Here is a 224896-nt window from a genome sequence, read left to right as displayed (position 1 = left end):
GCAGCATTAGAAGTCAGTGTTGCATTCCAAAGCAACAGCGGCGTGGTAAATAAAAAGTACATCGTCTTTGACAATGGCCTACAAGCTGCAATTACAGACAGAACCAATAACCAGCAGGTCGCATTTGATCAGTATTATTATAAAGGGAGTATCAGTAAACAGCAGCCTGGCTACTTCCCTTACAGTGTCGAATTATCCAAGAAAGATGCCGAAGCCATTAAATCAGGGCAATTCAGTAATACCGTGAATGTTTTATTTAGCTATCGTTAGTAAGTTTCAGGTTTGTATTAAGTCAATATCACTTCTATGCGGTGGTATTGGCTTAGCCTAAAATGGCGGAGAGATAATGAGGTTTTTCTGGTTTAAAATTACACAGGCATTTTGTGTTGTTTTTGATGGAATTATTTAATTTAGGGTAGTATTCAATAATTCCCTAATGACTATTTAGGGTCAGCAGTTTGAGATACTAAAGGCGTCTTTTTTTATGTTTTAAATCAAAATGTTATAAGAAATTTTCTACTTTTCCGTTAATACATTTCAATCCAACTCATCCTACATCAAGTATCTATTATTGGTATCTCTTGATTCAATTAAAGCCGTAGAGAATCTGTACCCTTTTATGTTGTGGCTCGCTTACAACAACGTGTGATCGTTATTATACGCTATGTGCTACAGAGACGGTGTTCTTAGATAGAGTGGCTTTTATGTATCCAGGGTCACATTTTGTACATTTACTTGGTGAACTCTTGAAAATATCGCCAATAACGTGTGATTACTTGGTCATAATTTCAAGGCGATTTTGGATGAGATCAATAGAATAGGGATATAAGGGTATTTACGATAATCCCACGAACGATAAATAAACCATGGTCAGTTTTACGGGCGAGAAGTGTTTATTAGGAGATCTTTCATGAAATTATATAGCGAAGATTTTTTTATCACACCGCAGCAGCACATTACAGTTGAGCCAAGGGTACCTCAGCCTATTTTTCCTGAACATACACATGATTTTAGTGAGATCTTTTTGGTAACTCAGGGTATTGGCCTACATGTACTTAATGGGAGGCCTTATACATTATGTCCTGGGATGGTGTGCTATATAAAATCCTGTGATTATCACTTATTTGATAATGTTTCCAACCTCAATTTAACCAATGTACTTTATCGCTCAGACTCCAGTTTTACCTATTTAAATAATATCAGTCATTTTTTTCCGACAGATGCTGAAAAAAACATTTCACATTGGCTCTTAAATAAAGAGCATTACAATAAAGCACAACAAATTATTGATAAACTCAACGAAAGCGATGGCTCTGATCTTGCTTATACTGAAAGCCTTTTTTTGCAGTTAATTGTTAATTTACAAGATGGCCGTTATAACCATATTGGTGAAGGGAATAATGAACAACGTATTATCCAGATGTTACGCTGGCTAAATATGAATTTTACCGAAGATGTCGATTGGGGGCATTTAACCACTCAATTTTCAGTGTCATTACGGACCTTTCATCGTTATATGAAAAATAATTTAGGCATATCACCACAAAATTACTTAATAAAGTTGAGGCTATCAGAAGCTTATTACCAAATTCGTTTTTCAGATAAAACCATTACGGATATTGCATTGGAAAGTGGCTTTAATGATAGTGCATATTTTTCGACGTGTTTTAAAAGTGAGTATAATTTCACACCCCGTGACCTGCGTCATTGCAGTAATTAAAAAAGATCGTAATGATCATCCCTACACTTTTTTGAGGTGATCATGATACAAAGCATTCTTTCGATCAACAGCAGTGATTATTTTATTAGGCCTGAAAATACCGTGACGATAGAAATGCGGGATTCTCAGGAAGATTTTATTGTTCATAGCCATAATTTTAATGAGTTTGTGATTGTTTTTTCAGGAAATGGTTTACACCATTGGAATGGTATTGATTATCCAATTACTTGTGGAGATCTGTTTTATATTAATGCGGAAGATTGTCATGGCTATCACTCAGTAAATAACTTAAAACTGGTTAATGTATTATATAAACCTAATGAGTTTCTCATTAAAAAATCTATTGAAAAGTATGTTCCATTAAGTTATCAGCCGATAACATCTAGGCACTGGAAATTGCCGCCTTCCAGCTTATCAACGTTGACGCCCATTATTGAGAAAATGGCATTAGAATGCCAAAAACCGGATATTCCATCTATTCATCTTTGCGAAGGCCTATTTTTACAGTTAGCTATTTATATTTATCGTTTACGTTATCAGCCAGATCAAGCTCCAATAAGTTTATTACACCAAATGGATCAGCTAATAAACTGTTTAAATTTAAGTATCAATACGTCATTTTCATTAGAAAAATTTGCTCAGGAGCATCAGATGTCTGCGCGTTCATTGCAGCGTTTATTTAAGTCGAAAACAGGAATGACGGTAATGGAATATCTGCAACAATTACGTTTGTGCCAAGCGGCGTTATTATTGCGTAGTACCTCGTTGTCGATTAGTGAAGTCGCTGGGCAATGTGGTTATGAAGACAGTAATTATTTTTCGAGTGTCTTCCATAAAAAAATGAAAATGACAGCAAGTGCATATCGCCGTTGTTTTTTACAAAAAGATAAATTGAGGTAAGTGCTAGCCAATAGACTAGCACTGCCTAGGGGGAGATTAGTCTAAATAAAATACCGACCTTAACTCATCACTGATTGGGCTATTGTCAGGGTTTGATGGCATAATATCCGACATATATTTCCACCATTTTTGGCACACTTCCGTTTGTGCAACGCTATCCCAGCGTTCCTGTGATTCAATTTCCACGTAGCCGAATAATAAATTTCGTTTGTTATCTAAGAAAATAGAATAGTGATGTGCGCCATGTTCTTTGAGTGTCAGCACTAATTCAGGCCAAATTTCATCATGTCGGCGCTGATATTCTTGGTGGGCGTCAGGAGCAATTTGCATCACAAATGCTTTTTTTATCATGGTATCACTCTCTAATAAATCGCTTGATATAATTCAGTGATGTCTTCTAATGTGGCGTCACGTGGATTACCTCCAGTACACACATCATCAAAGGCGGCTTGAGCAAGGGATGGAATATCTTCCAGTTTCATGCCGATCTCACGCAGTTTTTCAGGAATACCAACGTCCTTGTTTAGCGCAAAAACAGCAGCAATGGCGGTATTTCTGGCTTCTTGAAGTGAAAAGGCATCGATATTTTTTACACCCATAGCACGAGCGATATCTCGATATTTTTCCCCAGTATAATCAGCGTTATACGACATAACATGAGGTAATAAAATAGCGTTAGCGACACCGTGTGGAGTATTGTAAAACGCTCCAAGGGGATGAGCCATACCATGAACTAACCCCAAGCCAACGTTAGAAAAGCCCATTCCTGCCATGTATTGTGCTAGTGCCATCGTTTCAACACCTTGCGGGTCGCCCTTAACGGATTGCCGTAACGAATTGCTGATCAACTCAATGGATTTAAGGTGTAGAGCATCGGTAAGTGCCCAAGCCCCTTTCGTGATATAGCCTTCAATAGCATGGGTGAGAGCATCAACGCCAGTTGCAGCCTTTAAGCTTGCAGGCATGGATGCCATCATTGATGGATCAATAATGGCAACAATCGGAATACTATGGGGGTCAACGCACACAAATTTACGGCACAGCTTGTTATCTGTGATGACATAGTTAATCGTGACTTCAGCTGCAGTTCCTGCGGTAGTTGGGATTGCGATAATAGGAACTGCTGGGTTTTGGGTTGGAGCGACACCTTCTAAGCTCACCACATTTTCGTATTGTGGGTTATTGATAATAATCCCAATCGCTTTAGCGGTGTCTTGTGGAGAACCTCCTCCGATAGCGATAAGACAATCTGCATTAGATTGTTTGAAGTGTTTTAGCCCTTGTTGGACGGTATCAATGGTTGGGTTAGGAATAACACCATCATAAATGGCGTAGTCCAACTTAGCGTCATCTAATAATTGGGTGACTTTACTGACTACATTATATTTAACCAGATCCGCATCCGTGACAATCAGTGCTTTGTTAAATTGGCGTTTTTGAATTTCCTCGACAAGGTGGTTAATTGCCCCTTCGCCAAAGTATGAGGTTTCATTAAGTATCATTCTATGGGTCATCGCTGACCTCCCAATCAATTAAAATAAAAAACTGTTACACTAGGCGGCCATTCCCAAGCCAACAATATTTGCCGCTAAGATAATCACTAAACAGCCTAAACATAAAATTCGAACGGGTTTTCTGCCGGTGCCTTTCCATTCTTTTAGCGCTAACCCCACGATACCGCCACACAGAACATAGAAACTCATATGTAGCATCCAGCTCATAAAGCCGTATTGTGATGGGATATTTGCATGTCCCCATGCGTAGAAGAAAAATTGGAAGTACCACATAGCGCCACCCAAAATGGCAAATAAAATATTGCTGACCAGTAGGGCTTTGGGGACAGAGATATCTGATTTGAAAGAGATATCTTTACGATAAATAAGTCTAATAAAACAATAGCCTAAATTGATTAATGCACCGCCACCCATGATGATGACGTAACTTGGTAATGCCACATAAAGAGAAGAAACGCCAAGGGCAGCGGACGCCTCGTGCATAGGGACGGCTGCACTCATTGCGAATGACATACCGGCTGAGAAAATGCCGCACATGACTGCCAGTAATAAGCCTTTTTTCAGGTTGAACTCTTCGGCTTGCACTCCGGTCGCTTTTTCTTTCAGTAACCCGGCATAGGAAACGATGGCAACCCCAAGAACAGCCACAAGGACGCCAAGAATTGTTAATTTTCCACCCGTAGAGGCAATCAATTCGCCAAATGTGCCTTGAATAATTGGGGTCATTAATGTACCAACAATGAGCGTAATACCAATGGCAATTCCGATGCCCATTGACATACCTAAATAGCGCATAGTCAGACCATAGCCAATATTACCCACCCCCCACATAGCACCAAATAAAAAAACGGGGATCAGAATATTTGCACTAAAAGAGCTGTAGTAGGCCCAAAAGTCAGGAAGTAAAATATAACTGATGGTCCAAGGTAAAATAATCCAAGAAAAAATCCCGGCAATGGACCACATAGTTTCCCATGACCAGTTTTTAACTTTTTTTAATGGTGCGTAGAAGCAAGCCGCCGAAGCTGCGCCGACAAAATGCCAAAAAATACCGAGTAAAATTCCACTGCCCATGAACTATTCCTCACTGTTTATTATCGTTTTAATTTCTCTGTGGAAGGGAAGGCCTATCCACAGAGAAACAGGCTTTATTTCAATGCATCAGACATTGGTGTGACATTGAATCGCTTGGCAAGCGCAATCAGATTCTCTGTTGAAATAGTTTGTTTTTTACCGCCCATCGAGAGAACTTTGACAAGTATCTCAGCGGATTTTTCTGCGGTATCAATTAAACCAAAAGCGTCATCTAAGGTTGGGCCGGAACCAAAAATTCCATGGAATGGCCAAAGTACTAAGCCATGTTGTTTCATTTGTTCCGCTGTTTCTAAGCCGATGCCATCTGTGCCAGGCACCATCCATGGCAGCACACCGATACCATCAGGGAAAACAACCAAACATTCGGTACTCATTTCCCATAAATGACGCGTGATGGATGCACTATCGAGCGGTAAAACATAGCTTAGCGCAATGATATTGGTTGCATGGCAGTGCATGATGACGCGGTTAGCGCCATTAGTGGCTTGCATACGTGTGATATGTGATTGAAAGTGAGCAGCAAATTCCGAGGTTGGTATTGCACCATTCACAAAGCCCCAAACAATATGGTAACCCTGACCTTCATTATCGATACGAACTAGACCCAAGTTATCTGCAGGGTCTAAGGCAACATTACGGAAAAATTTACCAGAACCTGTGACAATAAAATATTGGTTTGCTAGCTCTTTAACCGGTTCAGTTGTTTCGATATAACGCGGGTCAGCGTGAAAAGTGTGTTTAAATGGAGCAACATCGTCTTCAGTTAGTCGTAAGCTCACATTACCGCCATTACGTTCATCCCAGCCTTTGAGCCACATATCGCTGGTGGCTTTTATCATCCCTTGGACAAACCAAGATGTCAGAATATCTTGCATACAATTTACCTTAACGTGTTAATAATGTTGATTTTTCGTATTGTTTAACTTCATCTAACCATTTTTCGCCTACAGGAACATTGTTGCGTTCGCAGTATTCATCCCAAACAGCTTGCCATGGCAGGCATTTTTGTTCTTCCAATAGCGCGAGGCGAGCTGTGAAGTCCCCTTCTGCTTCGAGTTGACGCAGTCTTGCGGTTGGTTCAAGTAAGGCGCGTAGTAACGCTTTTTTCATATTGCGAGTCCCAATGACCCACGCAGCAATGCGGTTAATCGATGCGTCAAAGAAATCGAGACCAATGTGCACACGGTTTTTTAAGTTATGGCGAATGATTTCATTGGCAATCGCTTGAGTTTCATCATCAAGTAAAATGACGTGGTCACTGTCCCAACGCACAGGACGGCTGACGTGCAATAATAGGCGTTCAACATAAGGAATGACGGCTGAAATTTTGTCTGAAATAACCTCGGTTGGATGGAAGTGGCCGGCATCTAAACATAATGCGGTTTTACGTGTGATGGCATAGCCCAAATAAAACTCACTGGAGCCTGCGGTGTAAGATTCGGCACCAATACCGAATAACTTACTTTCGACGGCATCGATATGATATTTAATATCAATTTTTTCACTGATAATTTCATCCAATGACTCGACTAACCGTTGGCGTGGCGCATAGCGGTCGACGGGGAGATCTTTCATGCCGTCAGGGATCCAAATATTCATTACGGAAGCACTATTTAATGACTCGCCAAAATACGCAGAAATACGGCGACAAGCTTGTCCATGGCCAATCCAATAGTCTCTAATTTCCTTATTACTGTGAGTTAGCGTCGCTTCGCTACTGAGTGGATGGGAAAAATAAGAAGGGTTAAAATCGAGCGCGATATGGTTTTTTTTCGCCCAATCAACCCAATTGGCAAAATGGCGAGGTTCAATTTCATTACGTTCGACGGCGGTATCAGCTTCGAGATAAAGAGCGTGCAGGTTAACGCGTTTAGGGCCAGGAATTAAGCTCATTGCTTTATCCATGTCTGCGCGTAATTCAATCGCATTGGTCGCTTTGCCGGGGTAATTACCTGTAGCTTGAATACCACCGCTTAAAGCGGTTGCAGATTTTTCAAAGCCAGCTACGTCATCTCCCTGCCAGCAATGCATCGATACAGGCAAGTCAGCCATGGCTTGCATCGCCAGTTCAGTATCGATACCAAGGTCAGCAAAACGTTGTTTGGCAATAAGATAACTTTCTTTGTAATTAGACATGAAATTTTCCTTATAACTTATCGATATACGGTTAATAACCTGAGTTAGGCCGTAATGGTTTTAAATTGTTTCCAAGGTTCATCCAGCGCGATGCTTTGAGGTTGAAACCAACAAAGCTCGATATTTTCTGCAATAATGGTGCGCAGGGTTGGTACATCTGGAATGGTGTTTAGGGCAATCAACTGATACCCAATGTTTCCTAAGGTGGACGCTTCAATCGGGCCTGTGCTCACAGGGACTCCGCAAGTGTTGGCGCAGAGTTGGTTAAGTAGGGCATTTTGGCTACCACCACCGACGATATGCAGCTGTTGTAATGGGGCATGGTTTATTTGCTGTAATTCAAGAAACACTTGACGATAAAGCAGTGCTAAGCTGTCGAAAACACAGCGAGCTAGCTCAGCGATAGTATTTGGGACGGGTTGTTGGTTTTCCTGACAAGCCTCTTTAATGGCCTGGCTCATCGACTCAGGGTTTAAGAAGCGGTTATCATTGGGGTTAATAAGATAAGTGAAGGCAGGGATAGCTTCTGCTGACTCAATTAGGCTGCAAATATCTTGCACGTCATGTTCAAGACAAATGCGTTGGAATAACCATAACCCCATAATATTCTTTAGGACACGGTAGTGGCCATTTACTCCACCTTCATTGGTAATATTGGCAGCAAATGCGTATTCACAAGTACAAGGAGTAGTACGTTCGAGGCCCATTAATGACCAAGTTCCTGAGCTTAAATAGGCACTATGGCTATCGGTTATCGGCGCCGCAATAACAGCGCTAGCCGTATCATGGCTTGCTACGGCAATCACCGGAATTTTTTTACCTTTGGGCGTTTGCCAGTGGCCAATGATATTACCTGGTTGCTTGATTTCACCTAATAAACGGCGTGGTATTTGTAGATACTCGACTAACTCATCATCCCAATCACTTGTTTCCAGGTTAACCATTTGGCTGGTGGAAATATTGGTATATTCATGGTTGATTTGCCCAGTCAAACGGTATGCGAAATAATCAGGGATCAATAATAAATGGTGTGCTTGTTCCAGCCATTGAGGGTGTGATTGTTGCAAGGACTTCAATTGATATAAGGTATTGAAAGGGAGAAATTGGATCCCTGTTTTTTGGTAGATATTTTGAACACCAAGGTCGGTTTGGACTTGCTCCATGACACCTTGGGTGCGGTTATCACGGTAAGAGAAATTGCGACCGACGGTGGCACCATCACGGTCAAGTAGAACATAATCAACGCCCCAAGTGTCGATGCCAATGCTGTCAATATGGATGCCAGATTGCTCTATATGGTGTAAGCCAATCCGTATTTGAGCCTCAAGATCATCCAGATCCCAATAACAATGATCACCTTCAGTGATCAAATGGTTTGTAAAACGATGAATTTCATCTAATGATAATTTTTTATTATGCACATCATAGCAAGCCAACATGACACGACCGCTAGATGCGCCTAAATCAATAGCAACAACATGGCGAATATTCATGACTTTTTAATCTCTATTACTTAACTTATAGTCATATACTAGAGATAGTGAATAGTGAGCGCGTTTAATAGAGCGTCACTAAAAAGGAAAAATGGCAATATATTTAAAGTCGTAGTGATCTTATTCACAGACTTGAAATCTCTCAGTGTTTTTACCAGAACCATTTAATCAGGAGCGAATAATGAAAGACCCTCACCATATAGCCGAATGGGCTAAAGTTAGAGAAACCTCAATTGAAATTGCTCAAGCTATTTTTGAATTAGCGAATAATGATGAAGTATTAGCGGAACAAATTTGGGAAGAAGGTTCTGATGAAGTTTTACCTCTGGCCTTCTCGAAGACCACCGCGGATAGGCTATATTGGGGGGAAGAAACCATCGAAAGGAAAAATGTATAATTCGTTTTGTGTTCTTCTGAAGAGATAAAAACCTCGCGTTGGCGAGGTTTTTATTGGCGATCATAAGGTGTTAATTTATCTTACTTGCCATTAAAAGATGAGATATTTTGAGAAGGGCGTAAAAACAAAAGTAAGATAGCCATCACAAAATGACCATTCGCTTTGTGACTATTTGTATAGCAGTAACAGTTGGTTGGATTATTAGTAATAAGTACGATAAGTCAAGCACTGAGAGAAATATTAGTGCCTAGATATGAAGGTCAGCTGGAAATATCGTATTTTTTTAATCGGCGATACAGTGTCGCAATACTTAAACCTAATATTTGTGCCGCTTCTTTCTTTCCTCCCATGGAGTAACCCGTTTTTTCAAGTACGTGTTGTATGGTTTCTTTCTCATAATGGTGTACAGGCAGCGCAGCGGTTTTTGTAATGGAATGTATTGATTCTGTTGATGAATTTGTTTCTGTAATATACTCAGGTAAATGGCTATGGTTCATTTCAGGCAGATCGCCTTGCATTACATAAATATACTCGATGACATTACGCATTTCACGTATGTTACCCGGCCAATGATAGCCATATAAATAATTCATTACTGTATCAGGGATCTTTTGCTTTTCTCTATCATATTGCATTGAAAATTGGTCAGAAAAATATTTCGCTAAATCAGCAATATCCTCACGATGCTCCCGTAATGCAGGAACAGGGATCGGCACAACATTTAATCGGTAATATAGGTCTTCTCGAAACGTTTTGTGTTCGACCATCTCTAATAAATTTTTGTTTGTGGCTGCAATAATGCGGACATCGGTAGGTATTTGGTTATTTGAACCAACTCGGGTGATGGTTTTATCTTGTAAAACACGCAGTAGCTTAGCCTGTAATAACAAAGGCATATCACCAATTTCATCGAGAAATAGGCTACCTCCATGGGCTAATTCAAACTTACCTATACGCCCTTTAGGATCTGCTCCGGTGAATGCGCCTCTGATATAGCCAAAGAGCTCGCTTTCAAGGAGTTGCTCTGGTATTGCCGCACAGTTTATGGTGACAAAGGGCTGAGCATGTCGAGCACTTTGTGTATGTAGAGCATAAGCGACGACCTCTTTTCCTGAGCCACTTTCCCCCGTGATCAGTACATTTGCATGACTGACAGCGACCTTCTTGATGGTTTGTTTGAGGTTCATCATAGTCAATGAATTACCGATTAACTGTGAAGGGGCTTCGCTGATTTCAACGGATGATTGATTGACATGAGTAATATAATCACGGGCGTCCTGAAAAATGATCATGGTTAACGTATCATTTTCCAGTGAAGTAAAAGTAACATTACGGCAGAGTACATGATAGCGTTGGCCTTCTAATTCTAACCATGCTTCTTCATCGCCATATAAAATATCCCCTGTAAGTTCAAAGGACAGTGATAGGCCTATAATATCTTTATTAAAAAAGCGGGATGCAGAGCGGTTGGTATGCCAAATTTTTTGTTGGCTATCGATGGCTATTACGCCTCTATCCATAGCATCAATTAATCGCCGAAATGCATGTAAAGATTCTTGGGCTCTCAAGCGTTCAAGACACTCAAATACCTTACTCGATATCATTTCGGCTATTTGTTCGATGAATGTGATGAATTTATTGAGTTGCTGAAGTAATACGGCTCGCTGTTGTTTGGTCGAGCAAATAATGCCAATGACACCAATGACTTTACCATTTAAAAAAATCGGTGCGTTAAGGTCTAATTCTTCCGTACAGGTTTCTCTATTTTCACATAGATGGCAGAGGTTATTTTCCCCAGGATCTTTAATTAATACGGTTTCTTGTACTCGTAAAACATGACGATAAATATAGCCGTTACGTGAAACGTTTTGATTAAGCATGTGTTTGTAATAACCCGTTCCTGCAATACGGATCAGATATTCATCAATAATTTCGACATCTGTTCCGGTCACGCCAGAAATAGCTTCTGCGTAATGGCAAATTTCATTTTGGATAGTACTCAGAATGGATGTCATTTTTTCCCTTGTTATCAAAATTGATAAATATTAATAAATTTAATTGAGGTGATAATTATAATTTTATTTTTAAATCAATATATTAAATTATTTATATATCGCCATCACACTATTTATCATATTTGATAATTTATCAATGAGGTAAATCAATGATATCGAATTTAGTAAAAGCAATTCTATATGGTTTATTTTAAATTTTGTTTTATATCAACTGGCTACATTATTTTCTCATTATAATTATACGTAAATGCCGATCTTGGCATGTGTATTGCTACCTAAGCTGTAAACCTATTTTTTATTAAGACTTAATTGTCTTGTTTATTAATAATAAGTTCATGAGGTTTTCCATGCAGGAGCAATTAAAGTACTACATTAATCACAGCCGTTTTAAGCAGAAACCTACGGCGAACCTTGCCTCTTTTTCGCAAGCTGAATTACATAAAGCGTGGCAATTTCACCGCTCAATTCCTGAGTATGCACCAACACCGCTCTATCATTTACCTGCACTCGCCAAGTCATTAAATGTCGGACAGATTTACTTAAAAGATGAGTCTCAACGCTTTGGCCTCAAGGCATTTAAGGCATTAGGTGGCGCCTATGCAATGGCCTGCCATATCGCCGAAGAGTTGGGGAGAGATATCTCTGAGCTTCCTTATAACGTTATGGTCAGCAATGAGGTTAGAGAACAATTAAATGGCATTACTTTTGCCACCACGACGGATGGTAATCATGGGCGAGGCGTGGCGTGGATGGCACGTCAACTTAAACAAAAATCAGTAGTTTATATGCCTAAAGGTTCTTCCCATGAACGCTTAGATGCCATCTTGAATGAAGGTGCGACCGCAGAAATTGTAGATATGAATTATGACGATGCGGTACGTATGACAGCCGAAATGGCAAGAAAATATGGCTGGGTGGTGGTGCAAGATACCGCTTGGGCTGGCTATGAAAAGATCCCGCAGTGGATTATGCAAGGTTACAGCACGTTAATGTTTGAAGCTTTGTCACAGTTACATGAAGTGAAACCGACACACGTTTTTGTTCAAGCTGGTGTTGGCTCATTTGCTGGCATGGTGCAGGGGATGTTAACGGCACTTTATGGAGAGGATAGACCGAAAGTGATTATTGCTGAAGCTCAAATTGCGGATTGCCTTTACCGTTCAGCGGTTGCTGAAAATGAGGAAGCGATCTCTGTTGGAGGCGATCTACAAACAGTTATGGCTGGGCTGGCATGTGGTGAAGCCAATATTGCAGGTTGGCAATTATTACGAGACTACGCCGATGCTTTCTTTTCTTGCCCTGACTTTGTCGCAACGCGAGGGATGCGGATATTAGGTAACCCATTACCGACTGACCCTCCGATTGTTTCGGGTGAATCTGGTGCTGTCACTACAGGGTTACTTTCTATTTTAATGCAGTCCCAAAATTATGCTGATGTGCGCAACAGGCTGGAACTGAATGAAAATTCACGCATTTTGCTTATCAGTACTGAGGGCGACACGGATATTCAACGTTATCGGGATATTGTTTGGGATGGTGAGTTCCCAAGCTTTGGCCAATTTTAATCGGGGTGAAAAATATGTTTTCAGAAAATCGTCTTAACGAAGTCATCAAGAATTGTCAGGCTTTAGTTCGTGAAAAAAGTTACTCCGGTGAAGAGGGCAATGTTGTCCGTGTTATTAAATCCATGATGGAAGATTATGAATTTGATGATATTCATGTTGATAGATACGGCAATATCATTGGTGGAATTGTAGGGAAATACCCTGGAAAAACGCTGGTTTTTGATGGACACATCGATACGGTTCCAGTCGATGAAAGCCAATGGACGCAAGACCCATTTGGCGGAGAAATTAATGACGGCAAAATTTATGGCCGTGGTACGACCGATATGAAAGGTGCAGTTGCTGCCATGATTTCAGCCATTGGTTTTTTTGGTCAAGACAATCTGCGTGAGTTTGCTGGGAGAGTTTATGTTTCCTGCATCGTACATGAGGAATGTTTTGAAGGTGTAGCGGCACGCCTAGTCACTGAAAAGTATCATCCTGATTATGTGGTTATCGGCGAGGCTTCTGAGCTTAACCTGAAAATTGGCCAACGTGGTCGCGCAGAGGTGGTGGTAGAAACATTTGGTAAGCCAGCCCACTCCGCAAACCCGCAAGCGGGTATTAACGCGGTTTATAAAATGGCGGCATTGGTTGAAAAAATTAGAACATTAACTCCGCCTGTTCACCCCGTTCTTGGTTTAGGGATCCTTGAATTAACGGATATTAAATCTTCACCATATCCCGGCGCATCGGTTGTCCCTGAATATTGCCGCGCGACTTATGACCGTAGGTTATTGGTTGGTGAAAGCAAAGATAGCGTAATTGAACCTATCCAAAAAGTGTTGGAAGAAATGATTCAGTTGGACCCCGAATTTAAAGCGCGGGTGTCTTATGCCTATGGTACGGAATCTTGCTATACCGGTAGTACCATTGAAGGAGAGCGTTTCTTTCCCGGTTGGGTGTTAGATGAATCGGATGAATTTGTGCAGTGTGTTTTATCGGGACTTAAAAAAGTCGGTATTAACCCAACCATTACCCAATATTCATTTTGTACCAACGGTAGCCACTATGCGGGGGAAGCCAATATTCCTACGATTGGCTTTGGGCCTTCCAGAGAAAATCTGGCTCACACCATTGATGAATATATCGAAATTGGACAATTAACAGGCTCAGTCAAAGGCTACTACAGCATAATTTCTAGTATTTACAATAATAACAAATAGTTATCTTTTGATGCCTTAGTGACTACTAAGGCATTGATAAAGGAAGAGAACAATGAAAACACTATTTAAAAATGCCACCATCATTGACGGTACAGGAGAAAGTCAGTATCACAGCGACTTACTTGTTAATGAAGGTAAAATTATTCAAATCGGCGATATTAGCGCCAACACTCAGGACCAGGTTATTGATGCAACCGGTAAAATCATTTGTCCCGGTTTTATTGATACGCACACTCACTCTGATTTATCGGTGTTATTAAACCCCGCAGTTTCCGCAAAAATTCGCCAAGGGATCACGACTGAGTTGTTGGGGCAAGACGGCGTTGCATTGGCACCTTTGCCTGAACAATATATTTTCGCGTGGCGTAAAAATATTGCTGGCCTCGATGGTGACTCTGATGAGATTGACTGGCACTTCAAAAATACAGCGGGATATCTCAACATGTTAGAGGCGCGAGGAAGCGCTACGAACCTCGCTTATCTTGTTCCCCACGGTAATATCCGTATGGAAGCCATGGGATTAGATGGTAAGGCATCGACGCAGGAAGATGTCGCCAAAATGTGCCAGATTCTTGAGCGAGAGTTACAAGCAGGGGCCTATGGGCTATCTACAGGCCTTATCTATATGCCTTGTGCTTTTGGCGATACCGCTGAGATCACCGAACTTTGCAAAGTGACAGCCAAATATAATGGGATTTTTGTGGTTCATCAGCGCAGTGAAGCGGATGACATCATTCAGTCGACTCAAGAACTTATTGATATTGCTCATGCATCCGGAGTTTGGCTACATATTTCTCATATGAAGGTCTGTGGTAAGAAAAACTGGTCACTGATCGATGAAATGCTATCGATGCTTGAACAAGCACAGCAAGAAGGAATACGCATCTCTTTCGACCAATATCCTTATGTTGCTGGTAGCACCATGTTAGGGGTGATTTTACCGCCGTGGGTGCATGCAGGTGGTACGGAAAAGCTACTCGAACGCCTGAAATCTTCTGAATTACGCCAACGTATGATTGACGATATCGAAAAAGGGATCCCTGGGTGGGATAACTTCATTGATTTCGCTGGGTTAGATCAAATCTTCATTACCAGTGTGAAGCAACAGAAAAACCAAGATGCAGTAGGTTTAAACTTAGTTCAACTTGGAGAGTTACGTGGTAAAGACCCTTATAACGCCACTTTTGACCTGTTATATGAGGAAGATAATGCCGTTGGAATGGTGGATTTTTATGGGACAGAAGAGCACGTGATTAAATTTTTGTGCCGCCCAGAGCAGAATGTTTGTACGGATGGCTTAATGGGGGCAGGTAAGCCTCATCCCCGTGTTTTTGGAGCATTTCCTCGAGTACTTGGGAAGTATGTACGCGAAGAAGCTTGTTTAACTTGGGAAGCAGCGATTCGCAAAATGACCGGCAAACCAGCAGAGGTTTTGGGATTAACCAATAGGGGATTACTTAAAGAGGGTTACCAAGCCGATATCGTAATGTTAGACCCACATACCATTATAGACAAAGGTACTTTTGTTGAACCAAATCAATACCCTGAAGGTATCGAGCTTGTGATGGTTAATGGTCGAATTGCGCTGTTTAATCACATTGAAAGTTATGCCTGCAGTGGACAAGTTTTACGGAAAGGAACGCTGAGTTGATCAATCAATAATAGCTGCAACACAGTCTCTTTTTCGCTGTGTTGTGACATAAAAATCGTTGGAGATAGTTATGTTTGACACAATTATTAGAAATGGGCATTTAGTTCTTGAAGAGGGTACGGTTCGCGCCGATTTGGCAATTAAAAAAGGCAAAATTGCTGCTTTACTTGGCCCTGATGAGCCCGCTGAATGCCAAAAAGAAATTGATGCGCAAGGCCGATTAGTTCTACCCGGTTTAATTGATGCGCATATGCACACACAGGCTCCATTTCAAGGGATTTCCCCGCAACTTACCTTTTATCAGCAAAGTATTTGCGCCGCATTTGCGGGTGTCACAACCTATATGGATTTTACCAATACTTGGAAAGGCTCAAGTGTTCTTCAGGCGCTAGATGACCGTATTGAGGAAATGACTGAGTCTGCGATTGATTTTAGTGTACATGGCAAATTTGTTGAAGCTAACGAGCAGCTATTAGATGAAATTCCACTTCTTGCGGCAAAAGGGTGCCCAACATTTAAATTATTTATGACTTACCGTAAAGAAGGTGTGATGGCAGATGATATGACTCTGATGCAGGTCTTTAAACGTGCAAAAGAAAATAACTGTATGCCATTGATCCATGCGGAAAGTAATGCGATAGCAGAAACCGCGGTGGATGAGTGCATCAAAAATAACACCCTAACTTGGCGTGACTTTGCCAATAGTAAGCCCGTTATTTGTGAAACAGAAGCCTTTGGCCGCGTGGCTAAACTCGCTGAATCAGTTGGTGTTCCTCTTCTGATTGTTCATACCACAAATGGTCCTTGTCTAAACATTGCACAACAAGCACAAGAGCGAGGCCAAAAACTGTATATCGAAACGGGCCCTCACTATTTAACGCTGTTCGATGAACTCTATGATGATATTGAAAATGGGCATCTGGCCATTTGTTCGCCTCCACTGCGCACTCGTAAAGAGCGGGATGAACTTTGGGATGGCATTAAGAACGGTACGATCACCTTGATTGGTTCCGATGATTGCACTTTCACTCGTGAGGAAAAGGAAAAGGCTTTACAGCGCGATGCCAATGGCAAAATTATCCCCGATTTTACTAAGGTAGTGAATGGGTTATCTGGCCTCGAAATCCGTTTTAATTTGATGGTAACCGAAGGTGTAGAGAGCGGAAAAATCACTATGAACCAAGCGGTTGCACTATGTAGCACTAACATTGCGAAAACCATGGGATGTTATCCACAAAAAGGGACGCTATTACCTGGAGCTGATGCTGACATTGTCATTTTTGATCCGAATGAGGAATGGGTTATTTCAGCCAATAACTTACACAGTGGTGCTGGCTATAGCCTACATGAAGGATATAAAGCGAAAGGAAAAGTTAAAACAACCCTTTTACGTGGCGAAATCATTATGGATAACAACACCTTTATGGGAAGTAAAGGCCAAGGGAAATTTATTAAACGTACTTTGAAATTAAACTAAAACGACAATAAATATGAGGCTAGACTCATGAATAATGGACAAAATATTTCACAGGAATTGCTTGCTAAAGCCAATCAGGAATTGTTACCTACACAGGAAAAAGACAGAACGTTAAAGACGCGCGACTTGCTGGTGCTTTGTTCATCGATGGTGATCAACGTTGTGGGGTTGGTGATCCCCGCTCAAGTACTTTTAAGAGGAGGATATTCCCCTATTGAAGTGTTAATTGCTTGTTTTTTCGGTTTTTTATTAGTCACCGTGTTAATTACGTTAACTGGTGATATCGGTACACGTTACGGTGTTCCTTTCACCATTTTTATTCGCGACTGCTTAGGAAAACAAGGGGCGAAAATTGGTGCGATATGTCGAGCCATCGTCTGTTTAACATGGTGCGGTGTGATTTTATTTTTAGGGACACAGGCGATTAATGCGATTATCGAAATTGTCACTGGGGTTTCCATGTTTTGGGTGATATTCATCACTTATGCATCCTTACAGCTATTCAATGCAAGCCGTAACGTAGACAGTATGAGTAAGTTTGGCACATTGGCAGTCCCCATTTTGGCATGCGGATTGGTGTCATTGGTTGCTTGGTTATTACAAGAACACCAAATTTCTTTACCCGATATTGTGACGGCTTCTCCATTAGAAGGAACCGGGTTCAGCTTTATTACTGTTATTGCTATCTTTAGTGGAGGATGGTTATCTGAAGCTCTAAATGGCAGTGACTTAACCAGAAAGCTAAAATTACCTGAAAACAGTGCATCAAGTAGCTTCTTTGCTCGTAATAAACGCACTATCTTTTGTTTTGGGCTTGGGTTTGTTGGTACAGGCTTATTGCTCACTCTTGCAGGGTTGATTAGTGCTTATCTGACGAAAAGCGATAACCCTATTGGGATGCTACAAATTGCTTTTGCTGATAACGCAACCATATTAATTATTAGCTGTATTATCATTGTATTTGCACAATGGACCGTCAATACCTGTGCGAATATTTTTCCCGCAACATTAATTATGCTTAATTTCTTCCCTAAATTAACTTTCGCAAAAGCGACATGGCTAGTTGGGTTGATTAGTATTTTAATGATGCCATGGTTATTATTAAGCTACCTTGATTATGTGCAAATGATTTTCTCTGCAATACTCGCTCCCATATTGGCGATTATGCTAGTACATTATTACCTTATTCGTAAATGTCATCTTAATTTAGAAAACCTGTACAGCGATGATATTCCTAACTGGAGAAAACCGGGTATTACTGCGCTAGTGATTGGGTTGGTATCAGGTATGATAGGTTATAATTTTGCATTCTTTATTGCATTTCCGATTACAGCAATTATTTATTATCTACTAGCAAAGAAAGCCAATATTTAAAAATAGTAATAAAATAAAGCCAAATTTTAATTATTCAAATATTAGCCATTTAACTAAGTGGGGCACTAACGCTATTTGAATATTGATTATCTATATAATAAATTTAAACTTGTTTTTATAATTTATTTATTATCCTAGAAATAAGTATGATGAATGCTAAAAAGGCGTCTATATTTTAGACGCCTTTAACAATGAAGATATTTAATTAACGTTGGCTATCAAAGTAATTCGATATTTGTTTAAGATTGGCACCAGTTGCAAGGGCGAGTTGTAAGAGAATGCGAGACTTTTGTGGGTTTAAAAAGCCAGACCCGATAGCAAATGATTTACTACTCACATAGCCAGAGCCTGTTCGGGTTGCCATCACAACAGGAATACCTTTGTCACTGAGCTGCTTAATTGCCTCCTCCATGTTACTTGAGACATTTCCATTACCACTGCCCGCAACAATAATCCCTTTGGCTCCGCTATTGATAGCGGCATGAAGCATAGCTGGGGTCTGGTCTTGGTAGGCATAAATAATTTCAACATTAGGGAGTTTATCTACCTTACTAACATCGAAAAAAGTACGGTCAACAGGCTGTGCAGGGGTATAGTAGAATTTGGGTTTTCCACTGACAAAGACTCCAAGATAGCCAGGTTCATAAGATTTAAATGCATCAGGAGTGGTTGAGTTTGCTTTGGTGGTATAAAAAGCAGAACCAATGCGGTCGTTTAAAACTACCATGACTCCGCGATTTTCAGCTTTCTTATCCGCAGCAAGTACGACGCTTTCAAGCAGATTCATTGGGCCATCTGCACTGATAGCGGTTGCTGGTCTCATGGCTCCGACAATAACGATAGGCTGTTTATTTTGGGTGGTTAACTCTAAGAAGAACGCTGTTTCTTCAATTGTATCCGTCCCATGGGTGATAACGACGCCTTGTTGTTTTCCTTCATTCAGTAAATGATTAACACGTTTACTGAGATTTAATAGGATCTCGCTGCTAATATTGCCGCTGATGGTGTTAGAAATCTGTTCTCCTTTGACGATAGCAACATCGTTGATTTCTGGCACGGCATTGATTAACACATTAATACCCAGTGAGCCCGCTTTATAGTCGGTGGTATCAAGGTTGGATTTGGAGCTTCCTGCGATGGTCCCCCCAGTGGCTAAAATAGTTACGTTGGGTTTAATGGCATCAGCTGCGAGTGAAACAGAGGTATATAAGATCAGGCTAGAAAGTAGTGTATTTAATAATGTCTTTTTCATCATATTTCCTTAAAAAAACCTTATAACATCATCCGCTATAAGGTTTCATAATTGGCTTATATTGATTTGCTGTTTTTATACGGATAAACGTTGTAGTAACCCTGTAAAGATTGAAAAACCAGTGAATAGCTGTTCTTCATCGATATCAAATTTGGCTTGATGGTGGCCAGCTTTGATATCAGATCCAATCACAAAATAAGCGGCCTTTCCGCCATGAGCTTGTACGCGTTTAATCAACAGTGTGGCATCATCACTGCCATTAAAATTCATGGTGCGCTGTACTTTTTTTACGGCTGGAATAGTTTGGGCTACTTCGGTGATATAGTCAGTCATTTCATCGTCAGGAATGAAATCAACGGCTTCCCCCATGACCTCAGTTTCGAGTTCAACATCAAAGCTGAGTGCTACACCACGTGCACGCCTTAAGGCTTCTTCGGTCATGTAATTGTTAATTTTTTCATTTTCGCCACGTACTTCAATTTGCATTTGTGCGTATGAAGGGATCACATTACGGCCTTCTCCTGCGTTTAATACCCCGACATTAGCGCGGGTCATTCCTTCACCGTGGGTAGGTAGGCTTAAAATCTGGATAGTCGCGTTACAAGCGGCGAGTAATGCATTTTTTCCGGCATGTGGCTCCATACCTGCGTGTGCGGCTTTACCTTTAAAACGTAGATCCATTTTTAATGTCGAAAGGTAACGTTCCGGTGCGGCTACAATCACTCCACTTGGGATATCACAGCCAAGATGCCCGCAAGCAAAGTAATCAACATCATCTAGAATGCCACTTTCGGCGATAGGTTTTGCTCCGCGTACACCTTCTTCAGCTGGCTGGAAAATGAGTTTAATAACACCTTTTAGTGAACTATTTTTATTTTCCATCAACCATTTTGCGACACCGAGGCCGATAGCCATGTGCCCATCATGGCCACAAGCATGCATATAGCCTTGATTAGTAGAGTTAAATCCTTCTTGATTTGGAATGTGCTCTGCCGTATCGGTTTCTTGTACATTGACACAATCAATATCAAAACGAAATGCGATAGTGGGCCCCGGTCGTCCGGTATCAAAGATTGCTGCACATCCTGTGTAGTCGCCGATCCTTTCGAGTAGCGCATCATCGACTCCACGTTCTTTGGCTGCGTGCTTGGCTTTTTCAACAATGGATGGATTGCGCCCACGAATAAAATCAGGGTTGATGATCTGCTCCCCTGTTAATACGTGGTGCCCCATTTCTTCAAGTATTTTAATTAAGGTCGCCGTGGTATAAAACTCTCCCCAACCCGTTTCTGGGTAACGGTGGAATTGACGTCGCCACGTAACTAATGAGGCATTATCTATTGTAGTCATTTTTATTTTCCTTTTAATAACCCATTCTACGCATACAGAAAATATGCATAAATTAACGTTGCTATCGTGCCTACCGCTAAAGGTACAGAGGTTCTTTTCACTACTTCAACAGGACTCACTTTGATAACCGATGCGACAATAATGACGACAGCTGAGACTGGAGAGATTGCTCGAACTAAGTTAGACGTAAATTGCATTGGAAGAGCAACCATAATTGGATCAACATGGGCTTGATTAGCTATAGATGGAATTAATTCAATGAAAGAATAAAATACCGCATTACCACTACCGCTAATAAAGGTGATTAATGCTGTTAAGCCGGAGAAAATAAACATTAATCCAACGCCTGCATTATTCACGTTTTTGACCACGCCCGAAATCATATCGATGATGCCAATAGCATTAAGGCCAGCAACAAGCGTACCTGCGGCAACAATCAGAACAACAACTTGAGAAAAGCCTTCACCCATGCCTTTAAAAAAGAGCCCAGCTTGAACCATTTGTTCTTTTGGATTGCCTTTACGGATAAGTTCAGTGGCAAATGCAAGAATAAAAGAGAAGAGTGTGATTTCAACAAGCCCCACTTTGATTTCTCGAAAACAGAGTCCTAAAACGATAATTAGAATAAGTGGAACGAGCGGAAATAAGGCGTAGTAGGCAGGGGGGAGTTCTTTATTACCTTCGAGTTTACTTTCATCAACTTCAGTAAATGCGGATGCACCTTGGCGCTTATCCATATACTTTTGCCAAAAATAGTGTGCAAATCCCATTAATAATAAAACAGGAAGTGAGACAACAGCATGGTGTAACGTGACGTAGTCGACAACATGTTCAAAACCCAGTAATCGAGCCGCAACAACATTATCACCCCCTAGTGGTGTTGGCATAATTGTCGCCGTAGTTGCAATAATACCTGCCGCTGTCATTGATGACATTTTGGCAGCTCTTAATATTGGATATAAGGTCGCCATTAAAATAACGGCTAATGAAGCTGCGCTGGGGATCACTAATGATAGTAAGTTTCCTAACCAAAAAACGATTGGGACTAGGATATAAGGAGAACGAATTTTTGAAATAGGTTTTGCGACTAAATGAACGGCTGCATCGTTTGCACCAATGCGTGACATATAAGAAGAAAAACCAAATAGGACCATGATTATGATCCCTGCGCCACCAAACTGTTTTATAAACCCTAGCTGTATTTGTTTTAGTGGATCAAGCCAAATATTCCCTGTACTTTGTTTTATATCTAAAATGGGCATCCCTAACATTGCTGCGCTGAGCATCAGCGCAATACCAGCAGTGAACAATACAATCTTTGCTTCGTAGTTCTTCGCAATTGCATAACCCGCCAGTATCAACACTATTACACTGATAAATATAACAGTCATAGCTGCCTCTCATTATTATTTCTTTATTGGAAGTATCTTCACAGGAAGATATATCAATATTAGTAATTCGCTTTTTAATATCAATCAAAAAACGTACTATAATTGATTTTTATCATGAACAATTACTTTTCTTTCACCTTGAATCTAATCCAACTTGTATCTTCTTATAGAGTATCTTAATGTGAAGATATATTTTTATTGAAATTGTGGTAAAAGTTCAATGACGATGAGAAAAGTATCTTTAGTGGGTATCACACTAGCGCTAAGTGCCGCTTTTTTATGGGGTACTGCGGGGACGGCTCAAAGCTTTGTACAGGGTGCAACAGCACCTTACTGGATTGGTGCATTTAGATTACTTGTTGCGTGTTTATTCTTCCATTTGTTGTTTTTTTATCGTGGTGCAAGCCGCCAATCACTAAAAATAAATGAGCGACAGCAAAGCGAAAATTCTTCGAATAGGTCAAGGAGATATTGGCGATATATTACTATCGCAGGTATTTGTATGGGATTATATAACTTAACGTTTTTTGCAGGTATAAAGGCGACAGGGATTGCCATTGGTACAGCAACAACTATTGGTAGCGCACCTATTTGGGCTGGCTTAATGCAGGCGATTCTTCTCAAGAAATCCCCATCTTTACTTTGGTGGCTTGGAACTTTTTGTGCGACGGCTGGAGGGACATGGATGGTTCTTTCTCAAAGTAGCAGTTGGCAAATCAATACGGGGGGCTTACTTATTTGTTTAAGTGCTGGCTTTTGCTATGCACTTTATACGTTGATGAGTAAGAAATTGGTTAGCATTGATTCTCCATTAACCATTACTAAGCATACATTCAGTATTGCTATATTTATCGCGGTTCCAATTGCTTGGATACTAGCGGGAACGCCAACTGTCAGTTGGGTGAGCATTGCAGTCATATTTTATCTTGGATTATTAACAACTGGAGTGGCTTATCTTTTATATACTCAAGCTTTGAAACATATTAGTGCTCCAACAGGAGTGGCATTGGGTTTAATTGAACCAATTGTGGCATTTTTCCTGGCGATCGTTGTTGCCCATGAAAATGTTAATATGTTTGCTATAGTAGGGCTATGTTTGATTTTGGCTGGGTTATGGTTAGTTTTAAAGTCTGAGGGACGGGTCAGTAAAAAACCTAACTAAAGTGATTAAGGCAAAATGAAGACAGCTCAATGTGAGCTGCACCCTGAGGTTTATTCCAACTTTGGGGTTTTTTATTAAGCCCCATTTTTTTCGTTGAGCTCAGATTTTTGTGATTGAATAAGTTTTTTCAGTAGCATTGCGAGTTGATCTTTATTTTCGTCATCTAATCCTTGAACTAATGATTTTTCAATCGCGACGTGAGTTTCCACAGCTTCAAGGGTTAGCTTTCGTCCCTCTGGTGTTATTTTTACAATCACACCACGTCTATCCGCAGGATCTGGAATTCTAACAATAAATTTCTTTTCTTCTAATCGATTAATTCGGTTAGATAACCCACCGGAGGAAATAAGGATTTTTTTTTGAAGTTCTTTTGGTGAAAGCTGACGATCAGGATTCCTAGCAAGTGCTGCTAGTACCTCAAACTCACCCACATTTAGATTATAACGAGCGAGATTGGCATCAATAAATTGAGAAATATAATGGCTCATGCGTACTATGCGGGCGATAATAGGCAAACCACTCAAGTCTAATGTAGGGACGGTTTCCAGCCACTCTTGTATTAGTGTATCAACAAAGTCTTTATCTGACATTTTTTTGATTTCTTTCATGACTAAAATCCAGTATTGAGCTTATTTGTATACTAAGTCTGAATCAACCTAACTCTTTATATTTTCAATATAAGTTTATCATGAAAAAGGAGCTTTTCACATACTTACCCCTATTCAGAGTATTGAACTAATCGGAGTGTCAGTAGAAACTCAATTTTTACATTTGACTTAATATAAGATTTTTCGATTGCATGTTCTTTTTATAATTTAGCATTGGTAGCTATGTATTGTCACATTTGAATCGGTAATACATACCTATGATTGGCTTTTTATTACATTAGTGGGTACCGTCCGGTTCAGGCGAGTTTATATCGTTAGGACTTTTAATTCTAAACTCAAATTATATCATGTGGTTGCTGGTTTTTTCGCTAAATTTGCCAAATGGTTTAGCTTGCAGATATACCTTTGGTGAAGTGAGAGTGCCACATCGAGTACCAGCAATGCACTGGTTATTCACTTTGCGGTGCTAGTGGATTTCAAGTTTTCTATCGGGTTAGAAATATTATTGAAATGAAAAGGTTACAGCTTATTAATATTCATAAAAGCAGCGTATTCTATTTAAAAATACGCTGCTAAACTACCAAGTTAGTGAATTGGGTTCGAAGGCTTTGATTAACTAATTAAATGCAATAATGACGACTGCATTTCCTGTGTAATATCCAGGCGTTACCGTTCCTGATGCATGCAATTCAGAAGTGAATGTAAATGAATTCGCCGCATTGTTTCCAGAAATATTCATGTTCGCGCCATTCCAGCCATTTTGATTATTAATTAATGGATTTGAATAAAAGTTAGAAGTCGAATTTAAATATACATAACGCTCACCCGTGGTTGAACGAGCAAATAAATTGATATTTGTCGCCTGTGTACAAGTGATATTGCCAGAAACTGAGTTTGTTTTACCATTTAAACTCGTGTTACTGAGCGCCCCGTGATTAACAAAAGAAGGCAAAGAAATACTACATGTTTGATTTGTAGGTGGAATTTTACCACAAACGCTACCTGGCCATTGGATTGCATTCCTAACTCCCGGGGTTGGTTTATGGTTGACATAAAATAACCCAATACAAGTTGCATTTGGGCTATCAATGACAAACGATGCACGATAAGGAATTCCTTTTGCACTACGAAAAGCCGCTGCGACTTCTTCCGCTGTTCGATACTGGTTAATTCGAATGCAGTTACCATAATCTAAGCAAGAGCCACTCAACGACGGCGCACCAGATGCATACAGAACATCAGGGCCTACCCAGCATTCTGTTGACCCATAACAAGGGTTAGTGACACCACTTGCTTCACTCCAAGAAAGAATGTCCATCTCAACACGAGGCCAGGCTCCAGAGGTCATACTCACAGGCATTACATACGCAATCGCATTGGCTGGGCGAGAAGGAAATAGAGACGCTAATGCGATGATTAATAATAAAATACTCAAACGGCTTGTATTTAACATTCCGTATATTTTTGCTTTTTTCGCATACATAATGATTTACTCATAATCTAATTTGAACGTGGCACTCGCAGCCCATGAACCGAGTACAATTGATTTATTTTGCAATGCAACTGGCTCAGCTCTCACATACGCTTGAAATCTTAGGTCATTATTATTTCCGGTATATAACCCTTGGGTATAACTGCCACTATTAATTTTGATTGCCGCACCGGAAATACTTTCAATACCAACAGCCACGCCAGTTGCTTGGCTTCCTGCATCTAATGCCAATAAACCAGGTAAAGCTGAATTTTCTGCGCCAATAAATGTGACTTTCACTTCATGGCCTAATGCTAAATCGCAATTGATTAAGCGAATGGTAAAAGGTTGGCTATTTGTTTGAGTATTTAGATACAGGTATTTATCCACTATCGTACCGAAATCTAATTCAATCGATTCGTCGCCTGGATAAACGTCACAAGCATCTTCAATTAGCGTGCCATCAAACTCCACATTTGCAGAAAAAGCCGCAGTGGCACCCAAAAACCATAAGCTAAAGGCAAAGCTCATATTACGTTTAATATTCATAGTTATGACTGCCGCCTCCTATTCAAAAATAATGGTTAACGTGCCTGATGCAGTAAAATTATCCCCTACAAGTTCGCTTCCTGAACGCATGACAGGAACGGCTGAAAGGGATGGTAATGAAGCCGCATTAATCAAAAAGGCTTCATTCAATGGTTGAGGTTGGCCATTTTTTTGAATTTGAATTCCTAATTTGCCATTATTCAACGGTGTCACTGTTCTTAATGTCGCATTATCAAATCCACTTCCTGCAGGTGTTCCTCCGAATATCAAGCTGATATCCCACGGTTGTGTCATATCGCCAACACAATTTAATTGAAAAGGAATAGATTGCTTGAAGGCGGTACCGTTGATTTTTCGTACACCCACTTTACCGAATGAAACTTTTATTGGGTCGTCATGGCTTAATTGGCAAACAGGAGGAATAATTAGCGTGCCATCAAATGCCCAATTTGCTTGCGCTGAAGATATGGACATCACCATTATAAATCCTGCCATCCAATGCTTAATTTGATTGTTATTCCACATAATCATTCTCACTGATACTCAATTTTCAGTGTTGCCAGTGCTGTAAAAAATCCGCCATCGGTATTTGTAAAATTGGCATTATTGTTTTTTACTGGGGCAACCTCTAAGGTTGGCAGCGCTGTATATAACACATTGAAAGGCTGGTTAATAACTTGCTTAGCATTGTTCACATAAAAGGAAAGACCGAGTTTTGGGTTACTCGTTTTCAATGCACCATTGCTATTAAATGATGTTCCATCGCCGACAAGCGTGAGCTTTATGGCGTTTTTCGCTAGATTTGTGCAGCTGAGTCTCATCGGTACAGTACGCTTGTATTGAACTCCATCAATACGTGGAAGCAATATATCGCCAAAATGTATAGTTTCTTGTTGGTTGTTATTCAAAATACACTCGGGCGGTGTCACCAATAATCGACCTTTTAGCTGGATACCAAGTGTTGATGCTTGGCTTTGGCTAAACAGGCTAAGCATCATGCAGACCGAGAGAAGATAACGGAATAATTTCATTGATATCATCCTATTGGTAATCCAATACCATCGTGAGATTGCCCGTAAAATCCCCACCTGATGTTAAGTTTACCCCTGTAGGTTTAACGGGGACGGCATACAAAGCAGGCGAATTCCCATAATTAAAATTGAGTGTTGCGCCATTGCTGAGTCGGGTTCCATCACGGTAAATGGCAATACCTAAATTCGGGAGATTGGTCGTCACGGATGACTCACCATTAATTTGCCTATCAGTCCATCTCAGCGTCATCTTTAATGTATTCTTATATAAGCCATTACATATCAAGTTGTAATTGATAGGTGAGCGCCCATAAGCACCGTCAATCTTTGCCTGATGTATATCGCCAAAATCTACAGAAGTCGTTGTTGCACCGCCAAGGGTACATTCCGGCTCACCGTATACCGTCACACGAATTTGGATATTAGTGCTGAGATTTGCAGCGATAGCTTTGTAAGAAAAGCTGAGTGAAATCAGAGCACCAAAGAGAATTACCCCAACTAGGACAAGTGCTTTAAAGCATATCGTAAGAAAATAAGCTCCTCTCATCTCCATGCCCCTATTCATAACTTACCTGGAATCTAATTAACGCCTGATAAGCTCCAGCATTTAGTTGAGCAGAGGTACGTACTGGCGTTACATAGTAAGTTAATTGGTTTTGCCCAGGTGAAACCAATTGTGGTGTACTGTACTCACCTAAGTTAATTGGTGAACGCGCTGCATTACTTAATTGCAGGCCAATCCCCTGAACACCGATAACAGCTGCCAAGCGCGGGTCTTGGGTATCTATAGGAGCCAAAAAGCGGATCTTCATTGACGGCATTTGTTGGCTCCACAAAAGATTCCCCTGTGCAGTGCGGCTGCGACTTTCACCACTTAGACAATCTTCTAAACGCAGTTCAATCGCAACAGGGTTACCAGTTTGCCCAACATGCTGAAGCTGTCCTGTACCCACAGTACCTAAATTAATAGTTTGATATGCTGATGACATTGCTAAACGACAAGCACTTTCCGTCAAAGCTCCATGGACATATAGCGTGCCATGTGAACCATCTACATCCCAGCTATCAACTTTATTTAGGGCTGTTCCCATCGCCATGCTACTGAATAAATTCAGTGCTAAACTTCCTAAGCCCACATAACGGAGCATCCTGCTTGTGTTTGCCATGATATTCTCCTGCTATCTCATCGCGCATTTCAGATCAGTCTATTTTTTTTCAGGTACCACATGGCAGCTATTTCCCTGACATGTAAACGACAGTGTTGGACGACCACCGTAATCATTGATATAGGTCAGCACAGGTTTATTGCCTAATGCGTCTGCACTGACGTTCAGTGCTTTGCTGCTTTTTGGTGCCACCATCACTGGCTCAAACCCTGCGACTGTCTGTCCATTTTTGTTGGGGACTGCATCGACAAAAGAAACGTAATAGGCAGTTGGGTTATTAATCGTATACTGGTTACCCTGACGCGTAAGAGTCACTTTTTCCTGCCATGGGTTATCCATTTGTTCACGTGTTGGAATGATTGATTTTGGTCGATAAAACAATTTAATACGTGTCTGTAATGCCAGTTGCAGCGTATTGGGTTTATCACTTTTCGGTGGAATCTCACGCAAATTAAAGTAATACACGGATTCTCTGTCTTGCGGCAGAGAAGCGGCACTTGGCAGAGCTTGGATTTTGATTTGGCTTTTTGCCCCCGGCTCAACACGCTGTACCGGTGGCAATACCGTAAATGGGTCGCTTATTTTTTCACCTTTCTCATTTTCCACCCAACCTTGAGCGAGATAAGGTAATTGTTTGTTTTCGTTGCTGATGTTTAAACTGATCGATTTTTCGTCTCCCGTAATAATCGCTCGAGTTCTGTCTAAGGCAACTGCCGCTTGAGCAGAAGATAGCGTTGTTGAAATCAACACAACACCAGCCAATGCGAATACTGCTTTATGGGCGTTTTTTTTGTTCATCAATTTGTTTTTCATCATGTTATTCATCATATTGTTATCTTCTATGGTTAAGGAGCACTCATCGCTCTTTGCGTACCACTCATTTTTATTATTTTTGTAACCAGCGGCTTGACTCCTTTGGCGCTGTTCTTTCAACAACAGGCACAACGAGTTCTGATGCTCTCGGCATTGCTTCTAATGCACGACTCGCTGATTGTGTTTTTATGGTCGCTGGCGATGTGGCTTTTGCTCCCGGTTTGTGGCACGGTAATAACCAGCTTGCCTGTAAATATTCATCTTCTGGCAAGGTATCAGGGAGTGTGATTTCACACTGCACTTGGTCATCCCAACGAACTTGCAAGGTATCTTTTGCGTTTAAACCAGTGAGATAGGTATTTCCATCATCACCCACCATACCGACTTGCTGACCACGACCGTTTAAGACAATTGCCCCGAAAGGTGGTGTGCTATTGTCCGACAGCCTTAACAACGCCATCGCACTGTTTCCTGCGACAACATCAAATTGACGGTAGCCAATTGCCCCTTCCGTTAAAGTGCCTTGCTTTATAGATTGAGACACTTGCGCTTCATCTGGTAATGCATTCAAATCAACGCTAATTTGGTTACGGTAATAGCTATTCACGTCACTAATAACGGCTTGTCCAAAGCGGTTAGTGCGCACAATCGAGCCGTAACCACGTAATGGGATATTAGGTACTCCATCGGTATCAACAAATATGCGAGTACCACCAATTTGGCTACCACGATGCAGTACGGCACCTTTCTCCGTTGCGGTGAAACCACCTTGTAAAGAGAACCCCGCAGATCGATAACGGTCTTGTTGGTATGTTGCGTTCGCGTTGAGCTGTGCTAAGTCTCCCTGATGAGTGTAATAGCCGCTCACAAGTGCACCTGAACGTGCCCATCCGGTACTTAACTGATAGTTATTTCTTTCATCGATGGTGCTGTAGTAACTCACGCGCTGTGAGTTATCATTTTTATCCCAGCTACTGTTATAACTAATGGAACTTTTTTCACCCCAAGGCACTGTGAGTGATGCGTATACGCCATCATCATTGTTTTCACGATAACGATTTCGATATGCCGTCAAGTTGAGGCTAAGATTCTTCCATTTACCAATATCAAAATAGCGAGCTAACGAAATACTATAGCGGTCGTTATCCGGTTGATCCCAATAGGTTTGATGGTAATAATTGATGAATGCACTTAGCCCTAACTCTGAAAATTGTTGGTTATAAGAGATGGTATACATTTCTTTGCTGTTGTATTGGCGTGCACCCGTTTCCTGCGCATCCAAATACTCAGACATACTCATAAAACCTTGCTCAGAGAATCGATATCCTGCAAATGTCACTTGGCTGTTATAAGTATCAAAACGTTTAGAGTAACTTAAACGATACGAGCTCCCGCGATACGTTTTATTGCCAATATCACCTAAGTTGGTTAAATGCGCCCGAGCATGAGTAATATCGAATGACAATGCGCCGAATACCATTAAGTCACGACCAATCCCTATAGCCGCGGATGCATAGTTTTCTGCACCAATTCCACCACCATACAGTGACCAGCCGTTGTTAACCCCCCAAGAGAATTCGCCACTTGCAAAGGTATCGCCACTAACATGATGGCGCCAATTTGTTGGGCGCCCTGCGGCTAATTTGTAACGCAGTTGCCCCGGGCGTGTTAAATATGGAACACTTGCAGTATTTACAGTGAAAGTCTGTGTTGAGCCGTCTTGTTCTTTAACTTCAACATCGATTTGCCCAGCTAATGCATCATTTAGGTCTTGGATACGGAATGGGCCCGCAGCGACTTGAGTTTGATAGATAATGCGTCCTTGTTGGCTAACGATGACGGTTGCATTACTTTTTGCTACCCCAGTAATTTCTGGTGCGTATCCACGTAGATTAGGTGGTAGCATATTGGTATCGGTAATCAGGCTAAGCCCTGTAAATCTGAAACTATCAAAAATATCAGAGGTTAAATAATCTTCACCTAAGGTGAGTTTTGCGCCTAAGGATTTGATTGCTCGGTAGACATAATAACGAGTCCAATCTAGTGATGTGGTCGTGCTTTGCCCTTGCTGCTTATCAATACGCATTTGCCAGTCAGCACGAACACGCCAAGCACCCAAGTTAACGCCAGCAACCCCATTACCGCTGGTACTGTAGTTGGTTTGTTGTCCTGAGCGGGTTTGTTGGCCCACTTGTGCATTTAAGTTGTAATCAAACAATGCGCCGGGTAATCCTTCTTCCCAGCGTGCAGGAGGATCCCAATTCTCAGCTGTATATTCGAGGTAGGCTTGCGGCAAACTAATATACATAGCCGAAGTTGCAAGGTCGGCTTTAACTTCAGTTCCGGGTAAACTTTCAAGCGATAAACATTGTCCTTCGTGCCACCACTTTAACGTCGACATCAATTCAGGTTTGATACCGAATTTTTCAACTAAAGCAGGGCTCAGGCAAGGGAGGCTTTCATTCGACTCACCTTCAGGTGCATAGTAAAAGACAGTTTCTTCCGGCATGCTTTGCTTGTTTAAGAAAACCGTAAAACTGTATTCACCAGGCATGAGATAGCCTGGACGCGCAAATTGGCTTAGATCAATGTTGTTACGATCATTGACGTCTAGCATATCCATATTAAATTTAATATCGGATGCGTGACCACCAAAGCTAATAGCCAACGCGACTAAAAGCCCTAATCTGCAAGGCCGAGTTATCTGTAACACAGGCGTGTGAATGAAATTCAGGGTCATCATCTCGACCTTCTTTTGCGTTCTTTTATCCGTAATGTCATTTCGCTCACGAAGCTCATCCTACAAAGGGGAGTTTCATTTATAAGAGGAACCGACTATTCATAATCCAGTTTGAAACGTAATTGACTGTAGTATTGGCCTGATGCCAATGGGCGGTTATTCGCCACCAACCGTAGCCGATAGGTGAGATCTTTTGTTCCAGCTGTTAGGGAGCTCACTGACATTCCTTGGCCAGGTATGGCAATTTCACCATCTCCCTCACGTTGAATTTGTAATCCAACACCTTGAGCTTGTCCGTTCACACCAAATAACCCCCTGTCATGGGAGCCATCGAATGTTACGCGAAAGTATTGCCAATTCGGTTTGTCAGGATTTTGGCGTTCAAGAACACAATTCACTAATCGGATAACAAAAGGGCGAGCAGGTCCTTGCCCATCACGGCGAATTTGAGTCAGCGCAATACTTCCCATATCAATAGTTTGATCACGGCTGCCGACATCAATTGCACATGCTGTTTCAATAATGCTTCCATTCATACTCACTGAGCCTTGAGCATATGCAGTTGATACCGCAGTCAACGTGCCTATACTTAAGATCAATGAAAACACTCCACTGGTTATCGAATTATTCATTGCTCCCTCTCTTACACCCAATTCAGTCGGAATGAGCCAACAAATTAATTTGTTGGCTCAAGATGAATTACTCGTAAGACAGAGTGAAATCCGCTACTGAGCTAAAGTCACCGGCAGTGATAGTGTCGATATCGCCACCATTACCTTTTAAGTAAGCAGCGAAATTCAGTGTGTTGTTACCATTTTGAATTTGTTGGAATGGTGCTGCTGTTCCTAAAGTCACCACATTGCCGCTACCATTAGTGATCTGAACACCAGCGCCTGCGCCAGTACCAACAATACCCAGTGTTTTATTGGTATTGTCGAAAGATGCAGCAGCACCACTAAAGGTTAATTGAACACCTTTAGTCAGTTTAGTGATATCACAGTTCTCTAAAGTGATTTCGAATGGACGTGGAGTTGATTTACCGCCATCAACTAATGCCATGTTAGAAATTTGACCTAATTCAACTGTTTGGTCGATTGAGCTAGGAGAGATTGAGCATGGAGCATCGATAATAGCGCCTTTGAACGTTACTTTACCGTGGCCTTGATCTGCTGCGTTTGCTGCAGAAGCTAATCCCAGAGCCATAAAAGTTGCCATTGCAATAGATTTCATTTTCATGAATATAAAGTCCTATGTTTATTGTTAAGTAAAGAATGAGTGTCAGTTTTCATTGCTCATTGCAGACACTCTATTTGCAATGAACTGGAAAAAAGCAAAGCACCAGTATTTGATTTAAAAAATCAAATACTAAAAATGAAATTGAATTTTTAATAATTAAAAAATATATTTAGTCTTCTATTAAAAAAACTTGAATTGGTACTTTAAATAACTCAGATAATTGAGATAAAAAATCAATGTTAATATGGTTAACTCCTGATTCATAACGGGAAATTTGCTGTTGGCTTACGCCAATATATCTCCCTAGTTCCTCAGCAGTTAATTTCATTTCTTTTCTGTGTTTTTTTATTTTTTTTCCTACAATAATATTAAATGTTGGTTTTATTATATTTTCTGACATAAGGTTAAACCTATTTCATAAATTGACTAGATCCAGAAAACCATCCTTCAGCTTTAAAATAACATTCCATATTATGGATATAATTTACTGAGTTATTTTGAAATCCAACACCATCTAATAAACAATTAATATCAATATCAAGCGAGTTCGCAATTTGCTTAATCTGCTCTAGGTGTAGTCGAATAACTCCGCGCTCAATACGTGAAACATGTTGCTGAGAGCATAAAAGTAAATCAGCTAACTCAGAGCCACTTAATCCTTTTGCTCGGCGGGCTTTATATATATTACCCCCGACAATTTCTTTAGGAGATAAGTTAGATTGCATAAAATCTTCCTCACGAAACTGAATGATTTACTAATTTAACTGTTGTCAAAATGCACCAAATTGACAATAGTTGTATATTGTTAGTTAAATATTTCATTAATGAATGAATAATTTTAATTTTGTATTTTATTTTTAAAATTATTAGTTAATTATTCCAAATAAAGCATTTCAGAATATTACAATGTGTAAGTTTGAAGTGGCATGGAGAGTTTGAATGTGTGAAAAAATTAATAAATTCAATGATCTTTTAATAATGGAATGTACTTATTTTTAGTAATGTATACATAGCGTTATTTACACGCTACGTATTTGACGTGTATTTTCATTTAACTTAAGATGCACCTAATTCATTACGTTTGTCAATTTGGTGCATTTTGACAACTCTTTTAGCGCCTTTATCCCACCATATAGCACCTTTCTTACCACACTCCCCGAAATCTTGCAGGGTTACTTGCTGTGTATCGTACGGTATGTTGTATATTCGTATGCCCCAAATAATCCTGAATTAAACGCGTATCGGCACCTCTATCCGCTAATGCATAACCACATGCATGTCGTAACATGTGGGGATGAATACCTAGGGTCAGCTCAGCTAGCTCGCCAAGTCGTGAAAAAAGTTGATAAAAGCGCTGGCGAGTCATGGCAGTCCCTCTTTCAGATAAGAATAACCACTGGCTTTCTTTCCCTTTCCATGTATTTCTAATTTTTAGCCAAGCTTTAATGAGTGGGATCTCTTCATCAATCAGTGGGTGATTAACTGAAAAACCATTCTTTAAACGGTGTACATAAAGTTCATTACTTTCTAAGTTAAGATCAGATAATTTTAGCGATAGGGCTTCGCTTGCCCTTAGACCATGTATAAAGCACATATAAATTAAGCAAGAATTACGTTCGGGATGTCGCGACAAATGACAAGCAGCTAAAAGTCGAGATATTTCCTGTTGAGTTAAATACTTACGAGTGGACATGAACGTTTCCCTATTTAGTCAAAAAAGGTCAATCATATCTAAATTAATCGACCTAACACATTAATTTTTTTAGATAAATATAATGCCTTTATTCTATGAGTGAAATAAAAAATTATTTATTATCCGCCAAGTCGGTAATTGAAGACTAATTAACTAAAGTTTTATATTTGGTTAATCAATTTTTATTCTGTGTTATAAATGCGAGGGAAAAGGGATTATTTGCCTACGAAACAATACTTACTCGTCGATGAAAGCAGCTAATTTCCATTTTTCGTGCCGGCCCACTCACCATTCTACGAGTTGCTTTTAATGGCCCCATGTTGTTTTTTCCCGCTGTCTTTCTCCGAGTATTTTATGGTTAAATTCCTACCCGTTTCTTTAAAGGGAAAATTTCTTTAAGATGAAATGGAGTTAAGTCAAATAAAGTCACTATTAGGTTCCCATGAGAATACTATTAATTGAAGATCACCTAAAAACCCAAGTGTGGGTCAAAAATGGGTTAGAAGAAGCGGGTTTTCTCGTTGATGTGACTAATGATGGTCGCGATGGTCTCTATTTTGCCTTAGAAAACAGTTATCAATTGGTGATCCTCGATATCATGCTGCCTGGTATGAATGGCTGGGAAATTTTAAAAATCTTACGCACAGCTAAAAACATACCGGTGATTTGCCTCACTGCGCGGGATGCCGTTGATGACAGAATTAAAGGTTTAGAGCTTGGTGCCAATGACTATCTCGTGAAGCCGTTTTCGTTTTCTGAATTATTAGCTAGGGTTAAAAACCAATTAAAAATTAACCAGCCAGCCTCAACCACCATAACTATTGCGGATTTAAAAATCGACTTAACTCGCCACGATGTTGAGCGGGCTGGAAAGAAAATCACCTTAACTCGGCAAGAGTTTTCCTTATTGCTGTTCTTCGTTCTACATTGCGATGAAATTTTACCTAGAACCTTAATTGCTAGCGAAGTTTGGGGCATCGATTTTGAAAGTGACACGAATATTATTGATGTGGCTATCCGTCGATTGAGAAAAAAAATCGATGATGAATTTGACGTTAAACTCATCGAAACCATTCGAGGGATGGGATACCGTTTAAATAGGCCAATAGAATGAAAAAGAAATCACTTCGATTCAAACTTATTTCTCTGTTTATCATTCTTATGGTTACTAATGCTGGAGTGGTGACATGGATTTTGTATCATTCACTCAAAAATGAACTATCTCAACAAGATAATAATTTACTGGTTAACCGTGCGGAGCAGCTTGCCAAACTCATCGCTGGTGGCATTGATATCAAAACACTTCCCATGTATTTCCAAAGCATGATGGATATGCGCCAAGACTTGATCCAAATCTCTGATGCAGCAGGGCAAATATTGGTCACAACCAATCGCGAGTTATTGGGCTCCCAACCTCTTCAGTTAGTCAATCTTGAGCAGCTAAACATCAATGCCATTAACCATTGGCAAACTGCTCAAGGCATCCCTATTTCTGCGGTCTATTTTTCGATGAATTCTCCAATAGGGCCGCTCCATGTGGTGCTTGGTAAAGTTTCTGTCGACCGTAGTGGCGTGTTGGCTCAATATCTTACCCAAAGCGTGGTGATTTCTGTCCTCTCAATTTTGCTGATGGGGCTACTTAGCTTATGGCTGTTGAAAAAAGGGTTATCCGACATTCAAGCATTGAGCCAGATAACGGTCAAAACAGACGTTCATGCATTAAATGATCCAATCGATATTGATCAGCTACCACAAGAGCTAAAAGAGCTGGGCGAATCAATGAATACGATGCGCCAGCGGTTAAAGCATGATTTTGTCAAACTTACTCAATTTGCTGATGACTTGGCGCATGAGTTGAGAACCCCAATTAATGCGATTCGGGTACAAAATGAAATTACACTTCAGCGCTCGCGCAGTGTTAGCGAATATGAAGGGATGATAGTCAGTAATATTGAAGAGCTCGATAAACTGTCACAAATGATCCAAAGTACTTTGTTTATTGCCCGTGCGGAAAATAAAAATATTACCTTAAATCGAGAAAAACTTTCCTTATATACGTTAGTTAACGATGTTTACGAACTCTTTTCTGCCTATGCAGAAGAAAAACAGATTGAGCTGTATTGTGAGCCCTCATCCCTGACTCTGGATGCTGACCCAGTATTACTCAGCCGAGTTTTAGTGAATATTGTCTCCAACGCGATTAAATATTCTCACCCAGGCACTTGCGTCGTTACCCAAATTATTGCGCTGCCGCAACAGCGAGAAATTAAAATTACTAACCAAGGTGAACCTCTACAAAATAGTGATGAAATTTTCACCCGTTTTTGGCGCGGGGATAATGCTCGAACGACAGAGGGAACAGGACTCGGGTTAGCGATTGTGAAAGCGATAGTCGAATTACATGGCGGATCAGCGAGTTTTGAACACCATGCAGGAACCAGTACCATTACCCTGAAATTTCCTACAATTAAGTAAGATGACAAATTTGTCATCTTACTGTCAGCCACTTTTGTCGTACTTTCGGTATAACTAATTTCATATCCTTTTTGCTATGGAGCGCATGATGAAAAAGTTACCTAAAATTCCCGCATCTCAAATCACGGATGAAACCCTCTTTTTTATGAAACGCCGTCAGCTACTTAAGGCTTTAGGCATTGGAGCTGCAGGTTTAACCGTTGCGACGACGGCTAATGCAGGGCTGTTTTCTTGGTTCGATGACGATACGCCAACACCTCCGATGACGCCAAGAAAACCTCTGACATTTATTCAACCTGAAGAGTTTCAGCCATCTTTAACCCTCACCCCTGAAGATAAAGTGATTGGTTATAATAATTTTTATGAATTTGGGCTCGGTAAATCCGATCCTGCCGAGAATGCCCATACTTTAGTCACGGATGAGTGGACGGTGACAATAGATGGCGAAGTGAATCGTCCCCTGACGCTTAATTTAGATGACATAAACACTAAGTTTCCCTTAGAGGAGCGCATCTATCGCATGCGCTGTGTTGAGGCTTGGTCGATGGTCATTCCATGGGTTGGCTTTCCTTTAGCGAAATTATTGGCTTTAGTCGAACCCACTAGCAAAGCTAAATATGTGGCTTTTGAAACACGCTACGCACCAGAACAAATGCCAGGACAAAAAAGTCGTTATATTGGTGGTGGTTTATCGTACCCCTATGTTGAAGGGCTACGCTTAGACGAAGCTATGAATCCACTGACTTTGCTGGCGACCGGCGTTTATGGAAAAACATTACCCAACCAAAACGGAGCACCGATCCGGTTGGTCGTACCATGGAAATATGGCTTTAAAGGGATTAAATCTATCGTCAAAATTCGCCTTACTGAGCAAATGCCTGACACGACATGGAACTTATCAGCGCCGAGCGAATATGGCTTTTTTGCCAATGTGAATCCAGATGTAAGCCATCCTCGTTGGTCACAAGCCACCGAACGTTTTATTGGTGCTGGGGGCTTAGGCCAAGTGACCCGCCAGCCAACATTGTTGTTTAATGGATATGGCGAACAAGTGGCAAGTTTGTATCAAGGAATGGATTTGCGGAGATATTATTGATGCCCCAAGACAATAAGTTCATTGTTGGATTAACCAAAGGGAGCTTTCATCTTATTGCTTTGCTCCCTTTGGTATGGCTGATTTTTTTAGTCGATACCCAACGGCTTGGAGCCGACCCTGCCAAAGATATCCAACATTTTACAGGAATAGCGGCTTTACGTTTGCTCGTTATTATTGTACTGATCCCACTGGTTGCGAAATTATTGCGATTTACTGCCTTGTTTCAGACGCGAAAATTACTGGGGTTATGGTGTTTTTTCTGGGCTGTGCTGCATTTAAGTAGCTATCTATTACTGGAAATTGGCGTAAATAATTTGGCGCTATTTTTCGAAGAGATTTTTTCGCGGCTCTATTTAGTGATTGGCGCGATAGCTTGGTTGTGTTTATTGTTGATGGCAGTCAGTTCATTCAACCGTATACGCCTTTATTTGGGCGTATGGTGGAAAAGAATTCATATGCTGCTTTACCCTACGCTCATATTGGCGCTTTGCCACTATACTTTGTCATTAAAAACCTTAACACCTGAACCATTTATCTATTTAGCCATCGTGGGAAGTGCGTTTGCTTATCGCATGCGGAGCCAGCAAACACAACGAATAAAATCTTAATAAAGGTTGACGTGCTTTAATTGTATTCCTACCTGATATTATCAAATGCCGGTACTGAAGTTTCTCAGTATTAGGCATTCACTTTATCAAAGCACAAAATTACATGTGTGAAATATAATCTCTTAATACTCATTATTAGTGTAATAAATCCCCTGATTTTTAGACTTTGTTGGAATTTATTGGGTGCTAGTGATGATTTCTGTGGTATATAATTTCGATTATAAATTTTACGGTAATTTATAATTAATTTGTTGGTGTTTGTAAATAACAAGGTTAAGATAAATCTTAAAAAAATCTCATATAATTTACAAACACAAAATCTGAGTAAATCTACTTTTTTAAGTTGTATTTCGTGGTTGAAATTTAACCATAAAATACATCTCATTAGTAAAAAATATGTTTTAATATTTTTAAGTGTATCAAAATGTAATTTTTTGGGTGGTAAGCTTTGGTTTTTAATCTATAACATACTGTTATTTATATTATTAATTTAAGTGTGATTTTTTTTTGTTACATTTCTCCTATATTAATAGAGCGATAAATGTTTTTAATAGTAATCAATTTGCTCTATCGATTATACAAAATAAATAATCAGACATATAATAATCAAAAATTTTAGGACGGTATCTATGGTTCAGATTGGTGCCTATAATTAATTTTTAATATAAAGGTTAAATTAAATGACTTATTTTTCTAATGAGATAAATAAAGAAATAGGGCAGTATCTGAGAGGAATTAGAAAAGAGCGAAACTTAACAGGGGAAGAGTTGGCAAAAAGATTGAATATTAGTCAACAGCAGATATCTCGATATGAAACGGGAAAAACAAAACTGACATTTGAAATGATGGACACAATCCTTTTGATATTCAATAAGTCATGGAGAGACCTTTTTAATCATGTAATAGATAGATATGATAATGAAAGATTACAATGTATTATAAAAAATGAAAATAATTATTTTGCTATCTTAGATAAAGACACTAAAAAAATGTGGCGTTAATTCAGTCAATAAAAATCTAACCTATTTTACAAAGTGTAATCATTAAATATAACTTGTATATATGATAACTTTATTAAAAATAATCATTAATTTAATTAAAAATAATGATTATTTTTATCTAAAGTTGTTATTAACAACTATTTGGCGAAACATACATTATACGAGTATTATACAGGATTAAATAATCATGAAATTGAATAAATTTGTAATGGGTGCTGTATTTGCATCAGGCTTTGCTTCGTTCGCAGCAATGGCTGCTTATACTGGTACACCTACTAACGGTACTATCGAATTTTCAGGTGAATTAGTGAATTCTGCTTGTGGTTTAAGTGAAGAATCAAGTCCTGTAAAAGTAAACTTTTATCAGATCCCTGTTTCTAATTTAAAAAATGGTGAGCGTGCAGGTAATATCAAGAAAGATATCGTTCTGCAAGGGTGTGATACTACCGTTGCACAAACTGCAACTGTAACTTATACACCATCAACTATTAACCCTAATGATAATACATTAGCGGCGTTCACTTCAGGTACTGCAAGTGGTGCTGGTATCGGTTTAAGAGACAATGGAAATAAAGATGTTGTTTGGGGACAAGCTTCTACAGCAGTTAATTTAACTGATGGTAAAACTGCAATTCCATTCGTTGCTTATTTAAAATCTGATAATGCATCTAATGCAGTAACTCCAGGTAGCTTTGATTCAACCATCAATTTTAAAATTGATTACCAATAATTTGTAATTGATTTTATACCAAGATGCGGAGTGTTAAATACTCCGCATTAATAAAATCTACCAATAACTAAATGGTATTATCCATGACTATTCGGGTTGCAAAAATAGCACTAGGCTCTAGTTTGCTATGGCCTCTATTAAGTTGGGGAATGATCGCCAATAACACCCCTGGTGATATTGTAATGCAAGGTGAATTAATAGAAGCCTCATGTACGATTGATCCTGAAAGCCGAGAACTTTGGGTTAATTTTGGTGAAATCAGTGCCCGAGAGATCACTCCTGAAGTCAATATGCTGGTGAGTAAGAATTTTGCTATAAAGCTCGTTGGATGTACGTTGCCTTCTAATGATAAAGGTAGTGCATCACGCGCGCAAATAACCATGATGGGAACATCTGTTAATGATGATCAACTTTTACAAGTAAGCGGCGATTCAGAGGGGTTTGGAATTCAGTTTAGAGACTCTCACGGCGAAATACTTAAACTTAATAGAAAAATGCCGGATTACACATTATTAGAAGGGCGCAATAGATTAGATTTTACTGCAATTTTAGTTGCTTATCAAAAGCATATTAAGGCAGGTGATTTCGCTGGAGTTCTAAGGTTTAGAATGGATTATTTCTAAAGCTAATAATAATTACATATAAAAGAGAATTGAGCTAAATCTCTAGCCTAATGAGTGAATACTGAGTAACTAAAATGATTATTTTAAATGGAAATATAAATAATATAAAAAAACTATTTGCAATATATATTGCAGTACTTTGCTATTCACCAAATATGTCTGCAAATGATCTTGTTGAGTTTAATGTTGACGTATTAGATGTTGGTGACCGTAACAATATTGATTTAACTCGATTCTCTAAAGATAATTTCGTATTTCCTGGGACATATTTATTAGATCTCTATATTAATGGACAATCATTGTCTCAGCAGAAAGTCACTTATATTACCGATCCTCACGATAGTGAAAAATCATTAGTTTGTTTTACCCCTAAGCAAATTGAAATGTTAGCGCTCAAAGAAGATGCGTTAAAAAAAATCCAAGCCATATCCCCTGAATGTTCAAATATTTTACCTATTTCAGGCGTTAAAATTAATAATCATGAAGGCAAACTGGATATCACTATTCCACAGGCATGGATGAAATATTCCGATCCTAGTTGGGTGCCGCCTGAGCGTTGGGATTCTGGGGTTTCAGGCCTTATATTTGATTATAACCTGACCGGGTCAGTTTCTCGTTCTTTGACGACACATACAAATAAACACTCATTATCAGCATATGGCCAAACGGGATTTAACTTGGGGGCATGGCGTTTTAGAGCTGATTATCAAGCTAATTATAACGAGCGTGGCGATAGAAAATTCGATTGGAACCAGTTTTATGCATATCGTCCTCTGATCCACATGGCGGCTAAGCTGACACTGGGTGAAATTTATCTAAGTTCTCAGGTTTTTGACACGATTCGCTTCACTGGTTTTAACCTTGCCAGTGATGAACGTATGTTACCGCCGAATCTACGAGGATATGCACCACAGATTAATGGTATCGCGAAAAGCAATTCAAAAATTGTTGTGACTCAAGCTGGGCGTGTCGTTTATGAAACGACGGTACCTGCGGGGCCATTCAGTATTCAAGATTTGCAAAGCTCAATCCGTGGAACCTTGGATGTCAAAGTTGAAGGTGATGACGGCGAGGTATCGACTTTTCAAGTTGATACGGCAAATATCCCTTATTTAACTCGCCCGGGTTATGTGCGTTACAACGCTTCGGTCGGTAAGCCATCTCGATTTAATCACAAGCCTGAGGGGCCAATGTTTGCCACGGGAGATTTCTCTTGGGGGCTGAGCAATAACTGGTCACTCATTGGAGGCCTACTTTTTGCGGGTAGGGATTACACCGCAATATCTGCTGGGTTAGGGCGCGATTTATCTATATTTGGTGCACTTTCTGCAGATATCACACAATCCATTAGCCGAATGCCGGGTGATAATACACAAACGGGTTCTTCTTATCGTCTGAGTTATTCAAAGTCATTTGATGAACTTAACAGTACGATTACTTTTGCGGGTTACCGCTTCTCGCAGGATAAGTTTAGAACGCTGTCGCAATATTTAGATGAGCGTGAAAACAAATATCTGGGTATTGGCCGTCAAAAAGAGATGTATACCGTTACAGGGAATAAAACTTTTTGGGCGGATGATCCTGATTGGAGAACGACAGTATTCTTAACTTATACCCATCAGACCTTTTGGGACCAAACATCTCAAGATAGATATGGCTTATCCGTGGGGCGAACATTTCGTCTAATGGGCATCAATGGTGTCTCAACCAATATTGCGGCTTACCGTTCTGACTATCGAGGTCGACGTGACGATAGCATTTCACTTTCGGTTTCAGTGCCTGTTGGTGATAGCCGTTGGGCTGGATACGACTTGCAAAATAGTGGTAGTAAGACCAGCCATATGCTGTCTTACAGTGATAACAGGGATACGAATAATTTATGGCGAGTTAGAGCTGGCCGAAGCAGCGATGATCGCGTCCGGTTTGATGGATATTATCAAAAACGGACGCAACTTGCTGAAGTTAATACCAATGTGAGCTATCAAGAAAGACAAACGGCATCGATCAACGGGACATTGCGCGGTGGCTTCACTGCTACTAAGCATGGTGCTGCATTGCATAACAGCACCGGTACAACGGATACAGCAAGAATTATGGTCGATACCAACGGTGTTGGTGGCGTGCCGTTTAACCATGAAAAAACGCGAACTAACTGGGCTGGTATTTCTGTTGTGCCTGATATTGTCAGCTATTACAGCTTCGACACACGTATTGATGTCGATAAGTTAAAAAATAACGTTGATACCAATAAGGCGATCGCAACCTCGACATTAACAGAAGGGGCAATCGGTTATCAGCGATTTGATGTTGCACAAGGTGAAAAGCTCATTGCCACCATTCGTTATAACGATACGGTACCTCCGTTTGGTGCTGATGTGACAAACGCGGATGGAATTAACATTGCCATGTTAATGGAAAATGGGTTGGCGTACTTGATGGCAGTAAATCCTAAAGAAACGTTAACAGTATCTTGGGGTGGAAAAGCGCAATGTAAAATTCAACTGCCTGAAAAAATAAATTCGGGCATGTCAGTTTTGCTGCCTTGCCAATAATGTAATGACAGTTTGAAAAAGTATTCTATAAGGTAGAGAAAATGGCGATTCGTATAAATAAATGGGTAGGTGGTTTGCTAGTTATGATGGTTGGCGTAGGGCAATCATATGCAGGTATTTCACTGGATAGAACGCGACTGATTATTACAGGCGATGAAAATTCTGCGAGTGCTAATTTATCAAACACCAGCTCAAGTATTCCTTTTCTTGCTCAGTCATGGGTTGAAGATGCCAATGGGAAAAAAATTACATCGCCATTAGTTGTATTGCCACCATTACAGCGCATTAATGGGGGGCAAAAAGGGGTTGCTCGTGTTTCAAAAACAGCCGAGATAGATAAGTTACCTCAAGATCGTGAAAGTCTATTTTATTTAAATGTGCGCGAAGTTCCGCCAAAACCCGATAAACCGAATGTTTTACAGTTAGCGATGCAATCGCGTATTAAATTATTTTATCGGCCGACAGCCATTATTCCTAAATCTAGAAGTGCGGTTTGGCAAGACCAAGTCATATTTTATAAACAGGGAAATAACTGGCGTGCTGAAAACCCAACACCTTATTTTGTAACCATTATTAGCCTTAATAATAAACCAGTGGCAGAAGGTGGAAAAAAACTAACCGATTTTCCAGGAGTGATGATTGCCCCTAAATCGCATCTCGATATTAAGGTCAATAGTTCAGGCGAGAGTTTCACCATGATGTATGTGAATGATTATGGTGGTCATCCAGAACTTAAATACAGTTGTAGCGGAAATACGTGTAAAGCGTTACCACCAGAGCAACAGATTCGCTAGGAGTATTGATATGAACATTAGGTGCTTAGGGATCGTGTTATTGGGATTAGGAAGTTTCTCCGCAGTTGCAGAAATTGCGGATGAAAAGCTGTCTCGCCAAACATTGCTAGACGTACATAGTACTGTGCATTTGACAGGAAGCGTTTATGCATCACCTTGTGTTCTTGAATTAGAAACACAAGAGCAGTATGTCGATTTAGGTGACATCAATGCCAGAGAATTTCACCGCATTGGCGATAGAAGTACTCCTGTTGCATTTAATATTCGGCTCAAAGATTGCCAACGCGGGGCATCCAAGTCATTTGTGAATGCTGCTGGAGAGGCAACTCAAAATGCTCAGCGTTATTACTTGACGGGAGAAAGCGCAGTTTCATTGAGTATTGCGGGAGATACGGATTTTTTTAACCCTGATCTTGTGCGAGTTACAGGCGATGTTCGAGGCGCAGGATTACGTATTTCCAGTAAAGATCATCAAAACTTAATGGTCAATCAGCCAACAAGTTCATGGGTGATCAAACCTGGTGATAACAACATTACACTTAATGCCTCATTGGAATCTACAGCACAGTCTGTTTCAGCGGGAACTTTTAGCGGATTAGTTAGGCTAAAACTGGAGTATTTATAACCATGTTTGTATCCAACAACAAAAAACTAAAAGATATGACTATTGTGGCCGGTCTACTCACAATAGGGTTAATGCCGTTATCTGCTTTAGGCTTTCCTCACGGCTCCGCTATACCTGATGGGGGGACTTACACATTCGAAGCGACAATGAATAATCAGCTACTGGTCAATGAGAAAGATGCTGAAACAGTATTCAATTTTGATGTGGGTAACTGGCCTTTTTTCGATATTTACTGCCAAAGTTATATGAAGCCAGGAGGTCCTGGAAATTCAGATCCTGATTCAGGAATGACATTTGATTTAATGTCAACCATTCCTACATCAATGCAAAACCCAGGGTACTTGAACCTTAATGAATATTTTGATGTAAAAGTTGAAATTCAAATAGGGGGAAGGGTTGGTCAGAAAGTTACTGTCCCAGTGAAGGATATGTGGAATGGGGGATCGGACCCAATAGAGTGTACACCACCGAGTGTTAATAGCCGTGACTATGGCGTCGAGCTACGGACAGGGTCGAGTGGGACAATCACGTTTAGGCTGAAAAAACCGATTATTAATGGCATTACCATCAACCAAGCTGAGCTGGTACAGGTTTTTGCCAAAAAAGGCAGCCCAGCGAATGGCAGTACAGCTTATGCGCCAATCCCTTCAACTCGGGTTGTTTTAGGAGCAGGGATTATCACAGTTGCTGATGAGTGTACGATTAATGAAGGTAACCCAATTAATATTGATTTTCTTGATGTAGCAAATACGAGTGAACAGTTAAATGGAATTAATTATGCTCAGCCCTTTAAGATCCCAGTTAAATGTACCGGTGGAAGTTTTACGACAGGTGATTTAAATATCAAGCTGTCACTCTTACCGGGGGCGTCAGGCAGTGCGGATTTTAACCCTGATTATTTCGGTACGTTAAAAAACGGCGTGAAACGCACAAATCTTGGCATTGTGGTGACTGATAATGTGGCGGGTACATTGGTAAAACCGAATCAAGCATACCAAGTGCCTGACTTTATTAATAACCAAGGTACCTGGAACTTAACGGCTGCGCCAATAGCTGCGCCTGGTAGTAGTGTGGAAGAAGGTGAATTTACAAGTACCGGGACAATCCTTGCTGAATTCCAATGAGGCCGATCATGCGAAATAATAATCAGATAAAGCGTACAAAATATTTATTGTCGATTGGCTTATATTTATTAGTCTCGGGGCCGATGAGTGCGAGTGTGATCCCAACTAATATGGGAAGCTATTCATTCAGAGGCATGGTTATTGCTACGCCATGTCAGATAGCGCCTGGAAGTGAGAAGGTCCCTGTTGATTTTCAACAAATCTCGGTCAAAGATCTTTATAAAGAAGGCAAATCGAAACCTTTAAATTTCTCAATTCATTTAACGAATTGTAATACGACTATATTTAAATCGGTGACAGTGACTTTTAATGGAATTGAAAATAAGAATCTTCCTGACCATCTTGCGATTAGTGACCAAAGTGAAGCTAGCGGAATCGGTATTGGGTTATTAAACTTAAATGAAACACCCATAGAATTGAATACGCCATCATTAGCACAAAATCTGGCAACAAATAATACGGAAATTCAATTTAAGGCTTATGTCGAGGCTGAGCCTGAAGCGAGAATTAACCAAACGATTACCTATGGGAATTTTTATAGTACTGCGTACTATACATTAAATTATCAATAACGAATGAAAACATGATGTTTGCAATCAAAATTAAAGGTAATAAAAAAGAACGTTATCCATGGGTTCTTTTAAGTTTTGTCGTTATATTTTTTGGCATTATATTGCATATTTATCTGCCGAATATGGGCGGAACAGGTTTGTCATTACCATTCAATATAATTAGTAGTTTTTTTATTGCTTTTTTTATTGTAGTGGTTAGTTTTACACAAATTAAAAATTCAAGCTTATATTACTCTAAGTCGAGTAATTATATTACGATTGGATTGGTCTTATTATTAGGCTTGTGTTTTTTTGCGCCTAAAGATTACCAGTTTAATGCATACTTGACAGCATATTGGTTATTGGGCGCGTTATTTTTTTATCAAGCTTTACTGCAAATAAATATTTCAGAAACTGTATTGAAAATAATTGTTTGCAGTATATTATTTTCTGCTATTGTTGAGAGCCTATTTTCAATAGCACAAATTTTTAATTTTTTTCCGATATCAGGGGATAGGCCATATGGCGTATTCCAACAAGTTAATGTTCTCTCTAGTTTTATTTGTGTTGGCATTGCCAGTGCAATAGGTATGTTTATTTTAATGAGAACTGTCACATGGTATGCGTCAGCCATTATCATTGTGAGTCTCGTTTTAATGAGTGTGGTATTGCCATTGTCTCAATCATTAACTGGATATTTAAATTTATTATTAATTGTTATTGTTTTTTATTTTTTTGCAAAGTATCATCGTAAATATATTTTTTATTCTTTAATGTCGATTGTTATCGGTCTTATTATTGGCTATGGAATAAAAATTGGTTTTAATATTTCTGACTTTTCTGAAAGTAAATTACAGACATCGTACATTAGATGGGTGTTATGGCAGCATAGTTTATATTTATTTAGTGAAAATATTTTATTTGGTACGGGTGTTGGTAGTTTTGAATCTGTATTTTTAGAGCGCTTTGGTGGTGGGTTACTTGGAACCAGTGAAAGGGTCATATCACATCCACATAATGAGATATTACGTTGGATGGTTGAAGGTGGGGTAGTTGGCATTGCTGCGATATTGTTAGTTATTATTGGTAGTGGGTATCTACTTTATTCTTCATTAAAAAATAAAAATAATAATTATGTTTTTTTAGTTATTGCGTTACCAATTGTTTTTCATATGATGACAGAGTTTCCATTGTGGCTATCAATACCTCATGGGGTGGTATTGATACTACTAATACGTTGTGCCGATATTCCAACTAAAAAGTATCATTTAAATAAAATTGCAGGGTATTATTCGAAAACAATTATTGCGTTAGGTGGTTTGTTATCCATGGGGTTGCTGTATTTTACTTTGCAAACGCAGCAATATTTAACGTATATCGAAAAAACAGGGCAACAGTTTCTTCTTTCTATGAATGAGCCCGATTATAGCGAGTGGAAATATTACTTAATCAATGATCGTTATAAATTGGATCTCAATATGGGGTATTTGTTACGCTATAACGAGACACAGAACCCCTATTACTTGAATTTATTTTCGTCTTGGGCAGAAAGCTATTCTCGTTCTTGCCCAGATATTAATGTTTATTTTTCTTGGATCCTTGTTTTAAATGAATTAGGTGAGAAAGAGAAAGCAAAAATCGTCAAAGGAAAAGCGATTTTTTTATTTGATAATAATGAGAAATTAGAAGGATTGAATTTTTAATTATTCACGTGGTAATTCGTGTGTTAATTAAAAATCTAAAGGATTTATTGGTGTTAATTATCAATAAATAGGGCGTTTTATTAATTAAAATCTATATTAAAGGAAATAACATGAAAAAGTTAAATGCTATCGAAGCTGCTGCTGTAGTTGGTGGAACAAAACAAGTTTGTACTGATTCTTACGAGAGCATCACTGTTGGTGGTGTTAAATCTTGCCAATTAGTAACGACTTGTACTGATAAGCACGGTAACAAAACATACAAAGCGAAAGCTGTTGGTGCATCAAACTGTGATGTAACAGCTCCATAGTATTAAATTTAATTTTTATTAATTGATACATGGGGAGTTATCCCCATGTATTTTTCGTACCTGAATGGAATTAACTGTTATGAATACTCGTTTTAAACCAATAACTATCACACTTTATACTCTATTTGTTATTATTGCTTCTTCACTCATGACGGTTTTGTTCTATCATATTTTTGTTTTTAATACTTTCTCAAATGATGATGCACAAGGCTCTTCTTTTATTGAATTTAATAGTGAACAAGTTCTGTTGAGTCCAATAAAAGAAAATAATAGCATCATAGAAGTCCTTTCTTATGGTTGCCATTATTGTGCAGTAAATCATGACAATGTCAGCCAATTCGAAAAAACACTCCCTGAGAATGTCAACTTTAAAGTCGTTCATTTAGCCATGGATAATAATATGGGGCTGGCTGCCTATGCGCCTATTTTTGCGACATTGGAAGAGATGGGGGTGGAATCTCAATTACGTCAGGATCTTTATACTGCCGTTATCAACGATAAGCTTGATTTAGCTAATAAAGATGTCTTAAACCAATGGTTAAAACGGCACAATATTGATTCAACCCAATACCTAAAAACCAGTGAAAGCCAAGCCGTTCAAGAACGTCTAAAAAATATGCTTGAAATTAGCAAATTTTATCAAATTACTGGAACACCTGCCTTTATTATCAATAAACGCTATGTTGTTTACCAAGACCGTGATTTTGCAGACTTTACTGCCTATATGCTTGAGTTATTAGATAAAAGTAATAAGGAGTTACGGTGATCCGGTTTTTCATTGTCTGGACGGTATTTACAGCGAAAAACTGTTTGATGCCGTTTAAAAAAGGATATCAAAAACTCAATCATAGTGGACTTGCCTTTTTACGGTTGTTATTGCGCCGAGGCTATATCACATCGGTATTATTTGTTTCTAATTTATTATGTCGTGTAGGTTTATTAGGTCGTCAATATCGTAATCGGAATAAAGTCGCCACGGAAAACTTTCGTAGTTTAATGGAAACGAAAGGGCATATTAATATGGGCTGGATAGCCGTTCGACGCTTCATTTTGGAAGAGGCAGCCACATGGGGACAAAACCAAAAAATCATGGCGCAAGTTCGAGTTTGTACACTTGAACTTGATAGCGTCGTTGCGCCCTTACACCAACAAAATAAACCCGTTGTACTTGCTCCGTTGCATATGGTTTCTGATGTTTTAGCCACCATGGTTGGGGCGGGGGTGACTCCTGGGAATGCGACGGTGGTGGTTTCGTCGAGCGCAGAGCAGCAAAAGTATAACGCTTCGGCACGTGAGTTAGGCCAGGTGAATTTATCTTATTGTTCTATTCATCAGGGAAATAAAGTATTAGCTAGCCAATTAATGACTGCGATGACAGAAACGGCGGCAGGGCAAAAAAATATGATTGTTTTCCCTGATATTACCCCTGATTACACGGTTCAAACAGAGGAAGGGGCGTCGAGCAAATTATCGTGCCATTTATTTAACCGTGCAGCAAAGCTACACAATGGTGTCGTGCGTTTGTCCAGTGCGATTTCGGCACAGGTAGTTTTTTATCATCTGTACTACCAAAATGGTTTACAAATCAAGGTTTATCCGCCTGTTGCAGCAAAAGATGTTGCAACTCAAATGCCAGCCATCATTGAAAATGCGGTTCGTCATTATCCCAATGATTGGCTTTTATGGCATAGCCATTCACTTTATTTTATTAGCCATTAAATAATAATGAAAAATATTATTCCAAATTTTGTTTCTCAAGAAGAAACCAATGAATGTGGCTTAGCATGTATTGCGATGTTAGCACAAACCCAAGGTCTCAACGTTTCTCTTGAAACTCTGCGAGAGGTCTATCCAGCATCGGATCATGGAACTTCTTTGATTGACCTTTCGTCCATTTTAGCCAATTACGGTATTGCGACGACACCGGTGTTATTTGAGCACCAAGAGCTCAATAGTTTACCACTTCCCGCTATTTTACATTACGGAGCAAGCCATTTTGTGCTGCTTGCTTATCGCAAGGGAAATAACGTGTGTGTGATGAACCCTGCAATTGGGCAGCAGTGGCTACCTTTCTCTGCATTAAAAGCGGAAATCAGCGGTTATGCATTAATTTTAGAACCGGATACCGCGCTGGAAAAAATTGAATCATTAGCACCAGAAGACAAAAATGATGGGGCTGGGAAAAAAGCCCCTCATGCAATGAGCCTGAAAGAAACCTCAGAGATTCGCGGTGTTTATTGGTTGATGATATTCGCTTTTTTGGTTTCTTTAACGCTATTTTTAATGCCAGCCATGGTGAGCAATGCAATTAACCAAGCCTTTTCCGACGCCAAAAATGCCATTTTCCCTTATGGATGGTTTATTGTAGCCTTTGTGGTTGCAACACTATTAGCCCTTGGTGTGAGAATGCTGAGTGAGAGATTCGTAAAACACTTTGTGTTGATTAAAAGTGGGGTTGGTTTCTCTCGTTTATTGAGTAATCCATTGCGCTTTTTTGAGAAACGCGCACCCGGGGATGTTTTTAGCCGTTTTGTCGCTTGGCAGGGGGCATTAACCGAAAAAATTGAGCTGGATAACGGGCTACGAACGGATTGGGTTATTTGTGCGATAGCATTAGGTACCATGTTTTGGATTGCACCCGTATTAGCGGCTATTTCAGCTGCGGGTGTTACCGTGATGGGCTTAATTAGCGTATGGGCGATTATTCGTGATCGGTGGTATACCCAGCAGTTACAGCTAAAATCGGCAGAATTAAATGACTTTTTTATGGAGACGCTGCAAGGCATTCTGACCATAAAAACAGCAGGGATAGAAAATCAGCGTAAGGCGCAATTTGCATGGCTAAGCCGTGAATTGTTTACCTGTATACAACGCAGAAATGTGTATCAACAAATTAAAGATGGCATCTATCAATTAACTGGTAGTTTGGAGATGGTCATTTTTATGTTGGTGGTTTTACCCATGGTGGCCAATGAGTTAATTTCGTTGGGGGATTTCTTTGCTTATAGTTTCTTGCGTCAAATTTTTACCAATTATGTGACGCGTATTTTTTATGCGATTATACATAAGTCGCAACTGCATATTATTGATACACGCGCCCATTCTTTATTCCCTAAGAAAAGCGAGCAGGACACCGCACCATTCCACGAAAAACAAACCTCAGTACAAGGAAAAGCACCACACTTATCTTTCAAGGGGATCCATTTCAGTTATGACCCTGCAAAACCGATTTTAAATAATGTGTCATTAGACTTACCTTCAGGCACGCAGGTTGCCATTGTTGGGGAGTCAGGGGCAGGAAAAAGCACATTATTACGGACAATCGCGGGTTTATTCAGCCCACAGCAAGGAGTATGCGAGTCCAACGGTGAGGTTGTCAGTGTGCAGCAGCTTACGCAATTGGTTTGCTTGCAAAGCCAAGAAGATATTTTATTTAATGCGACCGTCTTAGATAACATCACGCTATTTGACCCTAACTTCCGCGAAAAAGATAAAAAAAGAGTCGAAGTGCTGCTTGATAAATTGGCACTCGGCGCAGTGATTACTCAATTACCTGGTGGGGTTAATGCGTTAATAAGAGAAAGCCATGCGGCGCTGTCACTTGGGCAACGTCAACGTTTGTTATTGGCTCGTTCGTTGTACAGTGCCCGCCCTATTTTGTTATTGGATGAGCCCACCGCCAATTTGGATGAAGAAACGGCGAAAATAGTCATGGCAACCATTCAGTCACATTGCCAGAAAACAGGTAAAACATTGATTGTTGTCACTCATAGTGAAGAGTTAGCGGCTAATTTCGATGCACTTTACCGAATCGTGGATGGGGAATTAAGTCTTGAGAACAGCACCAATAAAGCCCCTTGTGTCACAGCAGGCACGCCTCAATCTGAACCTTCTTTGTTAGCGGCAATGGAAGGAACTTCCTTATGACCTCCCGCCATGTAGCACCAAAATTGGGTTTAACGACCCAACGATTACGCACTTTAGGTGGGTTAGTGGCATTGCTTGTGCTGGTCGTGGTGATCGGCCGTTTTGTGTGGCAATCACCCGCCCCAGCATTGCATGAAAACGTAATTTTATCGGTGGAACGTGGCGATATTGAAAAAGTCGTCATGGTAACGGGGACATTAAAGCCCTCAATGCAAGTTAATGTAGGTGCTCAGGTTAACGGGCAAATCAGAAAATTATATGTAAAACAAGGCGACAAAGTGGTTAAAGGGGAGTTATTAGCAGAAATCGACCCAACTATCCAGCAGTCTGAGCTCAAAAATGCAACCGCCCGGTTATCCAGTGCTCAGGCGCAAAAACGGGCTGCGGAAGCAACTTTAATACAGTACATCAAAGCCTATCGGCGTCAGGTAGTGATGCAGCGAGATGGTTCTGGTATTCGCAGTGAATATGAACAAGCGCAAGCACAATATGAGGCGCAATTACAGCAGGTTAATGTCAATGAGGCGTTAATCACACAATCAGAAATGGATGTACAAACTGCACAAGCTAACCTCAATTTTACACGAATCATCGCGCCGATTAGTGGCGAAGTACTGGGTATTGTGGCGAACGAAGGGCAAACCATCGTTTCTTCACAGACGGCACCGACTATTTTAGTGTTGGCGAACCTAGATAAAATGCAGGTTCAGACACGAATTTCGGAAGCAGATATTCAAAAAATCCACCCAGGCCAACCCCTCACATTCTATGTGATTGCGGACCCTGAAACGCACTACGAAAGTACGATGGGATATGTTCAACCCATTCCCCCCGAAGCACTTGATGAAAGTAATAATAATTCTGGGGGGCAACAGAACAGTGCAATTTATTACAACGGAACGTTCGAGGTTGATAACGCCGATCGTGCATTAAAGACATCAATGACAGCGCAAGTATTTATTCGTGTTGCACAAGCGAAAGATGCTTTACGACTCCCCGTTAGTGCTCTGGGGCGAGCTGTAGGTGCAAACCAATATGAAGTGACCGTGATCAACAATGAAAAACCGGAAACTCGCACCATCAAAGTGGGGATTAATGATCGCCATTTCGTCGAAGTACTTGAGGGCATTAGCGAGGGCGAACAAGTTGTTATTCAATCAGATAATGTGGCGAGTTAATGATGGCGACGACACGAAATGTATCTTTTACCCGTCCTCTGATTGAACTTCATCATGTTTACCGTGAGTTTTCAGCCGGTACGCAAACTATTCCTGTTTTGAATGATATTTCGCTATCAATTAACCAAGGGGAAATGGTCGCTATCATTGGCGCATCAGGTTCAGGTAAATCGACTCTGATGAACATCATTGGTTGTTTAGATAAGCCTTCTCAAGGAGAAGTGTTGATCAATGGGATTGCGGTTCATGAGGTGAATAGCGATCAGTTGGCAGAATTACGTAGCCAATATCTTGGGTTTATTTTTCAGCGTTATCACCTAATGCCTTACCTGACTGCAGAAGAAAATATTGCGATCCCAGCTTTATATACGGCGATGCCAGAAGATGAGCGGAGCGCTCGAGTTGCTTTATTAGCAGAAAAGTTAGGGTTACAAACGCGCTTGGATCACAAACCTTATCAATTATCTGGTGGGCAACAGCAGCGTGTCAGTGTCTGCCGCGCCTTGGTTAATGGTGCGCAAATCATTCTTGCGGATGAACCTACAGGGGCATTAGATAGCGCTAGTGGCCACGCATTGATGGATATTTTACATCAACTTCATCTCGATGGTCACACTGTTGTGATTGTGACCCACGATAAAAATATCGCTCAGCAAACTCAGCGAATTATTGAAATTAGTGATGGAAAAATTGTTTCTGATAAGCAGAACCAAGCTCAGACAGACACAAAACAACGGAACCAGCTTCCTTCTGTTGAAGATAATGGCCGTGCATCGGTGTGGCGCAATATTATTGAGTCTATTCGTATGGCATGGCGGGCCTTACTCGGTCATCGCATGCGTGCATTTTTGTCGATGTTGGGAATTATCATCGGTATTTCTTCTGTGGTGTCATCAATGGCCGTGGGGGAAGGGGCAAGACGCTCCATCATGGATGAAATTGGGAAGCTTGGCAGCACGACTCTGGAAATTCGCCCCGGTACTGGGTGGGGGGCTAAGCGGCCTGATATGGAGCGTGCGTTATCGTTAAATGATGTTAAAAGTCTAAAGCAGTTGCCATGGATTGAGTCTGTTTCCCCCGTCGCGAGCAGCATGACGATGGTCGTTAATAAAGGCTTGGATAACTCCATCATGCTTAATGGCGTTTCAGAAGAGTATTTTGCGGCACAAGGGTTTCAGCTTTTACATGGCAGTTTCTTCAGTACGCTCGATATGGCAGACAGCGAGCCCGTTATTGTGTTGGATGAAGGAAGTCGAGAGGTACTTTTTCAGCCAGAAGAAGAGCCGTTAGGGCAAATTGTGCAGATTGGTCATTCACCATGGCGAATTATTGGTATTGCCCGTAAACCGGGGCCCAAAATGTCGAGTGGCTTTGTTATGGGGTGGGTGCCTTACTCATCGTTACAGCAACGTGTGGTCGGGGACAAACCCATTGAATTTATTTCGTTGCGCTTCCCTGAAAACTTAACTTCTCAACAAGCTGAATTACAGGTTGAGCGTTTGTTATTACGCGAACATGGTAAAAAGGACTTTTTTATTCAGTCGGATGACCAGCTCGCAAATGCATTACAAAAAACATCCGACTCAATGTCATTACTGATCACTTCGATTGCCGCTATTTCCTTATTGGTTGGGGGCGTTGGGGTGATGAATATCATGTTGGTTTCTGTGACGGAACGAACTCATGAAATCGGGATCCGCCTTTCCGTCGGAGCGCGTCCTCAAGATATTATGAACCAATTTTTGATAGAAGCCGTGATGATTTGTTCGCTTGGCGGGTTAATTGGTATTGTCGGTGCATGGTTAGCGGGGTGGCTTTTCTCTTATTTCACCACTGAATTTACGATGGTATTTACCCTGTTCCCCGTTTTATTAGCGTGCGGTTTCTCCGCTCTAATTGGTTTGGTTTTTGGTTATTTTCCTGCTCGTCGGGCTGCCAAACTCAACCCAACGGAGGCATTGGCACGCGAATGAATATCAAATCACTTTATATTATTTCTGCTTTATTTTTGCTAAATGGTTGCGGCAGTTTTACGCGTACGGAATACCAACGCCCTGAGCTCACTTTGCCACAGCAGTGGGATGATAAAATACGCCAATCCGGTGCAAATGACGTGATGACATCAGTTCAGGCATTGAACCTAACTGAAAATTGGTGGGATAGCTTTAAAGATCCTCAGCTATCCCAACTGATCAATCAGGTATTAGAAAATAATAATGATTTAGCCACAGCGGCAATTAAATTAAAGCTGGCGCGAAGTACGGCTGGGCTAGCAAATACCAATATAACCCCAGATTTCTCCCTTGGGGGCTCAGCAAGTAATACAAAATCTATACGTCATGGAACCTCCCCCCAAGAGAGTTATAGCTCAAATCTAACTTTAAATTATGAAATCGATTTATGGGGAAAACTGGCACGTATTCGTGAAAAGAATGAGTGGGAAGCAATAGCAACCGAACAGGATTACCATGCAACAGCATTAGTGGTTATTAATACGACTGCACAATTATATTGGAATATTGCACTGTTAAATCAACAGATTGATAACCTGATTGCGAGCCAAAAGATTGCAGAAAAAAGCCAGCAGCAAATTAAGTCATGGTATTTAGCAGGAAAAGTTAGCCAGCTGGATTTCTTACAATCACAGCAAACTGTGATTAGTCGAAAAAATGAATTACGACGGCTCATTAAAGAACGTGACAGCTCCCGTAATGCATTAGCGCTATTGTTAAACCGCCCTGCAGAGCAACATGTGCGTGAGCTCACCGCACTTAATCGAAATCAACGGATTGAAATTCTTAACGCGACACCGTTGGCCGTATTAGCACAGCGGCCGGATATTCAAGCTGCCGAGTCACGTTTACGTTCCGCGCTTGCTGATTCTGACGCTGCTAAATTGAGCTTCTACCCGACACTGTCTTTGCAAGGTGCGCTTAATGCGGGTAGCCAGCTGTTTTCTCAATGGTTTAGTGACCCGACACGTGTTGTTGGGGGTTCGATTTCTTTGCCATTTATTCAGTGGAATACGGTGAAATTGACCATTGAACAATCCGACTTACAAGTGCAACAAGCGGCGGTGGCATTTCGTAGTGCGGCTTATACCGCCTTGTCAGAAGTCGATAATGCGATGGAAGCCCGTTTTGCTGCGGATGAAATTCGTCAGCAATTACAACAGTCATTATCACTTAGCCAGCAGCGGCTAAAGCTAACCAGCAGCCGTTACCGAGCAGGTGCCGTGGATTATCAAACACTGCTTAATGCGCAAGATGACCTTTTAACTATTGAAAATTCATTAGCTCAAAATCAATACGATTATCTTTATGCAACGCTACAGCTTTGGTTAGCACAAGGTGGCGGTAGCGCCCAACAGGAGGACAACCCATTATGAACCAAAAATCTCACTTTAAGCGCGTTGTTGTCACAGGTTATGGGGCTGTCACTCCTTTGGGGGATACGGCTTCAGCATGTTGGCAAGCGATTATGGATAAAAAGCTCGGTTATCGTTACGTTGATAAAACTGCACAAAATATCCACAGCCATTTTTTAGGGCTTATTGATAATGAACCCAGCTTAAAAGGGGTTCCTGCGGCTATTCGTCGTCGTTTACCACGCCATACGCGTTTAGCCTTGGGGGCCGCGCGAGAAGCCATGGATATGGCCTTCGCAGGCACGCCATTAACTGATTTTTATGACCCACTGATGTGCGGTGTCATTATGGGAACAGGATGGGCAGGGCTTGATGAAAGTTATATGTCAGTCAGTGAATTCGAAGCGACAGGGATGACCTCGCCTTTCAACTGTTTTTATGCAATGCCAAATGTGACAACGGCGGCTTGCAGCCAGTTTTGGAACCTGCGTGGATATCAAAACACGACCATCGCGGCTTGTGCGACAGGCACTATTGCGATTGGTGATGCTTTTGAAACGATTCGTCATGGACGAGCCGATATGATGCTCGCTGGTGCAGGAGAGTCCTTGCGGACAGATTGTGCTGTATGGAATATCGATATTCTTGGAGCTTTAACACGTGAAGCGGAAGACTCGACTCGTGCCAGTTGCCCATTTAGTGCAGATCGTAGTGGTTTTGTCCTTTCTGAAGGTGCGGCCGTGTTGTGTTTAGAAGAGCGTGAGAGCGCTATTTCTCGTGGGGCCACCATTTTGGGCGAGATTACGGGGTATGCAAATTTTTCTGATGCCTTTGATTTTACATCACCAGCAGAAGATTGTGTTGCTCGGGTGAAAACTATTGAAATGGCTTTACAACAAGCGGGAGCCGCTCCTGAATCTCTCGATTATATCAATGCCCATGGGACCTCAACAGCTCTTAATGACTTAAATGAAACAGAATCATTGAAAAAGGCATTAGGTGTGGCAGCTTACCAAGTCCCAATATCCAGTACGAAATCCTATACCGGACATTTAATCGCCGCTGCTGGTAGCTTTGAAACCATTATTTGCTTGCAAGCGATGGCGCATGGTGTGATGCCCGCAACCGCTAACTTACATCACCCGGACCCGCAATGTGACCTCGATTATATTCCTAACGAACACCGTATTGGTGAAGTTAAGCGTGCACTAAACCTGAGTTTTGGCTTCGGTGGGGCAAACGCGGCGCTGATTTTAGAGAAAGCGTTATGAGAACGTTACGTTATACCCTTGAGGATGCAAAACAGTGGGCATCATTTTCTGGTGATGATAACCCGATTCATTTCGACCTTGAATGGGTCAAAGCGAAGGGCGGAGATCAACTGAGTGTGCATGGCATGCGTGCACTACTCGATGTGAAACAATTCGCGAGTGAGTCATTAAATCACCCATTATTGGCTTCACAAGAGGTTACCGCCCCTGAGTTTATCAAATGTGTTGTACGGTTACGCAATCCGCTATGGAACGATAAAGATTATCAATTAGTTGCACGAAATAAAGCGGGATCGGTGGCTTTACTCTCTTCTGATGAGCAACAAAACTGCTTAACTTGCCAATTGTCGCTCACCCCTCCACCGGTATTACATGAAATCGCGAATGAAATAATGATTTCGACCGCAGAGATGGTGAAATTGCAGTCAATATTTTCTCAGTTTTCCAACGAAATGTATGAATGGCAGTTTATTGACGCAGTTTTGTTCTGGTACTTAATTCATGATAGCTCGTTATTTGAACAACAAGAGATCGCACAATGGCTGCCGGTCGGCTCAACATTGAAAGATATTTTTTGCCGTTATCCTATCGTACAAACCCACCAAGAGGTGGTGTTTGACCGTGAACTTCTAACGAAATGGGCTCCTATCACCTCTCCTGAGCCTATTTACCTACGTATTTTGCCGGCCTTAGTGATCGCGGATAGTGAGAGTGGTCGATTAGTGAGTATTAGTATCGCTGCCCGCTACAGAGAAAAAATAATAAATAATTCAATAACATTGAAAGTTAATTCAATAACTCAATAAGAATGCAAGGATAAAACAAATGAGCCAATATCAAGAAATTTATATCAAAATTAGTGACATGATCTGTGATGCAAAAGATTTAGAAGCAGAAGAGTTGAATGCGGAGATGACTTTAGTCCAGTTAGAGTTCGATAGCTTAGATTATGTTGAACTTATGGTGCTTGTTAAACGTGACTTTAATGTTGCTTTAGATGCGGAATTTTTCCTAGAACATCCAGAAATTTCGGTGAAAGCGCTGTGTGAACATATTGATAAGGAGTCGAAATCTTAAAATGGCAAATAATCAATGGATACTCGTGACGGGAGGAAGCCGGGGAATTGGGCTCGCACTAGTTAGTGAATTGCGACGCCACTGGAATGTGGTTTTTACTGGGCGTAGCGTTGATGGCGTTAATGAAACACAAGCGAATCTTGAAAACCCCAATTTAGATACATGGGTGAAAGGATCCCCGTGTGATGGTAAGAATGAAGCACAAGTTGACGCGCTTTCTAGCTCGTTATTGGAACAATTTGGGGCTCCTACGGCTATTATTCATAATGCGGGTATCACTAGGGATGCCTTACATATTCATCAAGATGCTGAAATCTGGCGAGATGTGCTAGAGAATAACGTCATTTCCGTGATGAATTGGCACCGTAAATTATTACCTGCAATGTTGATGGCGGGGAGCGGCTCAATCGTATTGATGTCATCAATTACTGGGTTAAAAGGCAATATTGGCCAAACAGCTTATGCGGCGAGTAAATCAGCGATGATGGGGTTGACGCGTTCATTGGCTCATGAAGTCGGGCGTTTTGGGTTACGTGTGAATTGTATTGCTCCGGGGCTTATTGATAGTGATATGACCCGTGCAATGCCTGAAGCTAAATTAAAAGCTATGTGCCAAAACATCCCGTTACGCCGCTTAGGGCAACCCCAAGAAGTGGCAGAGCTAGTTGAATTTTTGATTGGCAATAGCAGCCAGTACCTAACAGGTCAAACATTGGTCTTAGATGGTGGATTAACGGCGTAATTGCCCGTTTTAAGTGCTGTTAGCAGAACAAATATTCACTCGATAATTCATATTTTATATTTCCCCTTAAACGTTTTAGTCGATTTTCGTTTAAGGGTTTTTTTATGAATTGAGACTCGGAAATAAATGAAAAACAGTAAACTCAAGTTAAAGAAGAATGAAATTATATTTATTTCAATTTAATTCATTATTAAACATTAAAAATAATTATATTAATTTTAATTTGGCTTGAATGACTCGATATAACGCATTAAAACCACACAATTTGTATTGGATTATTGATCGTGCACAATACCTCACGGTGCCTCGGTTATAGAATGGTAATTGGAAGTCGATAAATAAATTAAAGATAAAAATAAATTTCAAAAAAGCCATTTTAAAACTTTGAAGCAATGTTAAGTGAGGCAGATATGAGTAAAGCATTATCTGAGGGAGTACTCCAATCGGAGATCAGCCGCAGGAAGCTAATGCAAACCAGTACCGTCGGGGGACTCGCACTTGCAAGTGGAGCGCTAAGTTTACCTTTTAATAGTGTTGCTGATACCAGTGAAATCACACCCAAAACAGCCATACCTGAAGAAAAAATAGTTTGGAGCGCATGTACCGTTAACTGTGGGAGTCGCTGCCCACTGCGTATGCATATTGTTGATGGTGAAATAAAATATGTCGAAACCGACAACACCGGCGATGATGTTTACGGAAATAAGCATCAAGTTAAGGCCTGTCTACGTGGGCGCTCAATGCGCCGTCGTGTCTATAACCCTGACCGCTTGAAATACCCGATGTTGCGCGTTGGGGCACGTGGTGAAGGTAAATTCAAACAAATTAGTTGGGATGAAGCCTACGATTTAATCAGCGATAATCTAAAACGGATTATTGCCGATTATGGCAATGAAGCGGTGTATTTGAACTATGGAACTGGCACATTAGGTGGCACAGTCGCACGTTCATGGCCGCCAGCGAATTCACCTATCGCCCGTTTGATGAACTGCATGGGCGGCTATTTAAACCATTACGGTACCTATAGTACAGCACAAATCAGCTGTGCGATGCCTTATACCTATGGTAGTGGGGCAGGTAATAGCGTTTCCGATATCGAAAACTCCAAGTTGGTGGTTCTGTTCGGAAACAACCCTGCCGAAACCCGTATGAGCGGTGGTGGGATCACTTATCAATTAGAGCAAGCGCGTGAGCGTTCTAATGCAAGAATGATAGTGATCGACCCGCGTTATACCGATACTGCTGCTGGACGAGAAGATGAGTGGATCCCGATCCGCCCCGGAACAGATGCTGCATTAGTGGCAGGAATCGCCCATGTATTGATCACTGAAGATATGGTTGATCAACCCTTCTTAGACCAATATTGCGTGGGTTATGATGAGAAAACGCTACCCGCAGATGCTCCGAAAAATAGCCACTACAAGGCATATATTTTAGGGCAAGGGGATGACGGTGTAGAAAAAACACCACAATGGGCTGCGCAAATCACCGGTATTCCTGCTGATAAAATCATCAAATTAGCACGTGAAATCGGTTCCGCAAAACCTGCTTATATTAGCCAAGGTTGGGGGCCACAACGCCATTCGAACGGCGAGCAAACCGCACGTGCGATTGCGATGTTACCGATTTTAACCGGTAATGTTGGTATAAATGGGGGAAATACGGGGGCTCGTGAAGGGAACTATGATATTCCATTTGAGCGGATGCCAACGTTAGAAAACCCAGTCAAAGCAAGTATTTCCGTATTTTTATGGACTGATGCGATAGAGCGCGGCCCTGAAATGACTGCAACTCATGATGGGGTAAGAGGTAAAGATAAACTGGATGTTCCGATTAAGTTTATTTGGAACTACGCCAGCAACAGTTTAATCAATCAACACTCTGATATTAATAAAACGCATGACATTCTTCAGGATGATAAAAAATGCGAAATGATAGTAGTGATTGATAACCATATGACGGCTTCAGCGAAATATGCGGATTTAGTCCTGCCAGATTGTACCGCGTCTGAACAGATGGATTTTTGCTTGGATGGTGCCGCTAGTAATATGGGCTATGTGATTTTCGCTAGCCAAGCCATTGAACCACGTTTTGAGAGCAAAACGGTGTATGAAATGTGTACACAAATCGCACGCCGTATGGGGGTTGAAGAGAAATTTACCGAAGGGCGAACCCAAGAAGAGTGGCTACGCCATTTGTATGAAATTTCACGACAGAAGTTACCTGAGCTACCTGATTTTGAGACATTCCAGCAGCAAGGGATTTACAAAAAAATGAACCCACAAGGGCATGTCGTGGCACACAAAGCTTTCCGCGAAGACCCAATTGCGAACCCATTAAATACCCCGTCAGGAAAGATTGAGATCTATTCATCACAATTAGCGGATATCGCGAAAACATGGACGCTAGCGGAAGGTGATTTGATATCAGCACTCCCAATGTATTCCCCAGGCTTTGAAAGCCATGATGATAAGCTCACCGAAAAATATCCACTGCAATTGAGTGGCTTCCACTATAAATCGCGCGTTCACTCCACTTACGGCAACATTGATGTGCTTAAGGCTGCTTGTTTACAAGAGATGTGGATCAACCCTATTGATGCAAAACGTCGCAATATTAAAGATGGTGACATAGTGCGTATTTACAACGATAGAGGGGAAGTGCAGATCGCTGCCAAAGTGACTCCACGCATTATCCCAGGGGTTGTTGCAATGGGGGAAGGGGCTTGGTACGCACCTGATGAAAACAAGGTGGACCATGGTGGTAGCCTAAACGTCCTGACGACTCAACGCCCGTCACCGTTAGCGAAAGGTAATCCGCAACACAGTAATTTGGTTGAAGTGGTAAGGGTATAGGGAGATAAATCATGACAACACAATATGGTTTTTATATTGATTCTGCACGGTGCACGGGATGTAAAACTTGTGAATTAGCGTGTAAGGACTACAAAAATTTATCTCCTGCGGTGAATTTTAGGCGCATTTATGAATATGCGGGGGGAGATTGGCAAGAAGATAACGGTGTGTGGCATCAAAACGTATTTAGTTATTATTTGTCGATTTCATGTAACCACTGTGAAGACCCTGCTTGTGTGAAAGTGTGCCCAAGTGGCGCGATGCACAAACGTGAAGATGGCTTTGTCGTTGTGGATGAAAGTGTGTGTATTGGTTGCCGCTATTGCCATATGGCCTGCCCATACGGTGCGCCGCAATTTGATAGCGAAAAAGGGCATATGACCAAGTGCGATGGTTGTTATGAACGTGTTGCCGTCGGTAAAAAACCGATTTGTGCCGAGTCTTGTCCACTGCGTGCATTAGACTTTGGTCCTATTGATGAGTTACGTGAGAAACATGGCAATTTGGCAGAGATTGCGCCACTACCAGAAGCGCACTATACCAAGCCCAATATTGTCATTAAACCCAATGCCAATAGTCGCCCTGTCAATGATACGACAGGCCATTTAGCCAATCCTCGGGAGGTATAACATGGGCAATGGATTACACGAATGGCCGCTGATTTTATTTACGGTATTAGGCCAAAGTATTGCAGGTGGCGTGATTGTGACAGGGCTTGCTTGGTTATCGACAGATGATAAGCCACAAAAACAGCGCATTGTGAACGCAATGTTCGCGTTATGGGTATTGATGGGCTTAGGATTTTTGGCATCGATGATGCATATGGGCTCACCGATGCGTGCATTTAACTCGATGAACCGTGTGTTTGCGTCATCATTAAGTAACGAAGTGTTGTTTGGCTCCATTTTCTTTGCTTTGGGCGGCTTATGGTGGCTGTTATCTGCAATGAAAAAGATGCCAACAGGGTTAGATAAAGTGTGGTTAATCATCACCATGTTGATGGGGCTGTTATTTGTTTGGGCAATGACACGAGTTTATATGATAAGCACGGTGCCAACATGGAACACACCACATACCACTATCGGCTTCTTTATGACCCTGTTTGTTGTCGGACCAATCTTAGGCACTTTGCTATTACGAGTAGCTAAATTTCCGTTTAATAGTGGTAAATTAGCGGCGATTAGTATCGTGGCTTATATTGTGACTATCGCGTCGGTACTACTGCAAAGCGGAGAAATTGCGCTAATTGCCACTTCTGTACAAAAAGCAGTGGATTTAGTCCCTGATTTTGGTGTTTTACAAGTGATACGTTTAGTGGTGACCAGTCTCGGGTTGCTGCTATGGATTTTGCCTGTTGTGCGACAAAATCAGCCTTCGGTATTGAGTTTACTTCTTGGTACCGTGCTGGTACTGATTGGTGAATTTATCGGTCGTGGGCTATTCTATGGTTTACACATGACAGTCGGCATGGCTGTGGCTTAATTGGTAAACCTTTCAGCGCAGGAGATGGTTTCCCTGCGCTGATAACTTCAGAGACAATCAAATATGCAAGAAGCACGCTTTCTTGAACACGTCGCAGTGACAGGGCGAGTTCTGGGGTCCTTATTTTATTTCTCACCAGAAAATGAAAATAACGCAGAGATTATCACGATTCTTCAGGAGCCGACTTGGCATGAAGAATGGCCATTTGCCTTACCTTCTTTAGCGAAAATTAGCCAGCTTTTGCAATCCAGTGCTCAGGAGAATGAACCACTGAGTGAAGCATGGCAGCGCTTGTTTATCGGGCCTTATGCTTTACCCGCGCCTCCTTGGGGCTCAGTCTGGCTAGACAAAGAAAGAATTGTTTTTGGTGATTCAACCGTTGAGCTGCGCCAATGGATGCGAGCCAAAGGTGTTGAACCCGTAACGACACAAAAAGAGCCAGAAGACCACTTTGGGCTGATCTTGATGTTAGCGGCTTGGCTCGCTGAGCAAAATCGTAGAGCTGATTTAGAAGAGTTACTCGCTTGGCATCTATTACCTTGGTCGGCACATTTTCTCGAAGTATTGATAGATTCGGCTAACAGCGATTTTTACCGCGCATTGGCGATATTAGCGAAAGAAACATTGGATGGATATCAACAACAGTTAACTTTACCTATATTAGAGAAAAGCGTGTACCTCAGTGGAAATGGTACCCTGTAGCATTTTGTTTTTCATTGGCAATAAATTTATCTAATTCAATTGCCTGCAATTAATCTATGGATAGTGGTACTATGGATTATTGCTGCGATTTTTAGGTGACTAACTCAATATGAATGATGCGCATTTATCTTTGATCCAACAACTTTGTACCCGTCTTGCTGAAATAGACAATACACCTTTATATGTAAAATTTGCTGAAACGGTGAAATTTGCCGTGCGAACAGGGGTTTTACATCAAGGTGATATGCTGCCCAGTGAAAGGGAGTTAGGTCAACAAACAGGCGTGTCGCGTATTACCGTTCGAAAAGCGTTAGAGTTACTTGAGCAAGAAGGCGTTATCATTCGGTCACAAGGCTACGGTACCCAAATTAGTGATAAGTTTGAGTATTCGCTCAAAGAAGCTAAGGGTTTTTCACAACAAGTTGTTTTACTTGGAAAAAAACCAAACACACTTTGGGTCAATAAAAGTATCGTGCCTTGTTCACAGGAAGTCGCAGAGTCGCTAGCGCTCCCCATCAATAGTGATGTATTTATGTTAAAACGCATTCGTTACGTGGATGAGCAGCCTGTCTCTATTGAGGAATCATATGTTCCTATTGGGCTGATTGGTGACGTAGACGATATTGGTTTATCTTTGTACGATTATTTCCGCAGCCAAAATATTTATCCTACGCGAACAAAGAGCAAGGTAAGTGCTCGAATGCCAGATGAAGACTTTCAAACGCACATTAAATTAGAAAAGACCGTGCCTGTTTTAGTGATTAAGCAGGTGGCTTTCGACCATAAAAATGTCCCTATTGAATACAGTTTCAATCAATGTCGTAGTGATATGTATGTATTTGTATCTGAAGAATAAAAAGAGGGATGACCTCTTTTTATTCTAATGATTAATATTGCTGTAAATACGCGGCGAGTTGCTCAGACGAAGGCGCACAATCACCTCCTCGATGGCTAACAACATAGGATGCGACAGCATTTCCAAGTAATACGGCATCTTGTAGTGCCCAGCCGGACGCCAATGCAGCAATCACGCCTCCTGCATGGCTATCCCCTGCACCAATGGTATCGACAACGGTAGTTTTAAATGGTGCCACCCAGCCTGATGAACGACAACTTTCTTGAAAGAACGCGCCTTCTTTGTCGACTCTAACAATCACGGAAACTGAAAATTGAGAATGCCAAATATTGGCTAATGCTTCTGTATCCATTCCTTGGTGTGCGATATCAGGGAACAGCGTGACGATATGTTCGACTTCTTGACGGTTCAATGAAATGATAGGTTTTAAAGCCATCAATCGTAATAATTGTGTTTTCGAAAGGTCGGCGATCCGAGGGCCAAAATCAATAAATAAAGTGACGTTATCGGAGAGTGATTCCAGCCATGAAAGCAGAGTTTCGCCACATTTTGCTGCTAATTGGTAACCAGAAAGATAGATAATGATGTTAGATGTAATTGGTAAATCATCTAATGTATGGCGTTCCCACTGGTTTTCCACACCGCTAATTGAAAGAAATGTCCTTTCTCCATCGGGTTCAACCAAGGCTAAACACCAGCCATTATCACCTTTATTCGTTTCTATAACTGAACTCACACCTTTTTTATTGAGTTGGTTGCGGATGATATCTGCCCATACACCTTGCCCAATAGGTAATGCATTGAGTGATTGGATACCAAGGCGTTGCAAGGCCACAGCAATATTCAGAGCACATCCACCGATATTGACACTTTGTTGGTGCAATTCGATGTCACTTCCGCGATAAGGCAGTGAATACGCATCTGCAATCACATCAATAACGGCTGCGCCAATCAGGCAGACAGGACGATGCTCTGCTTGCAATGGAAGATGGGCAATAAGTTCAGCGGTTTTCATAAGCTTTTTCTCTTGCAGTTCTCAATGCCATAAAGGCTTTGCTATACTGTGTAAAATCAAGTTGATTCACATCATCTAATTGTTTTTTAAGTTGTTTGTCGATGGCATCAATGCCATGCAGTGCGCCACAAATGGCGGTGGCCATTGCCCCTATAGTATCGGTATCTCCCCCTAAATTAGCACACAGAATGGCACAGCGGTTGGGATCGGTTTCCGCTAATTCAACCATAGCAATGGCGGCAGGAACTGACTCAATGGTGCTAGTACCAGCGCCAACGAGTTGATAAAGCTGTTCCATTGCTTGCTCGGTGCCAATTGTGTTTTTCACCGTGTGTAAAGCAAGTTCAATACGTGCAGCTATTGATGGGCTAAAGGTTGTGACGTGTTTTTCTTGTGCTAATTTCGCAATAGCGGGTAATTGGTCGCGAATTTGCGACCAATTTTCGCCATCTATCGCTTTAGATATTGCCCAAGCGATAGCGACCGCACCTGCAATTGCTACATCCGATTTATGAGTTGGCGATGAGGCGAGTGTAATTTCATCAATAAATTCATTAATAGAATGAGTTGGCAGTAAACAACCGAGTGGGGAAACTCGCATTGCGGCACCATTTGTCATGCCGTTGTTTTCTAACTGAGAAATTGGAGTCCCTTGTTTTATTGCATTTAATGCAATTTTAGAGGTTGGCCCTAGGACATTTTTGTTAAAGGCATCAAATTGCTCTGCCCATTTTAGAATATTACGTCCAATAAATTCAGGGTTTACTTTGCCACCACATTCTATAATCGCGTCCGCAAGTGCGAGGGCCATTGAGGTATCATCTGTAAATTCTGCCGTATTGAAGTAGCAAGCTGCATTATTTTCTTTTGGCCCAGGTAAGAAGCGGTCTATCCAACCAAAATGTGCTTTAACACGAGAACGAGGCCATAATTCAGAAGGCATTCCCATTGCATCACCTAAGGCTTGGCCATAAAACGTGCCTAAAATACGGTTCTCTTTGTTCATTATAATTCCTTCAATTTTGGCTAAAAATAGCGCCTTCATGTGTTGGTTGTTGGTTAATAAAGGCATTTAATTAATGATTGCTTGACTAATTGGATGTGGGTTTTACGCCACTTTTATTAATATCAATTTCTTGAATATCACGACTCGACTCTTTAAACATCAACATGAAGACAATCGTGATTACGACGATCATGGCAGCGCCGAAGCCCCACATACCGGCCCAGTTAAAGGTCTGGCCGTTGACAGGTTCACCGTAAGAAAAAAGTTTTTCCATCATTTGGCCACCTAGGCTATAACCCAGTAAGCTACCAAAGCCTTGGCAACAGAGCGTAATTAAGCCTTGAGCCGCTGTTCGCATATGCACAGGGGTCTTTTTGTCGACATAAATATATGCAGTGACATAGTAAAAATCGTAGCTAACTCCATGTAATAAAATACCGAGGAAGAGTAATCCATAGGTAAATAAGTGGTCTGCATCACCATAGATAAAGAAAGCATAACGGATAGCCGCAGTGATTAAACCAAGAAGTAATACCTTTTTGATACCAAAACGTTTGGTAAAGAAGGGCAAAGCAAGCATAAAAAAGATTTCGGAGAATTGCCCTAAGGTCATCCACCCCGTGGCATTTTTCATCCCAACTTCAGTAAGGTAGCCGTTAGCAAAAATATAGTAAAAGGCTAAAGGCATGGCGAAGAGGAATGAGCACACGAAAAATACTAAGAAATTACGGTCTCTTAATAGTACAATGGCATCCAATCCAAGCATGACTTTAATACTCATTTTGCCTGTTCCTTTTGGTGGGGTGTCTGGCAAGAAATAGGTAAAAAAGCCCAGTAAAGCCGAGCTAGCGGCTGTCACTAAGAGTGGAATATTGGTCGCAGAAATATCACCAAAGCCCATCATGGAAGGTAAAAAACCACATGCAATACCCGATGCAATCCAGCCGATAGTCCCCATTACACGAATACGAGGGTAATCACGTTCCACATCTTCCACATTGGAAAAAGCAATACTATTGGTGAGCGCAATGGTTGGCATGTAAGTCAGTGCATACGCTAATAGTAGAGGGAAAAAGCTAGAAAATTCAGTTTGCTGAGCTGCGAAAAACATAAAAACTGCCCCTGCAAACATCAGTACCGCCAGGACTTTTTGTGCAGCAAAAAATCGGTCAGTAATTGATCCTACAAGGATGGGAGAGATAATTGCAGCAATGGCTGTACAGGCGTAAGACCATGCTATTTGAGAAGGGGTAAAGCCACTTTTATTCAAAAATAGCCATAAGGGAACAAACCAAGCTCCCCATATAAACCATTCAATGAACATCATGAATGAGAGTTTTGCTGTCGTTTTTTTCATCTTTCATTCCTTTATACGGCTAATTATAGGTATTGTAGGGTACGCAAATAACAATACCATTTAATAATACCTTTTAAATACCATTTGATGAAAACTTTGAGCTAGATAACATTGTTTCGTATAAATAGGAAACAGAAACTTTTTAAGTAATAACACAGTGAGGAAGAGGTGTTCGATAATGTGAATTGCTGTGAATACAGGTCAAGTCAGGGTTGTAGGTAGCTTATACGGCAGTGTTATATAAAAAATAGCACCGTTATTATTTGAACGGTGCTATTAGTTTTTTATATCAATCAGCTATTGATATTTACTGTTGTGACTCACTTTGTTGCACATAGGGTGTATATACCCCTGTTAAACTCTTAAGGAAGGCAACAATATCATCGACATCTTTTTGTGGCAGCTCTTTACCCACTTGATAACGCAGCATCAGTTTCACTGCTTCATCTAAGGTTGCTACATCGCCGCGGTGGAAATACGGTGCGGTTAGCTCGACATTACGTAGTGTTGGGACTTTTTGGCGTAACTTATCGCGCTCATCAGAGGTGACATTCATACGACCAATATCTTGAGCAGTGATTTCACCGAACTCATAGTCTTTTTTCAGACCCAGAGGTTCGAAGGAACGACCACCTAAGATCACGCCACCATGGCAGGTTGCACATTTGTTCTCTTTAAATAACTGGTAACCATGGAGTTGCTGTGCGGTTAATGCAGTTTTGTCACCTCTTAACCAATTATCAAACGGAGAGTCTGGAGTGATTAAGGTTTTTTCGAACTCTGCAATCGCATCGGTGATGGTGTCACCCGTGAAACCTTCTGGGTAAACCGCATTAAAATCTTGTTTTAAGACAGGGTCTTTATCCAATTTTTCAATGATTTCATCCCATGACTTTGATGCCATTTCGATAGGATTTAATGGTGGGCCACCGGCTTGGGCTTGTAAATCAGGTGCTCTACCATCCCAAAATTGCTCGACATTAAATACAGAGTTAAACACCGTTGGCGCATTGATTGGGCCTACTGCGCCACCAACACCAATTGATGTTTTACGGCCATCAACACCACCTGCATTGAGTGCGTGGCAGTGTGCACAAGAAATTGTGCTATCCCCTGACAGGCGTGCATCATGATACAAGCGGAAACCTAATGCGACTTTTGCATCATCAACATCCAGTGATTTTGGAATTGGTTGAATTGGTTCGTTGCGATGTTCAGCAGCGGTATCTTGGCTGGCATAGTGCTCTTCCCGCTGTTTAGCTATCCAATTCAATAGGTTATTACGTTCTTCATCACTGACACTGCTGGCCCAATGAAGTGCAACATAACGTGTTGGAGGCATGGTGTGGTTCTGCATAACCCACTCAATTTTATTTAATTCACTTTGTGGTACAGGTTCTCCTGCGATGAGTGCAGCGCGAGCAGCCTCAAGGTTGAATGACTTATAACCTAGCTGAATATCGTATTCCATCAGTTGCTTAGCAATGGGGAATGATGCGTAGGCAGGTAAATCAGTTGACGGTGTGTGACAGTAATCGCATCCCTTTTCGGCAAAGAATTGGAGGACTTGATTATTTTCTGCAATTTTAGATGTCTGAATGTCATTATTTTCTCTTCGTTGATTATCGTGATACCACACATATCCAGATAATCCAAAATAACCGAGTAAAAGCAAAAATATGACAGCGACCGTAATGCGAGTAAGTTTTTTCATTACACTATCCTTGAAAGATTGCGGTCAAATATATTTAAATATTTTTTAATTAATATAATTCTACAGCCGGACTATGATGGATAAATAAGTCCGAGAGGTTCTTGATTTTTATCAATGATGGCCATCGGTTTAAGCGATTGTTTAAATAAGATTTACCTATCAATGAAATGATAGTTAAAAAAATAAGCTGATGATTAAATTTTATTATATTGAATTTAAAGGATATTGTTTCAAATTAATCTTGCTGCAATAGGTTTTTAGTTCAATTTAATAGGTGGGTATTTATAAATGAATAATTCTTAATTATTAAAATAAATTAAGTAAAACTAATCGAAAAGTTTAGTTTTTACCTTTTTAATTGTTGTGGACTAAATGCATATTACAAAATAAGTAAAATATAAATTATTTAAGAAAACAATATTCCTGGAAATTATTGATTTTAGATAACCATAATATTGGCAAATCAAAAGTAATGATCTACATCATCATTTTTGTACTTTCACCATTTTGTCATAAAATAAACATATTGTTGTTATGAATCTGACTTAAGTTCGTCGTAACTCAGTTAGGAGATAGCATTATGTTTAGTGTCGATACCCTGCTGCACGATATTTTTCCTCATCAAACACCAGGCAAATGGAAACGTCGCTTATTAAAAAAGCTTTTGTTTGAACAGGAATTTCACCAATTTGCTCAAGATTATCCGCACTTAAAGGGCTTGGATCTTATTGAACAAATCATGGAGTTCTTTGATATTTCTAGTGAAATGGTTGAGGGTGACTTAGAAAATATTCCGACTCAAGGACCTGTTGTCTTAGTTGCTAACCATCCGATAGGTTCACTCGATGGCCTTGCATTATTACGTGTGGTTGCTGCCGTTCGTCCTGATGTAAAAATAGTGGCAAATCAGTTTCTCAATTATATAGAACCACTAAAAAGCTTATTTATTTCAGTGGATAATATGAATAACCGAACCAGTCGACAACAAGTTGAAGCCATGCAACAGCATTTGGATAAACAAGGGGCATTAATTGTGTTTCCTGCGGGGGAAGTTTCTCGATTTGGTCGCAAAGGGGTTCGTGATGGCCACTGGCGTACAGGTTTTTTGCGTTTAGCCGCAAAGGCTAGAGCCTCTATCGTTCCCATCCATATTCAAGGGCGTAATAGCCATTTATTTTACTTAACTTCGCTGGTTTACAAGCCATTATCTACTTTAATGTTAGTCAGGGAAATGTTTAAGCAGCGAGGAAAAAGATTAAAAATTCGTATTGGTGGCAGTATCCCATTTATTCATTGGCATGATGGTCATACGGCGGCTCATGAGTTAGCAGGGCGCTTTCGCCGCCATGTCTATTTGCTGGGAAAAGGTAAGGAAGGGCTATTTACCAGTGAATCGCCAATTGCTTTACCAGAAGATAGAATTGAATTAAAAAAGGCCTTAGTGGCCTGTGAGCGGCTAGGAACTTCTCCTGATGGGAAAGCGATTTACCTTTATCACCGAAACCAAGAGGTAAGGTCACCGATCTTACGAGAAATTGGTCGATTACGCGAAATTGCATTTCGTGCGGTAGGGGAAGGTTCAGGTAAGCGCCGTGATTTAGACAGCTATGATGACGATTATTATCATCTGGTTTTATGGGATGAAAGCGAACTTGATATTGTTGGCGCTTATCGGTTTATACCGACTAAAAAGCAAATTGAGACCAAAGGCCTTGAGGGTATTTATAGCTCTAGCTTATTTCACTATGACCAAGCCATGATGCCAATATTAGCGCAAGGTATTGAGCTTGGTCGGAGTTTTATTCAGCCCAAATATTGGGGAAAACGGGGTTTAGATTACTTATGGTTAGGTATTGGCGCGTATTTGGCAAAATATCCACACTATCGTTATCTTTTTGGTCCTGTATCTATTTCGGGCTCAATGCCGATTGCGGCGCGTGACTTACTGATTACTTTTTATCGGCTCTATTTTTCAGCGCCACACAGCATTGCACAGTCACATCAGCCGTACCCGGCTTCTTTGCCACAGGTATTAGCCCAATTTTCAGGGGGCAATTACCATGAAGATTTGGTTAAATTGAAAAGCTTACTCAATAACATTGGCTGCTCGATCCCAACGCTTTATAAGCAATATACCGAATTATGCGAACCTGGCGGCGTACAGTTTATGGATTTCGGTACAGACCCCGCGTTTAACGATTGCATCGACGGGTTGGTGCTGGTGGATTTAACCAAATTAAAGCCAGCACGTTATCAAAGATATATAGGGGGACATTTGGTTTCACAAGAAGAGTATAAAGGGCAAGTGTAAGAGGGGGACTAGCCCTCTTACACTATTGGGGCATTACGGTATAGGAACTGCTCCGTTTTTATAGGTAACTATCAGTTAATAAAGTTATTATTAGCAATTCTTGCTGTACTTTATTTATTTAACATTCATATTAGTAATGTGTTTGCTAATTGAAAGAAAACAAAATAACTGCATTAGCCTTAAACTTGCCTGCTGATGTGAACTTACCTGTTGTAGTTGCCTTAAAATTAAGTGGCGCCATTTTCCCTCGAGCAACGCTCTTATTATTGATATCCAGTGAAACTTGATTGACTGAAATATCAACCGGAAGATTACTTAAATAGGGAGTGGCTAATAAGCTTGCCCTTATATCAACAATATTGGTGCAGCTAAAAGTGCCTCTAGCTTCTCCAGACCAAGAGCCATTTTGGCCACTAACTGCGGAACCCAGATCAATACTTGTAGGAAAGCTAAAATTACAAGAAGTGTTTGATGGCGGTACTACCCCACAGCCAGCATTAGGTAATAAAGTGCCATAAGATTTCCCCCAAGTTGATATTTGAAAAACTTGGAATCCATAACAAACTGATGCAAAATCTGTATTTGGATAACTTCCCCAAAAACTAATAAGCGTTTGGGTATTGGAGGTACCATAATTTAGTTTCCAAGCATTAAAAGCATCCACTGCTGTTCCATTATTGCGGATTATGACTTTTTGTTGCATGCCATAGGGTAAATTTATACCTCCAAATGTTTTGGGGTCTGCGCTAGATCCCCGGTAATCATATGGGCCGACGGTTACAATACAACCGGATGGATTAAAGCAAATTACACTATTGCTATCTTCATTTTGCCATCCCCACTGAATAGTGACATCATTACCATTTCTTTGAGTAAATGCGCCCCAACTTATAGAATAAGCATTTATATTATAAATAAATATTAATACAGTAATAAAAATTACTTTTATTACTGTGGCTTTATAATCGCGAATTATTGCTGAGATTTTCATTTTTGAATACCTATAATTTAGATGTAGCTTTTATATTTTTTAGTTGTATTCTAGAAAGAATGTTAACGTTGATATAAATGTTCCATATGAAATTGTTTTATTTGTCAATGCAGAAGGCTCTCCTTGAATAAAGGCTTTAAGTCTTATTTCGTTATTACCAGCTGACAATTTCTGTGTGTGATTTTTTGTGTTTATATCGATTTTTTCTCCGGTATCTGTTTCTAAACCAATTGCAATACCATTAGCTTGGCTTACTGGGTCTAATGCAAGATAACCAGATAAAAACGAGTTTTCATTTCCATTAAATGAAGCATTAATTTCACGACCTAAAGATAAATCGCAATTAATTAATCGAATACTAAATGATTCACTTAAAGTACGGCTATTCAAATAAAGATATTTATCTGCAATTGTCCCAAAGTCTAATGTAATTAGTTCATCTCCGGGGTATAAATCACAAGCATCTTCGACAAATATACCATCAAAATTAATTGTCTCGGCTATCGATGGTAACGAATGACATATAAGCACGGTTAAAAATAACAAGATATAAAATTTTATTATCGAGAACATTATGATTCCTATTGAAATGAAACGGTTAATGTCGCAATAGCATTGAATGTATCTCCAACCAGTTTAGTTCCTGCTTTTTTGACAATAACAGCGGATAAAGTGGGTAATGTCTCTTGGTCAATCACAAATGCTTTATTTAAAGCGATAGGTTGCCCATCTTTTTGAATCTGGATGCCTACATTATTTCCATTTTGGTCAGACTTTACTTGTAGTGTTGCATCATCAAAGCCTGTCCCTGCGGTTGCGCCAGATAATGTTAATGATATATTCCAAGGTTGCGTTAGGTCACCATCACAAATAAGTTCATAGGGGATTTCTTTTTTATATTGTATTCCATCAACCTTATTAACACCGACTTTACCAAATGAAACTTTGATAGGATCGCTGTGACTTAATCGGCATTTTGGCGGTATAATTAACGAACCATCAAATCCCCAATTAGCATAAGCCATATTTGCTAAGAATATCAAAAGAAAACAACATATCTGATACTGAATTTTATTATTGGTTGAGTTTTTTTTCATTATTGATAATCCACATTAAGTGTTGCAAGTGCAGTGAAATCTCCACCATCAGTATCATCAAAACTTGAGTTTGTATTTTTTACTGGAGAAACTTCTAATGATGGTAATTCTAAATAGTTAAAATTTATTTTTTTATTAATATCTTGTTTTATGCCATTAATATAGAAGCTTAATCCTAGCTTTGGGTTACTGGTCTTAAGAATGCCATTATTAAAGTTACTAGGGTCACCTTGAATACTTAACGCTAGGTTATTCATGGCTAAATTAGTACAAGTTAATTCAAAAGGTAATGTATGCTTATAATTTACTCCATCAATCCTGCTTAATAAAATATCGCCAAAATGAACCATTGACTTTTGACTGTTATTTAAAATACACTCAGGAGGCGTGGAAATTAGATTCCCATTAAACCCTACAGTCAGTGAAACGGAATAAGAAAAAGTACTAAAAACTAGTAATGTATATAAAAATTTAATTTTCATATTGGCTCTTAATTTATTGATATTCAATCGTCATAATCATTTCTGCATTAAAATCCCCAGCGTCACTTAGCATTGAACCACTTGGTTTTATGGGAACGGCATAAATAGATGGCATAGCACCATAAATAAAATGAATGTTTGAATTGTTGGATACTATATTATTATCTTGATAAATGGCGATACCAAGGTTATCTCTATTCGTTTTTATTGCATCAACACCATTAACTCTAAAGTTAGTCCAACTCAATTTCATTTTTAATAAATTAGTAGATAAATTTGTGCATTGTAAATTGTAGTTAATATTCGTTTTTTTATATGATGACCCATCGATTAAATCTTGCTGGACATCAGCAAAATCAATATTTAATGCACTCCCTTCTACAAAACTACAGTTAGGGGGTTCTATGACCGTAATCGTTAGACCAATAGAAGCCATTGAAGCGCTGGCTGTATTAAAACATATTAATATGAAAATAATGCTAATAAAAACCTGCGATTTAAATAATAGGTATTGATATGATGGTTTCATATTTTAATCCTAGTCATAGACTAATTGGAATCTTATATTTGCTTGATAGCTACCAGCATTAAAATGACTATTAATTCTCACTGGAGTAATGTAATAGGTTAATTTATTACTGCCCATTGATAATAGTTTTGGCCTCGTAAAAACACCTGGTTTAATTGTTTTAAAATTTTCATCATTTAACTCAAGAGCGATGCCTTCAGCACCATTTACTTTTATTAATTTGCTATCCGTATTATCTGATACAGCAAGAAAACGAATTCTTACGGCAGGCATGTCAGAGCTCCAAGTTATGTTACCTTGTTGATCGTGATTGCGGCTTTCACTCCTTAAACAATCTTCTAATTGAATATTGAAAGGAATAGGAGTGCCTTTATGCCCTAGAAATTTAAATGCTGAAGAACTATTTGTGCCCAAATCTACTGTTTGGAATGCAGATTGCATGGCTAACCTACATGCACTTTCGGTAAGCATCCCCTTAACCTGTAAAACACCATTGGCACCATCAACATCCCAATTATCAACTTTGCCAATATCAGTAGCTAATGTCTGAAAGGCAAGTGTACTGAAAATAATCCCTATTAAAGGAGCTCTATAACTCACTTTTTTACTCATACCTTCCTCTATTACTATTTAATAAATAGATTATTTATTACTTGGAGATACCTTGCATTCATTTGCTTGGCAGTTAAAACTAAGATTAGGGCGGCCACCATAGTCATTGATATATGTTAGTACTGGGGTATTGCCTAATGTAGCAACATCGACACCTAATGGCTGGCTATTTTTAGGAGCGATCATAATCGGCTCGAAGCCTTTTACCGTATCCCCTTTAATTTTTGTTGCCGCATCAATAATGGTTATATAATAAGGCGTTGGATTAAATGCAATATATTTACCCCCTTGCTGTTTTAAAACTAATTTTTCTTGCCATGGATTATCGATATCATTCTTAGTTGGAATGATAGATGTTGGTCTATAAAAAAGCTTTATTCGCGTTTGTAATGCAAGTTGTAAAGTATTTGCTTTATCACTTCTCGGTGGAATCTCACGTAAATTAAAATAATATACTGATTCAATATCTTGTGGTAATTTTGCTACGTTAGCTAATGGTTGAATTCTTATTTGGCTTTTATCACCAGGTTCAACACGTTGAACCGGAGGTAATACGGTGAATGGCTCATTAATTTTTTCACCCTGTACATTTTCAATCCAGCCTTGAGCAAGATAAGGTAATGTTTTATTTTCATTACTAATATTTAAGCTAATAGATTTATCATTGCCATTAATGATTGCTCGAGTACGATCTAATGAAATAGCTGCATTTGCTGTTGACATATTCATTAAAAAAACTGTTGCTAATATAATTTTAGAACTATTAACCAATTTTGGGGTAGGATAGGTATCCTTTTTACTTACATTTAACTTATTCATAAACGATATAATCTCTTTAAGTTTAACTTGATGATGTTCATCATTTTTTTTGATTTAAATAATTAATATTAATAATTTTCTAAAAATATTAGTAAAGTGTTATTTCACACATGGTAGCAGTAATGTGTTTGCTAGATTTATTTCTGATGAAACGCTATCTGGCAATGTTATATTGCACTGTATTTCATCATCCCAAAAAACACTCAATTTTTCTTTAGGATTTAAGCCTGACAAATAAACACTGCCTTCATCACTAATTATTCCAACTTGCTGTTTACGTGTATTTAATACAATGGCACCAAATGGAGGTGCATTATTATCCGATAAGCGGATATTTGCCATTGCACTACTACCCGCTATAACATCAAATTGGCGATAACCAATAGCACCCTCTGTTAATGTTCCTTGCTTTACAGAATGGGTAACCTCTGCGTTACTAGGCAAAAGATTCAAATCCACATTGATATTACTACGGTAATAACTATTAACATCAGCAACAACAGCCTTACCAAAATAATTTGACCGTGTCACAATTCCATTACCACGCAAAGGAATATTCGCTACACCATTGGTATCAACAAAAACGCGCGAAGCGCCGAGTTGGTTACTTCTATGGAGTACAACCCCATGTTGCGTTGCCGTCAATCCACCTTGCAATGATAGTCCGGCAGAACGGTAACGATTCTGTTGGTATGTTGCATTTGCATTAAACTGAGCCATATCGCCTTGATGTGTATAGTACCCACCAAGAATTGCTCCCGACTGTGTGATCCCAGTATTAATTTGGTAATTGCTACGCTCATTAATACGGTCATAATAATTTACATTCTGTGTTGTATTACTTTTATCCCAGTTACTGTTAAAGCTCACTGTAGAGGTTTCACCCCAAGGCATAGATAACGCAATATAAACCCCATCATCATTTATATTTCGATAGTTATTACGGAATGCGGTTAAGTTAACACTTAAGTTTTTAAATTTTCCGAGATCTAAATACTTTGCTAATGATAAACTATAGCGATTATTGTCAGGTTGATTCCAATATGTCTGATGGTAAAAATTTAAATATGTGCTTAGTCCACTGCCGCTAAACTGCTGGTTATAAGAAATGGTATACATTTCTTTGCTATTATATTGTCGAACGCCACTTATTTTGGCATCGAGATATTCAGACATACTCATAAAATCTTTTTCTGAAAAACGATAGCCAGCAAAGGTAATTTGGCTATTATAATCTTCAAAACGTTTTGAATAGCTCAATCTATAAGAATTACCTTTATAATTAGTTTCATTATTTGAAGTGATTTCTTTAATTTTTGCATGTGTTCTTGTCACATCAAATGAAAGAGCCCCAAACCGCATTAGATCGCGACCAATTCCCAAAGTCGTTGAGAGATATTTTTGTGAAGCAATCATACCGCTATATAGGGACCAACCATTATTAATCCCCCATGAATACTCACCACTAGCGAAACTATCACCATTAACACGATGATTGGAATCACTAGGCCGTCCTGCTGCAAATTTATAACGAACTTGCCCTGGGCGAGTAAGATAGGGAATACTTGAGGTGTTCACTGTAAAAGTTTGCGTTTTACCATTTTGTTCCTCTACCCTTACATCTAATTCACCCGATAAAGCATCATTAAGGTCTTGAATGCGAAAAGGGCCAGCAGCGACTTGAGTTTGGTAAATAGTACGACCTTGCTGACTAATAATGACGGTTGCATTACTATTTGCCACCCCAGTAACTTCAGGTGCATATCCCCTCAAATTGGGTGGTAACATATTAATATCAGTAATTAAACTGAGTCCTGTGAATCTAAAGCTATCGAAAATATCGGAGGCTAAGTAAGATTCACCGAATGTTAGTTTGGCACCTAATGATTTAATATCTCGAAAAATGTAAAAACGATTCCAATCAAAAGAATGGGTTGACTCAGAAGATGGGTGCTTCTCAAATCGTGATTGCCAATCAGCTCTGAATCTCCATGCACCTAAATTCATTCCTACCACACCGTTACCATTGGTGGTATAGCTCGTACTTTGGTGACTACGTATTTGTTGATTTACTTGCGCGTTCAGATTGTAGTCAAATAAAGCACCCGATATACCATCTTCCCAACGAGTGGGTGGATCCCAATTATCTGCCGTATATTCTAAATAGGCTTGAGGAATATTAATATAGAGTGTTGATGTCGATAAATCGGCTTTTGTAGTTGCTCCAGATAAGCTGTTTAAATCTAAACAGGAGTCATTATGCCACCAGACCAGCGATGATATTATTTTGGGCTTTAGTCCAAATTTCTCAACTAAGCTTGGATCTAAACATACTTTACTGTCATCAATATCTTCATCTGAGTTATAATAAAAAACACTTTGTTCAGATAATATATTTTTGTTTACATGAATGCTAAAAGTGTATTCCCCTGGCATGAAATAACCAGTTTTAGAGAAACGGCTTAGAACAATATTAGCGCGATCATTTATATCTAAAATATCCGTATTAAATTCTATGTTAGCAGCGGCAAATCCGGTATTACAGATAATAGTTATCATGCTAGCTAATATATATAATCGACTAACTGATGATAATTTAATATGGATTTTATGATGCGCCATAATACTTGACCTTATTCAAACTCATTTATAATAAGAGAAAGTATCTCCTATTTAGAAAAATGTTCATGTGGATAGAGTTGTTTTTTATATCACTCATAATCTAATTTGTATTTTATTAGACCAAAATAATTGCCTGATTTTAAAGATTTATTATTTCTTTTTATTCGTAGTTTGTAATTTAAATTACGAGTGCCATCAGTTAATTCTTGTGATGACATTGCCTTTCCTGGATATACTACTTCACCACTAGTACTGCTAATTTCAATACCAATCCCTTCAGCTTGCCCATTGGTAGTAAACAAACTACCATTATGAACTCCATCAAATGTTATTGTAAAATATTGCCAGTTTGGTTTTTTTGATTCAGGTCTCTCAAGTACGCAGTTAATTAATTTAATTGAAAAAGTTCTTGCATTGCTTTGACCATCTCGAGTAATTTGAGATATAGATAAGCTTCCCATTTCAATGGTTTGATCTTTGCTGTTTATATCAATAGAACAGGCAGTTTCAATAATACTTCCATTCATTGTGATTAATGATTCAGCCGAACAATATGATGACAAACTAGTTTCTAATAATAGAATGAATGTCAACCATGAAAATTTATATAGCATATATTCGCTCTATTATTATATTTAATGAACCTAAAAACCTATCCGTGTGTTTTTAGGTTGAAATTAGAAGGTTGCTAATTTTACTCGTATGATAAAGTGAAATCTGCTACAGAACTGAATTCACCCGCAGTGATAGTTGAAACATCACCACCATTACCTTTTAAATATGCAGAGAATTGTAATGTATTGCTACCATCTTGAATTTGTTGGAATGGTGTAGCTGTGTTAATAGTAACAATTTCGCCATTACCACTAGTAATTTGAACTCCAGCACCACTACCTGTACCAACGATACCTAAGGTTTTACTATCTTCATCAAATGATGCGGATGCACCAGTAAAGGTTAATTGAACACCTTTAGTTAAGCTGCTAACGTTACAGTTTTGCAGTGCGATATCAAATGTTTTAGGTGATGATTTTCCGCCATCGGCTAAAGCCATATTAGAGATTTGGCCTAATTCAATCGTTTGGTCAATACTTTCTGGTGCAATTGAACATGGTGCTTCAATAATAGCACCTTTAAACGTGACTTTACCGTGGCCTTGGTCAGCGGCATTCGCAGCAGAAGCACCACCTAAAACTAATAAAGTTGCCATTGCAATACTTTTAATTTTCATCAATCTTTTCCTTTACGGTTAAATATATAAATATGATTATTGTTAATCTCATTATGTTAATTTCATAGTGAGATTAATTAATAACAATCAGAGTTAATTGTTATTAATTAATAACAGTGTTATCTGCCATTAAAGATTAAAATAATTCTCTTGAGTCATTGATATATAAACTTCTTTTTTTTCAATTTCTGATTTTAATTTAGATAAATCCAGATCAAGATAAATTGTTAATTCGATTAATTTTTCAAAACTTAGTTTTGTTGCTCCTCGTTCATATCTTGATACTTGTTGTTGACTTACATTTAGTTTTTTTGCTAATTCAGCTCCACTAATTCCTTTTTTCTTTCTTAATTTTTTTATTAAATAGCCTAATTTTATATTTACATTTTCTTCATCATTCATTCGCACTACCTTAATATGAGAGATAAAAATATAATGAGTTAATCTTTTTTAAAGAAATAACAAACATCTACTTTAAAATATACGGATATCAACATGATTTTAGATGTTGATATGTCACTAAGACCATTTTCGTAACGTGATAATTGTTGTTGAGATATACCTATAATTCTGGCTAAATCAGACCCACTTAAGCGATATTCTGATCTTAGCAGTTTAATTTTTTTACCAATGTTCTTGGCAACTATGTTTGTAATGTTTTTTTTGTTTTCTAAAACAGTTAAGCAAGTAAAAATAGAGTCCTTCATTTATTAGGATACCGATTTAAGTTTCAATTTTTGGATAGCTGTTTAATTTGTGAGTATAGGCTACACTTGATAGGGGTATTTTCTAAATATAAATAATCAGTATGTTAAATCGATAAAATCGATTAATTACAATATATGTATCTAATTACAAGCTAAATAAGTAGTACTCTAATAATGACTTGTTTAATGGCTTGAATCTTAAATAAAAATAAGAAACATTATTAATTGAATGGTTATTTTTATAACATATTGTTAATATAATTTTATTTGAAATAAAATATCAATATAAGATTATTCTCACTAAAGTAGTCGCGAAATTTGTATTTATTAAGATATTTTTGTCCATTTTGGAATGTTTATTTTGGTGGTGTACTAATAGAATTAGTGCTAATTGTATAAATAAGACGGTCTAAATATGATTTTTTACTTTTGTATTTAGATATTTTAATTTTAATGGGGATATTTTATTTAAGCAGTTGTGACCTTAACCAAGGATGTTTGATTTTAGGGGAATACTGAGACTTAAAACCGATCAATCTCAGTATTAATAAAGGTAATAAACTTATGACTTAACTTATATCACTCGCATCGTGGCGTTCGCGTACTTGCTGTGCGGGGTCACCTTGTAGGCGATTAACACGGCGGCCGCGCTGTACCGCTGGGCGTGCATAGATTTCATCAGCCCAACGAATAACATTTTTATATTCATGGACAGATAAAAATTCTGCAGCATCATAAAGCCAACCTTTCACTAAAGCGCCATACCATGGCCAGATAGCGATATCTGCAATACTATAGTTCTCGCCTGCGACATATTTGTGTTCTGCTAAACGCTTGTCTAATACATCTAATTGACGTTTAGTTTCCATCGCAAAGCGGTTAATAGGGTATTCAAATTTTTCAGGGGCGTAGGCATAAAAATGCCCAAAACCGCCACCTGCAAAAGGTGCTGAACCCATTTGCCAGAATAGCCATGATAAGGTTTCAGCACGTTCTGGTTGAGTTGTGGGTAAAAAAGCAGAAAATTTTTCAGCTAAATAGGTCAGAATGGAACCCGATTCAAATACTCGGATAGGCTCTTTACCGCTTCTGTCGACTAACGCCGGGATTTTTGAGTTAGGGTTAATTTCAACAAAACCCGAACTAAATTGGTCGCCTTCACCAATATTAATTAACCAAGCGTCGTATTCAGCCTCTTTAATGCCAAGGGCTAATAGCTCCTCTAACATGATAGTGACTTTTTGTCCGTTGGGAGTTCCTAATGAATATAGCTGTAGTGGGTGCTTACCTATAGGTAAAGATTTTTCGTGAGTTGCACCAGAAATTGGGCGATTAATATTGGCGAACTTTCCGCCATTACCTTGCTCCCATTGCCAGACTCTCGGGGGAATATAGGGGGTGTTTGCCATGAGTTATCTCCTTAACCATTTTCAAAGGTGGCGATTATTTTCTCATCAATTCTTTAATTATAAAGGCCCCCCACTGTAGCAATCTGTCGTGAATTCTCCACTGTTTTTATCATATTTGCTTTGGTGGGTAGGATAAATAGCACAGAGTGCAAGAACACATAGGGGATAAACGAAAGAGTTAATTATTAGTTCTAAACTATTTTTGGGTTTATGAGTAATTGTATATACGCACAATGATGACCGAGCTATTCATAGGAATTTATATGTTTTTTGGGATGGCTTGATAATAACAAAAGGTAAATATGTTCATTTGCAATAAAAACCAGAGCTTAAAATGAGACTTAAGTTAAAAATTTGTTAACAAGCGAATTGTGCAGATCACTAATTCAAATAAAAAAAGGGTGTGAATAATTTGTGAAGATTGGCACTAATTTATCGGAGTGTATTTTATATATTGATAGCATATCAGTCATATTCAGGTGTATCGGAGTGTGTCCATGCTTGCGCCAAATTCAAACATCTACCAAAGCTTATTACAGAGAGCAAAAGTGCAGCCAGACGCTGTTGCGATTGTATTTGAAGAGCAAAGTTGGAGTTATCACCAATTACTTGAAAAAGTAAATAAAACAATGTATTGGTTAACTACTGCAGTGCAGTTGAAAAAAGGCGATCGAATTGTACTTGGCTGGGGAAATACGATTGAGTTTTGCCAATTATTTTATGCCGCGGTAGGTCTGGGTATTCAGGTAATTCCTTTGAGTACCAAAATGAAAGAGTTTGAAGGTAAAGAGCATTTGTCTTGTATTAATGCAGATGCTGTTTTTTGGGATGATACATATCAACCATGGTTAGCACAGCTCAGTGCAAAAGGGATGAGTCTTTCTCAGTGGCGTAATGTAATATTCACTGATGAAATTAATTTTATTAACCAAGTTAATGAAGAAGACCCTGCTGTTATAATATTTACCTCGGGTACAACAGGGGCGCCAAAAGGTGCGGTGATCACGCATAAAAATATATTGTCTGCAGTATATGCCTATCAGGAAACATTAAAGTTATCTGAACACGATAAAACAATTTTAGCAGTGCCGATTTATCATATTACTGGCCTCTCTGCTATTTTGGCGTTATTTATCCATATTGGTGGGACGATTTATCTTCATAAAAAATTCAATGCAAAAGATATTATTTCAACAATTGCAAAAGAAAAAATAACATTTTTACATGGTTCTCCAACAGTATTTATATTGTTAATTCAGAAAATAAAAGAAAATAAAAGCATTAACCTAGAAAGATTTAATTCATTAAAAATGATTGCTTGTGGTGCAGGGCATTTAAATGAAGGTACGATTAAAGAGCTTTCTTATATATTTGCTAAAACATCCATTCATTCTATTTATGGTTTGACTGAAACCTCTTCACCAGCAACTGTATTTCGTGAAGATATTCGTTATAGCGATAAGAAGTCTAGCTCTGGTACACCAGTCCCTGGGTTACAGGTGACCATACGTAATGATAAAGGTGAAAATCTTCCCGCGAACTGCACAGGTAATATTTGGGTTAAGGGGGATGTTGTTATCCAACGTTATTGGCCGGATAGTCCTGCGAATACCACATCATTTAATGATGGTTGGTTTTTCACAGGGGATATTGGCTATATGGATAATGATGGTTTTCTTTATATTCAAGATAGAATTAAAGATATGATTAACCGTGGTGGTGAAAAAATATATTCTATTGAAGTCGAGGATTTAATTTCTAATTATCCAGGAGTTAATGAGGTCGCTGTTATTCCAATTGAAAGCACAATTTATGGTGAAGAACCCATTGCATTTATTATTCCTGAGAATCAAGTGTGTTTAACCAGTAAAGAAATTATTGAGTGGTTAAAAGATAGGGTGCCAACGTATAAAGTTCCAGTAAGAATTATGTTTACGCGTAATTTCCCTAGAACTTGGAATGGGAAAATAAGCAAGAAAGATTTGAAATTACGATATTACTCTTTAAATAACTAAAATATAAATTAGTTTTTAATTAATCAAAAAGGGGCTATGAAATATTAGCCTTCAGGTAGGTTTTATCATGAATAATAAATTTATTTCTAAACAAGATGCCGCTAAATTAATTAATAATGGCGATACAATTTGTACTGTGGGAATGACATTAACCAGTGCTGCTGAATCTATTTTATCAGCAATTGAGCAACGCTTTTTATCCGAGGGTACACCAAATCAATTAACACTGGTTCACGCAGCTGGGCAATGTAACCGTATTCGAGGGAATCAACACTTTGCCCATGAAGGGATGGTGAAACGGATTATTGGTTCCCATTGGGGGCTAGCACCTCGATGGATGCAAATGATTAATGACAACCAAGTTGAAGCATATTGCCTCCCTCAAGGGCAAATGGTGCATTTATATGGTGCAATGGCCGCGGGCTTACCGGGGCGCTTATCCAAAGTAGGGTTAGGAACATTTATCGACCCTGACCTTGAAGGCGGTAGGATGAACGCTAAAACGTTGGTACTTTCCCCTTTGGTTGAAAAAGTGAATTTCAAAGGGGAAGAATGGTTATGGTATCCAGAAATTCCCTTAGATGTGGTGGTGATCAGAGGAACTCACGCTGATAGTAAAGGCAACCTCACCACCGATGAAGAGGCCATGGCCCTAGAGGTCTTGCATGCGGTACTGGCGGCTAAACGCTTTGGTGCCAAAGTGATTGCACAAGTGAAATATTGCGTTGAAGAAGGGACTTTACATCCCAAGCGTGTCACTGTTCCCGCGAGCTTTATTGACCACATTGTCGTGTGTGATAACCCTGAAGAAGACCATCGCCAGTCTTCGAGCTGGTTTTTTGACCCAACGCTATGCGGTGATATTCGCACGCCTATCCAACAAACTACGCCATTACCTTTAGACATTCGCAAATTGATTGGGCGAATTGCATGTCGTTATCTATACGAAAACTGCGTGATTAACTTAGGAACGGGTATTCCAAACGATGTTATTGGCTCAATTATTCAGGAAGAAAATGCAACCAAGCGCGTCGATATCACCGTGGAGTCAGGGATTTGGGGGGGCGTCCAAGCAGGCGGTATTGATTTTGGTATAGGTCGTAACTTGTCAGCGATGATTAGTCACCAAGACCAAATGTTGTACTACAACGGTGCAGGCGTTGATATCACTTATATGGGCGCAGGGGAAATGGATGCCAGTGGCCATGTCAATGCGACGTTGTTAGGCAATATTTGCCCTGGTGCAGGTGGGTTTATTGATATTACCCAAAATGCTCGACACGTAGTGTTTTGCTCAACGTTCACAGCAAAAGGGTTAGATATTCGTTGTGAAAATGGGCAATTAAATATTGTGCGGGAAGGGGATATTAGAAAGTTAGTTAACCAAGTACGGCAAATTTCATGGAATGCGGATGTCGCGCGAAATATTAACCAAACCATGCATTTTGTCACGGAACGTGCGGTGTTCACTTTAGGGGGAAAAACCCCGGTACTGGTTGAAATTGCCCCCGGTATTGACCTAGAGCGTGACATTCTTGCCCATATGGACTTCGTACCTGAAATTTCTCCTGATTTGAAAGTGATGTCTTCTTCATTATTTGAAGAAGCGCCTTTTGGACTGGTTTCGTATTTATAGTTTCAATATTAAAGAGGAATTTATCCATGTTAGTAAAAGATAAAGTCGCTATTGTGACGGGTTCTGCAAGAGGTATTGGTTTTGCGATTGCTCAGGTACTTGCGGAAGAAGGGGCAAAAGTCGTTATTTCTGATTTAGCCATGTCATCAGGTGAAGAAAGTGCAAAACAGCTACAAGAGCAAGGTCATCAAGCCATTTTTATTCCTTGCGATATAGCTAAACGTGAAGAGGTGAATGCCTTATTTTCTAAAGCGTTATCACATTTTGGGGCGATTGATGTACTGGTGAATAATGCGGGGATCAACCGAGATGGCATGCTGCATAAGTTAACGGAAGATGATTGGGACAAAGTGATTGATATCAATCTGAAAGGGACATTTAACTGCATGCAAGAGGCGGCAAAGTTAATGCGTGAGCAAGAAAGCGGCCGAATTGTCAATATTTCATCGGCGAGTTGGCTTGGGAATGTTGGGCAAGCCAACTATGCTGCATCCAAAGCCGGGGTTATTGGCCTGACTAAAACGGCTTGCCGTGAACTAGCCCGTAAAGGGGTCACAGTCAATGCGATTTGCCCAGGGTTTATTGATACGGATATGACCCGTGGTGTGCCTGAAAAAGTGTGGGACATCATGATCAGCAAGATACCTGCGGGTTTTGCAGGAGATCCGCGCGATGTTGGCCAATGTGTTGCATTTTTAGCCTCTGATAAAGCGCGTTATATCAATGGCGAAGTAATCAATGTTGGCGGCGGAATGGTGTTATAGGGGGAAATAATGAAACAAGCGAATGATATTGTCATTGTGAGTGGTGTGAGAACGGCAATTGGCACGATGGGGGGAAGTTTTGCAAATACGCATCAACATGACCTCGGGGCGGTGGTTATCCGTGAAGCCGTGAAAAGAGCTGGAATTGCTCCCGAAGATGTTGATGAAGTCATTGTGGGTAATGTTGGGCAAATCGCAGAAAGTGGTTTTATCGCTCGTATTTGCCAACTGCGAGCAGGGTTACCAAAAGAAACCACCGCTTATTCTGTTAACCGCCAATGTGGTTCAGGGCTACAAGCGTTAGCCGATGGCATGATGTTGTTGCAGACCGGCCAATCAGATGTTGTGGTGGCGTGTGGTACTGAAAATATGACAATGCTGCCGTACTACTTACGCAAAGCGCGCTATGGCTATCGCATGGGAAATGATGTACTGGAAGATGGGTTAACGTCCATCCTAACTTGGCCAGAAGGCCCTTATCACAACGGAATGACGGCAGAAAATGTTGCAGAGCAGTTCAATATTACCCGTGAAGAAATGGATGATTTTGCATGGGATAGCCAGCAAAAAGCGTTAAAAGCGATTCAAGCCGGTTATTTTTCTGACCAAATATTACCAGTAGAAATACCCGAAGGCCGTAAAGGTACACGTATTTTTGATACCGATGAACATCCGCGTGATACACCACGTGAAAAATTAGCAAAATTGCGCCCTGCATTTAAAGCTGATGGCGTGATTACGGCAGCAAACTCTTCAGGTATCAATGATGGTGCTGCGGCATTAGTGATGATGCGTCGTGAAGAAGCGGAAAAACGTGGTCTGAAGCCAAGAATGAAAGTGGTTGATTGGGCTGTAGCAGGTTGTGAAGCGGCCATTATGGGCTTTGGACCCGCGCCAGCAACCCGTCGATTAATGGAAAAGCTCAAAATGGATGTAAAAGACATTGATTTAATTGAGCTAAATGAAGCATTTGCTGCACAAGCCATTGCAGTTATGAATGATTTGTCTCTTGATAGCACTAAAGTGAATGTGAATGGTGGGGCAATTGCTCTGGGTCATCCAGTGGGTGCCAGTGGGGCTATTTTACCTGTGAAGTTAATGTATGAAATGGAACGCCGTCAGGTTACTACCGGGTTAGTGACTATGTGTATCGGTGGTGGTCAAGGGATATCAATGTTGTTCGAAAGAGAATAAGAAAAGCTGCAAGCAGAAAGCCCGACGTGGGGCGTCGGGCTGTTGCTGAAGTAAAACAACAGGTATGTCACTTATTGCCAAGAGCCGTACCTGTTTCACTACAACATGAGGATCTTATCTATGTTTTCTACAAATGCAAAGTTAGATTATGTGGCTCAGGGGAAAAAAACCAACGCAAAGATATACCGTAACCTGATGCCGTTGTTGATTTTAGCGTACATTATTAGCTTTATTGACCGAACAAATATTGGCATGGCAAAAAATGCGATGTCGATTGATTTAGGATTATCTGCAACCGCGTTTGGTATTGGTGCGGGGCTTTTTTTCTTAACCTACTCGATTCTTGAGATCCCAAGTAATTTGATAATGGAGAAAGTAGGCGCGCGTTTTTGGATCACGCGGATCATGATCACTTGGGGGTTATTATCTGCGGCGATGGCGTTTGTGACGGGGCCGACTTCTTTTTATATCTTGCGGTTATTACTGGGAGCGGCTGAAGCGGGCTTATATCCTGGGGTTATTCTATATATGACATATTGGTTTAGCCAAGAAGAACGGGCTAAAGCAACAGGGTTATTTTTACTTGGGGTTTGTCTTGCAAATATTATTGGGGCGCCGCTGAGTGGTTTATTGCTGAGTATGGATGGCTTATTAGGCTTCCATGGTTGGCAATGGATGTTTGTTATTGAAGGCTTGCCAGCAGTTATCCTAGCATTTGTTGTGTGGTTCGTGTTGCCGAATAAACCAGAAGATGCAAAATGGTTAGATGAAGATGATCGGAATTATATTAAATATAAACATGATCAAGACAAAAACAGTATTAGTGTGAATAACAGTAAATTCTCACTCAAGGCGGCATTTAAGAATAAAGCCTTTATGATGATTGTTGCTATCTATTTTACTCACCAGTTCTCGGTCTATGGTTTAAGTTATTTTTTACCGACTATTATCGGTGAATATGGCAAATTAACACCTATTCAAATTGGCTTATTAACAGCGATTCCATGGATTTCAGCCGCAATTGGTGGCATTTTTGTCGCGAGAAAAGCCAATACACCGCGTCGTTCATCACGTATTTTAATTTCAGGTTATGCAGTAATGGCCGTAGGGTTAGTGATTGGTGCACTGGGTGGCCCAGTTGTCGGTTTAATTGGCTTTTGCTTAACGGCATTTATGTTTTTTGTGGTTCAATCGATTATTTTCTCGCTTCCTCCGACTTATATGAGTGGCAGCATGTTAGCGGGAAGTTTGGCACTATTGAACTGCTTAGGGCTGTTTGGCGGCTTCCTTGGCCCGTTCATTCTTGGCTTTTTTGAAGATTATACAGGAACAGCCACTTCTGGATTATGGTTTGGTGTCGGTTTGCTAGTTATCGGAACTATTATTGCGTCACGAGTGAATACTAACGGTATGAGCGAAGCTGAGCCATTACAAGTATCGACTTCAGTGGAAAGCAAATAATTCAACATCGCCATTTACAATAGGAAAGTCTGCATGAAAATTGTTATCGCACTTGATTCCTTTAAAGGAAGTTGTTCTGCAAGGTTAGCATGCCAAGCCGTTGCTGAGGGTTTCAAGCGTGTATCCTCTGAGTTAGATATGACGTTATTACCCATATCTGATGGCGGAGAAGGTTTGTTGGAGTCACTGGAGAATAGCCCCGCGCTTTCTGGTGTAACACCTTACATTTTTAGCTGTACTGGGCCTTATGGTAGTAAGGTTGATGCAGGGTTATTAGTATTGGAGGGAAAAACCGCTTTTATCGAAATGGCGCAATGTTGTGGGCTGGAACTCGTTCAACGTGAGCATCGTCGAGTTGAAAATGCCTCAACTTATGGCTTGGGTGAAATGGTCAAGCATGCACTCGATATGGGTTGTTCTCGTATTGTTATCGGGATAGGAGGAAGTGCAACTAATGATGGTGGTGCAGGGTTTGCTCAAGCATTGGGTGCTCAGTTTTACGATAAAAATTCTCAGCTTATTGAGACGCCAATTTGCGGAAAAGACCTCATTAATATTGCAAAGATTGATTTTGATAAATTTGACTCGCGAGCCGCTAAGGTTGAATTTAATGTCTCTTGCGATGTTGAAAACCCTTTATTAGGCAAAAATGGTGCGACTTATGTTTATGGTCCCCAAAAGGGGGCCGACCAAGCCACACTTGACCAGCTTGAAATTGGGATGGCTCACTATGTGAAATTAATGTCAGCAATAACGGGAAAAGATGTTTCACTGGAGGCTGGCAGTGGTGCAGCGGGTGGATTAGGTGCGGGGCTTCGTTGGTTTGTTTCGGCAAAGCTCGAAAAAGGAATCGATCTCGTTTTGGGACTCCTTGGCGCAAAATCTTATATTCAACAAGCGGATTTAGTCATTGTAGGAGAGGGGCGGCTTGACAGTCAAAGTGCGAATGGTAAGGCTCCTGTGGGAGTGGCTCGTATGGCCAGTCATTATGGTGTGCCTGTCATTGCGCTTTGTGGGGGGTATAGTGAAGATAGCCGTATCTTATTCCAACATGGCATTACCGCAATGTGGTCGCTTTGTCCGGGGCCAGTTTCCCTTGAGCAAGCCATGACAAATGGTGAACGTTATTTGGCAGATACAGCAGAAAATTTGCTGCGTACCGTACTCGCAAATCCGAATACGCAAATAAAACCCTAAAGTGAGGCGGTAATATGCTACTGACTGAAAAACTAGCCAATGATATTGTCACGCGTGCAATGGGAATTATCCATCACAACGTCAATGTGATTAATAGTCAGGGCGTGATTATCGCTTCAGGTGAAAAAAAGCGTATTGGTGAAACCCATGAAGCCGCAGTGGAAGTGATCCGCTGCGGCAAACGGATCACCATCTATAATGAAAATGAAGCACGAGCTTATTCGAATGTGGCGCCGGGGATAAACCATCCGATTGTTGTGGCTGATAAAGTGGAATTAGTGATTGGCGTGAGTGGTGACCCTGTTGTGATCCAGCGTTATGCCGAGCTCGCTATACTGACGGCTGAGCTGCTAATTCAACAAGAAATTGAGCGGCGTAGTATTAACTGGCAGCATCGTTTGCGTGACATGCTATTTGTCCAGTTTATAGAAAGCACAACGCCAGCACAGGGGCGCAGTGCATTACTAAAATTGCATAATTCCGGTTTTGCGTTCACTTTACCGACTATTCCTGTGATTATTAATATTGAAGCTATTCAGTACCGCCCTGAAATACTCGATACAATCATTACTGAATTATCAGCTATGGAAAAAAGTAATGTGTTATTACTCAATAGCCGCGAAATTTTGATGCTATTCCCATCAACGCATTATCAAAATGAATCGTTTATTTCTAATCTTCATTTCATTCTAGATAGCCAGCTTAGCCAATATTATATTGGTGTTGGTGTTCAGGCAGATACGCAAGAACATGTGAGGGATGCAGTACATTTTGCACGTTCAGTTATTGAAGTTGGACGGCTAACGGTTCCCGATAAACAAGTCTTTTTATTTAAAGAAATGGCATCTTTATGCCTCTTTAATGAATTGGAAAATAGCTATCTATTTAATTTCTTTTTAGATATTTGCCATAAAATATTGTTGCATGATTCGGGCGATATTTTGCTTGAAACCCTTGAGCTGTTTTTATCGCAAAATGGTGAAATAGGTAGCACCGCGCAGCAATTAGGCATTCACAGAAATACATTAAGTTATCGGTTACAACAAATTAAAAAGCAAACCAGTTTGGACCCGACAAGGTTTACGGATCTCATTCAGTTATCTGTTGCGATGCATGGCTACCGTCGACGTTACCCAAAACAACAGCCATGGCTCGATGCATTAAGTTAAGGAGCCGTATCATTACTTTTGTTGTAAAACCCAAATAGCGGCTTCAACGCGCGATTTTAAATTAAGTTTCTTTAGTAAGTGTTTGACATGGACTTTGACGGTGCTCTCTGTGATTTGTAATTTATTCGCAATCATCTTATTTGATAGCCCCTGTGAGATTAAATCTAAGATATGGGTTTCTCTTGGGGTTAGTGCTGATAGATTATGCTCTGTAGGGGCTCGGTTATCTCTTAAAGATTCAGCTAAAATGGAAGCGAGCGTTGGGCTAACGACCATTTTACCACTTGCGGCTTCTTTTAATGCAATAATTAATTTTTCAGGCTCCATGTCTTTGAGTAAATAGCCATCAGCACCTCGTTTTAACGCATTAATTAAGTCTTCGCCATAATTGGACACCGTAAATAAGATAATACGGCCCGAAAGTTCGCGGTTACGTAAATTATCGAGTACTTCAAAGCCATTCATACTAGGCATATTGAGATCTAATAGGATTAAATCTGGGTCTTGTTCTTCCGCAATTTTAATACCCGTTATTCCATCGTCTGCTTCACCAATTACCTTTAATGTGGGTTCTAAACTAATTAATTGTTTAACACCATTACGTAGCATCGGGTGGTCATCAATCAGTAAAATGGTAGATTGCCCAGTCAGTTTATTTTCATTTTTCATTAGTGAGTTACTCCAATTTAATTAAGCCACAGTCAGTGGAAATACGACATTAACAATAGTGCCACCCTGAACTCTTGGGGAAATTTGATATTTCCCATTTAGGCTTAGCGCTCTTTCTCTCATAATAATCAATCCATAATGGTTATTTTTTGTTGGCTGAGGCTGAATACCTTCCCCATTATCTTCTATTGTCATGGTGATTAATCCGTTATTTTCGATTAATGAGACTTGTGACCAGTTCGCATTAGCATGTTTGAGAATATTGCTTAAAGCTTCTCGGATTATCTGGATAATATGAATAGATTGATGTGGAGAGAGGCTTTTGGCTGGAATTTGGTAATTTAATCCAATTTGAAAACCAAGGCGCTGACTGAATTCTTGGATTGTGCTTTCTAAGGCAGGGAATAGGCCTGGTTCAGTTAATTTTAGTCTGAAGGTTGTTAAAAGCTCACGTAATTGACTATAAGCGGAATTTATTTCATTGCGCATTTCGTTTAATAGTTCTTGGTGCTTAGTTGGCAATGTTTTAGGTTGCATTTGCAGATAACTAATTTGCATTTTGAGGCAAGATAATGATTGTGCGATGGAATCATGCAATTCTCTCGCAATCGCCGATCGTTCATCCATAATCAGTAACTGCTGTTGTTGCTCTAATTGGTGCTCCATCGCTAGCATTCCAGCGATTTGTTTAACTAGCATCAGCACTAAATTATTTTGTTCTTCAGATAATGGCTGATTTATATCCATTTCAGCTAAAATCATGCCATAACGCTGTAAATTATCAGAAATCTCCCATGATATTACTTTAAGGTGTTCAGCCATCTTGGGTGACTTGAGAGAGTGCTCCTCGTTTTCTGGACAATGAATTTCATGAAAGCAGGCATCATTGTTTTCTTCGTATAGCCTCAATCTAATATTTTGCAGTGGGATTAAGCTTTTAAGCTCAAATAACACTTTTTCTAACCTTATTGATAGTGGCCCAATGGCATGTAGGGTTCGATTAGATTGGTATAAATAGAGTAATACTTTATTTTTCTTTTGCAGATCGGCGGTTTTTTCGATAACTCGAGATTCTAATTGATGGTAACTCTGTGCGAGCTCATCCGACATTTGATTTAACGTATGGCCCAGTGAATTTAGCTCATCTTGTTTTTTGCCTACAGGAAAGCGCTGACTAAAGTCTTGGTGACTAATCGCGTTCACCATATGAAGTAACTTAAGCCAAGGTGTATAAATTTTCTTTCTAAAATGGCAGATAGCAAAAATAAGTAGCAATGAAACGAGGCCAATAAATACCATTTGAGTGATTGCTACATAGGTTATTTTTCGTTCTGTTTTTTCATCAATATTACGAACTAATGCATCGAGTTTATTAACAAAGGTAACGACCGCGAGACGTGCATCATTAGGAGAAACTGCATGGTTAAGAGCAGGTTTTAATTCTGTAACCCAATATTGATAAAGCTCAGCAAATTGCGGATTTAAATCTTCTATATCGACAACTTGTGTTAGTTCATTGCTTAATAAATTTTTTTCAAGCTCACTAACATATACGTCAGAATATTGGTTGAGTGGTACTAATGAAAGTAAATGATAACTTTGCATCCGCAATGAGCCTGATTTATTTATTGCATGTGCATTTCCTTGCACACTAATAATCATACTATTTGAAATTGTCATGCCAATAATACCGAGTACGGCAATCAATAGCATTAAACCAATAACTTGGTTAATGATTGAAAATCGGTGATAAGCAATAGACATAAATGATCCTTTCTACTCTATACGTTTATTTATTATTTTTGATAACGTAGATATTGTTTCTCTATTATATAAAATTGAATATGCCACTTCGGTATTACTCCTTAATATCCCATTGAATTATTCGCTTTAAATTTCAACAAATAAAATTACCTGGCAATGAGTTTTTTTGTTTTAATTCAATCAATTATTGTTTTGTACTCCTAATACTCCTCTGGTGGTTAACGAGAAAAATCACGCATATTTCATTTAAATCTCTCTTGATTTAGATCAGCTTCACGGTGGTCTATTCGCCACACACTGCGAGCAGAAATTGTATTTATCGGGGTGATTTATGTCTCAACGAGATAATGTTAATAGTGTAGCTGCACAGTCAAATAATGGTGTTATACAGGATTGGCGTCCTGAAGATACTCGGTTTTGGCAGCAAACAGGGCAGCGTATTGCCAATCGTAATTTATGGATTTCTATTCCATGTTTATTGCTCGCATTTTGCGTATGGATGTTATTTAGTGCAGTTGCGGTTAATTTAAATAAAGTGGGTTTTAATTTTACGACAGACCAATTATTTTTATTAACCGCATTACCTTCCGTTTCAGGTGCTTTATTAAGAGTCCCTTATTCATTCGTTATTCCTATTTTTGGTGGGCGCCGTTGGACTGCTATTAGTACGCTGTTTTTAGTGATCCCATGTATTTGGCTAGGTTATGCGATTCAAAACCCTGCCACGCCTTATCAAGTCTTTGTCATTATTTCCCTACTTTGTGGTTTTGCCGGCGCTAACTTTGCATCCAGCATGGCCAATATCAGCTTCTTTTTCCCTAAAGCTCGCCAAGGCGGTGCACTTGGCCTGAATGGTGGGCTAGGAAATTTAGGGGTCAGTGTCATGCAATTAGTGGCGCCTTTTATCGTTGGTGTTGGTGTATTTACTTTCGTTGGTGGGACTGGAGCGGCTCAGCCTGATGGCTCAACGTTGTGGTTAGAAAATGCTGCTTGGATTTGGGTGCCATTTCTACTGCTTTTTACGGTAATGGCTTGGTTTGGCATGAATGACTTAGCGGCTAATAAGGCATCTCTTAAAGCACAATTACCTGTTTTGAAACGTGGCCATCTATGGGTATTAAGCCTGTTATATCTGGCGACATTCGGCTCGTTTATCGGTTTTTCTGCTGGTTTCGCGATGTTATCGAAAACCCAGTTTCCAGACGTCATTATCTTGAAGTTTGCCTTTTTTGGCCCTTTCCTCGGTGCGTTAGCTCGCCCAGTCGGTGGCATGTTATCTGACCGTTTTGGTGGTGTGAAAGTCACATTACTGAACTTTGTGGTCATGGCTGTTTTCTCCGGCTTGCTGTTTTTTACGTTACCAGAAAACGGTCAAGGAGGCTCTTTCGGGGCGTTTTATGGCGTATTTATGGTGCTGTTTTTAACGGCAGGGCTAGGCAGTGGCTCAACCTTCCAAATGATTGCTGTTGTTTTTCGTAAATTAACCATGGACAAAGCCATCTTAAGAGGAGCTTCAGAGCAAGAAGCCCAAAAAGAGGCGGTAACAGAAAGTGCTGCAGCTTTAGGGTTTATCTCTGCTATTGGTGCAATAGGTGGCTTCTTTATTCCAAAAGCGTTCGGTACATCATTAACACTGACGGGTTCACCGGCAGATGCAATGAAAGTATTTTTTATATTTTATCTTTCCTGTGTGTTTATCACATGGCTGGTATACGGCCGTAAACACAAATAATAACAAGTCATAAAAATCAATTTTAGCAATGTACGGCGCCGGTCGCCGTCTCTTTGGAGGCAATCCGATGAGCAAGTTTTTAGATAGATTTCGGTATTTTAAGCAGTTGGGCGAAACCTTTTCAGGTGATCACGGGCAAGAGTTAAATGTAAACCGTGATTGGGAAGATGGTTATCGTAGCCGCTGGCAGCATGACAAAGTCGTGCGTTCCACCCATGGTGTCAATTGTACGGGCTCTTGTAGCTGGAAGATTTATGTCAAAAATGGGTTAGTGACTTGGGAAACTCAACAGACGGATTACCCACGAACTCGCCCAGATTTACCTGATCATGAGCCGAGAGGATGCCCTCGTGGTGCGAGTTACTCTTGGTATTTATATAGCGCAAACCGTGTTAAATACCCAATGATGCGTAAGCGCTTACTTAAACTATGGCGTGAAGCAAAAGCGGAGCAGCAAGACCCTGTTGCAGCGTGGCTATCTATTATCAATGACCCACAGAAGGCACAAAGCTATAAACAAGCTCGTGGTCGTGGTGGTTTTGTTCGCTCAAGCTGGCAGGAGGTGAATGAACTGATTGCGGCAGCGAACGTCGCGACGATTAAAGAATTTGGTCCTGACCGCATTGTTGGCTTTTCACCAATTCCCGCGATGTCGATGGTTTCCTACGCCTCGGGTGCTCGCTATTTATCGTTAATTGGTGGCTCATGCTTAAGTTTTTATGACTGGTATTGTGACTTGCCACCTGCGTCACCCATGACGTGGGGCGAACAAACTGACGTACCTGAATCAGCGGATTGGTACAACTCGTCTTATATTATTGCTTGGGGTTCTAACGTACCGCAAACGCGTACGCCAGACGCACACTTTTTTGCAGAAGTGCGTTATAAAGGGACGAAAACGGTCGCGGTGACGCCAGACTACGCGGAAATTGCCAAATTATGTGACCATTGGTTGAACCCGAAACAAGGAACGGATAGCGCCATGGCAATGGCGATGGGGCATGTGATCCTCAATGAATTCCATGTAAAACGTGAAGCGGAATACTTCCGTGAATATGTGCGCACTTATACCGATATGCCGATGCTTGTCATGCTAGATAAGCGTGAAGATGGTTCTTATGCCGCAGGCCGCATGCTACGGGCATCTGATTTACATAATTCATTAGGCGAAGAAAAAAATGCCGAATGGAAAACTATTGCGATTGATGAAGAGACAGGTGAATTATGTGCTCCACAAGGTTCAATGGGATTCCGTTGGGATGGTGGCCAAAAATGGAATTTAGAACCGCGTGCTGGACAAGATGCACATAACATTAAAATGAAACTCAGCTTGGCAGATAGCCATGATGAATTTGTCGATGTTGGTTTTCCTTACTTTGGTGGATTAGAAAGTGAGCACTTCCAGCATGTTGAACTTAAAGATGTTTTATTACATAAACTGCCCACTAAACGTATTCAGTTAGCTGATGGTAGCGAATCATTGGTTACTAGTGTTTATGATTTAATGCTAGCGAACTACGGTATTGACCGTGGTTTTGGTGATGAAAACTGTGCGGTTGATTACGATGATATGAAAGCGTATTCACCTGCGTGGGCGGAAAAAGTCACTGGGGTTAGCCGCCAAAATATTATTCGCATAGCGCGTGAGTTTGCCGATACCGCAGAGAAAACCCATGGCCGTTCTATGGTGATTGTTGGCGCAGGGATTAACCACTGGTATCACATGGATATGACCTATCGTGCGATTATCAATATGTTGATTTTCTGTGGTTGCGTTGGGCAAAGCGGCGGCGGCTGGTCTCATTATGTTGGGCAAGAGAAATTACGGCCACAAACGGGTTGGTTACCTTTAGCCTTTGGTTTGGACTGGCAGCGCCCACCTCGCCATATGAATAGCACATCTTTCTTTTATAACCATTCAAGCCAATGGCGTTATGAAACAGTCGCAACAGAAGAGTTGTTATCGCCTCTAGCCGATAAGCAAGCCTTTAGCGGCAGTTTGGTTGATATGAATGTACGTGCAGAACGCATGGGGTGGCTGCCGTCAGCACCACAATTAAATGTCAACCCATTAAATATTGCGAAGAATGCTCAAAGTGAAGGGATGTCACCCACTGACTATACTGTTAAGCAGTTGAAAGAAGGGAATATTCGCTTTGCTTCAGAGCAACCTGATGACCCTCAAAATTTCCCACGAAATCTGTTTATTTGGCGTTCAAATTTATTGGGTTCCGCAGGGAAAGGCCATGAATACTTACTGAAATACTTATTAGGAACTGAAAATGGTATTCAAGGCAAAGACTTAGGTCAACAAGGCGGCGTCAAACCAGAAGAAGTGGAATGGCAAGATAAAGCGGCAGAAGGGAAAGTTGACTTAGTGGTGACTCTCGACTTCAGAATGTCGAGCACCTGCCTGTTCTCGGACGTTATTTTACCGACTGCTACTTGGTATGAAAAAGACGATATGAATACCTCGGATATGCATCCATTTATTCACCCATTATCAGCTGCAGTCGACCCAGCTTGGGAATCCAAAAGCGATTGGGAAATTTATAAGGGGATTGCCAAAGCATTTTCTGAGGTCAGCGTTGGGCACTTAGGCAAAGAAACGGATGTGGTGACGCTGCCGATTCAACATGATAGTGCAGCCGAGATGGCACAGCCTTTTGATGTTAGAGATTGGAAAAAAGGGCAATGCGAGCTTATTCCAGGGAAAACAGCGCCGCATATTATCTGTGTTGAGCGTGACTACCCAAATACTTATGCACGTTTTACCTCTCTTGGCCCATTGATGGATAAATTGGGTAATGGTGGTAAAGGGATCAATTGGAATACACAAGATGAAATTGATTTCTTGAAAAAACTCAATAAAACCCAGCCTGATGGTACCAATGCTGGGCGGCCAAAAATTGAAACGGCAATTGATGCCGCGGAAGTCATTTTAACACTTGCACCTGAAACCAATGGGCAAGTGGCAGTAAAAGCATGGGATGCGTTAAGCAAAGTAACGGGCCGCGACCATACTCATCTTGCTCGTTATAAAGAAGACGAAAAAATCCGTTTTCGCGATATTGTTGCGCAGCCGCGTAAAATTATCTCAAGCCCTACATGGTCAGGGCTGGAAGATGAACATGTTTCTTACAATGCCTGTTACACCAACGTGCATGAAATGATCCCATGGCGGACGCTCAGTGGTCGTCAGCAATTGTATCAAGATCACGAATGGATGCGCGCCTTTGGGGAAAGCCTTGTGGTGTATCGCCCACCAATTGACACTCGAGCGGCTCAGCCACTTATGGGGAAAAAATCCAATGGGTTCCCAGAAAAAGCACTGAACTTTTTAACACCGCACCAAAAATGGGGGATCCACTCTACTTACAGTGACAACTTATTAATGTTGACGTTAGGTCGCGGTGGTCCAGTTGTTTGGCTGAGCGAAGAAGATGCCCGCGAACTGGGTGTTGAAGATAACGATTGGGTTGAAGCTTTTAACAGTAATGGTGCATTAACCGCTAAAGCGATCGTTAGCCAACGTATTCCTGATGGCATGATCATGATGTATCACGCCCAAGAACGGCTGATCAACTTACCAGGCTCTGAAATTACGGCTCAACGTGGCGGAATTCATAATTCGGTCACGCGTGTTTGCCCGAAACCTACGCATATGATCGGTGGCTATGCGCACCTTGCCTATAGCTTCAATTATTACGGAACCGTAGGTTCTAATCGTGATGAATTTGTGGTTGTTCGCAAAATGAAACAGGTTGACTGGCTGGATGGTGAAGGTGATGCCTACCAGCAGACCTTGAGCGGAAAGGAGAAAGCATAATGAAAATTCGTTCTCAAGTCGGCATGGTGCTAAACCTTGATAAATGTATTGGTTGTCACACTTGCTCAGTGACCTGTAAAAACGTGTGGACTAGCCGCGAAGGGGTAGAATACGCATGGTTTAATAACGTCGAAACCAAACCAGGTATTGGTTACCCCCATAATTGGGAAGACCAAGAAAAATGGAAAGGAGGCTGGATCCGCACCATTAAGGGTAAATTGGTTCCACGTATGGGGAACAAAGTTGGCGTTTTATCAAAAATCTTCGCTAACCCAGATGTACCTGCTTTGGATGATTATTATGAGCCGTTTAATTATGACTACGGCCATTTAAAAAATGCTAAAGAAGATAAGCACGTACCGACAGCACGCCCTCGTTCATTAATTACTGGTGAGCGAATGAGTAACGTGAAAATGGGACCAAACTGGGAAGATGATTTAGGCGGTGAATTCGCCAAACGAGCCCAAGATAAAAACTTTGAACATATTCAAAAAGAGATGTATGGGCAGTTTGAAAATACGTTCATGATGTATTTGCCACGCCTGTGTGAACATTGTTTAAACCCAGCTTGCGTCGCGACCTGCCCAAGTGGTGCAATTTATAAGCGCTCAGAAGACGGTATTGTTTTGATTGACCAAGACAAATGCCGTGGCTGGCGTATGTGCTTAACTGGTTGCCCGTATAAAAAAATCTATTTCAATTGGAAAAGCGGTAAATCAGAAAAATGTATTTTCTGTTACCCACGTATTGAGTCAGGTATGCCAACGGTTTGCTCTGAAACCTGTGTTGGTCGTATCCGCTATTTAGGGGTATTGCTGTATGACGCCGATAAAATTGAGTCGGCTGCCAGTGTCGAAAAGGAAACCGACCTTTACCAGAGCCAACTTGATGTTTTCCTTGATCCCCATGATCCAAAAGTGATTGAAGAAGCGCAAAAACAAGGGATCCCATTAAGTGTGATCGATGCGGCACAGAAATCTCCAGTGTACAAAATGGCGATGGAATGGCGCTTAGCTCTGCCATTACACCCTGAATACCGCACGTTACCAATGGTGTGGTATGTACCACCTTTGTCACCGATCCAGTCAGTGGCGGATTCAGGGCTATTAGCTAATAAAGGTGTATTGCCGGATGTCGAAAGTTTACGCATTCCAGTGCAATACCTTGCGAATTTGTTAACCGCAGGGGATACCGAACCGGTGTTATTGGCGTTAAAACGTATGTTAGCGATGCGCCATTTCAAACGGGCAGAAACCGTGGAAAACCAATGTGATACCAGTGCATTAGAGCAAGTCGGCTTAACACAAGCTCAGGCACAAGAAATGTACCGCTATTTAGCCATTGCTAACTATGAAGACCGTTTTGTCATTCCATCCAGTCATCGAGAATTGGCGCGTGAAGCATTCCCTGAAGCGAAAGCTTGTGGCTTTAGTTTTGGTGATGGTTGCCACGGCAGCGATAGCAAAGCGAATTTATTTAATAGCAGGCGCATTGACGCCATTGATATCACACCAAAAAATAATCAGGAGAAAGCACTATGATGACACTAAAAGTGATTTCTCGGTTATTGGAATACCCTTCGGAAGCGCTTTGGTTACATCGTGATGAGCTCATTGAAGCGCTAGAACAGGCTGATGAGCTGCCTGTCACACGGGCTGTTCAACTGATGGTGTTTGTGCGTGAGTATCTCAACGAAGACTTACTTGATATGCAGGCGCAATATTGTGAACTGTTTGATAGAGGGCGCGCGACATCATTATTGCTATTTGAGCATGTACATGGCGAATCCCGAGACCGAGGGCAAGCGATGGTTGATTTAATGGCTCAATATCAGCAACAGGGTTTGCAAATTGATTGCCGTGAATTACCCGATCATTTGCCCATTTATTTGGAATACCTCACGGCATTACCGACCGATGAAACTATCGAGGGGCTACAGGATATTGCGCCAATTTTAGCGCTGTTAGGGGAAAGGTTGAAACAGCGAGAAAGCCGTTTCTCTGTTTTATTTGATTTTTTACTTGAGCTTTCCCATAGCGACATTGCTGCGGAGCAATTAAGCAAACAAGTCGCAACCGAAGTACGGGATGATACCCCAGAGGCGCTAGATGCAGTTTGGGAAGAGGAGCAAGTGAAATTTTTTGCCGATGAAAAAACATGTGGTAGCGAAGTTGCAGCGCATCAACATCGCTTCGCCAATGCGGTGGTACCACAGTATTTGGATCTCAGTGTGGGCTGCCATGTAGGAGTTCAAAAATGAATTTTATCAATCAATTTTTCTTCGATATTTACCCCTATATCGCTGGGACGGTATTTATTGTCGGTAGTTGGTTACGTTACGATTACGGGCAATACACGTGGCGAGCGGGTTCCAGCCAAATGTTGGATAAAAAGAACATGCGTTTGGCATCAAACTTATTCCATTTGGGGATTATTGGGATTTTTGTCGGGCACTTTTTAGGTATGTTAACGCCTCATTGGATGTATGAATCTTTTCTGCCAATGCACATTAAGCAGTTAATGGCGATGATAGGTGGGGGATCAGCAGGTGTGATGATGTTAATTGGTGGCGCGATGCTATTGAAGCGCCGCCTGACAAACCCACGAGTGAGAGCAACTTCATCCTTTGGTGACATCATGATCTTAACCTTGCTGGTGGTGCAAGTTTGCTTAGGGTTACTTACCATTCCATTCTCAGCACAACATATGGATGGTAGCGAAATGTTGAAATTAGTGGGATGGGCACAGTCTATTGTGACATTCCATTGGGGGGCATCCAATTACCTTGAAGGGGTTGGCATTGTTTTTAAACTGCATATTGTGTTGGGGATGACGATATTTTTACTCTTCCCATTCTGCCGTTTAGTGCACATTTGGAGTGCACCTATCGAATACCTGACTCGTCGGTATCAATTGGTGAGAAATCGCCATTAGGTTTGGGTTCCACAAGGAGGTGGGCCAGTACATTGCTTTTGCACAACTTGTTCTTGTGTAAACAACAAATATTGCTATTTTGGCGCCCCATCTCATAGGAGATGGGGTTTTTTGTTTTATTTAGTGTTGGTTGGCTCAATATAGCCAAGGCGGCGGGAAATCAGTAAGCAAACGTGGGCAAGTTCTTCATTAACACGGTCTATTTTGGAAACCATTCTGTGAGTCGGCCCAGCGACACTAATCGCGCCGATAATATTACCGGTATAATTAAATATCGGCCTTGCCACACAGGTGAGCCCTTCTTCATTTTCTTCATCATCTAAAGAAAAGCCTTTTAAACGAATATCAGCCAAAACTTCATACAGTTTCATGCGATCGATAACTGTTTTTTCAGTGTATTTGGTTAATGGTTTATCTAGTACAGCATCAATTTCTTCTAACGGCTGGAAGGCTAATAAAGCTTTCCCTATACCAGTACAATAAGCGGGTAGTCGAGCACCCAGTTTTGCGGAGGTTTGAATGGATAGCGTTCCTTCACTTTTATAGAGGTAGACCACATGGCCACTGTTATAAACTCCTAAAAAGCAAGTTTCAAACGTTGAACTCGACAACGTTTTTAAATAAGGGATTGAAACTTCAACTAAATTAACATTCATTAAGCCTTTAATGCCTAATTCGAGGCTTTTTAAGTCAAGGTTATAGCGTTCTGTAAGATGGTCTAAGCTGACATATTGACGCTCTTTTAGTGTTTCTAATACGCGAAAAGCCGTGGTTTTTGGAATCTCCGTATTTTTGACCAATTCGGCCAAAGAAATTCCGTCAGAATGGTTACTAATCTCTTCAAGTATGGTCAGTACTCTGTCGATACTCGACGAGTTTGCTTGACTTTCTTTCGTCATCGTAGGTTCCTCACTCACGCTAAGCCCTCTCATTGTACTCATTTTTTAAACGCCGTTCCATTTTTACCTCGATGTTACCTTTTTCTCTGAAAAAACATGCAGTACGTAATGTATTGATCTTCATTGAGTTTGACTTTTTGATTGTGATCGCTGTCGTTATTCTTACAAAATCGGAACGACATTCCTAATTTTTAATGTATGTTATTAAAAAAAGGAACGATGTTCCGTTATTTTAAAGGGATAAACATGTTGATAGTGACCATTGATACAGGGACAACGAATACCCGAGTTAGAGCATGGAAAAATAACGCGGTTGTTCGTGAACAAAGTGTTGAAGTTGGTATTAGGGATTGTGCAAAAAATGGCGATAAAACGCTGTTAATTCAATCGATAAAAACAGTACTAGATAAGCTGTTGTCAGGGGTGAGTGCCGAAGAAAGAGAAAATTATCAGCTCGTTGCATCAGGTATGATTACATCCGAAATTGGGCTGTGTCACTTACCTCACCAAGTGACCCCCGTTTCAATGCAGCAACTTGCTAAAGCCACAATGCCTTGTGTTATCAAAGAGATCAGTGAAAAACCGATTATTTTTATACCAGGCGTTAAAAATAACGTGGCAAATATGACGTTTGATTCAATTGAAAGTATAGATGTAATGCGTGGTGAAGAAGTTGAAGTTTTTGGCATTCTAACACAGCAACCGGATCTTGGCCCTGCCTTAGTCATTTTACCTGGGTCACATTCTAAGTTTGTACGTCTTGATGAAAAAAATAATGTGGTTGCATTGGCAACAACGATGGCTGGGGAAATTTTCGATACATTAACGCACCAGACTATCTTAGCCAGTTCTTTAGAACACCAGTTTGTTCAATATTTAGATAAAGAATATTTACGCAGAGGTGCTGAACTTAGTCTGCAAGTAGGGATTGCGAGAAGTTGTTTTTCGGTGAGGCTACTAGACCTTTTCACGGAAGCGACACTTGACCAACGCTCAAGTTTTTTATTGGGAGCTATTTTGGCGTCAGATTTACTCGCAATAAAACATAGCCAAGCTCTTAATATTACTAGCGATATAAAAATTGTTATTAGTGGAAAACCTATTTTAGCGGATGCACTTAAAGAGTTAATTAAAAATGATAGTTACTTCACTGGGGAAATACACCTATTAGACGATAAAAAGGAACAGCCTTTTTCTGGATTGGGTGCAATTTCAATATTAAAAGAAACGCAATGCAAATAAATACTATTAATGGTTTTTTATTAGGTGATTGTTATGAATTCTAAAAATGAAATACCGCTTATTGCAATATTACGGGGAATAAAACCTGACGAAGTTTTAGAACATATCGCTATCCTTGCAGATGAAGGTTTTAATTATATAGAAATTCCTCTTAACTCTCCCGAGTGGGAAAAAAGTATTCCATTAGCGATTGAAAACTATGGAGATAAATTGAAAATTGGTGCCGGTACTGTGCTCAATAAAAGCAATGTTGAAAAGTTGGCAATAATGAACGCTAAAATTATTGTCACTCCCAATATTAACGTTTCTGTGATCACTACTGCTCTTGAAAATAAGATGGAAATATTTCCAGGTTGTGCAACAGCAACAGAAGCTTTTACCGCGATTGACGCCGGTGCTGTTAATTTAAAAATTTTCCCTACAGCGCCTTTTGGGGTTAATTATGTGAAATCGCTGATGTCAGTGCTCCCAAAAAATATTGCTATTTATGCGGTAGGAGGCATCACTCCGAATAATCTGCATGAATACCTAGGTATTGGCTGCCATGGTGCAGGACTGGGAAATGATCTTTACCAAATAGGCCAAACACCAGAGAAAACCAGAGAAAAAGCGAAAGCATTTATATCTGCATATATCGCATTTAAAAATCAAACTAATTAATCCTAAAGAGATATTAAAATGAAATACGATTATGTTTTTAAAAATGCCACTGTAATAGATGGTAGTGGTAAAAGCGAGTTTGTCAGTGATATTGCAGTTAAAGATGAACGGATTATTAAAATATCAAAAAATATAAGTGAAGATACTGAAAAAATAATTGACTGCTCAGGCTTGATTTTATCACCTGGATTTATTGATGTGCATACTCATGACGATTTAATTGTGATTGATAAGCCTGAATATATTGAAAAAACATCACAAGGTGTAACGACAATTATTGTTGGTAATTGTGGTATCAGTGCAGCGTGTGCAACATTAAAGGATGAAGTTCCTGACCCAATTAATTTATTAGGTGAGTTAAACGAATTTCAATTTTCTGATTTAGCCAGTTATAAACAAAAAATTAATAATGTGATGCCAACCGTTAATGTTGCGACGTTAATAGGGCATACAACCTTAAGAAATAATTGTGTGACAGACTTATTAAAACCAGCGACACAAGACAATATCGCTCATATGAAGCAAGTATTGGCCTGTGCGTTAGATGAAGGGGCTTTAGGATTAAGCACTGGTTTATCTTACGGTAACGCAATTAATTCTTCGACTGAAGAAATTTGTGAGTTGGCTGAATTATTAGCAGAGCATCAGGGAATTTATACCACTCATATGCGAACTGAATATGACGGTATCATTGATGCGATGCATGAAGCCTTCCATATCGGCCGTCATGCAAAAGTTCCTGTGCAAATTTCCCACCATAAGTGCGCTGGTGCAAAAAACTGGGGACGTACAAAAGAAACGCTTGCCCTCATTGAAAAATACCAAGCCATGCAGGATATCAATTGTGATTGTTACCCATATCGTGCGGGTTCATCAAACTTAGATATCACACAAGTTACTGAAGACTATGACATCCTAATAACTTGGTCGACACCATTCCCTGACGTTGCGGGTAAGACATTAAAAGAAATAGCCGCTATGTGGAGTAGCGATGTTTTCCAAGTTGCTGAAAAAATTGTTCCTGCGGGAGCGATTTATTTCCAAATGCACGAAGATGATGTTCGTCGTGTGTTACAGCATCCAAGCAGTATGGTGGGTTCTGATGGCTTACCACGTGACCCTAATCCACATCCACGCCTTTGGGGAACTTTCCCACGAGTTATTAGCCACTATAGCCGTGATGAGCAGCTTTTCCCAATGACCACCGCGATTTACAAAATGACAGGCATGTCAGCACAACGTTTTTCTTTAAAGGATAGAGGCCTTATCCAAGAAAATTATTTTGCAGATATCGTTGTATTTGACCCTAAAAAAATTAATGAAACAGCCACGTTCCAAGACCCAAAACAAAAAGCGGATGGTATTGAATATGTGTTTGTTAATGGTGTTCTGACCTATACCAAAAAAGAAATGACAGGGAATAGAGCAGGTAAATTCTTAGAAAGAAATAAATAAAAGAGAGATAAAAATGATTAAAAGATTCGGAATTGAAGGCTCAAAAGGTACTGGCGGGCAATCTTTGCCTTTTGCTAAGGCCGTGTTAGCTGACGGATGGCTGTATGTTTCAGGGCAAACACCCATGATTGACGGGGAAGTGATTGATGGCGGAATTATCGCTCAATCTAAATTGGCTATCGAGAATTGTTTAAACATTATGAAAGATGCGGGATTTGCGACGCAAGATATTGTGCATATGAAAGTGGTATTAAGTGATGCGCGCTATTTCCAATCTTTTAATAAAGTATTTCAGCAATTCTTTGCAGATAATCCACCTGCACGGGTGTGCTTTGTCGCTGACCTTGTCGTCGATTGTATGGTTGAAGTGGATATTACCTGCTTCAACAGCAAATTCAAATCTTAATTGCTAAGGCGATGAGAGGCTACTATGGAACATAATAATTTCTTAATGTGGTTTTTGTTATATGCATTTGTGATGATGTTTGTGGGTTGGTATGTCACAAGGCATCAAAAAACGGGTGAAGATTTCATTCTTGGTGGAAGAAAGCTCCCGATGCTACTCACTCTCGGTTCAACCGTCGGGACGATGGTGGGAACGGGCTCGAGTATCGGTGCAGTCAGTTTTGGCTATTCCAATGGCTGGGCGGGAATGTTGTATGGGATTGGTGGAGCGACGGGGATCTTACTAACGGCTTGGCTATTTGCACCAGTAAGAAATTATCGCTTTATGACCATGAGTGAAGAGATCTGCTATTACACAGGCGGCAGCCGTTTAGTGAAAAACTTGGTTGCGCTATTAATATTCTTGGCATCGATAGGCTGGCTCGGCGCTCATATTCTTGGAGGCGGCTTATATCTAGCATGGGCGGCAGATATTGATATTACTGTTGCGAAGATCATTATCGCGGTTGGCTTTGTTTTTTACGTGGGGATTGGTGGCTATAAAGCGGTTTCATGGATTGATACACTGCAATCAATTGTTTTATTCCTCGGATTTATCATTCTAGCGGTTGCTTCGGTAAGTTATGTCGGTGGTTGGGATGTTGTTGTTAAGAGCACAGACCCTGACGCCTTTACTTTATTTGGTATTGGTAAATTAGGCATTTTACCTGCGATATCATTGGCTGTGGTCATTGGTATTGGTGTGTTAGCGACACCGTCATATCGCCAACGTATTTATTCAGCGGCATCCACTAAAGCTATCCGTCAGTCCTTTATTATTACAGGTTTACTGTATATGGGCTTTTCGTTCCTACCAGCGATTATCGGCATGGCAACTCATGTGATGGAACCGAATTTAGAAAACAGCAGCTTTGCTTTCTTATATGCAACTAACGCTTTACCGCACGTATTAGCAATGGTGGTATTGATTGCAGGTATGTCTGCCAATATGTCATCAGGTAGCTCAGATGCTATCGCGGGTGTTTCTATTATCCTACGTGATATCTATACGATGGTAACTGGTAAGATGCCACCACCTGAGAAAGCGATCAATTTATCCCGTATCTTCTTACTTGGCGTCATCTTGTTAGCACTTGTCTTTGCATTAACTTCAAATGACATTATCGGCTACATTACAAAAATGATTTCAATGATTATGTCAGGCCTGTGTGTGACCGTGTTATTGGGTAAATTTTGGCATCGTTTTAACTGGCAAGGTTGTATTGCTGCATTGGTTGCGGGGAGTTCAACATCATTAGCGATCATTTTGACGCCAGAATGGTCTGCAAAATTAGGCAACCCAGTAATCCCTGCATTAGTCATCAGTTTGGTCTGTGCGGTTGTTGTGACATTGATAACACCAAAGAATAAACTCAGTCGTGAAGAAGTACTAGAAAACATTACTCACGAAAGAGAAAACACAGCCAAAAGTCAGCAACCAGCAAGTTGAGGGAAGAGAATGACGAAACTGAATGCATTGGCGGGCGTAGTTCATAAGTCAGCCATATTAAATCAGGATGGTATTTCGGTGAATGTCCTACATGAGGATGTGTGTTTACCAGCGGTGGTAGTAAAGCGTAATGAATTGGAGAATAACATTGCATGGATGCAGCATTATTCGAATGTGGCGAATGTTTCGTTGTCTCCACACGGTAAGACCACCATGACGCCTGCCATTTTTAAACGACAAATTGCTCAAGGTGCATGGGGGCTAAGTGTAGGAACAGCTTATCAAGCCAAGGTGGCAGTGGAGTCAGGTGTTAAGAATATCATTATTGCTAATCAAGTCGTGGGTAAAACCAATATTCGATTACTTGCGGAACTAGTGCAATTAAATCAAGCCAATATTTATTGTTGTGTTGATAATGTGATTCATGCAAAACAGCTGGCTGCCATTTTTTCATCATTAGATTTAACCATAAATGTTCTGATTGAGTTAGGGGTTAATGGTGGACGCTGTGGATGTCGAAGTGAAGAAGAAGCCATCACATTGGCAAATGAGTTAACCAAACTTCCTTCTTTAATGATTGCTGGCATTGAATTCTACGAAGGCGTTATTCATAGCGATGATGCCCAAAAGGATATTGAAGAGATACAGCAATTTTTACAGCGAGTGTTAACCACCAGTCAAAAACTGGATAACTTAGGTGTATTTGCACGCTATTCAGGGGAGTTATTAATAACTGGGGCAGGTTCAGTTTGGTATGATCTTGTCAGTAAAAAGATGGCAGAGTTTCATCTTTCTAAACCTATTCGGTTTGTGATCCGCCCTGGATGCTATATTACACATGACCACGGTATTTATGATGAAGCCCAGAACGCATTGAAAATGCGGGACAGTGTGGCCTGCCAGTTAGATGGCGATTTAATGCCAGCGATGGAAATCGTGGCATTAATTCAGTCTGTGCCTGAGAAAGGACGAGCGATTGTTAATTTTGGTAAAAGGGATGTCGCCTTTGATGCAGGTTTGCCTCAGCCTCTAATGCAATATCGAGAGGGTAAGCCAGTCTGTTTTCAAACTAATAGTGCAAAAACAGTCGGTTTAATGGACCAACATGCCATTTTATCTTTTGATGAAAATTGTGATTTCCAAGTTGGCGATATACTAATATTTGGGACATCTCACCCCTGTATTACATTTGATAAATGGAAAGTGATTTATCTTGTTGATGATAAATATGATGTTATAGAGGAAATGCCGACCTTTTTCTAATGTTGTATTATTAACTCACTTTATTTTATATCGGTCACTTGTTTTAAGTGGCCGATTTTTTTATTCATCACATTCTTGTGATCGAATTCATAACAAATTGTGCATTTGCACAATTATATTCAATTTTTCACGTTAAAAACTAGTCATTCTTACAATGCCTTCCTGATAAGCGAATTATATAATTTTATTAAATCAAAAAGTCTAATTGACATTCATTTTGTTGATTAATTGGGTGGTAATAAAAATGACAGTTAAAATCGTGTTTCTCGATCATGACACTTTCCCTGAAGGAATAAATATTAAGAAAATAAATAAAGAATATAGTTTAGAACTATATGGGAAAACATCGGAAGATGAAATTATTGAACGAGTGAAAAATGCAAACATTATTATTACCAATAAAGTAAAAATCACTAAAAAAATTATTGAATCTGCAAAGCAACTCAAATTCATTTCTGTCGCTGCAACAGGAACGGATGTGATTGATATTGGTGCTTGTAATGAGCGTAATATATTAGTTTCTAACATCAGAAATTATGCAATAAATACAGTGCCTGAGCATACGTTTACCTTGATTTTAGCCTTACGTCGTAGCTTATTAGCCTATGCACAATCAGTACGAAATGGTCGTTGGCAAGAATCAGGCCAGTTTTGTTATTTTGATTATAAAATTAATAATTTAGCTGGGTCGACGCTTGGTATTATTGGTGATGGTGTCTTAGGTAAGGCAGTTGCTGATATCGCAAAAGCTTTTGGTATGAAGGTGTTATTTTCCACATACAAAGGCACGAATAATATGGGCCCACTATATACACCATTTGAGGATGTTATTGCGAAAAGTGATATTATTTCTATTCATTGTCCATTACTCAAATCCACCAAGGATTTAATTAGCTTTTCAGAATTCGAACAGATGAAACCGTCTTGTATTTTAATTAATACAGCACGAGGTGGGATCGTTAATGAAGAAGCATTATATGGCGCTCTAATAAATAATAAAATATTAGGTGCAGGGTTTGATGTTTGCATTTCAGAACCACCCGAAAAAGAAAGCTATATGATGAAATTAACTCAGTTATCAAATTTTATTCTTACCCCTCATATTTCATGGGCTAGTTTTGAAGCCATACAAACCTTATCAGACATGATGATGGACAATATCGAAGCCTTTTTATCTGGCCATCCTCAAAATTTAGTTAATTAATTCACTCATTGATTTAAAGAGGTCATTAATATGTTTTTAGGAAAAGAAATTCGTTTAAAAAGATTATTAAATAAAAAATCTGGCCGCCTTCTTGCGATTACTATGGATCATCCGATTACACGTGGTGTATTACCGGGAATTGGTGATATTAAATCTGTCATGAAACAGGTTGTTGCGGGTGCACCTGATGCCATTACGATGCATAAAGGTATTATTGAAAAGGTTTATCCTCCGTATGTTGCTTCCGATGTTTCTATCATCATGAAAGCGACAAGTTATTCCATACCTTACCATGAAGCTTATGACACACCCGTTGCTGACGTTGAAGAAGCGATTCGTTTAGGAGCAGATGCAATTTCAGTTGGTTGTATTATGGGAGGACCTGAACAAGCACAGCAATTGACATTTTTAGGTCAAGTATCAAAAGCCGCTGCTTCCGCGGGACTGCCTTTAGTCGCGCATATTTATCCAAAAGGTCCAATGATTGAAGATAGTTTTGATGCGAAAAATCTCGCTTACTGTGTTCGCGCAGGCGCTGAGCTAGGTGTCGATATCATCAAAACACTTTGGTCAGGTTCCCCTGAGACATTTAAATCAGTCGTTGATAGCTGCCCAGCAATGGTTGCTTTAGCTGGCGGTGATATGGGGAGTGATCTTGTTAGCTTCCTAACAAATACACGTAAAGCATTAGATATTGGTGTTGGTGGTGTGACATACGGGCGCTTCGTATGGCAGCACGAAAACCCAACAGCAGTCATTAAGGCTCTGAATGCATTAATTAATGATGATTGTTCGGTTGACCAAGCTATCGCGGAATATAAGCAAGCTGGTGGCAAATAACTAACGTTCATAGCTGTTATGCATGGGGGAGGAAAAAATGAAAGCAGCGGTATTGTATGCGCCTAATGAACTTAGAGTGGCAGACGTTAAATATCCACAAGTTGGTAAAGGCGATGTGGTTATTAAAGTCAAAGCAGCCGCGATTTGTGGAACTGACGGACGGATTATTTCCGGTAAAAAAACTAAAGGTGTGCGTTACCCTTCTGTAATAGGACATGAATTTTCAGGGGAAATTGTCGAAGTCGGTGAAAATGTGACTGACCTAAAAGTCGGTGACGCAATCGCTGTTGATCCTGTAGTACCATGCCGTTCTTGCGTTTATTGCCGAATTGGTAAAGAAAATGTCTGTTTAAATCGCCAAGCTATCGGATATGAGTTTGACGGTGCTTTTGCGGAATATGTTCGAATACCAGAGGTTGCTTTGTCATCGGGTAACGTCTTTAAGATACCGCAAGGGATGTCTTTTGAAGCCGCAGCATTAGCTGAGCCGTTAGCTTGCTGTATCAATGGACAAAAAAATGTGGGTATTGAGCTTGGTGATACGGTGGTCATTATTGGTGCGGGGCCTATCGGGTTAATGCACGTGCAACTTGCGCGTTTCTCAGGTGCGACAAATATTATTGTGAGTGAACTCAATGAACAGCGCCAACAGGCTGCGTTAAATTGCGGTGCAACACGCGTCGTTAATAGCCAGCAAGAAAACTTACTGGATGTCGTAAAAGGCTTGACGGAAGGTGTGGGGGCAGATGTTGTGATTATTGCCATTGGCATCCCTGGATTAGTTAATCCTGCGTTGGAACTCGCTAGAAAAGGCGGGCGTGTTAACTTGTTCGCTGGTTTTTCAAAAGATGATATGGCGCAAATTGATGTCAATATTATTCACTACAACGAGCTTATTCTTACGGGAGCCAGTGCGTTAAGCCGGGAAGGATACCAACAAGCTTTGACACTGATTTCTTCTGGCTTAATTGATATTGAGAAATTAGTGACTCACCGATTTGTTTTAGATGAGATCAACGAGGCCATGGCAACCGCTCAAAAAGGTGACGCGATTAAAATTATTATACATAACAATTAAAAGCAGGCGTTGGAGGCAGCATGATGGACAGTGTCTATTTGGGAATTGATGCAGGTAGCAGTAGTGTGAAAGTTTGTGCGTTTAATTTCCATGGAGAATTATTGGCAAAGGCTTCACGTGATACCAATATTATTTCCAAATCTCCCAAAAATCATGAAATTGACTTAAATGATTTTTGGAGAAAGACCGCAGATGCAGTTAAAGAAGTGACTTCTCAAGTAAAGAATATCGTATCTGTGAGTTTCTCTGTTGCTTGCCCAACGCTGGTTTTATTGGATAAACATAATAAACCTGTCGCAAATGGGATTACTTACCTCGATGGGCGTTCCGAAGGCTTCATACAGCAAACACTCGGGGAAAATATAACGCATGTTCGGGCGCTTTCTTGTAATAGCCCAAGTCCGTCTGCATGTTGGGTAGGAACGTTAGGATGGCTACAAGAACAACAGCCGGAATTAATGCAAAAAGTTCATAAAGTCGTGCTACTTAATAGTTTTTTATCTTTAAAGTTAGGGAGCCAAAAAGCCGCTATTGACCCGACCCAAGCTGCGTATTCTGGCGCAGTGGTTTTGGCGAAAGCTCCTAAGTGGTCAAAAGAATTATTAAGGTATTGGAAGTTTAATCACGATATTTTGCCGCCGATTTACCAATGCACCTCTGTGGTTGGTAAAGTGAGTAAAGAAGCCGCTCAAGAAACGGGATTAAAAGAAAATACGCCAATTATTTTAGGGTCGGCAGATACCGCCGCTGCAGCATTCGCGGTTGGGTTACTTGACCCTGAAACGGCTTTTGAATCAACAGGAACATCGGGAGTCATTACGTTTTGCTTAGAAGAGCCAAATTTTGATCCTCGTTTTATGAACCGGTACCACATCGTCCCCAATCAATGGTTGGCCCATGGTGCGATGTCGACAACAGGGGGAACATTCAGTTGGTTAAATCAGGCTATTTGGCCGGAAGTTAATGACCATGAACAGTTGGAAATATTTTCAAAATCATCAGTACCTGGTGCCAATGGCTTAATTTATCTGCCTTATTTAGCTGGAGAACGTAGCCCTATTTGGGATGTTAATGCATCGGGAGCATGGATAGGCTTACGTCTAAATCATACTCGCGATGATATGGTCAGGGCGGCATTTGAAGGTACAGCATATGGTCTAAAACAGATCTTGAATATTGCTAATGAAAAATGGGGAGTGATATTAGATGAATTACTCAGCGTAGGAGGTGGATCACGTAATACATTATGGACTCAAATTAAAGCGGATATTCTTCAGGTTGAATATAATATTGCCCAAACAGCAGACGCAGCGGCTTTTGGCGCCGCAATGGTTGGTGCGACAGGAGCTGGTTTTTTCTGTGGCATTAATGACCCTGATTTACCGATTATAAAAACAGAAGATATCACATTCACACCAAATCAAGATAAAAAAACACAAGATACTTATGACAAGCAGTTTAATATTTACAATGGGCTGTATCCTTTATTAAAAGAAACAATGCATAGCTTGTCGAGTAAATAAAATTATTTGAAGTAAGTTTAAATTAAATAACGTTCCTAAATGTTAATTTTAATGAATTAGCAGGGATCGTTTCATTCTTAAAAAAGCAGGTAATAAAACGTGTATTAAATAATAAACTGCTCTGGAGCGAAAATAATGATAAATTCAAATCCGATTAAGCCAAAGACGAATTATCGTTGGGTGGTATTAGCCCTGATTTTTATCGTCTATGCTGTAAATTATGCAGACAGAAGTAATATTGGTGCGGTTCTACCTTTTATTACTGATGAGTTTAAATTAACTAATTTAGAAGCGGGATCTCTCGCGAGTATGTTTTTCCTCGGTTATGCTTTATGCCAAATACCCGCGGGCTTTTGGATGGCAAAACGTGGGATCAGAGGAATGGTGTCATTATCCATTCTCGGTTTCTCCGCCATGACTTGGTTTATTGGCTTAGCCCAATCTGCCTTTGCAATTAAGTGGTTGCGTCTCGGCCTAGGTATGGCAGAAGCGCCAACTCCTGTCGGGTTAACGTCGACAATTAATAACTGGTTTCCAGCAAAAGAAAAAGCAACTGCCACTGGGGTTTATATTGCTTCAACGATGTTTGCTCCGATTATTGTTCCACCATTAGTCGTTTGGATTGCATTAACTTATGGATGGCGCTGGGTCTTTATTCTGTTTGCTATTCCCGGTATTTTTCTCGCTATTATTTGGTATTTATTTGTTAGAACAAAACCAGAGGAAAGTCGCTTTGTTTCACAAAGTGAATTAGATTATATTCGTGCCGATAATTCAGAAATTGCAGAAAAGAAAATAGAAGGCAATATTGTTCTGAGTCCTAAATTTAATACGCTAGATAAATTTATTCGTGTTAAATCAGTCACGCCATTAAGTTCAGCTTCCCAAATATTTAAATCTAAAAATATTTGGTGTAATACCATTTCTTATTTCATGATGGTCAGTATTTTATATGGAATATTAACCTGGATACCTTCTTATCTGGTGAATGAAAAAGGCTTTTCATTTATGAAGATGGGCTTTGTTGCATCAATGCCATTTGTTGGTGGGTTTATCGGTTCGATTTTTGGTGGCTGGATTTCTGATAAAGTTTTTGGTCGTCGTCGTAAACCTACGATGCTATTTACCGCGGTAGCGACGATTGCCATGATGTTAGTGATGTTGAATGTTCCTGAAAGTACGACTGCAGTTGCGCTTGCCCTTTTCTCGGTTGGTTTATTCTTGAATATTGGCTGGCCTGCATTTACTGCTTATCCAATGGGAGTTGCTGATAATAATAACTACCCAATTGCGATATCTGTTGTGAATAGTGGAGGAAACTTAGGTGGCTTCGTTTCACCTATGATGGCAGGGCTATTGTTAGATATGACTGGTAAGTTTGATGCTGTTTTCTCTTACTTTGGTATCTGTGCGGTGATTGGCTTAATTATGATCCTGTTACTTGATGAACCGAAATAATAAAAAGTCGTATCAGGTGGGGCAATACCCACCTGAATTTTTAACTTATTGATAATAAAAATTTCTAAAGGATTATTTTTATGAAAATAGTCATTGCACCTGACTCATTTAAAGAGAGTTTATCTGCATTGAAAGTCGCAACGGTTATTGAGAACGGGTTCAAAGAGGTATTTCCACATGCAACTTATGTAAAGTGTCCTATTGCGGATGGAGGTGAAGGCACTGTTGTGACGATGGTTGAGGCTACCCATGGCGAAATCTATCACCTTGATGTTATTGGTCCTTTAGGCACGAGTGTTCAAGCATTCTATGGTTTATCTCAAAATAAGCAGCAAGCATTTATAGAAATGGCTGCGGCAAGTGGGCTAGAGCTAGTCCCTGTTGAATTAAGAAACCCGTTACTTACGACATCATATGGAACAGGAGAATTGATAAAAGCCTGCCTAGATACTGGGGTAAAGCAGATTATTATTGGTATAGGCGGGAGTGCAACTAATGATGGCGGAGCAGGAATGTTGCAAGCACTTGGGGCCAAATTATTAGATTCACATGGGCAACAAATTAAATTAGGAGGACAAGCACTTGCCGACTTAGCGTGTATTGATGTCAGTACAATAGACCCTAGGATAAAAGCTTGTCAATTTAGTATTGCTTGCGATGTTTCGAACCCATTGATTGGTAAAAATGGTGCATCTGTAATATTTGGCCCCCAAAAGGGTGCGACAAATGAACATATTGAAATGTTAGACAAAAATTTAGAACATTTCGCAGATATCATTAAGCGAGATTTGCATGTTGAGGTTCATTATATTGCAGGAGCCGGTGCAGCAGGAGGGATGGGAGCAGCTTTACTTGCTTTCCTAAAAGCGGAACTTAAGCCTGGCTTTGATATTATTGCACAAACCTTGAACCTTGAATCACATATGGTAGGGGCGAGTTTAGTCATTACAGGGGAAGGGCGATTAGATAGCCAAAGTTTGAATGGCAAAGTGCCTTTCGGCGTCGCTCAGTTAGCTAGAAAACATAAAATACCCGTTATTGCCATTGTTGGAAGCCTTGGTGATGACCTCAGTCATTTACAACAATATGGTATTGATTCAGCGTTTAGTATTTTGCATAAAATCAGTTCACTAAAAGAAGCACTGAATAACGCTGAAAGTAATTTATTTAATTGTACTAAAAATATAGCGAATACGTTGAATATTAAAATTGACAACAAGAATTGAAGTAATAATTTGAAAATTTAGCTTTGTTTGCTTTATTTTGAATTGAATTTATTTTTCTTGATTTTTTCAATGAATATTGAATACTGGAACCAATTAAATTAATAATAAACATTATTAAAACTTATAGTTTAAAATCTTGTTTCTATTTTACAGCACCAGTAAAAGAGGTTGAAATATGTATGATTATTGTCTTACCTCCAAATTAGCGCAAGAAATCGTTGATAGAACCATGAAGATTATTGATTGCAATATTAATGTTATGGATGAAACTGGATGTATTATAGGAAGTGGAGATAGTAATAGATTAGGAGAATTTCATGAAGGCGCTTTGCTTGCAATAAAGCAAAAGCGAACGGTTGTTATTGATGACGCCACTGCAAATCATTTACATGGGGTTAAACCAGGTGTTAATTTACCTCTTTATTTGAATAGTAAAATTATAGGTGTAATAGGATTAACAGGAGAACCAACCCAAATTAAACAATTTGGGGAGTTGGTTTCAATGACAGCCGTAATGATGCTAGAGCAGGCAGAGATTTATAACCATTTGAATTTAAACGATCGTTTTAAAGAAGAAATTATTCTAACTTATATCGAAAATGGAACAATTCCCGATAATATAACTGAATGGTCTAAAAAGCTTAATATTAATTTTTCTATTCCACGAGTTGCTATAATTATTGAATTAGATAGTGGCCAATTAGGTGTGAATAGTGCATTTAGTGAATTGCAAGAAATTAAAAAGCTAATTGAATATAAGAATCCTGATAACTTAGTCGCTATTCAATCTTTGACGGAAATTGTTTGTTTAACTCCTGCGCTAAATAAGTTCAATCGATGGGATATTGATAATGCAAAAAAGAAAATTATAAAATTAGAATCAGACATTCAGAAGTTATTTAAATTACAAGTGAAAATATCATTAGGTAATTTTTTTTTAGAGCCCGCAGAGGAATCGATTAAAAAATCATATGAGACGGCTAAAATTACCATGCAAGTAGGGAAAGCTAAGAAACCTCAGTTAAAAATTTACTGTTACCAAGATATTATGCTACCGGTTTTATTATACGGTTTAAATTTTAAATGGTCTTCAGAAGAACTATTAAAACCATTGAATACATTATTACATGAAGATTCTAATGGTGTGCTAATTAAAACATTAACAGTCTGGTTTAAAAATAATTTATTATCTCGTGAAACAGCTAACGAGTTGTTTATTCATAGAAATACATTAGATTATCGTTTAAAAAGGATATCTGAGATAACAAAATTAGATCTATTAACGATTGAAAGTAAGGTATTGTTGTATGTTGCTTTACAGCTGAAAAACTAATCCAATAACACTATTGAGGAGCAGTTCTCATAGCGTAATCGAAGAAATGTCATCCTTGTTGGGAATCGCCTCAAACTCTGATGCGACGAAATGGCAGTAAATTTTTAACTTCTTATCTCACATCCTGATTAGTTAGCGGTTATTTGCCGATTCGCAAGTGCTTCGAGCATGATAAGGCTTTTTACCTACATCACATGACCACCCAATGAGTAGCCTATCAGGAAAACAAAAACGTATTAACATCAAACTAAGCTAGCACAGATTGTTTTTAATCTGCTAGAGATCAATCTATCTTCTATTTTGCTCAATAACGTCTAATTTAATCATATTTTAATTCCAATATTTTTTATTGGTATTTTTACTTAAATGTATAGCCTCTATATTTTAACTATCACCATTAGGTCAGTGATGTAATTATCGAGAATAACTTAAGGTGTTCTGTTTATTCATGGTGGGTTTTCTAGAAACTGACTTTATCCAACGTATATTAATTTAGTTAGTTAATCTTAAAAAATAACCTGATTGTGATTATAGAAGCTAATTTTTTGGTTTTTTGAGGCTTAAAGATAAGATTTATATAATTATAGATTTATTGAAAATTACTTTTTATTACCATTTGAAATATTTTGCAATGAAATTTTTTTCTAGTAGATACTTATTTAATTCGTTTGTTCTTAATTGTTTCTATTTTCATTTCAATTTAAAAAAATGTTTTATTATATTATTGTTTTCTAGGTGTCATTCATATAAAAAACACAAAAATTTAATGTATCTATATGATATTTATTGTTTTATTTTTATTTTTCTTTTTGGCTTAAATGTAACAATCAGTGAATTGAGAAACATTATGAAAATATTTAATTGTTTTTTTTGAGATGTTTCTGATTAATTATTTTTCAGTAAACTTTTCGTTTTAATGATTTTATCTAATTCTAGTTTTATTATTATCTTCCACCTCATTTTTTTTCACTAATAAGAACCCGTTTTATGAGTATAAAAAACTTTATTAGTAATGATTGGGTTTATTTTGTGGTTTTTTATTAAAAAAAGGTCGATTTAATTAGATGTACATCACTCGTTTATCCAGTAATGGAGTATTTAAAATAGAGTATTCTCTGGATTATATATATATATCACTAACTTACAATGTGAGTAGTTAATTAATCTTCAGATTTGACATAACTAGAATGAGATATAATAATGGCACCGCATTGATGCATTGTTTAATTATTTTATTTATTAATGGAGTTTGATAAATAGGAATAGTTATTAGTGTCAATCCTTAATATTTACTAATCGAATATATTTTAAGAAAAAATTAAAATAATCAGATTGATAATAACTCATTATTTTAATTTGTGTCGTCTTTTTTATCTAATGGAAATGTATAAAATGAAATTAAATAAACTTGCTTTAGTATTAGGTTTAGGTCTGGCAGTAGTTGCTGGTTCTGCTTCTGCAAACCAAGGTGGCGGTCAAGTCACTTTCAAAGGTTCAATTATTGATGCTCCTTGCTCAATTCCACCAGGTTCTCAAGCATTTGAAGTACAAATGGGTGCTATCGCGACGTCTGCATTAAACGGTGGCGGTAAAAGTATTGCTCGTGACTTCAATATCCAATTAGAGCAGTGTGACATCACAACTCTGAAAACTGTTCAAACTACATTTACTGGTATTCCAAGTACTTCGGTAACTGATGGTTTAGCTATTGCTGGTACTGCGAAAAACGCGGGTATCGTGATCACTGATTACAACGGAACTAAAATTGCTTTAGGTGCTAAATCACCATCTCAAACTTTATTAACTGGTGCGAACACATTGCGTTTCCAAGCTTATTTGCAAGGCGATGATGATGCAGCAAACAAACCAGCTGTACCAGGTGAATTTGATGCAATTGCAACATTTGCTCTGAGCTACCAGTAATTGGTATAGCCCGTACAAGGATGTATGGGCACTAATTTTAATGCATTGAAATTGGTTATTAAGTTGAAATGGAGTCGCTATGAATCACTTTGGCATCATTGTCATGGTGCTTTCAGGAATGATATTTGCCCCGATAGTTAGTGCGCAAAATCAAAATTCTCGGGCACAAAGTCAGTTCAAAGGAACTGTTACCATGGGCGGTTCAATCATTGAGAGCCCTTGTGCAATAGATGCAGATAGCCGAGATCAATCAGTTAACATAACGACTGTACCGGTTAGCCAGATAATTCACGACAGAGAAAGTCCTACAAGTGATTTCTCTATACGCCTTATCAATTGTGTTTTAACACCGGTAACTCCTGGAACTCCTAATTGGCAAACTTTCAATATTACATTCGATGGTCCAACAGATGGCCGTAACTTCGATGTTTTTGGGCATGCAAATGGATTGTCAGTAAAAATTTCTGATACAGCTGGAAATGTAGCTATACCTGGTAGAGCAATGCCTGATTTACCCATTAGCGCAGGCAATACAACTCTGCATTATAAGGTGCGGGTAGTATCTAATAATAAACGTTTAAAACCAGGGAATTATCAGACAACTATCCGTTTTAAAATGGATTATTACTGAGTTATTACTAAGGGACTATTATGGCTCTGCAATTAAAAAGTAAAAATAAAGTATTTAATAACTCAGTAAGTTATTTTTTAACGCCTGTTGCTACCATGGTGTTTCTTGCTATTGCTCATATAAATTTAGCTAATGCAAATAATGATAGTATTGAGTTTAATACAGATGTTTTAGATCTTCAGGATAAAAAAAATATTTCCTTAAACGAGTTCTCTCGTGCGGGCTATGTTATGCCAGGGAAATATCCATTTAAAATTAATTTAAATAATCGCGACTTAGCTGACATTTTTGATATTGAATATATCGAGGATCCTAATGATCCAAGTATGACGGAGCCTTGTTTAACGCCAGATGTTGTTGAACATATTGCTTTGCGCGATGAATGGAAGAAAAAGGTTGAGTTTGCTAAAAACGGCCAATGTTTAATTCCAGAAACGATCCCTGGAATGACAGTAAGCGGTTCTTTAGCCAAAGAAACAGTCACAATTACTGTACCTCAGGCTTATATCGAATTTACTTCTGATAACTGGGATCCGCCATCTCGTTGGGATGAAGGTGTACCCGCCCTAATTTTTGACTATAACTTGAATGCTAACTTAACAAGGCCTGCGGATTCAGCCAATACCCAGTCAGTTACTGGTAACGGTACAACTGGCTTTAACCTTGGTGCGTGGCGTTTTAGGGCAGATTGGCAAGCAAGTTATAATCGCACTAATGGGCAATCGACCGACCGTAAATGGGATTGGAGCCAATATTATGCCTATAGAGCAGTAAAAGAGCTAAATGCAAAGCTCACGATGGGTGAGCAATTTTTACGTTCAGGACTATTTGACTCATTCCGTTATATGGGGGCCAGCCTGATCTCTGACGAAAGAATGCTACCACCAAACCTACGTGGCTATGCACCGGAGGTGACTGGCGTTGCAAGAACCAATGCAAAAGTGATCGTGACTCAGCAAGGACGTGTTATTTATGAAACACAAGTTGCTCCGGGGCCTTTTCGTATTCAAGATTTAAGTGATGCGGTTAGCGGTAAATTAGATGTACGCGTCGAAGAGCAGGATGGCTCGGTACAAGAATTCCAAATGAATACCGCCTCCATTCCTTATTTAACTCGTCCAGGCTCAGTTCTGTTTAAGATTGCAGGTGGCCGACCGAATAATATGGAACATGAAACAGAAGGGCAAGGGTTTGTTACGGGGGAATTTAGCTGGGGGGTCTCCAACGGTTGGTCATTATTCGGCGGTGCAATAGCAGCAGGTGACTATAACGCGTTATCACTCGGTGTTGGTCGAGATTTACTCGCCTTTGGTGCAATTTCATTCGATGTCACCGAGTCACGCGCGAAACTGAAAACAGATAACAAAATCTATACAGGGGCATCGTATCGCTTAAGTTATTCAAAACGTTTTGAAGACTATGATAGCCAAGTCACTTTCGCAGGATACCGATTCTCTGAACGTGACTTTATGAGTATGAACCAGTACCTCGATCGTCGTTATAGAGGTGTGGAATTCGATAATAGTAAAGAGCTGTATACGATTACATTTAATAAGTATTTCACCAGTGCAGATCTGACAGCGTATCTGAACTATAACCACGAAACCTATTGGAATAAACCAGCGGCAAAACGTTATAACCTTTCTATTGCGAAATATTTTGATATTGGCCGTTTTAAAAATATCAACTTAAGTTTAACGGCATTCCGTAACAAATTTGATAATAGAAATAATGACGACGGGCTATATATGAATCTTTCTTTGCCTTGGGCAGATAGAGCGTCAATTAGCTACAACAATATGGTGACAAGAGATGGTAACTCACACACCGTCAGTTATTTTGATTCCATTGATGATAAGACGAACTATCGTGTGGGTACTGGGGTGAGTAACCGAGGCCGTGGAACTATTGATGGTTTCTATACACGTTACGCTGATTTAGCAACACTTACTGCAAGTACCAGCTATATCAATGGCGATACTACCTCAGCTGCATTTTCTTTACAAGGTGGTGCTACAGTCACAGGGCATGGTGCTGCATTGCACCGCATTAATACCCCAGGTGGAAGCCGTGTGATGGTGGGAACTGAGGGGGTGAAAAATGTGCCTATTCAAGGTTTTGGGCCGACCACTGAAACCAATATTTTTGGTAAAGCGGTAGTTGCTGATATCAGTGATTACTATCGTACCAGTACATCCATTGATGTGACTCAATTGCCTGACAACGTAGAAGCCATCCGGACATCTCAGCCAATTACGCTGACTGAAGGGGCTGTAGGTTACCGCGAGTTTGAAGTGTTATCGGGTATTAAAACCATGGTGAGATTGGCATTGGCAGATGGAAGTTATCCGCCATTCGGTGCCACCGTGAGAAATGAGAAGAATAGAGAGCTCGGTATCGTAACTGATAATGGGTCTGTGTATATCTCAGGTATCAACCCAAATGAAGTTTTAGATGTGTATTGGGATGGAAGTGTGCAATGCAAAATTCAGGTTCCAGAAAATATTACCACGGCTGAATTTAACTCACTGTTATTACCGTGTACAAACAGCCCAAGTGTTGAACCTGGGTATATGCCAGCAAAAGCCGTTCCTGTTGGGCAGTCAGCTCCAGTTTACAAGCCTGCGCCGATTAAACAGGGCGTAGCGCCGAGTCAGCGTTGGTTATTAAAACCACCGGATATTGCTTACAGCACAGATTATACAGAGTAACCCAAGTTGCTTGATTTTATAAATAGTTGGTACTTATGAATATTAAAAAAATTGCATTTTTTACTACAACAATCACGTTATCTGCGGTGCTATGCGGGCAGGCTCTGGCTGCTATTGCACTTGATAGAACACGCGTTATTTATAATGGGACTGAAAAAACCATTAGCTTGAATATTAAGAATGAAAACACAGAATTACCTTATCTTGCGCAGGGTTGGATTGAAGACGCTAATGGTAACAAAATTGAAAGCCCACTCACGGTTTTACCACCAGTTCAACGTGTAGAACCAGGTGAAGGTAGCCAGGTTAAAATTCAATCTCTTCCTGATATCGCTACATTACCTCAGGACAGAGAAAGTGTTTATTACTTTAACTTACGAGAGATTCCACCACGTAGTAAAGAAGCTAACGTTTTACAGATTGCATTACAGACGCGTATTAAATTGTTTTATAGACCAAAAGCGTTATACGCCACTCGTACGGATTTAGAAAATCCATGGCAGGAAAAAATTACGTTAACGCGTAAAGGAGATGCCTACGAAATCACAAATCCAACTGCTTACTTTGTCACGATTGTGGATGCAAGTTCAAGAGTGGGAGGAGATACGGTGAAGCAATTTGAGCCTGTGATGATCTCACCAAAAAGTAACGGAATGCTTAAGGGTAGCGCAAGTGCCATGGGGGCAAAACCAGTTCTAACTTATATCAATGATTATGGTGGAAGGCCTAAATTGACGTTTGGTTGCGCCGGTACAACTTGCAAAGTTGAATCTTCGACGGACAGATAACGGAGAATAATGTATGAAAAGGACTCTCCAGTTCAGCACTATCTTATTTGGCTTAGTTCCAGTATTTACCTTTGGAATAAGTAGCTGGGATATTGATGGATTACACGGAACATTGACAGTAAATGGCATGATGACCGAGGCACCTTGTACGATGGATGTGACCAATTCAAAGCGCCAAGAAGTGTCTCTAGGGGAGATCCCTTCTTATTCACTCCGTAAACCTGGTGATAGAGCTGAGCCAGTGTCATTCGAATTAGAATTTAGGCACTGCATTCGTACGGAAAGTCGAATGAAAGACACTCGAACGGGTCGTGCACTTTGGGATGCAATGCAACCGGTGATAACGGTTTCTTTTGTTGCCGTATCGGATAAGCATTTTCCAGAAATGTTAAGTGTAAAAGGTGTCTCTGGCGTGGCGTTAGAAGTGACGGATGCACAACGAGAAGATATCAGGCTAGGAAGTCGTGGTCGTCCACAATTTCTCGATGCACCGCAAGGCACACTTCAATATTTTGTAACGCCAGTGAGAACTCCCGAAAAACTGACGGAAGGAAGTTTCAGCGCCGTAATGGACTTTAAGGTGGATTATGAGTGATTTAAATAAGCAGCGGTACCTGCTGGCATCATGTCTCGCTGGAATATTTTTTACATCGGTTTCCTATGCAGGATTACCTGATTCGCGTATTAGCCCATCAGGAAGTACAAGGGCGACAATTACGCCAGGTATGATAACCGTACCGATTAAAGGGGTTGTTTTGGCACCACCACCTTGCAAAATTAATGGCGGAAATATAATCAAAGTTAATTTTGACGAAATCATGAGTACACGGATTGACGGTAACGCCTATGCAAAATCGATAAATTACAATATTGATTGTGAAAAAAGACCGACATCACAAATGAAAATGACGTTGGTTGGTATTCCTGCCTCCTTTGATAGTGGTGCGATTGAAACAGACATTCAAGGTTTAGGGATCGCTTTTCGTTATAACGGAAGCAAACTTCGATTAAACCAAGAAATTAAGTTTGTGTATCCAAATGCCCCTCAATTTGAAGCCATACCTGTTCGTGATTTATCCACAACATTAACAAAGGGTGGGGTTTTTCATGCGGGCGTCACTATCAAACTTGATTATCAGTGAGGGGAAAATAATGAAAAAAATAATGAAAAGACTTCCTCTGATAATGAGTTTGTTAGTTATACCTGTTAGTGCTGCGATGGCAAACGATGTGGAATTTACTGGAACCTTGTTACTTCCACCGCCTTGCACTGTTTTTGAAGATAAAGTTCACGTCATCGAATACAAAGACATTGGTTTACATAAGGTTGATGGCGTTAACTTTGCGAAACCGATTAATTACGCATTGAAGTGTGAAGAAAACTTAAAAGGTTGGGACTTAATGCTAACTATCAAAGGGACAGCAACAGATTTTGATAAGTCGGCACTGGAAACTAATGTTCGAGATCTTGGCATGCGTATTACCCAAAATGGCCTCGGTTTTGAAATTAATAAACCGTTAAAGATTAGCTATGGGCAACCACCTGTTTTAGAGGTTGTTCCTGTGAAGAGATTGGGAGTTACGTTGCCTGAAGGAGGCTTTGCCGCAACAGGGACATTGCTAGCGGAGTACCAATAATGAAAAAACTAATTCAATGTGCAGTAGCTAGTGCCTTACTTATCAACGTTAGCACTGCTTTCGCTGTGCCTGATAATTTAAGGATTATCGGTAATTTAGTGGAGGAACCCTGCACTATTTTACCGGGTGATGAAAACATCCTGATGGAATTTTTTGATACACCAGAAAAAAACTTTTACGCCTATGGTGAAACTCCGCCTAAAGAGTTTGCGATTAAACTGGCCGACTGTGACACAACGATAGGCAAATTTGTGGAAGTGACGTTTTCAGGAACACCTAATCTTGCACTTCCTGGTTTTATTGCATTATCAACAGGTAGTGTTGCATCTGGTTTCGCAGTGGGGTTACAAAACTCAGATAAAACACCACTGGCTATTGACCAGAAAGGCTCGAAGCTAACGCTACAAGATGGTGCTAACCAATTGAGGTTCTATGCCTATTTAAAAGGTGAACCGGATGCTATTGCAAATAAGACAATAAAAGTAGGCCCTTACAGTGCTGTAGCAACATTTAAATTAGATTATGAATAATAAGGCTGTGAACTAATATGAAAGTATTTTTATCGCTATTAATTGGTGCAGTCATGTTTTCATCTACTGCATCAGCCTCTGTTTTTTCCTATATCACTGAATCAAAGCCCGGTAATAACCCAAATAATGGGGATGCAAACTATAAGTACGTCATTGCTCGCTGGGATCCTGAATTGCCAACTACGCGTAATCCTTGCTTTAGGTGGTCGAAATGCTATCTCACCATAAGCCATAAGCATACAGCTGCTGGAACACCAGGGGCGGCAACCGTCGAGTTGGCCGAAATTTCTAAGTATGAATACATGCGTGACGTTCAGAATATACCCGGTGTTTTGGCAAAGGCGACAGCTCCAGCAACACAGTGGGCTGTTCATACTGGGGTTAGGCTACAGAATAATCAGGAATGTGTGGGGCTGTTTTACCAAGATCGTACTGGGGTTACGAGTAACGGTGGGTTAATTCCCGGCTCATTATGTGGTATTGCGCCTCCACCGATTGGGGCTTGTAAGATTAACAATACGATCCCTGATATTAACTTTGGTTCGATTAGTGAAGCTGAACTTGCTGGTCAATCAAAACAAGTAAACATTAGTGTGACCTGTAACTTAGCGATGGATGTGCTAGTGATTGCCACAGGTGTTAACGTGACAAATGGCCGTGTTAATTTACGACCAGATAACAGTTTATACGCGAATTTGTATCTAGGTGGAAACGATACGCCAGGAGAAGCTGGTTACAGAATTCATGTGCCTGCTGGTGGAACAAATTCGGTAACCATGAAAGCTGTATTAGGTACTAATGGCCGAGTTCAAGCCGGTCAGTTTGAAGGTGCCGCAGCCCTTATTTTAACTGTGCCTTAATAAATGGTGAAAATATGTATTCAGAAAATGGCAGTGAAAAAATCCATTATATGGTAGGTCAGAGGATCTTAGAAAAGCGTAGAGAACTGGGGTATACAGGGTTTCAGTTAGCTCAGTTATTAGGTGTTAGTCAACAACAGATCTCACGCTATGAAAGAGGCAAAATCAAGATTGATTTGTTTCACTTGTTTAAACTTGCATTTTTGATGGGAACACCAATTGATTGGTTCCTTGAAGATATCAGCTCTCAGCTCAGTGAAAATGGGCGACTGGATGATACGCAATAATAAGTCTTTAAATGGTTGTTAATGATAAATAGGTTGAGATGACGATTTTATGTCGCCTAACTGTAATAAAAGTCGCTAAGCAAACACGTACAGTAGAAAACTCAACCTATTTATTTTTGAATTAAGTGTCGTAACAAACTGCCAACCCTTTCTTTTATAGAGTTCTCCTCGTTTTTTATCTCTCTCTTGCCTTTTAACACTTTAAAATTCATAGATTCAACAAATTAAATTGATGTTTTTGTGCGTTGCAACAACTTTTTAGTGAATGCAAATGCAAACTAATATCATTTGCGCTTATTTGCGTGTAATATACGCTACATTGTGGATCACCAAATTTTATCATCAGTACTTTTATCGATGGACGGAGGAAATTAGATGTTTGCAAAATCATTAGTTTCGGGTATTGCGTTGTTATCTGCGTTAGTGTTAGCTGGTTGTGATAACGCAAAAGACACGACAGAAACAGCTCAAGTCGCAGAAAAACAAACTATCACAATAGAACATGCCCAAGGCAAAACTGAAATTCCTCGTCATCCGCAAAAAGTCATGGTGATGAACATGGAAACATTGGACATCATGGATGCACTCGGGGCACCAGTTGCCGGTGTTCCTCAAACCAACGTTCATTTTCCTGAGTTCTTAACTAAATACAGTGGTTCTGAATACGTCAATGGCGGGACATTATTTGAACCTGCTTATGAAACCTTAAGTAATGCTAAGCCTGACCTGATTTTAGGTGGTAGCCGTGCTCGTGATGCCTATGACAAACTCAGCGGTGTTGCACCAACTATTTCATTAGATATTGATAACAAAAACTTTATTGGTAGCTTAACTGAACGTACTAATGAACTTGGCGCGCTATTCGGTAAAGAAGAACAAGCCAAAAAACTGATTTCTGACTTCAATACTAAAATTGAAGGTATCAAAGCTAAAGCGCCGACTGCGGGTAAAGCGATGGTAATCTTAGTTAGTGGCGGTAAAATTTCTGCGTATGGACCAGGTTCTCGTTTCGGTTTTATCTTTGATGTATTAGGTTTTGAACCTGCTTATGTGTTTGAAGAAAACACGGGTCGCCACGGTAATATTGTTAATGCAGAATTACTGGTGAAATTAAACCCAGACTGGTTATTTGTTATCGACCGTGACAGCGCAATTGGCAAAACGGATGCACAGCCTGCTGCGGAAGTATTAGATAACGCATTAGTTAGAAAAACCGCTGCATGGGAAAAAGGCCAAATTACTTACCTTGACCCAACAGCAGTATATATTGCCGGTGGGATCCAAACTTATTCTCAGTTAATGGACGATATCAATACAGCATTAGAGAAGAGCCAAGCAAAATAACCGATGAAAACGCTTTATCTTTTTTGTGGAATTGTCGCGTTATTGGTTTTAGCGGTATTAAGCTTGTTTATTGGAGCGGGTGACGTGTCACCCGTTTCGCTTTTCACCGACCCAGAGATGCAAGACATCTTTTTTATTAGCCGAATTCCCCGAACCGTCTCCTTGATTTTAGCTGGTAGCGCCATGAGTGTTGCTGGGCTAATCATGCAATTATTAACACAAAACCGTTTTGTTGAACCTTCCCTCGCAGGAACAACCCAGTCAGCCAGTTTAGGTTTATTGGTCGTCATGGTGCTTTTCCCAGCAGCAAGTATTATGACTAAAATGGTGGTGGCCAGCGGTTTTGCACTTCTTGGCACCATGTTGTTTATGGTGCTATTACGTCGTGTGATTTTAAAATCTGCCCTGATAGTTCCACTGGTGGGGATTATGTTAGGGGCAGTTATTAGCGCATTGACCATTTTTACCGCTTATTACTTCGACTTACTACAATCTCTTGGTGCATGGATGAGCGGTGACTTTTCTAGCATCATTCAAGGCCGATATGAACTTTTGTGGTTAGTGGGAATATTAACATTAATTGCTTGCTGGATTGCCGATAGCTTTACGGTGGCTGGTATGGGACGTGAGTTTTCAATTAATGTTGGCCTAAATTATCGCAAAGTGATGACCATTGGTTTATCGATTATCGCTTTAATCAGTGGCGTCGTGGTCGTGGTGGTCGGGGCATTACCTTTCCTAGGCTTAATTATTCCAAATCTCGTGAGCTTAGTGATGGGCGATAACATACGTAAAACCATCCCATGGATTTGTATTGCTGGTGGTGGCTTAGTTTTACTGTGTGACATTATTGGGCGCTTAATTCGCTATCCATTTGAAATCCCAGCAAGTGTGATTTTAGGTGTCGTTGGCGCGGTGATTTTTTTATATTTATTGTTGAAGCAACAACGTTATGCAAAAAGTTAATTCATCAATAGCGTTACCTAAAAAAGGGGTAACGCCGTTGCAAAGAATATGGATACTACTGGCACTATCGCTGCTATCCATTGTGCTTTATATGACGGTCAATTTGGGTAGCAATCTTGCTTATATTTTGCCGCATCGAGGCTATATTGTTCTCACCATGATTGTGGTAGCTTTCTCGGCTGGGGTTTCAACAGTTCTCTTTCAAACGATTGCTAATAATAAGATATTAACCCCATCTATCATGGGATTAGAAGCATTGTTTGTATTATTACAAACCATTTTTATCTTCTATAGTGAGAGCTTTCCATCCTCTTGGTTATTGAATATTGGTAAGTTTTTATTAGAGTCCACACTACTTGTACTGTTCTCTGTTCTGCTCTACCGCTGGTTATTTGTGTCAGTTAAAATGAATATCAACCTAGTATTGATGGTGGGTATCATTCTTGGCACATTATTTCGCAGCGTAGCGACATTGCTGCAGCGTTTAATGGACCCTAATGAATTTTCCATTTTACAAAGCCGGATGTTTGCCACCTTCACAAAGGGAACACCTGAGCTAATTCTATTCACATTAATGATTACGGCAGTCGTCGGTGTCTTATTGTGGCGCATGCGTTATTGTTTTGACGTTATCGCGTTAGGGCAAGCCAATGCGGTGAATCTAGGAATTAATTATCGCCAGCAAGTCACTGTCATTTTGTTGCTTATCTCAATATTAGTTGCAGTTTCTACAGCATTAGTTGGGCCTTTAACATTCTTAGGTTTGATGGTCGCGAATTTAGCTTATTTAGTGGCTGGCAGTAGCCAACACCGCTATTTGCTACCCGTTTCCTTTCTACTTGGTGTCATTGCGTTGATTGGTGGGCAGTTGATTCTAGAATATGGCTTAAATATGGCTGGGACATTATCAGTTGTTATCGAATTTGTCGGCGGTATTTTCTTTATTTATATGGTGTTAAGAAGGTTTTAGTATGATTGAAATTAGTCAGATATCGAAAAGTTATCAGGATACTAAAGTCTTAGATAACGTAACAACAACAATTAAAAATAGCGGTATTACCTCAATCATCGGGCCTAATGGTGCAGGTAAATCAACACTGTTGTCGATAATTGGGCGCTTGTTACAGCCTGATCACGGTGGTTACGTCAAAGTGAATGATTTAGACGTATCGACAACACCGAGTGATAAATTAGCGAAATGTTTGTCAGTTTTACGCCAAGAAAATCAATTTGCCAGCCGTTTAACAGTCGAGGAATTGGTTGGTTTTGGGCGTTACCCATACACTAAAGGCCGTTTAACCATTGACGATAAAAAGAAAATTGATGAGTCACTCTCTTTTCTAAATTTGTCAGATTTACGTCACCGTTATTTAGATGAATTATCGGGTGGCCAACGCCAACGGGCTTATGTCGCAATGGTTTTATGTCAAGATACAGAATATGTTTTACTTGATGAGCCATTGAATAACCTGGATATGAAACATGCGGTGATCATGATGAAACTGCTGCGTAAAGCGGCAGATGAGCTAGGCAAAACCATTATCTTAGTAATCCACGATATAAATTTCGCTTCCGTTTATTCGGACTATATTGTCGCTCTGAGAAACGGCCGCCTGTCTTATCACGGTAAGCCAGAAGAGATCATGAAATCTGACATTATTGAGGATATTTTTGATACTCCGGTTGATATTAAACGGGTGGATGATCAGTATATTGCTCTCTACTACTAAATTTTCGTCATCCTTCGAGCTGTAGCGGTGTTGGCTACGCTCAGCTACTCGGGTCACATACTTTTGTATGCTCCCCGAGATATCTTCTCTTGCCGCCTTGCTACAGTTCGAATGATTTAGAAAATTAAATGGTTATCATCCTTCGAGCTGTAGCGGTGTTGGCTACGTTCAGCTACTCCGGGTCACATACTTTTGTATGCTCCCCGAGATATCTTCTCTTGCCGCCTTGCTACAGTTCGAATGATTTAGAAAATTAAATGGTTATCATAGTTTGAGCTGTAGCGGTGTTGGCTACAACCTAAATGAATGGGAATATTACCGAATAGAAGACCGTTAGTGGCAGAATGAATTCATTGCGGTGAAATTTCAATGTCTTCATCGGTTGTCAGTAAATCTAGTGATTGCAACACTTCTAAGCGTTTTATCCCATCGGCATTAACCACTAAACGCGCCAGCTCATTGTAGGTTTTTTTGTTAATTGTGACACGGCGGCAAAGGTAAATATGGTAGACCTTTTCACCAATGATTGCAGGTTCATCATCATTTACAGTGAGTTCTTCATAGCTAATATCGATATATTTTAGAAAATCTGAAATATTAAAGCGTGTGATATCAGCAATTGATGATTGGTTTTTTTCAAACACCGAATGGCGGTTATGAAGCAATACATCTTTGCGGTAATACAGGATATCTTCCATACGTTGGACATTAACTAAATTAACCCAATGGGATTTTTGTCGCATTTCACGGATATCAGGGGAGAGCATGTTTTCACTGATGAAGCGAAAAGACTCTTTGCATAGCCCGACAGGGGCCTTAACACCTTCACGATAAATACGTAGCTGTCTATCCGGGATCCACTTTTGGAAAACGCGATAGAGTTGCTCACGACCGATTTCTTTCAGCCTATCTTTGAAAATATAGCCAATAACCATAGCTAAAAATAAATTTGCACTTAACGCGCCATATTTTCCTTGCCAAAGAAAGGCGATTAACGTGGCAAAAATCATTGAGATTGCTGCTGCGATACCATAAATGGAGTGCAATAATAATGGCAACCCACGTTTATGGCGGATCTCTAAGTAAAGGTAGCGATTGATGTATTTTTTCAATAAATTGCGACGATATGTCACTAATTCGGCATCAGTTTCATCACTGGGAAAACAATCAGGGTATTGTTTCTTTAGGTAACGCATTTCTTGATACCAAAAATGACGGATTTCTTCACGTAAGGGTATTTGCTTCTCAGCTAATAAATCACGCAAATAATTCATGGTGTAGTAGGTCATAAACTCGTCGCAATAAGAAAATGCATTTGAGCGAATGCTTTCTTCAATTTTTCCCGCCAGTGGCGCTAACGCCCGATAAACCCCGAGGCATTTCGCCATGTTCGCCATAAACTCGGTTAAGTATTCATCAGTTTGTCGTTGGGCGTTTTGGCTTATCATTTTGACATTAATTCGTACCGTGCGCTTAAAGGTTAAAGCATAGCGTTTTAACTTGTTCTCATACTCGTCCAATGAGGGTGGGTTTAATGGGTCACATTGTTCTAACCAGCGTTTTAAGTTATCTAATTCGCCATTTTCTTCTGGTAAAGCTGAAAGCTTAACCGTGGGTGGGCTTAAGCGGATATAGTTTTTGAGGCTACGTTGAAGGCTTGATGGCGTGTATAGATCAGGGTTGACTTGCAATGATGATGGAAGAAAGAAAAAACTTTCGACCTGATAGCGGATCTCTTTTGATTTACGAGGCAATAGAACTTTTTGTTTGATTTCAAACTGTTTTTTACCGTGGATCTTGAGAGACTCTTTAATCATATATTGCCTTATTTGATGCGATGACTCATTTTTACCCTAATGATTGCAGTGCTAATGATTGCAGCATAGCACGTTTATTTATTGAAGAACTTTAAGCAATAGCATACAGGAAGCAATAATGACAGTCTGTGAGGGAATGTTGAAAGATGTGGCAATTAAGAAGTGTTATTATAACGAGGCACATTACTATGCCTCATTATCGTTTAGCTATTCGTTATTGAATAACTTATTTTTTTGCAGCAGGGCGTACCGCTGTCACTTCTATTTCTACTCTCCAAGCTGGGTTAGCCAGTTTAGCGACTTGGAAGGTAGAACGAGCTGGCAGATTAGTAATTTTCTCAGACTCATAGAACTTATTGTAACCGGCCATGAAGCCAGCGAAGTCCATAGTACCTTGAGTTTCTTCACCACCAACTAAAAATACTTGCATTTTAACAACATCATTCATTGTCAAACCCATACCTTCGAGGTTAGCTTGGATTTGTTTTAATACGTTGATTGTTTGTGCTTCGGTATTACCATAAGACTCTAAAACGCCTTCTTTAGCGTCTGCAGAGATTTTAGAAGGAACTTTTCCGCTTAGGAAAATGAGGTTGCCCGCATTGATTTCTACTGATTCAGAGATAGGGAATCCTTTCACTGGAACGCGTTTAACATCATCAGCTGCATTCGCACTTGCTACACCTAAAATCAAAGGCAGAGAAAGCAATAAAGTTTTATAGCGCATGTAAACTCCTTAACATTATCAAAGTAAATAGGATCTATTAATTTTATCAAAAATTAAACTTTCATTTAACTTTAAACTATTCGCTAATAGATCCACAGTAAAAATCGTTATTTTCCCCGTTTTTTAGTTAAAACGAGAAAGTTTATACGGCGTAGGGTCGATAAATGGTGTTTCACCCATTAACAACTCTGCCGTTAATCGACCAGATGCAGGGCTTTCTGTCATACCCCAGCCTGTAGCGGTGTTGATGACCAGACCTGGATACTGCTCGATGGTTGAAATAATTGGAATTTCATCATCCGTTGGTGCAACAGTACCACCCCAACGCTCAACCACTTTAGACTCTTTAAATACTGGGAACTCTTTTCTCAGTCTTTCTAGAACGCCATCTAAGTGTTCATTGTTTGGTGTATTTGTTGCCGTACGGAACTCTTCGAATGGTGTCTTCTCGTCTAAATTCCAAGATGTTGCCATCATGAAGGAGTTGAATAAGTCTTTACCAAGAGAGAATTCTAATGGTAATTCACCGCCACCTAATACATGTAGGAATCTTGGGCCTAACAGGAAGCTGTCTTTAACAATAGAGCTGGTAAAGATACGTGGTGCAACAGCATAAGTCCCATCAGCTTGTTCACGGAAGTGAATACCGTTAGGTAAGTGTACGTTACCTTTTGGTGCACCTGGTACGCCAGTAATACGCTGTTGTGACAGATAAACGTTTAGTGTTGGAACGTCAATACCTAAGTTACCCATGAACAGACGCGACCAAATACCCCCCGTCAGAACAACACGAGACGTTTTGATTGCACCTTTTTCAGTGACAACATCAGAAATTTTGCCGCCTGCAGTTTCAATACCACGTACTGCACAATTAGTGTAGATGCGAATACCGATTGATTTAGCGTAGTTTGCCATCGTTGGCGTAACAACTTCTGGGTCAAGGCTACCAGAGTCTTCTTCAAAACCACCAATTTTCCATGGGGTTTGCGCATCAACCAGACGATTAGCCAGTTCAGTACCTTCAATCATACGGGTACGTAAAGGCGTATCGAAACCTGGGTTTTCAGATGCAGACTTAATCCACGCTCTTGAAATTTCTAAATCTTCTTCGCTTGAAGGCACTTCAACGCGGCCTTGAACACGGTAGCTAGTATCAGCACCGATTTTTTCGTTCATACCGAGCCATTGAATTTTCCCATAGTGGTGTAAAGGGAAAATAGCTGGAGAGGTTTTGTAGCTGATGATTTGGCTATATGCACGGCCTGATTGCTCACCACCGACAACACCTTTTTCACAGATAACAACATTAAGACCTTTCTCTGCAAGGTTAATTGCGGTCATGATCCCTTGAAGGCCAGCACCGATGATGACTGCATCCGCAGACTCTGGTAATTTGCCTTCTGTACCAGCAACAGCGGGTACGCGTGATTTAGTCGATTCAAAACGACCTTCACGATTGATCATAGGAACAACCGCAGCACCTCCTGCTAGAACACCAGCAGCACCAACCCCTAATAATAGCTTTCTTCTCGAGATTTTCATCTATAACCTCAATAACAATCTTGTTTTTTATATAGTAAATAATTTCAAATTGAGATAATGATCTTATCATATATTTTGTAATTGTTAAGTGGCGGTAGCATTTGTTAATAAAGGTCATTGAAATGAAATGCGACGTAAATTGATCTACTCAGTGCTGTAAAGGCTTTGTAGGTGATTACTTTATTTTAGAGATATAAGAATTAATATTTTTTTAATGTTAATGTCATTAAAAGTGTACAGGTGTAAATATGAAAATTTAGCTTAAAGGCAATAATTGATGAGGGGGTCAAAGAGGGAGATTAATATTTCACCATAGATGAAAATTCTGAATATCCCTTAAGTTCTAAAATTGGGAAATTAATATATAAATGAGTTTTAAATGTACTTTTTGAGCTATTTTTGTTCATTTGATTATTAGTCATCCATTTGTTAAGGCTTGCAGTATTTAACCGTATTTAATATTGATTGGCTAGGTTGCATAAATATTGTCCACTAGGTTAGCTGGAGAGATGTTTTGTAACCAATTGATAATAAATGTTATTTTGTTTCTGTGGTGAAGTGTCTAAACAAAAATAAATAACCTAGTCTTTATTAAGGTTAATTATCGTAATCATTTATGAGATAGAATTAGATAAATTTAAAGCAATAGATGTTTTTCATTATTTTTAATGTTGTTAAAAATAACCACTTATTTTCTGATGGCAACGAATAGTAAAAAGTAATAGGACGTATGACAAGAGTGAATAATTAAGATTAAGTAATGAATGATAAATTGAATAATAAGCTAAACTGGCTTTAATGATAAAAAATACAGAGTTATTCATGCAGTTAATAATATTTTCATAAATAGTTACTTTTACTTCAGGTACACATCATTCAGTTATTTTACTTTATTAGTCGATATGCACCATGATAGCTTCACTTATTAGCGATATATTCATTTCCCGTGGGGATTTGCGCGAAAAAATTAGCATAATCCTCGGAGCGAACCTGTTGAAGGATGGTTTCAAGCGCTGATAGCGGTGCTTCTGACCAATCGCAGCGAATATCAATGTCTGCGTATTGCCGGTCATTCCATATTTTTAATGCAGCGGAGCGGATGCCTCGATAATCACCACCTTCATCGGCACCGGCTTGCATGGCAATGAGTAATCGATCAGCCAGATCTTGGTCAGCATTTTTATAATAGCTTTGATAAATAGCGCTTAGAACCTGTTCACCTACTAACATATTTCCAGCAATGGCTAAGTTGGGTTCCGATAGACTTCCACACCAAGGTAAGCAATATTGACCTGTCCAATCAGCTGTATCACCATAGTTATCCATAATAATTAATTGTCGCCGTTCACAGTCAATATCTTCCTTAACCAGATGATCTAAGCTTTTATTCGCATTATGGCCTTGCTGCAAATATTCAATACCTGTTAAGCCAGCAATGGGGTTGGTCATTGCTTGAGTTGCGATTGCCCCCGTTTGGCTTTTGCCATGTAAGACCAATGCACCAACCGCAGGGCCACCCGTTGCCGTCGCTGCACCTATTTTTCCTGTCAATGGGCAGCGCGCCACAATTGAAAATGTCATTTTACACCTCATAAATTAGACCTTGATCAAATTTATCATTATAAATTCTTGCTTGAAATATAATTTATCATCATAAATAAAGAAAAAGATAAAATTATTAACAAAATTGACACAAATCACACTTCACAATCATATAGCAATGTCAGCACTCAGGGGGAAGCAAATGAAAATGCGTTTATGTAGGTGGATAGCCAGTTTTTGGCTTTTATGCTTTATTTCGCTACCGACATTGGCGGTGAACCATCCTGATGTCTTATTATTAGGGCAAGTTGCTGAGCCGCAGTCATTAGACCCACAAGTGGCAACCGCTGCGAATGATTCCCGAATTTTGGTTAACTTGTACGAAGGGTTAGTTCGCAATGCGGACGGTACATTAACGCTTGAACCTGCTTTAGCCCAATCATGGTCTGTTAGTGATGATGGCCTGACATATACTTTCCATTTACGCGAGAATATAAAATTTCACGATGGTAGCCCATTCAATGCGGATGCAGTTAAATTCACATTTGAGCGAATGTTGGATAACCAGCACCCGTACTACCATACAGGGCCATTCCCATTATCATTTTTCTTTTCTGCAATAGACAAGATAGAAACTCCAGATGATAAAACGGTGGTGTTTGCCTTAAAAGAACCGTTTGCCCCGTTTTTATCGAACTTAGCGACACCTGCAGGGCTGATTGTTTCACCCACAGCAGTAAAGAAATATGACAAAGACTTTAGCCGGCACCCCAGCGGAACAGGTCCCTTCAAGTTTGATGAGTGGACCGCAAACCAAAGGGTGGTCGTATCCGCTAATGAAGACTATTGGGATGGTAAACCCAGTTTAAAACATGTTGTTTTTCGGCCTATCACTGACGCCAATACTCGGGTAGCCGAAATGTTATCGGGGGGAATTGATGCCATGGTGGAAGTCCCTGCTGATAACGTCCCATTATTTGTTAATGACAACCGCTTTTATGTTTATGAAGCCGTAGGGCCTCATGTTTGGTATGCCATGCTCAATGCGTCTCAGCCACCGTTTGATGATGTGCGTGTGAGGCAAGCCGTTAACTATGCGGTAAATAAAGACAATATTGTGAAATACATTCTTCAGGACTCTGCGGGGGTAGCACAAGGGCCCATCCCATCGGCATTTGATTGGGCATTTGATGCAGAAACCAAGGCTTATCCTTATGACCCTGAAAAAGCACGCCAATTAATAGCAGAAGCAGGGGCTCAAGGGCAAAAAGTTATTTTTTATGTCACGGAAGGGGGCTCAGGGATGCTAGACCCGATCCCCATGGCGACAGCCATTCAAGCAGACCTGAAAGCGGTTGGGCTATCTGTCGAAATTCAAACCTTTGAATGGAATACCTACCTATCAAAGGTCAATGCAGGTCTAAAACAAGCGCATATGGCCGAAATGGCGTGGATGACGAATGACCCAGATACTTTACCTTTTTTAACCTTACATAGTGCTTCTTGGCCAGATAAAGGCGGGTTCAATTCCGGTTATTACAGTAACAAGCAGCTCGATAGGTTATTAGACAAAGCTCGAGTCACCAATAATCTCGAGGAGCGCGCCCAGTTATATCGGCAAGTACAAAAAATTGTTCATCAAGATGCCCCTTGGTTATTTGTGGCGAATTGGAAGCAAAATGCGGTCGCTAATGAGCATGTTAAACATTTCAAATTGCAGCCTAACTTTAACTTATTACTTAAAGACGTTCGTAAAGATTGATTAATGTGAATTAAATATTCAATTAATCTTTTGATTTTATGGGGAAAAACTATGTGGTTATACTGTTTGAAACGCATTTTAGCGACCATACCCATACTGATTGGTTTGACGTTAATTGTCTTTTTTATCATGGCAATGATCCCTGGAGACCCTGCTCAAGCGCTGCTTGGCCCTTGGGCGACTCCTGAAAATGTGGCTAGAGTAAAAACAGAGCTTGGGTTGGATAAGCCGTTATATCAGCAATATTTTATTTGGATGCATAATTTAATTTCGGGTGACTTTGGCCGTTCATTTGTTCTTAACCGGCCTGTCGTTGATGAAGTTTTAGAGCGATTTTCTGCCACATTAATTTTGGGCGGAAGTGCGTTGTTACTGAGTTCAGTTTTAGGGTTACTGGCCGGAGTCCTTTCCGCCATTCGCCAATTCAGTTGGAGTGACCGATTTATTACACTTGCTGTTTTATTGGGTATCTCAATGCCATCTTTTTGGATCGGCTTATTGATGATTATGCTTTTTTCTGTTCAATTACAATGGTTTCCGGCATCAGGAATGTACGATATTTGGCAAGGCGGTGGCCTGAGCGATTTATTGCATCACCTTGTTTTACCCGCAGTGACGCTTTCATTAGTCGCGACAGGGGTGATAGCGCGTTTGACGCGCACAGCAATGTTAGAGGTACTGCGACTTGATTTTATTCGTACCGCAAGAGCAAAAGGCTTGAGTGAGCGCAAAGTGATTTTTCGCCATGCATTTCGCATGGCACTGGTTTCCGTTATCCCAGTCATTGGTATCCAAGCGGGCTTTGTTTTTGGTGGTGCGGTGTACATTGAAACCGTTTTTCAGTGGCCGGGGCTAGGCGCCATGTTAGTGAAGGCTGTGGCAACCCGTGACTTGTTTTTAGTTCAAGGGGGCGTATTGATTGCAGCAGCGTCCTATGTCTTTATCAATTTACTTGCGGATGTTGCGCAAGCCATGTTAGACCCGAGGTTGAAATCATGAGCCAGTCAGTGACCCCTGTTATTCAGCATCGTCATCGCCAATCGATTGGCTCATTATTACTGGCGAACCGTTTAGCAACTTTGGGCTTATTTACGTTATCTATCATTATGCTCTTGGCATTTTTAGCGCCTTGGCTACCTCTTGCTAATCCTGATGAAACAGATTTAGTTAATCGGCTACTTCCCGCTTTTTCATCTGGCCATTTATTAGGTACTGACCATTTAGGGCGAGATATTTTGTCTCGATTGCTGTGGGGAACGCGAGTATCCCTATTGGTCGGTATTTCCGCAACACTAATTGCGGCAATATTCGGCACCCTAATTGGCTTGGTAGCTGGGTATGTAGGCCATCGTACTGATACATTATTGATGCGTTGTATTGATATGCTAATGGCATTTCCATACATTTTATTAGCCTTAGCGATTGTAGCGGTACTTGGGCCAGGGCTACTCAATGCGTTGTATGCTATCGCATTAGTGAATATTCCCTTTTTTGCTAGGAATATTCGTGGGTTAACGGTGGGTTTACGTGATAGAGATTTTATACAAGCTGCAAGGTTGTCAGGTAAAAACCACCTACAAGTCCTATTAACGGAAGTGTTACCGAATGTCTTGCCAATCATTGTGGTTACCATGTCAACGACCATTGGCTGGATGATCTTAGAGACGGCAGGCTTGTCATTTTTAGGGCTAGGTACTCAACCACCGAATGCAGATTTAGGTTCAATGCTAGGGCAAGGGCGCGCACAAATGTTTGTTGCTCCTCATGTGGCATTGGTACCTGGTATTATGATCTTTCTTATTGTGATTAGTTTTAACCTGTTAGGGGATGGCGTGCGTGACATTCTTGATCCCCGGTTAAAATCAGGAGCCTTACAGCGATCACAACCGATGACACAGACTGACAGAGTTAATATTCCTGCGAAAACGGGAGGCGAACAAGTGGTATTAGAAGTCAAAGACTTGTCGGTCGCTTTTCGCCAAGGAAATCAATTACGCCCTACGGTAAAAGGGATCAGTTTTACCGTAGGTGCGGGGGAATGTTTAGGGCTAATTGGAGAAAGCGGTTCGGGTAAGAGTGTTACGGCTTTATCGGTAATGGGGTTGCTTGCATCGCCTCCTGCGTTGGTTACTGCTGGTGGTATTTATGTAGAACATGAAGAAATGTTGTCATTACCGTTATCCGTTATGCAACGCCGTCGCGGTGCGAAGGTATCTTATATTTTCCAAGACCCACTGACGACACTTCATCCGCAATTTACCATTGGTGTGCAATTGCGTGAGGCCATTACCGCTCACCAATCGTTGTCATTCTATGAGGCGAAAAATAAAGCCATTGAATTATTGGATAGTGTTGGGATCCCAGATGCGCAGGAGCGTTTTGATGCCTACCCCCATGAGCTTTCGGGCGGGCAGCGCCAGCGGGTAGGGATAGCGATGGCATTGGCTAATGACCCTGTGTTGATTATTGCCGACGAGCCGACCACCGCATTAGATGTTACGGTGCAGGCGCGTATTTTAGAGTTACTCAACCAACTACGCCGTGAACGCGGTGTTGCACTCTTATTTATTACCCATGATTTCGCGGTTATTAACCAAATTTGCGACCGTGTTGCCGTCATGCAGCAAGGTGAGATAGTTGAAACAGGGGAGACACAAACGGTATTACGCCAGCCTCAGCATCCTTATACACAACGCCTGATCGCCAGTGTCCCTAAATTAGGGGAAGGGCGTGGATTTTTAAAACAAGTCCAACAACTTTATGGTCATCAGCCCAATGGTGATGATTTAACATCGGCTCAGGAGGTTTAATGAAAAAAGTGATTGAGGTTAATCAGTTGGTGAAAACCTTCGGGCAGCCAAGAAGCCTATTTCACCCTCGAGGGCGCCAAGTTCACGCACTAAAAAATATTTCATTATCGCTCTATGAAGGTGAAACCCTTGCTGTTGTAGGGGAGAGTGGCTCAGGAAAAAGTACCTTAGCGCGTATTTTAGTTGGGTTGGAGCGTGAAACCTCGGGGGAAATTACGGTATTAGGGCAAACTCGTGCCGAATGGCTGCAACAAGGTTCACGTGCATTTGGGCAAGCCGTTCAGTACGTTTTTCAAGACCCGGTTGCTTCTTTGAACCCCCGTAAAACGATAGGCGAGACATTAACGGTTCCATTGAAATACTTAAAGCACATGAACACATCACAAAGAGCGAAGCGTTTGGCGGAATTACTCGCAGCTGTCAATATGCCAATCGACGCTTTAGCTTGCTATCCTCATGAGTTTTCAGGAGGGCAGGCACAGCGGTTAGCGATTGCGAGAGCATTAGCTGCGGATGCACGAATATTGGTACTTGATGAACCCGTTAGTGCGCTGGATGTTTCGGTACAAGCGCAAGTTTTATTATTATTAGAACAACTTAAACAACAGTTTTCATTATCGTATTTATTTATTAGCCATGATTTGGCGGTAGTGGAGTCGATTGCAGATAGAGTTGCCGTACTCTATTTAGGGGATTTGCTAGAATGTCGAGATACCCGCAGCTTATTTGCCGCACCGGAGCATGAATATACGCGAAATTTATTGGCAAGTGCCCCACGAATTCGTGTTGATTCAGTCGATTAGAAACTTATTTAAACCAGTTGAGAAGCTAATATGAGCACCAATAAGCCAATGACGATAGAGTCAGTGCGTATTAAACGTACTGATGAAATCGTCAATGCGATAAAAGAAACCATTATGGCCAATAACCTCATACCCGGTGACCGTTTGCCACAAGAAAAAGAGTTAATTGAACATTATAGCGCTAGCAAAAGCACTGTGAGAGAAGCATTAAAGTCATTGGAAGTTCAAGGGTTAATTAAAACAAAAACTGGGCCTGGTGGTGGCGCGTTTATTGATTCAATGACTGAAGCGCGAGCGATGAGTTTGTTATCGAACTATTTATTTACGCGGGATATATCAATCAAGGATATTTATACGTTACGTAAATTATTAGAACCGGTGGTGGCAGTCAGTACCATTGATAATATCGATAACGCAGGAATTCAAAAGCTGTACGATACCATCGCCATTTATGACCATGAGCCCGTAGATGAAAATGAACGCTGGCAGCAACGAATGGCAGAACTGGATTTTCATGCGGTGGTCGCCAGCTATTCCGATAACGTTTTATTAGTGTTTATCTGCCATTTTTTACAACGCTTACTCAAAGACTTAGCCGTTTGTCAGGACATTTATTTAAAACCTGAGCCTGTCGACAGGCGCCAAGGCATCGAATACCAATATCAATTAATCGAGGCTTTACGCCGTAAAGATGCCGCTAAAGTTCAATCGGTAATGGAAGCACATATGGCTTATGCAGAACAAGCCATGTTAGCTCTACAAGCCACATTACAAGAACGTTTCTTAAGTGAAGATAGGTAATATAATGATAGATAAAGTATATCTGACCTCTGTATTAAAAACATTATTATGCACACCTAGCCCTGTAGGGATGACTGAACAAGCCGTTGCGCAAACTCACCAATGGTTGTCGGAGTTGGGGTTTACACCAAAATACACACGCCGCGGGGTGCTCTATATCACACTCGGTTCTGAAGAACCTAAACGTGCATTAGCCGCACACCTTGATACATTAGGGGCGATGGTGACACAACTCAAACCGAATGGGCGTTTGGCACTGCGTAATACTGGCACATGGGCAGCCCGTTTTGCGGAAGGTGCAAGGGTGACAGTATTTAGTGATGATCACCAATATCGTGGGACAATTTTGCCATTAAAAGCCTCAGGGCACCGTTTTAATACTGAGGTAGATACCCAAGTAGCCGATTGGGATAATTTAGAAATTCGCCTTGATGCCCCCTGTTATAACTTTGCTGATTTGCAATCCCATGGCTTAAACGTCGGTGATATTGTTGCAGTGGATGCTCAACCCGAATTCATTGATAACGGTTTTATTGTATCGCGTCATTTGGATGATAAAGCCGGATGTGCAGTGATGTTAGCCGCATTAAAATCACTGGTGGATGACGGTATTGTGCCAGCGGTATCTTGCCAAATGATGTTCACGATTTCAGAAGAGGTCGGTATCGGAGGCACCCACGGTTTTGGTCCGCAAGTTCAAGAGTTATTGGCGATTGATAACTCCGTTTCTGCGCCAGACCAAACCACAAGGGATGACGCCCTCACCTTAGCTTTTCGCGACAGAACCGGCCCGTTTGATTTAGCAATTACGCGGCATTTATTACAATTATGCCAGCAGTATGATATTCCTCACGTCCGCGATACGTTTAAACATTATCGTTCGGATAGTGCTGCAGCAATTGATGCAGGATGGGATATTCGTGCGGCTTTAGCATGTTTCGCACTAGATAGCTCCCACGGTTGGGAAAGGACTCATTTGGACTCATTAGTCGCGCTCGCGACTTTAGTGAGACGCTATATTGAAAGTGATTTAGTCCCATTACCGGGGCAATCATTGCAAAACTAATAATTTGCGGCTGATGGTAAAAAGCCCTCATATCATTTAACGTGAGGAGGGCTTTGAACATGTTAATTGTTAACTTAGATTGGCTTGTGATAAATATTTTTGCATCTCATCTGCGGGTACCATACCGCCACCTGTTGCCCATACCAGATGTGTTGCGTTGGCCAGTTGCTTAGGCGTGAGTGATTTGGATTGCAAATAATCTGTGCTTTGCGTGACATGCACACAGCCAGTCATACCCGCCAAGGCCGAAGGCTCTAATTTAATAGATTCGGTCTGGTTGAGTAAGCCTAACAGGTTATACATTTCGCTATCATCGATAGTGTAATAACCATCAATCAACCGCTCCATCGCGCGCCCCACAAAACCGGATGCGCGGCCAACGGCAAGGCCATCAGCGGCAGTGATATTATCGATACCAATCTCTTGAACTGACACGCCATCATGTAACCCGGTATGTACTCCTAACAACATACAAGGTGAATGCGTTGGTTCTGCAAATAAGCAATGGGCGGCATCCCCAAAGGCGAGTTTTAACCCGAAAGCAACGCCACCGGGGCCACCACCAACACCACAAGGTAAATAGACAAATAGCGGGTGGTCGTTATCCACTGTAATCCCTTGCTCTACAAATTGTTTTTTTAGGCGAAGGCCTGCGACGGCATAGCCAAGAAATAGGGTTGTGGAGTTTTCATCATCAATAAAAAAGCAGTTTGGGTCTTTTTCTGCTTCTTTACGGCCTTGTTCAACGGCGATGCTGTAATCTTGCTCATATTCCACAACATTCACACCATGTGAACGCAATTTGTCTTTTTTCCATTGTCTGGCATCTGCGGACATATGCACGCTGACGCTAAAGCCAAGTTTAGCGCTCATAATACCGATGGACATGCCAAGGTTACCGGTTGAGCCCACCGCGATGCGGTATTGGCTAAAGAATTGACGAAATTGTTCTGAGAATAAAATTTCGTAATTATCATCTGTTGATAATAAACCAGCTTCTAAAGCCAATTTTTCTGCATGGGTTAAAACCTCATAGATGCCACCGCGGGCTTTGATTGACCCTGAAATTGGCAGGTGGCTATCTTTTTTCAGTAACATTTTCCCTGTTATTGGCGTTTGATACCGTTTTTCCAGCGCGGCCTGCATGTTGGGAATATCGATAACTTCAGATTCAATAATCCCTTGTGTCGCTTGAGTTTCTGGAAACGCTTTCATCAAATAAGGCGCAAAGCGGGTTAAGCGCGCTTCTGCATCTTGAACATCTTCAATGGTAAGCCCGACATAAGGCAAACCCGCTTGGGTCGTCGTGACCTTTGGGTTGAACCACGCAATTTGCTTTAAATCGATTAAGTCCTGAACTAAAGGGTAGTCAGCAATTAACTTATCAACATTTATCTGAGTCATAATTACTCTCTTTTAAATCACAAATGAAAGTGCAAAAGTCCCGGCCAGCGCGACGAAAGACGCAATCAACGTGGCGACACTATAAAAACGGAATGTTTCGGCTAAAGTCGCGTTACAGTACTGTTTGACTAACCAGAACAATGAATCAGTGACGATAGTGCAGCCAATTGCGCCTGAGCCAATGGCTAATGTCATAATTTCTGGGCTAATGTGTGGGTACATTGGCATTAGCGGAGCAACAATCGCCGTTGCGCCCATCATCGCAACGGTGGCAGAACCGACAGCGGCATGAAGAATAATGGCGACTAGCCAAGCCAGTAAAATTGGGTGCATATCAATACCAGATAACACCATCGCTAAGGAATCGCTCAGTCCACTGCCTTTTAAGATACCGTTAAATGCTCCTCCTGCGCCGATAATCAATAAAATATTAGCGATTGAGCTAAAACTCTCTTCGGTTTTGCTGAGTAATACGCTCATACCCATGTTACGTCTTATCCCTAACATGTAATAAGCGACAAAAGCAGCAATAAACATAGCGGTTATTGGGTTACCAATAAACTGTAAGAGGGTAAATAACTGGCTATCTTTGCTCATGTTCAAGTCAGCGGCAGTCTTGATTAACATGAGGGCAATTGGCAATAACACCGTGAACAGTGTCGCACCTAAAGAAGGTAAGTCTTTTTCTTCACGTACCTCAAGATCTGAGAACGCTTCTGGCACAGTTTTAAACGGTAAGCGGTCACCTAAGAATTTGAGGAACAGTGGCCCGCCGACTAATGACGCGACTAGGCCTACGGCTAGCCCTGCAACAATCACCGTACCAATATCAGCACCTAATTCATTTGTGACAAATAGAGCTGCAGGGTGTGGCGGTACGATGCAATGGACGGCCATCAGCGCAGTACACAATGGGATCGCTAACTTTAATAATGAAGTATTGGTTCTTTTGGCAATGGAAAATGCGAGTGGGATCAGTAACACCACACCGACCTCAACAAACAGGGTGATACCGCAGATTAATCCAATGAGTACCATGGTGACATCGGGAGTTAACCAACGGCTTTTTTGTAATGTCACCCCAATTCGCTCTGCTGCCCCGGAGATTTCCATCATTTTTCCAAGAATAGTTCCTAGCCCGATAATGGCAGCTAAGAAACCAAGTGTACCCCCAATGCCATTTTCGATAGCGTTGACCATCTCCAATGGATTCATTTGCATGGAGATACCGACAAAGAAGCTGGCGAGTAAAAGTGCTAAAAAGGGATGAAACTTAAATTTAATAATTGAAACGATGATTAGTAAAATACTGATAACTAAAGTACCAATCATCCACATTGTAGAGTCCATATCCTACCTCTGATCATCTTGTTATTGTTTTTCTATTGGATAATAAATATTCAGTGGTGACAAACGATGAAACACGAGCTTTAGATGAATCAAATTAACTCAAAGGTGTGATATTAGTCATATAAAACGGAGAATAGCGTCTTTGGGTCATATAAATTCATCTTAAAAAGGGTATTGTAGAAATCATTGAGTATCGTTGTTTTTATTGGAGGCGTTGATGTCAGAAAATTTCAATCAATTTGAGCAATCTGGATTTATTCAATGGAATAAACGGCTATCAAGTTATCAGCTATCGCGCCTACATACCTTTGAAGCAGCAGCACGGCATAGCTCTTTTGCATTAGCGGCACAGGAGTTGGCATTAACACCCAGTGCAGTTAGCCACCGAATTAATACATTAGAAGGGGAGTTAGGTTTTAAATTATTTGAGCGTTTTCATCGGCGTATTGAGCTGACGATTGATGGTGAGCGAATTTATTGGGCACTACGCAAAAATTTGGATGATATTAACCAAGAAATTATTGATATCAAGAACCAAGAAATCTCGGGTGAACTTACGGTGTATTCACGACCATCCATCGCCCAGTGCTGGTTAATTCCCAAAATTGCGGATTTTGCTAACCAATATCCCTCAATTCAGTTAAATCTATTAACGGGCAACGATGACGTTAACTTCCGTGGCTATGGCATTGATATTGCTATTTATTATGATGATATTACTCGGCCCAATTTATATTGTGAAGATTTAATGTCAGAGTCAATTGTTCCGGTCTGTAGTCCGCAATATGCTAAACAACATGATTTGCTTAATAATATTCATCAATTGAAAAATTGTACTTTGCTACATGATAGACAAGCTTGGAGCAGTAACTCTGATTATGATGAATGGAAGGCGTGGAGTGAACATTACCAATTAACCTTGTTTCCTCATCGCCGAAACCTATGCTTTGATCGCTCTGATTTAGCGATTGTTGCCGCAATGAACCATGCTGGTGTGGCGATGGGACGTAAACAATTGGTTGAAAAACGCTTAAAGCGCCAAGAACTGGTAATGCCATTTGGTGATATTTCGCTGAAGTGTCAACAGCGCCACTATTTTGCGATGCTAAATGATAAACGAAACCCAAAGGCGGATATTTTTATTCAATGGTTAAAACAGCAAGTTAACGCAATACCACAAGTAAAATGATGCTTATTCGAGTAAGATAACCTCTTGGTGATATTTCTAGAGAATGGAAAAACCTGAAGCTATGGCCCCGAAAACGCAAAAAGTTGCCACGATCAAAGATGTCGCTGCCAAAGCTCAGGCAGGGAAAACCAGTATCTCACGTTATTTGAATGGTGAATTTCATTTGCTTTCTGATAATTTACGTCAACGCATTGAAAGCGCCATTCGTGAATTAAACTATCGCCCAAACCAAATGGCGCGCAGCTTGAAACATGGGCGGACAGGCTTGATTGGTTTGATTATTGCCGATATCGGTAACCCATTCTCTGTTGAAGTATTAAAAGGGGTAGAAGCCGAGTCAATCAAACAAGGTTTCATGACCGTGGTTTGCAATGCAGATAACAGCATTGAGCGTGAATGCCAATTTATTCAATTGCTAAAAGGTTACCGCGTTGATGGACTTATCATAAATTCAGCGGGTGTTAACGAACAATTCATTGAAGTGCTGAAAGAAACCACCCTACCTTTCGTCTTGTTAGATAGAAAAATCGACAATTTTCCCAGTGACATGGTGGGGCTAGATAACCCCGCTTCTGCACAAATGGCCTTTAATCATCTGATTGAACAAGGGTTTGAAGCGATTTGCTTCGTGACTGAGCCCATTGTGTATAACAGCGCACGCCAAGAGCGCTTACAGACCTTTCAAGCGTTATCGCAGAGCCATCAACATATCCAAAGCGAATTTCATGAAGTGACCTTGCCTGACCCTACAAAATTGGAGGCCATTGTTGCCGATTTTTGTACTGCACATCGTGGTATGCGCAAAGTGATTGTTGCCGCTAATGGCGTACTGACCTTGCAGCTGGCGTATGTCATGAATAAGCAAGGGCTACGTTGGGGAACGGATATTGGCTTTTTGAGTTTCGATAACCTCGAATGGGCGGCATTGGCTGGGCAAGGGGTAACCTCAGTGTCTCAACCGACAGCGGAAATGGGGCACAAGGCGGTGGAGTGTTTGCTCGAAAAACTGGAAAATCCAGATAAACCCCCTATGCAATACTTATTTAATGGGGAATTGCTGATCCGAAAATCGACGACATTGTAGTCTTTGGGGCTAAGTTATTCGGTTCTTAAAATTTCGTTACTATTTCTCAATTTGGCTTAAGGTTTGTTGCATGTATACTGATATGCAGATTATGTTATAACCATTTTGAGGGCATAGGGAACATATGAGAAAGATAGGGATATTATTGCTAGCTAGCCTTGTTTTAGCGGGGTGTAGCACCAGAAGCGGTATCAAAGAATATACCTGCCAAGTTGACCAAAGCTATAATCACATCACATTAGAGCGAAATGGCAAATTTATCTTTCCAACGGGTGCAAGTAAGGTACAAGTCTTTTTCAATAATAATCAGGTTAATATCGTTGATTTTGTTGGCTATGAGTATATGAGTTATCCGTTAGTGAAAAGTACGGAACAGCGACGCGTTGAGAAAATAAAAGATTTTAACATCGTGATAAATAAAGGTGATTATTATTCTGATGTCAATGGCATGTTGGAGATATACTCACCCAGTCAAAAAACCGTCGGATTATATTATTTAGCACCATCAACCAGTAAACTGAATTCTATCCAATTTCTGACCGAGTGTGAGCGAAGCAGTATTGCTCGCCCGGGACGCGCCCATGAGCATTGATGGTTAAAGAGCCAAAGAGCCCTAATAAATTAGGGCATTCCAGCTATTTTGCTATTTCAGGGTTAACACAATTTTGGCTTAGGTCGCCGTTTAAGGCGGCTATTAGGTTATCAACAGCACATTCGACCATGGCGTAACGGGTTTCATGGGTGGCAGAACCGATGTGCGGCAGAGCAACCACATTTGGCAGCGTGAGTAGCTTAGAGTTGCTTGGAAGGGGTTCAACTTCAAACACATCTAAACCCGCCCCGCGAATTGTGCCACTTTCTAATGCATCGATCAGGGCGGCTTCATCGACGATACGGCCTCTTGAGCCGTTGATCAAAAATGCACTGGGTTTCATTTTTGCCAACTCATTTTTACCGATCAACTTTTCGGTTGACGCTGATAATGGCAGCACGACACAGACAAAATCCGATTCTGCCAGCAACGTATCGAGGTCACAACGACGTGCCTTAAGTTGGGTTTCTGCATCGGGGTGGATATGGTTATTGTAATAGAGAACTGGCATCCCGAAGCCTAAATAAGCGCGTTTGGCAACGGCATAGCCAATGCGGCCCATGCCTAAAATACCGATAGTTTTCCCATTCACATTACTGCCATATGCATCTTCACCAATACTTTGAGTCCATTGGCCATTTTTGACCATCTCAGCCATTTCGATAATGCGGCGTGCACTGCAAAGCACTAACGTAAAAATGGTGTCGGCGGTGGTTTCGGTTAATACATTAGGTGTATGCATTAATGCAATCTTTCTAGCATTCATTGCATCAATATCAAATTGATCGACACCAACGGAAATGGTCGATGCCGCTTTCAAATTCGGAGCATTGGCAATGTCATCTGCCGTGATAGGATAGCTGGCCCCGATAATGCCGTCAGCGCGGGATAACGCTTGTTTAAAGCTAGCGAGATTTTCAGGTGTAACGCTATCAAATACAGTAACATTAAAGTGTTGCTGTAGCCGTTCAAGTTGATCCGTAGGAATGGATTTATATAAAATAATATTCTGTTTCATAGTATCCCTTTTAAGCATGCTTCGTGATGACAACATCACTGTTTTGTTCTTGGTTTGGTTTGACTATCAAGGTAAAGAAAACCGAGGCTAATAATGCGAGTCCCATAAACATATACGAAGCACTTGGGCTACCGGTTGCTCCATTTAAATAGCCAACAAACCATGAACCAAAGAATGAACCTAATGCGCCCATACTATTGATTAATGCCATTGCACCACCTGCAACGTTCTTTGGCAACATTTCAGGAATGATAGCGAAGAAGGGCCCATATGGGGCGTACATTGCTGCACCCGCAATCACTAATAAGGTATAAGAGAACCAAAAATTCGTGCTACCGAGTAAGTACGAACCGAGGAAGCAAATCGCACCGAGTAAAAGCATTGGCCAAACGAATAGTTTGCGGTTATGCATACGGTCAGATGCCCATGATACGAGGATCATCGCTAAGGTTGCCGCAAGGTAAGGAACGGCAGAAAGCCAGCCTGTTTCTACCATCCCAAGGTTAGATGCTCCACGAATAATAGATGGCAGCCACAGTACGAAGCCATACACACCGATGCTCCAGCAAAAATACTGGGCGCACAGTAAAATCACGTTACGTGATTTAAAAGCTTCACGGTAGTTACGGACAGGTTTGATGTTTTTCTGTTCGTCACTGAGAATTTTATCTAATGTCTCTTTTTCAGTCTGGCTTAGCCAATTCACTTGGCTTGGTTTATCACGTGCTGTTCTCCACCAGAAAAAAGCCCACAAAATCGCTGGAACCCCTTCAATGATAAACATTTCACGCCAACCGAACGCTTGAATGAGATAACCGGATAGCACGGACATCCACAACACCGTGACTGGGTTACCTAAAATTAAAAAGGTATTGGCGCGTGAGCGTTCTGATTGAGTGAACCAGTTACTGATATAGATGAGCATCGCTGGCATCACGGCGGCTTCAACGACACCCAAACTAAAGCGAATAATCACTAGCATTGGGATATTACTGACCATTCCCGTTAAGCTGGCAAACATTCCCCAGAGAAAAATACAGGCAAAAATCAGTTTGCGGACACTGCGCTTTTCCGCGTAGATAGCGCCTGGTATTTGGAAAAAGAAATAGCCAAGGAAAAATAATGAGCCGAGTAGTGACGACATCCCTTTGGTAATGCCTAAGTCAGCGTTGATACCTGCAGCGGCGGCAAAGCTGTAGTTTGCTCTATCCAAATAAGCAAGGCTATAGGTGATAAACACGATTGGCATGATGCGCCACCAACGTGACGCTGCTGGAGTATTCATTGTCATAATCGATTTCCTTTTAACATGCAGCTTTAGTGGTGGTGGCGGAGAGTAATGCCATTTCATGCTGCAATTGCGCTTGAGTTGGTAAGCCTTCACTATCACCTATAACTTGAATGGCTCTAGCTCCAACAAAATTACCTCTTGCAACAGCTTGCGGTAGTGTTAAGCCTTCAAGTAAGGCGCTAATGACGCCAACGGCAAAACCATCGCCGGCACCGACGGTATCAATGACTTGTTTAATATGCACGGCAGGAACCATACCTTGTTGGTTACCCGCAGTTTTATAATATGCGCCGTGTTCTCCGGTTTTAATCACAACGGCTTCAACACCTTGAGCGAGGTAAAAGTCAGCAATAGACTCGGGTTGGTCGAAGCCCGTCAGAATTTTGCCTTCTTTTAAGCCTGGTAAGACCCAATTAGCTTGGAACGCGAGTTGGTTGAGCTGTTCTACCATCGCTGTTTCACTCTTCCATAGAGAAGGGCGCAAGTTGGGGTCAAATGATAGTGTTTTTCCTGCATTTCGCATCCATTTCGCGGCATGCAGTGACAGTTGGTAGCTGGTGGGTGAAAGTGCTGCTGCCACGCCACTTAAATGTAAATGGCGTGCGGATAGAAAATAATCTTCATTAAAGTCTGTTAAATCTAAGTGACTTGCCGCAGAACCTTGACGAAAATACTCTACGATGGGATCGGTTCCATTTTCGGCTTTAGATTTGAGTTGAAAGCCAGTTGGGTAACGAGAATCTACCGTAACACATTGAGTATCTATATATTCATTATCCAATGTGGCTTGGATAAAACGCCCAAAAGAGTCATTACCTAAGCGGCTAATCCATCCCGTTTTTAACCCAAGGCGTGAAAGGCCAACAGCAACGTTGAGTTCAGCCCCTGCGGCACGGCGAACAAAGTTTTCGACCTCATGTAATTTCCCTGTTTGTGTGGCGACGAACATCATCATGGCCTCACCAAGAGTTACGACATCTAATTGGTTTTTCATAAAATTAATTCTCCCTCTAACCTAGAAAGTCTTTAACAGAGAAACATAGTATTCAGTGACTGCACGTAAATCATCGCCTTCGAGTGGAAACTCGATACCACAAGGAACGTCATTCGGTAGGGCGTTTAGCACTTCTTTCCAAGTGCCATCGCTGTCATCAAGTGCTACAGCAACACGTTTGTTGTCACGCAATTGGCAGGCTTTAACGTGAATGTAAGCGACTTGGGGAGCAAAAATATGTGCGGCTTTTAACGGATCTTCCCGATGCCAATGCCAGTTCGCCATATCAAACGCCATTTTTATGGGCATATTCTGGGTTTTGACATCAGCAAAAAAGCGTTCAAGAGGCGCAATATGACCACCGGCTTCTGTTTGGTCGTTCTCAATCACTAATTGGGTGGTGTATTGATTGATGACACCAATAACTTCGGATAAGTCATAGCACTCAGGTAGCTCACCAAGTGATAGTTTTAAAAAGCGTGCATTGAGTTGTTTGGCATCTTCGAAATAGCCTTGTAATTTGGTGATTGCGATAGGAGCTCGTTGTTGAAATAGGGTATCAGGAATAGAATAGACAGCTTTTAGTTGCCTTGCTTGTAGCTTATCAGCAATATCCGTCAGGCTATCATTCGGCAGCAAAAGCTCTTGGCGGATCTCCACGCCATCTGCATGGCTGTTTTGAATCATTTCGAGTAAGGCTTGTTGGCCGCCTAATTGTTTTACGGTTTGCGCCCCATAGGCCGCAGTGACAACAATAATGTGTTTGCTCATGACTTTCCTCTGTCTGATTAAAGGGCATTTTGCCCATTTGTCATTGCGAATAATGTATTATGGAACCGGTTCCATAATGCTTTCTAGTGAGGAAAGAGCAAAATTAGAGCTGTATCACTAATCAAATGGCGATTAATGTTTAATTGCAGATCTTTATCACAACTCTATATGTAATGGGTGTAACGCTTATTATTCATTCTGATAAATGAATTTATGGTATATAACTAGTTGATTACTAATTTTTTATCTTTCTTGATATACAGCTAGCATGAAAATATGCCTAGTAAATGCGTGATTCTTCATAATTAATTATTGTTAGCTGTATCTCAATTTCGTCTTCTTCGTCTTTTAATGAAATAATATTTCAATATATTAATTAAGGTGTGAAATTTTAGTGCAATGCTACATTATTTCACAAACTCTACCCTGGCTACACCACAGCAACTCATAAATATAATAAGTTACGAAGATGAGGTTCTGAGTATGAAAGTAATGAAATTAACCGCACTTTATAGTGTGCTTCTGTTAGCTAGCGTTTCATGGGCTCAAGCAAATACCAATGAAAGTGCCGGCGTCTATAAAAAAGCCTGTACACCTGAGTTAATTCAAGCAGCAAAAAGCAATGCAGATATTTGCTATGGCGTGAATACGGCTAGTGATATTCAAATCACTAAAAAAAACGATGATAAATATAAGATAAAAGTTGTCATTATTGGTGAAAGTACCAATAAGAATTATATGAATACTTATGGCTACCCATTAGAAAATACACCGTTTCTTTCATCGGTAAATGGGCGTTTTTTCAATAATTTTATTAGTGCGGCATCCAATACGGTACCGACCTTAACGCGAGCTTTAGCGAAAAATGATCTAAAGACGATCACACAGCACCATGAAAAGCCGTATTACAATAATAATTCAGTTGTTGATTTAGCCAACAAAGCGGGTTATGAAACTTATTATATCGGTAATAATGGCAGTTTTGGTGATGATGAAATTGGCTTTACAAATTATTTTCTAAAGGCGAATTATTTTTTACCGGTTAGAGACAGCAAGCCTGGTTTTGAAAACCTTTTCGTGCAAGAAAAGTTTGTCGTTGATGACAGTGTGAATAAACTCACCAATGATTTTAAAATGTTACCTGCCTTTAAAGCTGCGTTAAATAACCCGTCAGAGAAAGAAAAAGTCATTTTTGTTCATATGTGGGGGCCTCACCATGATGGTTGGCCGAAAGGAGCTTGCGAACTCGTTAAAAATAATTACAACATTAACCCTGAGCAATTTGATACGGGCTGGGGAAGTATAGCGAACTGTTATGTTTCAGCGATTAAACTGAGTGATGATTTTATTGGCGATATTTATAGTATCTTGCAAGAAAATAATAAAAATGGGGATTACCCGTTCTCCATTTTATATTTTTCTGACCATGGGCAAGGGCTAGTCAAAGCCAATAAGCAGCACGTAAAAGCACTGGAAGCAGAGTATAAAGGGTATATCAAAGACGGAAATCTATACTTACGCCATGGTCAACTCGTGAAAGGGGCATATCAAGTCCCATTAGTGGTCATCAATTCGGATGATACTAAACGTGAATTTCGCGATGAAATGTTAAGTGAGTGGAATTTATTTGATTACTTCGCGTCGTGGTTAGGAGTAGAAACTAACCTAACCTCCCCAGCGAAAAGTATCGTGGCGGAGACTATCACACCTGAAAAAGATATCGATGTCTTTGTTTTCCCACGGGACGAGTTTGTGAAGTACGATAGCTTGCCGCAGGATACCGTATTATCACCAGCCACAGTTAATACCAAAGTTGTCGCTGACAATTAATATGTCAAAAAATAAGGCAGAACCGAGCTATCAGTTCTGCCTTTATTTTTATTCAACAAGTTATTGACTCAATGCATCTGCAACTGCTTTAAAGCGGGCAAATTTATCACGTAACTGTTGATACCCAACGGCGTTTGGTTGGTAAGTCGTGATTTTGGGTGTGCTTGCCGCAATAGCGACATCAAAACCTGAATAGTAACCTGTTCCGACTGCGGCACAAAGTGCAGCGGCTTGGCAACCTGATTGCTGTACATTGACGACATCTAACGGCAAGTTACTGGCATCACAGAACATTTGCATCCACAGTGGTGACTGTGTTGGGCCACCCGTGAAACGAATAGATTCTGTTGTATTATCAAGGCCAACAATACGGTCTTGATGTAGCAAATGTGAAAACACAATTCCTTGATAGATAGCATAAACAATATCAGCATCCATATGGTGTGAGCTCAAACCGAGTAGACCACCATGCAAATTACTGTGGTAGTTAGAACCGTACAGCCAAGGAAAAAACAGAATATCATTTGGCCGTGTTGCCCCTTCAGCCACACAGTGATTCAGTACGTTATAATCTTGCAAACGTTGATTGAAGAAGTGACGAGTGAACCACGCGAGGTTACTGGCGGAAGTCGGGCTGCCTTCGTGGACAAAATAGGTACCTGGAATACAGTATTTACTCCATACGTATGGGTAATCTGAAGGCACAATTTCATCGAAGACACGGGTTGAAATGGTCCAAGTTCCGGCTACGGCGCTGAGTTTATCTTTTTGGCTCACCCCTGACGCCAACGCTGCACCCACCACGTCAAAGAAGCCACCAAATACAGGGGTTCCTTCTACAAGTCCAGACTCAGCAGCGGCTTTGTGGGTTACCGTTCCTGCAAGTTGAGCCGAATTAATCACCGGTGCTAGTTTGTCATTTGTCTCATCAATACCAAATAGTTGGCATAATTTAGGGTCATAACTCGACAGGGTTTGGTTAAATAATTGGCTGCCAGAAATATTGGTTTCTTCGCAGGCAATTTGGTCGGTTAGACGGTAGCGAATGTAATCGTGGACCATCAAAACATGTTGAGTATCGCGATAATTATCGGGCTCGTGTTGTTTTAACCAACGTAACAGCGCCACAGGATGAGAAGCCCATAATTGCTGCAAACTCAATGGATAAGCTTTATCCGCGGTGCCGTCTTGGTGCCATTCATCAACAATAGATTGAGCTCGTGAATCAGATGACACAATCCCATTCCTAACCGGTTTTCCTTGGCTATTGAGTAAATACAGCCCTTTGCCGTGAGAAGAAAAGCTGACACCGGAAATTTGGGCGGCGTTGAGCTGGCTATTTTGAATCGCTTGGCGAATCACGCTGCAAGCCGCTTCCCACAGCATTTCCATATTGCGTTCACTAAAACCTGCTTGTGGACTCTCAGTGGGAAAAGAATGTTCAGCAACGGTAATTTCTTGGCCTTCTGCGGTGTAGATACCCGCTTTAATGACGGTACCACCAAGGTCAACACCCATAAAAAATGCATTCATTATCGGCTCCTTTAGGCGTTGTGCCAGCCTGCTTGTTGCATTTTGTCTTCCATCCAATGACGAGCTTTGATAATTTCAATCAGTGGCTCATCGGCTTTTTCTGTCCACATTTCAATCAGGAAGGAGCCACGGTAATTTAAACGTTTTAATAATTTGAATAAATTAACAAAATCCACGCAGCCTTCACCGAAAGGCACATCACGGAATTGGCCTTTACAGGTTTCAGTCACCGCATACGTATCTTTTAAGTGAATTGCTGCGACGTGTTCAATTCCTTGGGTGAATTCTTTTTCGACATCATTGCCCCATGCCGTTAAGTTGCCGACATCAGGATACACCTTGAACCAAGGCGAGCGAATTTTATCGGAAAGCGTTTGCCATTTGCTAATGGAATTCATAAATGGCGTATCCATGATTTCTACCGCACACATCACTTGAGAAGCGGCCGCAATTTCACTGACCCATTGCATGCCTTTTTCGAAATTGGCAATCGTTTCGGCATCTTGCTCTTCATAGTAAACGTCATAACCCGCGAGCTGAATAGTGCGAATGCCTAAGTCTTGAGCGAGCTTAATGGCTTTTTCCATTAAGGTATAGGCCATCATGCGAGTGCCTTCATCATGGCTACCGAAAGGAAAACGGCGATGGCCCGATAAACACATACTTGGAATGCGAATACCTGTTTCTTGAATGGCTCTAACCACTTCCAGACGTTCAGCGGGGCTCCAGTCTAACCGAGCTAGACGTTCGTCAGTTTCATCTACTGACATCTCCACAAAATCATAACCTGCAGATTTTGCGATAACTAATTTTTCTAACCAACTGCTGTTTTTCGGTAATGCTTTTTCATAAATACCAATTGGATGCTTGCGCATGGTTTTCCCCTTGAAAAATTAACTTTGTGTCGATGCTTTATTAAGGCGTTGGTTGCGGTTCATCGCACGTTTAGCACTCCATTTTTCTTTGAAGAACTTGAATGCTAGTGCCAAGATGAGCGTGATCCCCCAAACTGCGAGGTTAAAGTGCAGGCTTACACCAAGCAGGCTTAAACCTGTCGCAATGACCTGTAAAACCAATAAGGCACAGAACACTCGGCTAACCTTACCAACTCCCCCAAATGGGTTAGTTCCACCTAATACGATGGCAAGAATGGTGAGCAGTAAATAGGAGTCCCCGTAGCCCATACGTGCAGAGTTAAAGCGAGCCATCATGATGAGCCCAGCTAATACACATAACAGGCTAGAAATGGTGTATATCGCAATCATGACACGGTCGGTACGAATACCGCTGAACCACGTTGCATTGATGTTACTGCCACTCATATAGATATTTTTACCTAAACGCGTACAGCCTAGAAACAGCGCTAAGAGAATTGCGGTAACAATGAAAATAATCATCGCAATTGGTACCCCAAGCACCGTATCGGAACCAATGGCACGAACAATGGGCGGCATGCCACTCAGCGCTGCTCCTTTGGTTAGGTAAACGCCAATACCACTAATAATCGTCATAGTACCGAGAGTGACTAGAATAGGGTGTGCCCCGATATGGGAAATCATCAGCCCTGTTAAGCTACCGATAATGACCGCAATTACAGTTGCGCCGATCAATGCGAAGACCAGCCACATCAGCTGTGTGCCCGTCCCTGCATCCACTGGCAGGTAATTGATAAACACCCAAGCCATAAACAGGCCAGTTAAGTTAGCGGTACTAATAATGGCGAGGTTTAAGCCGCCACTTAACATAGGTACAAACATGGCAAAGGTGAGTAAGCCCAATTCAGGTAACTGAAAAGTGATACTCAAAAAGGTATTTTGAGTAAAAAAGTGCCCTGGCATGGCAATACTAAACGCGGCGATAGCCAGAACAAAGATTGAAAGCAGTCCGATAACAGAGCCATCAATTTTAAAAAAAGCATTTTTTTTCATGGTGATATTCCTGTTAAACAAAACCTACGTCCGTCTCTTTACGTTTTTTATAGTGGGTAATACAAATCGCAATGAGAATAACCAGCCCGATGACGATATTGACGAAGTAGTTTGAAACACCAATCAGGTTAAGGCCGTTTTTCAAGATACCAATCAGGAAAACCCCCATTAATGTACCTATCACCGAGCCTCTGCCACCGGATAAACTGGCTCCACCCAATACAGCAGCGGCAAGCACATCCAGCTCCCCTCCCACAAGGGCACTCGGTACCACTTCACTCATTCGGTAGGTTTGCAACATGCCGCCAATCGCTGCCATCGCGCCAAGGTAGCCGTAAGCAAACAGATAAATCACGGAAACACGAATACCAATACGAGATGCAGATTCTTGGCTGCCGCCAACAGCATATAATTGACGGCCGATGTGGGTTTTATTCATTAAAATCCACGTTAAGAAGGCAATGCCTAGCATTACAATTAACGGCAAGCCAACTTGGTAATATTCGCCATCCACTTCAAAAGGCAGGATAGTCACAGGGTCAACCCACCAATCAGGCAAGTCATAAATGCTGTGACCGTTGGTTAACCACATCAGCATTCCAAACAGCAGTGATTGCATACTGATGGTGATGATAATTGACACAACATTCAGCGAGTAAATCAAAATGGCGTTGATTAAGCCAAAAGCGATACCGATGATAATCGCCAATGTGATACTAACGGCAGGGCTTGCAATAAAACCTTGCAATAACCAAGTCGCAATCACGTATTGCACTACGGAAGCCACAGCGGCAAACGAAATATCAATACCCCCAGTGACAAGAACCACAAATAAGCCCAAGGCGAAAATACCCGTCACCGCATAGCTTTCACTGAGGTCGAGTAAATTTTGAATAGTCAGAAATTGTGGGCTCATCAATGTGAAGAACACCACCATGATAAGAATGACCCAAGTCAGCCAGCCTTCGACAGATTGTGGTCGTAACTTTTGCCAATTAGCCATTGATGATTTCCTCCAATTGTTGCTCATTGATGGAATCTGTCACAATTTCTTTGACGATAGCGCCTTGTTTCATATGTAAAATTCTGTCGCAATTGTAATAAGCTTCGGAGGCTTCATCGGTAATTAATAAAATGGAGATACCAACACCTGATAAACGGTGAATCAGCTTGTAAATACTGTCTTTTGCACCGATATCAACACCAACGGTTGGTGAATCTAAAATCAGCACTTTAGGTCGCGTTAAAATCCATTTGGCGAGTACTACTTTTTGTTGGTTACCGCCTGAAAGTGTTGAAAGGGCATTATTGGGGTCGGTGACTTTAATATCTAAGTCGGCTATCCACTCTTGTACGATTTCTTGGCACTGTTTTTCATCGATTAAATGCCAAGGTGTTTTGAGTCGATCAAGAATCGAAATTACCATATTGTCTGCGATGGATTGCTGTAAAATGGCACCTAAAGTCAGGCGGTCTTCAGAGACATAACCAATGCCACGCTTAATGGCGTCGGTGTTGTTTTTTAACTTAACAGGCTTGTCTTCGATAAATAATTCGCCGCTATCTGGATGGGTAATGCCAAATAACGATAATGCTAATTCGGTACGGCCTGAGCCTAACAAACCACATAAACCTAACACTTCGCCGCGTTTTAAATTTAAGTTGATATCACGATATTGCCCAGCTCGACTGAGGTTTTTTAGCTCAAGTACTGTGCGTCGGTCTTCCGCATTATTGGGTGGCTTGCGTTCATGGACAATGTCTAAGCCAGTCATTAACTCAGTAATTTTGCGGGTAGTTAAGCCTTCAGCAGGCCAAGTCCCAATTTTTTGGCCATCGCGGATCACCGTGATGCGGTCAGAAATCTCTTTCACTTCTTCTAGTCGGTGACTTACGAAAACAACAGTAATACCCTTATCTTTTAGGTAATTAACTGTTGATAGTAGTTGGTTGACTTCTGTTCGGGTCAATGAAGCTGTTGGTTCATCCATAATGACCAGGCGTGCGTCGGCGACTAGGGCGCGGCAGATAGCAACTTGTTGGCGTTGAGCAATGGGTAAAAATTGCACAGGCGTGTCGGGGTCAATGGTGAAAGCCAGTTCATTGAGGATTTCTAGCGCTTTTTCGCGCAGTTGTTTTTTGCGAAACCAGCCAAAATAGCCTTTGAGGTTTAGCTCAAAGGCGATATTTTCGGCAACGGTTAAATTTGGAAATAATGACAAATCTTGGTAGATAACTTGCACGCCTAATTCACGCGCTTTATCTGGCGTCAACCGGTGATAACTTTTTCCATCAATTTCAATTTTGCTACCGTCATCAGGGGCATAGACACCACTGATGGTTTTAATTAATGTGCTTTTCCCACACCCATTGGTGCCCGCTAAACAGTGCACTTCACCTTTGTTGAGCGTCAAATCGATATTGCGTAATGCACGGTGACCACCGAAGCTTTTGGAAAGGTCGCGCAAGGTAATGAGTGGATCGGATTTGTCAGCTTTTGAGGTGCTTGTCATAAGTACAATTCCTACTGCAAATAAATTGGTGTTGGCTTGTTCGTGATGAGTTCGAGCCGCTGCGTTAGTGCAGGCGACTCGAACTCAAAGAACATTAAAATTAATATCTTGATAAATATTGTATTTTTGTTTTGAACATTATTTTGACAAGGTGAAATTACAGACCGACTTCGACCAATTTTTTCGTATTTTCAATATTCAAATTAACGGGGTTGTCACTCAAAATCGTGTTGCCACTGACTTTGATTTCACCCATATCACCAATAGACACGCCATCTTTAATTTCTTCACCATTCATCATGGCAGTCGCCACCTGTACAAATACTTGTCCTGCGACTTTTGGATTCGAAATATAGCCGCCATCAATTGCGCCTTTTTCCAGTAATTTGATGCCTTGGCCAGGTGTGAATGTCCCGAATACACAGGTTTCATCATTTTTACGGCGTTTATCAATGGCTCGGCCTGCACCGATAGGGCCTTGTGAACCAAATGACATGATGCCTTTTAAGTCTTTGTGCTTAGATAACAAATCATTAGCTGTACGCATTGAGTCATCAACGGATTCGGCAACACCAAAGCGGTCATCGACCATTTGCATTTTCGGGTAGTTCGCTTTCTGGTAAGCAATTGCAGCGTCGGCCCATTCGTTCACTAATGGTACTGTCAGGCTTCCCACAAACATGGCATATTTGCCTTCTTCGCCCATGCATGCCGCCATATCTCTCATATGGTTAGCGCCCATACTTTGGGTATCAAGTAATTCAAAGTCCCAATCTGCATTTTTTTGGTTTGGTGATTCGTGGGTAATGACTTTAATTCCAGCGTCTTGAGCACGTTTTAATACAGGCTCAAGCACTTTAGCGTCGTTAGGGACAACGCCAATGACATCCACTTTCTTCGCGATTAAATCTTCGATAGCACGAACTTGTTCCGCTGGGTCAGCCGTTGTTGGGCCAACTTGGAAGGCATTTACACCGAGTTTTTTGCCTTCTTCAGTAATACCTTGTTCCATCACATTAAACCAAGGAATGCCACCGACTTTAACGACGACACCCATGGTAAAGGGCTTTTGTGCTTTTTGTGATTCAGCCATCGCGACATTTGAAAATAGTGCAACGCTCATTAAACAAGGTAAAACTAGCTTCTTCATGTTCATAGTTGTATTCCTTAGTGTAGATGGATACTAAATCAAGAAATTCCATTATTTAGAAATAATGAACTTCTTATATTTAGATATGCCTATAATTAAGTGCCAAGGAATTATGGGTAAATAATATCCCTGCGCTTATTTAATACAGAAAATAAAATAGAATTTATTGTTTTTTACTTACATCACAGTTACATGATTTTTATTTTTATAACTTATTTATCGCACTCGATAATTCTAAGGTTAGAGAACTTTTCTTGAAAACTATTATCATTTAGTTTGTTTGTAATTAATACGTCAATATCATCAAATGTACAAACCTGGCTAAATGCATATTTTCCTAATTTACTATTATCCGCGAGCAAAACTTTATTTTCGGAAACCTGTAACATAATATTTTTTAATTTTGAGTTTATTTCACTGCCATCGCGAATACCATTTTCGATATTGAACCCTTGGCATGAAAGAAATAAGGTTTTTATCTGAAAGCTACGGATAATACTTTCTGCAATTGGGCCATGAAAATCATCATGGCGTTCTGAATATTCCCCACCAATACCAATAACGCGCACTCGGTCACGGCAGGCCAAGGCTTGGATAATCTTGACCGAGTTTGTCACTACCGTAATGTCGATATCAGGTATTTGCCGTGCTAGAAACCAGCAAGTACTACTGTTATCTAACATAATACAGTCACCAGGCTGAATTAATTTTAGTGCGGCCTTTGAAATCTTCATCTTGGCATCAGGGTGCTCTTCGGTTCTTTTGCGAAAAGACTCTGCGCCATCAACCATTTGACTGAGTTTGACCGAAGAAGGCATAACATTCACCATCGACATCTCTTCTTGGTCGATGGCTACCGCGCCCCCAAAGCTACGGATGATCTTATTTTCCCGCTCAAGGGCAGTTAAATCACGACGGATAGTTTCTTGAGAAACGAGACACAATTGAGCTAAATCACGTACTAACGCCGAACCATTCTGCGAAACATGAGAACAAATTAATTTATGGCGTTCGGCTTGTAACATATTTAACTCCTATTCTTTCCACGATATTTATTCTGCCCGTGTTGCTTTTTTTTTGTCGTGATTGGATTCAAGTAATCTGTTTTTGAAAAAAACAAAGCCTGCTAAAGTGATTTTGATCTTAATTTTAAGAGTGCTAATGTGGCTTGTTACATAATAATTAGATTTGAATCACTATATTTGCGGTGTTTTTTTGCTTTTCTCTTAATAAACAAAAAATATTGGGCTAACTCGGTCATTTAACCACATCTGTATTATGACTTTATTTGACTGAATATGCCCGAATAAGACCGACTTAGGCGATTTTGTTACGAATTTGTAAAGTGAGGTGCTTTTTAAATGGCCTAAATCTGTTTACCTTAATAGCCAGATAAAGGTTATCAACACACAAAAAACATCACCATAATAAATTTTTGTTGTTGATATTAAAGCATATTTAAGCAAGCTAGGGAGTTGTTATGTTAGAACAATTGAAACAACAGGTTTTTGAAGCGAACCTTGCCTTACCCAAACATAACCTAGTGACATTTACTTGGGGAAATGTGAGTGGTATTGACCGCGAAGCTGGGCTAATGGTGATAAAACCTTCTGGCGTTGACTATGAAACCATGAAAGCAGAAGACATGGTGGTGGTATCGTTAGAAAGTGGAGAAGTAGTCGAAGGGAAATATCGACCGTCTTCAGATACCGACACGCATTTGGCATTGTACAAAGCATTCCCTGAAATTGGCGGTATTGTTCATACTCACTCCCGTCACGCCACGATATGGGCTCAAGCAGGGCAGCCATTGAGCGCCTTAGGGACAACCCATGCCGATTACTTCTACGGTGAAATTCCTTGTACCCGTAAAATGACAGAAAGTGAGATTGAAGGGGATTATGAAAGAGAAACGGGCCATGTGATCATTGAAACCTTTAAGGAAAAAGGCCTGTCAGCAAAAGATATTCCTGCCGTATTAGTGAATAGCCATGGCCCATTTGCTTGGGGGACAAGCCCCGATAACGCAGTGCATAACGCCGTAGTGTTAGAAGAAATTGCCTATATGAATTTATTTACCCGTCAATTAAGTTCACAAGTAGGTTCAATGCAACAAGTATTATTAGATAAACACTATTTACGTAAGCACGGTAAAAATGCATATTACGGGCAAAAATAAAGTAGCTAAAAAATTAATTAAATAGAATTGGCGAACGAGAGTAATTATTGATTCTATGATCAATAACGGATTTTTTTCGTCAATAAAATAGCCACAATGAATATTCTATGTGGCTATTTTACTGTTATTTTAAATAAAGCAATTTCTCAGGTTTATTTGATTAAACCTGTGGTTGTTTATAAGATAATTAAATTTATTTAAACTAAGTATATCTCTCTAAGCTGCTTAATATCATTATCTGTGAATTTAAGTTCATCTTTAATATACCTTTCAACAGAGCCAGATATTTCCTCCATTGTATTAAAGACTTCTAAAATAAATGATTCTTGAGTATCAATTAGTGAGAGTAAATAATCCAGTACATTTTGGTCTTGGGTTATTTTTCGATATCCCGCCATTTTAATTTCGTTACGTTCAAGCCGGTTAAAATGGGTGATCATATAATCCTGTACAATGGTTTCTTTTGGCACACCTAACATGGAAAGTACCAGCAATGCACCATAACCAGTTCGGTCTTTTCCTCCACGGCAATGCTGAATACTTGGGGCATTTTGTTTATTTAATAAAACCTCTATCATTTGCTTAAAGGCAGCTTTTGACTTATCACTCACCACAAATTGGCGATATTGTTCCAATATTTGTAACCCATCGCCGTTAATCATTTCTTTCGGAATGTGTTGGATAACACTTTCGATTAGTGCTTTGTCTTCATTATCTGGTGATGCGGCAAATTGTGCTGCTAATTCAGCAGTTTGAGCCGTTGCATCAAGGTGATAGGTTTTCTTTTCACCAACATGGCAATTAGGCGATTTATTAATTTCATTTTGAGTACGATAATCGATAATGCTGTTAATCCCTAGGTGGGAAATATAGTTGACCGCTTGTTGATTCAAATTAAACAAATGGTTGGAACGGTATAACATTCCCCATTTCACCTGTTTTCCGTCTGTTGTGGTATAACCCCCAAAATCACGGAAGTTATTTAATCCCTCAATAGGCAATGTTCTTTCAGCGAATAATCTACGTCCGTTGGCATTTTGTAAAATAAAATAGATACGTTGTTTAGCATTTAATGGGTCTTGAACTGTAATGGTATTCTCTAATTTATCTGTAATGAAATTCTCAGGATAAACTTGAGTATCAGGTCTATCCGTCCAATATAATGCTAGAGGAGAGGATGGAATTTCACTAAACTTTATTTCGAGTGTTGATTCACTCACTCTGTTGACTTCGATTTCCATATATTTCCCTTTATCATCCTAAAATTCCGAACACAGAACAAATAACACCTAAAACCATAATGGCGACAATGAGTGCAACGGTATGTTTCCCTTGAAATTTACGAACAAGGAAGAAAATACCGAGGGCAAAGAGAAGAGTGAGTAAGTTAGGTATTACCTTGTCAAACATCTCTTGTACTTTGATAGATTGCTCACCGACGGCAATGGTTAGCGGAGTGGAAAGCTTGACGGTCGTCGCTATCAAGGAACCTAGGACCATGACCCCGACAACGTTCGCTATATTAGTAATTCGCTGAATAATATTTGATTTTTTCGATTGCTCGATTAAATCAACGCCTTTGTTATAGCCATAATGAATAAAGAAATATTTGGTGCCGATATTGACGATATTAAACAGAATAAACATTAAGATAGGGCCAATAATATTACCTTGCAGTGCAAATGCGGCTCCGATGCTGCCGCAAATAGGTAACCACGTAAATTTTAATAAGCTATCACCTAGGCCTGCAAATGGCCCCATTAAACCGGCTTTTACAGAAACGACAGCTTCTTTTTCTTCTTCTGTTGTTTTTTCTTCTAATGCAGCGGTGACACCGAGAATTAATGCGCCAGCGTTAATTTGCGTGTTAAAAAACTCGAAATGGCGTTGCATGGCTTTAATACGTGTTTCTTGATCCGCTTTTTCATACAGTTTATCGAGAACGGGCACCATACAATGCGCAAAACCAATAGTTTGCAGTTTTTCGTAGTTGTATGAGAATGACATGGTTTGAATTCGCCAAAACATACCATTAAGCTCTTTTTTCGTGAGTTTTTTATTTTCAGAGGTGGTTACTTCACTCATAGGTCATACTCCTCTTCTTCATTTTTATGGGAGGTTGGTGCTGTTTTTTCTTCTGGTGTTTGGCGCAAACTGCTGGCAAATGCCATGTCATAAAGCACTGCAAATGCCAGAGCGATAAAAGTAATTGGGATAATTGGCAGTTTTAAATAGGTTGTGAGCATAAAACCGAGCAGAAAGAAAAACCACATTCTGCCTTTAAGCAACATGAGTAGCAGAATACAGATACCGACAGCAGGGATCAGTTTAGATGCGACCCCCATACCGGTAAGAATACTTTCAGGTACGGCATTTAATATGTTATTGACTAAGTCACTACCAAAATAAACGGCAATAAAGCAGGGAATGGCGCGAATAAAAAACCACAGTGGCGTCGAAAAATAATGGACTTTTGTTAGGCCACTGTAGTTTCCATCAAGAATGGATTTACTGGCCCAGACATTTAAGAAACTGGCAAAAGAACGCCAGATAATCAGTAATTGTTGGCATAGAATAGAGACTGGCACGGCAAGGGCGATACCCGCTGCAATTCCGCCATTGGAAGCAATACCGAGTGCAACTCCAATAATTGAACCAGCGATAATATCGGGTGCAGAATAAGCGCCGACGTTACCAATTCCCATCCACATCAATTCTAATGTGGCGCTAATGGCTAACCCTTGAACCATATCGCCCATGATAATACCGGCCACAGTACCGGTGAGCAGTGGGCGTCTTAGCATTTGCGGACCGACATCATCCAATGAGCAAATGCCTGCCCAAATTGCAATTAAAATGGCCTCTACTAACATAATAGGCTCCTTACTTATTGAGTGAAAATAAGTATGATTAAATGAATTAATTGAGTAATGTTTTCAATTCAACAATGGGATCTTTAGGAACCATTTGAATTTCAACGGCAACGTTATTGTTGATAAGTGACCTAAAGGCTTGTTCTTCATTCGGTGTTACAGCAACCGCACGGGATAAATTACGACGGCCTTCTTGCATACGCATCCCGCCGACATTCAGTTTTTCCAGTTTTAAGCCACTTTCGACAAGCCTGTTCACATCAATACTGTTAGTAAACAGCAGCATAGTGCGGCGTTTAATTTCCGTTTTTTTTAAGACTTCAATGAATTTATCGACGCCAAAAACGACTACTTTTAGATCTGGTGGAGCAGCCATAGTAAGAACTGATTGTTGAACGGTGTCATTGGCAACTTTGTCATTGACGATAATCACCTGTTCAATATCAAAATTTTTAACCCAAGTGGTTATAACTTGGCCATGGATAAGTCTGTCATCAATTCGAGCAACATTAATTGGCATGGGATTCTCCTAAAGTTCGCTATCATTTTGTGCTAATGGTTTAAGTTGTTCACCGACATTAAGGCAACTGTCAGGGAATACATCATTAATGACTTGATGAAGTTCATGTAAAGGGAGGTCTCGGTTGCTGAGTATTTCGAGAAAAGTAGGAACATTGATTCCGCAGTACAGCACAACATCATTTTGGGTAATAACGAGCTCGCTGGCTAAATTGCAAGGAGAACCGCCTAATAAATCCACTAAAATTAAAACGCCATCGCCTTTATTAACATTTTGATATGTTTCAAATAAATGTTTTTTTACCTCATTAATATTGCTTTCTCTTTGAATGGAAATCACGCTGATATCTTCTTGAGAGCCGATTAGCATTTCAGCACATTCCAATAACCCTTGTGCAAAAGGCCCATGGCTAGCCAGTATGATAGGTATTTGAGAGCTCATTTTTTCCCCTTATATTTATTTTTTTATTTTAGTAATAAAATTACTTTTATATATTTATTTTAAAGTAACAATATCACAAAAAAGGGGAATGAAAAGGGGGAGTTCCTAGAAAGGGTCATTTTTGTGAGCAAGATCGAAGTGGCTACTTAGAGCCACATAGAAGATATTAAGGAGGAGAAAGCCGATTAGTTATTGCTATTTAAGCGAGAAAAGCGCTCCGCACGAGTACTAATTTGTTTTTGAATTCGTTCATCGTACTGTTTAATAAATAAGTTAGTAATCAACATATTAATTACAGTCAGTTGCGAAATTTTTGAGCGAATAGGGATAAGCCTTGAAACGTGCTCCGTGGAGATCGTGTGCAAGACTGTTTCTGCTAGCGATGACACCGAGCTTTGCCCCATTTTCGTGATAGCAATGGTCGGAACTTTCAATTCTCTGGCAAGAGTGAGTAGTTTGATACATTCGTGGTTTTCACCAGAATGAGAGATGACAATGACAAGATCGTTCTGATCTAATGTATTCACAATACTGAATTGGATGCTGTAATCAAGGTGACAATTAACATCTTTTTTTATTTTAATTAGTTGATATTCAAATTCTTTTGCAACTAATCCACTACTGCCTGCACCATAAATGACAATTTTTTTACTCTTACTAATTAATTCATTTGCTAGCTTAAAGGCATTTAAATTGACCAAAGCGCAAGTTTCTTCTATGGATGATTTTTCAATCAATCCTACTTTGTGATTAACGGTTTCCATTGAATCACTAATATCAATATCTTCTTGTAGTAGAGTGCCGTAAGACTTGTGATTAATCGATGAAATTAAATCAATTTTTAGATCGCTAAAGCCTTGGTAGCCTAACTTATGGCACAGGCGCAAGATAGTGGTGGTACTGACCTTATTTTCTTGGGCTAGGGATTGAATGCTCATACTTTGCATGTTTTTCTTATTAGCAATAATGTACTCAGCGACTTGTTTTTCTTTGGTGGAAAGGCTGTCTCTGGCCTCTCTAAGTTTTAGGTCTATCATTATTTACCCTGCTAATAAATTAAAATTCGTCATTACGAAATGGATCCTACCATATCTTAAAAATAGGGAAATGGTGACTTTTCTTTATTGTCTTCGTGTCACGATAATGGGGCTTATGGCTTAGGATAGAAAGTAAGGTCGGTAGGAAAAAGTTAATAAATATAAATAGTTAGTTATATCCCTATTGCTTAATAATAACCAAAGCAATAGGGATCAGTTTGTTTTTAAAGTGTGACGCCCATTTTAAAAATTGCTAATTCACGGAAATCATTGATTTCATTTTTTGTAGGTTCACCATTAACGGTTTTGACAACCAACTGAATGAAGTCATCTAATAACTGATCCATGGATTTTCCTGTTAATAAGGCACCTGCATTAAAATCAATCCAATGGGGTTTTTTGGCGGCTAATTCATTATTGGTCGCAATTTTCATGGTGGGAACAAAGCCACCATATGGCGTGCCACGACCTGTTGTAAATAACACCATATGGCAGCCAGCTGCTCCTAAGGCACTGGTGGCAATGGCATCATTACCCGGCGCGCTTAACAAGTTGAATCCTGGGGTTGTCAGGCGCTCCCCGTATTTTAAAACATCCATTACTTGGCTAGTGCCAGCTTTTTGTGTGCAGCCGAGGGATTTTTCTTCGAGTGTCGAAATGCCTCCGGCTTTATTACCTGGAGATGGGTTTTCATAAATTGGCTGGTCATGGGCAATAAAATACTGTTTGAAGTCATTGATCATATTGACCGTTTTCTCAAACGTCAGTTCATCATGGCAGTGGTTCATTAGAATTTGTTCAGCACCAAACATTTCAGGTACTTCGGTTAACACCGTAGTTCCGTTATGACTGACTAAAAAATCAGAAAAACAGCCTAACAATGGGTTAGCCGTGATCCCTGAAAGGCCATCAGAACCACCACATTCAAGACCAAATTTCACTTCGCTCAGTTTGCCTGACTCACGTTTATCTTGCTGTACTAATTGATAAAGTGCATTAAGGTGCTCTACACCGGCTTCAATTTCATCATCTAATTGTTGGCATACCATAAATTTCACGCGTTCATCATCATAGTCACCTAATGTTTCTTTAAAGGCGGCGACTTGATTATTTTCACAGCCTAAACCGATGACTAAAACGCCACCTGCATTAGGGTGCTTAACCATATCTTGTAAAATAGTACGGGTTGTTAAATGGTCATCACCGAGCTGGGAACACCCTAAAGTATGGTTATAAAGATAAACACCATCAATATCAGAAGCGCCATTATGTTGTTTATTAAAGCGTTCGATCATTTTTCTCGCCAGTGCATTAACACAGCCGACTGTTGGTATCACCCAAATTTCATTACGGATAGCGACATCACCATTTGCTCGGCGATAGATTTGCACTTCTGGATCCGGCCGTGTAACGGCAATTGTGTTGTGTTCAGGGCGGTACTCATAATCATTTAAGGCACTTAAATTGGTGGCGGTATTATGAGTATGAACATGCTCTCCAGCCGTTATGGTCGTCGTTGCATGGCCGATGGGAGCGCCATATTTAATAATATTATTGCCAGACTCAATCAAGGTGAGGGCAATTTTATGCCCTCGGTCAACATCTTGTTTTAATGTTACTGATTGCTCTGCAACACTAATGGTTTCCCCTGCTTGTCGGTTAACTAAAGTAATGGCGACATTGTCATTGGGATGTATTTTAATTATATCTTTTATCATATTGCGTTCCCTGAACTGGAAATCGGATTAAGCATGATCAGCCATAAAAAGTATGAATGATCTTTTGTTGTCTAAATTTCATTCATTATACGATCTGGTTTACAACTTTAAAAGATGTTATACCAATTTATTATGATTTATTTATTAGTGAAGTTCTATTTCACCCATCGTCGAAAAATTTCGTTATACTGTGGACATTGATGGCCAGCGAGTCGGGTGGTTATGTGAAAGGAGAAAATAATGAGCTCACAAGAGAGTGAACCGCGCCTATATCAACAAGTTGCGGCTCTGGTCAAAGAACGTATCGAAAATGACGAATACCCAGTTGGCACTAAATTACCTGCGGAACGGTTACTTGCTGACGAAATGAAGGTGAGCCGTACTGTGATCCGTGAAGCCATCATTATGTTAGAAGTAGAAGGCTATGTGGATGTACGCAAAGGATCTGGCATACATGTTATTAGTAACCGGTCTAATAACTCAGTCAATACAGAAACGGGATTAGAGTTTAGCCGCTGTGGACCGTTTGAGCTCTTGCAAGCAAGGCAATTGATTGAAAGCCATATCGCCGAGTTTGCCGCGACCCAAGCCACCAAAGAAGATATTTTAAAACTAGTTGATATTCAAAAGCATGCTCGCAAAGAGGATCGTTTTCGTGATTCAACATGGGATCTTGCTTTTCACATGCAAATTGCCGCGTCGACCCATAACAGTGCGATGGTGGTGATCGTTGAGCAAATGTGGAGCCAACGCTTACGTAACCCTTACTGGCTCAAGCTTCATGAGCACATTGATAACCGTTCGATTGAGAGCTGGTGCGATGAACATGACCAAATTTTGCAGGCGTTAGCGCGTCGAGACCCTAAAGGGGCGCGGCAAGCTATGTGGCAACATTTGGAAAATACCAAAAAAATGTTATTCAATGCGACCAGTGATGACTTCGAATTCACCATGGATCGCTATTTCTTCGCAGATAGCCCAACCATGGATGATAACAGCTAGTTATTCCTCATCATCTTCCGATATTTGCTTCAGCGCGGGGAGGTTAACTAAAATAATTTTCCCGTATTTTGCATCAATCCAGCCTAGTTTTTCCCATGCGACTAAACGCTTATTGATGGTTTGCCGTGTGGTATTAATGATGGTCGCTAAGTCATCTTGTGTGAGATATAAGCTTAGTTGAATTCCTTTTTCATGAGGTTCGCCATAGCCTTCTGCTAAGCTCAATAAGCGTTTGGCGAGTCGGGCTGAAACAGATAATAAGGCACTGTCATTGATAATGGTAAAGGCATTACGAATCACTTTGCAGAGTAAAATATTCAGAAATTGGTAAAAAACGGGGTGTTTTTCCAAGATCATGGTTAAGTCTTTCGGTGATATCGTCAGTAAAATGGTTGGGCTAATCGCTTTGGCATCATGGGTGCGCGCTGATTTATCTAGCATGGCAATTTCGCCAAACCAATTGCCTGGTGAAAGATAGCGAAATACACATTCACGGCCATCTGAGGAAATTGAACTTACTTTTACTGAACCTTGAATCACCGCATATAGACCACGAGCAGGGTCACCCTGATAGTGAACCATTTCACCATCTGGATAGAAACGTAATGTGGCGCATGTCATTAAGATGGAAATCAAATAATCAGGTAAGTTACTAAACCAACTATTTGTTTTTAATATTTCAAGAATATTTTCATGCGTTAGAACTAATTGGCTGTTTTGTACCGCAATGTTCATCTGAATGCTCCCTGCATGATTGGCTAACTTTATCATGACATTTGGTAGGGTTATGTTCAATCATGAACCGCCGTAATATTCGAGTAAACCTCATAAATAAGAAATAGGGTAATAGAAAACCCGAGCCATTAATGTGGCTCGGGAGGGATTTAAAAGATAATTAATTAATCTTCAAATCGTTTTTCAATACCTAATCTTTTTAATGTCAGAATCAACAGACCACCGATAAAGGTGACCAATGCGATAAAATAGAGTCCTGCACGGGCAGATTCAAAGGTAGTTTCAGCCCAAACTCGTAAGTTTGGTGCCACAAAACCACCTAAGTTACCCACTGAGTTAATCAAAGCAATACCCGATGCAGCTGCGGTGCCGCCTAAGTATGCAGATGGGAAGCTCCAATACAGAGGCTGCATCGCCAAGTGACCAGCCGCTGCCACACACAGGGCAATAATCGCAATGACGGGAATGCTATCGAATAAACCAGAAACCGCAATTCCCGCAGCACCTAACATAAAGGTGATGGCAGCGACTTTACGACGTTCTTTTAGACGTTCTGAAATACGAGGTACATAATAAACCGCAATTGCCGCACACAGTGGTGGAATGGCGGTAACAAAGCCTACAAGTATGCCGACTTTACTGCCCAACAACGTACCGATTTGGGTTGGTAAGAAGAAATAAATCCCATAGCCACATACTTGAACGGTAAACCAAATCAGACACAGGTAGAGAACGCGCATATCTAATAATGCTCTCAAGGCGCCTTTCGGGCTATGGCCTGCTTTGGCATCTTCTTCCAAGGCTAATTTAGCGGAAAGTGCACTTTTTTCCTCAGCTGTCAGCCATTTGGCTTTTTCAGGGCGGTCATCAAGGTAAAAGAACACCCAAATCCCGACAATAGATGCTAATAAGCCTTCTACGACAAACATTAACTGCCAGCCGTATAAACCGAAGGCAAATGAAGTTCCTTCCAACGACAATAATGAGCCAGATAATGGGCCGCCAATGATAAACGCCAGTGGTGCCCCAAATAAGAAGTAGCCTGTCACCCGTGCCCGGATATTTTGTGGGAACCAGAAGGTTAAATACAGAATAACCCCCGGAAAGAAGCCCGCTTCACTGACACCAAGTAAGAAACGCAGCACAATAAAGGTGGTTTCATCATGAGCAAACATCATGGCGGCAGAGACTAGCCCCCATGTGACCATAATGCGTGATAACCATACCCGAGCGCCAATGCGGTACAACAGAATATTACTTGGCACTTCAAATAGTGCGTAGCCGATAAAAAAGATCCCTGCGCCAAATGCGTATGCAGCGTCACTTAACCCAGTTGTTAATTGAAACTCTTGTTTTGCAAAACCAATATTTGAACGGTCTAAATAAGCCAATATGAACATTAATACCACCATAGGTATTATTTTTCGTATTGCTTTGCTGGTAGCCGATGATAAATGATCCGTATTGGTGGACATGGTTCACCCCAGTTTTTTGTAAGATAGTAATGTTATCTATTCATTTTTATTATGTGTTTAGCCCGCCGCTGAATAACCAGCAGAGTAGAGTATAGAGCTAATGTACTCGTCATACTTCAAGTTGCAGTGTTGTTGATTGCACCATGAATTATTCAGAGTATAAATAAGTAATTTAAAATGAATAATTCTTGTTATTAATTTCCCTTTTTCATGTTGTTAGAAATAAAATATTGAAAAAGGGAATGATCATTATTTCACGTTAAATTTGGCTAATGCTTCAGGTTTTAACGTCGTACCTGCCCCAGGCGCGGTTGGTGTGGTATAAACACCATCAATGACTTCGACTGGGTCAACAAAGCAATCCAGTGTCCAGGGAATAAATTCCAGTAAAGAACAAGCGGGATGTGCCATTACCAGATGCAATTGTGCCTGCATCATATCGCCATGGTGTGGTGTCACGGGTAAATTAAATGCCATACCTAAGTCAGCAATTTCCCATACCGCTGTTAAACCGCCACAGCGTGTTGCATCAGGTTGTAAGTAATCAACGGCACCCGCCAAGACAAATTCTTTAAATGAATCATTGTGATAAAGTAATTCACCTAATGCGATAGGTGTATCCATATAAGCGGCAAGCTGTTTATGGCTGGCGACATCATCATGCCATAATGGTTCTTCAAACCACTTAATATTGAAATCATTTAAACGGTGGCCATATTGCTTGGCAATACTGATATCCCATTTACCGTTTGCATCGACCATTAGGTCGATATCGTCGCCAATTGCGTTACGAACAGCTTCAATACGTTGTAGATCTTCGCGTGGATCTGGTTTACCAATTTTCATTTTTATTGCTTTGAAGCCTTCTTCGAAGATCATTTTTTTACAATCATCGACTAAGTCTTCTTGGCTACGCACTAACCAACCGCAGTCGGTGTTATAGGCGTTAACTTTATTGTGTTTTGAACCGCCAAACAGTTGCCATAGCGGCTGATCCGCGGCTTTAGCTTTAAGGTCCCAAAGGGCGATATCGATGGCAGAAATCGCCATTTGCATCAAACCACCACGACCTACCCAGATATTGGTTGAGCTGCGAGTGAGTTTTCGATGTAAATAGCGCACTTCTGTTGGGTCTTCGCCGAGTAACATTGGGCCGAAAACATCTTCAATAATAGTGGTGATTAAACGGTCAGTGGTGATGTCGGCATGTGTCCCTGTGTGGCCATAACCGACTAATCCACATTCTGTTTTGATCATGACACCCGGCATCCCCCAATGGGTAATGCTGTGAGTTGAGTCACCAATTAGGTCATTAGTGACAGGTACGTGCATGATAAAAGTACTAATTTCTTTTATTTTCATTGTTGTTCCCAGGTGTTGTAAGGTGGTTGAATGCCAATCTAACAGTGGGAAGTGGATTAAACTGTCAAATGATTTACAGATTGTGCCTGTATGGCGCTTTTTACTGATAAATATGAGCTAGATCTCTTTATTTTGTATGATAGATTATGGCGTATCTTTAAAATTGGTATAACAGCTTAATAGGTGAAAATAGTGGGAAGCAGGGAACAATAAAAATTTTTATCAGGGTATGGGGTTCAATCTAGAGTAGGTTTAGAATAATGGCGGAAACCCAGCTTTATAGTGGATAAAACATGTCTAAACGATTTCTTTTATTGCTTTGTATTTTATTTACGAATTATCTTCCCCAATCTTTGGCTTCTGAGACCGTCAACAACACTGACGATTGGCAGTTGGCAGACATCCCACCAAAGCTAGTGCAAACAAAACAGCCTGAAATTATTTTTGCGATGATTGCTGGAGAAATGCGAGCCGTCGCAGAACTCAATGCAGAACACGGTTTTTATGCTTATTCTCCTTCGGGGGATTATTGTGCAATGCAGTTTGGCAATGGGTATGCCTTTGTAAAAACAGTATCGTTTTCTAACCAAAAACCGCGTTATGTACCTGAAGTGGATAGGCTAAATGATTTACAAAATCCCATTTATGATTATTTGGTCACGCACCAAAAAACAGCGGTATATAACTCAACTCAGAGTAATAGTAAGCAAATTGCCTCTTTATGGGAAAACCTGCGCTACCCTGTGTTAGCGCGGATGATTAAAACGGATAAAGCAGGAGAAAAGACTGCTTGGCTAACGATTCGCCTAGGGGATAGGCTGGGCTATGTGCGTTTAGATGATGTAGCATTAGATAAAGGCATTCCAATTTTAACTTATCACCATATTCTCAAAGACAGTGAAAATAAGCATTTTCGTGACACGTCAACGACGACATCCGTGGAAGCATTTCGTGAACAAATGAATTATTTAAAACAGGCGGGTTACCAAACGCTTTCGCTTGCCGATGTGGAAGATTATCTGAATAAATCTGCTAACTTACCAGGTAAAGCAGTCGTGCTGACATTTGATGATGGTTTAAAATCAGTTTATCGCTATGTATTACCGATTTTAAGGCATAACCGCCAGCAGGCGACGCTATTTATTATTTCTTCGCGGATTAAAACACAGCCACAAAAATGGTCAGCGCATGACTTACAATTTATGAATAAACAAGAGATAAAAGATAGCCGAGACGTTTTTAATATCCAATCTCATACTCACTTTTTACATCGTTTAGATAATCATAATTCACCCATTTTATTTAGCCGGAAAGAACATACGATCATGTTGGATTTCAAACGGTCGATGAGAATTCTAAGCCGTTTCGAACCAGAGCAGCGTTACCTTGCATATCCATTTGGTGGTTATAACCAATCAGCGATGGATGCGGCTAAAGATGCGGGGCTACATCTTGCCGTCACGACCATTCAAGGAAAAGTTAAATTGGGGGATAACCCTTTTGCGCTCAAACGTTTGTATGCTTTTCGGACTGACCCATTAGAGAAATTTGCTCAGATGGTAGGTAATAGTGAAAAAAGCGTCATAAATCAAAATATTATTATCGACAGATAATCAATATAGCGAAGTAAGCACTGGGTTGTTTGGCTCAGTGCTCATCCGCTTGCTTGCCCGTTCCCATCTCTTTTAAAAATTGTTGTTGGTAAACAAACAATTCTTTCGCACTAATACAATGATAATTCATCGAAAACTGTTCGGCGGTTTGTTCAATTATCTTAGCAAGTGCAGGGTAATGGCGGTGGTTCCAATTCGGAAATAAATGATGTGTAAGATGTAAGTTTAACCCGCCTAACCAATAGGTTAGCCAACGAGGTGTGGTTTGCCAATCATAAGTGGTTGAAAAAGTATGAGTATAAAAACCATGTGGCATATTGCCTTCTTTGGGGGGCGTATAAAAAGTTGCTTTCGCCCAATGGGTGCCAAGTATTAATACAACAAATACGAGGGAGGCAAGCATTTGGCTAAATAAGTAAGTGAGTAGCAAGGTACCTAAACTGATATCAGTGATAACAAACGCAGGTATGACTATTGCAACAATCAAATGTAGTAACTTAGCCAATAAAAATGCCCCAATACCACGACGGCCTTGATGGCGCATATGCGGGGCGACGCGCGTCAAATGAAATCTATCCATCCAATCAAAGAACCAAATCAATGCAGGGAAAGTCATTGCGGCAATTAATGGCCAATACAGATGCTGAGCTCGCATAAACGGGTACCAGCGCTGATAAGGGGTTTGGCGCAAGACAAAATTTTCTTCGATATCTAAATCATAATGACGAATGTTGGTGTGAGCATGGTGAAAAATAATATGCCTGACTCGCCAACATTCAGGGTCTAAACCCAACGGAATAGTGACCCAAAAATTGAGCCAATAATTGGCTTTGGCCTGCTTGAAAATCGCATTATGGGAAGCATCATGAACTAAGTTAATCGCCAATAACAATGCGAAGCAGATAAATAGGGGGTAAAAAATAAAAAAAGCCCAAGACGCGTTAACACACAGCGCTATGCCGTAACTGCCTAGGCAGCACAAGATTAAAACCAAGCTTTTTAAATAAAAGCGTAAGTCAGCAAACCGGTGATCTGCACGCTGTTGTAAATAGTGTTTAGCGGCCTTGTTCAACGCTTTTTGGAACGCTTGATCATGGCGGTGTTGGTAGCCTAACGGCCTTAGCTGCTCAGGCGACATCACGCACCTGTATGGGTTTTCGGCCGATACCAAGTAACATTAATAAACTATGCAGCCACAGAGCCGTGGTAAAAATTACCCAAAATGGCGTTGTCCATTGCCAAATAAATAAAATGCAAATTAATAGTAAGCAAGCGATAAAAAACCAGCTCATCAGGCCAATTTTGCGGCCATCTGAAATACCTGATAGTGCCACGGTACCTAAGGCTAATAAGATAAATAAAATCACTTGCTGTTGAGTCGTTCCCTGATAACCATAGCCATAAATATAGACATAACCAATAACTAGGCTAAATAGGAGAAGTGTTCCCATTACTAATGCGATTTGGTTCACGCGAAATAATGGTGCGGGTTTTTCCTTGGGTTGACTGCGACGTTTAATGATACGCCAAAAAGGCAAATTACTATCAATAAATGGGTTTTCAGAAGCGGGAGCCCCTTTGATGCCAAAATGGTGTTCCGTTTCAGGCAATTTGGAAAATGTGCCAAATAGTTTGTCCCAAAAAATAAAACTGCCACCAAAATTACGGTTGGAATAGTGCCCTTCTTTCACATGGTGAACTCGGTGGTGCTGTGGCGTTACCATAAATTTCTCCAACCAACCCAAACGCGGGATCAGCGCACTGTGGTTAAAAAATTGAATGGTATAGTGCAATATTGAAACGGTGATAAACACTTCTAAAGGGATCCCCATTAGCGCCAGCAACATAAAGAATGGGATTGATGTGAGTGATGAATACCACGAATTACGCACGCCTAATGATAGGTTATAGTGCTCCCCTTGGTGATGTACCACATGAACGGCCCATAAAACACGGTAAGTATGGTGTAAACGGTGTAGCCAGTAAAAGCCAAAGTCCCAAGCAAAAATCGTAAACACCCACACCAGTGCGGTTGGCCAGTTTTCAACGAGATTGAACGAATAGTGGGTCACGACAAAGCCGTAACAAAAAATCTCTAACCCTCTAAACAGCCACAGCATAATATGGCCAGAGTTCAGGTTGAACACCAATTCTTGCCAGCTAACGCTTCCTTTTTGTGTTTTGGCTATCACCAAACCTTCTGCGACCACAACCGCTAACATGAAAACAATCGGAAAGGTTAATTCATTCATTAGTGTTTCTCTTTAAGACAAACTTCGCAGTGTGAACAATCACTAATGCCCCACAAGCGGTGAGTGCGCCAGTGACCACATCAATAAATAAATGGCGTTTTAACACCAATACAGAAGCACAAATAGCAAGGGCCCAAATTACGGCTAGAACCGTGCGAAATTTTTGTTGTGTTGACCATAATGCATTCAGTACGACGAGAGTCAATGAGACATGTAGAGAAGGTAGTAAATTTTGTGGGCTATCAATATTCATTAAAGCAGATAAAGCCAGTCCGGATAAGGTTGATAAGTCGTAATCGTGGTATAGCATAGTCGTGGGGTAGCACAAATAAACAGCCCCAGAAACCAGCGCACAGAGTTGCATGGCATACATAAGTGGGCGCGCTTTTCTTAGGGGACAGAGAAAATACCCAAGTGGGATAAACAGAAAAAAGGAGAGGTAAAGCCAGATGGCATCGGGGGAAAATGGGACGGCATTATCTAGTTTACTAGGGAGTAAAATATGAGCTTGCCCAGTCACTTGCCCGGTATATTGGTAAACAATACCTACGGTTCCCCAGCCGAGTAGGCAATAAATAAAGCGAGTGAATAATTCCCTGTTGTTCATTTTACTTCCTTACGGGTTATACGTCGCTTTTTAACCGAGAGTGCTTGCGTAATAGCGGCTGATGATAATTGCCAATCTAATTGCGTAATATCAACGTGTTGGCTTGCAAAGTAACTTGCTAGCTGTTGCTGGCAATGGGATAACTCCATGGGAGAGCATTCAGCCTGTAAATATAATGAGTTGCCTTGCTGTGTTAAGCGAAAATCAGCAGTAACAGGTAAGTGATTCACAATAACCCGCGCACAGGGATCTGCAAAAATAGTCACCATTTTGCCGTTATAACCCGGAAGTTGAAGCAAATCATCACAGCGACCCTCAATCCGTTCTATCGCCATTTCAGGGGAGCCACATGGGCAGGTGTTTTTTTTCACCACTAACACATCATCCAGTTGATAACGAACGATAGGCTGTGTTTTACGGGTAAAATCCGTAATAATCGGCGAAAAACGGTTATTATCAAGCCAATTAGGCTCAATATGCACAAACGCTTCATTTAAGTGTAAAGTACCATGAGAACAAGTACAGCCTAAAAAACCTTCCGTTGCTTGGTAGACCTCTCCAACATTGGGGAAGCAATTCTGTAATTTTTGTTTATCATGGGGTTCTAATACTTCAGCCACGGAAATGACTTTCTGCACATTTAGTTGAAGTTTCTGTTGGTTAATGGCGTCAGCTATTGCGCATAGCACTTGGGCTGGCGCAACAATAATTGATGGTTGATATTGTTCAAGTGCAGTAAGTTGCAGGTCAAAATCTGCAAAAAGGTCATAAAAACGCAGTGAAATCCAACGGTTATTGACACTTTCATACAGGTTATTATTAGCACGTAAAAATAGAGCAACACGTTCACCACTAAACAGACTTTTAGGCAGCATTTTAGCTAACATGCTGCCAGACCAAACATTTTGTTCTTCTGGGCTAACAACGAAAAGGCCTCGACGGCCTGAGGTTCCAGAGGACAACCCGACACTGTAGCGCCCTACTTTAGGGGCAAAATCCCGAGATTGCTCACTTTTTTGTGCACATTCTAGAAGTTTTTGGCTAGAAAGCCTGGCGGTATTCATCTCATCAAAATTATCCATCATGACTTGTTTATTCATAATGGGAAAATTAGATAATGGCTGATTGATATATCGCTGAAAGTAAGGGCTTTTCGATAACACTTTGCGCTTAAAATGTGCCAAACGTTTTTGTTGATAAGCTTCTAGCTCGTCACGGTTGCGAAACGTCAAATGACGAGCGCGCCAGTAATGCCAAAGCATCGAGAGGATCACAATAAATCCCCTTCGTGGCACAGTTGGATAACCACATTGCGTTTATCAATTTCATGTAATTTATTGAGTGTTTCGTAATAAGCCTGCTTATCATCCATGATGATATTGGCAATGGCCATAGGGCCGCGCAATTCACGGTAATTAGTGGGAGACCATGCTGCGTCACCTGCGAGCAATATCCAGCCTGAGTCAGTTAGTACACACAAACCAATATGCCCTGCAGCATGCCCAGGGAGCGGCACAATGAATAACGTCTTCTGTTGATTTACCGCATAGCCTTCGCCCAAAACTTGTAATTCATTAGGTAACGCCACCTTTGGGAAACCTTCATAAAATACAGTACGTTGTTCAAAGTCTTCTGGTAGAAGACCACTGACAAAGGCATTTTTCAATGCAGCAAACCCTGTTAAAGGGCGTGTTTTAGCCCAGCCATCTCCTGAGCAAATAATGGGGATGTCAGGGAAGTCACGTAGCCCCGCGATATGGTCACCATGAAAATGGGACAAAATCACCCCATTGATATCATTAGGTTTTAAGCCATCATTAGCCAATTGATTGACAAGGGCGTCTTTGCTTTCGAAATACACTGGGGTAACGGTTCGATATAACCGCATAATGCCATGGCGCGTATGATCATAAAAATGGGTGGCATAACCCGTATCAAATAGCCAACGCTGGTGTTCATCTTCAATCAGCCATGCTCTTGCTGGGAATTTACAGGATTTAAAACTAGCACCTTTTAAAGCCACACAGCCTGGATGTGTGCAGTAACCCACCTCATATTGATGAATTTTTAGCATGGGTTCTCCTGTTGTTTCAGCCATTTAGCCGTCAAATGAATACCTTGTTGCATACTATATAAAGGATAGTAACCCAGTTCTTGCTGTGCTTTTTGGTTATCTAATGTCATGGTGAAATAGGCTGCGCCAAGGCTATAGCGAGTGAGTAATGGTTCTTTTCCCGTTAAATAGCCAATGGCTTCTAATAGGCTGGCAATAACATACAGTAAAGGGTAAGGGGCTGAACGAATTTCGCAATCTAAGTTTAGCTCACTAAATAACTGATTTAATGTCTGTTTTAGTGCTTGGGGCTGTTGGTTGGTAATATTATAAATGGCGCCATTAGGGAGCACTTCTTTGAAAGTCGCCAACTGCATGCTGTGAACCACATTTCCCACATAGGTGAGGTCAAAATGGTTATTTCCCCCATTAGGTAACACCAGTTTTCCCTTGCGTGATTTTATTTGGGCGAGCAAACGCGGTAGCAAAACGCGGTCATGGGGGCCAAATAAACCTCGAGGGCGCAAAATAGTGTAACGAGTTGTCGGAAACTGCTTAACGCACTGCTCAATCCTAGTTTCGGCTAAATATTTTGTTCTGGCATATTGGTTAGCGAAATGTTTATTAACCGTGGACTCATGAATATTTTGCTGGTGGGTGAAATTAAAATAAATGGCTGGGGTGGAAATATGGATAAAGCGTGAGACTTTGGCTTCCCCCGCGGCGGTAGCTAAAATTTGAGTTGCATGAACATTTGTTGTCTCAAAATCTTGACGTTTGCCCCAAGGTGAAGAAAGAGCAGCGCAGTGCCAAATGGCATCACAGCCAGTCATCATCTCTTTGGCCTGTTGCAAAGAAAGCTGAGCCAGTTCACAAGGGATAAATTCAGCTCCCATTTTTACTAGCTGTTCTCCTGCTTGCGGGTTTCGCCCACAAGCGACGACTTCAAAACCTCGCCCCAGTAAGTACTCACTTGCATTTCTACCAAGGCCACTCGTGGCACCTGTGACGAGGATCTTCATGGCACTAATACCATGGCGCACAGCGCTAACCCAGCGGCAGTGCCAATTAGCATGGCACTGGGCTTTTCATAGAAACGGCCTGTGATAATTGCTTCGTGTAATGCTGAAGGGATAGAGGCCGCAACTTGGTTCCCACGATGGGAGTAGATATCGACTAATTGCTCTGTTGTTACGCCCACACGTTGGCGCATATGTTCTAAAGAAAGATGGCTTGCTTGGTGTGGGATCACGGTACCAATTTGTTTGAGTTGTATACCTGATTCACTGAAAACCTGCTGCATAAAATCTTCAATCAAAGAAGATGCGAGGCGAAACAGTTTTTTCCCCTGCATATGGAACAGAAAATCATCATCAATCATCCCTGCGCGTGGGTTGCGTCTTGTGCCACCTGCGCGAATTTCACAAAAATCAATGCCTGCGGTATAAGTGGTGTGTGTGTAAGAAATAATTCCACTATTCCCATCCCCTTTTTCCACAACAACACAAGCTGCACCATCACCAAAAATCAACGATGATTCTTTATCTTGCCAATCAATACCACGCGAGGCGATATCCGCAGAAACAATTGCAATGCGTTGATAAGCACTGGTGGCTAATAACCCCGCAGCAACCTGTAGCGCAGTGATAAAGCTTATGCAACTTGAATTAACATCAAAGCAGGCAATCCCTTGATTTAAATTTGATTGTTCAAGGATATGCGCTGCGGAGCAAGGCAAAGCTTGCACGGGAATTGCAGACGCATTAATTAGCATATCAATACTGCTTGGTACGATATGGTTCGCATGCAATGCATTTTGAATCGCCAGGGAAGCTAACACTGCTTGTGAATCGGTATGACTTGCATGGAAGCGATATTCGATACCTGAATGTTTTTCAACAAAACCTTTTGGTTTATTGAGCTTTTCATCAAGCATTGAGGAGTAAATTTTGTTTTCAGGTAGTGCCACACCAGAAGCAATGATTTTTAGTGGGGTGATTGACCTATTACCAGACATATAAGTAGTGCCTATCTCATCATAATATTGACAATAAATATCAAAGTTCAAATATTTAATATATAGGAATTACGGAGAGGAATTACGGAATTATTCTGATTCACTCTCTCTTGAAAATGTTCCATAAACTTCATCAATCAATTCATTGATGGTGTTTTGCCATAATTTAGGCAATGAAGCCTGCCATACCACATCAATCCCCCATTGGGCTTGTTCACAATGTTGAATTGGAATAAAGCGGATATCTTTTGAGCTAATATTTCTTGCACTATAGGGTAAAAGACTTATGCCAACCTCAGCGGCTACAAGGGCAATTAATGTTTGAATATCATTTGCTTCCTGAGAGGGTGTAATTGATAAGCTTTCATATTGTAGGTAGCTCTGAATTTGCTTATGAAGCTTTGAACCACGCTCTGCGCGTAATAACAATAAAGGAAAATGGGTTAGATATTCTTTCATTGATAATAAAGAGACCGATTTTTGTGCTACTGCTAAGGCAAGAACTTCAGATTTTAATGTTTTGCTCTCTAAGTTATCGGTTGCTTTAAAAGCAAATTGACGAGTAAAAGCAATATGCAATTCATGGGCTTGTAGCTGTTTCTCCATTTCGTGAGAAGGCATATCATCCAGTTGGATTGGAATATTTGGTAATTTTTCACGTAGCCGTGCCACAAAGAAAGAGGCTTCTTGAAATGTTGATATACCAAACCCGACGGTTAACTTTATAGGGGGCTGTTCTCGAAGCACTGCGGATTGGTGTAAAAATTCAGTGGTTTGAGTGAGTACTTGTTGTGCATAGGGAAAAAGTATTTTCCCATGAGGAGTCAATATTGCACCATGACGTCCCCGCTCAAATAGTACTATATCCAATTGTTTCTCAAGAAGTTGAATTTGTTTTGTTAAAGCTGGCTGACTAATATATAGGCGTGATGAAGCTTCGCGGTAATTTTTTGTCTCTGCGAGAGTGATAAATGCACGGAGTAGTCGAGTATCCATAGTTGTTAGCCAGTTCCTGATAATAGAAGACGCTATAACATTTCTATTATGAATGCTATAGCGAGCCATTGACTTTAACTATTATTGCTTTTCTTGATGATAAGGGGAATTCTTAGAAGCAAAACGGACATGGCGAATATCCGTTTCGTAACCCAGAGTTTCAGTGATGATTCGGTAGAGCTCAGGGCGTCTTCCGGTTAACCAGCGACGGCCATTCGAGGTAGGCAATAAATCTAATTCAAGATCCGCGATGACGATATCATCATCTATTGCGCAGCTTTCTTTAATTACTCGCCCGTAAGGGTCTATGATCATGGCGTTTCCGGTTCGAATTTCATCATCATCTAAGCCAACTCCATTACTAAATAAATAAAACACGCCATTATCGTGGGCTCTGGAGGGTAACCAGCGCATTAGCCATCCGCGCCCATGTTCCCCTTGACATGCATCTAATAATGCTTGAGGATTTTGTTTTCTATTTTCCCAGAGACGAAGGTCGAGCGGTTTCATGCCATGAGGGCTACTCGAATGAGTTCCACCTGTTTGATGGGGGGCAAGAATAATATCTGCACCAAGTAGCGCGTTGACGCGTGGATTTTCAATTAAGTTATTATCCCAGCAAATTAAAATACCAACTTTTACTTCCCATGGCGTATCGAAAACAGTGTAATTGTCTCCGCTATGAATGGCGGGGTGCTCAAAGGCATGTAATTTACGATGAGCGTGGTATTGGCCATCTGGCATACAAGCGACCCAAGTATTGTAGCATTTGCCATCTAACCCTTTTTCAATCAACCCAACCCCGATAATCATGTCTAATTCAATGGCCCGTTGGCGGATTAATGCTAATGACGGGCTATCATGTAAAGTTTCACTTAAAGCATAAACGGCATCATCTGGTAGCTTCGGCACGTGCCAATAACCAGTAATACACATTTCAGGTAAAACCAGTATTTTTACCTTCTGTTGGGCGGCTTGAGTAATAAACTCATGGATACGTTCTAAATTGTAGGTTTTGTCGCTAGGACGGTGTTGGAACTGGACTGTTGCAACCCGAAGCAGTGATTGTGCTGGCATCATTTTTATCTCCTTAGTTAGGGAAATAAAAACATGTTATTTGAGCTAAAAATAATGAGTTATTTTCTCATTCCATAACGATAGGTTATTGAATGAATCTGTTTGGTCATCAATATTAGCATTTTTATACATAAATTAACGTAAAAAGAGATGTTGAAATATATATAATACGGAAAACTAGCCTAGTTAAGTGTAATCTTCCTATGCTGCCCATTTTGGTTTAAAGCGTATCAGGTCAATTATTCCTCAATGAAATGCTTTCATTTAGTGAATCAAGCATACAAATGCTCTTTATTCTCGGTATTAAAAGCACAAATTTAACCTAAGCTATATGTGCAACACACAATAATAGTAAGCATTTCCCTTGTTGTTTTGACTGATTTCTTGTGAAAGTGCGAGGTAAAACTCTTGTTTTACTCGTTTTATAGTTCCCAGAAGTGCAATTATTATGTTTTCTTTTTGTTATATTTCATTTTTACCTTGTTGATCTGCAATAGACTTTTGTGTTTTGTTACAATTGGAAACAAGTATAACATATTGTTATTTATACGTTATTTTTGTTGGTGATTGTTGTTTTTTACTCGAAATGTGAGTTATCGATGGCTATCAATATTGTTATTACTCTTAATATGAATAACTTGATTTATTTATGAGTAGATAGCGACCAATAAAAAAAAATTGCAGTTTTTTATATCCTATAACTCTTATTGTGAGTAATTAAAAATACTATTAAATTAAATTAAATTAAATGATAAGAATAAAAAAACCATTGTTAGTTGTTTTTTTGAAGCAAACATTAAAAATGTAAAAAATAAATTAATTTATAAAAATAAGTATATAAAAATACTTAGGAATCAATGAATACCATATAAAATTAATTATAAATGCCTTCATTCCATTATAAATTAAGGCGTTGTTATATTTTTGGGTGTTACCATTGATAGTGGTAATTTATTATTTTTCTTTAATATCAATTAGTTGCATATTATTTGTTTATTTCAAAAAGAATAATAGCTAATATGAATTATGTGTTTTTTATCTTATATGATAATGCAAACTAAAAAAATGAAATATTGATAGGTTTCAGTGGCTTTAATTTATTCTATCGATCGTTACAAACAGTTTTACTTTTATATATTGAAAACTATAATTAACTCAAATTTCGTGTTTTAATTGGTTTGTTCTTTTTTGATTTTTTATATAATCAGTGCAATTTATTATGTGAAATTTTTTGATTTGTAATATAATTTAGCCATTTAATATTTTAGGTTATTTTGGGCTATTGTTGATGATAAATGTAAATCGGATAGTAGGCAGAGAGATTAGAAAAAGAAGAAAGCATTTAGGGCTTTCAGGCATCGAATTAGCTAATCTTGTTGGTGTTAGCCAACAACAGATTTCACGTTATGAAAGGGGTGAGTGCAATATAAATATTGAAAACTTGCACACCCTTGCTAACGCTTTAGATACAGAAATGATTTGCTTTTTTATTGATGATGTTTTTATCAATAAAGAAAGTAATTAATTTAAAAAAATTAAGAGTAATCTAATTATAAAAACATTCATATTTAAAGTTAACTAAATATCTAAAAAAATAAAAATGTAGTGTTTTTATTTTTTTAGTAAAAATCTAACTTTCTTATTTTTACCTTTACATTCTCAGCAAATAAATATCAACCTAGTAATTTATTGATTATTAGGTGATTGGTACATCTGTCGTCTTTTTATAGGAAAATATAAATGAAATTAACTAAGATTGCATTAGCTACAATTATCGCTTCTTCATTTGGTATTGCACAGGCAGCACCTGTAGATCAAGGTAGTGGTGTCATCAATTTTACGGGTAAAGTTATTAATGCACCTTGCTCAATCCCAGGTGACGGTACAATTAACGTTGACCTCGGCCAAGTTGCAAATAAAGTATTAGAAACTGGTAACAAATATAGCCAAAGCGTTCAATATAATATCCAGTTAGAAAACTGTGATTTAGGTGAAGTTAAAGATGCTAGCGATGCAGTTGTCTTCCCTGCAGTTAGCAAAGTTAAAGTAACTTTCACCGGTACTCCAGATACCACAGCGAAAGAATTACTGGCTAATACAGGTACTTCTAAAGGTGTTGGTGTTCGTTTAATCAACGCAGATGGCGCAACAATGAAAGTTGGTGATACCAGTGTTGAGCTGCCATTAGCGGATGGTCCAAATAAATTAGTATTCAGTGCACGTGTTGAAGCAAATGGTAGCAAAGTTGAAACTGGTAGCATCATTTCTCAAGCAACTTACGCTTTAAACTACCTGTAATTTTTTATTTAAAATAACAGGCATGTATTTGCCTGTTATTTTTCTTTCTTTATTTTTATTTTTCTTACAGGGAACATCATGTCTCTATTTCCTCAGTTTAAAATAAATAAAATATTATTTTCGATTGCTTTGGCATTTTCCTTTTCTGGAATGTCTAATGCAGTGGAATTTAATATGAATATTATTGATGCTAAGGATAGAGATAATATTGACTTAAGTCAGTTTTCTAACCCAGACTTTATTCCTGCAGGTGAATATCTAACGGATATTACATTAAATGGTCGAAAATTATCAGGGCAATATTTAATTAAATTTATTGAAGAGAGTAAAGATACCTCAACACTCTGTGTTACACCAGAGATGGTAAATATTTTTGCATTAAAAAAGAAAGTTAAGGAAGAACTTCTGCAAAATAATAATGGCCAGTGTATTGAGCTATCTAAAAATTTAGATATTAATTATCGCTTTGACAAAGCTAACCAGAATATCTTATTTTCTATTCCTCAAGCTTGGTTAGAATATGATGACCCGTACTGGGTTCCACCTTCCCAATGGGAAAATGGAATTATGGGTGCATTTCTTGATTATAACCTGTTTGCCAACTATTCCGCCCCTAAAAATAATAGTGAAACATTCAGTGGTAGTAGTAACGGTACCGCTGGTGTTAACTTAGGGGCTTGGCGTTTCCGCGCTGATTATCAATATCAATATAATCGTTCCCAAGGTAAAACGAATGAACGGTTTGATTGGACTCAGTTATATGCCTTTCGTGCTTTGCCTCAAATGGGTGCAAAAGTTTTACTTGGTGAGTCTTATTTGAAGACTGACTTATTTGATAGTTTTCGCTTTATAGGGGCATCTATTTTTAGTGATAATCGAATGCTTCCACCGTCACTACGTGGTTACGCGCCTCAAGTGACGGGTATCGCTAAAACGAATGCAATGGTGATTATTTCACAGAATGGGCGTGTGATTAAACAAGTTAAAGTCGCTCCAGGGCCATTTAATATTCAAGATATTACTGAAGCGGTACAAGGCACTTTAGATGTCACCATTGAGGAAGAGGACGGTTCAAAAACCACTTATCAAGTGACGGCGGCATCGCTGCCATTTTTAACTCGTCAGGGCCAACTGCTTTATAAATTCACTATGGGTAAATCTGACCCATTTGGCCGCTCGCAGAAAGTTGACCCTAAGTTTATTGTAGGGGAAGCTTCCTATGGTTTATTTGGTGACACATCCATCTTTGGCGGGTTAATTGCTACGGTAGATAATAACAATTACCAAGCGATAAACTTAGGAATAGGGCAAAACATGAATATGTTTGGCGCTATTTCCTTTGATATTACTCGCACTCATGCAAATGTAGATAATTTTGGCTCTTATTCGGGTAACAGCTACCGTTTAAATTATTCTAAACGTTTTGAATCTACCAATTCGCAGGTCACATTTGCAGGTTATAAGTTTTCTGAAAAAGAATTCTTAACTATGCCTCAATACATTGATGCAGCGAATGGTGTGCTTGATTTTAGACGTGACAAAAACGTGTATACTGCGTCTTTTAACCAATATATCAGCCCGTTGGACTTAACTGTCTATTTTAATGCTTCTCACCATCAATTTTGGAATAGTGAATCTACAACAAACTTTGGTATGAGTTTTAGTAAGCTATTTAGTATAGGGCAAATTAAAAACATTTCCGGCACCTTATCACTTAATAAAATTAAATATGAAGAGACGGATGATAATCAAATTTATCTTTCTTTCTCCGTGCCACTTGAAAATGGTGCTTCAGTCAGTTACGACGCTCAATATGCAGATAATGACCATAGCTTTGGCCAATCGGTAGGTTATTACAGCCCGAACGAGAATAATAACTACTGGAGTATGCGTGTTGGTGGTGACCAGCACAAACTTGGACGTGCTGAGCCAAATATCAGCGGTAGTTATCAATATTCATCGCCTTATGGCGTATTGAATGTTAATGCGACAGAAAATGTGAACTCATATCGTGCTTTTGGCGGTAGTTGGTATGGCTCCATGACAGCAACGAAATATGGCGCAGCTATGCACCGTAACGGGACTAACAACGAACCTCGAGTGATGATTGATAGCGACAATGTCGCTGGGATTTCTATTAATAATGGCGAATCTGTCACGAACCGATTTGGGATTGGTGTTGCGACAAGCTTAAATAGTTTTTCTAATTCAGATGTTTACATTGATATGAATACACTGCCTGACGATGTGGATGTCAATGACAACATTATTGGTAAAACATTAACTGAGGGTTCAATTGGTTTTCAGAGAATAAAAGCGAACCAAGGAAAACGTATTTTAGCCGTTATCCGTTTGAATAATGGGAATTATCCACCGCTTGGTACCAGTGTGACTGAGTTAAGTACAGGAAGAGAAGTCGGAATTATTGCAGATAGTGGTGTTGCTTATTTAACGGGTGTGGCTCCAGAAGAAAGCTACATAGTGAAATGGGCTGCTGGCGCAAACCAATGTAGTTTGAATTTACCTAATATTGCCGAAAAAAATCAGGGGAAAGTCCTGATCCCTTGCCAATAAAGGAATGATGTATGAGTAAAAAGTATGTAGTAGCTTTAGGATTTTCATTAGTTTTTGTCGGCATGCAAGTTGCGTCTGCTGCGATTAATATTGACCGTACACGGATCATTTTTCCAGGCAAAGATAAATCAATCAGTTTGGTTATTAATAACCAAAGCAAAACAATGCCCTACTTAGCTCAATCTTGGATGGAAGATGAAAAAGGGAATAAGGTTTCTGAACCTTTTACAGTTTTACCTCCAATGCAACGCGTTGAGCCGAATGCTAAAAACCAAATTAAAATTATTAAAACAGAGGGAATTGATGCTCTTCCACAAGATAGAGAATCTCTGTTCTATTTAAATGTGCGTGAAATTCCACCGGTGACAGATAAAGAAAATGTCGTACAGATTGCGATTCAAAGCCGTCTAAAAATGTTTTATCGACCACCTCAAATCGAAAATAACAGCGATAAAGTATGGGCTAAAGAGCTGAAATATACGCACACAGGTGGGCAATTACTTATTGAAAATCCAACTAAATATTATGTGACATTGGGTTATCTCAGTAATAATAACCAGAAAAATTTTCCTGGTTTTGAAAGTGTGATGATTGCCCCGCTTTCTAAGGAAAGTGTTCCCGTACCAGCAAGCAGTTTTAATCAGTTATATACCGGTTATATGGATGATTACGGTGGCATGAAAATGTTGACTTACCAATGCGCTGCGTCGACCTGCCAGCTGTCAAAAGAGAGCCAATAGGATTTTAGATATGAGAAATTGCTACTTTTCAATATGTCTTTTTATGCTATCTCTATGTGGAAGCCAAGCTTATGCAGATAGTAGCATGATGAGAGGTGATCTTAATTTTACGGGAAATGTGGTGGCATTGCCTTGTAAGATTTCATTTTACTCGATAGATCAAAATATTGAATTAGGACCAATATCTCTGAATTACTTTAATGAAATTGGAGACAGAAGCCCTAAGCATGAAATCAAACTAAAGTTTGATGATTGTATTTTTCCAAAACGCAATCGCGATGATAGGGTTCCGGTTGTTCGGATCATGTTTATTTCAGAACCAACTGAAAGTACAGACCGTAATTTATTTGGTGGTAAAACCATTCTAAATGGTTATGGGATTCGATTAATGGATAAAGATGGCAATATTGTCCCCAATGGTGAATACCGTAGTTATCCAATCTATTTTGATGATAACCAGCAAATTACGATTTATTCCATGCTAGAGAGTTATCTACCAAGAAATGAATTAACAGTGGGTAATATTAAAACGCAAATTACCTTAAATATTACTTACATATAAGGTGTATAAATCATGATACACAAGTTTATTCAAAAATATGGTTTTTATATTTTATTTCTATTCGTTTTTATTAGCCCAAAAACCTTTGCATTAGATTGTGTGGAAAAGGGGACTGGAGTCGTCGAAAAACCCGCAGTTCCTGTAGGTCAATTGGCCATTCCTGCTGATACAACGGCAGGTTCTATTATTTGGCAATCCGACCCTTTAACAGTAACCGTTTATTGTGACAATGTACTTGGTAATGCTGTTGACGTTGTTCATATGTATTTTAATCCGAAATCTCAAAAACTTGGGACAGGGTTATTACTAGGCGCGAATTACCAAGGCCAACAATTGGAACAAAATGAGCAGCGTGTCAACTTAGGGACTCCACCTATTCGCCGCGGAGAGAATGTCACGGTAACAGTGACTTTTACACTATATATCAAAGTGACGGGTATTGTTCCTCCTTCAGGTAACTACACAGGGGATAACCAATTTACGGTTTTCCAGTTTGATGGAAGTGGTGGGATAAACCATACCAATGGTGCAAAAAACTTGAAGTATTCTATTACTGGGTTACGAGGTATTCGCTTTCTCAAGTGTGGGGCTGATATTAAAGTTTACCCAGAGTCACAGCAAATTGACTATGGTCAGTTAATGATCACTGAGCTTAATCAAGGAAAAGAGTTTAAAAAAGATTTTCAGATACAAGCGGTGAAGCGGGGCTGCTTAGATAATTTTTCCATGAATATTAACTTCGAAACTACAGACCCGTTAAATGGAGAGTATGCCATTGATCTAAAAAATGGGACTAATTTAATTATTTCGGATGATAAAGCGGAAAAAATAAAATTTAATTACTTCCAGTTTTTCGGAACACTCCCCTTAGGGAGTACATCGATTACACGTGACTACAGTGCGACGGTTAAAAAGGTGGGAGCGGTAAAAACAGGACCATTTAGCGCCTCAACGATTGTCCGTATTAACTATTATTAACATTAATCCGAAGAGATGGCTAAAAATACATGATGAAAATCAATATATTGATTTTCGGCTGATAACGCAAAGCGGGAAAAATCACACTGTTATCCCACGTTGTCAACAACCAAAGAGCAGGCCAAAAGCCTGCTCTTTGTTATGTTACATCGTTATGTAGTGATATAGGCTAACGAAATTTAGCGCATTCCTTTGCGCTAGAGTGGCAAATCTTATTTAACGCATTTACTGCAAGTCTCATTTTGGACTTGTTCAAAGAAGTTATTGCCTTTGTCATCAACGAGAATGAATGCAGGCAGCCCCTCAACTTCCATTTTCCAAATCGCTTCCATTCCTAATTCTGGATACTCAAGGCAATTTAAACTTTTCACGTATTCTTGAGCGAGAATCGCAGCTGAGCCACCGATACTACCTAAATAAAACCCTCCGTGTTTTTTACATGCATCAGTTACCGCTTGAGTTCGGTTGCCTTTCGCCAACATTAGCATGCTACCTCCGTGGGATTGGAACAGGTCAACATAAGGGTCCATGCGGTTACCGGTTGTCGGACCTAAAGAGCCGGAAACCATATCTTCTGGTTTTTTGGCTGGCCCTGCGTAATACACCATGTGGTCTTTAAAATATTGAGGCAATTCTTCGCCGTTATCTAAACGTTCTTTAAGCTTAGTATGCGCAATATCTCGAGCAATAATCAGAGGCCCGCTGAGAGAAACACGTGTTGATACCGGGTGTTTACTCAGCTCAGCCAAAATATCTTTCATTGGGCGGTTGAGGTCGATATGTACCACTTTTCCTTCAGCTTGGTTACGCATAGATTCAGGAATGTATTGGGCTGGGTTATGCTCCATTTTTTCAAGCCATAAACCGCTTTTGGTAATTTTAGCTTTAATATTACGGTCGGCAGAGCAAGAAATGGCTAAACCGATTGGGCAAGAGGCACCATGACGAGGTAAACGAATAACTCGTACATCGTGAGCAAAATATTTACCACCAAATTGTGCGCCAAAACCAAGATGACGAGAAGCTTCTAATAACTCATTTTCTAGTTCAATATCACGGAAAGCACGGCCGTACTCATTACCTGTGGTTGGCAGGTTGTCGTAGTATTTTGCGGAGGCGAGTTTGGCTGTTTTCAGTGTTGTTTCCGCTGAAGTACCGCCGATAACGAAGGCAATATGGTAAGGCGGGCAAGCTGTTGTTCCTAAGTTACGCATTTTTTCAATTAAGAAATTTTTTAACTTAGCTGGGGTTAATGTTGCTTTTGTTTCTTGGTAAAGTGCTGATTTATTTGCTGAACCGCCGCCTTTGTTAACAAATAGGAAGTGATATTCATCGCCTGTGGTCGCAAAAATGTCAAACTGTGCTGGCAGGTTTGTGCCAGTATTGACTTCATTAAACATATCTAGCGGTGCATTTTGAGAAAAACGCAGGTTTTCGTGTTGGAAGACGTTATAAATCCCTCGAGAAAGGTACTCTTCGTCATTGCAGTCTGTCCAAACTTGCTGGCCTTTTTTCCCAACAACCGCAACTGTTCCTGTATCTTGGCAGTTTGGCAAAATACCTTTTGCAGAAATTTCAGCATTGCGAAGTAATTGTAACGCCACGTATTTGTCGTTTTCGCTGGCTTCTGGGTCTTGTAAGATAGCGGCGACTTGTTTCTGGTGCGCAGCTCTTAAAAAAAACTGGGATTCATAAATTGCGTGTTCTGCAAGGAGAGTTAATGCCTCAGGTTCTATCTTTAAAATTTGCTTACCAGCAAATTGTTCTACAGAAACATATTTATCAGAGACTTGGAAATACTCAGTTTTATCCTCAGATAATGGATAAGGTTCTTGGTAAAAAAACTCTTTATTAGCCATTTTGCTCACTCACATATTAATTTCAGTGGAATTTCCAAAGGTAATCACCCGAAGGCTTATGTTTATTCTTTAATTGATTTAACTCGAAAGATACAAAGTAAAATTTATAGGTGTAATAATGAAACAAAAATCACAAAATAAGTCACTAAAAGTTACAGTTTAGATTGAAATTATATCAATTTGATTATTATATTCAAAGAGATGCAAAGAATAATATGATATTGGTTAAATTTATTGAGATAAAAAATAAGGATTAATGAAAATTAGATTTAAATCACATAATAATATTATCAACTACGACTTTAATTATTTGTTATAGATGTTACCAGTTATTGCCTTTGTTCTATATATAATCACGATATATATCTACTGGATATAACTACCATCAAAACTCGACGAGTTAGTTATGGTAAAGGCTTATTGTATTTTTATCTCGCATGAAGTTTTAAAATTTATATCATTAAATATATGAATTAAAAAATTAAAAATAATAAAAACTATTAATTCCATAATTATTATTATTTTTATTGTGAATTGTTTTAACTCTATGAATTTCATTGAATTTGACTTAAGTTTTATCTTCGAATGTATCATGTAAATCTATAGATATGGACAGACTGATTCTATATATCGCTATGTCGCTTATTTTTCTCAAAAATCTGTTTTATTTATTGAGAATTCATAATGAAAGGCAAACGAAGTTGTGAAAATGGCTTTCAATTTGCAAAAACAGTGTTTATCATGCATGCCTTATGAAGTTTAAATGGCGCTACTGGTTTTGGGCTTTGCTGGGGAAATTATTTACTTATGTTACTTAAGTTGACAGAGTAAACCTCCGACAAGCTTATACAGTCTTTAACGGTGGCGGTTCTATCTGCATTATTCCTAGGGATAGAGTGTATAATAAATGACTGAGACAACCTCTCTGACACCACTCATTGAATTAAAATCTTTAAGTAAAGGTTTTGATGGCAAACAAATTATTTCTGAGCTTGACTTAACCATTCAGAACGGTGAGTTTTTGACCATTCTGGGGCCTTCTGGTTGCGGTAAAACGACTGTTTTACGTCTTATTGCAGGGCTAGAAGATGCCGATGGCGGTCAAATTATTCTTGATGGTCAAGATATTACGGATATTCCAGCGGAAAACCGTTTTGTAAATACCGTCTTTCAAAGCTACGCTTTATTTCCTCATATGACAGTCTTCGATAACGTGGCATTTGGCCTGCGCATGCAAAAAACGCCTGCGGCTGAAATCCAAAAACGTGTCGACCAAGCCTTGCGTATGGTGCAGCTAGAAGATTTTGCTGAGCGTAGACCCAACCAACTGTCTGGTGGTCAACAACAACGCGTGGCGATAGCCCGTGCGGTAGTGAATCGCCCGAAAGTCCTACTACTGGATGAATCATTGTCTGCGCTTGATTATAAACTGCGCAAACAAATGCAAAATGAGCTAAAAGCGCTTCAACGAAAACTGGGGATCACGTTTATTTTTGTGACCCACGACCAAGAAGAAGCCTTGGCCATGTCTGACCGTATCATTGTGATGCGTGAAGGGAAAATTGAGCAAGACGGTACTCCTCGCGAAATCTATGAGGAACCGAAAAATCTGTTTGTAGCTCAATTTATTGGTGAAATTAATATTTTTGATGCGAAAGTATTGTATCGCATTGATGATAAACGTATTCGAGCCAATGTTGAAGGGCATGAATGTGATATTTTCACTGAGCTCTCTGTCAAAGAAGGGCAACACGTCAGTGTGTTATTACGTCCTGAAGACTTGCGCGTTGAAGAAGTGAATGATGCAGATAACCATCCGGGGCTGATTGGCTACGTTCGTGAGCGTAACTATAAAGGCATGACGTTAGACTCAGTGGTTGAAATGGAAGATGGCAAAATTGTCATGGTTAGCGAATTCTTTAATGAAGATGACCCCGATGTCGACCACTCCCTTAACCAAAAAGTTGCTGTGACTTGGGTTGAAAGTTGGGAGGTAGTTCTGGATGATCATTCGTAAACATAAAATTTTGCAGAACGTTATTATCACTGGGGTGGTCGCCTGGCTGCTGCTATTCGTCTTCTTGCCTAATATCATGATTATTGGCACTAGCTTTTTGACGCGTAGCGACACCAACTTAGTTGACTTAGTTTTTACGTGGGATAACTACGTTCGCTTGTCTGACCCGATGTATGCAGAGGTCATGCTGCACTCGCTCAATATGGCGGTGATCGCAACCTTTTTCTGTTTAGTTATTGGCTATCCATTTGCCTTTATATTGGCAAAGCTACCTAAACGGGTGCAACCTTTGATGCTGTTTCTGTTAATTGTGCCATTTTGGACCAATTCATTGATTCGTATCTATGGGTTAAAAGTTTTTCTCAGTACCAAAGGGTACTTAAATGACTTTTTACTGTGGGTTGGTGTTATCGATAAACCGTTGAAAATTATGTATACACCTGAAGCCGTCATACTAGGTCTCATTTATATATTGTTGCCGTTTATGGTGATGCCGCTGTATTCAAGTATTGAAAAGCTGGATAAGTCATATATAGAAGCTGCAAGAGATCTCGGTGCGAATAAATTTCAACGGTTTGTGAAAATCATCATTCCTTTAACGATGCCAGGTATTATAGCAGGCTGTTTGCTGGTTTTATTACCGGCAATGGGGCTGTTCTATGTCGCGGATTTAATGGGTGGTGCGAAAAATCTACTGATCGGTAACGTAATTAAGAGCCAGTTCTTAAATATTCGTGATTGGCCATTCGGGGCAGCAACCAGCATTTTCCTCACGGTGATGATGGGGTTATTGCTGTATGTGTATTACCGAGCAGCTAAGCTTCTGAATAAAAAGGCATATGAAGAATGATCGGACGTACTCTGCGTGGTGGTTTTATGGCCATCATCTACGCTTATCTTTATATTCCAATCATCATTTTGATTGTTAATTCCTTTAATGAGTCGCGTTTTGGTATTCAGTGGCAAGGTTTTTCAACCAAATGGTATGAATTACTAGCTAATAACGATAGCTTATTAGAAGCTGCGGGGCATTCATTAACCATGGCGGTTTTGTCAGCGACTTTCGCGACAGCCATTGGCACATTAACCGCTGTTGCATTATTTCGCTATCGCTTTAGAGGAAAACCTTTTGTTGGTGGCATGTTATTTGTGGTCATGATGTCCCCTGATATCGTCATGGCGATTTCGTTATTGGTTCTATTTATGATCCTTGGGGTCTCGCTAGGTTTTTGGTCATTGCTTTTTTCCCATATTACATTCTGTCTACCCTTTGTAGTGGTGACGGTGTATGCAAGGTTAAAGGACTTTGATGTGAAGATGCTAGAAGCTGCACGTGACCTCGGTGCGGGTGAGTTTACCATCTTAAGGAAAATCATTTTGCCATTAGCGCTCCCTGCGGTTGTGGCAGGGTGGCTACTGAGTTTTACATTGTCGATGGACGATGTGGTGGTTTCGTCATTTGTTACGGGGCCAAGTTATGAGATTTTACCATTGAAAATATATTCAATGGTAAAAGTCGGGGTCTCCCCAGAAGTAAACGCATTGGCGACAGTATTGTTGATTATGTCTTTACTGCTCGTTTGTTTAAGCCAATGGGTGATGCGGGATAAATACTCGAAAAAAGCGAAATCATAAATGAGTGATGGTGTTGGTTTTTTCTATAACAGCGCCTTTTTGATGCCATACGGCTAGAGGGTGGGCTTTATTTAGCCTATAAGATATATACCCTAAATAATTCAAGTGGTTACTTGATGCATTAAGGGATAAAAACACTTTGTTGAGGGAAACTCAGTAATGAAAAAATGGTCCTATCTACTGGCAGCAGGGTTAATGGCTGCAAGTATTGGCACGGCAACTGCCGCTGACGATAACAAAGACGTACTGTATTTCTATAACTGGACAGAATATGTTCCCCCCGGTTTATTAGAGCAATTTACCAAAGAAACGGGCATCAAGGTGATTTACTCCACCTATGAATCAAACGAAAGCATGTATACCAAGTTAAAGACCTATAAAGAAGGGGCTTATGACTTGGTGGTGCCTTCTACTTATTTTATTGCCAAAATGAGTAAAGAAGGAATGCTACAAAAGATTGATCAAAGCAAATTAACCAATTTTAAAAACCTTGACCCAAACTTAATCCATAAAGAATTTGACCCGAATAATGATTATTCAGTGCCTTATATTTGGGGGGCGACAGGGATAGGTATTAATGGTGAAGCTGTTGACCCACAGTCTGTCACCTCGTGGGCGGATTTTTGGAAACCTGAGTATAAAAATAGCTTGCTGATGATGGATGATGCACGGGAAGTTTTCCAAGTTGCGCTCACTAAATTAGGTTATTCAGGTAATACGACTGATCCGAAACAAATTGAAGAGGCGTATAAAGAGCTGCAAAAATTACGCCCAAATATTTTAGCCTTTAACTCTGACAACCCAGCAACACCATTTATTGAAGGTGAGGTTGATGTGGGAATGTTGTGGAATGGCTCTGCATTCGTCGCGCGGCAAGCTGGCTTACCGATTGAAGTGGTGTGGCCAAAAGAAGGTGGGATTTTCTGGATGGATAGCTTAGCTATTCCTGCTAACGCCAAAAATGTGGAAGGGGCCCATAAGTTAATTAATTTCTTATTGCGTCCAGAAATTGCAGCTCAAGTGGCTGAATCTATTGGTTACCCAACACCAAATTTAGAAGCTAAAAAATTATTACCTGCTGAAATTGCTAATGACCCATCACTTTACCCAAGTGAAGAAGTTCTGCAAAAAGGCGAATGGCAAAGTGATGTGGGGAATACTAATATTATTTATGAAGAGTATTTCCAAAAGCTAAAAGCAGGACGTTAATTATTGTTTTAGTCGCAAGCTAAATAGGGTTTGAAGATAATAAAAAGGCATCACGATTGTGATGCCTCAGACTGCTGACAAACATATTATGTTTGGCGGCAAGTCGAATAGGTTTTGAAAATAAATTAGGAAAATCAATTTATTGATTTTCGGCTGATAACACAAAGTGGGAAAAACCACGCTTTTATCCCGCTTTGTCAACAACCTCAGGCATCACGATTGTGATGCCTTTTTTAATGGCTAACGTTTGGCATTATGACCAACAAACTTCACAAAGGTATCTGCCCACGGTTGTAGGAAATCTTTACTTTTGGGTGAAATATTACCTTGTTCATCAACCATTCCTTCATACCACTTCAAATAGCACTCTGGTTGGTTCATTGTCGGCATATTCAAAAATGCCAAGCTATTACGCAAATGTTGTTGTGCAATAGCCGTACTAATATTGCCAATAGATACCCCTAGTACTCCAGCAGGGATGCCATCCCATGAATTATCTCCCCATGGGCGAGAGCCTTGGTCAATCGCATTTTTCAATACGCCAGGCATTGAACGGTTATATTCTGGGGTGGCGAAAATAATGCCATCACAGGCTTTAATTTGAGATTTGAAATTAGCCACAACAGGAGACACATTTTGGTCTGCATCTTGGTTATAGAGAGGGAGTTCACCAATATTGATAAATTTAAACGTGAAATTTGTGGGGAATAATTTAGTCATGGCTTTAGCGACAACTAAATTATATGAATCAGCGCGCAAACTACCCACAATGACACCAATATTGTATTGATTTGACATGATAAAACCTCTTTCACGGGGAGTTAATTAGGAATACTGCAAACCGTTATTTATTGAATAGAGAATTGTTCCACTCTCACTATTAAACATCATAATCTGAGGATGTGCAAAACTAAGTGAAATTAAAATAGATAACTAAATATCAAAAATATTTGATATTTTTAAATTAATTATGGGGTTACAACTTATCATAATTCGATATTGTGAGTCCTCTTCCACTATTTAGATTTACCCATGAACAAATCAGGGTTACTTGATTTTAGTCAAAATGAAACATACCGACTGGTCGGTATCATTCATCGCATGAATAAATCTGCTCAGCATAGAAAAAAAGATCCTATTAAGCTTCAAGTGGAGTTACTGAAAGCTGCTCGTATTATTGCTGGCAGAGAAGGGATCTCTTCACTCTCACTTAATGCAGTGGCAAGGGAAGCGGGTGTTAGCAAAGGCGGGTTAATGCACCACTTCCCAACGAAGCAAGAGCTTATTCATGCACTGTTTGTGCAATTGCTGGGGATTATGGATGAGAGAATACATACCATTATGGATAATGACCCAAATCCCTATGGGCGTTTTTCTCGTGCTTATTTGCACTATATTGGTGAGTTAAAAGAATCTGATGAAAGTTTTCAGCTCGCGTTATTGTCTTTGGCTATGCCAACTGAGCCAGTGTTACGTCAGTGCTGGCGAGATTGGGTAACCAACCATTTGGAAAAGGGGGATGAGTTCGATAACAGTTATTTAGGCGCGTTAGTGCGTTATGCGGCTGATGGGTTGTGGCTTTCGTCATTGACTGAGGGAGAAACGTTATCACAGCAAGAACGTGATGCGATTGTTAGTCGGCTAACGACAATATCATTTGAACAAATTCCATAAGTAAAAATAGCACGTAAGTAAAAATAATAGTGGTAATGATAGTGCAATTTTATTCATAAAATAAGCACATGAGGCGACAGTGAAATATAAAATCAATGCTTTCATTCTATATGATGCAGTTGATGGCACTTTATCTTTAAAAGAAGATGAGGTGGATGCACAACTGTCGATAACGGCTAATGCGTTGTTGTTTTATTTTATTCAACACAGAGGTGTTGTTTCCCGAGATGAGGTGTTAAAAGCGGTATGGGATGATAATGGATTAGTTTCATCGAACAGTAATTTAAACCAATATCTAAGTATATTAAGAAAAGCATTTCGTCCATATGGTATTGAAAATATTATTGTGACGGTGGCGAGGGGGCGATTAGAGTTTAATTCAGATGTTTCACTTGAATTAATTGATGATATTAAAATTCCTCCCTCTGAGTTAATCCCTAGCTTAAGTGAAATAGAAGAGGCTAAGGTTGTTTTATCTCCAATTCCCAAACCTATCTCTGAGCCTGTAGACCTCAAAAAAATAGAATCAACATTGACGCTAGAAAAAAAAGAAATCTGTTGGTATCTCGCTAGCGGTGTCTTTTTACTGTGTTCCGTTTTACTCGCGGTCATGGCTTATTTATCAAACCAGCCGTCAGTACCGATTAAGATGACAGTACTTGAGCACACTAATTGTGATGTGCTATCGAATGAAAAAATGATCAATAACTCTGTCGCACTAAACTATGTACAAAATTTTGATAAGGTTAGAAATAACTTAAATTTAGCCTGTGCCGAGAAAGAACGGTTTGTTTTTTTCTATGGAGATAAATTGCAGACTAATGGATTGGGTCGAGTATTTCTTGCGCATTGTGCAGTAAATGAAGATAACCCATTTAGCTATTGCGATAATTACTTTTACTATTCTTGGAAACCATCATGAAGATATCAGGAAAAGTATTATGCTTACTGAGCTTTTTGCTATTTATTATTGTTGTGATTTACACTCAATCGGTCTTACTTTCCAATAAACAAGATGGTTTATTAATGTGCTCGACAAAAGGCATTATGCGTTTTGAAAATATGCAGGATGAAAACGTTAATGGCAATATTCATTTCAATTTTGGTGCCAATGGCAAAGGAGCCATCGTTGTTGAAGGATATACCGATTCTAAAGCGGGCTGGTTGTACTTACAGCGCTATGTGAAATTTAGTTATACAACAAAACGAGTTTCTCCCACAGAGCGCCATTATAATATCAGTCAATGGGAAGCGAGTGCTTCTTCTATTGATGAATCACCAGATGTGATATTTGATTACTTTATGCGAGAAATGTCAGATAGCCATGACGGGCTATTTCTTAATGCCCAAAAGCTCAATGACAAAGCTTTATTACTCAGTTCAATTAACTCTCCACTTTATATCTGCACGTTAAAGCCTGGCAGCAAATTTGATTAATTCAGTTCTCATTAAATAAATAAGCTTAGCGGTGAAGCCGTTCACTTCATCGTTAACTGACAATCCCACTTCCCTTTATTTCCTATTTTGTCGTATTCCCTGCTGTAGTATTCACAAACTGCAATATCCTCAATTTAGCTATAAATTGACATCATGACAGGTAGACTATCTCTTGGTTAGAACCTAACTCGCGGATATCTGATGTAGGCAAAGCTTATAACCTAGTGAGCAGACCCACAGTTATCATTTCACAAATTACCCCCCTTTATCAGCTCAATAATATTTTATTAACAATCTACCTAGCTAACGCTAAATCTTTATTTAGCCCATTTTTATCTGCAACACAGATGCGTGAATTTTTAATTTTTTCAGTATGAATATGTAAATAGCTTAATTAATTACTCTAATTTTCAGGTTAAAAGACTAAATATTTTCGTTTTGTGGATTTATATTTTGTTTTTATTTTTCGGTTCTATAGTGAGTTTGAAGCCAAAGGCTGCGTTCATTCAATAGATCACCGCGCAGACACCATTGGCGTAAATGATTACCCAGATATTTCAAGGGACATGTACTCGGACACATTAGCTTGGAATATCGAAGGTAAAGAAAAAATAAAGAAGGCTTCTCGGAGGAAACAACAATGGGTGATGCATTAGGTCTTATTGAAACAAAAGGTCTGGTGGCTTGTATCGAAGCGGCTGATGCGATGTGCAAAGCGGCGAATGTAGAGCTAATTGGTTACGAAAATGTCGGTTCAGGCCTCGTTACTGCAATGGTTAAAGGCGATGTCGGAGCAGTCAAGGCAGCCGTCGATTCAGGTGTTGAATCAGCACAGCGTGTTGGTGAAGTTGTGACTTCACTAGTCATTGCTCGTCCACACAACGATATCAATAAAATCGTTATTAAGCATAAGGCATAACTTTTTCCGGAGGAAAAAACATGGGTGACGCATTAGGTCTTATTGAAACTCAAGGGTTAGTGGCTTGTATTGAAGCTGCAGATTCGATGTGTAAAGCCGCAAATGTTGTGCTGATTGGTTATGAAAATGTTGGGTCAGGTTTAGTTACCGCCATGGTCAAAGGCGATGTAGGTGCGGTGAAAGCTGCCGTGGATTCAGGTGTTGAATCCGCCTCTCGTATTGGCACCGTCGTGACATCACTGGTTATCGCTCGTCCTCATAGTGATATTCAGAAAATCGTCGCCCAGTATAAAGTCACGGAATAAAACAGGAAATTACTTATGAAAGAAGCACTTGGTCTAATTGAAACCAAAGGTTTAGTGGCTTGTATTGAAGCTGCTGATGCCATGTGTAAAGCCGCAAATGTTGAGTTAATCGGTTATGAAAATGTTGGCTCAGGTCTGGTAACAGCGATGGTTAAAGGCGATGTCGGTGCCGTTAACGCAGCGGTTGAGTCAGGTGTTGAGGCTGCAAAACGTATCGGAACCGTGGTGACTTCACGCGTGATTGCGAGACCACACAACGATATTGGCAAAATTGCACAGCAACACAAAGCCTAAGTAATTGGCTGATAAAGCCAATCACACGACAAGTTAATGAATTAATTTTGGCTCCGATACGGGGGAAGACATGGTTGCATTAGACAAAGATCTGCAATCCAGACAACTGGCAAGAGAGCTAGTTAGAAACGCGAAACAAGCGCAGAAAGAGTTTGCGACATTTTCGCAGGAAAAAATCGATAATATCGTTAAACACATTGCAATTGAGTCCGCACTTCATGCAGAAGAGCTGGCAAAAATGGCCAATGAAGAGACTGGGTTCGGTAAGTGGCAAGATAAAGTCCTGAAAAACACTTTTGCTTCAATGCGTGTTTATGAACACATTAAAGATCTCAAAACCGTTGGCATCATTAGTGATGACAAAGTCAACAAAGTCATGGATGTGGGGGTTCCTCTTGGTGTGATCACGGCGTTAGTTCCTTCTACTAATCCAACATCTACCATCATCTACAAAACGTTGATTGCCTTGAAGGCGGGTAATGCCATTGTCTTTTCCCCTCATCCAAATGCCAAAGCTTGCAGTTTCCGCACATTAGAAATTGTCAAAAAAGCCGCATTAGAAGCGGGGGCGCCAGTAGGAATTGTCGATGGCGTCACGATGCTAACTCTTGAAGCAACGAAAGAGCTGATGCACAGCAAAGACGTTTCTTTAATTTTGGCAACGGGAGGTGAAGGCATGGTACGCGCTGCTTACGCATCCGGTACACCAACCATCAGCGGTGGTCCAGGTAATGGCCCTGCATTTATTGAACGTAGTGCCAATATCAAGCAAGCGGTGAGTGACATCATCACCAGTAAAACTTTTGATAACGGTGTCATTTGCGCTTCAGAACAATCGATCATTGTAGAACGCTGCATTTACAACGAAGTTCATCGTGAACTGCTCGCTCAAGGCGCTTACTTCATGAATGAAGACGAAGCGAAACGCATGGCATCCATGTTGCTTAGAGCGAACGGTACTATCAACCCTGAAGTCGTTGGTAAAGATGCTATCACACTGAGTCAACGTGCAGGCTTCACTGTTCCGGCTAACACACGTGTGTTGATTGCTTTACAAGACACCGTATCACCGAAAAACCCATACTCCCGCGAAAAATTATGCCCAATTTTAGGGATGTATATCGAGGAAGATTGGCAGTCAGCTTGCCATCGTGTGGTTGACTTACTGACCAACGAAGGCCTCGGTCATACCTTGGTGATCCATACGCAGAACGAAGATGTTATTCGTCAATTCTCTCTGGAAAAACCCGTCAATCGTATTTTGATCAATACACCAGCGGCACTGGGCGGAATTGGTGCAACGACCAATATCACACCGGCTTTAACGCTCGGTTGTGGGGCAGTTGGTGGCGGTTCTAGTTCAGATAACGTCGGCCCGATGAACTTACTCAATATCCGTAAAGTGGGTTATGGCGTACGTTCCATTGATGATTTAAGACAGCCAGCTCAGCCTTGTGCACCTGCACAGCCAACAGCATCAACTTCGGTAAATCAACCGCAAGTGAGTATTTTTGATGACAACCGTTTCCGTAACCCTGTTACGGCAGCATCACCAGCCGCGGCTAACCCAACTGGCGATAACCGATTTGGCAGCACTGTAACAACGGCTGCGACTGCTGAGGCGGTGGTTTCTCAAGGTGACATCACTGAAGAAAATGTTGAGCAAATCATCAAGGCTGTTCTCGGACGCCTAAATAAGTAACTCATTGGAATAAGGCGGTATAAACCATGATCCTCGCAAAGGTGGTCGGACATGTTGTTGCAACGCAGAAATGCCAAGAACTTAGCGGCAGTAACTTATTAATGGTTACCAAGCTAGGGGATGACCTTGAACCGTTGAAAAACAAAACGTATGTGGCAGTCGACAGTGTTGGCGCAGGTATTAACGACATTGTGTTAGCTGAAGCTTATTTCGCTTTGAATAAAGACAATTACAAAGCCATGTCAGTGGTTGCCATTGTTGAGAAGGTTTATACCAAGGAGTAAAAACAGCATGAACCAGTTTTTGATTAAACCTAAAGTCCAATTCGGTGCTAACGCATTGGATTTTATCTCACAAATGAGTGCTCACCATGCCTTTATCGTCACTGACAAAGCGATGGTGAAGTTTGGCTTAGCTGATGAAGTCACTCGCAGGCTAACCCAAAGTGGCATCACATTTTCGATTTACGACGATGTTGTGCCGGACCCAGACATTTCAGCCATTGTTAACGGCATGAAAATCATGGATATGCAATATCCAGATGTGGTGATTGCACTCGGTGGTGGGTCGGTGATTGATGCTGCGAAAGCTGTTATTTACTCCCTCTGGCACACCAGAAAAAACGTCAATCGAGTCAAACCGCAGTTTATCGCGATCCCAACCACCAGTGGGACGGGTTCAGAGGTGACTTCATTTTCAGTCATCAAGTCACAGTCTGAAAAGTTGGTTTTAGTTGACGAATTCATGCTGCCAGATGTCGCCATTTTAGACCCTGTACTGGTGAAATCCGTACCAGCTTCGATTACTGCAGATACAGGTATGGACGTGCTGTGTCATGCACTGGAAGCGTATGTTTCTCGCACCGCATCTGATTTTTCGGATGCCTTAGCAGAAAAAGCAGTGCAATTGGTTTTTGGTCACTTAATTGATTGTTATCGCGACGGTAGCAACTTAGTGGCACGCGAAAAAATGCACAACGCTTCATGTATTGCCGGTATGGCCTTTACTAACGCATCACTTGGGATAACTCACAGCTTAGCCCATGCATTAGGCGGCGTATTTCATATTCCACATGGTCGTGCCAATGCCTTATTGATGGCTCAAGTCGTGGCTTTCAATGCGGATTTTGAAGGCCGCTGCGATAGTGAAGCCGCGAAACGTTACGCGAGTCTTGCAAGAAACTTGAATTTACCTGCTTCAACAATACGTGAAGGCGTTGAGAGCTTAATTATGGCAATCAACGTATTGAAAGATGAAATGAATATGCCAAAAGGCATTCAAGCAACCGGTATTAATGAATTCGATTTTAACGCCCGTTTAGGGGAAATGGTTGGGCAAGCACTGCGCGATAGTTGCACTCCGACCAATCCACGGGATGTGAGCAAGGTGCAACTGGAAGTGCTGTATAGACAGTCTTTTTAACAGTTAACGCTTTTATGTGATGAACAACAAACTAGAAAGAACATCAGGATAGGCTAACATGAATAAATATGCTTTGACCCCACGCGTAAAAATGCTGGCTGAACGCTTAAGTGCCCGCAATAGCTCAATTATTACTGAACGTGCCAATATTTTAGAAGCGCTTGGCAACCAACTGTCTGGCGCACCGCAGGCGATTAAACCTGCACAACGTTTTTATGAATTTATCCGTCATTTTCCTGCATTTATTGCCCAAGATGAGTTGATTATTGGTAGCCAATCATCAACGCCTCGTGGGGCGATTTTCCATACTGAAAATGAAATCAACAGCCACAGCATTTATACGTTTTTAGCTGGCGATAGCGCCATTGATGCACCCGATTACTTAGCGGTATTAAACATCGGTTTTTTAGCTATCAAAGCGCAATTAGAAAATAAAGTTAGAAATATCGGCAGTGCAGTTAGCCGTAATAGTATTGATGAGGCGAATAACTGCCGCTCGGCAATTTACGCATGTGATGCCGCTATCCATTTTGCGCAAGCTTTAGCTTCTAAAGCAGAGAGCATGGCAGCAGCAGAGTCTAATCAATATCGTCGCGCAGAGTTACAAGAAAGCGCAGCAATTTTACGTAATGTGCCAGCAAAACCAGCACAAACATTCAAAGAAGCTTGCCAAGCGTTCTATTTACTGCAACTTATCCTGCATTTAGAAAATGGCAGTTATGCAGTTAACCCAATGGGGTTCGATAAAGCAGTTTACCCATTCTACCAACGCGATATTGAACAAGGCCGCTTAACCCAAGCACAAGCTTATGAGATTGTAGAAAGTTTATGGTTGAAACTGGCTGAGCTCTCTGAAGTTCGCTCAACCAAGCAAGTCGATGGCTACCCAATGTTCGATGCATTAAAAGACGGTATTTATCTGAATGACCCTCGTGTATGCATTAACGAATTATCAGCTATGATGTTATCTGCTCATGAAAACATCAGTGTCATCAATAACGGCTTAAAAGTTCGTTTATATTGCGGAAAAAACAGCATTCAGCCGCAATACGCCGCGCCAAATGCCAGCTATGTTGCTCCAACGGCACAAGCGGAAACTGAATTCAAAGTGATGGAAGGGTTAACGCCTCGCTTACAACGCTTGCGTAACCGCTACTTAGAAGCACGCCCAAGTGTGTCTATCTATCGTGCACTCGCCTTCACTGAAGTTGTCAAAAATAACCCTGGTTTACCGCCAATTCTATTGCGTGCGAAAGCATTCCGCCGCGCTTGTGAAACTGCGCCAATCTTAATTCAGCCGGAAGAACTGATTGTAGGCCATCCATGTGGTAAAGCCCGTGCGGGTGCTTTCTCTCCAGATATCGCATGGCGCTGGGTGGTCGAAGAACTCGATACCATGAGTACGCGCCCACAAGATCCATTTGTTATCTCAGAAGAAGACAAAAAAGTGATCCGCGAGGAAATCGCGCCATTCTGGGAAGGGCGCTCATTGGATGAAATTTGTGAGGCTCAATACCGCGAAGCGGGGGTATGGGAATTCAGCGGTGAAACGTTTGTCAGTGATTTGTCTTATCACCAAATCAACGGTGGTGGAGATACTTGTCCGGGTTATGACGTGTTGTTATTCACCAAGGGAATGAATGGCATTAAAGCAGATGCTCAGGCGAAACTGGCTGAGTTAAGCATGGAAAACCCAGAAGATATTGACCGTATTTATTTCTATAAAGCGTCAATTGAAACCTGTGAAGGGGTAGTGGCGTATTCACACCGTATTGCTGCGCATGCTCGTGAATTAGCCGTGCTGGAGTCAGACCAAAAACGTCGCGAAGAATTGCTGACTATCGCACAAGTCAATGAAAACGTGCCAGCGAACCCACCGGCGACGTTGCAAGAAGCATTACAAAGCATTTGGACTGTTGAGTCACTGTTTGAAATCGAAGAAAACCAAACAGGTCTTTCTTTAGGACGTCTCGACCAATATTGCTTCCCAATGTATGAAAATGACATCAAAACAGGCCGTTTAACTCAAGACCAAGCATTAGAAATGATGCAGGCGTTTATCATCAAGTGTGCTGAGTTAATGTGGATGTCGAGTGAGCTGGGTGCGAAATATTTTGCCGGTTATCAGCCATTTATCAACTTAACGGTGGGTGGACAAAAACGTTCTGGTGGTGATGCTTGTAACGATTTGACTTACTTAATTATGGACGCGGTTCGCTTCGTCAAAGTGTATCAGCCATCACTGGCTTGTCGTATTCATAACCAATCACCACAGAAATACATGGAAAAAATCGTTGATGTCGTGAAAGCCGGAATGGGCTTCCCTGCCTGTCACTTCGACGATTCCCACATCAAAATGATGTTGCGTAAAGGCTTTGACTTTGAAGATGCGCGTGATTACTGCTTGATGGGCTGTGTTGAGCCACAGAAATCAGGCCGTATTTATCAATGGACATCAACTGGTTACACCCAATGGCCAATCGCGATTGAGTTTGTATTAAACCGTGGTCGCATGGTGCTATTCGATAGCTACCAAGGCTTAGATACCGGTGATTTACGTGACCTGAAAACATTCGAAGACTTTGATAATGCAGTGAAAGCGCAGATTGCTCATATTATTCGCTTATCCGCTATCGGTACCGTTATCAGCCAGCGAGTTCACCGTGATGTGGCACCAAAACCCTTAATGTCTTTGCTAGTGGAAGGCTGTATGGAAAAAGGGAAAGACGTTGCAGCGGGTGGGGCGATGATCAACCACGGCCCAGGGCTGATTTTCTCTGGTCTTGCAACCTATGTTGACTCCATTGTCGCGATTCGCAAATTGGTTTATGAAGATGGCCGCTACACCCTTGAGCAAATTCGTGATGGATTATTAGCTAACTTTGAAGGCTATGACGAATTACGCCGTGACTGCTTAAATGCGCCTAAATTTGGTAACGATGATGACTATGTTGACCAATACGCACTCGATATTACGGAGTGGACAGAGCGTGAGTGTCGTAAGTACGACATGTTGTATTCAACACTGAGTCACGGAACTTTATCCATCTCCAACAACACGCCGATTGGTGAGTTAACCGCAGCAAGTGCCAACGGTCGCTTGGCGTGGATGCCGTTATCCGATGGTATCAGCCCAACACAAGGTGCGGATAAACAAGGCCCAACTGCCATCATTAAATCAATCAGCAAAATGAATGTTGAAACGATGAACATTGGCATGGTGCATAACTTTAAGTTCTTAAAAGGCTTATTGGACACACCAGAAGGCCGCCACGGCTTAATCACCTTGCTAAGAACCGCTTCTATCTTAGGAAACGGCCAAATGCAGTTCAGCTATGTCGATAACGAAATGCTGAAAAAAGCCCAGCAAGAGCCTGAAAAATACCGTGATTTAATCGTTCGTGTCGCGGGGTACAGCGCCTACTTCGTTGAACTCTGTAAAGAAGTTCAAGATGAAATTATTAGCCGTACTGTAATTGAGAAGTTCTAAACCCATGTAGGCAGGTATGAATTTATACCTGCCATTTTATAACAACAATAATAAATTCTGATTTATAAACATAGTGTTAGAGGTGCAATGATGAGCGCGGCAGAGATTAAAGGTCGGATATTTAATATCCAAAAATACTCGATTTATGATGGCGACGGTATCCGAACACTGATTTTCTTAAAAGGGTGCAATATTCGTTGCCCATGGTGCGCTAACCCAGAAGGGTTAAGTAGCCAGTTTCAAGTGATGTTTTCCCACGATAAATGCGTCAATTGTGGGAAATGCGTTGATGTCTGCCCGACAGGGATCCACTACAAAACTATTAATGAGCAAGGTGAGCAAATTCACCGCGTGAATCGCAGCATTGATTGTATCGGTTGCCGTAAATGTGAAGAAGTATGCATTGGCGGTGCATTAGACATCATGGGTAAAGATGTCACTGTGGCCGAAATGATGGATATCATCATGCAAGATTATGATTTTTATATTTCTTCCGGTGGTGGTGTGACAATCGGTGGAGGCGAAATGAGCCTACAAACCGATTTTGCAGTCGCTCTACTGCGTGAGTGTAAAAAAATGATGATCAACACCGCAATAGAAACCCAAGGTACAACATCGTTAGAAAACTATGAAAAGTTAGCTGAAGTTGTCGACCTATTCCTCTATGACATTAAACATATTGATACTGCGCAGCATAAAAATCTATTCGGTATTGGCAATGAAAATGTTCGCCGCAACCTCGAAAGATTGATTGATCTCGGCGCGAACGTGGTTGTCAGAATGCCATTAGTTCGTGGCTATAACGACTCGTTTGATGCCATTACAGGGGCGATTAACTATGCGATGGAATTATCCAAACGCGGCAATGTAAAACGCATCGATATTCTGCCTTATCACCAGTTGGGCCGCGGTAAGTACGACAAACTGGATATGATTTATCCTGTTAAGCAAGACCCAACCTATAGTGCAGAAGAATTAGACCAACTTGAAGCATTCTTCAAACAATTTGATTTCGATATTCGACTGGTTCGTCACTAAGTAGGAGAGACAGATGAAAAGTTTAGGCGTAATTGAAACTCGGGGACTGACATCCGCAATACAGGCTGCTGATGCGGCGTGTAAAGCCGCCAGTGTAGAAATTGTAGGTTATCGAAAAATCGGCTCTGGACTGGTATCCGTTTGTTTCCAAGGCGAAATCAGTGCTGTTCGCACCGCAGTTGACCATGGTATTGAAGTGATCGCCAATAGTCAGCTACTCGTCGGCTCATTAGTGATTGCGCGGCCTGAAGAAAGCGTAATCAGTAAATTGCTAACAGTGAAAAGTAAAAAAGGTGAGTTAGAGAAAAGTCTTCAGCCAGAAGTAAAAGCAGAAAAGTTAGTGGAAAAAGCGGTTGTTGAGGCTAAAACAGAAGCGCCTGTGGTTGAAGTTAAAACCGACATCAATGTGAAAGACATCAAGAATGACCCGCGTAAAGGGAAAAAATCATGATGAATGAGCAATTAATGGGGAAAATATTGGAGCGGCTTTCAGCCTATACACCAGCACAAGGCAGCGTTTCCAACATTGCTATCCCTGTCGGAATATCTAACCGCCATGTTCATCTTTCACAACAGGACGTTGAAGCCTTGTTTGGCCAAGGATATCAGCTGACGCCATTTAAAGATTTAAAACAGCCCGGGCAATTTGCGGCGAAAGAATGCGTCATGGTGGTGGGACCAAAAGGGTCTATTAGCAAAGTCAGAGTACTAGGGCCTGTTCGCCCAAAAACGCAATTAGAAGTGTCTAAGGCCGACTGCTTTGCGCTTGGTATAAAAGCGCCGGTAAGAGAGTCAGGTGACATGGCAGGTTCAGGCAATGCTTTACTGATTGGCCCAGCGGGGCATGTCAATCTTGAGTCGCAGGTTATTTGTGCTCAGCGTCATATTCATATGAGTGTGATGGACTCAAGAGCATTAAATGTGGTGAATGGGCAAAAGGTGAATATCCGTACTGAAGGTGAACGCAGCTTAGTGTTTGATGAAGTTGTCGTGAGAGTGGATGAACGCTTTTCTCTTGAGTTTCATATTGATACCGATGAAGCAAATGCCGCGGGCTTACGCAATAACGATAGCGTATTTATCGCGGGCTAAGGAGTGGTGGCAGAATGAACGAAAAACTGATCGAGCGAATTGTGCAGCAAGTTTTACGTCAGTTAAAGCGACAAGTTCTGGTTGTGCTATCGCCTGTTGAGGGGTATCAGCAAGCTATTTACCAAAGACTGGCACAGTTAGATTCTGTTTCTTTTTCCTTTTATGCCACCGCATCAATGCACCAGTCTTTTGATGTTGAAAAATGGGCTGAATTGGGAAGTGTTATAAATAAAAGCACCTTATCAATAAATAGTTTAAATCATTATGACAGCCTGTTTTTACCGTTTATTGATGCAAAAGTCGTTGGTGAGATAGCCAATGGTTTGTTTATGAGTGAGGAAAGTGAGTTAGTCTTTCATGCATTATCACAAAACATGCCGATATTGGCACTGAAATACCATTGTTGCCCTGAAAGTGAATTAAGTCAGGTTTTAGGTTTAAATAAAAATGAAAATTATAATCAGTTGATTAAAGAAAATATCACTAAAGCAATCAAGTTAGGTGTTTATTTTGATTCATTTAATGAAATAGAAAATAAATTTTTAATTCGTGATATTACTGAAAATTTAAAACCTGAAATAAATGATGAACATCCAAATCGCTATATTACTTTAAAGGAAGTAATGAATAACCCTAGGGGGTATTGCGCGAATGAAAATAAATTAACAGATTCAGCAATCGATTATTTAAAGTCTCTTAAAAAATAAAGTTATTTAATCAAATTAAAAATTAATCTTTCTATTTATTGTAGGAGTATTATCTATGTCCCCTAAAGCAAAGTCATGGCTTTGGATGCTGGCGGTTATTGTTTCTGAAACCTCAGCAACATCGACCTTAAAAATGTTTGATAATAGTGAAGGTATGACTAAATCATTATTATTGGCATTAATCGTTGTGCTATATGTTATTTGTTACTATTCACTTTCTCGGGCAGTAAAATATATTCCTGTTGGTTTGGCTTATGCAACATGGTCAGGTACAGGGATCTTAATGGTTTCTACCCTCGGCATGCTATTTTATGGGCAACACCCAGACACTGCGGCGATGATCGGTATGGCCGTGATCGCGAGTGGCATTGTGATCATGAATCTATTCTCCAAAATGGGCTCCGATGATCCGGAAGAAACTGAACCATCTAAAGATGAAACTGAGTCTTCATTATTATCAACAAAAAATAACACAGCTCATTAATTCAAAGTTAAGGGGAATATTATGTTTACTGGATTTTTATGGTTAGCGCTTTCTATTGGCTCTGAAATAACGGGTACTTCAATGATAAAAAAGACCAATAGCTTTAGCAAATTGGGTCCATCTGTATTAGTCATTGTTGCTTATTGCTTGTGTTATTTCGCACTAACCCGTGCAATGGGTTATATCCCAGTCGGTGTGGCTTATTCATTATGGTGTGGGTTTGGTATTGTCGGTGTGACACTCGTTTCTATGATTTTATATAAACAAAAACCCGATTTCCCAGCAGTATTTGCGATGGGCCTCATTATCACTGGTGGGATCATTATGAATACATTTTCAACGATGTAGTAAAAAAGAAAACGCCGTACTTCAACATACTTTCTGTTATTTATCTTTAGCCCTCATTTTTATGAGGGTTATTTTTTGCTTATCATCTGAGCCCTGTGGTGGTTTGGCTACATAAAATGACGTTCTGGCGATAAACCGCAAAGTCTGTTGTATGTTAATTTATTACACATAAGTAATTTAATTTAGGAATGGATTTATGCAAATTATTGAATGGGATGATTTTACCCGTGTTGAAATGCGTGTTGGGACTATTGTTAGTGCACAAGTCAACAGTAAAGCCAAAAAGCCAGCTTATGTTATGGAAGTTGATTTAGGCGAATTGGGTATTAAGCGCTCTAGCGCACAGATCACTGTCAATTATACGCCAGATGATTTGATTGGTAAGCAGGTACTATGTGTGTGTAACTTTGAAGTCAAGCGTATAGCAGGCATTAAATCGGAAGTGTTGATCACGGGGGCACCTGATGAAAAGGGGGCGATTGTTCTTGCTGAATTTAACTTACCTTTGCCGAATGGGGCGCTTTTAGCCTAATGCCTACATTGATTGATTTTATGGTGATAACCCACTAAAATAATTGTGTTAATAATTAACACAAAGGTGATCTTATGGCTCGTACCACAAGTGTGACAATCGGAACGCAATTAGATGAATTTGTAAATCAACTGATTTCATCTGGAAGGTATGGTTCAACAAGTGAAGTTGTTCGCTCCGCACTGCGTTTACTTGAAATTCAAGAAAAACAAACGGCTGCATTGAAGATGCTAATTGAAGAAGGTGAAAAAAGCGGTGAATCATCATTCACACTCCATGATATAGCCAAAAAAATGAAGACCGCACATAATGTATAAACTTTCTAACTTAGCCGCTAAAGATTTTGAAGGAATATTTGAATATACTTTGGTGAATTTTGGTGTCAGTAAAGCGGATGAGTATACTAAAAGTTTACATTGTGCGTTAGAAATGTTGAGCTCCAATCCTTTGATAGGACTGAAGTGTGCGGAAATTTCAGAGGGGATTAGGCGTTATAATCATTCTAAGCATGTCATTTTTTATCGGCAGAGAACCAAAGATATCTTTGTTATACGAGTTCTTCACCAGCAAATGGAACCGCTGAAACATTTTTATTTTGATGAATTTGATAGATAGGCCAGTCACTTCCTCTATAGCAATATTACCACCTATAGTCCTATACTCTTGCTATTCATTGACCGTGGGAGTGCAACCCTTTGCGATTACCTGAGCTTCATTTTCGCCAATATTCGAACGACGTCATTTCTCATCAACATGATGGGCAGTGGCAAGTCGTTTTGTCGTTATCTGGGCAGATGGAAATTAATATGTACCGGCAACATTTTCTGTTAAATGCAGGAAAGGGGGTCGTGATCCCGCCTAGTGTGAGCCATGCTTTTAGCGGGCAGCTAGGAAATCAAAATTACGTATTAGAAATGCCTGCTACAGCACAATGGGCATTAAATGAAAAAATGACGCAATTTACTCTGACACCTGCCGCAATTGGTCTTTTGAATTGGTTGCAAAACTTCCCACAAGCTCCGGAACATAATTTTACGGTTGCTCGTCTATTGTTGGCACAGTTAAAACCTGAAAATAAATGGATTGATGAGCTTTCTCAATGGGTGGAACTGCGTCTACACCATCCTATTAGTTGTGAAGATATGGCAACGGCTTTTTGTATGTCAGTGAGTACGCTTCAACGAAAAATAAAGGCTGAAACACAGTTAACGGCGATGCAGTTTCTATTACAAAAACGCATGGAAGCGGCAGGGCGCTTATTATTATCCAATAAATCAATAGAACAAATTGCATTAGCGGTGGGCTATGACTCACATTCGGCATTTAGTCATGCATTTCGCCAATTTTATAGCAAAACACCGAATGAATATCGTTTGCAGGGAAGTCACTTACGGTAGGTTATTTGGGAGCTTTGTTGCCAGATAAAAATTAGCCACCTCGCCCGCAGCCAATTTTTATCTTTTTACAGCTTAGACCATGCGGATCCCTTCAAATGGGTTCCAGTTGTCCAATCCTTTGGTTTCTTTAATATAGTAAGCATAATTGGCAACCATGGCCCACAGCGCTGACATACCGACAGATACCCCTGTAAAGACGGCATTAGGGATCGTTCCACCAATCATAAAATCAATAATATTTAAAACTAGACCAACCCCAAGAGTGATACCAAGCATCACCAACCCTTTCTTCCACAGCCCTAAAATCAAGAAGTAAATAATACCGAAGAAGAAGGCAAAAATGTTCATATTAATGAGAATACGTTTACCGAAAGAGGCGGCTTTCAACGCTGCTTTGAATTCAGGCGTATCAGGAGCACCATGCTTATCAAAAAAGTCGAAACGTTCTTGCCATTTATTAGAATATTGTTTCTGTTCCATTTTCCATCTCTTGCTTATTAATAAGTATAAAATAGGGATTGATAATACTTGGATAACCATATAAAAAAGAGGTAAATAGTCTTAATATGACTATTAAGGGGCATTTTTAATAACGAATCAAGCAAAGAAAAATAAAGGAAGAATGATTAAGATAAATAGTAAACGGATAATGGATTAATTTATTGTAAGACTTACCTACATTATTTGGTATTTGACTTGTTGGCTATTTGTTCAGAAATTGAATTTGCATAGTTGCCATGTAAAAAATCAGTATTTACATTGGCTTGTTTGAGTTTTAGTTCGAGTAAAGCTAATTGCTTACTCACCGACGTATAATTGGGGTCGTCCACAGAGAGACCTTGTAGCATATGGCTTAGCGTTAGTGCATCTTTCCTTTGTTGTAATTCAGTGGGTAAATAGCCCGAGTTCTTTAATATTCGATACCCAGCCCTAAGTTCAGGTGGAACTAAACTATCATCTTCAAGCTGTAACATTTTTCCCTCCCCATTTAAATTTGAAAGCTCCCCTTTACTCAGAGCTTCTTGAATATGGCGTTCTGCCCAAAGATCAATGACTGACATGATGTGACTCCATGAATTGATTTTTTACTATTATAGCCTTCCATATCAATATAAAGAAAGTTGGTAGATTATTCTTTGTTGGGGTTGTTATTCCGAATTATAAGTAAGGTTTTATCGAGTGTTTATAAATAAGGTTTTTACTATTAATATGAAATAAAACTGCTAAAAAATAATATTTAATTAGTGATAAATGACGAATAAACGTCATAGATAATATGAAAATTGTTATATTGACCACACTTATAGAAATTAATTTATCTGATTTACTTTGGTTTTAATTGGTGCCTTTATTTAAATTAATAATATTAATGACTAATAAAAATGAATTATCCCTAATTATGTTGAATTTTATGTCTAAATTGTGTGAATTTTGTTGATTTGAAATGATCTATTTGTAAATGGTAAAAAACAAAAACATTGTGTAATGTCCGTTTTTCTTGTTTATAAGGAGAAAATATGGAACAAAAGAAGCAAGAGGGAAGCCGTTTTTTGCGAACGGTTGAGTGGCTAGGTAATGCACTACCACATCCCGTCATTTTATTTATTATTTTAATTGCAATTTTATTAGTTTCCTCAGCAATTGGTCAGTACTTTGGTGTAAGCGTGCCAGATCCGCGCCCAGAAGGCGCAAAAGGGCGGGCAGAAGATGGTATTATTCATATTGTAAGTTTATTGGATGCCGAAGGGATCCGAAAAATTATTGCGAATGTCGTCACCAACTTTACAGGTTTCGCACCATTAGGGACGGTATTAGTGGCATTATTAGGGGTTGGAATTGCAGAGCGGGCCGGCTTACTTTCCGCGGCTATGCGCTTAATTGTCACCAAAGCTCCACGAAAATTAACCACAATGGCTATCGTGTTTGCGGGGATCATGTCAAACACTGCCGCAGAATTGGGCTATGTGGTACTTATTCCACTGGCTGCCATTATTTTCCACTCATTAGGTCGTCATCCTTTAGCGGGTCTTGCCGCCGCATTTGCTGGTGTTTCAGGTGGTTATTCAGCAAACTTACTATTAGGTACGGTTGACCCGTTACTTTCGGGTATCACTCAGCAAGCTGCGCAAATCATTGATCCAACTTATATCGTGGGTGCAGAAGCAAACTGGTACTTTATGTTTGCCAGTACGTTTTTAATCACTATTTTAGGTTATTTGATCACCGAAAAAATTGTGGAACCCCAGTTGGGTCCATATACAGGTGGTGCCGTTGATGAAGATGAAAATAGCCTTTATGCTTCTGCAAACGTTACTCCACTCGAGAAAAAAGCGTTATTCTGGGCATCAGTTACCTTCTGGGGATTAGCGGCAATTTTGGCGTTGATGGTGGTACCAGAGAACGGAATATTACGGAATCAGGAAACGGGATTAGTCAGCAACTCGCCGTTCTTAAAAGGTATTGTGGTCTTTATTTTTGTCTTCTTTGCCGTTCCAGGCATCGTGTATGGTTATATTGCTAAAACTATGCGCTCGGATAAAGACATTGTTGATGCAATGGCTGGAGCAATGAGTACGCTCGGTTTATACCTTGTCATTATTTTCTTCGCGGCACAATTTGTTGCTTTCTTTGGTTGGACAAACATCGGGCAAGTTATCGCAGTTAAAGGTGCCAACTTCTTAAATAGTATCGACCTTCACGGTGGTGTGCTGTTTATTGGCTTTATTCTTATCTGTGCATTTATTAATTTAATGATTGGCTCAGCATCAGCCCAATGGGCGGTAACGGCACCTATTTTTGTTCCTATGCTAATGTTAGCGGGCTATGCGCCAGAAACTATTCAAGCGGCATACCGAATTGGTGATTCGGTCACGAATATTATCACACCGATGATGAGCTACTTTGGCTTAATTATGGCGATTGTTGTGAAATATAAGAAAGATGCAGGGATTGGTACACTTGTCTCAATGATGTTGCCTTATTCCATCATTTTCTTCATTGGTTGGTCATTATTCTTTATCGTATGGGTATTTGTATTAGGGATTCCTGTAGGGCCTGGTTCCCCGATTTATTTCACACCGGGAAGTTAGCGTTTTGATATTTAATTGAAAAACCATTGGTTGCCCTACTTTTAATTCATTGGATGAAGGGCAACCAATGAGGATGTAAGTTATGATTTTGTTATTTTAAACATAGGAACTAGATTAGATAGTAATTATAAAAATAAACTGCTGTGAGTGAGACAGTTTATTTTACTAAGTACCAACAATTACAATATTACGGTAAAAATTATTTTTATACTTAATAGAATGAAAGAGCTAATCAAATCCCTCCCAGAAATAGTCCTTTAGTTTTATTTTATCGTTCAAGTCAAAAATAATACCTTCATCTATAAGGGCTTGTTTGTGACGTAGATAGCACTCGCCTTTGACTGATAACTTACCCTGACTATTAATAATACGGTGGCAAGGCAAAGAACTTCCCGCAGGGATGGTTCTAATAACTTGGCAAACTTGGCGTACATGAGCTGGGTAACCTGCCATTTTTGCCAACGTTCCGTAAGTGACAACTCTACCTCTTGGGATACTCCCTATAAGACTATAAATGATGTCTCGGAAAGATGGCGCGTTGTTCATGGTTATAGCCTCAATTACGATGGGTGTTTATCAACCTAAATATGTAGGCGTTGGTGGGCAGTGCATGATTAAATTGTATAGCAAGTTTGTCAATGTGATAGTTTTCTTTGGCGGAAATCACCACAATGGGATGAGAGGGGGAAGTATCTGTTTTATGACTTGAGTTTTAAGCTGTAAATGGTGTTGAATTAAGTAATTATATTTTTCATGGGCGTAGAGGATCTTTGATTTGAATTATCTCTTTCTTAATATCACACGCCTTCTTTATATTTCTACTATTTTTACTAATAGTAAGTGACATTGTAGAGATTAAGGCAAAAATCTCATTATCTCTCCTCCATTTTAGGCTAAGCCAATACCACCGCACAAAGGTGATATTGACTTAATACAAACCTGAAACTTACTAACGGTAGGTAAATAAAACATTCACAGTGTTACTGAACTGCCCTGATTTAATGGCTTCAGCATCTTTCTTGGATAACTCGATACTGTAAGGGAAATAGCCGGGCTGTTGTTTACTGATACTCCCTTTATAATAATACTGATCAAACGCAACCTGTTGGTTATTGGTTCTGTCTGTAATTGCAGCTTGTAGGCCATTGTTAAAGACGATGTACTTTTTATTTATCACGCCACTGTTGCTTTGGAACGCAACACTGACTTCTAATGCCGCA

The 224896-nt window shown here is 40.3% G+C and carries 207 protein-coding genes and 2 pseudogenes; 123 read left to right on the top strand and 86 right to left on the bottom strand.

Annotated features, from left to right (window positions below; all coding sequences use genetic code 11):
* From PR834_RS13765 to PR834_RS13755, 3 genes and pseudogenes are all read left to right on the top strand, one after another.
* Nucleotides 1-270: pseudogene (locus PR834_RS13765) on the top strand (hypothetical protein); the annotation flags it as partial.
* Between the two features lie 640 nt (nucleotides 271-910).
* Nucleotides 911-1720 carry an HTH-type transcriptional activator RhaS gene (gene rhaS / locus PR834_RS13760; protein WP_096865091.1) on the top strand — a complete coding sequence of 270 codons (810 nt, stop codon included), beginning with the start codon at nucleotides 911-913 and terminating at the stop codon, nucleotides 1718-1720.
* 42 nt (nucleotides 1721-1762) lie between these two features.
* A complete protein-coding gene (locus PR834_RS13755) occupies nucleotides 1763-2620 on the top strand; it encodes a helix-turn-helix domain-containing protein (protein WP_096865090.1) in 858 nt (285 codons plus the stop codon).
* Between the two features lie 36 nt (nucleotides 2621-2656).
* Here PR834_RS13755 and rhaM read toward each other — a convergent pair whose 3' ends face one another.
* From rhaM to rhaB, 6 genes are all read right to left on the bottom strand, one after another.
* The gene (gene rhaM, locus PR834_RS13750) at nucleotides 2657-2971 is read right to left on the bottom strand and encodes an L-rhamnose mutarotase (protein WP_096865089.1); all 315 of its coding nucleotides are present in this window, start codon (nucleotides 2969-2971) and stop codon (nucleotides 2657-2659) included.
* An 11-nt stretch (nucleotides 2972-2982) separates the two neighbouring features.
* Complete coding sequence (gene fucO, locus PR834_RS13745) at nucleotides 2983-4134, bottom strand: lactaldehyde reductase (RefSeq protein WP_272525327.1); 1152 nt, start codon at nucleotides 4132-4134, stop codon at nucleotides 2983-2985.
* 39 nt (nucleotides 4135-4173) lie between these two features.
* Complete coding sequence (rhaT, locus tag PR834_RS13740; protein WP_004259701.1) at nucleotides 4174-5208, bottom strand: L-rhamnose/proton symporter RhaT; 1035 nt, start codon at nucleotides 5206-5208, stop codon at nucleotides 4174-4176.
* Between the two features lie 74 nt (nucleotides 5209-5282).
* A complete protein-coding gene (gene rhaD, locus PR834_RS13735) occupies nucleotides 5283-6104 on the bottom strand; it encodes a rhamnulose-1-phosphate aldolase (RefSeq protein ID WP_004259698.1) in 822 nt (273 codons plus the stop codon).
* Between the two features lie 10 nt (nucleotides 6105-6114).
* On the bottom strand, nucleotides 6115-7365 hold the full coding sequence (locus tag PR834_RS13730) for an L-rhamnose isomerase (protein ID WP_004259694.1): 1251 nt from the start codon (nucleotides 7363-7365) through the stop codon (nucleotides 6115-6117).
* Nucleotides 7366-7409: 44 nt separating this feature from the next.
* A complete protein-coding gene (gene rhaB / locus PR834_RS13725; RefSeq protein WP_272536715.1) occupies nucleotides 7410-8858 on the bottom strand; it encodes a rhamnulokinase in 1449 nt (482 codons plus the stop codon).
* A 181-nt stretch (nucleotides 8859-9039) separates the two neighbouring features.
* Between rhaB and PR834_RS13720 the strand changes: the two genes are divergently transcribed.
* Nucleotides 9040-9255: a YccJ family protein gene (locus PR834_RS13720; protein ID WP_047756975.1), complete on the top strand. Its 216-nt coding sequence runs from the start codon at nucleotides 9040-9042 to the stop codon at nucleotides 9253-9255.
* A 260-nt stretch (nucleotides 9256-9515) separates the two neighbouring features.
* Here the strand turns inward: PR834_RS13720 and PR834_RS13715 are convergent, their stop codons facing one another.
* Nucleotides 9516-11270 (bottom strand): sigma 54-interacting transcriptional regulator, encoded by a 1755-nt coding sequence (locus PR834_RS13715; RefSeq protein WP_272536714.1) that lies wholly within the window; start codon nucleotides 11268-11270, stop codon nucleotides 9516-9518.
* A gap of 347 nt (nucleotides 11271-11617) precedes the next feature.
* On the opposite strand from PR834_RS13715, the gene dpaL reads away from it, so the two are divergent.
* The 5 genes from dpaL (at nucleotide 11618) to PR834_RS13690 (ending at nucleotide 18542) form a co-directional block, all read left to right on the top strand.
* Nucleotides 11618-12835 carry a diaminopropionate ammonia-lyase gene (gene dpaL, locus PR834_RS13710; protein ID WP_096865086.1) on the top strand — a complete coding sequence of 406 codons (1218 nt, stop codon included), beginning with the start codon at nucleotides 11618-11620 and terminating at the stop codon, nucleotides 12833-12835.
* 14 nt (nucleotides 12836-12849) lie between these two features.
* The gene (locus PR834_RS13705) at nucleotides 12850-14040 is read left to right on the top strand and encodes a YgeY family selenium metabolism-linked hydrolase (protein ID WP_004259679.1); all 1191 of its coding nucleotides are present in this window, start codon (nucleotides 12850-12852) and stop codon (nucleotides 14038-14040) included.
* A gap of 52 nt (nucleotides 14041-14092) precedes the next feature.
* A complete protein-coding gene (locus PR834_RS13700) occupies nucleotides 14093-15691 on the top strand; it encodes an N-acyl-D-amino-acid deacylase family protein (RefSeq protein WP_164565590.1) in 1599 nt (532 codons plus the stop codon).
* Nucleotides 15692-15761: 70 nt separating this feature from the next.
* Nucleotides 15762-17168: a dihydropyrimidinase gene (gene hydA, locus PR834_RS13695; RefSeq protein ID WP_110591107.1), complete on the top strand. Its 1407-nt coding sequence runs from the start codon at nucleotides 15762-15764 to the stop codon at nucleotides 17166-17168.
* A 27-nt stretch (nucleotides 17169-17195) separates the two neighbouring features.
* A complete protein-coding gene (locus PR834_RS13690; protein ID WP_004259669.1) occupies nucleotides 17196-18542 on the top strand; it encodes a cytosine permease in 1347 nt (448 codons plus the stop codon).
* Between the two features lie 205 nt (nucleotides 18543-18747).
* On the opposite strand, the gene PR834_RS13685 is transcribed toward PR834_RS13690, so the two are convergent.
* The 3 genes from PR834_RS13685 to dcuC all read right to left on the bottom strand — a co-directional run bounded on the left by PR834_RS13685 (nucleotide 18748) and on the right by dcuC (nucleotide 22535).
* Nucleotides 18748-19797: an asparaginase gene (locus tag PR834_RS13685; RefSeq protein ID WP_262960857.1), complete on the bottom strand. Its 1050-nt coding sequence runs from the start codon at nucleotides 19795-19797 to the stop codon at nucleotides 18748-18750.
* 72 nt (nucleotides 19798-19869) lie between these two features.
* The gene (locus PR834_RS13680) at nucleotides 19870-21144 is read right to left on the bottom strand and encodes an amidohydrolase (protein WP_004259661.1); all 1275 of its coding nucleotides are present in this window, start codon (nucleotides 21142-21144) and stop codon (nucleotides 19870-19872) included.
* Nucleotides 21145-21170: 26 nt separating this feature from the next.
* A complete protein-coding gene (dcuC, locus tag PR834_RS13675; RefSeq protein WP_004259659.1) occupies nucleotides 21171-22535 on the bottom strand; it encodes a C4-dicarboxylate transporter DcuC in 1365 nt (454 codons plus the stop codon).
* A 220-nt stretch (nucleotides 22536-22755) separates the two neighbouring features.
* Here dcuC and PR834_RS13670 point away from each other — a divergent pair, with 220 nt between their 5' ends.
* Complete coding sequence (locus PR834_RS13670) at nucleotides 22756-23697, top strand: DMT family transporter (RefSeq protein ID WP_004259656.1); 942 nt, start codon at nucleotides 22756-22758, stop codon at nucleotides 23695-23697.
* Between the two features lie 74 nt (nucleotides 23698-23771).
* Here the strand turns inward: PR834_RS13670 and PR834_RS13665 are convergent, their stop codons facing one another.
* From PR834_RS13665 to PR834_RS13600, 14 genes are all read right to left on the bottom strand, one after another.
* A complete protein-coding gene (locus PR834_RS13665; RefSeq protein ID WP_004259653.1) occupies nucleotides 23772-24305 on the bottom strand; it encodes a MarR family winged helix-turn-helix transcriptional regulator in 534 nt (177 codons plus the stop codon).
* 616 nt (nucleotides 24306-24921) lie between these two features.
* Nucleotides 24922-25788, bottom strand: a complete 867-nt coding sequence (locus PR834_RS13660; RefSeq protein ID WP_004259647.1) for an MrpH family fimbial adhesin — start codon at nucleotides 25786-25788, stop codon at nucleotides 24922-24924.
* A 6-nt stretch (nucleotides 25789-25794) separates the two neighbouring features.
* Nucleotides 25795-26325, bottom strand: coding sequence for a fimbrial protein (locus PR834_RS13655; protein WP_004259646.1), 531 nt, complete (start codon nucleotides 26323-26325; stop codon nucleotides 25795-25797).
* Between the two features lie 18 nt (nucleotides 26326-26343).
* Nucleotides 26344-26856: a fimbrial protein gene (locus PR834_RS13650; RefSeq protein ID WP_004259643.1), complete on the bottom strand. Its 513-nt coding sequence runs from the start codon at nucleotides 26854-26856 to the stop codon at nucleotides 26344-26346.
* 2 nt (nucleotides 26857-26858) lie between these two features.
* Nucleotides 26859-27356, bottom strand: a complete 498-nt coding sequence (locus PR834_RS13645; protein WP_231136053.1) for a fimbrial protein — start codon at nucleotides 27354-27356, stop codon at nucleotides 26859-26861.
* A 10-nt stretch (nucleotides 27357-27366) separates the two neighbouring features.
* The gene (locus tag PR834_RS13640) at nucleotides 27367-27903 is read right to left on the bottom strand and encodes a fimbrial protein (RefSeq protein ID WP_228677414.1); all 537 of its coding nucleotides are present in this window, start codon (nucleotides 27901-27903) and stop codon (nucleotides 27367-27369) included.
* Between the two features lie 10 nt (nucleotides 27904-27913).
* Nucleotides 27914-28522 carry a fimbrial protein gene (locus tag PR834_RS13635; RefSeq protein WP_112307645.1) on the bottom strand — a complete coding sequence of 203 codons (609 nt, stop codon included), beginning with the start codon at nucleotides 28520-28522 and terminating at the stop codon, nucleotides 27914-27916.
* A 39-nt stretch (nucleotides 28523-28561) separates the two neighbouring features.
* A complete protein-coding gene (locus tag PR834_RS13630; protein WP_036958076.1) occupies nucleotides 28562-29350 on the bottom strand; it encodes a fimbria/pilus periplasmic chaperone in 789 nt (262 codons plus the stop codon).
* 58 nt (nucleotides 29351-29408) lie between these two features.
* A complete protein-coding gene (locus PR834_RS13625) occupies nucleotides 29409-32078 on the bottom strand; it encodes an outer membrane usher protein (RefSeq protein ID WP_110591111.1) in 2670 nt (889 codons plus the stop codon).
* 92 nt (nucleotides 32079-32170) lie between these two features.
* Nucleotides 32171-32707 carry a fimbrial protein gene (locus tag PR834_RS13620; RefSeq protein ID WP_004259625.1) on the bottom strand — a complete coding sequence of 179 codons (537 nt, stop codon included), beginning with the start codon at nucleotides 32705-32707 and terminating at the stop codon, nucleotides 32171-32173.
* Nucleotides 32708-32774: 67 nt separating this feature from the next.
* Nucleotides 32775-33311, bottom strand: a complete 537-nt coding sequence (locus PR834_RS13615; RefSeq protein ID WP_004259621.1) for a fimbrial protein — start codon at nucleotides 33309-33311, stop codon at nucleotides 32775-32777.
* Between the two features lie 169 nt (nucleotides 33312-33480).
* The gene (locus tag PR834_RS13610; RefSeq protein WP_110591112.1) at nucleotides 33481-33711 is read right to left on the bottom strand and encodes a helix-turn-helix domain-containing protein; all 231 of its coding nucleotides are present in this window, start codon (nucleotides 33709-33711) and stop codon (nucleotides 33481-33483) included.
* 10 nt (nucleotides 33712-33721) lie between these two features.
* On the bottom strand, nucleotides 33722-34036 hold the full coding sequence (locus PR834_RS13605; protein WP_004259612.1) for a helix-turn-helix domain-containing protein: 315 nt from the start codon (nucleotides 34034-34036) through the stop codon (nucleotides 33722-33724).
* Nucleotides 34037-34455: 419 nt separating this feature from the next.
* On the bottom strand, nucleotides 34456-35004 hold the full coding sequence (locus tag PR834_RS13600; protein WP_014657972.1) for a tyrosine-type DNA invertase: 549 nt from the start codon (nucleotides 35002-35004) through the stop codon (nucleotides 34456-34458).
* A gap of 442 nt (nucleotides 35005-35446) precedes the next feature.
* Here PR834_RS13600 and PR834_RS13595 point away from each other — a divergent pair, with 442 nt between their 5' ends.
* From PR834_RS13595 to PR834_RS13455, 29 genes are all read left to right on the top strand, one after another.
* On the top strand, nucleotides 35447-36118 hold the full coding sequence (locus PR834_RS13595; protein WP_004259607.1) for a heavy metal response regulator transcription factor: 672 nt from the start codon (nucleotides 35447-35449) through the stop codon (nucleotides 36116-36118).
* On the top strand, nucleotides 36115-37479 hold the full coding sequence (locus PR834_RS13590; RefSeq protein ID WP_094962361.1) for a heavy metal sensor histidine kinase: 1365 nt from the start codon (nucleotides 36115-36117) through the stop codon (nucleotides 37477-37479). The genes PR834_RS13595 and PR834_RS13590 overlap by 4 nt, the downstream gene beginning before the upstream one ends.
* Nucleotides 37480-37567: 88 nt before the next feature.
* A complete protein-coding gene (gene msrP, locus PR834_RS13585) occupies nucleotides 37568-38575 on the top strand; it encodes a protein-methionine-sulfoxide reductase catalytic subunit MsrP (RefSeq protein WP_094962362.1) in 1008 nt (335 codons plus the stop codon).
* Nucleotides 38575-39183 (top strand): sulfite oxidase heme-binding subunit YedZ, encoded by a 609-nt coding sequence (locus tag PR834_RS13580; protein WP_094962363.1) that lies wholly within the window; start codon nucleotides 38575-38577, stop codon nucleotides 39181-39183. Before msrP ends, PR834_RS13580 begins: the two co-directional genes overlap by 1 nt.
* 680 nt (nucleotides 39184-39863) lie before the next feature.
* Nucleotides 39864-40184: a helix-turn-helix domain-containing protein gene (locus PR834_RS13575; RefSeq protein WP_004259596.1), complete on the top strand. Its 321-nt coding sequence runs from the start codon at nucleotides 39864-39866 to the stop codon at nucleotides 40182-40184.
* A gap of 187 nt (nucleotides 40185-40371) precedes the next feature.
* Complete coding sequence (locus PR834_RS13570; protein WP_004259591.1) at nucleotides 40372-40914, top strand: fimbrial protein; 543 nt, start codon at nucleotides 40372-40374, stop codon at nucleotides 40912-40914.
* 83 nt (nucleotides 40915-40997) lie between these two features.
* Entirely contained in the window at nucleotides 40998-41537 is a 540-nt protein-coding gene (locus tag PR834_RS13565) for a fimbrial protein (protein ID WP_168697638.1), read from the top strand.
* Between the two features lie 74 nt (nucleotides 41538-41611).
* Nucleotides 41612-44089 (top strand): fimbria/pilus outer membrane usher protein, encoded by a 2478-nt coding sequence (locus PR834_RS13560; RefSeq protein ID WP_094962364.1) that lies wholly within the window; start codon nucleotides 41612-41614, stop codon nucleotides 44087-44089.
* A 41-nt stretch (nucleotides 44090-44130) separates the two neighbouring features.
* Entirely contained in the window at nucleotides 44131-44883 is a 753-nt protein-coding gene (locus tag PR834_RS13555; RefSeq protein WP_004259578.1) for a fimbrial biogenesis chaperone, read from the top strand.
* A 10-nt stretch (nucleotides 44884-44893) separates the two neighbouring features.
* Nucleotides 44894-45508 carry a fimbrial protein gene (locus PR834_RS13550; RefSeq protein ID WP_004259573.1) on the top strand — a complete coding sequence of 205 codons (615 nt, stop codon included), beginning with the start codon at nucleotides 44894-44896 and terminating at the stop codon, nucleotides 45506-45508.
* Between the two features lie 2 nt (nucleotides 45509-45510).
* The gene (locus tag PR834_RS13545) at nucleotides 45511-46632 is read left to right on the top strand and encodes a fimbrial protein (RefSeq protein WP_004259569.1); all 1122 of its coding nucleotides are present in this window, start codon (nucleotides 45511-45513) and stop codon (nucleotides 46630-46632) included.
* Nucleotides 46633-46640: 8 nt separating this feature from the next.
* On the top strand, nucleotides 46641-47204 hold the full coding sequence (locus PR834_RS13540; protein WP_071585866.1) for a fimbrial protein: 564 nt from the start codon (nucleotides 46641-46643) through the stop codon (nucleotides 47202-47204).
* A gap of 11 nt (nucleotides 47205-47215) precedes the next feature.
* Complete coding sequence (locus PR834_RS13535) at nucleotides 47216-48886, top strand: O-antigen ligase family protein (RefSeq protein ID WP_272536713.1); 1671 nt, start codon at nucleotides 47216-47218, stop codon at nucleotides 48884-48886.
* Between the two features lie 110 nt (nucleotides 48887-48996).
* Nucleotides 48997-49194, top strand: coding sequence for a DUF4762 family protein (locus tag PR834_RS13530; RefSeq protein WP_004259555.1), 198 nt, complete (start codon nucleotides 48997-48999; stop codon nucleotides 49192-49194).
* A 79-nt stretch (nucleotides 49195-49273) separates the two neighbouring features.
* Entirely contained in the window at nucleotides 49274-49960 is a 687-nt protein-coding gene (locus PR834_RS13525) for a thiol:disulfide interchange protein DsbA/DsbL (RefSeq protein ID WP_036958248.1), read from the top strand.
* On the top strand, nucleotides 49957-50913 hold the full coding sequence (locus tag PR834_RS13520; RefSeq protein ID WP_036958073.1) for an ABC transporter: 957 nt from the start codon (nucleotides 49957-49959) through the stop codon (nucleotides 50911-50913). The genes PR834_RS13525 and PR834_RS13520 overlap by 4 nt, the downstream gene beginning before the upstream one ends.
* A 6-nt stretch (nucleotides 50914-50919) precedes the next feature.
* Nucleotides 50920-53121 (top strand): peptidase domain-containing ABC transporter, encoded by a 2202-nt coding sequence (locus PR834_RS13515; protein WP_272536712.1) that lies wholly within the window; start codon nucleotides 50920-50922, stop codon nucleotides 53119-53121.
* On the top strand, nucleotides 53118-54299 hold the full coding sequence (locus PR834_RS13510) for an efflux RND transporter periplasmic adaptor subunit (RefSeq protein WP_004259542.1): 1182 nt from the start codon (nucleotides 53118-53120) through the stop codon (nucleotides 54297-54299). The genes PR834_RS13515 and PR834_RS13510 overlap by 4 nt, the downstream gene beginning before the upstream one ends.
* Nucleotides 54299-56272: an ABC transporter permease gene (locus PR834_RS13505; protein WP_272536711.1), complete on the top strand. Its 1974-nt coding sequence runs from the start codon at nucleotides 54299-54301 to the stop codon at nucleotides 56270-56272. Before PR834_RS13510 ends, PR834_RS13505 begins: the two co-directional genes overlap by 1 nt.
* 2 nt (nucleotides 56273-56274) lie before the next feature.
* Complete coding sequence (locus tag PR834_RS13500) at nucleotides 56275-57687, top strand: efflux transporter outer membrane subunit (RefSeq protein WP_047755911.1); 1413 nt, start codon at nucleotides 56275-56277, stop codon at nucleotides 57685-57687.
* Nucleotides 57684-58937 (top strand): beta-ketoacyl-[acyl-carrier-protein] synthase family protein, encoded by a 1254-nt coding sequence (locus PR834_RS13495; RefSeq protein ID WP_004259531.1) that lies wholly within the window; start codon nucleotides 57684-57686, stop codon nucleotides 58935-58937. The genes PR834_RS13500 and PR834_RS13495 overlap by 4 nt, the downstream gene beginning before the upstream one ends.
* Nucleotides 58934-59743 (top strand): MaoC family dehydratase, encoded by an 810-nt coding sequence (locus PR834_RS13490; protein ID WP_047755905.1) that lies wholly within the window; start codon nucleotides 58934-58936, stop codon nucleotides 59741-59743. The genes PR834_RS13495 and PR834_RS13490 overlap by 4 nt, the downstream gene beginning before the upstream one ends.
* A 19-nt stretch (nucleotides 59744-59762) precedes the next feature.
* Nucleotides 59763-60014, top strand: a complete 252-nt coding sequence (locus PR834_RS13485) for an acyl carrier protein (protein ID WP_004259523.1) — start codon at nucleotides 59763-59765, stop codon at nucleotides 60012-60014.
* Nucleotide 60015: 1 nt separating this feature from the next.
* Nucleotides 60016-60756 (top strand): SDR family NAD(P)-dependent oxidoreductase, encoded by a 741-nt coding sequence (locus PR834_RS13480; protein ID WP_004259521.1) that lies wholly within the window; start codon nucleotides 60016-60018, stop codon nucleotides 60754-60756.
* Between the two features lie 410 nt (nucleotides 60757-61166).
* A complete protein-coding gene (locus PR834_RS13475; RefSeq protein WP_272536710.1) occupies nucleotides 61167-63611 on the top strand; it encodes a DMSO/selenate family reductase complex A subunit in 2445 nt (814 codons plus the stop codon).
* An 11-nt stretch (nucleotides 63612-63622) separates the two neighbouring features.
* On the top strand, nucleotides 63623-64240 hold the full coding sequence (locus PR834_RS13470; protein ID WP_004259506.1) for a DMSO/selenate family reductase complex B subunit: 618 nt from the start codon (nucleotides 63623-63625) through the stop codon (nucleotides 64238-64240).
* A gap of 1 nt (nucleotide 64241) precedes the next feature.
* On the top strand, nucleotides 64242-65093 hold the full coding sequence (locus PR834_RS13465; protein ID WP_094962375.1) for a DmsC/YnfH family molybdoenzyme membrane anchor subunit: 852 nt from the start codon (nucleotides 64242-64244) through the stop codon (nucleotides 65091-65093).
* A gap of 63 nt (nucleotides 65094-65156) precedes the next feature.
* Nucleotides 65157-65795 (top strand): Tat proofreading chaperone DmsD, encoded by a 639-nt coding sequence (dmsD, locus tag PR834_RS13460; protein WP_094962376.1) that lies wholly within the window; start codon nucleotides 65157-65159, stop codon nucleotides 65793-65795.
* 109 nt (nucleotides 65796-65904) lie between these two features.
* Entirely contained in the window at nucleotides 65905-66651 is a 747-nt protein-coding gene (locus tag PR834_RS13455; protein WP_047757123.1) for a GntR family transcriptional regulator, read from the top strand.
* Nucleotides 66652-66682: 31 nt separating this feature from the next.
* Here the strand turns inward: PR834_RS13455 and PR834_RS13450 are convergent, their stop codons facing one another.
* The 4 genes from PR834_RS13450 to PR834_RS13435 all read right to left on the bottom strand — a co-directional run bounded on the left by PR834_RS13450 (nucleotide 66683) and on the right by PR834_RS13435 (nucleotide 71743).
* Nucleotides 66683-67666, bottom strand: coding sequence for a PfkB family carbohydrate kinase (locus tag PR834_RS13450; protein ID WP_272536709.1), 984 nt, complete (start codon nucleotides 67664-67666; stop codon nucleotides 66683-66685).
* The gene (locus PR834_RS13445) at nucleotides 67653-68672 is read right to left on the bottom strand and encodes an ADP-ribosylglycohydrolase family protein (protein ID WP_144140515.1); all 1020 of its coding nucleotides are present in this window, start codon (nucleotides 68670-68672) and stop codon (nucleotides 67653-67655) included. The genes PR834_RS13450 and PR834_RS13445 overlap by 14 nt, the downstream gene beginning before the upstream one ends.
* An 85-nt stretch (nucleotides 68673-68757) precedes the next feature.
* Nucleotides 68758-70029 carry a nucleoside permease gene (locus PR834_RS13440; RefSeq protein WP_004259450.1) on the bottom strand — a complete coding sequence of 424 codons (1272 nt, stop codon included), beginning with the start codon at nucleotides 70027-70029 and terminating at the stop codon, nucleotides 68758-68760.
* A 307-nt stretch (nucleotides 70030-70336) separates the two neighbouring features.
* Nucleotides 70337-71743, bottom strand: coding sequence for a cytochrome-c peroxidase (locus tag PR834_RS13435; RefSeq protein ID WP_004259445.1), 1407 nt, complete (start codon nucleotides 71741-71743; stop codon nucleotides 70337-70339).
* 580 nt (nucleotides 71744-72323) lie between these two features.
* On the opposite strand from PR834_RS13435, the gene PR834_RS13430 reads away from it, so the two are divergent.
* Entirely contained in the window at nucleotides 72324-74054 is a 1731-nt protein-coding gene (locus PR834_RS13430; RefSeq protein WP_262960847.1) for a lysophospholipid acyltransferase family protein, read from the top strand.
* 145 nt (nucleotides 74055-74199) lie between these two features.
* Here PR834_RS13430 and PR834_RS13425 read toward each other — a convergent pair whose 3' ends face one another.
* From PR834_RS13425 to yghU, 13 genes are all read right to left on the bottom strand, one after another.
* A complete protein-coding gene (locus PR834_RS13425) occupies nucleotides 74200-75045 on the bottom strand; it encodes a hypothetical protein (protein ID WP_164565580.1) in 846 nt (281 codons plus the stop codon).
* Nucleotides 75046-75084: 39 nt separating this feature from the next.
* Nucleotides 75085-75618 (bottom strand): fimbrial protein, encoded by a 534-nt coding sequence (locus PR834_RS13420; RefSeq protein ID WP_262960846.1) that lies wholly within the window; start codon nucleotides 75616-75618, stop codon nucleotides 75085-75087.
* 8 nt (nucleotides 75619-75626) lie between these two features.
* Nucleotides 75627-76142 carry a fimbrial protein gene (locus PR834_RS13415; RefSeq protein ID WP_164565578.1) on the bottom strand — a complete coding sequence of 172 codons (516 nt, stop codon included), beginning with the start codon at nucleotides 76140-76142 and terminating at the stop codon, nucleotides 75627-75629.
* Nucleotides 76142-76624 (bottom strand): fimbrial protein, encoded by a 483-nt coding sequence (locus PR834_RS13410; RefSeq protein WP_232062749.1) that lies wholly within the window; start codon nucleotides 76622-76624, stop codon nucleotides 76142-76144. Before PR834_RS13410 ends, PR834_RS13415 begins: the two co-directional genes overlap by 1 nt.
* A 13-nt stretch (nucleotides 76625-76637) precedes the next feature.
* Nucleotides 76638-77153: a fimbrial protein gene (locus PR834_RS13405; RefSeq protein ID WP_232062748.1), complete on the bottom strand. Its 516-nt coding sequence runs from the start codon at nucleotides 77151-77153 to the stop codon at nucleotides 76638-76640.
* A 9-nt stretch (nucleotides 77154-77162) separates the two neighbouring features.
* Nucleotides 77163-77765 carry a fimbrial protein gene (locus PR834_RS13400; protein WP_272536708.1) on the bottom strand — a complete coding sequence of 201 codons (603 nt, stop codon included), beginning with the start codon at nucleotides 77763-77765 and terminating at the stop codon, nucleotides 77163-77165.
* 30 nt (nucleotides 77766-77795) lie between these two features.
* Entirely contained in the window at nucleotides 77796-78494 is a 699-nt protein-coding gene (locus PR834_RS13395) for a fimbria/pilus periplasmic chaperone (RefSeq protein ID WP_137019378.1), read from the bottom strand.
* 189 nt (nucleotides 78495-78683) lie between these two features.
* The gene (locus PR834_RS13390; RefSeq protein ID WP_272536707.1) at nucleotides 78684-81206 is read right to left on the bottom strand and encodes an outer membrane usher protein; all 2523 of its coding nucleotides are present in this window, start codon (nucleotides 81204-81206) and stop codon (nucleotides 78684-78686) included.
* Nucleotides 81207-81295: 89 nt separating this feature from the next.
* Nucleotides 81296-81733 (bottom strand): fimbrial protein, encoded by a 438-nt coding sequence (locus tag PR834_RS13385; protein WP_004259404.1) that lies wholly within the window; start codon nucleotides 81731-81733, stop codon nucleotides 81296-81298.
* Between the two features lie 167 nt (nucleotides 81734-81900).
* Entirely contained in the window at nucleotides 81901-82437 is a 537-nt protein-coding gene (locus PR834_RS13380; RefSeq protein WP_004259399.1) for a fimbrial protein, read from the bottom strand.
* A 129-nt stretch (nucleotides 82438-82566) separates the two neighbouring features.
* Nucleotides 82567-82839 (bottom strand): helix-turn-helix domain-containing protein, encoded by a 273-nt coding sequence (locus tag PR834_RS13375; protein WP_004259395.1) that lies wholly within the window; start codon nucleotides 82837-82839, stop codon nucleotides 82567-82569.
* 38 nt (nucleotides 82840-82877) lie between these two features.
* Nucleotides 82878-83144 (bottom strand): helix-turn-helix domain-containing protein, encoded by a 267-nt coding sequence (locus tag PR834_RS13370; RefSeq protein ID WP_004259392.1) that lies wholly within the window; start codon nucleotides 83142-83144, stop codon nucleotides 82878-82880.
* A 569-nt stretch (nucleotides 83145-83713) separates the two neighbouring features.
* Nucleotides 83714-84553, bottom strand: coding sequence for a glutathione-dependent disulfide-bond oxidoreductase (yghU, locus tag PR834_RS13365; RefSeq protein WP_272536706.1), 840 nt, complete (start codon nucleotides 84551-84553; stop codon nucleotides 83714-83716).
* 497 nt (nucleotides 84554-85050) lie between these two features.
* On the opposite strand from yghU, the gene PR834_RS13360 reads away from it, so the two are divergent.
* The 7 genes from PR834_RS13360 (at nucleotide 85051) to PR834_RS13330 (ending at nucleotide 93989) form a co-directional block, all read left to right on the top strand.
* Nucleotides 85051-86568 (top strand): class I adenylate-forming enzyme family protein, encoded by a 1518-nt coding sequence (locus PR834_RS13360; RefSeq protein ID WP_094962383.1) that lies wholly within the window; start codon nucleotides 85051-85053, stop codon nucleotides 86566-86568.
* Between the two features lie 67 nt (nucleotides 86569-86635).
* Nucleotides 86636-88204: an acyl CoA:acetate/3-ketoacid CoA transferase gene (locus tag PR834_RS13355; RefSeq protein ID WP_136134265.1), complete on the top strand. Its 1569-nt coding sequence runs from the start codon at nucleotides 86636-86638 to the stop codon at nucleotides 88202-88204.
* Nucleotides 88205-88230: 26 nt separating this feature from the next.
* Entirely contained in the window at nucleotides 88231-88968 is a 738-nt protein-coding gene (gene fabG / locus PR834_RS13350; protein WP_144141124.1) for a 3-oxoacyl-ACP reductase FabG, read from the top strand.
* A gap of 9 nt (nucleotides 88969-88977) precedes the next feature.
* Nucleotides 88978-90162, top strand: coding sequence for a thiolase family protein (locus tag PR834_RS13345; RefSeq protein WP_004259374.1), 1185 nt, complete (start codon nucleotides 88978-88980; stop codon nucleotides 90160-90162).
* A 120-nt stretch (nucleotides 90163-90282) separates the two neighbouring features.
* Nucleotides 90283-91623, top strand: a complete 1341-nt coding sequence (locus PR834_RS13340; RefSeq protein ID WP_180312157.1) for an MFS transporter — start codon at nucleotides 90283-90285, stop codon at nucleotides 91621-91623.
* Between the two features lie 33 nt (nucleotides 91624-91656).
* Entirely contained in the window at nucleotides 91657-92820 is a 1164-nt protein-coding gene (locus PR834_RS13335; protein ID WP_144141122.1) for a glycerate kinase, read from the top strand.
* A gap of 14 nt (nucleotides 92821-92834) precedes the next feature.
* Nucleotides 92835-93989 carry a CdaR family transcriptional regulator gene (locus PR834_RS13330; RefSeq protein ID WP_272536705.1) on the top strand — a complete coding sequence of 385 codons (1155 nt, stop codon included), beginning with the start codon at nucleotides 92835-92837 and terminating at the stop codon, nucleotides 93987-93989.
* A gap of 12 nt (nucleotides 93990-94001) precedes the next feature.
* Here the strand turns inward: PR834_RS13330 and narL are convergent, their stop codons facing one another.
* Together narL and narX are read right to left on the bottom strand one after the other, a co-directional pair.
* On the bottom strand, nucleotides 94002-94658 hold the full coding sequence (narL, locus tag PR834_RS13325) for a two-component system response regulator NarL (protein ID WP_004259360.1): 657 nt from the start codon (nucleotides 94656-94658) through the stop codon (nucleotides 94002-94004).
* A gap of 21 nt (nucleotides 94659-94679) precedes the next feature.
* Nucleotides 94680-96422: a nitrate/nitrite two-component system sensor histidine kinase NarX gene (gene narX / locus PR834_RS13320; RefSeq protein ID WP_094962388.1), complete on the bottom strand. Its 1743-nt coding sequence runs from the start codon at nucleotides 96420-96422 to the stop codon at nucleotides 94680-94682.
* Nucleotides 96423-96753: 331 nt separating this feature from the next.
* Between narX and PR834_RS13315 the strand changes: the two genes are divergently transcribed.
* The 5 genes from PR834_RS13315 to narI all read left to right on the top strand — a co-directional run bounded on the left by PR834_RS13315 (nucleotide 96754) and on the right by narI (nucleotide 104917).
* Nucleotides 96754-98154, top strand: coding sequence for a NarK family nitrate/nitrite MFS transporter (locus tag PR834_RS13315; protein ID WP_094962389.1), 1401 nt, complete (start codon nucleotides 96754-96756; stop codon nucleotides 98152-98154).
* Between the two features lie 67 nt (nucleotides 98155-98221).
* Nucleotides 98222-101983, top strand: a complete 3762-nt coding sequence (locus tag PR834_RS13310; RefSeq protein ID WP_272536704.1) for a nitrate reductase subunit alpha — start codon at nucleotides 98222-98224, stop codon at nucleotides 101981-101983.
* Nucleotides 101983-103524, top strand: a complete 1542-nt coding sequence (gene narH / locus PR834_RS13305; RefSeq protein ID WP_094962391.1) for a nitrate reductase subunit beta — start codon at nucleotides 101983-101985, stop codon at nucleotides 103522-103524. The genes PR834_RS13310 and narH overlap by 1 nt, the downstream gene beginning before the upstream one ends.
* The gene (narJ, locus tag PR834_RS13300; protein WP_196725364.1) at nucleotides 103521-104243 is read left to right on the top strand and encodes a nitrate reductase molybdenum cofactor assembly chaperone; all 723 of its coding nucleotides are present in this window, start codon (nucleotides 103521-103523) and stop codon (nucleotides 104241-104243) included. Before narH ends, narJ begins: the two co-directional genes overlap by 4 nt.
* Nucleotides 104240-104917 (top strand): respiratory nitrate reductase subunit gamma, encoded by a 678-nt coding sequence (gene narI, locus PR834_RS13295; RefSeq protein ID WP_004259342.1) that lies wholly within the window; start codon nucleotides 104240-104242, stop codon nucleotides 104915-104917. Before narJ ends, narI begins: the two co-directional genes overlap by 4 nt.
* A 116-nt stretch (nucleotides 104918-105033) precedes the next feature.
* On the opposite strand, the gene PR834_RS13290 is transcribed toward narI, so the two are convergent.
* Nucleotides 105034-105816, bottom strand: a complete 783-nt coding sequence (locus PR834_RS13290) for an IclR family transcriptional regulator (protein ID WP_036958066.1) — start codon at nucleotides 105814-105816, stop codon at nucleotides 105034-105036.
* 246 nt (nucleotides 105817-106062) lie between these two features.
* Between PR834_RS13290 and PR834_RS13285 the strand changes: the two genes are divergently transcribed.
* The 27 genes from PR834_RS13285 to PR834_RS13155 all read left to right on the top strand — a co-directional run bounded on the left by PR834_RS13285 (nucleotide 106063) and on the right by PR834_RS13155 (nucleotide 134400).
* A complete protein-coding gene (locus PR834_RS13285; protein ID WP_272536703.1) occupies nucleotides 106063-107058 on the top strand; it encodes a 2-dehydro-3-deoxygalactonokinase in 996 nt (331 codons plus the stop codon).
* A 33-nt stretch (nucleotides 107059-107091) separates the two neighbouring features.
* Nucleotides 107092-107718, top strand: a complete 627-nt coding sequence (locus tag PR834_RS13280; RefSeq protein ID WP_004259334.1) for a 2-dehydro-3-deoxy-6-phosphogalactonate aldolase — start codon at nucleotides 107092-107094, stop codon at nucleotides 107716-107718.
* 18 nt (nucleotides 107719-107736) lie between these two features.
* Nucleotides 107737-109173 carry an N-acyl-D-amino-acid deacylase family protein gene (locus PR834_RS13275; protein ID WP_096864451.1) on the top strand — a complete coding sequence of 479 codons (1437 nt, stop codon included), beginning with the start codon at nucleotides 107737-107739 and terminating at the stop codon, nucleotides 109171-109173.
* A 13-nt stretch (nucleotides 109174-109186) separates the two neighbouring features.
* Nucleotides 109187-109579: a RidA family protein gene (locus tag PR834_RS13270; RefSeq protein ID WP_004259329.1), complete on the top strand. Its 393-nt coding sequence runs from the start codon at nucleotides 109187-109189 to the stop codon at nucleotides 109577-109579.
* Between the two features lie 24 nt (nucleotides 109580-109603).
* Entirely contained in the window at nucleotides 109604-111067 is a 1464-nt protein-coding gene (locus PR834_RS13265) for a sodium:solute symporter family protein (protein WP_196725366.1), read from the top strand.
* Nucleotides 111068-111076: 9 nt separating this feature from the next.
* Nucleotides 111077-112330 (top strand): amino acid deaminase, encoded by a 1254-nt coding sequence (locus PR834_RS13260; RefSeq protein WP_181488713.1) that lies wholly within the window; start codon nucleotides 111077-111079, stop codon nucleotides 112328-112330.
* Nucleotides 112331-112574: 244 nt separating this feature from the next.
* The gene (locus tag PR834_RS13255; protein ID WP_096864453.1) at nucleotides 112575-113534 is read left to right on the top strand and encodes a D-2-hydroxyacid dehydrogenase; all 960 of its coding nucleotides are present in this window, start codon (nucleotides 112575-112577) and stop codon (nucleotides 113532-113534) included.
* 30 nt (nucleotides 113535-113564) lie between these two features.
* Nucleotides 113565-114374: a class I fructose-bisphosphate aldolase gene (locus PR834_RS13250; protein WP_004259316.1), complete on the top strand. Its 810-nt coding sequence runs from the start codon at nucleotides 113565-113567 to the stop codon at nucleotides 114372-114374.
* 37 nt (nucleotides 114375-114411) lie between these two features.
* Complete coding sequence (locus PR834_RS13245) at nucleotides 114412-115452, top strand: zinc-dependent dehydrogenase (protein WP_036958064.1); 1041 nt, start codon at nucleotides 114412-114414, stop codon at nucleotides 115450-115452.
* Nucleotides 115453-115472: 20 nt separating this feature from the next.
* The gene (locus PR834_RS13240; RefSeq protein ID WP_096864455.1) at nucleotides 115473-116975 is read left to right on the top strand and encodes a xylulokinase; all 1503 of its coding nucleotides are present in this window, start codon (nucleotides 115473-115475) and stop codon (nucleotides 116973-116975) included.
* Nucleotides 116976-117110: 135 nt separating this feature from the next.
* Nucleotides 117111-118433 (top strand): MFS transporter, encoded by a 1323-nt coding sequence (locus PR834_RS13235; protein ID WP_004259309.1) that lies wholly within the window; start codon nucleotides 117111-117113, stop codon nucleotides 118431-118433.
* A gap of 80 nt (nucleotides 118434-118513) precedes the next feature.
* Nucleotides 118514-119659 (top strand): glycerate kinase, encoded by a 1146-nt coding sequence (locus PR834_RS13230; RefSeq protein ID WP_004259307.1) that lies wholly within the window; start codon nucleotides 118514-118516, stop codon nucleotides 119657-119659.
* Nucleotides 119660-119834: 175 nt separating this feature from the next.
* Nucleotides 119835-120992, top strand: a complete 1158-nt coding sequence (locus PR834_RS13225; protein ID WP_110591140.1) for a sugar diacid recognition domain-containing protein — start codon at nucleotides 119835-119837, stop codon at nucleotides 120990-120992.
* A 1392-nt stretch (nucleotides 120993-122384) separates the two neighbouring features.
* A complete protein-coding gene (locus PR834_RS13220) occupies nucleotides 122385-122915 on the top strand; it encodes a fimbrial protein (protein ID WP_036958062.1) in 531 nt (176 codons plus the stop codon).
* Nucleotides 122916-122994: 79 nt separating this feature from the next.
* A complete protein-coding gene (locus PR834_RS13215) occupies nucleotides 122995-123546 on the top strand; it encodes a fimbrial protein (RefSeq protein WP_004259299.1) in 552 nt (183 codons plus the stop codon).
* A 20-nt stretch (nucleotides 123547-123566) separates the two neighbouring features.
* The gene (locus tag PR834_RS13210; protein ID WP_004259298.1) at nucleotides 123567-126257 is read left to right on the top strand and encodes an outer membrane usher protein; all 2691 of its coding nucleotides are present in this window, start codon (nucleotides 123567-123569) and stop codon (nucleotides 126255-126257) included.
* Nucleotides 126258-126292: 35 nt separating this feature from the next.
* Nucleotides 126293-127045 (top strand): fimbria/pilus periplasmic chaperone, encoded by a 753-nt coding sequence (locus PR834_RS13205; protein WP_004259296.1) that lies wholly within the window; start codon nucleotides 126293-126295, stop codon nucleotides 127043-127045.
* A 13-nt stretch (nucleotides 127046-127058) separates the two neighbouring features.
* Nucleotides 127059-127640 (top strand): fimbrial protein, encoded by a 582-nt coding sequence (locus PR834_RS13200; protein WP_004259295.1) that lies wholly within the window; start codon nucleotides 127059-127061, stop codon nucleotides 127638-127640.
* Nucleotides 127633-128187 carry a fimbrial protein gene (locus PR834_RS13195; RefSeq protein ID WP_004259293.1) on the top strand — a complete coding sequence of 185 codons (555 nt, stop codon included), beginning with the start codon at nucleotides 127633-127635 and terminating at the stop codon, nucleotides 128185-128187. Before PR834_RS13200 ends, PR834_RS13195 begins: the two co-directional genes overlap by 8 nt.
* 10 nt (nucleotides 128188-128197) lie before the next feature.
* Nucleotides 128198-128683 (top strand): fimbrial protein, encoded by a 486-nt coding sequence (locus tag PR834_RS13190; protein ID WP_036958061.1) that lies wholly within the window; start codon nucleotides 128198-128200, stop codon nucleotides 128681-128683.
* Entirely contained in the window at nucleotides 128683-129213 is a 531-nt protein-coding gene (locus PR834_RS13185) for a fimbrial protein (protein ID WP_136134280.1), read from the top strand. The genes PR834_RS13190 and PR834_RS13185 overlap by 1 nt, the downstream gene beginning before the upstream one ends.
* Before the next feature lie 17 nt (nucleotides 129214-129230).
* Nucleotides 129231-130073, top strand: coding sequence for an MrpH family fimbial adhesin (locus tag PR834_RS13180; RefSeq protein ID WP_096864459.1), 843 nt, complete (start codon nucleotides 129231-129233; stop codon nucleotides 130071-130073).
* Between the two features lie 14 nt (nucleotides 130074-130087).
* Nucleotides 130088-130360: a helix-turn-helix domain-containing protein gene (locus tag PR834_RS13175; protein WP_004259284.1), complete on the top strand. Its 273-nt coding sequence runs from the start codon at nucleotides 130088-130090 to the stop codon at nucleotides 130358-130360.
* 375 nt (nucleotides 130361-130735) lie between these two features.
* Complete coding sequence (locus PR834_RS13170) at nucleotides 130736-131704, top strand: siderophore ABC transporter substrate-binding protein (RefSeq protein ID WP_153674135.1); 969 nt, start codon at nucleotides 130736-130738, stop codon at nucleotides 131702-131704.
* Nucleotides 131705-131707: 3 nt separating this feature from the next.
* A complete protein-coding gene (locus PR834_RS13165) occupies nucleotides 131708-132670 on the top strand; it encodes an ABC transporter permease (protein ID WP_004259272.1) in 963 nt (320 codons plus the stop codon).
* Nucleotides 132657-133640, top strand: a complete 984-nt coding sequence (locus tag PR834_RS13160; protein ID WP_004259269.1) for an iron chelate uptake ABC transporter family permease subunit — start codon at nucleotides 132657-132659, stop codon at nucleotides 133638-133640. The genes PR834_RS13165 and PR834_RS13160 overlap by 14 nt, the downstream gene beginning before the upstream one ends.
* A gap of 1 nt (nucleotide 133641) precedes the next feature.
* Nucleotides 133642-134400 carry an iron ABC transporter ATP-binding protein gene (locus tag PR834_RS13155; RefSeq protein ID WP_004259268.1) on the top strand — a complete coding sequence of 253 codons (759 nt, stop codon included), beginning with the start codon at nucleotides 133642-133644 and terminating at the stop codon, nucleotides 134398-134400.
* Between the two features lie 350 nt (nucleotides 134401-134750).
* On the opposite strand, the gene PR834_RS13150 is transcribed toward PR834_RS13155, so the two are convergent.
* The 4 genes from PR834_RS13150 to PR834_RS13135 all read right to left on the bottom strand — a co-directional run bounded on the left by PR834_RS13150 (nucleotide 134751) and on the right by PR834_RS13135 (nucleotide 140067).
* Nucleotides 134751-136217 carry a hypothetical protein gene (locus PR834_RS13150; RefSeq protein ID WP_196725345.1) on the bottom strand — a complete coding sequence of 489 codons (1467 nt, stop codon included), beginning with the start codon at nucleotides 136215-136217 and terminating at the stop codon, nucleotides 134751-134753.
* A gap of 226 nt (nucleotides 136218-136443) precedes the next feature.
* The gene (locus PR834_RS13145) at nucleotides 136444-136944 is read right to left on the bottom strand and encodes a RidA family protein (protein WP_004259262.1); all 501 of its coding nucleotides are present in this window, start codon (nucleotides 136942-136944) and stop codon (nucleotides 136444-136446) included.
* 123 nt (nucleotides 136945-137067) lie between these two features.
* Complete coding sequence (locus PR834_RS13140) at nucleotides 137068-138486, bottom strand: NAD(P)/FAD-dependent oxidoreductase (protein WP_004259261.1); 1419 nt, start codon at nucleotides 138484-138486, stop codon at nucleotides 137068-137070.
* A gap of 918 nt (nucleotides 138487-139404) precedes the next feature.
* Complete coding sequence (locus PR834_RS13135; protein ID WP_180312152.1) at nucleotides 139405-140067, bottom strand: DUF1028 domain-containing protein; 663 nt, start codon at nucleotides 140065-140067, stop codon at nucleotides 139405-139407.
* A 163-nt stretch (nucleotides 140068-140230) separates the two neighbouring features.
* Here PR834_RS13135 and PR834_RS13130 point away from each other — a divergent pair, with 163 nt between their 5' ends.
* Genes PR834_RS13130 through PR834_RS13105 form a run of 6 tightly spaced genes read left to right on the top strand, consistent with a single transcriptional unit; the run spans nucleotide 140231 to nucleotide 147270 of the window.
* Nucleotides 140231-141790 carry an ABC transporter substrate-binding protein gene (locus PR834_RS13130; RefSeq protein WP_136134282.1) on the top strand — a complete coding sequence of 520 codons (1560 nt, stop codon included), beginning with the start codon at nucleotides 140231-140233 and terminating at the stop codon, nucleotides 141788-141790.
* 51 nt (nucleotides 141791-141841) lie between these two features.
* The gene (locus PR834_RS13125; RefSeq protein WP_004259249.1) at nucleotides 141842-142789 is read left to right on the top strand and encodes an ABC transporter permease; all 948 of its coding nucleotides are present in this window, start codon (nucleotides 141842-141844) and stop codon (nucleotides 142787-142789) included.
* Entirely contained in the window at nucleotides 142786-144600 is a 1815-nt protein-coding gene (locus PR834_RS13120; protein ID WP_094961595.1) for a dipeptide/oligopeptide/nickel ABC transporter permease/ATP-binding protein, read from the top strand. The genes PR834_RS13125 and PR834_RS13120 overlap by 4 nt, the downstream gene beginning before the upstream one ends.
* Nucleotides 144600-145403: an ABC transporter ATP-binding protein gene (locus PR834_RS13115; RefSeq protein WP_180312150.1), complete on the top strand. Its 804-nt coding sequence runs from the start codon at nucleotides 144600-144602 to the stop codon at nucleotides 145401-145403. Before PR834_RS13120 ends, PR834_RS13115 begins: the two co-directional genes overlap by 1 nt.
* A gap of 30 nt (nucleotides 145404-145433) precedes the next feature.
* On the top strand, nucleotides 145434-146204 hold the full coding sequence (locus PR834_RS13110; RefSeq protein WP_272536702.1) for a FadR/GntR family transcriptional regulator: 771 nt from the start codon (nucleotides 145434-145436) through the stop codon (nucleotides 146202-146204).
* A gap of 4 nt (nucleotides 146205-146208) precedes the next feature.
* A complete protein-coding gene (locus PR834_RS13105; RefSeq protein ID WP_036958059.1) occupies nucleotides 146209-147270 on the top strand; it encodes an osmoprotectant NAGGN system M42 family peptidase in 1062 nt (353 codons plus the stop codon).
* A gap of 69 nt (nucleotides 147271-147339) precedes the next feature.
* Here PR834_RS13105 and dsdA read toward each other — a convergent pair whose 3' ends face one another.
* Entirely contained in the window at nucleotides 147340-148674 is a 1335-nt protein-coding gene (gene dsdA / locus PR834_RS13100) for a D-serine ammonia-lyase (RefSeq protein ID WP_196725342.1), read from the bottom strand.
* 12 nt (nucleotides 148675-148686) lie between these two features.
* Nucleotides 148687-150024, bottom strand: a complete 1338-nt coding sequence (gene dsdX, locus PR834_RS13095) for a D-serine transporter DsdX (RefSeq protein ID WP_094961591.1) — start codon at nucleotides 150022-150024, stop codon at nucleotides 148687-148689.
* 217 nt (nucleotides 150025-150241) lie between these two features.
* On the opposite strand from dsdX, the gene dsdC reads away from it, so the two are divergent.
* The 3 genes from dsdC (at nucleotide 150242) to PR834_RS13080 (ending at nucleotide 152889) form a co-directional block, all read left to right on the top strand.
* On the top strand, nucleotides 150242-151213 hold the full coding sequence (gene dsdC / locus PR834_RS13090; RefSeq protein WP_004259232.1) for a DNA-binding transcriptional regulator DsdC: 972 nt from the start codon (nucleotides 150242-150244) through the stop codon (nucleotides 151211-151213).
* Between the two features lie 43 nt (nucleotides 151214-151256).
* The gene (locus PR834_RS13085) at nucleotides 151257-152297 is read left to right on the top strand and encodes a LacI family DNA-binding transcriptional regulator (RefSeq protein ID WP_096864470.1); all 1041 of its coding nucleotides are present in this window, start codon (nucleotides 151257-151259) and stop codon (nucleotides 152295-152297) included.
* Nucleotides 152298-152421: 124 nt separating this feature from the next.
* On the top strand, nucleotides 152422-152889 hold the full coding sequence (locus PR834_RS13080; RefSeq protein ID WP_180312148.1) for a hypothetical protein: 468 nt from the start codon (nucleotides 152422-152424) through the stop codon (nucleotides 152887-152889).
* A 43-nt stretch (nucleotides 152890-152932) separates the two neighbouring features.
* Here PR834_RS13080 and PR834_RS13075 read toward each other — a convergent pair whose 3' ends face one another.
* Genes PR834_RS13075 through PR834_RS13060 form a run of 4 tightly spaced genes read right to left on the bottom strand, consistent with a single transcriptional unit; the run spans nucleotide 152933 to nucleotide 156963 of the window.
* A complete protein-coding gene (locus PR834_RS13075) occupies nucleotides 152933-153907 on the bottom strand; it encodes an NAD(P)-dependent oxidoreductase (protein WP_272525307.1) in 975 nt (324 codons plus the stop codon).
* Between the two features lie 10 nt (nucleotides 153908-153917).
* Nucleotides 153918-155198: an MFS transporter gene (locus tag PR834_RS13070; protein ID WP_094961588.1), complete on the bottom strand. Its 1281-nt coding sequence runs from the start codon at nucleotides 155196-155198 to the stop codon at nucleotides 153918-153920.
* A 13-nt stretch (nucleotides 155199-155211) separates the two neighbouring features.
* Nucleotides 155212-156192 (bottom strand): sugar kinase, encoded by a 981-nt coding sequence (locus PR834_RS13065; protein ID WP_094961587.1) that lies wholly within the window; start codon nucleotides 156190-156192, stop codon nucleotides 155212-155214.
* 21 nt (nucleotides 156193-156213) lie between these two features.
* The gene (locus PR834_RS13060) at nucleotides 156214-156963 is read right to left on the bottom strand and encodes a sugar phosphate isomerase/epimerase family protein (RefSeq protein WP_164565561.1); all 750 of its coding nucleotides are present in this window, start codon (nucleotides 156961-156963) and stop codon (nucleotides 156214-156216) included.
* 483 nt (nucleotides 156964-157446) lie between these two features.
* Here PR834_RS13060 and PR834_RS13055 point away from each other — a divergent pair, with 483 nt between their 5' ends.
* Nucleotides 157447-158793, top strand: a complete 1347-nt coding sequence (locus tag PR834_RS13055) for a phosphoethanolamine transferase (RefSeq protein ID WP_164565560.1) — start codon at nucleotides 157447-157449, stop codon at nucleotides 158791-158793.
* A gap of 60 nt (nucleotides 158794-158853) precedes the next feature.
* Here PR834_RS13055 and PR834_RS13050 read toward each other — a convergent pair whose 3' ends face one another.
* The 7 genes from PR834_RS13050 to PR834_RS13020 form a co-directional block, all read right to left on the bottom strand.
* Nucleotides 158854-160326 (bottom strand): FGGY-family carbohydrate kinase, encoded by a 1473-nt coding sequence (locus PR834_RS13050; RefSeq protein WP_272536701.1) that lies wholly within the window; start codon nucleotides 160324-160326, stop codon nucleotides 158854-158856.
* 11 nt (nucleotides 160327-160337) lie between these two features.
* Entirely contained in the window at nucleotides 160338-161201 is an 864-nt protein-coding gene (locus tag PR834_RS13045; RefSeq protein ID WP_094961583.1) for an L-ribulose-5-phosphate 3-epimerase, read from the bottom strand.
* An 18-nt stretch (nucleotides 161202-161219) separates the two neighbouring features.
* Entirely contained in the window at nucleotides 161220-162254 is a 1035-nt protein-coding gene (locus PR834_RS13040) for an ABC transporter permease (RefSeq protein ID WP_004259206.1), read from the bottom strand.
* Between the two features lie 13 nt (nucleotides 162255-162267).
* Entirely contained in the window at nucleotides 162268-163257 is a 990-nt protein-coding gene (locus PR834_RS13035; protein ID WP_004259203.1) for an ABC transporter permease, read from the bottom strand.
* On the bottom strand, nucleotides 163250-164767 hold the full coding sequence (locus PR834_RS13030; protein ID WP_094961581.1) for a sugar ABC transporter ATP-binding protein: 1518 nt from the start codon (nucleotides 164765-164767) through the stop codon (nucleotides 163250-163252). The genes PR834_RS13035 and PR834_RS13030 overlap by 8 nt, the downstream gene beginning before the upstream one ends.
* A gap of 157 nt (nucleotides 164768-164924) precedes the next feature.
* Nucleotides 164925-165917 carry a substrate-binding domain-containing protein gene (locus PR834_RS13025; protein WP_036958239.1) on the bottom strand — a complete coding sequence of 331 codons (993 nt, stop codon included), beginning with the start codon at nucleotides 165915-165917 and terminating at the stop codon, nucleotides 164925-164927.
* A 212-nt stretch (nucleotides 165918-166129) separates the two neighbouring features.
* Nucleotides 166130-166942, bottom strand: coding sequence for a DeoR/GlpR family DNA-binding transcription regulator (locus PR834_RS13020; RefSeq protein ID WP_096864479.1), 813 nt, complete (start codon nucleotides 166940-166942; stop codon nucleotides 166130-166132).
* A gap of 455 nt (nucleotides 166943-167397) precedes the next feature.
* Between PR834_RS13020 and araD the strand changes: the two genes are divergently transcribed.
* Nucleotides 167398-168096 carry an L-ribulose-5-phosphate 4-epimerase gene (gene araD, locus PR834_RS13015; RefSeq protein ID WP_004259191.1) on the top strand — a complete coding sequence of 233 codons (699 nt, stop codon included), beginning with the start codon at nucleotides 167398-167400 and terminating at the stop codon, nucleotides 168094-168096.
* Nucleotides 168097-168293: 197 nt separating this feature from the next.
* Here the strand turns inward: araD and PR834_RS13010 are convergent, their stop codons facing one another.
* From PR834_RS13010 to PR834_RS12980, 7 genes are all read right to left on the bottom strand, one after another.
* Nucleotides 168294-169337: a tyrosine-protein phosphatase gene (locus tag PR834_RS13010; protein WP_272536700.1), complete on the bottom strand. Its 1044-nt coding sequence runs from the start codon at nucleotides 169335-169337 to the stop codon at nucleotides 168294-168296.
* A gap of 13 nt (nucleotides 169338-169350) precedes the next feature.
* On the bottom strand, nucleotides 169351-170181 hold the full coding sequence (locus PR834_RS13005; RefSeq protein ID WP_004259186.1) for a PTS system mannose/fructose/sorbose family transporter subunit IID: 831 nt from the start codon (nucleotides 170179-170181) through the stop codon (nucleotides 169351-169353).
* Nucleotides 170178-170969: a PTS mannose/fructose/sorbose/N-acetylgalactosamine transporter subunit IIC gene (locus tag PR834_RS13000; protein ID WP_094961577.1), complete on the bottom strand. Its 792-nt coding sequence runs from the start codon at nucleotides 170967-170969 to the stop codon at nucleotides 170178-170180. Before PR834_RS13000 ends, PR834_RS13005 begins: the two co-directional genes overlap by 4 nt.
* 46 nt (nucleotides 170970-171015) lie before the next feature.
* Nucleotides 171016-171489 (bottom strand): PTS system mannose/fructose/N-acetylgalactosamine-transporter subunit IIB, encoded by a 474-nt coding sequence (locus PR834_RS12995; protein WP_262961038.1) that lies wholly within the window; start codon nucleotides 171487-171489, stop codon nucleotides 171016-171018.
* Nucleotides 171490-171498: 9 nt separating this feature from the next.
* The gene (locus PR834_RS12990) at nucleotides 171499-171930 is read right to left on the bottom strand and encodes a PTS sugar transporter subunit IIA (protein ID WP_096864482.1); all 432 of its coding nucleotides are present in this window, start codon (nucleotides 171928-171930) and stop codon (nucleotides 171499-171501) included.
* Nucleotides 171931-172115: 185 nt separating this feature from the next.
* On the bottom strand, nucleotides 172116-172967 hold the full coding sequence (locus PR834_RS12985; RefSeq protein ID WP_094961576.1) for a MurR/RpiR family transcriptional regulator: 852 nt from the start codon (nucleotides 172965-172967) through the stop codon (nucleotides 172116-172118).
* Between the two features lie 224 nt (nucleotides 172968-173191).
* Entirely contained in the window at nucleotides 173192-174685 is a 1494-nt protein-coding gene (locus PR834_RS12980) for a UxaA family hydrolase (protein WP_272536699.1), read from the bottom strand.
* Nucleotides 174686-174925: 240 nt separating this feature from the next.
* On the opposite strand from PR834_RS12980, the gene exuR reads away from it, so the two are divergent.
* Complete coding sequence (exuR, locus tag PR834_RS12975) at nucleotides 174926-175687, top strand: transcriptional regulator ExuR (protein ID WP_004259169.1); 762 nt, start codon at nucleotides 174926-174928, stop codon at nucleotides 175685-175687.
* On the opposite strand, the gene PR834_RS12970 is transcribed toward exuR, so the two are convergent.
* The 3 genes from PR834_RS12970 to PR834_RS12960 all read right to left on the bottom strand — a co-directional run bounded on the left by PR834_RS12970 (nucleotide 175688) and on the right by PR834_RS12960 (nucleotide 179259).
* Nucleotides 175688-176422 carry a Crp/Fnr family transcriptional regulator gene (locus tag PR834_RS12970; RefSeq protein WP_099975398.1) on the bottom strand — a complete coding sequence of 245 codons (735 nt, stop codon included), beginning with the start codon at nucleotides 176420-176422 and terminating at the stop codon, nucleotides 175688-175690.
* A 164-nt stretch (nucleotides 176423-176586) separates the two neighbouring features.
* A complete protein-coding gene (locus tag PR834_RS12965; RefSeq protein WP_094961574.1) occupies nucleotides 176587-177897 on the bottom strand; it encodes an MFS transporter in 1311 nt (436 codons plus the stop codon).
* A 249-nt stretch (nucleotides 177898-178146) separates the two neighbouring features.
* Nucleotides 178147-179259, bottom strand: a complete 1113-nt coding sequence (locus PR834_RS12960; RefSeq protein ID WP_004259162.1) for a mandelate racemase/muconate lactonizing enzyme family protein — start codon at nucleotides 179257-179259, stop codon at nucleotides 178147-178149.
* A 293-nt stretch (nucleotides 179260-179552) separates the two neighbouring features.
* Here PR834_RS12960 and PR834_RS12955 point away from each other — a divergent pair, with 293 nt between their 5' ends.
* Complete coding sequence (locus tag PR834_RS12955) at nucleotides 179553-180872, top strand: polysaccharide deacetylase family protein (protein ID WP_272536698.1); 1320 nt, start codon at nucleotides 179553-179555, stop codon at nucleotides 180870-180872.
* A gap of 34 nt (nucleotides 180873-180906) precedes the next feature.
* Here the strand turns inward: PR834_RS12955 and PR834_RS12950 are convergent, their stop codons facing one another.
* The 9 genes from PR834_RS12950 to PR834_RS12910 all read right to left on the bottom strand — a co-directional run bounded on the left by PR834_RS12950 (nucleotide 180907) and on the right by PR834_RS12910 (nucleotide 189874).
* Nucleotides 180907-182010: a fatty acid desaturase family protein gene (locus PR834_RS12950; protein ID WP_196725335.1), complete on the bottom strand. Its 1104-nt coding sequence runs from the start codon at nucleotides 182008-182010 to the stop codon at nucleotides 180907-180909.
* Entirely contained in the window at nucleotides 182000-183124 is a 1125-nt protein-coding gene (locus tag PR834_RS12945; RefSeq protein ID WP_136134299.1) for a sterol desaturase family protein, read from the bottom strand. Before PR834_RS12945 ends, PR834_RS12950 begins: the two co-directional genes overlap by 11 nt.
* Nucleotides 183117-183731 (bottom strand): phosphatase PAP2 family protein, encoded by a 615-nt coding sequence (locus tag PR834_RS12940; RefSeq protein ID WP_094961571.1) that lies wholly within the window; start codon nucleotides 183729-183731, stop codon nucleotides 183117-183119. Before PR834_RS12940 ends, PR834_RS12945 begins: the two co-directional genes overlap by 8 nt.
* Nucleotides 183728-185008: a F390 synthetase-related protein gene (locus tag PR834_RS12935; RefSeq protein ID WP_262961044.1), complete on the bottom strand. Its 1281-nt coding sequence runs from the start codon at nucleotides 185006-185008 to the stop codon at nucleotides 183728-183730. Before PR834_RS12935 ends, PR834_RS12940 begins: the two co-directional genes overlap by 4 nt.
* Entirely contained in the window at nucleotides 185002-185805 is an 804-nt protein-coding gene (locus PR834_RS12930; RefSeq protein ID WP_094961569.1) for an MBL fold metallo-hydrolase, read from the bottom strand. The genes PR834_RS12935 and PR834_RS12930 overlap by 7 nt, the downstream gene beginning before the upstream one ends.
* Nucleotides 185799-186806 (bottom strand): NAD-dependent epimerase/dehydratase family protein, encoded by a 1008-nt coding sequence (locus tag PR834_RS12925; protein WP_136134301.1) that lies wholly within the window; start codon nucleotides 186804-186806, stop codon nucleotides 185799-185801. Before PR834_RS12925 ends, PR834_RS12930 begins: the two co-directional genes overlap by 7 nt.
* Nucleotides 186803-187801 (bottom strand): 3-oxoacyl-[acyl-carrier-protein] synthase III C-terminal domain-containing protein, encoded by a 999-nt coding sequence (locus PR834_RS12920; protein WP_112307530.1) that lies wholly within the window; start codon nucleotides 187799-187801, stop codon nucleotides 186803-186805. The genes PR834_RS12925 and PR834_RS12920 overlap by 4 nt, the downstream gene beginning before the upstream one ends.
* Nucleotides 187802-187891: 90 nt before the next feature.
* Nucleotides 187892-188797 carry a LysR family transcriptional regulator gene (locus PR834_RS12915; protein WP_112307529.1) on the bottom strand — a complete coding sequence of 302 codons (906 nt, stop codon included), beginning with the start codon at nucleotides 188795-188797 and terminating at the stop codon, nucleotides 187892-187894.
* Nucleotides 188798-188878: 81 nt separating this feature from the next.
* A complete protein-coding gene (locus PR834_RS12910; protein WP_136134303.1) occupies nucleotides 188879-189874 on the bottom strand; it encodes a nitrilase family protein in 996 nt (331 codons plus the stop codon).
* 1288 nt (nucleotides 189875-191162) lie between these two features.
* On the opposite strand from PR834_RS12910, the gene PR834_RS12905 reads away from it, so the two are divergent.
* The 6 genes from PR834_RS12905 (at nucleotide 191163) to PR834_RS12880 (ending at nucleotide 197026) form a co-directional block, all read left to right on the top strand.
* Entirely contained in the window at nucleotides 191163-191399 is a 237-nt protein-coding gene (locus PR834_RS12905) for a helix-turn-helix domain-containing protein (RefSeq protein ID WP_004259130.1), read from the top strand.
* 215 nt (nucleotides 191400-191614) lie between these two features.
* Nucleotides 191615-192172: a fimbrial protein gene (locus tag PR834_RS12900; RefSeq protein WP_112307528.1), complete on the top strand. Its 558-nt coding sequence runs from the start codon at nucleotides 191615-191617 to the stop codon at nucleotides 192170-192172.
* Between the two features lie 78 nt (nucleotides 192173-192250).
* Nucleotides 192251-194746 (top strand): fimbria/pilus outer membrane usher protein, encoded by a 2496-nt coding sequence (locus tag PR834_RS12895; protein ID WP_094961562.1) that lies wholly within the window; start codon nucleotides 192251-192253, stop codon nucleotides 194744-194746.
* Between the two features lie 11 nt (nucleotides 194747-194757).
* Nucleotides 194758-195486, top strand: a complete 729-nt coding sequence (locus PR834_RS12890) for a fimbrial biogenesis chaperone (RefSeq protein ID WP_004259120.1) — start codon at nucleotides 194758-194760, stop codon at nucleotides 195484-195486.
* 10 nt (nucleotides 195487-195496) lie between these two features.
* Nucleotides 195497-196048, top strand: coding sequence for a fimbrial protein (locus PR834_RS12885; RefSeq protein ID WP_036958054.1), 552 nt, complete (start codon nucleotides 195497-195499; stop codon nucleotides 196046-196048).
* Nucleotides 196049-196060: 12 nt separating this feature from the next.
* A complete protein-coding gene (locus PR834_RS12880) occupies nucleotides 196061-197026 on the top strand; it encodes a fimbrial protein (protein WP_004259112.1) in 966 nt (321 codons plus the stop codon).
* A gap of 212 nt (nucleotides 197027-197238) precedes the next feature.
* Here the strand turns inward: PR834_RS12880 and PR834_RS12875 are convergent, their stop codons facing one another.
* A complete protein-coding gene (locus PR834_RS12875) occupies nucleotides 197239-198885 on the bottom strand; it encodes a fumarate hydratase (protein WP_004259110.1) in 1647 nt (548 codons plus the stop codon).
* Nucleotides 198886-199792: 907 nt separating this feature from the next.
* Between PR834_RS12875 and potA the strand changes: the two genes are divergently transcribed.
* The 4 genes from potA to potD all read left to right on the top strand — a co-directional run bounded on the left by potA (nucleotide 199793) and on the right by potD (nucleotide 203746).
* Nucleotides 199793-200902: a spermidine/putrescine ABC transporter ATP-binding protein PotA gene (potA, locus tag PR834_RS12870; protein WP_004259102.1), complete on the top strand. Its 1110-nt coding sequence runs from the start codon at nucleotides 199793-199795 to the stop codon at nucleotides 200900-200902.
* Nucleotides 200889-201752, top strand: a complete 864-nt coding sequence (gene potB, locus PR834_RS12865; protein WP_004259100.1) for a spermidine/putrescine ABC transporter permease PotB — start codon at nucleotides 200889-200891, stop codon at nucleotides 201750-201752. The genes potA and potB overlap by 14 nt, the downstream gene beginning before the upstream one ends.
* Nucleotides 201749-202537, top strand: coding sequence for a spermidine/putrescine ABC transporter permease PotC (gene potC / locus PR834_RS12860; protein WP_004259098.1), 789 nt, complete (start codon nucleotides 201749-201751; stop codon nucleotides 202535-202537). Before potB ends, potC begins: the two co-directional genes overlap by 4 nt.
* A gap of 159 nt (nucleotides 202538-202696) precedes the next feature.
* Nucleotides 202697-203746, top strand: coding sequence for a spermidine/putrescine ABC transporter substrate-binding protein PotD (potD, locus tag PR834_RS12855; RefSeq protein WP_094961560.1), 1050 nt, complete (start codon nucleotides 202697-202699; stop codon nucleotides 203744-203746).
* Nucleotides 203747-203986: 240 nt separating this feature from the next.
* On the opposite strand, the gene PR834_RS12850 is transcribed toward potD, so the two are convergent.
* Complete coding sequence (locus PR834_RS12850) at nucleotides 203987-204544, bottom strand: NADPH-dependent FMN reductase (protein ID WP_094961559.1); 558 nt, start codon at nucleotides 204542-204544, stop codon at nucleotides 203987-203989.
* A 303-nt stretch (nucleotides 204545-204847) separates the two neighbouring features.
* On the opposite strand from PR834_RS12850, the gene PR834_RS12845 reads away from it, so the two are divergent.
* The 20 genes from PR834_RS12845 (at nucleotide 204848) to PR834_RS12750 (ending at nucleotide 220587) form a co-directional block, all read left to right on the top strand.
* Nucleotides 204848-205420 (top strand): TetR/AcrR family transcriptional regulator, encoded by a 573-nt coding sequence (locus PR834_RS12845; protein WP_036958231.1) that lies wholly within the window; start codon nucleotides 204848-204850, stop codon nucleotides 205418-205420.
* Nucleotides 205421-205499: 79 nt separating this feature from the next.
* Nucleotides 205500-206342, top strand: coding sequence for a transcriptional regulator (locus PR834_RS12840; RefSeq protein WP_262961032.1), 843 nt, complete (start codon nucleotides 205500-205502; stop codon nucleotides 206340-206342).
* Nucleotides 206339-206857 (top strand): FidL-like protein, encoded by a 519-nt coding sequence (locus tag PR834_RS12835; RefSeq protein ID WP_004259073.1) that lies wholly within the window; start codon nucleotides 206339-206341, stop codon nucleotides 206855-206857. The genes PR834_RS12840 and PR834_RS12835 overlap by 4 nt, the downstream gene beginning before the upstream one ends.
* Nucleotides 206858-207497: 640 nt before the next feature.
* Complete coding sequence (locus PR834_RS12830; RefSeq protein WP_004249182.1) at nucleotides 207498-207776, top strand: BMC domain-containing protein; 279 nt, start codon at nucleotides 207498-207500, stop codon at nucleotides 207774-207776.
* Nucleotides 207777-207796: 20 nt separating this feature from the next.
* Entirely contained in the window at nucleotides 207797-208081 is a 285-nt protein-coding gene (locus PR834_RS12825) for a BMC domain-containing protein (protein ID WP_004259066.1), read from the top strand.
* 15 nt (nucleotides 208082-208096) lie between these two features.
* A complete protein-coding gene (locus tag PR834_RS12820) occupies nucleotides 208097-208375 on the top strand; it encodes a BMC domain-containing protein (protein ID WP_004259063.1) in 279 nt (92 codons plus the stop codon).
* 70 nt (nucleotides 208376-208445) lie between these two features.
* The gene (locus tag PR834_RS12815) at nucleotides 208446-210077 is read left to right on the top strand and encodes an acetaldehyde dehydrogenase (acetylating) (RefSeq protein WP_272536697.1); all 1632 of its coding nucleotides are present in this window, start codon (nucleotides 208446-208448) and stop codon (nucleotides 210075-210077) included.
* A 26-nt stretch (nucleotides 210078-210103) separates the two neighbouring features.
* Nucleotides 210104-210361 carry a EutN/CcmL family microcompartment protein gene (locus PR834_RS12810; protein ID WP_004259057.1) on the top strand — a complete coding sequence of 86 codons (258 nt, stop codon included), beginning with the start codon at nucleotides 210104-210106 and terminating at the stop codon, nucleotides 210359-210361.
* Nucleotides 210362-210368: 7 nt separating this feature from the next.
* Nucleotides 210369-211499 carry a 1-propanol dehydrogenase PduQ gene (locus PR834_RS12805; protein WP_004259053.1) on the top strand — a complete coding sequence of 377 codons (1131 nt, stop codon included), beginning with the start codon at nucleotides 210369-210371 and terminating at the stop codon, nucleotides 211497-211499.
* A 58-nt stretch (nucleotides 211500-211557) separates the two neighbouring features.
* On the top strand, nucleotides 211558-214989 hold the full coding sequence (gene cutC / locus PR834_RS12800) for a choline trimethylamine-lyase (protein WP_004259038.1): 3432 nt from the start codon (nucleotides 211558-211560) through the stop codon (nucleotides 214987-214989).
* A gap of 87 nt (nucleotides 214990-215076) precedes the next feature.
* Complete coding sequence (cutD, locus tag PR834_RS12795) at nucleotides 215077-216027, top strand: choline TMA-lyase-activating enzyme (RefSeq protein ID WP_004259033.1); 951 nt, start codon at nucleotides 215077-215079, stop codon at nucleotides 216025-216027.
* 13 nt (nucleotides 216028-216040) lie between these two features.
* A complete protein-coding gene (locus PR834_RS12790) occupies nucleotides 216041-216478 on the top strand; it encodes a BMC domain-containing protein (protein WP_047757251.1) in 438 nt (145 codons plus the stop codon).
* Nucleotides 216475-217119: a phosphate propanoyltransferase gene (locus tag PR834_RS12785; RefSeq protein ID WP_004259030.1), complete on the top strand. Its 645-nt coding sequence runs from the start codon at nucleotides 216475-216477 to the stop codon at nucleotides 217117-217119. Before PR834_RS12790 ends, PR834_RS12785 begins: the two co-directional genes overlap by 4 nt.
* Before the next feature lie 41 nt (nucleotides 217120-217160).
* Nucleotides 217161-217826, top strand: a complete 666-nt coding sequence (locus PR834_RS12780) for a hypothetical protein (protein WP_226617001.1) — start codon at nucleotides 217161-217163, stop codon at nucleotides 217824-217826.
* Between the two features lie 55 nt (nucleotides 217827-217881).
* On the top strand, nucleotides 217882-218310 hold the full coding sequence (locus tag PR834_RS12775; protein WP_004259023.1) for a DMT family transporter: 429 nt from the start codon (nucleotides 217882-217884) through the stop codon (nucleotides 218308-218310).
* Nucleotides 218311-218331: 21 nt separating this feature from the next.
* Complete coding sequence (locus PR834_RS12770; protein WP_004259019.1) at nucleotides 218332-218658, top strand: DMT family transporter; 327 nt, start codon at nucleotides 218332-218334, stop codon at nucleotides 218656-218658.
* Between the two features lie 196 nt (nucleotides 218659-218854).
* Entirely contained in the window at nucleotides 218855-219190 is a 336-nt protein-coding gene (locus tag PR834_RS12765; protein WP_110591171.1) for a tRNA-binding protein, read from the top strand.
* Between the two features lie 74 nt (nucleotides 219191-219264).
* Nucleotides 219265-219507: a type II toxin-antitoxin system ParD family antitoxin gene (locus tag PR834_RS12760; RefSeq protein ID WP_094961552.1), complete on the top strand. Its 243-nt coding sequence runs from the start codon at nucleotides 219265-219267 to the stop codon at nucleotides 219505-219507.
* The gene (locus PR834_RS12755; RefSeq protein ID WP_047757257.1) at nucleotides 219500-219805 is read left to right on the top strand and encodes a type II toxin-antitoxin system RelE/ParE family toxin; all 306 of its coding nucleotides are present in this window, start codon (nucleotides 219500-219502) and stop codon (nucleotides 219803-219805) included. Before PR834_RS12760 ends, PR834_RS12755 begins: the two co-directional genes overlap by 8 nt.
* A gap of 80 nt (nucleotides 219806-219885) precedes the next feature.
* Nucleotides 219886-220587, top strand: a complete 702-nt coding sequence (locus PR834_RS12750) for a helix-turn-helix domain-containing protein (RefSeq protein WP_036958053.1) — start codon at nucleotides 219886-219888, stop codon at nucleotides 220585-220587.
* A gap of 72 nt (nucleotides 220588-220659) precedes the next feature.
* Here the strand turns inward: PR834_RS12750 and PR834_RS12745 are convergent, their stop codons facing one another.
* Both PR834_RS12745 and PR834_RS12740 read right to left on the bottom strand, forming a co-directional pair.
* A complete protein-coding gene (locus PR834_RS12745; protein ID WP_036958052.1) occupies nucleotides 220660-221067 on the bottom strand; it encodes a DUF2628 domain-containing protein in 408 nt (135 codons plus the stop codon).
* Nucleotides 221068-221267: 200 nt separating this feature from the next.
* Complete coding sequence (locus PR834_RS12740; protein WP_004259005.1) at nucleotides 221268-221648, bottom strand: DUF1992 domain-containing protein; 381 nt, start codon at nucleotides 221646-221648, stop codon at nucleotides 221268-221270.
* A gap of 456 nt (nucleotides 221649-222104) precedes the next feature.
* Between PR834_RS12740 and PR834_RS12735 the strand changes: the two genes are divergently transcribed.
* Complete coding sequence (locus PR834_RS12735) at nucleotides 222105-223676, top strand: AbgT family transporter (protein WP_110591172.1); 1572 nt, start codon at nucleotides 222105-222107, stop codon at nucleotides 223674-223676.
* Between the two features lie 228 nt (nucleotides 223677-223904).
* Here the strand turns inward: PR834_RS12735 and PR834_RS12730 are convergent, their stop codons facing one another.
* Complete coding sequence (locus PR834_RS12730) at nucleotides 223905-224222, bottom strand: MGMT family protein (RefSeq protein ID WP_094961548.1); 318 nt, start codon at nucleotides 224220-224222, stop codon at nucleotides 223905-223907.
* Between the two features lie 403 nt (nucleotides 224223-224625).
* A pseudogene (locus PR834_RS12725) lies at nucleotides 224626-224896 on the bottom strand (hypothetical protein); the annotation flags it as partial.

The sequence above is a fragment of the Providencia sp. PROV182 genome (assembly GCF_028480325.1).
In the GTDB taxonomy this organism is placed as follows: Bacteria; Pseudomonadota; Gammaproteobacteria; order Enterobacterales; family Enterobacteriaceae; genus Providencia; species Providencia hangzhouensis.
This window is presented reverse-complemented; position numbering and strand designations above follow the sequence as displayed.

What these genes read in the sequence shown, in the direction of transcription:
- rhaS (WP_096865091.1), top strand. Translation starts at nt 911, where the DNA reads ATGAAATTATATAGCGAAGATTTTTTTATCACACCGCAGCAGCACATT.
- PR834_RS13755 (WP_096865090.1), top strand. Translation starts at nt 1,763, where the DNA reads ATGATACAAAGCATTCTTTCGATCAACAGCAGTGATTATTTTATTAGG.
- rhaM (WP_096865089.1), bottom strand. Translation starts at nt 2,971, where the DNA reads ATGATAAAAAAAGCATTTGTGATGCAAATTGCTCCTGACGCCCACCAA.
- fucO (WP_272525327.1), bottom strand. Translation starts at nt 4,134, where the DNA reads ATGACCCATAGAATGATACTTAATGAAACCTCATACTTTGGCGAAGGG.
- rhaT (WP_004259701.1), bottom strand. Translation starts at nt 5,208, where the DNA reads ATGGGCAGTGGAATTTTACTCGGTATTTTTTGGCATTTTGTCGGCGCA.
- rhaD (WP_004259698.1), bottom strand. Translation starts at nt 6,104, where the DNA reads ATGCAAGATATTCTGACATCTTGGTTTGTCCAAGGGATGATAAAAGCC.
- PR834_RS13730 (WP_004259694.1), bottom strand. Translation starts at nt 7,365, where the DNA reads ATGTCTAATTACAAAGAAAGTTATCTTATTGCCAAACAACGTTTTGCT.
- rhaB (WP_272536715.1), bottom strand. Translation starts at nt 8,858, where the DNA reads ATGAATATTCGCCATGTTGTTGCTATTGATTTAGGCGCATCTAGCGGT.
- PR834_RS13720 (WP_047756975.1), top strand. Translation starts at nt 9,040, where the DNA reads ATGAAAGACCCTCACCATATAGCCGAATGGGCTAAAGTTAGAGAAACC.
- PR834_RS13715 (WP_272536714.1), bottom strand. Translation starts at nt 11,270, where the DNA reads ATGACATCCATTCTGAGTACTATCCAAAATGAAATTTGCCATTACGCA.
- dpaL (WP_096865086.1), top strand. Translation starts at nt 11,618, where the DNA reads ATGCAGGAGCAATTAAAGTACTACATTAATCACAGCCGTTTTAAGCAG.
- PR834_RS13705 (WP_004259679.1), top strand. Translation starts at nt 12,850, where the DNA reads ATGTTTTCAGAAAATCGTCTTAACGAAGTCATCAAGAATTGTCAGGCT.
- PR834_RS13700 (WP_164565590.1), top strand. Translation starts at nt 14,093, where the DNA reads ATGAAAACACTATTTAAAAATGCCACCATCATTGACGGTACAGGAGAA.
- hydA (WP_110591107.1), top strand. Translation starts at nt 15,762, where the DNA reads ATGTTTGACACAATTATTAGAAATGGGCATTTAGTTCTTGAAGAGGGT.
- PR834_RS13690 (WP_004259669.1), top strand. Translation starts at nt 17,196, where the DNA reads ATGAATAATGGACAAAATATTTCACAGGAATTGCTTGCTAAAGCCAAT.
- PR834_RS13685 (WP_262960857.1), bottom strand. Translation starts at nt 19,797, where the DNA reads ATGATGAAAAAGACATTATTAAATACACTACTTTCTAGCCTGATCTTA.
- PR834_RS13680 (WP_004259661.1), bottom strand. Translation starts at nt 21,144, where the DNA reads ATGACTACAATAGATAATGCCTCATTAGTTACGTGGCGACGTCAATTC.
- dcuC (WP_004259659.1), bottom strand. Translation starts at nt 22,535, where the DNA reads ATGACTGTTATATTTATCAGTGTAATAGTGTTGATACTGGCGGGTTAT.
- PR834_RS13670 (WP_004259656.1), top strand. Translation starts at nt 22,756, where the DNA reads ATGACGATGAGAAAAGTATCTTTAGTGGGTATCACACTAGCGCTAAGT.
- PR834_RS13665 (WP_004259653.1), bottom strand. Translation starts at nt 24,305, where the DNA reads ATGAAAGAAATCAAAAAAATGTCAGATAAAGACTTTGTTGATACACTA.
- PR834_RS13660 (WP_004259647.1), bottom strand. Translation starts at nt 25,788, where the DNA reads ATGTATGCGAAAAAAGCAAAAATATACGGAATGTTAAATACAAGCCGT.
- PR834_RS13655 (WP_004259646.1), bottom strand. Translation starts at nt 26,325, where the DNA reads ATGAATATTAAACGTAATATGAGCTTTGCCTTTAGCTTATGGTTTTTG.
- PR834_RS13650 (WP_004259643.1), bottom strand. Translation starts at nt 26,856, where the DNA reads ATGATTATGTGGAATAACAATCAAATTAAGCATTGGATGGCAGGATTT.
- PR834_RS13645 (WP_231136053.1), bottom strand. Translation starts at nt 27,356, where the DNA reads ATGAAATTATTCCGTTATCTTCTCTCGGTCTGCATGATGCTTAGCCTG.
- PR834_RS13640 (WP_228677414.1), bottom strand. Translation starts at nt 27,903, where the DNA reads ATGAGAGGAGCTTATTTTCTTACGATATGCTTTAAAGCACTTGTCCTA.
- PR834_RS13635 (WP_112307645.1), bottom strand. Translation starts at nt 28,522, where the DNA reads ATGGCAAACACAAGCAGGATGCTCCGTTATGTGGGCTTAGGAAGTTTA.
- PR834_RS13630 (WP_036958076.1), bottom strand. Translation starts at nt 29,350, where the DNA reads ATGATGAATAACATGATGAAAAACAAATTGATGAACAAAAAAAACGCC.
- PR834_RS13625 (WP_110591111.1), bottom strand. Translation starts at nt 32,078, where the DNA reads ATGATGACCCTGAATTTCATTCACACGCCTGTGTTACAGATAACTCGG.
- PR834_RS13620 (WP_004259625.1), bottom strand. Translation starts at nt 32,707, where the DNA reads ATGAATAATTCGATAACCAGTGGAGTGTTTTCATTGATCTTAAGTATA.
- PR834_RS13615 (WP_004259621.1), bottom strand. Translation starts at nt 33,311, where the DNA reads ATGAAAATGAAATCTATTGCAATGGCAACTTTTATGGCTCTGGGATTA.
- PR834_RS13610 (WP_110591112.1), bottom strand. Translation starts at nt 33,711, where the DNA reads ATGTCAGAAAATATAATAAAACCAACATTTAATATTATTGTAGGAAAA.
- PR834_RS13605 (WP_004259612.1), bottom strand. Translation starts at nt 34,036, where the DNA reads ATGCAATCTAACTTATCTCCTAAAGAAATTGTCGGGGGTAATATATAT.
- PR834_RS13600 (WP_014657972.1), bottom strand. Translation starts at nt 35,004, where the DNA reads ATGTCCACTCGTAAGTATTTAACTCAACAGGAAATATCTCGACTTTTA.
- PR834_RS13595 (WP_004259607.1), top strand. Translation starts at nt 35,447, where the DNA reads ATGAGAATACTATTAATTGAAGATCACCTAAAAACCCAAGTGTGGGTC.
- PR834_RS13590 (WP_094962361.1), top strand. Translation starts at nt 36,115, where the DNA reads ATGAAAAAGAAATCACTTCGATTCAAACTTATTTCTCTGTTTATCATT.
- msrP (WP_094962362.1), top strand. Translation starts at nt 37,568, where the DNA reads ATGAAAAAGTTACCTAAAATTCCCGCATCTCAAATCACGGATGAAACC.
- PR834_RS13580 (WP_094962363.1), top strand. Translation starts at nt 38,575, where the DNA reads ATGCCCCAAGACAATAAGTTCATTGTTGGATTAACCAAAGGGAGCTTT.
- PR834_RS13575 (WP_004259596.1), top strand. Translation starts at nt 39,864, where the DNA reads ATGACTTATTTTTCTAATGAGATAAATAAAGAAATAGGGCAGTATCTG.
- PR834_RS13570 (WP_004259591.1), top strand. Translation starts at nt 40,372, where the DNA reads ATGAAATTGAATAAATTTGTAATGGGTGCTGTATTTGCATCAGGCTTT.
- PR834_RS13565 (WP_168697638.1), top strand. Translation starts at nt 40,998, where the DNA reads ATGACTATTCGGGTTGCAAAAATAGCACTAGGCTCTAGTTTGCTATGG.
- PR834_RS13560 (WP_094962364.1), top strand. Translation starts at nt 41,612, where the DNA reads ATGATTATTTTAAATGGAAATATAAATAATATAAAAAAACTATTTGCA.
- PR834_RS13555 (WP_004259578.1), top strand. Translation starts at nt 44,131, where the DNA reads ATGGCGATTCGTATAAATAAATGGGTAGGTGGTTTGCTAGTTATGATG.
- PR834_RS13550 (WP_004259573.1), top strand. Translation starts at nt 44,894, where the DNA reads ATGAACATTAGGTGCTTAGGGATCGTGTTATTGGGATTAGGAAGTTTC.
- PR834_RS13545 (WP_004259569.1), top strand. Translation starts at nt 45,511, where the DNA reads ATGTTTGTATCCAACAACAAAAAACTAAAAGATATGACTATTGTGGCC.
- PR834_RS13540 (WP_071585866.1), top strand. Translation starts at nt 46,641, where the DNA reads ATGCGAAATAATAATCAGATAAAGCGTACAAAATATTTATTGTCGATT.
- PR834_RS13535 (WP_272536713.1), top strand. Translation starts at nt 47,216, where the DNA reads ATGATGTTTGCAATCAAAATTAAAGGTAATAAAAAAGAACGTTATCCA.
- PR834_RS13530 (WP_004259555.1), top strand. Translation starts at nt 48,997, where the DNA reads ATGAAAAAGTTAAATGCTATCGAAGCTGCTGCTGTAGTTGGTGGAACA.
- PR834_RS13525 (WP_036958248.1), top strand. Translation starts at nt 49,274, where the DNA reads ATGAATACTCGTTTTAAACCAATAACTATCACACTTTATACTCTATTT.
- PR834_RS13515 (WP_272536712.1), top strand. Translation starts at nt 50,920, where the DNA reads ATGAAAAATATTATTCCAAATTTTGTTTCTCAAGAAGAAACCAATGAA.
- PR834_RS13510 (WP_004259542.1), top strand. Translation starts at nt 53,118, where the DNA reads ATGACCTCCCGCCATGTAGCACCAAAATTGGGTTTAACGACCCAACGA.
- PR834_RS13505 (WP_272536711.1), top strand. Translation starts at nt 54,299, where the DNA reads ATGATGGCGACGACACGAAATGTATCTTTTACCCGTCCTCTGATTGAA.
- PR834_RS13495 (WP_004259531.1), top strand. Translation starts at nt 57,684, where the DNA reads ATGAACCAAAAATCTCACTTTAAGCGCGTTGTTGTCACAGGTTATGGG.
- PR834_RS13490 (WP_047755905.1), top strand. Translation starts at nt 58,934, where the DNA reads ATGAGAACGTTACGTTATACCCTTGAGGATGCAAAACAGTGGGCATCA.
- PR834_RS13485 (WP_004259523.1), top strand. Translation starts at nt 59,763, where the DNA reads ATGAGCCAATATCAAGAAATTTATATCAAAATTAGTGACATGATCTGT.
- PR834_RS13480 (WP_004259521.1), top strand. Translation starts at nt 60,016, where the DNA reads ATGGCAAATAATCAATGGATACTCGTGACGGGAGGAAGCCGGGGAATT.
- PR834_RS13475 (WP_272536710.1), top strand. Translation starts at nt 61,167, where the DNA reads ATGAGTAAAGCATTATCTGAGGGAGTACTCCAATCGGAGATCAGCCGC.
- PR834_RS13470 (WP_004259506.1), top strand. Translation starts at nt 63,623, where the DNA reads ATGACAACACAATATGGTTTTTATATTGATTCTGCACGGTGCACGGGA.
- PR834_RS13465 (WP_094962375.1), top strand. Translation starts at nt 64,242, where the DNA reads ATGGGCAATGGATTACACGAATGGCCGCTGATTTTATTTACGGTATTA.
- dmsD (WP_094962376.1), top strand. Translation starts at nt 65,157, where the DNA reads ATGCAAGAAGCACGCTTTCTTGAACACGTCGCAGTGACAGGGCGAGTT.
- PR834_RS13455 (WP_047757123.1), top strand. Translation starts at nt 65,905, where the DNA reads ATGAATGATGCGCATTTATCTTTGATCCAACAACTTTGTACCCGTCTT.
- PR834_RS13450 (WP_272536709.1), bottom strand. Translation starts at nt 67,666, where the DNA reads ATGAAAACCGCTGAACTTATTGCCCATCTTCCATTGCAAGCAGAGCAT.
- PR834_RS13445 (WP_144140515.1), bottom strand. Translation starts at nt 68,672, where the DNA reads ATGAACAAAGAGAACCGTATTTTAGGCACGTTTTATGGCCAAGCCTTA.
- PR834_RS13440 (WP_004259450.1), bottom strand. Translation starts at nt 70,029, where the DNA reads ATGAAAAAAACGACAGCAAAACTCTCATTCATGATGTTCATTGAATGG.
- PR834_RS13435 (WP_004259445.1), bottom strand. Translation starts at nt 71,743, where the DNA reads ATGAAAAAACTTACTCGCATTACGGTCGCTGTCATATTTTTGCTTTTA.
- PR834_RS13430 (WP_262960847.1), top strand. Translation starts at nt 72,324, where the DNA reads ATGTTTAGTGTCGATACCCTGCTGCACGATATTTTTCCTCATCAAACA.
- PR834_RS13425 (WP_164565580.1), bottom strand. Translation starts at nt 75,045, where the DNA reads ATGAAAATCTCAGCAATAATTCGCGATTATAAAGCCACAGTAATAAAA.
- PR834_RS13420 (WP_262960846.1), bottom strand. Translation starts at nt 75,618, where the DNA reads ATGTTCTCGATAATAAAATTTTATATCTTGTTATTTTTAACCGTGCTT.
- PR834_RS13415 (WP_164565578.1), bottom strand. Translation starts at nt 76,142, where the DNA reads ATGAAAAAAAACTCAACCAATAATAAAATTCAGTATCAGATATGTTGT.
- PR834_RS13410 (WP_232062749.1), bottom strand. Translation starts at nt 76,624, where the DNA reads ATGAAAATTAAATTTTTATATACATTACTAGTTTTTAGTACTTTTTCT.
- PR834_RS13405 (WP_232062748.1), bottom strand. Translation starts at nt 77,153, where the DNA reads ATGAAACCATCATATCAATACCTATTATTTAAATCGCAGGTTTTTATT.
- PR834_RS13400 (WP_272536708.1), bottom strand. Translation starts at nt 77,765, where the DNA reads ATGAGTAAAAAAGTGAGTTATAGAGCTCCTTTAATAGGGATTATTTTC.
- PR834_RS13395 (WP_137019378.1), bottom strand. Translation starts at nt 78,494, where the DNA reads ATGAATATGTCAACAGCAAATGCAGCTATTTCATTAGATCGTACTCGA.
- PR834_RS13390 (WP_272536707.1), bottom strand. Translation starts at nt 81,206, where the DNA reads ATGGCGCATCATAAAATCCATATTAAATTATCATCAGTTAGTCGATTA.
- PR834_RS13385 (WP_004259404.1), bottom strand. Translation starts at nt 81,733, where the DNA reads ATGAATGGAAGTATTATTGAAACTGCCTGTTCTATTGATATAAACAGC.
- PR834_RS13380 (WP_004259399.1), bottom strand. Translation starts at nt 82,437, where the DNA reads ATGAAAATTAAAAGTATTGCAATGGCAACTTTATTAGTTTTAGGTGGT.
- PR834_RS13375 (WP_004259395.1), bottom strand. Translation starts at nt 82,839, where the DNA reads ATGAATGATGAAGAAAATGTAAATATAAAATTAGGCTATTTAATAAAA.
- PR834_RS13370 (WP_004259392.1), bottom strand. Translation starts at nt 83,144, where the DNA reads ATGAAGGACTCTATTTTTACTTGCTTAACTGTTTTAGAAAACAAAAAA.
- yghU (WP_272536706.1), bottom strand. Translation starts at nt 84,553, where the DNA reads ATGGCAAACACCCCCTATATTCCCCCGAGAGTCTGGCAATGGGAGCAA.
- PR834_RS13360 (WP_094962383.1), top strand. Translation starts at nt 85,051, where the DNA reads ATGCTTGCGCCAAATTCAAACATCTACCAAAGCTTATTACAGAGAGCA.
- PR834_RS13355 (WP_136134265.1), top strand. Translation starts at nt 86,636, where the DNA reads ATGAATAATAAATTTATTTCTAAACAAGATGCCGCTAAATTAATTAAT.
- fabG (WP_144141124.1), top strand. Translation starts at nt 88,231, where the DNA reads ATGTTAGTAAAAGATAAAGTCGCTATTGTGACGGGTTCTGCAAGAGGT.
- PR834_RS13345 (WP_004259374.1), top strand. Translation starts at nt 88,978, where the DNA reads ATGAAACAAGCGAATGATATTGTCATTGTGAGTGGTGTGAGAACGGCA.
- PR834_RS13340 (WP_180312157.1), top strand. Translation starts at nt 90,283, where the DNA reads ATGTTTTCTACAAATGCAAAGTTAGATTATGTGGCTCAGGGGAAAAAA.
- PR834_RS13335 (WP_144141122.1), top strand. Translation starts at nt 91,657, where the DNA reads ATGAAAATTGTTATCGCACTTGATTCCTTTAAAGGAAGTTGTTCTGCA.
- PR834_RS13330 (WP_272536705.1), top strand. Translation starts at nt 92,835, where the DNA reads ATGCTACTGACTGAAAAACTAGCCAATGATATTGTCACGCGTGCAATG.
- narL (WP_004259360.1), bottom strand. Translation starts at nt 94,658, where the DNA reads ATGAAAAATGAAAATAAACTGACTGGGCAATCTACCATTTTACTGATT.
- narX (WP_094962388.1), bottom strand. Translation starts at nt 96,422, where the DNA reads ATGTCTATTGCTTATCACCGATTTTCAATCATTAACCAAGTTATTGGT.
- PR834_RS13315 (WP_094962389.1), top strand. Translation starts at nt 96,754, where the DNA reads ATGTCTCAACGAGATAATGTTAATAGTGTAGCTGCACAGTCAAATAAT.
- PR834_RS13310 (WP_272536704.1), top strand. Translation starts at nt 98,222, where the DNA reads ATGAGCAAGTTTTTAGATAGATTTCGGTATTTTAAGCAGTTGGGCGAA.
- narH (WP_094962391.1), top strand. Translation starts at nt 101,983, where the DNA reads ATGAAAATTCGTTCTCAAGTCGGCATGGTGCTAAACCTTGATAAATGT.
- narJ (WP_196725364.1), top strand. Translation starts at nt 103,521, where the DNA reads ATGATGACACTAAAAGTGATTTCTCGGTTATTGGAATACCCTTCGGAA.
- narI (WP_004259342.1), top strand. Translation starts at nt 104,240, where the DNA reads ATGAATTTTATCAATCAATTTTTCTTCGATATTTACCCCTATATCGCT.
- PR834_RS13290 (WP_036958066.1), bottom strand. Translation starts at nt 105,816, where the DNA reads ATGACGAAAGAAAGTCAAGCAAACTCGTCGAGTATCGACAGAGTACTG.
- PR834_RS13285 (WP_272536703.1), top strand. Translation starts at nt 106,063, where the DNA reads ATGTTGATAGTGACCATTGATACAGGGACAACGAATACCCGAGTTAGA.
- PR834_RS13280 (WP_004259334.1), top strand. Translation starts at nt 107,092, where the DNA reads ATGAATTCTAAAAATGAAATACCGCTTATTGCAATATTACGGGGAATA.
- PR834_RS13275 (WP_096864451.1), top strand. Translation starts at nt 107,737, where the DNA reads ATGAAATACGATTATGTTTTTAAAAATGCCACTGTAATAGATGGTAGT.
- PR834_RS13270 (WP_004259329.1), top strand. Translation starts at nt 109,187, where the DNA reads ATGATTAAAAGATTCGGAATTGAAGGCTCAAAAGGTACTGGCGGGCAA.
- PR834_RS13265 (WP_196725366.1), top strand. Translation starts at nt 109,604, where the DNA reads ATGGAACATAATAATTTCTTAATGTGGTTTTTGTTATATGCATTTGTG.
- PR834_RS13260 (WP_181488713.1), top strand. Translation starts at nt 111,077, where the DNA reads ATGACGAAACTGAATGCATTGGCGGGCGTAGTTCATAAGTCAGCCATA.
- PR834_RS13255 (WP_096864453.1), top strand. Translation starts at nt 112,575, where the DNA reads ATGACAGTTAAAATCGTGTTTCTCGATCATGACACTTTCCCTGAAGGA.
- PR834_RS13250 (WP_004259316.1), top strand. Translation starts at nt 113,565, where the DNA reads ATGTTTTTAGGAAAAGAAATTCGTTTAAAAAGATTATTAAATAAAAAA.
- PR834_RS13245 (WP_036958064.1), top strand. Translation starts at nt 114,412, where the DNA reads ATGAAAGCAGCGGTATTGTATGCGCCTAATGAACTTAGAGTGGCAGAC.
- PR834_RS13240 (WP_096864455.1), top strand. Translation starts at nt 115,473, where the DNA reads ATGATGGACAGTGTCTATTTGGGAATTGATGCAGGTAGCAGTAGTGTG.
- PR834_RS13235 (WP_004259309.1), top strand. Translation starts at nt 117,111, where the DNA reads ATGATAAATTCAAATCCGATTAAGCCAAAGACGAATTATCGTTGGGTG.
- PR834_RS13230 (WP_004259307.1), top strand. Translation starts at nt 118,514, where the DNA reads ATGAAAATAGTCATTGCACCTGACTCATTTAAAGAGAGTTTATCTGCA.
- PR834_RS13225 (WP_110591140.1), top strand. Translation starts at nt 119,835, where the DNA reads ATGTATGATTATTGTCTTACCTCCAAATTAGCGCAAGAAATCGTTGAT.
- PR834_RS13220 (WP_036958062.1), top strand. Translation starts at nt 122,385, where the DNA reads ATGAAATTAAATAAACTTGCTTTAGTATTAGGTTTAGGTCTGGCAGTA.
- PR834_RS13215 (WP_004259299.1), top strand. Translation starts at nt 122,995, where the DNA reads ATGAATCACTTTGGCATCATTGTCATGGTGCTTTCAGGAATGATATTT.
- PR834_RS13210 (WP_004259298.1), top strand. Translation starts at nt 123,567, where the DNA reads ATGGCTCTGCAATTAAAAAGTAAAAATAAAGTATTTAATAACTCAGTA.
- PR834_RS13205 (WP_004259296.1), top strand. Translation starts at nt 126,293, where the DNA reads ATGAATATTAAAAAAATTGCATTTTTTACTACAACAATCACGTTATCT.
- PR834_RS13200 (WP_004259295.1), top strand. Translation starts at nt 127,059, where the DNA reads ATGAAAAGGACTCTCCAGTTCAGCACTATCTTATTTGGCTTAGTTCCA.
- PR834_RS13195 (WP_004259293.1), top strand. Translation starts at nt 127,633, where the DNA reads ATGAGTGATTTAAATAAGCAGCGGTACCTGCTGGCATCATGTCTCGCT.
- PR834_RS13190 (WP_036958061.1), top strand. Translation starts at nt 128,198, where the DNA reads ATGAAAAAAATAATGAAAAGACTTCCTCTGATAATGAGTTTGTTAGTT.
- PR834_RS13185 (WP_136134280.1), top strand. Translation starts at nt 128,683, where the DNA reads ATGAAAAAACTAATTCAATGTGCAGTAGCTAGTGCCTTACTTATCAAC.
- PR834_RS13180 (WP_096864459.1), top strand. Translation starts at nt 129,231, where the DNA reads ATGAAAGTATTTTTATCGCTATTAATTGGTGCAGTCATGTTTTCATCT.
- PR834_RS13175 (WP_004259284.1), top strand. Translation starts at nt 130,088, where the DNA reads ATGTATTCAGAAAATGGCAGTGAAAAAATCCATTATATGGTAGGTCAG.
- PR834_RS13170 (WP_153674135.1), top strand. Translation starts at nt 130,736, where the DNA reads ATGTTTGCAAAATCATTAGTTTCGGGTATTGCGTTGTTATCTGCGTTA.
- PR834_RS13165 (WP_004259272.1), top strand. Translation starts at nt 131,708, where the DNA reads ATGAAAACGCTTTATCTTTTTTGTGGAATTGTCGCGTTATTGGTTTTA.
- PR834_RS13160 (WP_004259269.1), top strand. Translation starts at nt 132,657, where the DNA reads ATGCAAAAAGTTAATTCATCAATAGCGTTACCTAAAAAAGGGGTAACG.
- PR834_RS13155 (WP_004259268.1), top strand. Translation starts at nt 133,642, where the DNA reads ATGATTGAAATTAGTCAGATATCGAAAAGTTATCAGGATACTAAAGTC.
- PR834_RS13150 (WP_196725345.1), bottom strand. Translation starts at nt 136,217, where the DNA reads ATGATTAAAGAGTCTCTCAAGATCCACGGTAAAAAACAGTTTGAAATC.
- PR834_RS13145 (WP_004259262.1), bottom strand. Translation starts at nt 136,944, where the DNA reads ATGCGCTATAAAACTTTATTGCTTTCTCTGCCTTTGATTTTAGGTGTA.
- PR834_RS13140 (WP_004259261.1), bottom strand. Translation starts at nt 138,486, where the DNA reads ATGAAAATCTCGAGAAGAAAGCTATTATTAGGGGTTGGTGCTGCTGGT.
- PR834_RS13135 (WP_180312152.1), bottom strand. Translation starts at nt 140,067, where the DNA reads ATGACATTTTCAATTGTGGCGCGCTGCCCATTGACAGGAAAAATAGGT.
- PR834_RS13130 (WP_136134282.1), top strand. Translation starts at nt 140,231, where the DNA reads ATGAAAATGCGTTTATGTAGGTGGATAGCCAGTTTTTGGCTTTTATGC.
- PR834_RS13125 (WP_004259249.1), top strand. Translation starts at nt 141,842, where the DNA reads ATGTGGTTATACTGTTTGAAACGCATTTTAGCGACCATACCCATACTG.
- PR834_RS13120 (WP_094961595.1), top strand. Translation starts at nt 142,786, where the DNA reads ATGAGCCAGTCAGTGACCCCTGTTATTCAGCATCGTCATCGCCAATCG.
- PR834_RS13115 (WP_180312150.1), top strand. Translation starts at nt 144,600, where the DNA reads ATGAAAAAAGTGATTGAGGTTAATCAGTTGGTGAAAACCTTCGGGCAG.
- PR834_RS13110 (WP_272536702.1), top strand. Translation starts at nt 145,434, where the DNA reads ATGAGCACCAATAAGCCAATGACGATAGAGTCAGTGCGTATTAAACGT.
- PR834_RS13105 (WP_036958059.1), top strand. Translation starts at nt 146,209, where the DNA reads ATGATAGATAAAGTATATCTGACCTCTGTATTAAAAACATTATTATGC.
- dsdA (WP_196725342.1), bottom strand. Translation starts at nt 148,674, where the DNA reads ATGACTCAGATAAATGTTGATAAGTTAATTGCTGACTACCCTTTAGTT.
- dsdX (WP_094961591.1), bottom strand. Translation starts at nt 150,024, where the DNA reads ATGGACTCTACAATGTGGATGATTGGTACTTTAGTTATCAGTATTTTA.
- dsdC (WP_004259232.1), top strand. Translation starts at nt 150,242, where the DNA reads ATGTCAGAAAATTTCAATCAATTTGAGCAATCTGGATTTATTCAATGG.
- PR834_RS13085 (WP_096864470.1), top strand. Translation starts at nt 151,257, where the DNA reads ATGGAAAAACCTGAAGCTATGGCCCCGAAAACGCAAAAAGTTGCCACG.
- PR834_RS13080 (WP_180312148.1), top strand. Translation starts at nt 152,422, where the DNA reads ATGAGAAAGATAGGGATATTATTGCTAGCTAGCCTTGTTTTAGCGGGG.
- PR834_RS13075 (WP_272525307.1), bottom strand. Translation starts at nt 153,907, where the DNA reads ATGAAACAGAATATTATTTTATATAAATCCATTCCTACGGATCAACTT.
- PR834_RS13070 (WP_094961588.1), bottom strand. Translation starts at nt 155,198, where the DNA reads ATGACAATGAATACTCCAGCAGCGTCACGTTGGTGGCGCATCATGCCA.
- PR834_RS13065 (WP_094961587.1), bottom strand. Translation starts at nt 156,192, where the DNA reads ATGAAAAACCAATTAGATGTCGTAACTCTTGGTGAGGCCATGATGATG.
- PR834_RS13060 (WP_164565561.1), bottom strand. Translation starts at nt 156,963, where the DNA reads ATGAGCAAACACATTATTGTTGTCACTGCGGCCTATGGGGCGCAAACC.
- PR834_RS13055 (WP_164565560.1), top strand. Translation starts at nt 157,447, where the DNA reads ATGAAAGTAATGAAATTAACCGCACTTTATAGTGTGCTTCTGTTAGCT.
- PR834_RS13050 (WP_272536701.1), bottom strand. Translation starts at nt 160,326, where the DNA reads ATGAATGCATTTTTTATGGGTGTTGACCTTGGTGGTACCGTCATTAAA.
- PR834_RS13045 (WP_094961583.1), bottom strand. Translation starts at nt 161,201, where the DNA reads ATGCGCAAGCATCCAATTGGTATTTATGAAAAAGCATTACCGAAAAAC.
- PR834_RS13040 (WP_004259206.1), bottom strand. Translation starts at nt 162,254, where the DNA reads ATGAAAAAAAATGCTTTTTTTAAAATTGATGGCTCTGTTATCGGACTG.
- PR834_RS13035 (WP_004259203.1), bottom strand. Translation starts at nt 163,257, where the DNA reads ATGGCTAATTGGCAAAAGTTACGACCACAATCTGTCGAAGGCTGGCTG.
- PR834_RS13030 (WP_094961581.1), bottom strand. Translation starts at nt 164,767, where the DNA reads ATGACAAGCACCTCAAAAGCTGACAAATCCGATCCACTCATTACCTTG.
- PR834_RS13025 (WP_036958239.1), bottom strand. Translation starts at nt 165,917, where the DNA reads ATGAAGAAGCTAGTTTTACCTTGTTTAATGAGCGTTGCACTATTTTCA.
- PR834_RS13020 (WP_096864479.1), bottom strand. Translation starts at nt 166,942, where the DNA reads ATGTTACAAGCCGAACGCCATAAATTAATTTGTTCTCATGTTTCGCAG.
- araD (WP_004259191.1), top strand. Translation starts at nt 167,398, where the DNA reads ATGTTAGAACAATTGAAACAACAGGTTTTTGAAGCGAACCTTGCCTTA.
- PR834_RS13010 (WP_272536700.1), bottom strand. Translation starts at nt 169,337, where the DNA reads ATGGAAATCGAAGTCAACAGAGTGAGTGAATCAACACTCGAAATAAAG.
- PR834_RS13005 (WP_004259186.1), bottom strand. Translation starts at nt 170,181, where the DNA reads ATGAGTGAAGTAACCACCTCTGAAAATAAAAAACTCACGAAAAAAGAG.
- PR834_RS13000 (WP_094961577.1), bottom strand. Translation starts at nt 170,969, where the DNA reads ATGTTAGTAGAGGCCATTTTAATTGCAATTTGGGCAGGCATTTGCTCA.
- PR834_RS12995 (WP_262961038.1), bottom strand. Translation starts at nt 171,489, where the DNA reads ATGCCAATTAATGTTGCTCGAATTGATGACAGACTTATCCATGGCCAA.
- PR834_RS12990 (WP_096864482.1), bottom strand. Translation starts at nt 171,930, where the DNA reads ATGAGCTCTCAAATACCTATCATACTGGCTAGCCATGGGCCTTTTGCA.
- PR834_RS12985 (WP_094961576.1), bottom strand. Translation starts at nt 172,967, where the DNA reads ATGATAGACCTAAAACTTAGAGAGGCCAGAGACAGCCTTTCCACCAAA.
- PR834_RS12980 (WP_272536699.1), bottom strand. Translation starts at nt 174,685, where the DNA reads ATGATAAAAGATATAATTAAAATACATCCCAATGACAATGTCGCCATT.
- exuR (WP_004259169.1), top strand. Translation starts at nt 174,926, where the DNA reads ATGAGCTCACAAGAGAGTGAACCGCGCCTATATCAACAAGTTGCGGCT.
- PR834_RS12970 (WP_099975398.1), bottom strand. Translation starts at nt 176,422, where the DNA reads ATGAACATTGCGGTACAAAACAGCCAATTAGTTCTAACGCATGAAAAT.
- PR834_RS12965 (WP_094961574.1), bottom strand. Translation starts at nt 177,897, where the DNA reads ATGTCCACCAATACGGATCATTTATCATCGGCTACCAGCAAAGCAATA.
- PR834_RS12960 (WP_004259162.1), bottom strand. Translation starts at nt 179,259, where the DNA reads ATGAAAATAAAAGAAATTAGTACTTTTATCATGCACGTACCTGTCACT.
- PR834_RS12955 (WP_272536698.1), top strand. Translation starts at nt 179,553, where the DNA reads ATGTCTAAACGATTTCTTTTATTGCTTTGTATTTTATTTACGAATTAT.
- PR834_RS12950 (WP_196725335.1), bottom strand. Translation starts at nt 182,010, where the DNA reads ATGTCGCCTGAGCAGCTAAGGCCGTTAGGCTACCAACACCGCCATGAT.
- PR834_RS12945 (WP_136134299.1), bottom strand. Translation starts at nt 183,124, where the DNA reads ATGAATGAATTAACCTTTCCGATTGTTTTCATGTTAGCGGTTGTGGTC.
- PR834_RS12940 (WP_094961571.1), bottom strand. Translation starts at nt 183,731, where the DNA reads ATGAACAACAGGGAATTATTCACTCGCTTTATTTATTGCCTACTCGGC.
- PR834_RS12930 (WP_094961569.1), bottom strand. Translation starts at nt 185,805, where the DNA reads ATGCTAAAAATTCATCAATATGAGGTGGGTTACTGCACACATCCAGGC.
- PR834_RS12925 (WP_136134301.1), bottom strand. Translation starts at nt 186,806, where the DNA reads ATGAAGATCCTCGTCACAGGTGCCACGAGTGGCCTTGGTAGAAATGCA.
- PR834_RS12920 (WP_112307530.1), bottom strand. Translation starts at nt 187,801, where the DNA reads ATGTCTGGTAATAGGTCAATCACCCCACTAAAAATCATTGCTTCTGGT.
- PR834_RS12915 (WP_112307529.1), bottom strand. Translation starts at nt 188,797, where the DNA reads ATGGATACTCGACTACTCCGTGCATTTATCACTCTCGCAGAGACAAAA.
- PR834_RS12910 (WP_136134303.1), bottom strand. Translation starts at nt 189,874, where the DNA reads ATGCCAGCACAATCACTGCTTCGGGTTGCAACAGTCCAGTTCCAACAC.
- PR834_RS12905 (WP_004259130.1), top strand. Translation starts at nt 191,163, where the DNA reads ATGATAAATGTAAATCGGATAGTAGGCAGAGAGATTAGAAAAAGAAGA.
- PR834_RS12900 (WP_112307528.1), top strand. Translation starts at nt 191,615, where the DNA reads ATGAAATTAACTAAGATTGCATTAGCTACAATTATCGCTTCTTCATTT.
- PR834_RS12895 (WP_094961562.1), top strand. Translation starts at nt 192,251, where the DNA reads ATGTCTCTATTTCCTCAGTTTAAAATAAATAAAATATTATTTTCGATT.
- PR834_RS12890 (WP_004259120.1), top strand. Translation starts at nt 194,758, where the DNA reads ATGAGTAAAAAGTATGTAGTAGCTTTAGGATTTTCATTAGTTTTTGTC.
- PR834_RS12885 (WP_036958054.1), top strand. Translation starts at nt 195,497, where the DNA reads ATGAGAAATTGCTACTTTTCAATATGTCTTTTTATGCTATCTCTATGT.
- PR834_RS12880 (WP_004259112.1), top strand. Translation starts at nt 196,061, where the DNA reads ATGATACACAAGTTTATTCAAAAATATGGTTTTTATATTTTATTTCTA.
- PR834_RS12875 (WP_004259110.1), bottom strand. Translation starts at nt 198,885, where the DNA reads ATGGCTAATAAAGAGTTTTTTTACCAAGAACCTTATCCATTATCTGAG.
- potA (WP_004259102.1), top strand. Translation starts at nt 199,793, where the DNA reads ATGACTGAGACAACCTCTCTGACACCACTCATTGAATTAAAATCTTTA.
- potB (WP_004259100.1), top strand. Translation starts at nt 200,889, where the DNA reads ATGATCATTCGTAAACATAAAATTTTGCAGAACGTTATTATCACTGGG.
- potC (WP_004259098.1), top strand. Translation starts at nt 201,749, where the DNA reads ATGATCGGACGTACTCTGCGTGGTGGTTTTATGGCCATCATCTACGCT.
- potD (WP_094961560.1), top strand. Translation starts at nt 202,697, where the DNA reads ATGAAAAAATGGTCCTATCTACTGGCAGCAGGGTTAATGGCTGCAAGT.
- PR834_RS12850 (WP_094961559.1), bottom strand. Translation starts at nt 204,544, where the DNA reads ATGTCAAATCAATACAATATTGGTGTCATTGTGGGTAGTTTGCGCGCT.
- PR834_RS12845 (WP_036958231.1), top strand. Translation starts at nt 204,848, where the DNA reads ATGAATAAATCTGCTCAGCATAGAAAAAAAGATCCTATTAAGCTTCAA.
- PR834_RS12835 (WP_004259073.1), top strand. Translation starts at nt 206,339, where the DNA reads ATGAAGATATCAGGAAAAGTATTATGCTTACTGAGCTTTTTGCTATTT.
- PR834_RS12830 (WP_004249182.1), top strand. Translation starts at nt 207,498, where the DNA reads ATGGGTGATGCATTAGGTCTTATTGAAACAAAAGGTCTGGTGGCTTGT.
- PR834_RS12825 (WP_004259066.1), top strand. Translation starts at nt 207,797, where the DNA reads ATGGGTGACGCATTAGGTCTTATTGAAACTCAAGGGTTAGTGGCTTGT.
- PR834_RS12820 (WP_004259063.1), top strand. Translation starts at nt 208,097, where the DNA reads ATGAAAGAAGCACTTGGTCTAATTGAAACCAAAGGTTTAGTGGCTTGT.
- PR834_RS12815 (WP_272536697.1), top strand. Translation starts at nt 208,446, where the DNA reads ATGGTTGCATTAGACAAAGATCTGCAATCCAGACAACTGGCAAGAGAG.
- PR834_RS12810 (WP_004259057.1), top strand. Translation starts at nt 210,104, where the DNA reads ATGATCCTCGCAAAGGTGGTCGGACATGTTGTTGCAACGCAGAAATGC.
- PR834_RS12805 (WP_004259053.1), top strand. Translation starts at nt 210,369, where the DNA reads ATGAACCAGTTTTTGATTAAACCTAAAGTCCAATTCGGTGCTAACGCA.
- cutC (WP_004259038.1), top strand. Translation starts at nt 211,558, where the DNA reads ATGAATAAATATGCTTTGACCCCACGCGTAAAAATGCTGGCTGAACGC.
- cutD (WP_004259033.1), top strand. Translation starts at nt 215,077, where the DNA reads ATGATGAGCGCGGCAGAGATTAAAGGTCGGATATTTAATATCCAAAAA.
- PR834_RS12790 (WP_047757251.1), top strand. Translation starts at nt 216,041, where the DNA reads ATGAAAAGTTTAGGCGTAATTGAAACTCGGGGACTGACATCCGCAATA.
- PR834_RS12785 (WP_004259030.1), top strand. Translation starts at nt 216,475, where the DNA reads ATGATGAATGAGCAATTAATGGGGAAAATATTGGAGCGGCTTTCAGCC.
- PR834_RS12775 (WP_004259023.1), top strand. Translation starts at nt 217,882, where the DNA reads ATGTCCCCTAAAGCAAAGTCATGGCTTTGGATGCTGGCGGTTATTGTT.
- PR834_RS12770 (WP_004259019.1), top strand. Translation starts at nt 218,332, where the DNA reads ATGTTTACTGGATTTTTATGGTTAGCGCTTTCTATTGGCTCTGAAATA.
- PR834_RS12765 (WP_110591171.1), top strand. Translation starts at nt 218,855, where the DNA reads ATGCAAATTATTGAATGGGATGATTTTACCCGTGTTGAAATGCGTGTT.
- PR834_RS12760 (WP_094961552.1), top strand. Translation starts at nt 219,265, where the DNA reads ATGGCTCGTACCACAAGTGTGACAATCGGAACGCAATTAGATGAATTT.
- PR834_RS12755 (WP_047757257.1), top strand. Translation starts at nt 219,500, where the DNA reads ATGTATAAACTTTCTAACTTAGCCGCTAAAGATTTTGAAGGAATATTT.
- PR834_RS12745 (WP_036958052.1), bottom strand. Translation starts at nt 221,067, where the DNA reads ATGGAACAGAAACAATATTCTAATAAATGGCAAGAACGTTTCGACTTT.
- PR834_RS12740 (WP_004259005.1), bottom strand. Translation starts at nt 221,648, where the DNA reads ATGTCAGTCATTGATCTTTGGGCAGAACGCCATATTCAAGAAGCTCTG.
- PR834_RS12735 (WP_110591172.1), top strand. Translation starts at nt 222,105, where the DNA reads ATGGAACAAAAGAAGCAAGAGGGAAGCCGTTTTTTGCGAACGGTTGAG.
- PR834_RS12730 (WP_094961548.1), bottom strand. Translation starts at nt 224,222, where the DNA reads ATGAACAACGCGCCATCTTTCCGAGACATCATTTATAGTCTTATAGGG.